Annotated in this window: 199 protein-coding genes, 4 tRNA genes, 1 other RNA gene and 4 pseudogenes (1 of these 208 cut by a window edge); 74 read left to right on the top strand and 134 right to left on the bottom strand. The window is 63.5% G+C overall.

The window, feature by feature from the left end; genetic code table 11:
• Nucleotides 1-975 carry the 5' portion of a YbhB/YbcL family Raf kinase inhibitor-like protein gene (locus QZ408_RS07855; protein WP_292490706.1) on the bottom strand. Its footprint begins 759 nt before the window's first position, so only the first 975 of its 1734 coding nucleotides appear in the window; the start codon lies at nucleotides 973-975; the stop codon falls past the left edge of the window.
• Between the two features lie 717 nt (nucleotides 976-1692).
• Here QZ408_RS07855 and QZ408_RS07850 point away from each other — a divergent pair.
• Nucleotides 1693-2268, top strand: coding sequence for a hypothetical protein (locus QZ408_RS07850; RefSeq protein WP_292490705.1), 576 nt, complete (start codon nucleotides 1693-1695; stop codon nucleotides 2266-2268).
• A gap of 298 nt (nucleotides 2269-2566) precedes the next feature.
• Here the strand turns inward: QZ408_RS07850 and QZ408_RS07845 are convergent, their stop codons facing one another.
• Both QZ408_RS07845 and QZ408_RS07840 read right to left on the bottom strand, forming a co-directional pair.
• Nucleotides 2567-3883, bottom strand: coding sequence for a protease inhibitor I42 family protein (locus QZ408_RS07845; protein ID WP_292490704.1), 1317 nt, complete (start codon nucleotides 3881-3883; stop codon nucleotides 2567-2569).
• Between the two features lie 169 nt (nucleotides 3884-4052).
• Nucleotides 4053-5753, bottom strand: a complete 1701-nt coding sequence (locus QZ408_RS07840) for an AMP-binding protein (protein ID WP_292490703.1) — start codon at nucleotides 5751-5753, stop codon at nucleotides 4053-4055.
• A gap of 90 nt (nucleotides 5754-5843) precedes the next feature.
• On the opposite strand from QZ408_RS07840, the gene QZ408_RS07835 reads away from it, so the two are divergent.
• Nucleotides 5844-5996, top strand: a tRNA-Trp gene (locus tag QZ408_RS07835).
• 138 nt (nucleotides 5997-6134) lie between these two features.
• Here QZ408_RS07835 and QZ408_RS07830 read toward each other — a convergent pair.
• Entirely contained in the window at nucleotides 6135-6824 is a 690-nt protein-coding gene (locus QZ408_RS07830; RefSeq protein ID WP_292490701.1) for a YetF domain-containing protein, read from the bottom strand.
• A 247-nt stretch (nucleotides 6825-7071) separates the two neighbouring features.
• Between QZ408_RS07830 and QZ408_RS07825 the strand changes: the two genes are divergently transcribed.
• The gene (locus QZ408_RS07825; RefSeq protein ID WP_292490700.1) at nucleotides 7072-8253 is read left to right on the top strand and encodes a bifunctional 5,6,7,8-tetrahydromethanopterin hydro-lyase/3-hexulose-6-phosphate synthase; all 1182 of its coding nucleotides are present in this window, start codon (nucleotides 7072-7074) and stop codon (nucleotides 8251-8253) included.
• A 332-nt stretch (nucleotides 8254-8585) separates the two neighbouring features.
• Here QZ408_RS07825 and QZ408_RS07820 read toward each other — a convergent pair whose 3' ends face one another.
• Nucleotides 8586-8990: a hypothetical protein gene (locus QZ408_RS07820; protein ID WP_292490699.1), complete on the bottom strand. Its 405-nt coding sequence runs from the start codon at nucleotides 8988-8990 to the stop codon at nucleotides 8586-8588.
• Nucleotides 8991-9180: 190 nt separating this feature from the next.
• Here QZ408_RS07820 and QZ408_RS07815 point away from each other — a divergent pair, with 190 nt between their 5' ends.
• Both QZ408_RS07815 and QZ408_RS07810 read left to right on the top strand, forming a co-directional pair.
• A complete protein-coding gene (locus QZ408_RS07815; RefSeq protein ID WP_292490697.1) occupies nucleotides 9181-9831 on the top strand; it encodes a PH domain-containing protein in 651 nt (216 codons plus the stop codon).
• Between the two features lie 168 nt (nucleotides 9832-9999).
• The gene (locus tag QZ408_RS07810) at nucleotides 10000-10671 is read left to right on the top strand and encodes a PH domain-containing protein (protein WP_292490696.1); all 672 of its coding nucleotides are present in this window, start codon (nucleotides 10000-10002) and stop codon (nucleotides 10669-10671) included.
• A 224-nt stretch (nucleotides 10672-10895) separates the two neighbouring features.
• Here the strand turns inward: QZ408_RS07810 and QZ408_RS07805 are convergent, their stop codons facing one another.
• Nucleotides 10896-11375: a hypothetical protein gene (locus QZ408_RS07805; RefSeq protein ID WP_292490695.1), complete on the bottom strand. Its 480-nt coding sequence runs from the start codon at nucleotides 11373-11375 to the stop codon at nucleotides 10896-10898.
• A gap of 258 nt (nucleotides 11376-11633) precedes the next feature.
• On the opposite strand from QZ408_RS07805, the gene QZ408_RS07800 reads away from it, so the two are divergent.
• Nucleotides 11634-11861 (top strand): hypothetical protein, encoded by a 228-nt coding sequence (locus QZ408_RS07800; RefSeq protein ID WP_292490694.1) that lies wholly within the window; start codon nucleotides 11634-11636, stop codon nucleotides 11859-11861.
• 71 nt (nucleotides 11862-11932) lie between these two features.
• Here QZ408_RS07800 and QZ408_RS07795 read toward each other — a convergent pair whose 3' ends face one another.
• A complete protein-coding gene (locus QZ408_RS07795) occupies nucleotides 11933-13015 on the bottom strand; it encodes a GHMP kinase (protein WP_292490693.1) in 1083 nt (360 codons plus the stop codon).
• Between the two features lie 14 nt (nucleotides 13016-13029).
• The gene (locus tag QZ408_RS07790; protein ID WP_292490692.1) at nucleotides 13030-13581 is read right to left on the bottom strand and encodes a DUF2148 domain-containing protein; all 552 of its coding nucleotides are present in this window, start codon (nucleotides 13579-13581) and stop codon (nucleotides 13030-13032) included.
• 98 nt (nucleotides 13582-13679) lie between these two features.
• Here QZ408_RS07790 and msrA point away from each other — a divergent pair, with 98 nt between their 5' ends.
• Complete coding sequence (gene msrA / locus QZ408_RS07785; RefSeq protein WP_292490691.1) at nucleotides 13680-14171, top strand: peptide-methionine (S)-S-oxide reductase MsrA; 492 nt, start codon at nucleotides 13680-13682, stop codon at nucleotides 14169-14171.
• 71 nt (nucleotides 14172-14242) lie between these two features.
• On the opposite strand, the gene QZ408_RS07780 is transcribed toward msrA, so the two are convergent.
• The 13 genes from QZ408_RS07780 to QZ408_RS07720 all read right to left on the bottom strand — a co-directional run bounded on the left by QZ408_RS07780 (nucleotide 14243) and on the right by QZ408_RS07720 (nucleotide 29273).
• Nucleotides 14243-14689 carry a PaaI family thioesterase gene (locus tag QZ408_RS07780; RefSeq protein WP_292490690.1) on the bottom strand — a complete coding sequence of 149 codons (447 nt, stop codon included), beginning with the start codon at nucleotides 14687-14689 and terminating at the stop codon, nucleotides 14243-14245.
• 2 nt (nucleotides 14690-14691) lie between these two features.
• Entirely contained in the window at nucleotides 14692-15390 is a 699-nt protein-coding gene (locus QZ408_RS07775) for a glycosyltransferase (protein ID WP_292490689.1), read from the bottom strand.
• Nucleotides 15387-16364 carry a glycosyltransferase family 4 protein gene (locus QZ408_RS07770; RefSeq protein WP_292490688.1) on the bottom strand — a complete coding sequence of 326 codons (978 nt, stop codon included), beginning with the start codon at nucleotides 16362-16364 and terminating at the stop codon, nucleotides 15387-15389. Before QZ408_RS07770 ends, QZ408_RS07775 begins: the two co-directional genes overlap by 4 nt.
• A complete protein-coding gene (locus tag QZ408_RS07765) occupies nucleotides 16361-17680 on the bottom strand; it encodes an FAD-dependent oxidoreductase (protein WP_292490687.1) in 1320 nt (439 codons plus the stop codon). The genes QZ408_RS07770 and QZ408_RS07765 overlap by 4 nt, the downstream gene beginning before the upstream one ends.
• A gap of 81 nt (nucleotides 17681-17761) precedes the next feature.
• Complete coding sequence (locus tag QZ408_RS07760) at nucleotides 17762-18895, bottom strand: epoxide hydrolase family protein (protein ID WP_292490686.1); 1134 nt, start codon at nucleotides 18893-18895, stop codon at nucleotides 17762-17764.
• A 204-nt stretch (nucleotides 18896-19099) separates the two neighbouring features.
• On the bottom strand, nucleotides 19100-20500 hold the full coding sequence (locus QZ408_RS07755; RefSeq protein ID WP_292490684.1) for an NAD(P)H-dependent oxidoreductase: 1401 nt from the start codon (nucleotides 20498-20500) through the stop codon (nucleotides 19100-19102).
• A 533-nt stretch (nucleotides 20501-21033) separates the two neighbouring features.
• Entirely contained in the window at nucleotides 21034-22551 is a 1518-nt protein-coding gene (locus QZ408_RS07750; protein WP_292490683.1) for a sodium:solute symporter family protein, read from the bottom strand.
• Nucleotides 22552-22917: 366 nt separating this feature from the next.
• A complete protein-coding gene (gene ilvN, locus QZ408_RS07745) occupies nucleotides 22918-23421 on the bottom strand; it encodes an acetolactate synthase small subunit (RefSeq protein WP_292490682.1) in 504 nt (167 codons plus the stop codon).
• On the bottom strand, nucleotides 23418-25094 hold the full coding sequence (ilvB, locus tag QZ408_RS07740; RefSeq protein ID WP_292490730.1) for a biosynthetic-type acetolactate synthase large subunit: 1677 nt from the start codon (nucleotides 25092-25094) through the stop codon (nucleotides 23418-23420). Before ilvB ends, ilvN begins: the two co-directional genes overlap by 4 nt.
• A complete protein-coding gene (locus tag QZ408_RS07735; RefSeq protein WP_292490681.1) occupies nucleotides 25066-26577 on the bottom strand; it encodes a 2-isopropylmalate synthase in 1512 nt (503 codons plus the stop codon). The genes ilvB and QZ408_RS07735 overlap by 29 nt, the downstream gene beginning before the upstream one ends.
• Before the next feature lie 220 nt (nucleotides 26578-26797).
• Nucleotides 26798-27472, bottom strand: coding sequence for a DUF4013 domain-containing protein (locus tag QZ408_RS07730; RefSeq protein WP_292490680.1), 675 nt, complete (start codon nucleotides 27470-27472; stop codon nucleotides 26798-26800).
• Between the two features lie 153 nt (nucleotides 27473-27625).
• Nucleotides 27626-28321: a DUF4013 domain-containing protein gene (locus QZ408_RS07725; protein ID WP_292490678.1), complete on the bottom strand. Its 696-nt coding sequence runs from the start codon at nucleotides 28319-28321 to the stop codon at nucleotides 27626-27628.
• Nucleotides 28322-28580: 259 nt separating this feature from the next.
• Nucleotides 28581-29273 carry a DUF4013 domain-containing protein gene (locus tag QZ408_RS07720; protein ID WP_292490729.1) on the bottom strand — a complete coding sequence of 231 codons (693 nt, stop codon included), beginning with the start codon at nucleotides 29271-29273 and terminating at the stop codon, nucleotides 28581-28583.
• An 815-nt stretch (nucleotides 29274-30088) separates the two neighbouring features.
• On the opposite strand from QZ408_RS07720, the gene gap reads away from it, so the two are divergent.
• Genes gap through ppsA form a run of 3 tightly spaced genes read left to right on the top strand, consistent with a single transcriptional unit; the run spans nucleotide 30089 to nucleotide 34599 of the window.
• A complete protein-coding gene (gap, locus tag QZ408_RS07715) occupies nucleotides 30089-31096 on the top strand; it encodes a type I glyceraldehyde-3-phosphate dehydrogenase (RefSeq protein ID WP_292490676.1) in 1008 nt (335 codons plus the stop codon).
• 9 nt (nucleotides 31097-31105) lie between these two features.
• A complete protein-coding gene (locus QZ408_RS07710) occupies nucleotides 31106-32164 on the top strand; it encodes an NAD(P)-dependent oxidoreductase (RefSeq protein ID WP_292490675.1) in 1059 nt (352 codons plus the stop codon).
• Nucleotides 32161-34599, top strand: a complete 2439-nt coding sequence (gene ppsA / locus QZ408_RS07705) for a phosphoenolpyruvate synthase (protein ID WP_292490674.1) — start codon at nucleotides 32161-32163, stop codon at nucleotides 34597-34599. Before QZ408_RS07710 ends, ppsA begins: the two co-directional genes overlap by 4 nt.
• A 10-nt stretch (nucleotides 34600-34609) precedes the next feature.
• Here the strand turns inward: ppsA and QZ408_RS07700 are convergent, their stop codons facing one another.
• A complete protein-coding gene (locus QZ408_RS07700) occupies nucleotides 34610-37057 on the bottom strand; it encodes a plasma-membrane proton-efflux P-type ATPase (RefSeq protein WP_292490672.1) in 2448 nt (815 codons plus the stop codon).
• Nucleotides 37058-37553: 496 nt separating this feature from the next.
• Between QZ408_RS07700 and glgP (QZ408_RS07695) the strand changes: the two genes are divergently transcribed.
• Complete coding sequence (gene glgP / locus QZ408_RS07695; protein ID WP_292490671.1) at nucleotides 37554-39326, top strand: alpha-glucan family phosphorylase; 1773 nt, start codon at nucleotides 37554-37556, stop codon at nucleotides 39324-39326.
• Between the two features lie 174 nt (nucleotides 39327-39500).
• Nucleotides 39501-39695: a hypothetical protein gene (locus QZ408_RS07690; RefSeq protein ID WP_292490670.1), complete on the top strand. Its 195-nt coding sequence runs from the start codon at nucleotides 39501-39503 to the stop codon at nucleotides 39693-39695.
• A gap of 256 nt (nucleotides 39696-39951) precedes the next feature.
• Here QZ408_RS07690 and malQ (QZ408_RS07685) read toward each other — a convergent pair whose 3' ends face one another.
• The 4 genes from malQ (QZ408_RS07685) to QZ408_RS07670 all read right to left on the bottom strand — a co-directional run bounded on the left by malQ (QZ408_RS07685) (nucleotide 39952) and on the right by QZ408_RS07670 (nucleotide 44071).
• Entirely contained in the window at nucleotides 39952-41451 is a 1500-nt protein-coding gene (gene malQ / locus QZ408_RS07685; protein WP_292490669.1) for a 4-alpha-glucanotransferase, read from the bottom strand.
• A gap of 213 nt (nucleotides 41452-41664) precedes the next feature.
• Nucleotides 41665-42477 carry a proline dehydrogenase family protein gene (locus QZ408_RS07680; protein WP_292490667.1) on the bottom strand — a complete coding sequence of 271 codons (813 nt, stop codon included), beginning with the start codon at nucleotides 42475-42477 and terminating at the stop codon, nucleotides 41665-41667.
• A 16-nt stretch (nucleotides 42478-42493) separates the two neighbouring features.
• A complete protein-coding gene (locus QZ408_RS07675) occupies nucleotides 42494-43297 on the bottom strand; it encodes a methyltransferase domain-containing protein (RefSeq protein ID WP_292490666.1) in 804 nt (267 codons plus the stop codon).
• A 6-nt stretch (nucleotides 43298-43303) separates the two neighbouring features.
• Nucleotides 43304-44071: a TIGR04255 family protein gene (locus tag QZ408_RS07670; RefSeq protein ID WP_292490664.1), complete on the bottom strand. Its 768-nt coding sequence runs from the start codon at nucleotides 44069-44071 to the stop codon at nucleotides 43304-43306.
• Nucleotides 44072-44195: 124 nt separating this feature from the next.
• On the opposite strand from QZ408_RS07670, the gene QZ408_RS07665 reads away from it, so the two are divergent.
• A complete protein-coding gene (locus tag QZ408_RS07665) occupies nucleotides 44196-44762 on the top strand; it encodes a phosphatidate cytidylyltransferase (RefSeq protein WP_292490662.1) in 567 nt (188 codons plus the stop codon).
• A gap of 87 nt (nucleotides 44763-44849) precedes the next feature.
• Here QZ408_RS07665 and QZ408_RS07660 read toward each other — a convergent pair whose 3' ends face one another.
• The 6 genes from QZ408_RS07660 to QZ408_RS07635 form a co-directional block, all read right to left on the bottom strand.
• Nucleotides 44850-45218, bottom strand: a complete 369-nt coding sequence (locus QZ408_RS07660; RefSeq protein ID WP_292490661.1) for a hypothetical protein — start codon at nucleotides 45216-45218, stop codon at nucleotides 44850-44852.
• A 104-nt stretch (nucleotides 45219-45322) separates the two neighbouring features.
• Complete coding sequence (locus QZ408_RS07655; protein ID WP_292490660.1) at nucleotides 45323-46276, bottom strand: methyltransferase domain-containing protein; 954 nt, start codon at nucleotides 46274-46276, stop codon at nucleotides 45323-45325.
• Between the two features lie 293 nt (nucleotides 46277-46569).
• Entirely contained in the window at nucleotides 46570-47319 is a 750-nt protein-coding gene (locus QZ408_RS07650; protein ID WP_214081214.1) for a hypothetical protein, read from the bottom strand.
• A gap of 37 nt (nucleotides 47320-47356) precedes the next feature.
• Nucleotides 47357-48493: an SPFH domain-containing protein gene (locus tag QZ408_RS07645; protein ID WP_214081213.1), complete on the bottom strand. Its 1137-nt coding sequence runs from the start codon at nucleotides 48491-48493 to the stop codon at nucleotides 47357-47359.
• 15 nt (nucleotides 48494-48508) lie between these two features.
• Complete coding sequence (locus QZ408_RS07640) at nucleotides 48509-50302, bottom strand: hypothetical protein (protein WP_214081212.1); 1794 nt, start codon at nucleotides 50300-50302, stop codon at nucleotides 48509-48511.
• A 235-nt stretch (nucleotides 50303-50537) separates the two neighbouring features.
• Entirely contained in the window at nucleotides 50538-51536 is a 999-nt protein-coding gene (locus QZ408_RS07635; protein WP_292490659.1) for a hypothetical protein, read from the bottom strand.
• A gap of 125 nt (nucleotides 51537-51661) precedes the next feature.
• Here QZ408_RS07635 and QZ408_RS07630 point away from each other — a divergent pair.
• Nucleotides 51662-52658, top strand: a pseudogene (locus tag QZ408_RS07630) (IS256 family transposase); the annotation flags it as partial.
• A gap of 574 nt (nucleotides 52659-53232) precedes the next feature.
• Here the strand turns inward: QZ408_RS07630 and dnaJ are convergent.
• The 3 genes from dnaJ to QZ408_RS07615 are packed head-to-tail and all read right to left on the bottom strand — an operon-like array spanning nucleotide 53233 to nucleotide 56733.
• On the bottom strand, nucleotides 53233-54384 hold the full coding sequence (dnaJ, locus tag QZ408_RS07625) for a molecular chaperone DnaJ (RefSeq protein ID WP_292490658.1): 1152 nt from the start codon (nucleotides 54382-54384) through the stop codon (nucleotides 53233-53235).
• A 5-nt stretch (nucleotides 54385-54389) separates the two neighbouring features.
• Nucleotides 54390-56219, bottom strand: a complete 1830-nt coding sequence (dnaK, locus tag QZ408_RS07620) for a molecular chaperone DnaK (protein ID WP_292490656.1) — start codon at nucleotides 56217-56219, stop codon at nucleotides 54390-54392.
• A gap of 4 nt (nucleotides 56220-56223) precedes the next feature.
• The gene (locus tag QZ408_RS07615; protein ID WP_292490655.1) at nucleotides 56224-56733 is read right to left on the bottom strand and encodes a nucleotide exchange factor GrpE; all 510 of its coding nucleotides are present in this window, start codon (nucleotides 56731-56733) and stop codon (nucleotides 56224-56226) included.
• A 310-nt stretch (nucleotides 56734-57043) separates the two neighbouring features.
• On the opposite strand from QZ408_RS07615, the gene purH reads away from it, so the two are divergent.
• Nucleotides 57044-58528: a bifunctional phosphoribosylaminoimidazolecarboxamide formyltransferase/IMP cyclohydrolase gene (purH, locus tag QZ408_RS07610; RefSeq protein ID WP_292490654.1), complete on the top strand. Its 1485-nt coding sequence runs from the start codon at nucleotides 57044-57046 to the stop codon at nucleotides 58526-58528.
• A gap of 588 nt (nucleotides 58529-59116) precedes the next feature.
• Here purH and gpmA read toward each other — a convergent pair.
• Nucleotides 59117-59863, bottom strand: a complete 747-nt coding sequence (gene gpmA / locus QZ408_RS07605; protein ID WP_292490653.1) for a 2,3-diphosphoglycerate-dependent phosphoglycerate mutase — start codon at nucleotides 59861-59863, stop codon at nucleotides 59117-59119.
• Nucleotides 59864-60117: 254 nt separating this feature from the next.
• Between gpmA and QZ408_RS07600 the strand changes: the two genes are divergently transcribed.
• Nucleotides 60118-61695, top strand: a complete 1578-nt coding sequence (locus tag QZ408_RS07600; RefSeq protein WP_292490652.1) for an META domain-containing protein — start codon at nucleotides 60118-60120, stop codon at nucleotides 61693-61695.
• Between the two features lie 209 nt (nucleotides 61696-61904).
• On the top strand, nucleotides 61905-62750 hold the full coding sequence (locus QZ408_RS07595; protein WP_292490728.1) for an META domain-containing protein: 846 nt from the start codon (nucleotides 61905-61907) through the stop codon (nucleotides 62748-62750).
• A 541-nt stretch (nucleotides 62751-63291) separates the two neighbouring features.
• Here the strand turns inward: QZ408_RS07595 and QZ408_RS07590 are convergent.
• The 4 genes from QZ408_RS07590 to QZ408_RS07575 form a co-directional block, all read right to left on the bottom strand.
• The gene (locus QZ408_RS07590) at nucleotides 63292-63720 is read right to left on the bottom strand and encodes a nuclear transport factor 2 family protein (RefSeq protein ID WP_292490651.1); all 429 of its coding nucleotides are present in this window, start codon (nucleotides 63718-63720) and stop codon (nucleotides 63292-63294) included.
• Nucleotides 63721-63983: 263 nt separating this feature from the next.
• Nucleotides 63984-65831, bottom strand: coding sequence for a molybdopterin biosynthesis protein (locus QZ408_RS07585; RefSeq protein WP_292490650.1), 1848 nt, complete (start codon nucleotides 65829-65831; stop codon nucleotides 63984-63986).
• A 104-nt stretch (nucleotides 65832-65935) separates the two neighbouring features.
• On the bottom strand, nucleotides 65936-66754 hold the full coding sequence (gene tsaA, locus QZ408_RS07580; protein WP_292490649.1) for a tRNA (N6-threonylcarbamoyladenosine(37)-N6)-methyltransferase TrmO: 819 nt from the start codon (nucleotides 66752-66754) through the stop codon (nucleotides 65936-65938).
• 66 nt (nucleotides 66755-66820) lie between these two features.
• On the bottom strand, nucleotides 66821-67462 hold the full coding sequence (locus QZ408_RS07575) for an FmdE family protein (protein WP_292490648.1): 642 nt from the start codon (nucleotides 67460-67462) through the stop codon (nucleotides 66821-66823).
• Nucleotides 67463-67782: 320 nt separating this feature from the next.
• On the opposite strand from QZ408_RS07575, the gene fdhF reads away from it, so the two are divergent.
• Nucleotides 67783-69852: a formate dehydrogenase subunit alpha gene (fdhF, locus tag QZ408_RS07570; RefSeq protein WP_292490647.1), complete on the top strand. Its 2070-nt coding sequence runs from the start codon at nucleotides 67783-67785 to the stop codon at nucleotides 69850-69852.
• Nucleotide 69853: 1 nt separating this feature from the next.
• On the top strand, nucleotides 69854-71092 hold the full coding sequence (locus QZ408_RS07565) for a Coenzyme F420 hydrogenase/dehydrogenase, beta subunit C-terminal domain (RefSeq protein ID WP_292490646.1): 1239 nt from the start codon (nucleotides 69854-69856) through the stop codon (nucleotides 71090-71092).
• 1358 nt (nucleotides 71093-72450) lie between these two features.
• Here QZ408_RS07565 and QZ408_RS07560 read toward each other — a convergent pair.
• The 5 genes from QZ408_RS07560 to thiD all read right to left on the bottom strand — a co-directional run bounded on the left by QZ408_RS07560 (nucleotide 72451) and on the right by thiD (nucleotide 75024).
• Nucleotides 72451-72714: a zinc ribbon domain-containing protein gene (locus QZ408_RS07560; protein WP_292490727.1), complete on the bottom strand. Its 264-nt coding sequence runs from the start codon at nucleotides 72712-72714 to the stop codon at nucleotides 72451-72453.
• Nucleotides 72715-72869: 155 nt separating this feature from the next.
• The gene (locus tag QZ408_RS07555; protein WP_292490644.1) at nucleotides 72870-73316 is read right to left on the bottom strand and encodes a hypothetical protein; all 447 of its coding nucleotides are present in this window, start codon (nucleotides 73314-73316) and stop codon (nucleotides 72870-72872) included.
• 1 nt (nucleotide 73317) lies between these two features.
• The gene (locus QZ408_RS07550) at nucleotides 73318-73596 is read right to left on the bottom strand and encodes a hypothetical protein (RefSeq protein ID WP_292490643.1); all 279 of its coding nucleotides are present in this window, start codon (nucleotides 73594-73596) and stop codon (nucleotides 73318-73320) included.
• Nucleotides 73597-73607: 11 nt separating this feature from the next.
• Nucleotides 73608-74039: an Lrp/AsnC family transcriptional regulator gene (locus QZ408_RS07545; RefSeq protein WP_292490642.1), complete on the bottom strand. Its 432-nt coding sequence runs from the start codon at nucleotides 74037-74039 to the stop codon at nucleotides 73608-73610.
• A 199-nt stretch (nucleotides 74040-74238) separates the two neighbouring features.
• Nucleotides 74239-75024 (bottom strand): bifunctional hydroxymethylpyrimidine kinase/phosphomethylpyrimidine kinase, encoded by a 786-nt coding sequence (gene thiD, locus QZ408_RS07540; RefSeq protein WP_292490641.1) that lies wholly within the window; start codon nucleotides 75022-75024, stop codon nucleotides 74239-74241.
• Nucleotides 75025-75135: 111 nt separating this feature from the next.
• On the opposite strand from thiD, the gene QZ408_RS07535 reads away from it, so the two are divergent.
• On the top strand, nucleotides 75136-76464 hold the full coding sequence (locus tag QZ408_RS07535) for an AIR synthase-related protein (RefSeq protein ID WP_292490640.1): 1329 nt from the start codon (nucleotides 75136-75138) through the stop codon (nucleotides 76462-76464).
• A 57-nt stretch (nucleotides 76465-76521) separates the two neighbouring features.
• On the opposite strand, the pseudogene QZ408_RS14875 reads toward QZ408_RS07535, so the two are convergent.
• The 15 genes and pseudogenes from QZ408_RS14875 to QZ408_RS07465 all read right to left on the bottom strand — a co-directional run.
• Nucleotides 76522-76692, bottom strand: a pseudogene (locus QZ408_RS14875) (type II toxin-antitoxin system HicA family toxin); the annotation flags it as partial.
• A gap of 162 nt (nucleotides 76693-76854) precedes the next feature.
• Nucleotides 76855-77016 (bottom strand): hypothetical protein, encoded by a 162-nt coding sequence (locus QZ408_RS07530; RefSeq protein WP_292490639.1) that lies wholly within the window; start codon nucleotides 77014-77016, stop codon nucleotides 76855-76857.
• Between the two features lie 585 nt (nucleotides 77017-77601).
• Nucleotides 77602-77805, bottom strand: a complete 204-nt coding sequence (locus QZ408_RS07525) for a hypothetical protein (RefSeq protein WP_292490638.1) — start codon at nucleotides 77803-77805, stop codon at nucleotides 77602-77604.
• A gap of 217 nt (nucleotides 77806-78022) precedes the next feature.
• Entirely contained in the window at nucleotides 78023-78739 is a 717-nt protein-coding gene (locus QZ408_RS07520) for a methyltransferase domain-containing protein (RefSeq protein ID WP_292490636.1), read from the bottom strand.
• The gene (locus tag QZ408_RS07515) at nucleotides 78714-79724 is read right to left on the bottom strand and encodes an AAA family ATPase (protein WP_292490635.1); all 1011 of its coding nucleotides are present in this window, start codon (nucleotides 79722-79724) and stop codon (nucleotides 78714-78716) included. The genes QZ408_RS07520 and QZ408_RS07515 overlap by 26 nt, the downstream gene beginning before the upstream one ends.
• Nucleotides 79711-80442 (bottom strand): 4-phosphopantoate--beta-alanine ligase, encoded by a 732-nt coding sequence (locus QZ408_RS07510; protein ID WP_292490634.1) that lies wholly within the window; start codon nucleotides 80440-80442, stop codon nucleotides 79711-79713. The genes QZ408_RS07515 and QZ408_RS07510 overlap by 14 nt, the downstream gene beginning before the upstream one ends.
• Nucleotides 80439-81281 carry a pantoate kinase gene (locus tag QZ408_RS07505; RefSeq protein ID WP_292490633.1) on the bottom strand — a complete coding sequence of 281 codons (843 nt, stop codon included), beginning with the start codon at nucleotides 81279-81281 and terminating at the stop codon, nucleotides 80439-80441. Before QZ408_RS07505 ends, QZ408_RS07510 begins: the two co-directional genes overlap by 4 nt.
• The gene (coaBC, locus tag QZ408_RS07500; RefSeq protein ID WP_292490632.1) at nucleotides 81263-82393 is read right to left on the bottom strand and encodes a bifunctional phosphopantothenoylcysteine decarboxylase/phosphopantothenate--cysteine ligase CoaBC; all 1131 of its coding nucleotides are present in this window, start codon (nucleotides 82391-82393) and stop codon (nucleotides 81263-81265) included. Before coaBC ends, QZ408_RS07505 begins: the two co-directional genes overlap by 19 nt.
• Complete coding sequence (locus QZ408_RS07495) at nucleotides 82390-83259, bottom strand: SAM-dependent methyltransferase (RefSeq protein WP_292490630.1); 870 nt, start codon at nucleotides 83257-83259, stop codon at nucleotides 82390-82392. Before QZ408_RS07495 ends, coaBC begins: the two co-directional genes overlap by 4 nt.
• Before the next feature lie 9 nt (nucleotides 83260-83268).
• Nucleotides 83269-84312: a 60S ribosomal export protein NMD3 gene (locus tag QZ408_RS07490; RefSeq protein ID WP_292490629.1), complete on the bottom strand. Its 1044-nt coding sequence runs from the start codon at nucleotides 84310-84312 to the stop codon at nucleotides 83269-83271.
• 3 nt (nucleotides 84313-84315) lie between these two features.
• The gene (locus QZ408_RS07485; protein ID WP_292490628.1) at nucleotides 84316-84609 is read right to left on the bottom strand and encodes a DUF424 domain-containing protein; all 294 of its coding nucleotides are present in this window, start codon (nucleotides 84607-84609) and stop codon (nucleotides 84316-84318) included.
• Nucleotides 84610-84653: 44 nt separating this feature from the next.
• The gene (locus tag QZ408_RS07480; RefSeq protein WP_292490627.1) at nucleotides 84654-85484 is read right to left on the bottom strand and encodes a TatD family hydrolase; all 831 of its coding nucleotides are present in this window, start codon (nucleotides 85482-85484) and stop codon (nucleotides 84654-84656) included.
• Nucleotides 85456-85809: a dihydroneopterin aldolase family protein gene (locus QZ408_RS07475; RefSeq protein ID WP_292490625.1), complete on the bottom strand. Its 354-nt coding sequence runs from the start codon at nucleotides 85807-85809 to the stop codon at nucleotides 85456-85458. Before QZ408_RS07475 ends, QZ408_RS07480 begins: the two co-directional genes overlap by 29 nt.
• 126 nt (nucleotides 85810-85935) lie before the next feature.
• On the bottom strand, nucleotides 85936-89115 hold the full coding sequence (locus QZ408_RS07470; protein WP_292490624.1) for an LAGLIDADG family homing endonuclease: 3180 nt from the start codon (nucleotides 89113-89115) through the stop codon (nucleotides 85936-85938).
• Nucleotides 89116-89127: 12 nt separating this feature from the next.
• Nucleotides 89128-90096 carry a replication factor C small subunit gene (locus QZ408_RS07465; RefSeq protein WP_292490623.1) on the bottom strand — a complete coding sequence of 323 codons (969 nt, stop codon included), beginning with the start codon at nucleotides 90094-90096 and terminating at the stop codon, nucleotides 89128-89130.
• A gap of 326 nt (nucleotides 90097-90422) precedes the next feature.
• On the opposite strand from QZ408_RS07465, the gene QZ408_RS07460 reads away from it, so the two are divergent.
• Genes QZ408_RS07460 through QZ408_RS07450 form a run of 3 tightly spaced genes read left to right on the top strand, consistent with a single transcriptional unit; the run spans nucleotide 90423 to nucleotide 94629 of the window.
• Nucleotides 90423-91193, top strand: a complete 771-nt coding sequence (locus QZ408_RS07460) for a hypothetical protein (RefSeq protein WP_292490621.1) — start codon at nucleotides 90423-90425, stop codon at nucleotides 91191-91193.
• A gap of 6 nt (nucleotides 91194-91199) precedes the next feature.
• Entirely contained in the window at nucleotides 91200-91952 is a 753-nt protein-coding gene (locus QZ408_RS07455; protein WP_292490620.1) for a metallophosphoesterase, read from the top strand.
• The gene (locus QZ408_RS07450; RefSeq protein WP_292490619.1) at nucleotides 91900-94629 is read left to right on the top strand and encodes a DEAD/DEAH box helicase; all 2730 of its coding nucleotides are present in this window, start codon (nucleotides 91900-91902) and stop codon (nucleotides 94627-94629) included. The genes QZ408_RS07455 and QZ408_RS07450 overlap by 53 nt, the downstream gene beginning before the upstream one ends.
• A gap of 248 nt (nucleotides 94630-94877) precedes the next feature.
• Here QZ408_RS07450 and QZ408_RS07445 read toward each other — a convergent pair whose 3' ends face one another.
• A complete protein-coding gene (locus tag QZ408_RS07445; RefSeq protein ID WP_292490617.1) occupies nucleotides 94878-95432 on the bottom strand; it encodes a TATA-box-binding protein in 555 nt (184 codons plus the stop codon).
• Nucleotides 95433-95560: 128 nt separating this feature from the next.
• Between QZ408_RS07445 and QZ408_RS07440 the strand changes: the two genes are divergently transcribed.
• Both QZ408_RS07440 and QZ408_RS07435 read left to right on the top strand, forming a co-directional pair.
• Nucleotides 95561-97264 (top strand): AMP-binding protein, encoded by a 1704-nt coding sequence (locus tag QZ408_RS07440; RefSeq protein WP_292490616.1) that lies wholly within the window; start codon nucleotides 95561-95563, stop codon nucleotides 97262-97264.
• A 37-nt stretch (nucleotides 97265-97301) separates the two neighbouring features.
• Nucleotides 97302-97386 (top strand) — tRNA-Leu (locus QZ408_RS07435).
• Nucleotides 97387-97465: 79 nt separating this feature from the next.
• Here QZ408_RS07435 and QZ408_RS07430 read toward each other — a convergent pair.
• The 3 genes from QZ408_RS07430 to QZ408_RS07420 form a co-directional block, all read right to left on the bottom strand.
• Nucleotides 97466-97720, bottom strand: a complete 255-nt coding sequence (locus QZ408_RS07430) for a DUF2795 domain-containing protein (RefSeq protein ID WP_292490615.1) — start codon at nucleotides 97718-97720, stop codon at nucleotides 97466-97468.
• A gap of 243 nt (nucleotides 97721-97963) precedes the next feature.
• Entirely contained in the window at nucleotides 97964-98656 is a 693-nt protein-coding gene (locus QZ408_RS07425; RefSeq protein ID WP_292490726.1) for a class I SAM-dependent methyltransferase, read from the bottom strand.
• A gap of 381 nt (nucleotides 98657-99037) precedes the next feature.
• Nucleotides 99038-99298 (bottom strand): RNA-binding protein, encoded by a 261-nt coding sequence (locus QZ408_RS07420; RefSeq protein ID WP_292490614.1) that lies wholly within the window; start codon nucleotides 99296-99298, stop codon nucleotides 99038-99040.
• A gap of 461 nt (nucleotides 99299-99759) precedes the next feature.
• Between QZ408_RS07420 and eif1A the strand changes: the two genes are divergently transcribed.
• Nucleotides 99760-100158 (top strand): translation initiation factor eIF-1A, encoded by a 399-nt coding sequence (gene eif1A, locus QZ408_RS07415; RefSeq protein ID WP_365995752.1) that lies wholly within the window; start codon nucleotides 99760-99762, stop codon nucleotides 100156-100158.
• A 65-nt stretch (nucleotides 100159-100223) separates the two neighbouring features.
• On the opposite strand, the gene QZ408_RS07410 is transcribed toward eif1A, so the two are convergent.
• Together QZ408_RS07410 and QZ408_RS14870 are read right to left on the bottom strand one after the other, a co-directional pair.
• Nucleotides 100224-100805: a DUF2121 domain-containing protein gene (locus QZ408_RS07410; protein ID WP_292490613.1), complete on the bottom strand. Its 582-nt coding sequence runs from the start codon at nucleotides 100803-100805 to the stop codon at nucleotides 100224-100226.
• A 202-nt stretch (nucleotides 100806-101007) separates the two neighbouring features.
• Nucleotides 101008-101340 carry a hypothetical protein gene (locus tag QZ408_RS14870; RefSeq protein ID WP_365995784.1) on the bottom strand — a complete coding sequence of 111 codons (333 nt, stop codon included), beginning with the start codon at nucleotides 101338-101340 and terminating at the stop codon, nucleotides 101008-101010.
• Nucleotides 101341-101943: 603 nt separating this feature from the next.
• Here QZ408_RS14870 and QZ408_RS07405 point away from each other — a divergent pair.
• Nucleotides 101944-103203 (top strand): transposase, encoded by a 1260-nt coding sequence (locus tag QZ408_RS07405; RefSeq protein WP_292490612.1) that lies wholly within the window; start codon nucleotides 101944-101946, stop codon nucleotides 103201-103203.
• A 142-nt stretch (nucleotides 103204-103345) separates the two neighbouring features.
• On the top strand, nucleotides 103346-103687 hold the full coding sequence (locus QZ408_RS07400) for a hypothetical protein (protein ID WP_292490611.1): 342 nt from the start codon (nucleotides 103346-103348) through the stop codon (nucleotides 103685-103687).
• Nucleotides 103688-103739: 52 nt separating this feature from the next.
• Here the strand turns inward: QZ408_RS07400 and glgP (QZ408_RS07395) are convergent, their stop codons facing one another.
• The 7 genes from glgP (QZ408_RS07395) to QZ408_RS07365 all read right to left on the bottom strand — a co-directional run bounded on the left by glgP (QZ408_RS07395) (nucleotide 103740) and on the right by QZ408_RS07365 (nucleotide 115229).
• Nucleotides 103740-105980, bottom strand: coding sequence for an alpha-glucan family phosphorylase (gene glgP, locus QZ408_RS07395; protein WP_292490609.1), 2241 nt, complete (start codon nucleotides 105978-105980; stop codon nucleotides 103740-103742).
• Between the two features lie 831 nt (nucleotides 105981-106811).
• Nucleotides 106812-108308: a 4-alpha-glucanotransferase gene (gene malQ / locus QZ408_RS07390; protein WP_292490608.1), complete on the bottom strand. Its 1497-nt coding sequence runs from the start codon at nucleotides 108306-108308 to the stop codon at nucleotides 106812-106814.
• A gap of 13 nt (nucleotides 108309-108321) precedes the next feature.
• On the bottom strand, nucleotides 108322-108771 hold the full coding sequence (locus QZ408_RS07385) for a hypothetical protein (protein WP_292490607.1): 450 nt from the start codon (nucleotides 108769-108771) through the stop codon (nucleotides 108322-108324).
• Nucleotides 108772-108918: 147 nt separating this feature from the next.
• Complete coding sequence (locus tag QZ408_RS07380; protein WP_292490606.1) at nucleotides 108919-110697, bottom strand: DUF3536 domain-containing protein; 1779 nt, start codon at nucleotides 110695-110697, stop codon at nucleotides 108919-108921.
• Nucleotides 110698-110699: 2 nt separating this feature from the next.
• The gene (gene glgB / locus QZ408_RS07375) at nucleotides 110700-112631 is read right to left on the bottom strand and encodes a 1,4-alpha-glucan branching protein GlgB (protein WP_292490605.1); all 1932 of its coding nucleotides are present in this window, start codon (nucleotides 112629-112631) and stop codon (nucleotides 110700-110702) included.
• A 16-nt stretch (nucleotides 112632-112647) separates the two neighbouring features.
• Nucleotides 112648-113799: a glycosyltransferase family 4 protein gene (locus QZ408_RS07370; protein WP_292490604.1), complete on the bottom strand. Its 1152-nt coding sequence runs from the start codon at nucleotides 113797-113799 to the stop codon at nucleotides 112648-112650.
• A complete protein-coding gene (locus QZ408_RS07365; RefSeq protein WP_365995747.1) occupies nucleotides 113781-115229 on the bottom strand; it encodes an alpha-amylase in 1449 nt (482 codons plus the stop codon). Before QZ408_RS07365 ends, QZ408_RS07370 begins: the two co-directional genes overlap by 19 nt.
• A 216-nt stretch (nucleotides 115230-115445) precedes the next feature.
• Between QZ408_RS07365 and QZ408_RS07360 the strand changes: the two genes are divergently transcribed.
• Both QZ408_RS07360 and QZ408_RS07355 read left to right on the top strand, forming a co-directional pair.
• Nucleotides 115446-116294, top strand: coding sequence for a GNAT family N-acetyltransferase (locus QZ408_RS07360; RefSeq protein WP_292490601.1), 849 nt, complete (start codon nucleotides 115446-115448; stop codon nucleotides 116292-116294).
• A gap of 695 nt (nucleotides 116295-116989) precedes the next feature.
• Complete coding sequence (locus QZ408_RS07355; protein WP_292490600.1) at nucleotides 116990-119290, top strand: Orn/Lys/Arg decarboxylase N-terminal domain-containing protein; 2301 nt, start codon at nucleotides 116990-116992, stop codon at nucleotides 119288-119290.
• 10 nt (nucleotides 119291-119300) lie between these two features.
• On the opposite strand, the gene QZ408_RS07350 is transcribed toward QZ408_RS07355, so the two are convergent.
• Nucleotides 119301-120701: an MFS transporter gene (locus QZ408_RS07350; protein ID WP_365995745.1), complete on the bottom strand. Its 1401-nt coding sequence runs from the start codon at nucleotides 120699-120701 to the stop codon at nucleotides 119301-119303.
• Nucleotides 120702-120782: 81 nt separating this feature from the next.
• Here QZ408_RS07350 and QZ408_RS07345 point away from each other — a divergent pair, with 81 nt between their 5' ends.
• Nucleotides 120783-120935 carry a hypothetical protein gene (locus QZ408_RS07345; protein ID WP_292490599.1) on the top strand — a complete coding sequence of 51 codons (153 nt, stop codon included), beginning with the start codon at nucleotides 120783-120785 and terminating at the stop codon, nucleotides 120933-120935.
• A 259-nt stretch (nucleotides 120936-121194) separates the two neighbouring features.
• Here QZ408_RS07345 and QZ408_RS07340 read toward each other — a convergent pair whose 3' ends face one another.
• Nucleotides 121195-121947, bottom strand: coding sequence for a transposase (locus QZ408_RS07340; RefSeq protein ID WP_292490598.1), 753 nt, complete (start codon nucleotides 121945-121947; stop codon nucleotides 121195-121197).
• On the bottom strand, nucleotides 121947-122528 hold the full coding sequence (locus QZ408_RS07335) for a hypothetical protein (protein ID WP_292490597.1): 582 nt from the start codon (nucleotides 122526-122528) through the stop codon (nucleotides 121947-121949). The genes QZ408_RS07340 and QZ408_RS07335 overlap by 1 nt, the downstream gene beginning before the upstream one ends.
• 747 nt (nucleotides 122529-123275) lie before the next feature.
• On the opposite strand from QZ408_RS07335, the gene QZ408_RS07330 reads away from it, so the two are divergent.
• From QZ408_RS07330 to QZ408_RS07320, 3 genes are read left to right on the top strand one after another with little or no spacing between them, the layout of a single operon-like run.
• A complete protein-coding gene (locus tag QZ408_RS07330) occupies nucleotides 123276-123851 on the top strand; it encodes a hypothetical protein (protein WP_292490596.1) in 576 nt (191 codons plus the stop codon).
• On the top strand, nucleotides 123832-124275 hold the full coding sequence (locus QZ408_RS07325) for a hypothetical protein (protein WP_292490595.1): 444 nt from the start codon (nucleotides 123832-123834) through the stop codon (nucleotides 124273-124275). Before QZ408_RS07330 ends, QZ408_RS07325 begins: the two co-directional genes overlap by 20 nt.
• Nucleotides 124233-124637 carry a PGF-CTERM sorting domain-containing protein gene (locus tag QZ408_RS07320; RefSeq protein WP_292490594.1) on the top strand — a complete coding sequence of 135 codons (405 nt, stop codon included), beginning with the start codon at nucleotides 124233-124235 and terminating at the stop codon, nucleotides 124635-124637. Before QZ408_RS07325 ends, QZ408_RS07320 begins: the two co-directional genes overlap by 43 nt.
• 267 nt (nucleotides 124638-124904) lie before the next feature.
• Here the strand turns inward: QZ408_RS07320 and gltA are convergent, their stop codons facing one another.
• Entirely contained in the window at nucleotides 124905-126248 is a 1344-nt protein-coding gene (gene gltA, locus QZ408_RS07315) for an NADPH-dependent glutamate synthase (RefSeq protein ID WP_292490593.1), read from the bottom strand.
• Nucleotides 126241-127092 (bottom strand): sulfide/dihydroorotate dehydrogenase-like FAD/NAD-binding protein, encoded by an 852-nt coding sequence (locus QZ408_RS07310; RefSeq protein ID WP_292490721.1) that lies wholly within the window; start codon nucleotides 127090-127092, stop codon nucleotides 126241-126243. The genes gltA and QZ408_RS07310 overlap by 8 nt, the downstream gene beginning before the upstream one ends.
• 166 nt (nucleotides 127093-127258) lie before the next feature.
• On the opposite strand from QZ408_RS07310, the gene QZ408_RS07305 reads away from it, so the two are divergent.
• Together QZ408_RS07305 and QZ408_RS07300 are read left to right on the top strand one after the other, a co-directional pair.
• Nucleotides 127259-127414, top strand: coding sequence for a hypothetical protein (locus QZ408_RS07305; protein ID WP_292490592.1), 156 nt, complete (start codon nucleotides 127259-127261; stop codon nucleotides 127412-127414).
• Nucleotides 127415-127421: 7 nt separating this feature from the next.
• Nucleotides 127422-127745: a YbjQ family protein gene (locus QZ408_RS07300; protein ID WP_292490591.1), complete on the top strand. Its 324-nt coding sequence runs from the start codon at nucleotides 127422-127424 to the stop codon at nucleotides 127743-127745.
• Between the two features lie 38 nt (nucleotides 127746-127783).
• Here the strand turns inward: QZ408_RS07300 and QZ408_RS07295 are convergent, their stop codons facing one another.
• The 5 genes from QZ408_RS07295 to QZ408_RS07275 all read right to left on the bottom strand — a co-directional run bounded on the left by QZ408_RS07295 (nucleotide 127784) and on the right by QZ408_RS07275 (nucleotide 133951).
• On the bottom strand, nucleotides 127784-129076 hold the full coding sequence (locus QZ408_RS07295) for an SDR family oxidoreductase (RefSeq protein ID WP_365995742.1): 1293 nt from the start codon (nucleotides 129074-129076) through the stop codon (nucleotides 127784-127786).
• Nucleotides 129077-129692: 616 nt separating this feature from the next.
• Nucleotides 129693-131330, bottom strand: a complete 1638-nt coding sequence (gene arcS, locus QZ408_RS07290) for an archaeosine synthase subunit alpha (protein ID WP_292490590.1) — start codon at nucleotides 131328-131330, stop codon at nucleotides 129693-129695.
• Nucleotides 131317-132768 (bottom strand): tRNA guanosine(15) transglycosylase TgtA, encoded by a 1452-nt coding sequence (gene tgtA / locus QZ408_RS07285; protein WP_292490589.1) that lies wholly within the window; start codon nucleotides 132766-132768, stop codon nucleotides 131317-131319. The genes arcS and tgtA overlap by 14 nt, the downstream gene beginning before the upstream one ends.
• 5 nt (nucleotides 132769-132773) lie before the next feature.
• Complete coding sequence (locus QZ408_RS07280; protein ID WP_292490588.1) at nucleotides 132774-133340, bottom strand: TIGR00296 family protein; 567 nt, start codon at nucleotides 133338-133340, stop codon at nucleotides 132774-132776.
• 29 nt (nucleotides 133341-133369) lie between these two features.
• Nucleotides 133370-133951 (bottom strand): hypothetical protein, encoded by a 582-nt coding sequence (locus QZ408_RS07275; RefSeq protein ID WP_292490587.1) that lies wholly within the window; start codon nucleotides 133949-133951, stop codon nucleotides 133370-133372.
• A 174-nt stretch (nucleotides 133952-134125) separates the two neighbouring features.
• Between QZ408_RS07275 and rnpB the strand changes: the two genes are divergently transcribed.
• Nucleotides 134126-134472: RNase P RNA component (rnpB, locus tag QZ408_RS07270), an RNA gene on the top strand.
• A 44-nt stretch (nucleotides 134473-134516) separates the two neighbouring features.
• On the opposite strand, the gene QZ408_RS07265 is transcribed toward rnpB, so the two are convergent.
• Entirely contained in the window at nucleotides 134517-134780 is a 264-nt protein-coding gene (locus tag QZ408_RS07265; RefSeq protein ID WP_292490586.1) for a hypothetical protein, read from the bottom strand.
• A gap of 147 nt (nucleotides 134781-134927) precedes the next feature.
• Between QZ408_RS07265 and QZ408_RS07260 the strand changes: the two genes are divergently transcribed.
• Nucleotides 134928-135482, top strand: a complete 555-nt coding sequence (locus QZ408_RS07260) for a CBS domain-containing protein (RefSeq protein ID WP_292490585.1) — start codon at nucleotides 134928-134930, stop codon at nucleotides 135480-135482.
• A 672-nt stretch (nucleotides 135483-136154) separates the two neighbouring features.
• Here QZ408_RS07260 and tpiA read toward each other — a convergent pair.
• Together tpiA and QZ408_RS07250 are read right to left on the bottom strand one after the other, a co-directional pair.
• Nucleotides 136155-136823: a triose-phosphate isomerase gene (tpiA, locus tag QZ408_RS07255; protein WP_292490720.1), complete on the bottom strand. Its 669-nt coding sequence runs from the start codon at nucleotides 136821-136823 to the stop codon at nucleotides 136155-136157.
• Nucleotides 136824-136910: 87 nt separating this feature from the next.
• Nucleotides 136911-139451 carry a U32 family peptidase gene (locus QZ408_RS07250; protein WP_292490584.1) on the bottom strand — a complete coding sequence of 847 codons (2541 nt, stop codon included), beginning with the start codon at nucleotides 139449-139451 and terminating at the stop codon, nucleotides 136911-136913.
• Between the two features lie 90 nt (nucleotides 139452-139541).
• Here QZ408_RS07250 and QZ408_RS07245 point away from each other — a divergent pair, with 90 nt between their 5' ends.
• Nucleotides 139542-140345 (top strand): pyrroline-5-carboxylate reductase dimerization domain-containing protein, encoded by an 804-nt coding sequence (locus tag QZ408_RS07245; RefSeq protein ID WP_292490583.1) that lies wholly within the window; start codon nucleotides 139542-139544, stop codon nucleotides 140343-140345.
• A 265-nt stretch (nucleotides 140346-140610) separates the two neighbouring features.
• Complete coding sequence (locus tag QZ408_RS07240; protein ID WP_292490582.1) at nucleotides 140611-141240, top strand: type I 3-dehydroquinate dehydratase; 630 nt, start codon at nucleotides 140611-140613, stop codon at nucleotides 141238-141240.
• Between the two features lie 451 nt (nucleotides 141241-141691).
• Here the strand turns inward: QZ408_RS07240 and QZ408_RS07235 are convergent, their stop codons facing one another.
• The 9 genes from QZ408_RS07235 to QZ408_RS07195 all read right to left on the bottom strand — a co-directional run bounded on the left by QZ408_RS07235 (nucleotide 141692) and on the right by QZ408_RS07195 (nucleotide 150280).
• Nucleotides 141692-142693 (bottom strand): chorismate synthase, encoded by a 1002-nt coding sequence (locus QZ408_RS07235; protein ID WP_292490581.1) that lies wholly within the window; start codon nucleotides 142691-142693, stop codon nucleotides 141692-141694.
• Nucleotides 142690-144042 carry a shikimate dehydrogenase gene (gene aroE / locus QZ408_RS07230; protein WP_292490580.1) on the bottom strand — a complete coding sequence of 451 codons (1353 nt, stop codon included), beginning with the start codon at nucleotides 144040-144042 and terminating at the stop codon, nucleotides 142690-142692. Before aroE ends, QZ408_RS07235 begins: the two co-directional genes overlap by 4 nt.
• Nucleotides 144039-145307, bottom strand: coding sequence for a 3-phosphoshikimate 1-carboxyvinyltransferase (aroA, locus tag QZ408_RS07225; RefSeq protein WP_292490579.1), 1269 nt, complete (start codon nucleotides 145305-145307; stop codon nucleotides 144039-144041). The genes aroE and aroA overlap by 4 nt, the downstream gene beginning before the upstream one ends.
• Nucleotides 145304-146098 carry a prephenate dehydratase domain-containing protein gene (locus QZ408_RS07220; protein WP_292490578.1) on the bottom strand — a complete coding sequence of 265 codons (795 nt, stop codon included), beginning with the start codon at nucleotides 146096-146098 and terminating at the stop codon, nucleotides 145304-145306. The genes aroA and QZ408_RS07220 overlap by 4 nt, the downstream gene beginning before the upstream one ends.
• The gene (locus QZ408_RS07215) at nucleotides 146095-146919 is read right to left on the bottom strand and encodes a prephenate dehydrogenase/arogenate dehydrogenase family protein (RefSeq protein ID WP_292490577.1); all 825 of its coding nucleotides are present in this window, start codon (nucleotides 146917-146919) and stop codon (nucleotides 146095-146097) included. The genes QZ408_RS07220 and QZ408_RS07215 overlap by 4 nt, the downstream gene beginning before the upstream one ends.
• Nucleotides 146920-146924: 5 nt before the next feature.
• On the bottom strand, nucleotides 146925-147911 hold the full coding sequence (locus tag QZ408_RS07210; protein WP_292490576.1) for a 3-dehydroquinate synthase II: 987 nt from the start codon (nucleotides 147909-147911) through the stop codon (nucleotides 146925-146927).
• Entirely contained in the window at nucleotides 147908-148693 is a 786-nt protein-coding gene (locus QZ408_RS07205; protein WP_292490719.1) for a 2-amino-3,7-dideoxy-D-threo-hept-6-ulosonate synthase, read from the bottom strand. Before QZ408_RS07205 ends, QZ408_RS07210 begins: the two co-directional genes overlap by 4 nt.
• 5 nt (nucleotides 148694-148698) lie before the next feature.
• Nucleotides 148699-149490, bottom strand: a complete 792-nt coding sequence (locus QZ408_RS07200) for a 2-amino-3,7-dideoxy-D-threo-hept-6-ulosonate synthase (RefSeq protein ID WP_292490575.1) — start codon at nucleotides 149488-149490, stop codon at nucleotides 148699-148701.
• 301 nt (nucleotides 149491-149791) lie between these two features.
• Complete coding sequence (locus QZ408_RS07195) at nucleotides 149792-150280, bottom strand: multiprotein bridging factor aMBF1 (protein ID WP_292490574.1); 489 nt, start codon at nucleotides 150278-150280, stop codon at nucleotides 149792-149794.
• Nucleotides 150281-150337: 57 nt separating this feature from the next.
• Here QZ408_RS07195 and QZ408_RS07190 point away from each other — a divergent pair, with 57 nt between their 5' ends.
• On the top strand, nucleotides 150338-151576 hold the full coding sequence (locus QZ408_RS07190; protein ID WP_292490573.1) for a proteasome-activating nucleotidase: 1239 nt from the start codon (nucleotides 150338-150340) through the stop codon (nucleotides 151574-151576).
• 952 nt (nucleotides 151577-152528) lie between these two features.
• Here QZ408_RS07190 and QZ408_RS07185 read toward each other — a convergent pair.
• Nucleotides 152529-153002, bottom strand: a complete 474-nt coding sequence (locus QZ408_RS07185; protein ID WP_292490572.1) for a peroxiredoxin — start codon at nucleotides 153000-153002, stop codon at nucleotides 152529-152531.
• Nucleotides 153003-153173: 171 nt separating this feature from the next.
• Here QZ408_RS07185 and QZ408_RS07180 point away from each other — a divergent pair, with 171 nt between their 5' ends.
• On the top strand, nucleotides 153174-154517 hold the full coding sequence (locus QZ408_RS07180) for a hemolysin family protein (RefSeq protein WP_292490571.1): 1344 nt from the start codon (nucleotides 153174-153176) through the stop codon (nucleotides 154515-154517).
• Here the strand turns inward: QZ408_RS07180 and QZ408_RS07175 are convergent.
• The 5 genes from QZ408_RS07175 to QZ408_RS07155 form a co-directional block, all read right to left on the bottom strand.
• Nucleotides 154495-155019 (bottom strand): FKBP-type peptidyl-prolyl cis-trans isomerase, encoded by a 525-nt coding sequence (locus QZ408_RS07175; protein WP_292490570.1) that lies wholly within the window; start codon nucleotides 155017-155019, stop codon nucleotides 154495-154497. The genes QZ408_RS07180 and QZ408_RS07175 overlap by 23 nt on opposite strands.
• On the bottom strand, nucleotides 155016-158219 hold the full coding sequence (locus QZ408_RS07170) for a tetratricopeptide repeat protein (protein WP_292490569.1): 3204 nt from the start codon (nucleotides 158217-158219) through the stop codon (nucleotides 155016-155018). Before QZ408_RS07170 ends, QZ408_RS07175 begins: the two co-directional genes overlap by 4 nt.
• A gap of 441 nt (nucleotides 158220-158660) precedes the next feature.
• Nucleotides 158661-159047: a rubredoxin gene (locus QZ408_RS07165; protein WP_292490568.1), complete on the bottom strand. Its 387-nt coding sequence runs from the start codon at nucleotides 159045-159047 to the stop codon at nucleotides 158661-158663.
• Nucleotides 159048-159812: 765 nt separating this feature from the next.
• Complete coding sequence (locus tag QZ408_RS07160; RefSeq protein ID WP_292490567.1) at nucleotides 159813-160244, bottom strand: J domain-containing protein; 432 nt, start codon at nucleotides 160242-160244, stop codon at nucleotides 159813-159815.
• 8 nt (nucleotides 160245-160252) lie between these two features.
• Entirely contained in the window at nucleotides 160253-160651 is a 399-nt protein-coding gene (locus tag QZ408_RS07155; RefSeq protein ID WP_292490717.1) for a DUF126 domain-containing protein, read from the bottom strand.
• A gap of 41 nt (nucleotides 160652-160692) precedes the next feature.
• On the opposite strand from QZ408_RS07155, the gene QZ408_RS07150 reads away from it, so the two are divergent.
• Together QZ408_RS07150 and QZ408_RS07145 are read left to right on the top strand one after the other, a co-directional pair.
• Nucleotides 160693-161868 (top strand): proteasome-activating nucleotidase, encoded by a 1176-nt coding sequence (locus QZ408_RS07150; RefSeq protein WP_292490566.1) that lies wholly within the window; start codon nucleotides 160693-160695, stop codon nucleotides 161866-161868.
• A gap of 181 nt (nucleotides 161869-162049) precedes the next feature.
• On the top strand, nucleotides 162050-162493 hold the full coding sequence (locus QZ408_RS07145) for a DUF5804 family protein (protein WP_292490564.1): 444 nt from the start codon (nucleotides 162050-162052) through the stop codon (nucleotides 162491-162493).
• A gap of 342 nt (nucleotides 162494-162835) precedes the next feature.
• On the opposite strand, the gene QZ408_RS07140 is transcribed toward QZ408_RS07145, so the two are convergent.
• Nucleotides 162836-164140 (bottom strand): sodium-dependent transporter, encoded by a 1305-nt coding sequence (locus QZ408_RS07140; protein WP_292490563.1) that lies wholly within the window; start codon nucleotides 164138-164140, stop codon nucleotides 162836-162838.
• Nucleotides 164141-164335: 195 nt separating this feature from the next.
• Here QZ408_RS07140 and QZ408_RS07135 point away from each other — a divergent pair, with 195 nt between their 5' ends.
• From QZ408_RS07135 to QZ408_RS07125, 3 genes are all read left to right on the top strand, one after another.
• Nucleotides 164336-165127: an N-formylglutamate amidohydrolase gene (locus QZ408_RS07135; RefSeq protein WP_292490562.1), complete on the top strand. Its 792-nt coding sequence runs from the start codon at nucleotides 164336-164338 to the stop codon at nucleotides 165125-165127.
• A gap of 493 nt (nucleotides 165128-165620) precedes the next feature.
• The gene (locus tag QZ408_RS07130) at nucleotides 165621-166889 is read left to right on the top strand and encodes an ATP-dependent DNA helicase RecQ (RefSeq protein WP_292490561.1); all 1269 of its coding nucleotides are present in this window, start codon (nucleotides 165621-165623) and stop codon (nucleotides 166887-166889) included.
• An 83-nt stretch (nucleotides 166890-166972) separates the two neighbouring features.
• Nucleotides 166973-167194 carry a PspC domain-containing protein gene (locus tag QZ408_RS07125; protein ID WP_292490560.1) on the top strand — a complete coding sequence of 74 codons (222 nt, stop codon included), beginning with the start codon at nucleotides 166973-166975 and terminating at the stop codon, nucleotides 167192-167194.
• 68 nt (nucleotides 167195-167262) lie between these two features.
• Here QZ408_RS07125 and uvrB read toward each other — a convergent pair whose 3' ends face one another.
• From uvrB to QZ408_RS07105, 4 genes are all read right to left on the bottom strand, one after another.
• Nucleotides 167263-169203 (bottom strand): excinuclease ABC subunit UvrB, encoded by a 1941-nt coding sequence (gene uvrB, locus QZ408_RS07120; protein ID WP_292490559.1) that lies wholly within the window; start codon nucleotides 169201-169203, stop codon nucleotides 167263-167265.
• Nucleotides 169200-170750 (bottom strand): excinuclease ABC subunit UvrC, encoded by a 1551-nt coding sequence (gene uvrC / locus QZ408_RS07115; RefSeq protein ID WP_292490558.1) that lies wholly within the window; start codon nucleotides 170748-170750, stop codon nucleotides 169200-169202. Before uvrC ends, uvrB begins: the two co-directional genes overlap by 4 nt.
• A complete protein-coding gene (gene uvrA, locus QZ408_RS07110) occupies nucleotides 170747-173557 on the bottom strand; it encodes an excinuclease ABC subunit UvrA (protein ID WP_292490557.1) in 2811 nt (936 codons plus the stop codon). The genes uvrC and uvrA overlap by 4 nt, the downstream gene beginning before the upstream one ends.
• 214 nt (nucleotides 173558-173771) lie before the next feature.
• Nucleotides 173772-174227 (bottom strand): ferritin family protein, encoded by a 456-nt coding sequence (locus QZ408_RS07105; RefSeq protein ID WP_292490556.1) that lies wholly within the window; start codon nucleotides 174225-174227, stop codon nucleotides 173772-173774.
• 877 nt (nucleotides 174228-175104) lie between these two features.
• Here QZ408_RS07105 and QZ408_RS07100 point away from each other — a divergent pair.
• The gene (locus QZ408_RS07100) at nucleotides 175105-175815 is read left to right on the top strand and encodes a DUF5591 domain-containing protein (protein WP_292490555.1); all 711 of its coding nucleotides are present in this window, start codon (nucleotides 175105-175107) and stop codon (nucleotides 175813-175815) included.
• A gap of 270 nt (nucleotides 175816-176085) precedes the next feature.
• Here QZ408_RS07100 and rbcL read toward each other — a convergent pair whose 3' ends face one another.
• The 9 genes from rbcL to QZ408_RS07055 form a co-directional block, all read right to left on the bottom strand.
• Nucleotides 176086-177378 (bottom strand): type III ribulose-bisphosphate carboxylase, encoded by a 1293-nt coding sequence (rbcL, locus tag QZ408_RS07095; protein ID WP_292490554.1) that lies wholly within the window; start codon nucleotides 177376-177378, stop codon nucleotides 176086-176088.
• 463 nt (nucleotides 177379-177841) lie between these two features.
• Nucleotides 177842-178165, bottom strand: coding sequence for a hypothetical protein (locus QZ408_RS07090; RefSeq protein ID WP_292490553.1), 324 nt, complete (start codon nucleotides 178163-178165; stop codon nucleotides 177842-177844).
• Nucleotide 178166: 1 nt separating this feature from the next.
• Complete coding sequence (locus QZ408_RS07085; protein WP_292490552.1) at nucleotides 178167-178475, bottom strand: winged helix-turn-helix domain-containing protein; 309 nt, start codon at nucleotides 178473-178475, stop codon at nucleotides 178167-178169.
• Between the two features lie 298 nt (nucleotides 178476-178773).
• Nucleotides 178774-179019, bottom strand: coding sequence for a hypothetical protein (locus QZ408_RS07080; RefSeq protein ID WP_292490551.1), 246 nt, complete (start codon nucleotides 179017-179019; stop codon nucleotides 178774-178776).
• A 120-nt stretch (nucleotides 179020-179139) separates the two neighbouring features.
• A complete protein-coding gene (locus QZ408_RS07075; protein WP_292490550.1) occupies nucleotides 179140-179796 on the bottom strand; it encodes a TfuA-related McrA-glycine thioamidation protein in 657 nt (218 codons plus the stop codon).
• Nucleotides 179756-180970 (bottom strand): YcaO-related McrA-glycine thioamidation protein, encoded by a 1215-nt coding sequence (locus QZ408_RS07070; RefSeq protein ID WP_292490549.1) that lies wholly within the window; start codon nucleotides 180968-180970, stop codon nucleotides 179756-179758. Before QZ408_RS07070 ends, QZ408_RS07075 begins: the two co-directional genes overlap by 41 nt.
• The gene (locus tag QZ408_RS07065) at nucleotides 180967-181383 is read right to left on the bottom strand and encodes a molybdenum cofactor biosynthesis protein MoaE (RefSeq protein WP_292490548.1); all 417 of its coding nucleotides are present in this window, start codon (nucleotides 181381-181383) and stop codon (nucleotides 180967-180969) included. The genes QZ408_RS07070 and QZ408_RS07065 overlap by 4 nt, the downstream gene beginning before the upstream one ends.
• A gap of 14 nt (nucleotides 181384-181397) precedes the next feature.
• Nucleotides 181398-181676 (bottom strand): ubiquitin-like small modifier protein 1, encoded by a 279-nt coding sequence (locus tag QZ408_RS07060; RefSeq protein WP_292490547.1) that lies wholly within the window; start codon nucleotides 181674-181676, stop codon nucleotides 181398-181400.
• Nucleotides 181589-182422 (bottom strand): HesA/MoeB/ThiF family protein, encoded by an 834-nt coding sequence (locus tag QZ408_RS07055; protein WP_292490546.1) that lies wholly within the window; start codon nucleotides 182420-182422, stop codon nucleotides 181589-181591. The genes QZ408_RS07060 and QZ408_RS07055 overlap by 88 nt, the downstream gene beginning before the upstream one ends.
• Before the next feature lie 233 nt (nucleotides 182423-182655).
• Between QZ408_RS07055 and QZ408_RS07050 the strand changes: the two genes are divergently transcribed.
• Both QZ408_RS07050 and QZ408_RS07045 read left to right on the top strand, forming a co-directional pair.
• Complete coding sequence (locus QZ408_RS07050) at nucleotides 182656-183300, top strand: hypothetical protein (protein ID WP_292490545.1); 645 nt, start codon at nucleotides 182656-182658, stop codon at nucleotides 183298-183300.
• A gap of 74 nt (nucleotides 183301-183374) precedes the next feature.
• Nucleotides 183375-183680, top strand: a complete 306-nt coding sequence (locus QZ408_RS07045; RefSeq protein ID WP_292490544.1) for a hypothetical protein — start codon at nucleotides 183375-183377, stop codon at nucleotides 183678-183680.
• Nucleotides 183681-184084: 404 nt separating this feature from the next.
• Here the strand turns inward: QZ408_RS07045 and QZ408_RS07040 are convergent, their stop codons facing one another.
• Nucleotides 184085-184777 carry a PIN domain-containing protein gene (locus QZ408_RS07040; RefSeq protein ID WP_292490543.1) on the bottom strand — a complete coding sequence of 231 codons (693 nt, stop codon included), beginning with the start codon at nucleotides 184775-184777 and terminating at the stop codon, nucleotides 184085-184087.
• A 191-nt stretch (nucleotides 184778-184968) separates the two neighbouring features.
• Here QZ408_RS07040 and QZ408_RS07035 point away from each other — a divergent pair, with 191 nt between their 5' ends.
• Complete coding sequence (locus tag QZ408_RS07035; RefSeq protein WP_292490541.1) at nucleotides 184969-187770, top strand: PAS domain S-box protein; 2802 nt, start codon at nucleotides 184969-184971, stop codon at nucleotides 187768-187770.
• Nucleotides 187771-188009: 239 nt separating this feature from the next.
• Here the strand turns inward: QZ408_RS07035 and QZ408_RS07030 are convergent, their stop codons facing one another.
• The 5 genes from QZ408_RS07030 to QZ408_RS07010 all read right to left on the bottom strand — a co-directional run bounded on the left by QZ408_RS07030 (nucleotide 188010) and on the right by QZ408_RS07010 (nucleotide 193966).
• A complete protein-coding gene (locus QZ408_RS07030) occupies nucleotides 188010-189431 on the bottom strand; it encodes an NEW3 domain-containing protein (RefSeq protein WP_292490539.1) in 1422 nt (473 codons plus the stop codon).
• Between the two features lie 5 nt (nucleotides 189432-189436).
• Entirely contained in the window at nucleotides 189437-190561 is a 1125-nt protein-coding gene (locus QZ408_RS07025) for an ABC transporter permease subunit (RefSeq protein WP_292490538.1), read from the bottom strand.
• Nucleotides 190562-190565: 4 nt separating this feature from the next.
• On the bottom strand, nucleotides 190566-191471 hold the full coding sequence (locus QZ408_RS07020; protein WP_292490536.1) for an ABC transporter ATP-binding protein: 906 nt from the start codon (nucleotides 191469-191471) through the stop codon (nucleotides 190566-190568).
• A 448-nt stretch (nucleotides 191472-191919) separates the two neighbouring features.
• The gene (locus QZ408_RS07015; RefSeq protein WP_292490535.1) at nucleotides 191920-193059 is read right to left on the bottom strand and encodes an ABC transporter permease subunit; all 1140 of its coding nucleotides are present in this window, start codon (nucleotides 193057-193059) and stop codon (nucleotides 191920-191922) included.
• 1 nt (nucleotide 193060) lies between these two features.
• Entirely contained in the window at nucleotides 193061-193966 is a 906-nt protein-coding gene (locus QZ408_RS07010) for an ABC transporter ATP-binding protein (RefSeq protein WP_292490534.1), read from the bottom strand.
• A gap of 505 nt (nucleotides 193967-194471) precedes the next feature.
• Here QZ408_RS07010 and QZ408_RS07005 point away from each other — a divergent pair.
• From QZ408_RS07005 to ruvB, 13 genes are all read left to right on the top strand, one after another.
• Nucleotides 194472-195488, top strand: a complete 1017-nt coding sequence (locus QZ408_RS07005; protein ID WP_292490533.1) for a hypothetical protein — start codon at nucleotides 194472-194474, stop codon at nucleotides 195486-195488.
• A 2-nt stretch (nucleotides 195489-195490) separates the two neighbouring features.
• Nucleotides 195491-195736, top strand: coding sequence for a DUF5671 domain-containing protein (locus QZ408_RS07000; RefSeq protein WP_292490532.1), 246 nt, complete (start codon nucleotides 195491-195493; stop codon nucleotides 195734-195736).
• Nucleotides 195737-195857: 121 nt separating this feature from the next.
• Complete coding sequence (locus tag QZ408_RS06995) at nucleotides 195858-196157, top strand: hypothetical protein (protein WP_292490531.1); 300 nt, start codon at nucleotides 195858-195860, stop codon at nucleotides 196155-196157.
• Nucleotides 196158-196269: 112 nt separating this feature from the next.
• A complete protein-coding gene (locus QZ408_RS06990; protein WP_292490529.1) occupies nucleotides 196270-197343 on the top strand; it encodes a PGF-pre-PGF domain-containing protein in 1074 nt (357 codons plus the stop codon).
• Entirely contained in the window at nucleotides 197340-199124 is a 1785-nt protein-coding gene (locus QZ408_RS06985) for an ABC transporter substrate-binding protein (RefSeq protein WP_292490528.1), read from the top strand. The genes QZ408_RS06990 and QZ408_RS06985 overlap by 4 nt, the downstream gene beginning before the upstream one ends.
• Before the next feature lie 134 nt (nucleotides 199125-199258).
• Entirely contained in the window at nucleotides 199259-200020 is a 762-nt protein-coding gene (locus QZ408_RS06980) for a class I SAM-dependent methyltransferase (protein ID WP_292490527.1), read from the top strand.
• Between the two features lie 10 nt (nucleotides 200021-200030).
• Entirely contained in the window at nucleotides 200031-201014 is a 984-nt protein-coding gene (locus QZ408_RS06975) for an ABC transporter permease (RefSeq protein WP_292490526.1), read from the top strand.
• Entirely contained in the window at nucleotides 201011-201850 is an 840-nt protein-coding gene (locus QZ408_RS06970; RefSeq protein WP_292490525.1) for an ABC transporter permease, read from the top strand. Before QZ408_RS06975 ends, QZ408_RS06970 begins: the two co-directional genes overlap by 4 nt.
• A gap of 42 nt (nucleotides 201851-201892) precedes the next feature.
• Entirely contained in the window at nucleotides 201893-202813 is a 921-nt protein-coding gene (locus QZ408_RS06965; RefSeq protein WP_292490523.1) for an ABC transporter ATP-binding protein, read from the top strand.
• Nucleotides 202773-203597: an ATP-binding cassette domain-containing protein gene (locus QZ408_RS06960; RefSeq protein ID WP_292490522.1), complete on the top strand. Its 825-nt coding sequence runs from the start codon at nucleotides 202773-202775 to the stop codon at nucleotides 203595-203597. The genes QZ408_RS06965 and QZ408_RS06960 overlap by 41 nt, the downstream gene beginning before the upstream one ends.
• A gap of 123 nt (nucleotides 203598-203720) precedes the next feature.
• Nucleotides 203721-204191: a crossover junction endodeoxyribonuclease RuvC gene (gene ruvC / locus QZ408_RS06955; RefSeq protein ID WP_292490716.1), complete on the top strand. Its 471-nt coding sequence runs from the start codon at nucleotides 203721-203723 to the stop codon at nucleotides 204189-204191.
• A 1-nt stretch (nucleotide 204192) separates the two neighbouring features.
• Nucleotides 204193-204783, top strand: coding sequence for a Holliday junction branch migration protein RuvA (ruvA, locus tag QZ408_RS06950; RefSeq protein ID WP_292490521.1), 591 nt, complete (start codon nucleotides 204193-204195; stop codon nucleotides 204781-204783).
• Complete coding sequence (gene ruvB / locus QZ408_RS06945) at nucleotides 204780-205775, top strand: Holliday junction branch migration DNA helicase RuvB (protein ID WP_292490520.1); 996 nt, start codon at nucleotides 204780-204782, stop codon at nucleotides 205773-205775. The genes ruvA and ruvB overlap by 4 nt, the downstream gene beginning before the upstream one ends.
• A 473-nt stretch (nucleotides 205776-206248) precedes the next feature.
• Here the strand turns inward: ruvB and QZ408_RS06940 are convergent, their stop codons facing one another.
• From QZ408_RS06940 to QZ408_RS06925, 4 genes are all read right to left on the bottom strand, one after another.
• Complete coding sequence (locus QZ408_RS06940; protein ID WP_292490519.1) at nucleotides 206249-207082, bottom strand: DUF364 domain-containing protein; 834 nt, start codon at nucleotides 207080-207082, stop codon at nucleotides 206249-206251.
• A 291-nt stretch (nucleotides 207083-207373) separates the two neighbouring features.
• Nucleotides 207374-209242, bottom strand: a complete 1869-nt coding sequence (locus QZ408_RS06935; RefSeq protein WP_292490517.1) for an MASE3 domain-containing protein — start codon at nucleotides 209240-209242, stop codon at nucleotides 207374-207376.
• A gap of 271 nt (nucleotides 209243-209513) precedes the next feature.
• The gene (locus tag QZ408_RS06930) at nucleotides 209514-211064 is read right to left on the bottom strand and encodes a PAS domain S-box protein (protein ID WP_292490516.1); all 1551 of its coding nucleotides are present in this window, start codon (nucleotides 211062-211064) and stop codon (nucleotides 209514-209516) included.
• Nucleotides 211065-211092: 28 nt separating this feature from the next.
• Complete coding sequence (locus tag QZ408_RS06925; RefSeq protein WP_292490515.1) at nucleotides 211093-212469, bottom strand: PAS domain-containing protein; 1377 nt, start codon at nucleotides 212467-212469, stop codon at nucleotides 211093-211095.
• 642 nt (nucleotides 212470-213111) lie between these two features.
• Here QZ408_RS06925 and QZ408_RS06920 point away from each other — a divergent pair.
• Nucleotides 213112-214557: a cation-translocating P-type ATPase gene (locus tag QZ408_RS06920; RefSeq protein WP_292490514.1), complete on the top strand. Its 1446-nt coding sequence runs from the start codon at nucleotides 213112-213114 to the stop codon at nucleotides 214555-214557.
• 232 nt (nucleotides 214558-214789) lie between these two features.
• Here QZ408_RS06920 and QZ408_RS06915 read toward each other — a convergent pair whose 3' ends face one another.
• Nucleotides 214790-215536, bottom strand: a complete 747-nt coding sequence (locus QZ408_RS06915; protein ID WP_292490513.1) for a class I SAM-dependent methyltransferase — start codon at nucleotides 215534-215536, stop codon at nucleotides 214790-214792.
• Between the two features lie 105 nt (nucleotides 215537-215641).
• Here QZ408_RS06915 and QZ408_RS06910 point away from each other — a divergent pair.
• Together QZ408_RS06910 and QZ408_RS06905 are read left to right on the top strand one after the other, a co-directional pair.
• Nucleotides 215642-216837 (top strand): annotated as a pseudogene (locus QZ408_RS06910) (Xaa-Pro peptidase family protein).
• Between the two features lie 128 nt (nucleotides 216838-216965).
• The gene (locus tag QZ408_RS06905; protein WP_292490512.1) at nucleotides 216966-217808 is read left to right on the top strand and encodes a hypothetical protein; all 843 of its coding nucleotides are present in this window, start codon (nucleotides 216966-216968) and stop codon (nucleotides 217806-217808) included.
• Nucleotides 217809-217968: 160 nt separating this feature from the next.
• Here the strand turns inward: QZ408_RS06905 and QZ408_RS06900 are convergent, their stop codons facing one another.
• The 5 genes from QZ408_RS06900 to QZ408_RS06880 form a co-directional block, all read right to left on the bottom strand.
• Entirely contained in the window at nucleotides 217969-218508 is a 540-nt protein-coding gene (locus QZ408_RS06900) for a class I SAM-dependent methyltransferase (RefSeq protein ID WP_292490511.1), read from the bottom strand.
• On the bottom strand, nucleotides 218505-218822 hold the full coding sequence (locus tag QZ408_RS06895) for a hypothetical protein (RefSeq protein WP_292490510.1): 318 nt from the start codon (nucleotides 218820-218822) through the stop codon (nucleotides 218505-218507). Before QZ408_RS06895 ends, QZ408_RS06900 begins: the two co-directional genes overlap by 4 nt.
• Before the next feature lie 22 nt (nucleotides 218823-218844).
• The gene (locus QZ408_RS06890) at nucleotides 218845-220014 is read right to left on the bottom strand and encodes an aminotransferase class V-fold PLP-dependent enzyme (RefSeq protein WP_292490509.1); all 1170 of its coding nucleotides are present in this window, start codon (nucleotides 220012-220014) and stop codon (nucleotides 218845-218847) included.
• A 655-nt stretch (nucleotides 220015-220669) separates the two neighbouring features.
• Nucleotides 220670-220742: transfer RNA gene (locus tag QZ408_RS06885), tRNA-Thr, on the bottom strand.
• 90 nt (nucleotides 220743-220832) lie between these two features.
• Nucleotides 220833-221564 carry a sugar phosphate isomerase/epimerase family protein gene (locus QZ408_RS06880; protein ID WP_292490508.1) on the bottom strand — a complete coding sequence of 244 codons (732 nt, stop codon included), beginning with the start codon at nucleotides 221562-221564 and terminating at the stop codon, nucleotides 220833-220835.
• Nucleotides 221565-222008: 444 nt separating this feature from the next.
• Here QZ408_RS06880 and QZ408_RS06875 point away from each other — a divergent pair, with 444 nt between their 5' ends.
• From QZ408_RS06875 to QZ408_RS06860, 4 genes are all read left to right on the top strand, one after another.
• Nucleotides 222009-223190, top strand: coding sequence for a hypothetical protein (locus QZ408_RS06875; protein WP_292490507.1), 1182 nt, complete (start codon nucleotides 222009-222011; stop codon nucleotides 223188-223190).
• Nucleotides 223191-223263: 73 nt separating this feature from the next.
• Nucleotides 223264-224196 (top strand): radical SAM protein, encoded by a 933-nt coding sequence (locus QZ408_RS06870; protein WP_292490506.1) that lies wholly within the window; start codon nucleotides 223264-223266, stop codon nucleotides 224194-224196.
• A 64-nt stretch (nucleotides 224197-224260) separates the two neighbouring features.
• Nucleotides 224261-225310, top strand: coding sequence for a hydrogenase formation protein HypD (gene hypD, locus QZ408_RS06865; protein WP_292490505.1), 1050 nt, complete (start codon nucleotides 224261-224263; stop codon nucleotides 225308-225310).
• Nucleotides 225311-225344: 34 nt separating this feature from the next.
• A tRNA-Arg gene (locus tag QZ408_RS06860) sits at nucleotides 225345-225416 on the top strand.
• A gap of 159 nt (nucleotides 225417-225575) precedes the next feature.
• Here the strand turns inward: QZ408_RS06860 and QZ408_RS06855 are convergent.
• Both QZ408_RS06855 and QZ408_RS06850 read right to left on the bottom strand, forming a co-directional pair.
• Complete coding sequence (locus QZ408_RS06855) at nucleotides 225576-225956, bottom strand: hypothetical protein (protein WP_292490504.1); 381 nt, start codon at nucleotides 225954-225956, stop codon at nucleotides 225576-225578.
• 519 nt (nucleotides 225957-226475) lie between these two features.
• Entirely contained in the window at nucleotides 226476-227216 is a 741-nt protein-coding gene (locus tag QZ408_RS06850; RefSeq protein WP_292490503.1) for an SRPBCC family protein, read from the bottom strand.
• A 283-nt stretch (nucleotides 227217-227499) separates the two neighbouring features.
• Between QZ408_RS06850 and QZ408_RS14865 the strand changes: the two genes are divergently transcribed.
• The gene (locus QZ408_RS14865) at nucleotides 227500-227628 is read left to right on the top strand and encodes a symporter small accessory protein (RefSeq protein ID WP_365995714.1); all 129 of its coding nucleotides are present in this window, start codon (nucleotides 227500-227502) and stop codon (nucleotides 227626-227628) included.
• On the top strand, nucleotides 227618-229201 hold the full coding sequence (locus QZ408_RS06845; protein WP_292490501.1) for a sodium:solute symporter family protein: 1584 nt from the start codon (nucleotides 227618-227620) through the stop codon (nucleotides 229199-229201). Before QZ408_RS14865 ends, QZ408_RS06845 begins: the two co-directional genes overlap by 11 nt.
• Before the next feature lie 365 nt (nucleotides 229202-229566).
• On the opposite strand, the gene QZ408_RS06840 is transcribed toward QZ408_RS06845, so the two are convergent.
• Nucleotides 229567-230070 carry a hypothetical protein gene (locus QZ408_RS06840; RefSeq protein ID WP_292490500.1) on the bottom strand — a complete coding sequence of 168 codons (504 nt, stop codon included), beginning with the start codon at nucleotides 230068-230070 and terminating at the stop codon, nucleotides 229567-229569.
• A 377-nt stretch (nucleotides 230071-230447) separates the two neighbouring features.
• Here QZ408_RS06840 and QZ408_RS06835 point away from each other — a divergent pair.
• A pseudogene (locus QZ408_RS06835) lies at nucleotides 230448-230686 on the top strand (transglutaminase domain-containing protein); the annotation flags it as partial.

The following is a 230686-nucleotide window of genomic DNA, read 5'->3' as shown; positions in this document are numbered from 1 at the left end:
GCTCCGGACATCGAAGAGATAGATATCGCCGTTCCCGTTCCGGTAGTCGGTCCAGACGATATAGTTGCCGTCGACGGCGGGATTGGCCGGCATGGCCCCGGTATCGGTGACCCGTCCTACCTTGAGTGCAACGGTATCCGCCATGAACAGGAGGGGCGTCCCGTTCTTCTCAGCGACCCAGGCGATCAGTCTCCCATCGCTTGAAACCGCGGGGGGGCTGACCGGGTTGCTTGACGACTCAAACGTCACCGAATCCCCGGTGGACAGGGAGAGCCAGGTGAGGTCAAGGTGGCCGCTCACATTCCCGCCGTCGTCGAACCAGGCGAGGGTATCCCCGCCGACGGCCGGGAAGAGCTGGTTGGGCGCAGACTCGCCCGACGCATTCTCACTGACCAGCGAACCGCCCTGCCGGGCAGCGATACCATACACGTAGACCTTGCCTTTCCCGGTCGCCATGTCGATCTCGTTCCAGCAGATGGTGTCTCCCGATATGGACGGCGACATCTGGTAGGCCTGATCGTTCGTGAGCGGAGTCACCGAACCCCTCGCAGTATCGTAGAGGTAGATCTCGGACGACATCGTCGCGGCGCTCACGCCGGTCCAGACGACGTAGTTTCCTGAAACATCCACCTGTCGCATGGACACCACCGCATAGGTGTTGTTCCCCGAGACCGTCATGCTCCGCCCGGATGCAGCATCGTAGACCTGCACCGACATGGTGCTGTTGTCAAGCCAGACAATGGTGTTGCCCGAGATTGCAGGGAACCCCTTATCCCCCGGCCCGCTTGTGATCGCCGTCGCCCCGGACGGACCCGGTCCCGGACCCGGTATGGTCTGGGTCGGTCCCGGACCCGGTATGGTCTGGGTCGGTCCCGGACCCGGCGGGAAGAGTTGCGCTGAGGCCACGCCTGCGACAAGCAGAACGGCGATGACCAGAACAGCAGCAACTGCCGTTATACGTATGAACCGTTTCATACTGATACCTCCTGATAACGTACAAACCTCGCCGGCCCTCGTGCGGGGGCGAGGCTCCGGCATGAGGGCGTATGCGTCCAGGTTCCCCTTACGGCGTAGAATGGTGAAGTCGGTGGTATGGCCGGTGGAGGGGCGCTGCGCACCCCCGGGAATATCGGTGAACAGGGCAGATACAGCGGGGAAGGACCCTCAACGGGGTGCGCATCCTGACCCACCACCCCCACGCTGCAGCCCGATAGCGACCCCACTATATATAGGTAGCCCGGGGCCGGGCCGCACCGGGTGAGGCATCACCCCGCCCGGTCTCCCGTCGTTATGGTGAGGTTAAACCGCTCTTCAGCCCCGGTCAGGTTCTCCCAGGGCCGCCCGGAGACAGCCATGACCTGGATCTCCGGGCACAATCAACCGTATAGGCTCTGCCGGCGCTTACTACCCCCTCCCAGGTGGTCAGGCGATTCCAGCAAAACCACATGGTCGTGCGGCCACAGGCATACCCGATGAAAATCCCAGGGCGGCCATGTTCATACAGCAGGCAGGGACGCAATCAGAAAAACGGGGCAGCTGCCCATAAACACCAGGAGAAAACAACTCCAATTTGTGGCAGTCACGGGGCTTGTGTCCCGGCCTGACAAAAGTATATATGGTCATCAGGCAGGGTTGCGGGTGCGCCGTATGGCAAGATGTCGTAGGGAACCGAAGTTCCTGGAGACGATCCGGATGAGAAAAGTCTATATGCTCGGGTTAATCCTCCTCATCAGCCTTGTACCCGGTGCGATGGCGTACCTGCCATTCGGACCGGTACAACAACAGCAACCCTCTCCATTCTCATACCCCTCTCCGTTTGTATACCAGCATGCCTATGTCACACAGATCTACAACGGCATGGTCATGCCGGGGACGCTGCCCCCTGCACTATTCCTTCTTTCCGGTGACGAGGTATACGTCGCCGTAAGTTCATCTGTTCCGGTGAACATCTACACGATGGGACCCGGGGATTACTCAAACTATATGCTGGGTTCTGGTTTCTCCTACTACCCGGAGTTAAGTGCCCGGGGGGTGACCAGCTGGGGCTACGTGGTGCAGGTGCGCAATCCTGCTGAATGGTACGTCGTTGTAGATTCACCGTATCTGGGTGAAGCGCCGATACTCACGATACTCCGCGGGTCGGAATACTCTGACAGCCAGCACCTTGCAGGGTATAAACAGGCAGTCAACTGGCAGGGCAGCCAGATGGATCGGTTTGGAGAGTGGTATGCGCATACATTTGATCCCGGAAGTTTCAGTTATGGATGAGATCGTGAAAAGCATCAGACGATCGAGGAACAACACGGCCCGGAGGGTTCTCACGTAATGCAGCAGGGAGCTGGCCTCGGGGTGTCGCTCTCTCGCGACCGGGAGGGGTGTGCCGGGATGGCCTCGATCAGGCATACCATTTTTTCCGGCTGAACTCCTCCATAGCATTAACGGTATGCCGCACCATGAACCGGCCCGGTTATGCCGCAGACCAAGGCCCCCGGGGCTTCCATGCCTCCATCAGCCCGGCAAGTAGCGCGATCCCCCGAAACCCCCGGACGCCGGAGCCTCTTTTTCCTCACCCTGCTCCGTTCACGGCTGTTATAGTGAGATCAAACCGCTCTTCGGCCCCGGTCAGGTTCTCCCAGGGCCGCCGGTAGACCGCCGAGAACGTGAATATCCCGGACTTTTCAGGCACGAGCGTCCAGGTGTGGAGACCGCCGGCGCCGAGCATCCCCTCCGCTGTCATGTTCTGCGCGTAGCGGTCGGCGGTGACGGTGAGCCCCGGCGATACCGTTGCGTTCCAGGTGTAGCCGGTGGTCGGGTTCTCGGCAAGGCTGATGACAACCTCGCTCTTCACCGGGACGGTGACGTTCTGCCCGTTATCGCCCATACCGAAGGTGTACCGACTTGCGTTTCCGAGGGTGAGAAGATAGATATCCCAGTCCCCTGACCGGTTACCCATCCAGACAACCCGGTTGCCTGATACCCGCGGGAGGTACTGCGATGCGTTGTCGCCGGTGATCCGCCGTGTCTCACCGGCGGCAAGGTCGAGCAGGTAGACGTCGTCGGTATCCCGGCCCGTGACGTTCTGCCAGACGACCAGGTTTCCGGAGATGTCAGGGTAGGCGGCTACCCCCGGCGGCCCGGCGCTGACCCGCTCCTCCTCGCCCGTGGCAAGGTTGTGGACGACAACCGATGCTGACCCGTTATGGACCTCCGACCAGACGACCCGGTCGCCGGAGACCGCCGGGAACCCCTGCAGCGCGCTGCCGTTTGCAAGCGGCACGGGCTCTCCCCCCTCCCGGCTGACAAAGACCGTGTAGTTCCCGCCGCGCCCGTCCGCCCAGACGATCGTCCCCCCCGAGACGTCGGGCGAGACGATCAGGGGATCCCCCTCCACCGGGCCGGCAGAGACCCGCACCGTCGCCCGGGTCGTCAGGTTCATGGCGTAGACGCCGCCCGCGTTCCCGGCTCTCCTGTCAAGCCAGACGACCCGGTCGCCGTCGATCGCCGGCATGACCTGGCCGCCGGTCTCGTTCGTGATCCGGGTCTCGTTGCCTGCCGCCGCATCGTACAGCCAGATCTCAGGGTCGCCCAACCGGTTATCTTGCCAGACGATCCGGCTCCCCGAGATATCCGGCCAGAGCGCGACAGCGGTCCCATTGGTGATCCGGGTCTCCTTGCCGGCGGCGAAATCATAGAGGTAGATATCAGCGCCGCCGTGCCGCCCGTCGACCCAGACGAGCCAGTCGCCGTCGATGGCCGGGGTGATCTGGTCACTCCGGTCTGTCGTCACCTGCACCGCGGGATTCACCACCGGTGCCCCGCTCACGCCCGTCGTGAGCGCCACCATGAGGATGCACACAAGACACAGGAATCTGTGTTCCATCATTCTCCCCCGGGCGAAAGATTACGGTCATAGTATAAAAATGAATTTATCAATCTCACGGCAGGGCAGTTCCCGGGGCGAAGGCGGGGCCTGCACGCGGCAACTCATCCCGAATCGGGCCCGGGCGGCCACCATCGCCCCCGGCAGGCCCGCCCGGGGCAAAAAAAGAAACTTATGCGGTCTCGATCTGAGACTCACACTCGAGGCCGAGCTCCTCGATCGCCGCCTCGCGCATCTTGAACTTCATGACCTTCCCCGAGACCGTCATCGGGAAATCGTCGACAAACTTGACATACCGCGGTATCTTGAAGTGCGCGATCCGGCCGCGGCAGAACTCCTTCACCTCCGCCTCGGTGAGACTTGCCCCGTTCTCCGTCTTGATCCAGGCCATCAGCTCTTCCCCGTACTTCCTGTCCGGGACACCGATCACGTAGACGTCGGCGATCAACGGGTGATTGTGGAGGAACTCCTCGATCTCGCGCGGGTAGATGTTCTCGCCGCCCCGGATCACCATATCCTTCAAGCGGCCGACGATCTTGACGTAGTCCTCCTCGTCCATCACCCCGAGGTCCCCGGTATGGTTCCAGCCGTTCTCGTCGATCGTCGCGCGGGTGGCGTTCGGGTTGTTGTAGTAGCACCGCATCACGCAGTAACCCCGGGCGCAGATCTCGCCGGTCTCCCCGCGGGGGAGGACCCGTTTCGTGTGCGGGTCGACGATCTTGATCTCAGTGTGGGGGAACGGTCTCCCGACGGTGGAGACGCGGCGTTCCAGGGGGTCGGCGGTCGTGGTCATCGTGACGCCGGGGGAGGTCTCCGTCTGCCCGTAGACGATCACGATCTCGGACATGTTCATCTTCTGGTTGACCTCCCGCATCACCTCGGTCGGGCAGGGCGACCCGGCCATGATACCGGTCCGGAGCGAGTCCAGCCGGTATTTCGGGAAGTCCGGGTGAGAGAGTTCGGCGATGAACATGGTCGGCACACCGTGGAGCGCCGTGCACCGCTCCTCCTGTACCGCGGTGAGGACCGCTTCGGCGTTGAAGACCGGTGAGGGCAGGACCATCGCGGCGCCGTGGGTGACGCAGGCCATGTTGGAGAGGACCATGCCGAAACAGTGGTAGAAGGGCACCGGGATGCAGAGCCGGTCCTCGTGGGTGAACTTCATCCCCTCGCCGATGATGAACCCGTTGTTTAAGATGTTGTGGTGGGTCAGGACAACCCCTTTCGGGAAGCCGGTGGTCCCGCTGGTGTACTGGATGTTGACCGCGTCGTCGAAGTCGAGCGACTCTTCCCGCTCCCGGAGCTCGTCGGGGCTGATGAGCGCGGCCTTCGCGAGGAGGTCGTCCCAGGTGTACATGCCGTTGTAGGGGATATCGCCAAGGAAGACGACGTTCTTTAGGAACGGGAATTTGTCGCTGTTGATCCGGCCCGGCTTCGCCTCGAACGCCTCGGGGCAGGACTCGTAGAACATGCCGACATAATCGGACGTCTTGAACCGGCCCTGGAGGAGGAGCGTCTGCACCTCGGACTGCTTCATGGCGTACTCGAACTCGTAGGTTCGGTATGCCGGGTTGATGTTCACCATGATGGCGCCGATCTTCGCGGTGGCGAACTGGACGAGTATCCATTCCGCATAGTTCAGCGCCCATATGGCGACCCGGTCCCCGCGCTCCACGTCGAGCGCCATGAGGGCGCGCGCAAGGGTGTTGACGCGCTCGAGAAACTCAGCATACGTCCACCGTATATTCTGGTGGACTGAGATGAGTGCGTCGCTATCCGGGTGCGCCGCTGCAATTCGGTTCAGCATCTCACCGATGGTGATGCCGATCAGGGGTTTTTGCGAGTTTCCACACGCGTAACTGCCCTCAACCATTCTATATAAATGGGCGGCGGTACGGTTATATCGTTACTGGTTTCTTCCAGCGCAACCCTTATACTGCATGGCGTCAACTGTATAGAGAGCGGGGTCGTGGCCAAGCCCGGAATGGCGACGGGCTCCAGCGGTCTTTGCACGTGATGAACAATGGGTCTTCTGATTGACGGATGATGACCCGTTGGAGCACTGATGCATGTCGGAGAGACCCGTCGATCGTGAGTTCAAATCTCACCGACCCCACATTCTTATGACTCCTCCCGGATACCGCCGGGTATCTCTGTCGGCCCGCTCCGGGGGCTGAAATCTGCAGATCTCCTGGTTGATTGATCGGGTTGCGCTACCGTCGCTGATAGCATAGCGGCCCTGTTCCTGCAAGTATCAGTTCGGGTGCCCCCCACTCCCCTTCGCGAGCTTCGCAGCAACGCGCGAGGCTCTGGAGGCGCGAAAAGACGCAAAGGAGAGTTCACCGGTTGCTGCACTGACTTCGCAGGAGCCCGCGCACCCTTTCTCCGCGTCTCTGCACCCCGGCCGCCGTTCATTCCCTCTTTGCCTCTTCTTGGCGGCCGAGGCCCGGCGGACCTGGTGCCGGTCGCTCTCGGGGCAGGTGAGCGCCGATATATCGACGTCGTTCTCGATGTAGGCCACCCGGACCTGCTGGACCCCGGCGATACCCTTTGCGCGGAGCCGCTCAGCGAGGTCGTCGTGGGTCATCAGTTCCCGCCGGAGGCTCTTTTCGATGATCCTGCCATCCTCGATCACCTTGAGCGCGCCGGGAGAGACGATACCGCGGATCTGCCCGTTCTTGTACTGCGCGACGGAGATGATCACGTTCAGGCCGAGAAGCGTCGATGCACTGATGAGCCCTGCAAGAAGCGAGTTGTCGCCCGCGTTGATTGCCTGGGAGATGCTCTCCGATATGATGAGCAGGAGGACGAGGTTGAATGGGGTCAGCTGGCCGAACTCGTGCCTGCCGATGATCCGCATGACGATCAGGAGAAAGAAGTAGATCACGGCCGCCCTGAGGATGAGCTCCGCGAGAGGCGTCTGGAGGGCGAAGAGTTCCGACATTGAGGGGGACCATGCTCCCGGGCCGGAAAATACCTTTCTTCGTCCGGGGGGACCCTTCGTGGCCGGAGTCCCCGTATCCGGACACAGGGCATCCGCCCGCGGCGCCGGACCTCGCCCCGGGCATAAACCCTCCCTGATTGCCGGTTCTCCTCAAAAAAACCTGTATCGCGAACGGTTTTACGGGGCGGCCCGGGTGATCTTTAATAGATGTCTCACCAATATTTGTGCACTATCTGAGGGCATTGGTATGTATCTCATCGGTGAAGCATTGGTTGGAGACGGCGCAGAACTTGCGCATATCGATCTGGTAATGGGAAATAAAGAGGGCGCGGTAGGGCAGGCGTTTGCGAACTCGATCTCGCAGCTCTCGAGGGGCCACACCCCGCTCCTTGCGGTCATCAGGCCGAACCTGCCGACGAAGCCCTCGACGCTCGTCATCCCGAAGGTCACCTTAAAGAAGGAGTACCAGGTGAACCAGATGTTCGGGCCCGTACAGGCAGCGGTGGCGAAGGCCGTCGCCGACTCGGTCGAGGAGGGCGTCTTTGAGGGGATCGATATCGAGGACACCGTCATTATGGCGAGCGTCTTCGTCCACCCCACCGCACAGGACTACAACAAGATCTACCGGTTCAACTACGGCGCGATGAAACTCGCGCTCCGCCGGGCTCTCGACCGGTTCCCCGACGTCGGGACGCTCCTGCACGAGAAGGACCGGGCCGCCCACGCGGTCATGGGGTTCAAGGTCCAGCGCCTCTGGGACCCGCCGTATCTTCAGGTCGCGATGGACCTCGTGGACAAGAACCATATGAGGAGGGTCCTTGAGTCGCTGCCCCAGAACGATCACCTGATCATCGAGGCCGGGACGCCGCTGATCAAGAAGTTCGGGCTCTCGATCATATCCGAGATCCGCGAGATCCGGCCGAACGCGTTCATCGTGGCTGACTTAAAGACCCTCGACACCGGGAACCTCGAGGCCCGGATGACCGCCGACGCCGGCGCCGACGCCGTCGTGATCTCGGGCCTTGCCCCCCTCTCGACGATCGAGAAGGCGATCGAGGACACCCGGAAGACGGGCATCTACACGGTCGTCGATATGCTCAACGTCGAGGACCCCCGCGCCGTCGTCGAGCAGCTCAAGGTGAAACCGGACGTCGTGGAACTCCACCGGGGCATCGACGTCGAGGATACTGCACACGCCTGGGGCGACATCCCGGCGATCAAGAAGGCGGGCGGCGAGCGGCTGCTCGTCGCGACGGCGGGCGGCATCCGGCAGCACGTCGTGAAGGATGCGATCAAGGCGGGCGCGGATATCCTGGTCGTCGGCCGGGCCATCACCGCGAGCAAGAATATCCAGCACGCGGCGGAGGAGTTCCTCGAGGAACTGAGCACCGAAGAGATCGACCAGTTCAGGATTATGACCGACTTCTAATCGGTCATTACAACAATATACTCTCAACCATATTTTCGTGTATGAACCATTTTGCCCTTGTCGTCTGACTACTCCCCGAACTATATCCGGCAGCTCATCCACCAGCTGCGGGATATCACGGTCTGGCTCAACGACGTTCAACCTCCCGGTCCTCCAGTGGGAGTTTGTCCGGGGGTGGGACCACGGACGCGGGGTTGATACAGGCCGCGAACCTGGAGAGGGGCAGGACGACTCTCAACCGTCTTTCTGAACCTCAGCGCATTGGCAGGCGGCAGAAAAAAAATGATTCGTGCTTAAAAATAACATCTTTTTCGCACTCATCCGTCTCTGGCTCATATGGAGGATCCGATTGTTACATCAGACAGTTCGACGTGAGCGATATACGCAGGGTACTCTGTGTCGATGAACTTTCTTTCATCCCAATCGGTATCTTCGTCCAGCAGATATCCCCATGAACCGTCATCGTGCTTAAAAATAACAGCCGTCTCATACATGTCTGTTTCTGGATCATATGAGAGAACTAGCCAGCAAGGGCCGTCGTTTCTAGGAGTATCATCGATAATATCCCCTGCCTGGTATTTCGGCGCATTTGACGGTGATGGTTGCGAAACTGCAGTGGGCTGTTGCACCGTCGGCTGGGGGGTTTCAGAGGTGTTAACGGTACCGCCATTTAGAGTACACCCACAGACCAACAGAAAGCCAACTAACAGTGCTAGTAATATGACAACTGGTTTCATACCATGAAAATCGTGTGCATGTTTATTTAAATATAACTTAATTGCACGGCGCACGCCCTCTTTGCTCTGGTAAAAATATCACTTTTTAAGAGCGTACGTCCTACAGAGATCGATCTGCACCGGCGCCGGATCCTCTCAAGGAGCGCGTGCCGGGGCCGGGGGTGCCGGCAACGGAGCCCACGGGTGACTGATGCAGGGGACTGAGATGACCGCGCCCGGCGAGAGGGTGAGGTGCCACCCGAGCGTCATCGTCGAGAACTCGCTCTCCGTCGTAGTCCTCGTCGCGCTCCTCGTTATGCGGTTCGAGACGACGGCAGTGGCGGGCGTGCTTGCGGCCGCCGTCGTCGCGCTGCTGCTCTTCAACTACCGGCAGTGGAAGCTGACGATCATCCGGTTCGGCGAGACGGAGATCGTGGTGGAGCGGGACACCCTCTTCAAGATGAAGAAGACCCTCCCCTACGCGAAGATCGCATCGGTCAATGTGAACCGTGGCATCGTAAACAGGCTCTTCGGGACATCGAAGTTGCAGATCAACATCAACTCGGGCAGCAGCGCGACTGTCCCGGAGGCGGTCCTGACGTTCCGCGAGGATATGGCGGACGAACTGCGGTCCGCAATCCTGGAGCGCCGCTGCGACCGGGAGGTCTTGCCGGACGAGGACGAGCCGGCGGAGTCTCTCGTCTCGTTTTCCCCGGCGGACGTGATCGTCCACGGCCTCTTCAGCGTTTCGACATACCAGACACTCCTCGGCTCCGTCTTTCTCGCCTACTCGATTTTTGAACTCTACACCTCTGCGGGCACGGGATTCGGGGGGACGGCAGAGCGCTCGTCTCGTTGCTGAGCTTCGTCGCCCTCCAGGTAGCGCCGGCGGTCTCGCTCATCTTCCGCTACTACAACTACAGGGTCTACCGCCGGGGGGAGACGATCTACCTGGAGCACGGCTTCTTCAGAACCTATAAAACATCGTTCAAGGTCTCACGGGTCAACGCTGTCCGCGTGAAGAGCACGCTTGCGGCCCGGCTCCCTGCGCCGGTCGTGCATCGAGGCCGAGGTTGTAGGGCTCGCGTCCGGGACCGGGGAGAGTCTCCACCCCGTCCTCTGCCTCTTAAAGGACGATGCGACGCAGCAGAAGCTTCTCCGCGAGCTGGTGCCGGAGTTTGTCTACGATCGGAACCCGGAAAAGCAGCCGGCGGGTGCAAGGGGCGTCCTTCTGGTCCGGGCCACGATAGCGTCGCTCGCGCTCGTCCTGGCGATGACCTACCCGTTGATCTACGTCTACCGCGAGGCTTCAGCCCTGGCCGGGGCCGCCGGGGTCGTCCTCCCCTGGGTGCTCCCCCTCGCGACGGCCCTCGCTGTCCTCGCGATCTTCTACGCGACGCGGGTCTCCTGCCGGATCACGGAGTTCGATACCGGACGCGACCTCTTCACCTTCGTGAACGGCGCCGTCGACCGCGAGACCGTCGTGATGAACTACGACAAGGTCCAGATGGTCCGGGTCACGCAGGGCCCGGTCGCCCGGCTCTTCGGGGTCGCGAGGGCGAGGGTGCATCTCCTCTCCTCGACCGGGGGGACGAGCATCTCTTCGGGGTACTTCCCCGGGAACCGGCTTGGGGCCGTAGGGGAGATTGTGATGGAGCGGATCGCGAGCGGGGAGTACGACTACCGGAAGAACAGCATCTGAACGTGCTCCATCGGCTCAAGGCTCTGAGAGTAGGTAAAACGGAAGGAGCAGATCCGGCCGTTCAACTTCTTCCCGGGTAGGTTTCAGGTGCATGGGGTGGGTGGCGGTTCCGCAACGCCATTACCCCTCATAGGCCCGGGATAATCAGAGGATAAAATGCATGAACCGTCCGGCGATTACGAGATCGAACGGAAAAATGAAAAGAGCGCTTCAGTTCTCCCTCCTTAAGCGGCGATCTCTGCACTGATGCCGAAAGCGTCGGAGATCTCGCCGAGGACCGCCTCTTCCGGCTCACTAATAGCAACGCCATGCTCCTTTGCTGCTTCGGCAACCTTCCGGCCTATCGCCAGCGACCACTTTTTGTAAGCCATTGCCTCGTCGGGAGATACCCTGGACAGGGTTGAGGAAGCAGATTTTGCCGCCTTGATGGTTGTATTCCTGTAGCCCGTCTGGTCGTGCTTCATCAGGTCCTGTTGCTCTTTAATCAACTCCTTTCCCTTTGATTGCATCTCGGCCGATATGAGGCCGACCAGAGCACTGCCGCTTGCGGCTGCCAGGTGTGTGGGTTCCTGTATCATGGCTTTCATTTCGCCCCACGCACCCAGGACCGATGGTGCAGCGACAATAACCGCCATTGAGATCGCGTACGGTAAACTGACGAGGTTCCTCCATTCGTCATCTGTAAATTGCGCCCTCAGTTCCATATGCATTACCAGAAGTCAGTATCCGGCATGTATTATAAGATGATTTCTATAAAATCTGCAATGCCGGGAAGACGGTGGCTGTTGAGCGATGTGCCCATATAGGTGCCCATCCGTCTACCGGGAGCGAGTTTGCGCAAAGGATTTCGATACGGTATGGGTATAAGCCCCCTATGACGATCGCGGCATCACATGTTCTCCGGCATCTGTCTGTGATGTTCGTAATTTTAATATAAAATAATCCACAGCAACGGATTAGGAATGAAACCAATACAGGTTGTGGGCGTGCTCGTCGGCGCCTTTATTGCACTCCTTGGTCTGCTCTGGCTCCTACAAGGCGCAGCACTTATTCAGATGCGTCCGATACTCTGTGTCGCGAATTGCGAACCAATCGTGGGCAGATCACTGTTCTGGGCAGCAACCGGGGTGGTTGCCTTCATCATCGGGATTGTAGTCGTTATCCTCAGTGCGAGGCGCGACGGGACGTAAACGAATAATTGAACCTCTCGGTGACATATTTTGCCGGAATAAAAATGAGATTTTGAGGCCGGGTAGCCGCCCTATGCCCGCTCTTCCACCCGGATCTTCAACCCCTCGTTATCCACCGTCGTCGCGATCGCGATCCGGAGCCCTGCCTTTGCGAGGATCTCTGCCACCTCCTCCTCCGGCCGGCCGGTGATGACCGCGATGGAGGGGCCGACCGAGCTCATGCCGACGAACTCGAGCCCGGCATCCCGGAGCGCCGCCATATAACGGTAGATCTCAAAGCCGTGATGCTCCACCTCGGCGCGTTTCGAGCCCCGGAACTCGATCTCCCAGACGACGTCGCCGACTGTTGCAAGGTCCCCGCGCTCCAGCGCCGGGATGAGGTCCATCAGGATGAGATAGGACTTCAGCGCGCGGTCGCGGTAATCGAGGGTCCGGGCCTTGTTCATCAGGAGGTCAAACTCCTTCTCCCCCGCCGACGAGACGCCGGAGGACGGTATGACGATGTAGACCTGTTTCCCCGTCCCGAAGGGGTGCCGGTAGACGAGCGCGAGATCGTCGCCCATCACCGCCATCCCGCCGTAGGTGCTCGCGGCGGGGCCGACGCCGGTCTCGAACCCGAACGCGACGTTCCCGGCCTCCGTCTCCTCGACGAAGTTGTTGCCGAGGAGCAGGCGGAGCTCGTCGGGGGTCAGCGGCGAGCCCACGGCGGTATTGAGAGCGTTTGCGACCGCAATCAGGATGGTGCTCGTGGACCCGAGCCCCACGTGCTCGTACTGGTGGTCGCGCGCCCGGATCCGGAATCCGCCCGTGTAGCCGACGACCTGCCGGAACGCCTCCACAAAGTGCCGGAGGATCGGTTCGCGGGAGTAGTCGATCGAGAGCCCTGACGGCGTACACTCGACCTCAGCGGTACAGTAGACCCCGATGGCAAACCCGATCCCGCCCCCGCCGGGGTGGTCCGGGGAGAACCGGTTCATGTCGAGCACGGTGAGGTGGATCCTCGCCGGGGCGCGGACGACGACGGTGCCGGCAACCGGCGCGAGCCGGTACTCTTTCTGGAGCCCGCACGGCCTGATATGCTCGCCGGGGGAGAAGGAGGTGAACTCGTACTCGACGAGGTCGAGATCCCCTCCGCGGATCTTCATGATGGGCATTTTGTCACTTCGTTTCAGCGTGTGCGGTCAAAGAAGATATCCTTTCCAGATGCCCGGAGCGGAATGCCGTAGGCGACGCCGCACCCTTCGAGCCACCCAAGCGAGAGCGCGCCGACGCCGACCGAGTACATGACCCGGTTGTCGACGTTGTGGATGCTCGCGGTCTTTACCGCCGAGCCGACCGCGATCCCGATGTCCGCCATCCTGACGACACAATTCGGGCCGCGGAACGGGGTTGCCTGCGGGAGAGGCCTCCCCTGCGCCTCGAGCATCTCCGCACAGGTGGGATACCCGCACCCACCGCAGTCGAGGCCCACGGCGTCGGCGAGGAGCGAGCCGATGAGGAGGCAGGCGTCGCTTGCCTCGACGTTGCCCGCATCCCGGATGAAGAACCCGGCGTTATGCCGTTCACCATACTCCCGCATCGCCCCGGCAAGCGCGCTCCGGTCATCCCCGGTGACGATCATCGTCCGGATCACGTCGATCCCCCGTGCTTTCGGAGCGGTGCGCGCAGAGAGCGCCATCAGCCGGGCTACCGTCTCCACGGCGTCTGACTCAAAGACCATGGGAGTAGGTGGCACCGGATAAAGATAAGGGTATGCCCTCCGGGGAGTCGGGGTATCGATACATTTTTCGGAAAGACCGGCCGAATACCGGGGATATCATGGCACCCGAGAAGATGATCGAGAAAGCTACGTTCGGCGCGGGGTGTTTCTGGGGCGTCGAGGAGACGTTTCGGGAGGTCCACGGCGTCGTGGATACGGCGGTGGGATTCATGGGGGGCACCCTCGAGAACCCGACCTACCCTGAGGTCTGCACCGGGAAGACCGGGCACGCCGAGGTCGTGCAGGTGACCTACGACCCCGGAGAGGTTTCGTACCGCGACCTCCTCAACGCCTTCTGGAGCGCCCACGACCCGACCACGCTGAACCGGCAGGGGCCCGATATCGGGACGCAGTACCGGTCGGTGATCTTCTACCATACCCCGGAGCAGGAGGCGGCGGCACGGGCGTCGAAAGCGGCGGTGGAACGATCGGGAAGGTTCAGGCGCCCCATCGTCACCGCGATCGAGCCCGCGGGGACGTTCTGGCGGGCCGAGGAGTACCACCAGCAGTACTTCGCGAAACACGGGGGCGGGCACTGCAGGGTTGTGTAGGTGACCGTCGCATCAAAAACGTTCACGTGCAACGTTGCCGCGAAGGCCGTGGGCGGTATGGGCGGTCCTCCTCACGCACCAGGACCTGCCCCCCACCCCCGCTCCGGGACGGCCCCGGTCTTGAACCCGATCCCCTCAAACGAGGCGACCCGGCGGTCGCCCGAGAAGACGTCCACCGCATATACCGACGTCCTCTCCGTCTCCGAAACCTTGCGGGCGACCGCCTCGAGCGTGCCCGTCGCCGGCGGGGAAAAATAGCGGATATGAGCGGAGATCGCCGTCTGGTCCACCCCGTCCAGGTTTCCGGCGATGCCGAACGCGTGGTCAGCAAGAGCGAAGATCGCGCCCCCGTGAGTCGTGCCGTGGGCGTTCTCCATGCCCTCCGTCCGCATGATCACCCTGACGCACCCGCCCGTCGCCCCGGCGGTTTCGAGGCCGAGGAGGCGCGCAAACCCGCAGGCGTCAAACCGGCGGACCACATCGGCAGAGGACTCCGGGGTGGGTCGCTCAGCCGTCACGCCTACCTGTACTCCCGCTGCGAGTAGGAGACGCCGCCGGCGTCGCCGCCGCGGAGGACGATATACAGCCATTCCGATATCGACTTGAGCGTCCCGAACTGCTGGTAGCGCCGCATCGAGAACCCGACCGCGAGATCGGGGTCGAGATAGACTTTGCCGAGTTTACGCATCCGTTGCGCTATCTCAAGGTCGTCCCCGGCGTCGATGCAACGGTACATCCCCGCCCGGACGAACGCCTCACGGTCGAACGCCGTGTTGCACCCGAGGGTGAAGTAGATCGTCCGGGTGTGGTAACCGAGGCGCGAGAAGGCGTTTGCGCCAGAGAGCGAGAGGTGGTTCCGGAACCCCCCCTCGATCGGGTAGACCGTGCCGTAGAGCTGCACGATCTCGCGCTCCTCAAAGTTCTTTGCGATCCTCTCCACCCAGTCGCGGGGGAGGATACAGTCGGCGTCGGTCGTCGCGATGATATCGCCCGCGGAGGCCATCGCCCCGTCGTTTCGCGCGCCCCCGACCCGTTTGCTCGTCTGGACAAAGACCCTGTCCGCGAGGGGTTCCGCAAGCTCCCGGGTCCGGTCCTTTGAGTTCCCGTCGACGACGATGATCTCGTAGGCCTCCCGCGGGACCGTCTGGTCGGCGAGAGACTGCAGGCAGCGCTCGATGTTCTGTTCTTCGTTGTACGTCGGAACGACGACCGAGATCATCCCTCGATCAACTCCCGGTATAGTTGTTGATGCCGCTGTGCTATAAGCGTGATGTCGTAGTTCTCCGTCGATTTGCGGGCCCTGGCGGCACAGCGCTGCAGGGCCGCATCGTCGTTCACGAGAGCCCGCGCCTCGTCGAGATCCCCAAAGAAGAGGACCGAGTCGCCGAAGATCTCCCGGAACTCGAAGATATCCCGGGCGATGACCGGGAGGCCCGCCGAGAGAGCCTCGACGATCACGAGGCCGAACGTCTCGGCGTGCGACGGCATGAAGAAGACGTCTGCCCCGCTGTACGCCCGGGATATGTCGTCGATGACCCCGGTGAAGATGACGTTTGCGTGGGAATGCGTCTTCTGCATCTGGATCTTCGCGTAATCCTTTGAGAGCGTCCCGTAGGGGAACCCGCCCACCCAGACCCAGGTCGTATCAGGGTGCTGGTCGGCGAGCTTGAAGAAGTCGTAGATGCCTTTCCGGGGAGTCTGCTGGCCGACGGAGAGCACCACTCTCTGACCGGGTTCGATCTCGTACTCGTCGCGAAACGACTTCCTCTTCTTTTTGTCCCGCTTGAAGTACGCCCGGTCGATGCCGTTCGGGATGAGGGTCTTTGGGACTTCGGGAACGAGCTGTTCGGTCTCGCGGTGGCAGGGCTCCGATATCGTTATGATATGGTCGAACTGCCGGTAGATCTTTGGGTATATCGTGTTGATCCTCTTTGAGAAGGCGACGTTCCCCTCGTTTACCCGAGGAGTCGAGTGGGCGGTCAGGACCTTCACGCCTTCGGTGAACTTCAGGTGGTACATCGCCCAGGGCCCGAAGGTGTGGTAGTGGGTCAGGTCGAAGTCGCCGTGGTAGAGGTTGCGGGAGACCTCCATGTCGGGGAGCCGGGCAAGGTGGTTGTACAGGGTTCTTGCAGCCGTTGCGCACCCGATGTAGCGCAGGAAACGGAAATCTTCGACGAATATGTTGACCTTCATCCGCCCCCCCTCACGAAGTCGAGGGTGCTCCGGATGCAGCCGTCCATGTTGAGGTACTCGAACCGGGAGAACCGGCCGACGAGGTCGATCCCCCGCTCCCGGCAGAACTCCCTGACGATCCTGATGTTTTTCTGGTAATCGATATCATAGACGACGTAAGCGAACTCCTGCCGCTCGACGCCGGTGTAGACGACCGCATCAGGGGAGGGGACGAGCCCGGCGGCGACGAGCGATCTGACGGTATGGTCGATCAGGTCGGCGTCCGTCATCCGGGAGATGCGGTCTCCATCGTTGTAGGTGATCTCGGCAAGGATCGAGGAGTGGCCCCGCGGGGCGACCTTGCTGCTGTAGTTAGAGGGGAACGATACCCGGTTGAAGAGCCCGGTCGCCTCGTCGGGGACGTAGAGCCAGGATATGTCGGGGACCTCTCCCTCAAGCCCGATGAAGACCGAGCAGAGGGAGTTGTACCGGAGGGCGTCGCACGCCGCCTGCACCTCGGCCGGGACGCCCGAAAGACACGGGAGCAGGTTCTGGAGGGGGATGGTCGATATCAGGCGGTCTGCACGGACGATCTCTTTGCCGTCGCTGACGGCGAACCCGCCGTCCTCCTCGCGGATGGAGGTGACGGCAAAGTTGGCCCGGACGGCGGGGAGGACCGGTTCTGCGATCGCGTGGATCAAAGCCTCGATCCCGCCCTGCACCGGGTAGGAGAAGACCGCCTGGTGGACGTAACCTTCGGTCTCGATCCCGACGGCCGAGCGGATGATGTCCTCGACCGGCGGGCGCGGGATCCGCCCTTCCACCCAGTGGTGCGACATCCGGTCCGCCGGGTAGTTCCAGATCTTCTCGTTGTAGGGGAGCATGTAGCAGTCGGCGATGCCCCGGCCGAAGGTGGAGACGATCCACTCGGCGAAGTTCGTCGGCGGCGGGACCTCGCCTTTCTCGATGGCGATGAGGTTTTTCACGAACTCGTTGATGCAGAAGAAACGGTCTTCGGCGGGCAGATCCGCAAGGCCGTTCTCGAAGGGATATTTGACGTAGCGCCCTTTATAGAGGATCTTCGTATTCCGTTTCCGCCGGTCGGCGTTCCCGCCGAGGACCGAGAGCATGAAGGAGAGGACTTCCGCGTCGCGGGAGAAGATGATGTGCGACCCCCCGACATCGAACGTGAAACCCGCCTCCGTCTTCGAGCGGCAGAGCCCCCCGATCGTCTCGCCGCGTTCGAGAACGGTCACGTCGTCGCCCCGTTCGTGGAGCAGGCGGGCCAGCGTGACCCCGGTGAGACCGCCGCCCAGTACCGCCGTTTTCACGTTCATACTGTTTACTGCCGAAACCATATATGGTTGACCATCCGTCCGGCGGGAATTGCCTGTTCCGGGCTGGGGACGCGGCGCCCATCAGGGCGATCCGCGGGGGGCCGGCCCGGAAGGGCGCCCGGGGTTGCGAAGTTCGCGGAGAAACCCCCGCAGGTCCGCTGCGTAGAGTTCGGGCTCCTCCCAGGCCGCGAAGTGCCCGCCGCAGGGGAGTTCGGTGAAGCGCTTAAGGTTCACCCTGCGCTCCGCCCACTCGCGGGGCAGCGGGGCGTCCCGGGGCGGATGAGCGACGGCCGCCGGGACCGAGGTGCGCTGCCAGGGTCCCAGGGGCGCATGGGCGTCGAGGTAGTACCTGCGGACGGACGAGGCGGCCGTCTGCGTGACCCAGTAGATCATGATGTTAGTGAGCAGGTCGTCGCGGCCGATGCGTTTCTCAACCTCCTCGCCGGTCGTGCCCGATGCCATGAAACTCATGATCCAGGCCGCGAGGCCCGCGGGCGAGTCGGCGAGCCCGTAGGCGAGGCTCTGCGGTTTGGTCGACTGGACGATGTTGAAGGCGCCTTCGTTCGTCCACCATTCCCGGATGGAGTCGGCGAATTCGAGTTCGGGCCCCGTGAGGGTCGAGTAGTCCGTCGTCCGGTCCGGGTAGCCGACGTCGGTCAGGTGGATGCCGAGCAGGACGTCGGGGTGGCGGTCCGCGAGGGTCTGGACGATCAGCGCCCCGGCGTCGCCGCCGGCCGCGACGAATTTCTCGTACCCCAGCACGTCCGTCATCAGCCTGGCGAAGAGGTCGGCGGTATCGTCGGTGGTCATTGCCTTCCGGTCGGAGAACCCGTGGCCGGGGAGGGACGGGACGACCACGTGGCACGAAGTGCCCGGGCCGGTCAGGATCGGGACGGCGCGGTGGTAGCGATAGAACGAGTCGGGCCAGCCGTGGAGCAGGAGGACCGGCGTCGGGTCGGGTCCCCTCCCGCGCTCGTGGATGAAATGGATCCCCGTCCCGTCGATCTCCGCCCCGAACTGGGCGAATCGGTTCAGATACGCCTCGTGCTTGCGCCAGTCGTACCGGTGCAGCCAGTAATCGGCCAGGTCTTTCATATACGCGAGAGCGGTACCGTACTCCCACCCGGCACCGTCATCGGGCCAGCGGGTATTGGCGAGCCGCCGGCGCAGGTCGTCGAGGACAGCCTCCGGAACGGCGATGGTGAAGGGTTGCATGTCCGGGTGAACCGCCTGCTTCAGGTAATATGTTTCCCATGGGAAGCTGCGTCAAGGGACCGCACGGCAGGGATCGACGAAGGTCGAACCGACCAGGGAATCCCGGACGTTCGTCCGCGCAGTTGCAGGGTGCCGGAGCGGCGTTCCTGCAACGGCAGAGAGGTCCGCTTCGGAACACCGGGTATCGCTCTTCGCCCCGGTGCGCTACCGTTCCGCCTTTCTCTTTGCGAGAATCGTGCTCGTTTCTATCGATCTCTGCAGAGGCTGGATCATGTAGGCGGGCATATTCTTCACCACCTCCCGCCTGATGCTGGGGACGCTCATGACAAGAGAGGTCGCCAGGGTGCCGAGCCTCCGCAGGTAGTTCCGGGTGGGGAAGTCGTAGAGCCCGTGCTGCCGGTAATACCGGTCGTCCGCCTTGAAGGTCGCTCGCATTCCTCCCCAGAGTTCATCCCGGAGGATCTTATGGCCGCCCACGGCGGGGCAGGTGACCGCTGAGATATACCCCCGGTCCGAGAGCCTCACGATGCGTTCGGCGAGGGTGTGCAGAGCGGCATCGATCTCGCCCGGGTCCCCCGGCTCGTTGGTCACGATCCCTGCAAGGTTGGCTTCTTCCGTCATCACAAGGCTCGTGAGAACCTCCCGGAGGTTCGCGAGATAGCCAAGCGGCCCTTCCACCAGGTATGCGACCTGCTTTCCCTTAAATGCGGGTATGTGGCCGTTGAAGAAGCTCCGGTCGAAGAACTGCTTCCAGGCGGCCGAAAAGAAGCGGTCCCGGATGGTCCCGGCCATGACCAGGATATCCGCCGGAACAACGTACGTATCCCAGAACGCCCGAAATCCGTCGTCATAAATACAGGTGTTGTCAAAGGCGCACCGGCAGCATCCCCGGCAGGCGCCTTTCATCGCGGCGTCCCGGATGTGGGCAACCTGGATTGGATCCGAATAACATGCCGCGAGCTTGCCGACCATCGCCGCGAGGTCAGAACCCGGTTCCGCATCGTGCAGGATGACCATCCGTTTTCCGTGGGTGTCCACCGCGGCCGGCGGACTCTCTGGGATGTAATGAGAAGAGATTGCGGGCAACTGTGGAAATGCTCTCTGGACCGGCCTCCGTCCTGCAATCGCCTCCAGGAAATCGGAGAAGAACAGGATGAGCTGCTCCTGAAACGTCTCCCCTTCGAGATCCTGCATGTGGGCCGAGCAGAAACCGACATAGCGCATGCCGAGGTCGTCGCAGACCCCGTGCAGGTAGGCATGGGCGGTGTGATCAAAGTAGTGGATGGAGGTGGTGAGCGCGGCGGTATACTTCCCTGCAAACGTCTCCGTTGCGTTCCGGGTGCCGATCAGTTCGATGAAACGCTTCAGCTGGGCCGGGACCAGCATGACGTAGACCGGGGTTGCCCAGAGCACGCCGTCGGATTCCTTTACCGTGGTGAGCAGCCCGTTCCATACTTCCTCCTGCTGTTCAATCGCCCTGATCTCCCTTCCCACATGCACAACGGCGAAGGAATGATCCGGAAATGCCTGCTCAAGGAACCGGACGTACTGCAGGGTGACGCTCATCTCTCCTTTGGGGCTCCCGGAAATGATACAGATCCGCATGATTTTATCTTCCTGAGGTTATCTCCCGGGTGCCTGCTCAGTTATCTTCATGGCCGCGGCAGGGGATCCGTTCGCCTCGACAACGGCGATTCCCCACCTCCCCCACCTGCAGGGTGCCGCCGGATTGGAACGGGAAGGTCACCGGTGCTTCCTCCGGGGATAACGGTCCTGCCCCGTTCACCGACCTTGGCCGTGCCGGAAGCGTGGCTTTCCGTCGTTGTGCTGGTGCCTGCCGCCCGGGTTTCACATACTGGCGTGAAACAGGCGGACGGATATACCTTGCGGAGGAAAAGAAGAGGTTTTGACGGTGTGTCGACTATGCGTACCGGATGCGCCGGTAATCAGAGATATGGGGCTGAATGTGACTTTCCCGATGATGGCGGGTTTCACCGGTATGGTGGCCGGGGAGAAAGACGATCCGTATCCCTTCAAAGGATTTCGACAACCGGACACCCGAACCGGCGCGAACGCAGACCCGGCAGCAGGACCGCCTTCCCCGGCGGGGATGCTCCCTGCGGCACAAAAAAGAAGTGTTATCCCGACTGGATGAACCAGCCGGTCCGTGTGTTGTCGAGCGCGGCAGGGGAGTTCCGGGCGGAGAGGAGGCTCACGACGACCATGACGAGGGCCGAGAGCAGGAGCGCAAAGAAGCTGAAGTGCATGGGAAGCGGCGATACGAACTGGTGCCAGTAGCCGAAGGCCGCGGCCGCGACGAGCCCGGTCGCCATACTCGCGATTGCCCCATCCCCGGTGGCGCCGCGCCAGTAGAGCCCGGCGAGCAGTGGGACCGCGAACGTCGCGAGCATGACCCCGATGCCCATCCAGATCAGCCACGCGAGCATCGGCGGCGGGTTGACCGCGAGCAGGAGCGTGCCGCCGGCCCCGAGGACGACCGCGACCTTCGAGACGAGGAGGACCTCATCGTCGGACGCCGAGGGCCGGAGAATGTTCTTGTAGACGTCCCACGCGAACATGGTGCCGACGGTGAGCATAAGCCGGTCGGTCGTGGACATCACCGCTGCGAGGACGATCACCGCAAAGAGCGCCCAGAACGCCACGTTCGGCATGGCGTGCTCGACGCCGACGATGAAGGCGTAGTCCTGCGCGTTCACGGCGCCCGGGAGCACGAGCGTCCCCTCCTCGACGAGCGACCGGACGGCAAACCCGGTGAACTTCACGAGGAACATCACGACCGCGTAGATCGCAAACGCGACGAGCGGCGCCCACCTGAAGTAGCGGGCCTCCTTTGCAGCGAGGACGTTGTTGACGACGTGCGGCGCGCAGGCGAGCCCGACCATCAGGAGAATCCCAAACGAGACGAGGAACTCCGGCGTCGCGTAGGCGTATGAGGCGTAGGGTGGGCTCGGGTACCAGGGCTCGACGAAGTTCGGGTCGATCCCGGCAAGCACGGTATCGATGTGAGCAAGCCCGCCGGCGCTCGCGATGACGGGCGGGGCCATCAGGATCACGCCGAGGATCAGGATCCCGCCCTGGAAGAGGGTCGTCCAGGATACGGCGTAGAGCCCCCCAACGACCGTGTAGGCGGTGATGATGATCCCGGATATAAGGAGCGCCTGCCAGTGCGGGATACCGAAGAGCCAGACAAGCACGATGCTGATCGCGGCGTATTGCCCCACAAGGTAGATCAGCGAGACGACGATGCCCGCAATGGCCGAGAGGCCCCGGAGCGCCCGCGGGCTCTCGAACCGTTCCGCAAGGTAGTCCTGGACGGTCAGGTAGCCCCGCTCCTTCCCGACGGCGTTCAGTTTCACCCCAAAGACGATGATGCAGAACGCGGCCGCGAGCGGGACGAAGATCTGCTCCCATATCCCGGGCCAGCCTGAGTTGTAGCCAAAGCCGCTGACGCCGAGCAGGGTCATGCCGCTGCAGATCGAGCAGACGATCAGGATCGTAAAGACCCAGAACCCGAGCGACCGCCCGGCAAGGATGTAGTCTTCGGTGTTATGGATCTTTTTGGAGGCCCAGCTCCCGATGCCGATGAGCACGACGAAGTACAGCCCGATCAGGGCGAGTGTTACGATATCCGCCATCAGGGGGCCTCCTTAAACCGGAGCCCCCAGAGGGTGAGCACCACGATGACGAGAGCGACAGCGCCGCTCACGATGAGTCCCGTATGGAAAGGTAACCCGAACAACATGCTATGTTAGTGTGTAGCGTGCTAACATATAACACAATCGCCCCACAGGGCGGAAGGATCGCCCCGATGGGGCAATGAACCGGCTACGCCGGAAAGAATATCATTCGGGCTCTGCTGAAACCCCGCCGGGTCGTTCCGGAAGGGCGCACCCCGGGATACACACGCCCGGAGGCCGGGCGGGGTGAGGGGACGGAGAGACCCCTCCCCCCGGCGCGGGAGCCGCCCCGGTGCCGGGGAAAACCCGGGTCCGGCAGAGCGGCTATTTGGAACTCTTCACGGTCTTTGCACCGCGGAGGATGGCAATCTTTCCTGTGCGGACGAGTTCCTTGATGCCGTACTGGCGCAGGAGGCTCTCGATCGCGTCGATCTTCCCGGTATCCCCGGTCACCTGGAGCACCAATGTCTTAGATCCGACATCGACGACCTGGGCCCGGAAGATATCGGCGATCTGCATGACCTCAGCGCGGGCCGGGCCGGTCTCCGTCGCCACCTTGATGAGGGCGAGCTCCCGCTCCACGCTCTCGCGTTCCGTCAGGTCCGAGACCTTGATGACGTCGATGAGTTTGTTCGTCTGTTTCATCACCTGCTCGACGACGCCGTCGTCGCCGTTCACGACAATCGTGATCCGGCTCATGTTCGGCTCCTCGCAGGTCCCGACAGCGAGGCTCTCGATGTTGAACCCCCGCCGCGAGAACATACCGGCGACCCGGCTCAGGACACCTGCCCGGTTCTCCACGAGAACGCTCAGGGTATGCGACTTCATCCGTGACGCACCCCGATCATCTCGTTGATCGCAGCCCCTGCCGGGACCATGGGGAAGACGTTCTCCTCCCGCTCGATCCTGAAATCCAGGACAAACGGGCCGTCGGCGGCAAGCGCCGCTTCGAGCGCCTCCCGGACACCGTCCTTCTCCTCGACCCGGATCCCGTCGACCCCGTAGGCGTTTGCAATCCTGACGAAGTCGACCGGCGGGAGCTCCGTGTAGGAGTAGCGCCGGTCGTAGAAGAGTTCCTGCCACTGGCGGACCATACCGAGGTACATGTTGTTCAAGATCACGACCTTGACGGGGATATTGTAGTGCGCCACCGTCCCGAGCTCCTGGATGTTCATCTGGAAACTCCCGTCGCCGGCGACGTCGACGACCGGGACGTCCGGCCGGGCGAAGTGGGCGCCGATGGCCGCCGGGAACCCGTAGCCCATCGTCCCGAGGCCGCCCGAGGTGATCCAGGTCCGGGGTTTTTTGAAGCAGTAGTGGAGGGCGGTCCACATCTGGTTCTGGCCGACCTCGCTCGTGATGATCCCTTCGCCCTTCAGGATGTCGGAGAGCTCGCGGATGATGTACTGCGGGCGGAGACGGTCGTCGTCGCGGTAGGCGAGGGGGTACTGCGCCTTCCAGGCGTTGACCCGGGCGACCCAGTTCGCCGTGTTGCCGTGCTTCTGCATCCGCCGGAGGAGCGCCTGGAGCACCGCCTTCACGTCGCCCACGATCGGGACGTCGACCTTCTTGTTCTTCCCGATCTCCGCCGGATCGATGTCGATATGAACGATCTCGGCGTTCGGCGCGAAGGTCTCGATCTTGCCCGTCACCCGGTCATCGAACCGGACGCCGACGGCGATCAGGAGGTCGCACTCCGTCACCGCATAGTTCGCGGACTGGGTGCCGTGCATCCCGAGCATCCCGAGGCAGAGCGGGTGGTCGCCAGGGACGGCGCCAAGACCCATCAGGGTCGTCGTCACCGGGATCGCGGCGGTTTCCACGAACTCGATGAGTTCGGCCGACGCCCCCGAGAGGACCACCCCGCCGCCGGCGTAGACGAGCGGGCGCTCTGCCCGGGCGATCAGGTCGAGCGCTTTGTCGATCTGGCGGACGTGCCCCTGGTAGGTGGGCTGGTAGCCCCGGAGGGAAACTTTCCCGGGCGCGGCCCCGTTGCTCTTCACCTCGCCCGTGGTGACGTCTTTCGGGAGGTCGATCAGCACCGGGCCGGGCCGGCCGGTCTGCGCGATGTAGAACGCCTCCCGGATCACGTGGTCGAGGTCGCCGGCGTCTTTCACCAGGTAGTTGTGTTTGGTGATCGGCATCGTGATGCCGGTGATATCCGATTCCTGGAACGCGTCGTTCCCGAGGAGGCCGGTCGGCACCTGGCCGGTGAGCGCCACGATCGGGATGGAGTCCATATACGCCGTCGCGATCCCCGTGACCAGGTTGCACGCGCCGGGGCCGGAGGTGGCAAGGCATACCCCTACACGGCCGCTCGCGCGCGCGTAGCCGTCGGCCGCGTGCGCCGCTGCCTGCTCATGCCTTACCAGAATATGCCGGATCGACGAGTCATAGAGTTCATCGTAGATCGGCAACACCACGCCGCCGGGGTAGCCGAATATGGTATCCACCCCTTCACGCTGCAGCGCTTCAATCAGAGTCCTGGCTCCGGTCTTCATGCTCTTCACTGAGTAATCTGTTCATCCCGGCGATAACTGCTTCGACGCTTGCCATGATGATGTCGGTCCGCGCACCCCGCGACGTCACGGTCTTCCCGTCCCTGCTGAGTTTCACCGAAACGTCAACGAGGGCGTCTGTGCCGCCCGTTATCGCAGCGACGCGATATTCATCGAGCCGGACGCTGCCGACGTCCGCGACCGATTTCTGGAGCGCGCGGATCGCCGCGTCCACCGGCCCGGTCCCGACTGCGGCACCCGTGACCTCGTCGCCGTTGACGAGCATCGTCACCGATGCGGTCGGCACCGCGTTGCTCCCCGAGACGATGGTGAACTGGCGCAGTTCAAGACAGGGCTTAAACTCGATCGCCATGACGGTGTCGGCGATCGCCATGATGTCGGCATCGGTCACCCGCATCCCGGCGTCCCCGACCTGCTTGATCCGGGCAACGATCTCCGCGAGCTGCGCGCCGTCGGGGGCATACCCCATGTCGTGGAGCGCGGCCTCGACCGCCGCCGACCCGGAGTGTTTGCCGATGACGATGCGGCGCCTCCTTCCCACTCGCTCCGGCCGGAGGGGCTCATAGGTGCTTGCGTCCCGCATCACCCCGTGGGCGTGGATGCCGCTCTCATGGGTGAAGGCCATCTCGCCGACGATGGGTTTGTTGGTCGCAAGCGGCACCCCGGTCAGCCGGGCGACGTGAGTCGAGAGGGGGTAGAGATCCTCGGTCGCAATCCCGGTATCAACCCCGTAGAGGACCTCGAGCGCCATCACCAGCTCTTCGAGGGCCGTGTTTCCCGCCCGCTCCCCGAGGCCGTTGACGGTGACGTGGGCGCAGGTTGCCCCGGCGCGGAGGGCGGCGACGGAGGTTGCGAGCCCAAAGCCGAGGTCGTCGTGGCAGTGGATGGAGAGCGGGGCAAACCGGAGCGGCGGGATGACTTCGGCCGCCCGCTCGGGCGTGAGGAGCCCGACGGTGTCGCAGAAGCAGAGCCGGTCGGCGCCCCGTTCCACACCTTCCCGGAAGACCTCCGCGAGGAACGCCTGGTCGGCGCGGGACGCGTCCTCGCCGGAGAGTTCGACAATGAGACCGCGGCTTTTTGCGTACTCGACGGCGCTCCATGCCATATGAGAGACCTGCTCGCGGGTCTTCCTGAGTTTCTTTGCGATATGGAGATCGCTCACCGGGACGACGAGGTGGACGGAGTCGGCGCCGGCATCCGCTGCAAGATCGATATCCCCGGAGAGTGCCCGGACGTAGGTGCAGCACTCGGCGGAAAGCCCGGCATCGGCTATTGCACGGATGGATTCGCGTTCTCCGGCGGAAGCGGCTGCAGAGCCAGCTTCGATGACGTGGACGCCGACATCGGCGAGGTGCGTTGCAATCTCAAGCTTTCCGGCCGGCGTCAGGCAGACACCCGGTGTCTGTTCGCCGTCCCGTAAGGTAGTGTCAAAAAAGCGGATCGATTCACCAAATAAAACAATCACTCATAGTGGGTTTCACCACCAGAGAATTGGCAGCGCCATTACTTAAAGGTTGGGCATCCGGGGGTTCTGGCGCTTCGCTAAAGGGTCTGTTGAAAAACTCCCACCCGGGGCCGTACTCCCGGCCTCCGTCACCGGCAGCAGGGGATAACGACGGGACTGCATCTGCCGGAATGAGCAAGGCACCAGATTTTGTGCCGGATTTGGAAAAAAAGGGAGTGTTTTACGCCGGCGCGGGGGCGCTCTCGTATATGAGGGCGATGTAGCGGTAGGTGAAGATGATGAACGCCGGCGTAAGGAGGATGAGGAAGAGCCAGCCGATGAACGACACCAGGAGGAGGACGAACTCGACGATCGCGAGCACGATTCCCACGATGAGCAGGGCGATGAAGACGTCCAGCCACCCGATCCTCCCGATGTGGGCAAGGAGCGTGCCTACCCTGAAGGCCTCGCCCATCCTCCCCGTCCGGGAGAACCGGACCATCGCGAAGGTCGCAAGGATGCCGACGGCGATGGCGGCGACGACGAAGATGATGAAGACGACCAGGGCTACGATGATGGCCACTTCGGGGCTGAAGAGTGACCCGGAGCCTGTTGCCGGGGTCGTTGTCGCCGAGACCGGGATGAAATACGCCGCAAGGGGGATGAGCGCGAGGACCCAGATCGGGATGGCGTAGACGACCGTGATGATGATCAGTTTGATGCCGTCGACAAAAAGCCCGACCCAGTCTTCGAGTTCTGGGGCGGGTTTCACGCCGCTCATGATCCGCACGCCGTAACCGTAGATGAGCGGGAATATGATCACGCTGACGAGCAGGAGGAGCCAGCGGACCCACCTGCCCCAGAGGGCTTCCTTCGTGTAGTCGAAGGATTCGCTGAGTAACCGGATGTAATCCATGGGTATCACCGCATGTTCAGGTAGGAATCGTTCGTTTAGGGAGATAAGCACGCCGTTTCGCTCACGGGAGGAGAGGGGGCGGATTCGGGAAAAGGGGCCGGCCGGGCGTCGCGCGATGCCGCGACAGCGAAAAAGAGAAGGGTTCTCCCGGCCTTATGCGGGAGCGGGTGTGTCTTCGTAGACCTGGGCGAGGTACCGGGAGTAGAAGACGACGAACGCGGCGTTGAGGAAGAGGGCGATGAGCCAGCCCAGGAAGGGTATCCAGGAGACGAGGCCGACCACGAAGCCGTAGACGAGTGCGACGATGAAGAGGACGATGACCGCGATGATCCAGGTCCCCCACCCGAGTTTGCCGATGTGCGAAAGGATCGCGCCGAAGTTGAACGCCTCACCGAGGCTGTCCGTGTGGGCGAAGCGGAGCAGGGCGAACAGGGCGATGAACGCCATGACGAGCGCGACGAGCCCTGCAAGAAGGAAGCCCCCAAGGAGACTCAGCGCTGCAGCGCCTGCTGCCGTCGGGTCGCCGCCGGCTGCCTCGTTTGCAAGGAGACCGATTGCGCCGATACCCCCGAGCACCAGGAAGACGAGGATCGCAGGGAGCATGTAGATCAGCATGATGATATTCATCTTCCAGCCGTCGACGAAGAGCCGGCCCCAGTCGTCAATCTCGGGGGCGGGCGTCTTCCCGCCGAGCACCCGCACGGCATAGCCGGAAAGAAGCGGGACCAGGGAGAGCGTGAGCGCCTGCACGAGCGACAGGACGGCCAGGATGACCCATTGCATCCACTTTCCTACCAGGGCATCTTTGGTATACTCAAATGACCTGGAGATTACAGTACCGTAGTCCATAGGTGTATCACCTACCTGTAGATGTGAGAAAACCGCATATAAACGTATGGGTGGAATCCGGGAGAGGACATCATCTTTTTTCGGAAACAAGATGATTATTTCCGCATAAAGGGGTGAATCGGGGCAAAAGTTGCTCCGGCATGGCCCGGAGCGCCGCAGGATGTATATTTCCGTTCCCTGCACCGGCGAAGGTGCCCGCCCCACCCGGGGGTTTCCGGGACCTCCATGGCGGCGGTCCGGGTCAGAAAAGGGTTGGGCCTTATACCGGCGCCGGGGCGCTCTCGTAGGCCGCGGCCAGATAGCGGGCATGGAAGATACCGAACGCCACCCCGAGGAAGAGGTTGATGATCCAGCCCAGCACCGGTATGTTGGTGAGAATGCCGAGCACGAACGCGTAGACGAGACCGATAAGGGCGAGGATGATGACCGCGACGATCCAGGAACCCCACCCAATCCTCCCGATGTGGGAGAAGATCGCGCCGAAGTTGAATGCCTCGACAAACCTCCCCGTGTGGGCGAACCGCACGAGCGCAAAGAGGGAGACGAACGATATGATGACCCAGACGAGGGCCGCAAGCAGGATGCCTGAGATCGCGGCGGCAACGGCCGGTGCCCATACGTCCGGGTTGTCCACCCCCTGCGCCGCTATGGCCGAGAGCGCCGCAATCCCCCCGAAGAAGGCCAGGACCAGGAGCACCGGGATCAGGTAGATCAGGGCGATGATGTTCCACTTCCACCCGTCGACGAAGAGCCTGCCCCAACCCTCCACGTCGGGGGCGGGCCGCCGGCCGGAGAGCACCCGGACCAGGTAGCCGTTGTAGAGCGGGACTAGAAAGAGGGTGAAGACCTGGACGAGCGAGAGGACGGCCAGGATGACCCACCGCCCCCATTCACCCCAGAGGGCGTCTTTCGTGTACTCAACCGACCGGGAGATGAGATTGCCGTAGTCCATCAATACCACCTTCAGCCGTGGTGAGAAAGGCGGTATATATAACCGTTTGGGATAGCGGTCCAGTCTCGCGCCTCGAAGGCCTCCGGCCTTCTCAAGACCCGGACGTTCGCGCCTGCAACGCTCGCTCAAACATCCTGCCCGCGGCCGGTCGCATGCCATCCGTCGCACTCTCGCGTGAGCCGGTGCATATGCACCAGCTCTCGCTAACCAGCACACTGCGAGGAGAGTGCCGATCGGGTGTCGCACTATTGCACCTTATGGTTGGGGAGGACTGGCGGTCGCTCGCGTTGTCGCGAAGGAAAGGTGCGGGGGTAACAACAGTCATTCGCGGCAACGCGTTCTTCCGCGTGAGGCCGTATCACCCCTTATAACCTGTTACCTCTCGCGTTGCTGCGAAGAGCACGGAGAGCATAGTGCATCGATCCTGAATGATCGGACTTCTGTCTGTGCGCATCCTCCCACCACCGATGGGGTGGGTGCCGGACCATCGGGGGATACCCGTACGCCGCTCTCCAGCATCCCCTGCCCCGCCCGGCCTCTGGCCTCCTCCCCCGGGAGCGGGGGCAGTGCGTGGCGATGCCCGATGGAAATCCGTGCCCGGGAGCGACCCCGGGGAAGACCTTCCCGGGGCCACCCTGCCTATCGCCGAAGGTCCCGCAGGGTCCAGCGGGTACGAAACCCAAAGGCTGGAAAACCCCAACCGCCACCAAATCGGCGAGTGCCCCCGTTTCCTCCCGGGGGAGGGCCCGACGAGGAAGATCATATATACTGTCCTGCAGAGGGGAGACCACCTGTCTGACAGGGTGGGAAGTGTCATGAAGAAAGTTGCCATAAACGGGTTCGGACGGATCGGGCGGAAGGTCCTCTACAACTACCTCACCGATACGCCGGGGAATATCGAGATCGTCGCAGTAAACGACCCAAGCCCGCTGGACGAACTCGCCTACCTGATGAAGTACGACTCGGTCCACGGGCGGGCGCCCTTCCCGATCGAGGCCGGCCCGGACCATCTCAGGTTCGGGTCAAAGGAGGTGCGGGTCCTGGGTGAGAGAGACCCCGCACGCCTCCCGTGGAACGACCTCGGCGTGGATATGGTGCTTGAATGCACGGGCCGTTTCACTGAGCGGGCGGCCTCTGCAAAGCACCTGGATGCCGGGGCCGCACGGGTCGTCATCAGCGCACCTTCGCCCGATGCGGACCTGACGGTCGTGCTCGGCGTCAACGAGGGTGCCTACGACCCGGCAAAGCATACCATCGTCTCAAACGCATCCTGCACGACCAACGCACTTGCGCCGGCGGCAAAGGTGCTCAACGACTCGTTCGGCGTCGAGCGGCTGATGGCGACGGCGATCCATGCCTACACCGCCACCCAGGCGCTGGTCGACCGGGCCACAAAGAAACCCCGCCGGGGACGTGCCGCAGCTGTCTCGCTGATCCCGACATCGACCGGCGCCGCCATCGCCACCACCCGCGTCCTCCCGGAGCTCACCGGGAAGATGGACGCGATCGCGATCCGGGCCCCCATCCCCGACGGCTCGGTCGTCGATATCGTCGCAGACCTGAAGCGGGATACAACAGCCGATGCCGTGAATGCCGCGATGAAGCAGGCCGCGGACGGAAAGATGAAAGGGTTCCTCGCCTACACCGATGACCCGCTCGTCTCGGTCGACATCGTCGGCGACCCGCACTCCGGGGTCGTCGACGGGCGGTCAACGAGCGTCGTCGGCGGGCGGATGGCCCGGGTCCTGGTCTGGTACGACAACGAGTTTGCGTACGCGAAAAGGATGGTCGACATCGCCTCTTACATGGCTTCGCGGGAGTGAGAAGGTCCTATGACGAAACTGGTCTTCTTCGACCTCGACGAGCACGAACAGGATGTGGTCAGGGATACCTTCACCGGCGAGAACGGCTACGAGGTCGACCTGCACTCTGATGCGCTCACGAGCGAGAACGCATCCCTTGCCCACGATGCCGACGGGATCGGGGTCTTTGTCACGTCGCATGTTACCCGGGAGGTCCTCGACCGGCTGCCGAGCCTCAAGGTGATCGCTGCCATGTCCACCGGGTTTGATCATATCGACGTTGACACCTGCCGGGAGAGGAACATCGCCGTCTGCAACGTGCCGCTCTACGGCGACACCACCGTGGCCGAGTTCGCGTTCGGGCTCATCCTGGCCCTCGCCCGGAAGTTCAGGCCGACGTTTGCGCGAACTGCCCGGGGTGACTTTTCCCGGACCGGGCTTGTAGGCATGGACCTCGCCGGAAAGACCCTCGGCCTGATCGGGACCGGGCGCATCGGGTCGCACCTCGCCCGCATCGCCCATGCAACGGGGATGAACGTGGTCGCCTACGACCTGCGGCCGAACCCGGACCTCACCCGGGATTACGGTGTCCGCTACCTGGCCCTCGACGACCTCCTCCGTCAGGCAGACGTCATCAGCCTGCACGTCCCCTACACGAAGTCCACGCACCACCTGATCAACACCGATAGGCTGCGGCTGGTCAAGGATACCGCGCTCCTCATCAACACATCCCGGGGCGGCGTGGTGGACATAAGGGCTGTCGCGGGCGCTCTCCGCGAAGGCCGCCTCGGGGGGGTCGCGCTCGATACCTTCGAGGGGGAGCAGGTCTGGATCGAGGAGGAGTTTGCCGGGGCAGGCGAGGCGTCGGCAGACGAACTCCGGGATGCGTTCGCGAGTTTCGCCCTCCTGCACTCGGACCGGGCAATTCTCTCGCCGCACAACGCCTTCAACACCCGTGAGGCGCTCGGGCGGATCCTCGCCACCAGCATCGAGAACATCAGGGCCTTCTTTGCCGGAAACCCACAGAACATCGTTGCCGGGACCTACCGTGTGCCGGCGGCGCCGCCTGCTGGAGGTGGGAGAGCATGAAGCAGGACGCGATCTACATTCGCTGGTTCGCCGACATCAGGAACGAGGACGTCGGCCTGGTCGGAGGGAAGAACGCATCGCTCGGTGAGATGTACAGCGAACTGACCCCGAAAGGCGTAAAGATCCCCGACGGGTTTGCCGTGACCGCCGGTGGTTACTGGCATGTCCTCGAGTCCGCGGGGATCCTCGACGACCTCAAAGAGACGCTTGCAGGACTCGATAGAAACAACGTCGCCGATCTTGCAAAGCGGGGGAAACGGGCCCGTGACCTCATCCTTGCGGCCGGAGTTCCCGACGACCTCTGGAGCGAGATCAAGGCGGCCTACGACATGCTCTGCGACGAGTTCGGGCCGGACGCCGACGTCGCCGTCCGGAGTTCAGCAACCGCCGAAGACCTCCCGACAGCCTCGTTTGCGGGCCAGCAGGAGACCTACCTGAACGTCCGGGGCTACCAGGCGCTGCGGGAGGCCTACATCCGGTGCCTTGCCTCCCTCTTCACCGACCGGGCGATCGCTTACCGGATAGACAACCACTTTGACCACTTCAAGGTCGCCCTCTCGGTCGGGGTCATGAAGATGGTCCGCTCCGACCTCGCCGCAAGCGGGGTCATCTTCACACTCGACACCGACACCGGCTTCCGGGACGTCGTCCTCATCACCGGGTCCTACGGGCTTGGCGAGATGATCGTTCAGGGCGCTGTCAACCCCGATGAGTTCTATGTCTTCAAACCGACGTTCCGGAAGGGCTATCGTGCTATCGTCAGGAAGAACCTCGGCGAGAAGAGGGTGAAACTGATCTACGGTCACGGCGGGGCGAAAGAGGTCACCCGGAGAGTCGATGTCCCGGAGATCGACCGGAAGAGGTTCTGCATCGCCGACGACGATGTCCTGACGCTTGCCGGATATGCGCTCACGATCGAGGACCACTACTCGGCGAAGGCCGGCAAGCCGGTGCCGATGGATATCGAGTGGGCAAAGGACGGCGAAACCGGAGAACTCTTCATCGTCCAGGCCCGGCCTGAGACGGTGCAGTCGCAGAAGGCAGGAGATGTCCTCGAGACCTACCACCTGGACGAACGCGGGGCGGTGCTTGCTGTCGGAAAGAGCATCGGCGACGCGATCGCCTCCGGGAAGGCCCGGGTCATCACCGATGTCAGCCGTCTCCCCGAGTTCAAGCCGGGGGAGGTCCTCGTCTCCGACACCACCACGCCGGACTGGGAGCCGGTGATGAAGACGGCCGCCGCCATCGTGACGAACCGGGGCGGGCGGACCTCCCACGCCGCGATCGTCAGCCGGGAGCTCGGGATCCCCGCGGTCGTCGGAACGGGCGACGCGACCGGGAAGGTCCCTACAGGCCGGGAGGTGACGGTCAGCTGCGCCGAGGGCGAGGAGGGGTTCGTCTATGACGGCACCCTCCCGTTCCACGTCGAGAAGATCCGGCTCTCGGACCTGCGGAGGCCCAAGACCGAGGTGATGATGAACCTCGGGAACCCGGACGCGGCCTTCGGGCTCGCGATGGTCCCGAACGACGGTATCGGGCTTGCCCGGATGGAGTTCATCATCAGCAGTTACATCAAGGTCCACCCGATGGCGCTCGTCCACCCCGAGCGGGTCACGGACGAAGCGGTCAGGCGATCGATTGCGGACCTCACTTACGGCTACCAGGATGGCGAGGAGTACTTCGTGGAGAGGCTCGCGGAAGGCGCCGGAACCATCGCCGCTGCGTTCTACCCGAACCCGGTGGTCGTCCGGATGAGCGACTTCAAGACGAACGAGTACGCAAGCCTGCTCGGCGGGACCTACTTCGAGCCCGAGGAGGCGAACCCGATGCTCGGGTTCCGCGGCGCCTCCCGCTACTACGACGAGCGTTACCGGGAGGGGTTTGCACTCGAATGCCGGGCGATGAAGCGGGTCAGAGAAGAGATGGGGCTTGTAAACCTGATCATCATGATCCCCTTCTGCCGCCGGGTGGAGGAGGCAAAACGGGTCATCGGAGAGCTCGAAAAGAACGGTCTCCGGCGGGGCGAGAACGGCCTTCAGATATACCAGATGTGCGAGATCCCAAACAACGTCATCCAGATTGATGCGTTCAGCGACTACTTCGACGGGTTCTCGATCGGCTCAAACGACCTGACCCAGCTGACGCTCGGCATCGACCGCGACTCCGCGGTCGTGGGCGGGGCCTTCGACGAGCGCGATCCGGGCGTCAAGCGGATGGTCGCGATGGCGGTCGAGGGGTGCCGGCGGAACGGACGGCACAGCGGGCTCTGCGGCGAGGCGCCGAGCACCTACCCGGAGTTCGCCGACTTCCTGGTGGAGCAGGGGATCGACTCGATATCGGTCGAACCCGACGCGATACTGAAGATCACCCTCCGTGTGGCCGAGGTCGAGGAGCGACTTATGGGCGCAAAGAGGGTGGCTCCGTTGCCGCGGTGAGGGATACCCCTCACCGGACAAACGGTATACTGCCGCGGTCGATGAGGCGATAGATGTAGACCTTTATCGGGTCCGTGATCACAAGCGCCCAGACCAGCGCGTAGACCCAGACGAAGATCGCGAGCGGCCAGCCGATGGGCGTTATGATGAACCCGTAGACGGTGATCAGCGTCGCGACCGATTGTGTGATGACCACCGCCCCGAGCAGGGCCGACGCGGGCCGGACGGACCAGAACGGGCCGCGGGTGCGGGCGACGAAGACGGTGAGGTGGCCGGCGACCGCGAGTTTGAGGAAGATGAGCGACCGGATGACATCCAGGGAGAGGTGTAGCGGCCCCTGGGCGATGGCGAGCATGGTAAAGGAAGATACGACGCCCACGAACCCGATGAGCGTCGCGAGCATGAGGATCTCGCGCATCTTCCATCGCTCGGGGGACCGGGAGTAGAGGACGTTGTCCCAGGCGATGGTCATGATCGGGATATCGTTTAAGAGGGCGAGGAGGACGATCATCAGGGCGGTTATCGGGAAGAACCCAAAGATCAGGATCGAGAGGGTGATGAAGAAGAGGACGCGGATGGTCTCGGCGATCCGGTAGGTGACGTAGTGGCTCATGCGCTGAAAGATCATCCGGCTCTCTTTGATCGCGTCGATGATCACCGAGAGCCCGGGTTTCGTGAGGACGATCGCGGCCGCCGACTTTGCCGCGTCCGTGGCACCGGCGACCGCGATCCCGACGTCAGCTTTCTTCAGGGCGGGAGCGTCGTTCACGCCGTCGCCGGTCATGCCGACGATGTGTCCCCGGGACTGGAGGAGTGAGACTATCCGGTATTTGTGTTCAGGGAAGACCTCGGCAAACCCGGCCGCCTTCTCGACAATCTCCGCGGCTTTTGGGTCACTCTCCTTTACGAAGGCGTCGGCGGTGGCGATATCGGTCCTGAGGTTCACCTCCCGGGCGACCTCCCGGGCGATCGCCACATGGTCGCCGGTGACCATCTTGACGTCGAGCCCCATCTCTGCCGCCGTCTTGATGGTTGCCGCGGAGTCGTCACGGGGCGGGTCGTGGAGCCCGAGGACGCCGGCGTAGGTCCAGGCGCCGGGGGTTTCGCTCCGTGCGACGCCGAGCATCCGGTAGCCTTTCTTCGCAAATTCCTCGGAGAGGCGGTCGACCGCCTCTGTAAGATCCTTCCCCGCGCCGGCGAGGGCAAGGATCACCTGCGGCGCACCCTTTGCGACCGAAAACTCCCGGCCGTCGCTGCCCCTGACCGTGGCCTCGGTGCGCTTCACCACCGGGTCGAAGGGCTTGAAGCCGGTGACAGTGTAGGAGGAGAGCCGTTCTTCGATGCCTCGCGCTTCTTTCGACTCGATGATCGCGATGTCGATGGGGTCCTGGTCCTCCTCCCGGGATGCGAGGAGGGCGGCGAGGAGCACGTTCTCCTTGCCAAATCCTTCAAAGGGGGCGACCTCGGCGAGGGTGAGTCTGTTCTCGGTGATCGTCCCGGTCTTGTCCGAGCAGAGGACGTCCACCCCGGCCATCTCCTCGATGGCGACGAGTTTGCTGACGATGGCCTCTCGCCGGGCAAGCGCCGTCGCCCCCACGGCCATGGTGATCGAGAGGACGGCCGGCAGCGCAGCGGGGATCGCCGCCACGATCAGGACGAGAGCGAACTGGAGGGTTTCAAGGATGCTCTCCTGCCTGATGAGCGAGACGATGAAGACTATGGTGACGAGGGCGATCGCAAGCATGATCAGGTAATCGCCGATCCTGACGACGGCCTTCTGGAAGTGGCTGGCCGTCATCGCCTCCCCGGCGAGCTGGGCAGTCCTGCCGAAGAAGGTCTTCTCTCCCGTGGCCACCACGAGCGCAGTCATCTCGCCCTGTTTGATGGTGGAGCCGGAGTAGGCGATGTCCGATGCGTGCTTCTCGACCGGCATCGACTCACCGGTGAGAGCGGATTCATCGGCCGAGAGGAAGTCCCCCTCGACGAGTTTGATGTCTGCGGGTACGATGTCCCCGTTCCTGACCCGGACGATATCCCCGGGAACGAGGTCCCGGGCGGCGGCCTTCTGCCACCTGCCGTCGCGAAGCACCCTTGCTTCGAGCGCGAGCCTCTTTTTCAGCATGGCGATGGCGTTGCCTGCCTGATACTCCTGCCAGAAACCGACGACTGCGTTGACGAGAAGGAGGGCGAAGATGATCGCGAAGTCCTCCCAGCGCCCGATAGCGGCGGAGATAACGATCGCCGCCTCGATCATCCACGGGATGGGGCCCCAGAAGTAGCGGAAGAATTTCAGGACCGCGCTCTCCTCTTTCTCGGGGATCTCGTTGTGGCCGAACCTCTGGATGCGGTTCTCCGCCTCGGACCGGGTCAGGCCCTCCCGTTGGGAGGAGAGGGCCTGGTAGAGGTCGTCGACAGCCATGTCCCGGGCCTTATCGGTGCTGATCGTCTGGCGCTCCATGGTCTTCCCGCCCGCCCCCCTCTCCCGGGTGATCGTATATAGGTGCCGCTGCCGGCCCCGGGGGCTCGGTGTGTCTGTGGGGTTATCTTCCCCGCCCCACCGATGTAGCAGTAGACTGTGGTGGATATCGCCATTGAGGATCTCCCTCGGCGGCAACCCCACCCCACCCGGCCTCCGGCCTCCTCCCCGCCCCCGGGGGCGGGGGCAGTGGGGTGGGGATACCCAGTGGAAAGCCGTGTCCGGAGTGACTCAGGAGAGGGGTTCCCGGAGGGGGCAGGTGGAGTCCAGAGATGGGCGGGGCCCCGGTTCTTCCCGGGCTTATCCTGATGCACTGGACCGTGGCGGCTATCACCCCACCCGGCCTCCAGGAGTAGTGCGTGGCGATACCCGGTGGCAATCGGGCGATGGGCGTATGCGGGTGGTGCTGTGCTGCATAACCCGGCCCAAAACCCGGTGCGTCGGCAGGTTCATATGGGGCCCGGGTGGATGCAGGGCCATGGTGGCGAGGGACCCGATCTGCGGGATGCCAATGGACCCGGCAAAGGCGGCCTACTCGGTGGAGGTCCGCGGCGGGACCTACTACTTCTCGAGCGAACTCTGCAGGGATACGTTCATCGAGGGAGAGAAGATCGCTTACTTCTCTATGGAGATCGGCCTTGAGAGCGATATACCGACCTACAGCGGCGGCCTCGGGGTACTTGCCGGGGACGTCATCCGTTCGAGCGCCGACCTCCTCATACCGATGGTCGCGGTGACGCTCGTCAACCGGAAAGGCTACGTGCGCCAGCGCCTGACCCCGCAAGGCGACCAGATTGACCTCCCGGGCGAATGGGACCCCGGGGCACACATGCGGGAACTCCCCCAGCGGGTGACCGTGCGGATCGGGGACGCAAACGTCGCGATCCGGGCCTGGCTCTACGACTACTGGAGCCCTGTCGGCGGCCTCGTGCCGGTCCTCTTTCTCGACACGGATCTTGCGGAGAACAGACCGGAGGACCGGGAGATAACCGACCGCCTCTATACCGGCGACCGGGAGTACCGGCTGAAACGGGCGATTGTGCTCGGGATCGGCGGGGCCCGGATGCTCGCCGCGCAGGGCATCCGGGTCGGCAAGTACCACATCAACGAGAGCCACTCGAGCCTCCTCACCCTCGAACTCCTGAGGCAGCCGGGGATGGACGAGGAGAGGGTGCAGACGCAGTGCATCTTCACCACCCACACCCCGGTGGCGGTGGCGTTCGAGAAGTTCCCACGGGAGATGGCAGTCCGCCTGCTCGGCGGCGTGGTCCCGCCGGACCTGCTCGAGGAGTACGTCGGCGATGACGGACTTGCACTCGCGACTCTCGCGTTCCGCCTGAGCAAATACGTCAACGGCGTGACGACGGCGCACATGAACTTCTCGCGGCGGCTCTTCCCGGCCTTCCACATCCGGGCGGTGACGAACGGCGTCCACCCGCACACGTGGACGTCGGGACCGTTCCGGGATCTCTACGACCGCTACATCGCGGGCTGGGCGCAGGAGCCGGAGCTGCTCGTCAGGGTCGACGAGATTCCGCACGAGGATATCAGGCACGCTCACCGGCAGGCGAAGCAGGCCCTGGTGGACTACGTCAGGGAGAAGAACGGCGTCGACCTGGACCCTTCCGCCCTCACGATCGGGTTTGCCCGGAGGGCGGCGGCCTACAAGCGGGCAGCCCTGCTCTTCTCGGACCTTGAGAAACTGCGGGAGGCCGGGAGGCGGGGGGCGATCCAGCTCGTCTTTTCCGGGAAGGCCCATCCGGCGGATGCGGCCGGCAGGCAGGAGATCCGCCGCGTTCACGACGCCATGCGCGACCTTGAGGGGGAGGTGACGGGCGTCTATCTCGAGAACTACTCGATGGATATTGCGGCCCTGATGACCGCGGGGGTGGACGTCTGGCTGAACACGCCGCTGCCGCCCTTTGAAGCGAGCGGCACGAGCGGGATGAAGGCCGCCCTGAACGGTGTGATAAACTTCAGCGTCCTCGACGGCTGGTGGATCGAGGGCTGGATCGAGGGGACGACGGGGTGGGCGATCGGCCCCGGACCCGGTGCGCTGGTGAGCGAGGAAGAGCGGCGGAGGCGGGAGCTCCAGGACCTCTACAGCAAACTCGAGTACCTGATCATCCCCACCTACTACCTCCGGAAGGACGAGTGGGCGACGATCATGCGGAGCTCGATCGCGAAGATCGCCTACTACTTCAACACGCACCGCATGATGCGGCGCTACGCGACGGAGGCGTACCTGTAGGGAGAATCGTGAATCCAGGGAGCCGGCGGATCCCCCGTCCCAACCGGGCCTGGTCTAATCATGTAACACAGATGTTACAGCGATCCCCGATGATGTAACACATCTGTAACAGTCCCGACCCCTGTAGTAACAAAACTGTAACAAATAAATCCTGGGCCGCAAAACCATATTTCAATGTCCAGAGTCGTCCGGATCAACGAAGAGGCGCTGGCGGTCGCCCTGCAGTACGGGAAGAACCTCTCAGCCGGGATCATGAAGATGGAGGAGATGATCAAGAAGCAGGAGAAGGCAAAGCGCGACTACACGGCCATCGAGGAGATGGTCCGGCGGACGATCCGCGAGGAGCTTGAGGCCCTGAGCCGGTACTGAACGGGCTAGCAACGCCCTCAAAGACGTTCCAGACGTTTGCAGACTGCAACCTTGCTGTAATCATCGCGTATAAACCGTTAGCTCACGCGAAGGCGCGAAGAACGCGAAGATCGGTTATCTGAGAGGAACTCCCCTTCGCGCCTTCGCGCCTTCGCGTCTTTCGCGTGAGATACGGGTGCGGATAGCGATATGGCCCCATGCAAAGTCGTGAAGGTTGTGAGACTATATTTCTTCCCCCCTCTGCGTTCTTCTCCGCTCACCCCCGCCCCGACAGCACCGTAAGCCCCCTGAGCCACTCAAACGGAGCCTCATCGAACTCCTCCGGCGTCATCCGCCACACCCAGTTCCCTTCCGCCGTCGAGGGGTAGTTCATCCGTGCCGCCGCACCGAGGCCGAGGACGTCCTGCATCGGGACGATGCAGACCCGGGCGACCGAGGTCATCCCGAGGCGGACGAGCTCGCGGTGGACGGTGTCCGCCCCCACCTCCTTCCCGATGTAGGCATAGAGCCGCTCTTTGTCCTCCTCCGATGCCTCCTCCTCGAACCACCCTCTTGATGTGTTGTTGTCATGCGTCCCGGTGTAGCAGATGAGGTTCGGGATATAATTATGGGGGATGTGAGCGCTCTTTGCGATCCCTTCCCCGAACGCGAAGAGGAGGATCTTCATCCCCGGCAGGTCGAACCGGTCGAGAAGCCCCTGGACCGCCGGGGTGTTCGCCCCGAGATCCTCGGCGACGATGGCAAAGCAGGGGAGCCTCCGGGCGAGCGCCTCAAAGAAGTCGGCACCCGGCCCGTCGACCCAGGTGCCGCGCTCGGCCGTCGCATCACCCGCCGGGACCTCGTAGTAGTCCGCGAACGCCCGGAAGTGGTCGATCCGGAAGAGGTCGTAGAGTTCGCCGGAGCGGGCGATCCGGCGCACCCACCAGTCGTAGCCCTGCGCCTGAAGCGCGGCCCAGTCGTAGACCGGGTTTCCCCAGAGCTGCCCGGTGCTGCTGAAGATATCCGGGGGCACCCCGGCGACAACGGTCGGGCGGAGGTTCCCGTCCAGTTTGAAGATCCCCGGGTTTGCCCAGACATCGGCGCTCTCGTAGGCGACGTAGATCGGTATGTCGCCGATGACCTGAACCCCGCGGTCGGTGCAGTGCCGGCGGAGGGCCGACCACTGCCGGTCCGCGAGATACTGGAAGAACATCTCCTTCCCGATCCGGTCGGTGAGGCGCTCACGCATCTCCTCGAGGGCCTCCGGCAGCCGGGTCCTGACCTCCTCGGGCCACCGGTTCCAGGGGAGATCGTGGTAGTGGTCCGTGAGCGCGGTAAAGAGGGCGTGGTCGTCGAGCCACCACGCCGCCCGGGTGCAGAACGACTCGTAATCGCTCTCCGGCTCCGACTCACAGAACCGCCGGTGGGCAAGCCCGAGAAGCCGTTCCCGGTACCAGGCGACCGCCTCAAAGGCGACCCGGTCCTCCGGGAGGTCGGGATGCGGCTCCAGGTCTTCGGGGTCGATGAACCCGTCCCGGGCGAGGAGCTCGGGGCTGATGAGGAGGGTGTTGAGGGCGAACGCCGACGGGCTCGAGTAGGGGGAGTTGCCGTAACGGGCCCGGGTCGGGTTGAGCGGCAGGATCTGCCAGTAGTGCTGCCGGGCCCGCTCAAGCGCCTCGACGAACCGGTATGCCGCCGGGCCGAAGTCCCCGATGCCGTACGCCGACGGCAGCGAGGTGACGTGAAGGAGTATGCCGTTTCCCCGTGTATGGATCATCCTCTATCTCTCCCGATGAACGGGCCGAACCTTTGGGGCGCATCCTCATATAGTCTCGTCTCGGGGGTCCGCGCCCCTCCGGCCCGCCCGGGAGGGGCAGGGTCAACCAGGTTCCCCGCATACCGGGGGCCGAAGAGGAGGTGATGAGACGGGGTTACCGACCGGCGTGACCGCATCCCGTGTCCTGGAGACGATAGGCATGGTGATGCAGGGTCAGGGCACCGGTGTTCGCCCCTCCGCCGCCATCTTCGCGAGATACGCCTCGCGCCGCGCCACGTAGATGCCCGTCTGCTTCCCGAAGGGCACGTACTCGGCGACAGCCCTCCCCTCTTCCGCGAGCCGGCGCTTGGTCTCGTCCGCAATCCCCATCAGGAACGCGAACTCGACCGTCCCGGCCGGGGGCTCTACCAGCCACGCGACCAGGTCGGGGTCGTGGGTGGCGGCCGAGAACGGCACGCCCCGGTCGAGGAGTTCCGATGCAAGCGCCCGGAACCGGCGCCGGATATCGGTGAGATCGTCCGTATCCGCCGGGTAGGCTCCCTTCACCAGGCGGGGCTTGATGCCGTGGCGGACGATGCGGTCGAGGTCGCCGGTGGTGCGGTCAAGGGAGGTCTGGAGTGCGAGGGTCACGGGCAACCCCTGCCGGGCGCAGGCGACGGCGGCCTCCACCGTCGTCTCCACAAGCCCCCGCCCCTCCATATCCACCTCGAACCCGACGCCGTGCGCACGGGCCTCCTCGCAGAGCCGGAGCAGGGAGTCGCGGGCGGCCTCCCGGTCGAACGACGCACCAAATGCAGTCATCTTCACCGTGAGCGACGCGTCCAGGTGGTGCTCGCCGATCGCGGCTATCGCGGCCGAAGAGCACTCCCGGTTCTCCCGGGCCTGCTCCTCGCTCCGGGCATACTCGCCGAGGACGTCGAGGATACACCTGATGCCCCGGGCGTTCTGCGCCCTGCACCGCTGGACCGCCGCATCGAGGTCGGGCAGTGTCCATCGCTCAGCCCTGCCGGAAGTCCTCAGAACCACTGTATCCGCTCCGGCCCTACGGTCTCCTTGCGAGCAGCCACACGCGCCCGACCAGCCCCCGGCCCGCGGCCTTCTCCCAGAGGCCGAGGGCCTGCCGGGCGTCGTCGCAGGCCTCCTCCCCGATTAACCCGATAATGCTGTCCCGGCCCTGCCGCAACGATTCGCGGAGCTCCCGGACCCACAGGGCCGGGTCGCCCGGAACCTCCCCCCGCCCGGTGACAGCAAACCCATTCCGTTCGAGGATGTTAGCGTAGCTCTCGACCGTCTCAAGGTGCGGGAAGATCCTGAAGGTCTCCGGGGTGTGCCACTCATCGTCGCTCATCGGTCCGGTCTGGACCCAGTCGGTGAAGGCGAGGACGCCCCCGGGCTTCAAGACCCGGTAGATCTCGCCGACCATCCGGTCTCTGTCGACGACGTAGCACCAGGCGTCCTCGCCCCAGACGACGTCGAAGATCCCGTCGTGAAACGACATCTCGATGGCGTTCCCCTGCTGGAAGTCGACCTTGGCGGCGAGGCCGGCCGCCTCTGTCCTCCGGACCGCCTCCTCGACGACCTGCGGCACCGGAACGAGCCCGATCACCGTCGCGCCGTACTTCCGGCTAAGCCGCCGGGCCGCTCCCCCGGCCCCGGGGAGGAGGGCGAGCACCCGGCTCCCCGTTCCGATCCCCGCCCTCTCCGCGAGGTCTCCGGTCTCGCATTCCATCTCCTCGCCCGCGAGCATCTCCCAGATGAGCCCGACCGGCCCCCCGTAGACCCGCTCGACAACGCCGGCGTGGACATCCATCATAGTCATCCACTTCCGGCGCACGATATCGCCCATAGACCCTCACCGTGCCGCCGCGGGCACCTCCTCCCGCAGGGTGAAGAGGTCGCGGAGCGTGTCCCTGATGCAGGCCTCGAAGATATCCCGGACGTGGGTGTGGGCGATCTCGAGCCAGTCCGCGACCCCGTCCGGCGGGACGTTCTGGCCTTCGGCAAGGAAGTAGTCGATGTTCAGGAGGAACGCATTGTTCTCCGTCGACTCCGGCACGGCGTCGGTCAGTTCCACCCGGCAGTTGTCCCGGTTGTCGTGGAACGCGAACTCGCACCCGGTGATGAACCCTTCAGGAACCCGCGGGAGTTCCGGCGGGAGGGTCGGGTAGAAGGCGAAGTAGTCCGAGAGCGTCACCTCCCGCTCCGGTATCTCGATGAGGTTGACGTAGCGGAGGTTCATGGTCCCGATGGCATCGATCCCGATGACGTCGCGGACCCGGTTAAAGACACTCATGATCCGCTCCGAGAAGGCTTCCCAGTGGACGTAGGGCTTCTGGCAGCTCACCGTGAGAAGGCGGGGGCCGACCTGGACGGCACAGCCCTCGTCTTCGGCAAGGAATATCGACCGTTCGGTGACGAACAGTTCCTCGCGGAGCCCTTCGGGGCCGACGAGCATCACCACCTCGCGGACGTAGCGCTGGTCGCGTTTCGGGTAGGTCTCTTTCAGGCTGCTGTAGAGCAAGCCGGGGTAGGTCATGTCCCAGGTGGTCTCCTGGGGGAACCGGAACTCGCATATCACTTCGGCCGCAGGCGGGTTTACGTATTTTCGTACCTCTGCCATGATCTTCTCCTCAAGGGGTGTAGGATAGAAGGAGACTACTTTAAGGTGACTGCTGCCGGGAGAGCGACGGGACCGCGGCGGTGAGCACCCGTACTTTATCATCCGGGGCGCCCATCCGGATGCAATGGGCGAGACATTCCGCCAGACGGTCCACCTCCTCATGGGGGTCATCGGCGCCGGGATCATCCTCCTTCTCAATGACCGATGGGCGTTTGTCTTTTTGAGCACCGTGCTCGTCGCCGTCTTCCTCCTCTGCGACGCCTTCACCCGCGGCTACGACGTCCCGGTCTTCTCGCAGGTATTCGACGAGACCGAACGGCAGGGGAAGATCCCGCTCAAGGGCGCCATCGCCTACTCCGCCGGCGCCCTCTTCTGTCTCGCGGTCTTCGGGAGGGAGTACGCTGCGGTCGGGCTCGTCACGGTCGGGGTGCTCGGCAGCGTCTCAACGCTCATCGGGGTCCGGTTCGGCCGGCACGTCCTCCGGGGCAAGAAGTCGCTCGAGGGAACGGCTGCCGGGGCGGCGGCGGCCGCGTTCGCGCTCACCCTCCTTCTCCCGTGGTGGGCGGCGGTGGTGGTGGCGGGGGTCGCCGGGGTCATCGAGGCATACTTCCCGCTCGACGACAACATGGCAATCCAGATCGGGGCGTGCGTGACGCTCGCGGCGGTGGGGGTTATCGCGACGGGACTCTGAGGAGAGGCAGAACTTGAGAAGAGCGGGGCAGTCTAACTGCGGTGGAGGAAAGGGGTCCCGGAAGAGGGGAGGGGAAGGGGGCTCCCTTCAGTGCCTGACGCCCCGCTTCTTGAGTTCCTCGGACTTCCGCTTCGAGCACTCCTCGCACCGGAACTCGGGCGCCGGATCGTTGGACTTATCATAGTTCTCCGCACGGACAAGGCGGTAGCCGCGGGCGATCTTCCCGCAGTCCACGCAGCGCACCTCCTCTTTGACCTCCCACTGGGCGGCGAGCGTCTCTGAGGTGAAGATGAACCGGTCGACCCAGAAGAAGATGAGGCCCCCGATGAGGTTGGCGACGATGGTGGCGGCCAGTGCTCCGAGGCCCGCGAGCAGGTAGAGGACACCGGCAAGGAGCGGCGTCGAGAGCTGCCACCGGACGAGATAAAGGCCGTATCGTTTAAAATTTATTTCCACCTATAAAATTCGCCCGGGGATCTCATAAAACCGGGGCCGGCACCCGGCGGGAGGCCGTGCCGGGTGAGGAAAAGGCGGTATGAGAAGCCCCCTTTTTCGTGTGGTTATCCGAGCACAAGGATCCTGCGCGTCAGGCTCCTGTGCACCCGCTGCTCGTGCTCCTGCAGGATGGTGAAGTGCCGGGCGGCGATCGGCGCGATGTCGCGGTGCGTGACGACGACCGCGCGCCTTCCAGGCTTGAGGATCCGCCGGATCTCGGCGAGCGAGCCGTCATAGAGCCGGTCCATGCTCTCCCCGTGGATCCTGACCGACTGGCCGTAGGGGAGGTCGGTCACGACCGAATCCAGGGCGCCGTCGCAGATCGGGACCGCCGTGGCGTCGGCGATCATCACGTCAGAGCCGGGGAGGTTCTGCCGGTAGCCCGCGACCATGGCGGGGTCGAAGTCGCTGCCGAGCACCCGGACGCCGATCTCGCGGGCCTCAAGAAGGATTCCGCCGGTGCCGCAGAAGGGGTCGAAGATCAGTTCCCCCGGCCGGACCAGGGAGATGTTCACGAGCGCGCGGCCCATCCGGGGCATCATCACGCCGGGGTGGAAGAACGGCCGGCGCATGGGGTTCCGGAACTCAAACCCGCCCCGGTCGATCCGCGCAATCACGCGGCCGAAGTAGCAGCGGTCATCCGAGACGACGGCGCGGTACTCTTCGACAGGGTCGCGGAGCGAGACCGGGCCGGCGACCAGACCCCCGATCAGTTTCTCGACCTCAAGGCGGGCCAAGTCCATCCGGGCTCCCTGGATCAGCTTCACCCGGCCGGCGAACGGCTTCTCGGTCCGGATGGCAAGGTCGCGGAGGAGGCCTGTGAGCCCCTCCTTCGAGGGCTCGCACTCGCCGAGGTACTCCATCACCACGTGCGTCAGGGCAAGCCTCCCGACGGCCCCCGGGTCCGGGCACTCCGCGATGGCGACCTGGGTCCGCCGGTCGAGGACGGTGCCCACGCACTCCAGTTCAGCAACCGGGAGATCGGGGTGCTCGCCGGAGAGTTCGAAGAGCAGTTTCATCCTTATGGTATTGGCCCCGCGGGGCGATAAAGCGGGGGGATGACGGATCTATCCTTGATACCGAGGACCCGCTGGATACTGCTGACTGGTACCGCTCCGATTGGGTGCAACTCAAGATCCTGGCCGCCGGGAAGAAGATGAATGAAGTATATGCGATCTCGCCAGAGAATAAGGGATATGCTGAAAGGTTTCGGCTAAAATTACGGGGATTTTGTGGGATTCAATGATCTGCCGGGAGGAACAGGGTACTGAAAATGATGGGGGAGAGAGTTCATTGTATCTCCATTGCGGGCTTAGCGGTGGAGTTGACCGGTTACCAGGATTTTTTGAACAGCATCTTGAATGCGCATGAAGCTTGCCAAACGCTCGCCTTCTGCGGAACCATTGACTTCACGTATTGTGCTTCTCACATCATTTAAGAGATCACGTATGAGTTCATACTCATCGTCTTGCATCTTATTTGCAGAAACACGACTACGAATTTGATTTCGGATCGTAGAAAGATCATCATCAATCTCCCTCTGCAACGTATTGCTTTCATCACTGGACGGCAACTGACGAAACTCGATCAACGTCTGCTGCACCGTGTTATACAGGGCCATTTGCTCGTCTCGCGGACGACCATGGATAACTCCCTCACCTTCCTGTCCGATAGACCACATAGCCACCAATATTAAGATCAGTAGTAACCATTTACCAAGAATTATCAATAGATATGCCTGGTCAAAAGAACTATTATTGAAAACCAAAAGGAATACAGTGGCTATTAACGCACTTGCAATCAGGAAGATGCCGATCGTACTTCCAATGCTGATGTGCATTGCCGCAGGCAGTTTAGTTGTTGCATCTTTTGTAAAAAGCTGGAAATTATAAATTCCATATATCCCTGTTATAATTACCATCAAAGACACGTCGATCATCGCTATCCAGTATGAGTAGCGGGGTGTATCCGGTGCGAATGACAGGAAGATGCCAATAGTAAAAGACAGGGCAACAAGTAAAGCGGCGACTTGAATCAGAAGATTACGGTTATTATGAGTCATTTTAGTTTACCACCACACATTCGTTCTAATCGATACTTCAAAGGGTTTTACCACACTCGGGACAGAACTTCGCCCCTTCAGGAACCTGGGCACCACATGAAGGACAGCTGGCAGTCGATACAATTTTTTTGCCACAATGAGGACAAAAATTAGAACGAGTCGTCAGAGCCTGTCGACATGATGGACACACAGACGTTGTCGTAAGATTTGCACCACATTTGATGCAGAACTGACTACCTGCAGGAAGGTTTGCCTGACATTTTGGGCATATCAATGCAGATGAATTACCCGGTGGCGTCTGTGTAACCGATTGTGTTGCCTGATCCGTCATATAAGCGAACGGTCCAGCCATCCTGGCGCCGACTCCAAGCCCGATGCCAGCACCCATTAACGTCCCGGGAGCGCCGGGATTTTTTGCAGCTTCCGTCATAACATCGAAGCCCCGCATCATCTGGTATCGCTGGTCGCCAAGCCGTTCAATCTCCCGGGCTTTGAGATCAATCTCCTGGATCTTTTTCAACTCGTCAGTTGGGATGGTGATTGATGTGATGAAGAATTTGAGTAACTCAAGACCGTATTTGGCGAATTCGTCCCTGAGACGCTCTTCAACTAATTGTGATATTTCATCAATCCGGGCTGTGATAGTAGCAATCGAGAGGTTCCTATCCACAACGTATTTTGCTACAATGTCTTTCACCCTGGTGAGAATCACCCCGCGGAAATATTCGAGTACCATATCTCCTTTCCATTCGGGCATAGTTCCCACAATCTGGGTGATAAATAACCGCGAATCGGCAACTCGAAGTCCGAACTGCCCAAAACAACCTACAGGAACAAGCACCCCGTATTTTGGGTCCTCAACCGGTATGGGTGTTCGAGTGCCCCATTTATAATCAAGACGGGAAACCTGATTGACGTAATATATCTCCGCGGTGAATGGAGTCTCTCCACCAAACGGTAAATTAACAAGTCTCCCCAATAACGGTAAGTTTTTGGTCGATAGCGTGTGGGTGCCGGGTCCGAAAACATCCAGAGCCTGTCCACCCTTGAAAAATATTGCCTCCTGGCTTTCATTTACAATGAGTTGTGCTCCCAGTGTGATGTTCTCTTTATCATACTTCCAGACCAGACGTTCTGGAGACCCGTCATATTTAATGCGATCAATAAGCGCCATAGTATATCCTCTCCATTACCGTGCGAATAAGACCTCTTTCGTGCCAATTCTGAGCGACCTGACGTCAAAATGTGAGAGAGCAATGCTGCTGGATGGGGCCAGAATTTCCCTTCTTTCTGACTTTTTTGTATAGTACCTCGCACCAATCACTGGCAGATAGATTAATTGCAGTTGTCTAACGTTTCCTCCGGCATAACCCTGTGTTGACGATACGAATTGCTTCATATATTTTAATGCATCATCCGAACCCACCACGGGAACTACCGCGGGTGTTGAGTATCCGATGGTTGTACGGGACCGAATTGCACCATAACATTGCTCATTCAGAGGATCGCTTGAGTTGATAACGAAGCATTGCTTGTTATGGCGCATAGCTTCTGTTAAGATAAGTCCGGACGCCATTGATCCTTTCTTGAATATCACACCTTTCTGCTGTGAGAAATCCAGTTCGGCAAGCCAGAATGGTAGTAATATCTTCCTTTCTTCATCCACCGACTCTTTTCCACCTAAGAACGAGGATTTCACCAGGGCCACCATTCTTCCTTCAGCCCAGCCAAAGTCAGACACTACAGGTAGAGAAGCTTCACCGGCTGTCGATTCCATGTGCAGCGTCAGATTAGATAGGAAAGCTGACAACCACCTCAAATCCGAGGAGGGGGTCTGTGCTTTATCAACCATCTCTTCGAGGTTAGCCAAAAAGGTAGTGAAGGGCATCCCCGCTTCAGCGCCGCATTGGCCGTAGAATCTCACACAGGTGGCAAGAATGCGGATTGTGTCCGCGTCGTTGCGTGTTCCCTCAGCAGCGGGTACAGTCTCTCTTGGTTTCATTCCAGTTGCTTCAATTGCGGATGCAGTCTGCTCAAGTTTTTCAGCTATTGACTCCAGATTTTCTGCCACATAATCCGTCATCACGCCGTCTGCACTGCAAAACAGATCCTCTAGAATGTTTACAGCCTCTTCGAGTAGCTTCATCCTGGTTGCCAGAGCATCTGAAAATGCAGCTAACGACGGATCAATAGCCGATACCAATTGATTGGTCGTATTGTACAGTTCATTAAGGGCATGGAGGTTCGTTTTTGCTTTATGAAAGCCATCAGGTGTCGGGCTGGCAAGATGGTGGCGGACATTAGACAGGTAACCTGCCTCAAGACATCGTACTTCCAGAGCGTGCAACTCATACTGCTCCTTCTCGCCTATTGCAAAAAGCCTGATCTCAGGTGATTGAACGCGGACCACGGTCTCTTTTATTTTATCAACTAAATAATTCAGGTTAGGCGCTGATCGCAGTGTCTGATGAAAGGGAGAGGAAGGAAGCCCGGTAAGCAGGGAAAATGTAAAGAGGGACTGATAGCGAGTCAGGCTGAATATATCGGTTGCACGATCGGCTGCATTCTTCAATGGAGGTAATAGTTTGTCGTTGAAGATGAACTTGCGAGATGCCTCGTCAACCGTGGTGCCGATTCCTGCATTGCCGGCCACCTGGGAGATCCATTTCCTGATATCGCTTTTAAGGCGATCCATCTCCTCTGATGCTGTCTGCAGGGCAAATGTCCCGCCGCAGTAATCGCAGACGACACTAACCTGAGAAGGATCACTCGGTAACGGTAAAGGCGCCATACAACCCGGACATTGTAAGGAAACAGCCTCCTTGGGCAGAGCAGATACAGCCGCCGAGATAGGTTCCTCACTATGTCCAACCTGTGTGCTGAACTTCGCCTTCAGTTTTTTATAGGTACCGATATCAATCTCACCGAGCGCCACTCGACGATCAAGTGCATCCAGAATCTTTTCCATTTCGATATTGTCCATGGTTTCACCTCACGCTATATTCCGGTAAAGCATTAATTGCGTTAATTTTTCACAGATGGTATATACGTTATGTAATGGATCTGCTTCAGAGCCAATCAAATCTCTCTTTATAGACAGCAATAGTGTTGAATGACCTCTAATCCCTCCATTACATGATTTTTTGAGTGCTCTCCACCAATGTTCAGCCTATACTAGACAGTCATACTATCGTACAACGGACTCTGCTGCTCACTCGTTAGTGTCTGTGTGCTACACGCTCAAGCGACCGCAATCTTTCGCTATGGTTCATGAGCACCTCGTTCGTTTGCTGAAACAACTGATCAGCCCAAGCGCGAACTTCATCAGCACGCATCGTAGCATATCGGTCCGCTTGATTCTCGATCGCAGAGCCGCAAACAGTGCAGACGGTCACATGGCCTGTATTGTCAATCATGCGTAAGTCCTCGTTTGAGGACTCTAAGAGCTGGCTGTGATACTCCTCGGTTTCTGCGGGGTAATACTTGAAGAATACATCTTCTCCTTGCATTTCCCGGCCGCACATCCAGCAGTGAGATTTCGAGGATACCTTTGCGATATAGTCGTCAACAGTTTTTGACCAATCAGTGACCATAGCCTGACGAAAGCAGGATGCCGCCTTCTGCATCTGATCATGTGCCTGTACGGGTGAAGACAGAACAACTGAAAGAGCAGAATAATAATCTGACAGCCCTTCGCAGTAAAAAGCACGCAGGATTGCTTTTTCTACGGGACCATCCAGCTTGAGCCTCTCCGATATATGAAGCGGAGCGTAACCAAGTTTCATGAAACCTTCAGCCGCCTCCATATATTCTTGAGTCATATCGGCGTAATTGCCACACTGTTTTGCCCGTTCTTCGCACTGTAAGGATCTAAGTTCCGCGATGAGAAGGGATGTCTGCATCATTTCATCCTGGCTACCTATGCATGGAACTTCAGTTATAGGCTCCAGGGCCCGGATTACTTCACGAAGAGTATTGAGATTACGTTTGTCAATGAGTTCATACAATGCGGCATTAGCTTTTGCGAGTCTGGCCATGTCCTCATCTCCTTCCTGGAGGAACATCTCGGAAGCCTTCGCAAAGTGTTTGGTAGCAGCGGAGTAATCCGGCGGTTGAAGCAGGACACCTTTCTCATAGGCTCGCTGGTATTGTTCCTGCGCGTTAAGTCCTATCCCAATCTCTTTGCCAACTGCTTTTACTTTATCAAAAAGACCCATCTTCTATCTCCTTTGTTATAGCCATTGTAATTGGGGCAATAATTTTTCATATTATTTCAAAGGATCATTAACTTTTCTATTATATTCGGAGTCCTTTAAGGTAACAGAGCTTCATAGCCCAATGCGAACGCACCGATGCGCGGAAAGCGCATCGAAACGGTTACAAGGACCGATCCCTCAAGACCCGATACGGGAGACGATCCTCCGGAAACCGCAGTTTCGGGAGTTCCCGTTCGAGACACAGGTCTTTGGACGGTATGCCCGGGTGGAGAAGGCTCTGGTGAATGCAATCGTCGAATCCTACCTCCAGGGCGTCTCAACGAGGAGAGTCCAGGAGATCGTCAGTCATCTGGGGATCGATCAGCTCTCTCCGGCTTCGGTTTCCCGGATGGCCAAGGATCTCGACGATCAGGTGCAGGCATTCCTCCTGCGGCCGATCGAACAGGCTATCCCGTATCTCTTCGTGGATGCTTCCTACTACAAAATCCGGGACGGAGCACGGTACGTCACCAAGGCGGTCCTGGTGGTCGCCGGAGTGCGCGAGGATGGTTACCGGGAGATCTTGGGCGCGAAGTCACCGACTGTGAGAATGAAGAATTCTGGTCGGGACTCTTCGAGGACCTCAAAGAACGAGGACTTGCCGGGGTTCAACTGGTCATCTCGGATGGGCATACCGGCATCCAGAAGGCGGCTGAAGCCGCCTTCCTCGGTGCATCCTGGCAGATGTGTCAGGTTCATTGTACCCGAGCCGTCTTGAGGAATATTCCCCGGAAACACCAGAAGGAGGTTGTAGAGGGGCTGAAGGAGGCCTATGGGAATGAGCAGAGACTCCAGGATCTCGCTGATGACCTGAATGCCCGGGGATACCGAAAAGCCGCAAACACCATCGAACGATTCCTCCCCGGGCTCATGAGTTACACGGCATTCCCAAAACAGCACGGAAAGCGGATCCGAACAACGAACATGATGGAACGGGTCAATAAGGAACTCAAACGAAGGACCAAGGTCGTAGGAGCGTTCCCGAACGAGGAATCCCTCCTCCGGTTGGTCGGATCCATCCTGATGGACATCAACGAGGAGTGGGTCACCGGCAGAAGGTATTTGACCATGGAGAAGGAATGATCAGGCAAGGAGACGGGGCTCAGGCAAATTACAGAAGATCTGAGACGTTACCTCATAAAACACCATTTTGAGAAATAAAGGCACCTAATCTCTCCGCCATTTCTCGCTCCCACCTCATGAGAGTTTCGGCGGCGATATCTTGTTTCTGCTCCGTTTTGGCATAGCTCCATGTACATACCCGCTATAGAATGGTCTTAGCCTCTACCATCCAGCATTCAAGAAAAGGCGGCCGCAGCATTGACCCCGAACCGGGAATATCCAGCTCCCCGTCCCGAGTTCGGTTCACCTCCATTCGGTTGTTGGAGTGCTCAAACGTGACTGTTGTGTTCCGGAACTGCCCCGGTATCGCTACCGGTTTCGCTGATGCTCAGACCTCCGGCCACCAAAAGTTTCGCAATTCAATCCGGGTCCGGATGAGCCGATTCCTTACGCGGGCAGACTGCATCAATCTCAGTCTCTCTTCCGATAAAACCCGGATGAAATTCCGGGCGCTCGATCCACTCTGAGGATGCCCGAACAAGGGCCGGCAGCAAAAGAGTTCAGAAGCCAGATCGCCGAAGTGAGGGAACCCCCCTCACTTCACCGACTCTTTCATCTTGTCGACGACGTCCTGAAAGAAGCCCTTGCCCTTCTTCGCGCCCTTCGCCGAGGGTTTCTTCCCCTCGAGCTCGAGCAGGCGTCCATAGAGTTCGCGCTCCTCCTCCGTCAGGCGCTCGGGCACGACGATGCGCACCCGCACCAGCATGTCGCCGGGCTTCGCCTGCCACCGCACGCCTTCGCCCGGTATCTTCAGCCCGGTGTTGTGCTGCACGCCGGCCGGGATATCGAGGACGACCGTGCGCCCGTCGATCGTCTGCACCTCGACCTCGGAGCCCAGGGTCGCCTGGGCCGGGGTGATATCGACGGTCGTCTCGAGGTCGTCGCCCCGCCGGGTGAACGTCCGGTGCGGTGCGACGGTGATCTCGATGTAGAGGTCCCCCGCCGGCGCACCGTACTCCCCGGCGTCGCCGTAGCCCTCCATCCGGAGGCGCATACCCGTATCCACGCCCGGCGGTATCCGGACCTTCACGGTCTGCCGGGCACGCCGGTGCCCGCTGCCGCCGCAGGCCTTGCACCGGGATTCGGGCATCTTCCCCCGCCCGCCGCAGGCGGTGCAGGTGCTCATCCGGACGAAGCTCCCGAAGATCGACTGGCTCATCTGCCGCATCTGGCCGCTGCCGCCGCAGGTCGGGCAGGTGGTGAACTTCTTCGTCTCGCTCCCCGAACCGTCGCACGCAGGGCAGGGCTCGATATGGTCGAGGCCGACCTCCTTCTCGGTCCCGAACGCCGCCTCCTCGAGCGTTATGCGCATCTGCATGAGGAGGTCGGCCCCGGGACGCGGACCGGCGCTCTGCCGGCCCCCACCGCCGAAGAAGGTGTCGAAGATATCCCCGAACCCGGAGAAATCCGCGCTGAACCCGCCGGAGAACCCTCCCCCGCCGGAGTACGAGCCCCGGGACGCATTACTGTAGGCGGCGTGCCCCATCCGGTCGTACTGGGCGCGTTTCTCCGGGTCGGAGAGGACACTGTAGGCCTCGTTGATGCTCTTGAACCTCTCCTCTGCCCCCGGTTCCTTGCAGACATCGGGGTGGTATTTTCGTGCCAGGTCCCGGTAGGCTTTCCTGATCTCCTTATCGTCGGCGTCGCGCGAGACGCCGAGGGTATCATAGTAGCTGTCCGGACCCATCGGCCTCACTCTTTGACTTCGTAATCGGCATCAACGACAGTATCATCCTTCGTTGCGTCTCCCTCCGCCTTCTGCTTCTGGGCGGCCTGTTGCTGTGCCTGCTGGTACATCTTCGTTGTGACCGCATATACTGCTTCGGTCAGGGCGTCCATCTTCTGCCTGATGGCCTCAAGGTCGTCGCCCTCGAGCGCCTTCTTGAGGTCGGCGATCGCGCCCTCGATCTTCTCGCGCTCCGCGGCGTCGATCGTCTCCTTTGCGTCCTTTAACGCCCGTTCGGCGGTGAAGACGGCGGTATCGGCGGTGTTCCGGAGGTCGATCTCCTCGCGTTTCTTCTGGTCCTCCGCCTCGAACTTCTTTGCGTCGTTCATCATCCGCTGGATCTCGGCCTCCGAGGGGCGGGAGTCCTGCGGCTTGATGGTGATCGACTGCTCGTTCCCGGTGCCGAGGTCCTTTGCCGAGACGTGGACGATACCGTTTGCGTCGATATCGAACGTGACCTCGATCTGCGGGATCCCCCGCGGTGCGGGCGGGATACCCGTGAGCTGGAACCGACCCAGGGTGAAGTTGTCCTTCGCGAGCGCCCGTTCGCCCTGCATCACGTGGATCTCGACCGATGTCTGGCCGTCGGCGGCGGTCGAGAAGATCTGGCTCTTGCGCGTCGGGATGGTGGTGTTGCGCTCGATCAGCTTCGTCGCAATACCGCCGAGCGTCTCGATGCCGAGCGAGAGCGGGGTCACGTCAAGGAGCAGGACGTCTTTGGTTTCGCCCGTGAGCACGCCGGCCTGGATGGCGGCGCCGAGAGCGACACACTCGTCGGGGTTGATGCCTTTGTCGGGCTCCTTCTTCAGGACCTTCTTTATGGTTTCCTGGACGAGCGGCACCCGGGTCGACCCGCCGACGAGGAGGACGTGGTCGATATCGTCGGCGCTCAGTTTGGCGTCGGCGAGCGCCTGCCTCACCGGCCCGAGGGTCGAGTCGACGAGGTCGGCGATGAGGCTCTCGAACTTCGCGCGGGAGAGATCGAGGTCCAGGAACTTGGGACCGCTCTCGGTCGTGGTGATGTAGGGGAGGTTGATGTTGGTCTTCTGGACGGTAGAGAGTTCGATCTTCGCGTTCTCGGCCGCGTCCCGGAGGCGCTGCATCGCGACCGGGTCTTTCCGGAGGTCGGCGCCCTCTTTTTTGCGGAACTCGTCGACCAGGTAGTCGACGACCAGTTTGTCGAAGTCGTCGCCGCCGAGGCGGTTGTTGCCGGCGGTCGCCTTGACCTCGAAGACGCCGTCGCCGAGCTGGAGAATGGAGACGTCGAACGTGCCGCCGCCGAGGTCGTAGACGAGCACCGTGGCCTCGCCTTCCTTGTCGATACCGTAGGCGAGCGCGCTCGCGGTCGGTTCGTTGATGATCCGGAGCACCTCGAGGCCGGCAATGGTCCCCGCGTCCTTCGTCGCCTGCCGTTGAGCGTCGTTGAAGTAGGCAGGCACCGTGATGACGGCCTTTTTGATCTTCTCACCCAGGTATTCCTCTGCGTCCAGTTTCAGTTTCTGGAGGACCATCGCAGAGATCTCCTGCGGCGTGTAGCTCTTCTCCCCGATGGCGATCTTCTCGCTCGTGCCCATCTTCCTCTTGATGGACTGGATGGTGCGGTTCGGGTTCGTGATCGCCTGCCGTTTTGCGACGGTGCCGACCAGCCGCTCGCCCTCCTTGGTGAACGCTACGACGGACGGGGTGGTCCTGCCGCCTTCGGCGTTTGCGATGACCGTCGCCCGCCCGCCTTCCATGATCGCCATACACGAGTTGGTCGTTCCGAGATCGATACCAAGAACTTTTTCTGAAACCATCTGCTTATTCCTCCATTCCTTTAGATATTACGACTTTTGCGCATCTGATGACCTTGTCCTGCATACAGTATCCACGGATGACCTCATCGATCACGGTCCCCTCCTCCGCCGCCGAAGGGACGTAGGCGATTGCCTCGTGCCGTTCGGGGTCGAACGGAAGGTCCCGGCACTCGATGGGCCGGATGCCGTGCCGCTCAAGGATGGTCATGAAGAGTTTTTTGATCTGCTCCATCCCTTCGCGGAGGCCTGCGCCGTCGGCTTTCCCCGCCCGCTCGAAGTTGTCCACGACGTCGAGCAACTCCACCGCGAAATCCTCGATGGCGTAGGTTGTGCGAGCCTCAATCTCCCGGGCCATCCTTTTGCGGTAGTTGTCGAAATCTGCTGCAAGGCGGAGATGACGGCTGTTTAAGTCGTCATACGCTTTCTGCAGTTCTTCAAGCGCCGGAGATGCTGCATCCGCCGCTGGGCCGAGATTCTGCTGCTTCTCGTTTGGTTCGGATGTATCCTCCTTCATACGCCTAACCTGCTTGAAAATGATGTAATGTATTGGTTTGAGTATTTATTGTAATGGGGTTCTATATATTATTAACGATTGCTGCAGCCATTCAGCCCCTATAACGGGCCAAATTGACGATCGGGCACTCATCCGTCAATATTCTTCCTCCGTTATGCCGATCGGCCGGGGAGAAAGGCAGTCCCTCTCCTGCCGCGCCGGTGAACCCGGGGGTGAACGGGCACCCGCTTCCCGGGGCCCGGCGAGGTGAAAAGCGGCTGGTTTTGCGGGCAGCGCCAGATATATCTCTCCATGCCGCTCACGTGTATCCATGAAGTGGGCACTGCTGTCTGTCTGGGATAAGACAGGCATCGCCGATCTTGCAAAGGTGCTAATCAAGCACGACTACCGGATCCTGAGCTCCGGCGGCACGGGGGCGCTGCTGCAGCAGGCGGGGATCCCGTATACCGACGTTGCGACCTACACCGGGTTTCCCGAGATGATGCACGGGCGGGTCAAGACCCTCCACCCGAAGGTGCACGGCGGCATCCTCGGCCGCCGCGGTATCGACGACGCCGTGATGCAGGAGCATGGCATCGAACCGATCGACCTCGTGGTGGTGAACCTCTACCCCTTCGAGGCGATGAGCGCCGCCGGGCTGACGCTTGAGGAGATCATCGAGTACATCGATGTCGGCGGCCCGGCGATGGTGCGGGCGGCGGCGAAGAATCACAAGTTCGTCGCGGTCGTGGTGGACCCTGCCGATTATTGCATGACGGCGGACGCGGTCCGGCGGGGCGGCTTTACGGCCGACGAGCGGTTGAGCCTTGCCGCGAAGGCGTTTTCCCGGACGGCGGCCTACGACGGTGCGATCGCGAACTACCTGACGGGTATCGACCGGCCGTTCCCGGAAGTCCTCACCGTCCAGTTCCGGAACGGGAGGGCGCTCCGATACGGCGAGAACCCCCACCAGGCGGCGGCGGTCTACGGGGATGCCGGTATCGCCGGCGAACAGCCTCTCCAGGGCAAACAGATGTCCTACAACAACTACCTCGACGTCGATGCCGCGGTCGGCCTGCTCAGGGAGTTCGACGACTGCGCCGTGGTCATCGTCAAGCACAACAACCCCTGCGGTGTGGCGACGGGGGACAAACTCCTTGATACCTACATCGCCGCCCGCGAGGTCGACCCGGTCTCGGCCTACGGCTCGATCGTCGCGATGAACCGCGAGGTGACGGCGGACGTCGCCCGCGAGCTCACCAGGACGTTTGTCGAGGTGGTGATCGCCCCTTCCTGCACCCCTGAGGCGCTTGAGATCATGAAGGCAAAGGAGAACATGCGGGTGCTCCGGCTGCCGGAGCCGGTCGTGCAGGACGAGATCCGGAGCATCGACGGCGGGGTCCTGGTCCAGCGGACGGAGCCCTTCCGCGAGGACTGGCGGGTTGTGACCGAGCGGGAGCCCGACGCCCACGAGATGCGGGCGATGCACCTTGCCTGGAAGGTCTGCCGGCACACGAAGAGCAACGCCATCATATTCGCTGACGAGAAAGCGGTCATCGGGATCGGGGCCGGGCAGATGAACCGGGTCGAGTCCGCGGAGATCGCGGTCAGGAAGGCCCGGAAACCCCTTGCCGGCTCGGCGGTCGCCTCGGATGCCTTCCTCCCCTTCCCCGACACGATGGAGGTCGCGGCGGCAGCAGGCGCGACGGCGCTTGTCCAGCCGGGCGGCTCGATCAGGGATCAGGAGGTCATTGATGCGGCAAATCGGCTCAATATCGCGATGATCTTCACCGGTGTGCGGCACTTCCGGCACTGAAGGCCGCCGCCTTCTTTTTGCCGGGTTTCCGGCTGTACTGTTCGCCGTCATCTAAATTTACGAATCTCGTGTCGCGCCCTTCGCACCCTCGCGGGCCTGCTGCGTGAGACAATATCCCGGCCTGCACTATGGGCTGCTCTGCTGCATCGATTCTCAATACCCGGCACTCTCAACTGAAGGGAGTACCGATCGGGTTTCGCATTCATCGGAAGGTCGCATCGGGGGCACATCCGGGCACGGTGGGGGATTTGGAGGGCACCTTCTCCCCGGTCCCCACCCCCCGTGGCGATAGCCGCCACGGTCCACTGCACGAGGTGAACCCGGGGAAGAGTCGGGTCCTGGTTATCCCTCCCGGAAACCCGACGTCAGAGCCGCTCCCGGGAACGGCTTTTCCCCGGGTATCGCCACGCACTGCCCCCGCCCCGTGGGGCGGGGAGGAGGCCGGAGGCCGGGCGGGGTGGGGGTTCAGGGAGGGACTTACGGGCGTACCCACCTACGGGGTACAAGTATCTCCCTGCTGGGAGGGGAAACCCTCTCCTCTATTGCGGGTATGCGTATACGCGCGCCGTAAGAACCAGAACCCCTCACCTACCCCGACCCGGCCTGCCGGGCCACGCCCCGGGTGGCCGCCGCAACCTCCTCCGGGTCGCCCAGGTAGTGGTGGCTGACGGCCTCCAGGTCATCATCCAGCTCGTAGACAAGGGGGTAGCCGGTGGGGATGTTGAGGCCCGCGATCTCGTCGTCCGGAATCCCATCCAGATGTTTGACCAGGGCGCGGAGGCTGTTCCCGTGGGCGGCGATGAGGACGGGTTTGCCCCTCCGGAGGTCCGCCGCGATACGGCTCTCCCAGCAGGGGAGCACGCGCTTGAGCGTGTCGTGCAGGGACTCGGTTGCAGGGAGGCTCTCCGGGTCCAGGTCGGCGTAGCGGGGATCGAACCGCGGGTGCCGGGGGTCGTCCCACGAGAGCGGCGGCGGCCGGACGTCGTATGCCCTGCGCCAGAGGTGAACCTGCTCCGTGCCGTACCTCCCGGCGGTCTCCTGCTTATCCAGGCCCTGCAGGGCGCCGTAACTCTTCTCGTTCAACCGCCACGACCGGTGCACCGGGACGTACATGAGGTCGAGGTCGTCCATGACGATCCAGAGCGTCCGGATGGCCCGCTTCAGGACCGAGGTGTAGGCGACGCGGAACGTATACCCGCCGCTGTCGAGGAGCGCCGCCGCCCGGTGGGCCTCTTCTATGCCGTGGGGCGAGAGGTCCACGTCAGTCCAGCCCGTGAACCGGTTCTCCCTGTTCCAGAGGCTCTCGCCGTGCCGCAGCAGGATCAATTCAGTCATCTCATCTCTCCCGTGCCGGGGAGGGCATCCACCAGGTCCGCGGTCGGAGCCCCTAACCCCGGGTAGCCTTTCATCCCGGATAAATGCCGTGCATGCAGCCACCCGTGCATCCCCGGTCAGCACCGGCAAACAGGGAGGGGGGAGCCAGGATAACCCATTTAAATCATCTGTTTGCGGAATCTGACACGTATAGGTTCGATTTTTTTCGTAATCTACCATTCATTTATCTCTCGATCCCGCCCATATGGTAGTGTATGGCACCGAATAGAAGAAGGAACAGAAGTTACATCCTCGTGACGGCGTCGCTGCTTGTCATTGTTGTGGCGGCAATCGTCACCGCGGGATGCACGGCGGGCACGTCGACCCCCGGCGCAGCTGCCGGGCTCACCGGGGTCTCCTGGTCGCTCGAATCCTACCTTGACGGGAACGGCACGCTCGTCCCGGTCCTGCCGGGAACGGAGGTATCCGCCCGGTTCGGCGATGATAGCAGGGTCACGGGCTCCGCCGGGTGCAACCAGTACGGCGGCGACTACCGCCAGAACGGCACGGCTCTCTCGGTCTCCTCGCTCGCCCAGACCCTGAAGTTCTGCGAAGAACCCAAAGGCATTATGGAGCAGGAAGCACGGTTCATGGAGATCCTCGGCTCGGCAGCGGGTTGGCGGATCGAGAACGGCCGGCTCCTCCTCACCGACGCTGCCGGCGCTGCAGTGCTCGCGTTCGTGAAGGAAGCGCCGAGAACCCTTGCCGGGACGTCCTGGACGCTTGCAAGCCTCGCCGGTGAAGACGGCGCCATGGCCCCGGTCCTCACCGGCACGACGGTCACGGCGGCCTTCGGCACGGACGGCAGGCTTGGCGGGTCGGCCGGGTGCAACCACTACGGCGCGGACTACACCCGAAGCGGCGCAAACCTCACCATCGGGCCCGCCGTAAGGACCGAGATGTACTGCACGAACCCGCCCGGCATCATGGAGCAGGAGGACCGCTACCTCGCGCTCCTCGCGAACGTCACCTCCTACCGGGTGGAAGGCGGCCTGCTGGTCCTCGCGGGACGGGAGGGAACCGACCTGCTGGCCTTCGAGCGGGCCGCCCAGAAGCCCGATCTCCCGCTCACCGGGACGGACTGGGTGCTCGACGGCTATAGCACCGGGGGAGATGCGGTCTCCTCGCTCGTCAACGGCACGACGATCACCGCGAAGTTCGCGCCCGACGGCAACGTCACCGGGAACGCCGGGTGCAACCACTACGGCGGCTCATACCGCCTTGACGGCGCGAACCTCTCGGTCTCCTCGCTCTACAGCACCCTGATGTACTGCGGCGAGCCCGGCGTCATGGAGCAGGAGGGGAGGTATCTCGGCCTCCTTGCAAACGTCTCCTCCTACCGGGTGGAGGGCGACCGGCTGACCCTTCTCGACGGGTCGGGTGTCGGCCTGCTCTTCTTTGTGCAGGCAGAGGAGGTGCCGCCGGCGCCGCTCACCGGGACGAACTGGGTGCTCGACGGCTACAGCGCCGGAAAAGATGCGGTCTCCTCGGTGATCGCCGGCACGACGGTCACGGCAACGTTCTCACCGGACGGCAACGTCACCGGGAACGCCGGATGCAACAGTTACCGGGCAGCCTACCGGCTCGACGGCACGAGCCTCTCGGTCTCGCCGCCGGTCAGCACGAGGATGTACTGCGGCGAGCCGGAGGGGATCATGGAGCAGGAGAACAGGTATCTCACCCTCCTTGAGTCTGTGGCAGGCTACCGCATCGACGGGAACCGGCTCGACCTCCTCGATGAGGCCGGGAAGACCCTCCTCTCCTACCGGGCGGAGAACACGGGCCGACCCTGACCCGGCGGCAGGGGCCGGGCGGCCTTTGCCCTCCTTTTCCTGGTATACCGTTCGAGGACGGCTTTCCCGCCCGCCGGGACCGGCTCCGGGTGACGGCCGCCGAACGCTGCTTCTTCTGCCCTCCGCCGGAGAAGAGGGGGATTGAGATAATCTCAACAGAAATCGGTTATTTTTTCTTCTCCCGGCCCTTACCCCTACCCGTGGTAGAGATGAGGGACGGAAACCACACACTCGCGAAGGTCGCATTCCTGATCATCGTCACGGCATGCCTCATCTCGGTCGGTTACTCCGGCAAGACGGATGCGCCCCCCGGCGACGCCGGCCGGGTCACCGAACCGCTTGCAGGGACGGCGTGGGGCCTGGTCGGGTATTGTGCCGATAACGGCTCCGTCATCGCGCCCCTGCCCGGGGCGGAACCGTTCATCATCTTCGGCGACGGCGGCACGCTCTCGGGGTCTGCCGGGTGCAACCTCTACTCCGCCTCCTACCGGATCAACGGCTCCACGATCGCAGTTGAGCCGCTCACCGCCACGGGCGCACACCCTGCGGCGGAGCAGGACCTTGCACAGCAGGAGAGCCGGTACCGGGAACTCCTCGTTGCGGCCGCCTCTTACCGGGTTGAGGGCGACAGGCTCACTATCTCCGGCCCGTCGGGTCAGGACCTGCTCGTCTTTGTGCGGGCCGGGGAGCCTCTCCACGTGCCGCTGCTCGCGACGAGATGGCGGCTGACCCACTACAGCACCGGCGGCAGCACCGTCGCCTCGCCGCTCCCGGGGACCGCCATCACCCTGGTCTTTGACCGTGACGGCACGCTCTCGGGGTCCGCCGGGTGCAATGCGTACTCGGCCCCATACCGCCTCAACGAGACGGGGCTTGCCGTGGAGCGGGTCATCGCGACGAAAGCCCCGCCCGCCGGGCCCACAGGGGTCATGGAGCAGGAGAACGCCTACCTGGACCTGCTCCGGTCTGCGGCGGGCTACCGGATCGTCGGCGGGACGCTCGCGGTCATCGACGGCGACGGCAGGGTGGTCCTCTTCTTTACGGCGGAGCCGTGAGCAGGGGACCGCCGGAATACTTTTTTTGCAGGGCATGTCTCCCGGCCCCGGGCGTTTCGCGGCAACGGGAGGGACCGCCACCACCTCCACACCGGTACCTCTCGCGAAGCACGCATCACATCCCGGGGCACTCCCGGGCATCGTCCCCGGGTGGGGGCGGGGCGGGGGCCGAAGAAGAATGTATGAGTAGCCCACCTGCGGGGAGACGGAGAGCGGCGTACGGGTAGCCCCTGCGGGGAGGGAGATTCTCCCCCTCCCCCGAGTTGCGATATCCACCACGGTCCACTCCATGGGGAGAGCCCGGAGAAGAGCAGAGTCCAGGCTTGCTCTCCCCTACCTCCTCCGGGAAACCGCCATCAGCGCCGCTCCCGGGCACGGCTTCCCACCGGCTATCGCGAGCACTGCCCCTTCCTGCGGGCGGGGGCGGGGAGGAGCGCGCAGCGCGGGCGGGGTGGGGGATGCCGGAGAGATATGCCCCCTACAGAGAGGGGGGGATGGGCGCCGGGAACGGGACAGGGGTTTCAGAGGACTGAAAAAGAAGTCATACCGCCGGGTACGACCGCCCGGCCTCCTGGTCCGCCGCCGGGAGAGAGTAGTGCATCTGGACAAAGACCCACGCATGGCCCGTCCCCCGGAGCACCGCCGTCAGCCGCCCGTTCAGGGTCTGCGGGACACCACCGACGACGATATGGTACGCCATATCGGCCATGACCCACGCAACCGTCCCTTCGGCGCCGATATGAACGTCGGATAACTCAAGTGTGATCGTCTCCGCCTGCGAAAAGTCGCGTTCAAGGTGCCGGCGGTAGGCCTCCCTTCCGATCACCTTCTCGTCGGGACCGGTCCCGAACGCTCGAAAACCGGGGTCGGCAAGCGCCACCACGCCGTCGATATCCTTCTTCGCGGTCGCCTCCGCCATCCGCCGGAGCACTGCCATGATCTGGTTCTGCGTCTGTTCGCTGACTGGCATGAAGAGTGGTCGTACCGGATCCGGGATGTTCTTTTCGAACCGGCGCCGCTTCAGGGTGGGAATGCAGGGCGGAGGAGTTCGCCCGCTGGGCAGAGCGAGTGGGCTGACCATATTCTGGGGCGCATGAGGGGGCCCCTCAACGCCCCGTGAACTTCCGCGTGAAACCCGGTCCCGGACTCCATACTGATAGAGCCTCGCGCGTTGACGCGAAGACCGGGAAGGAGCGGGACGGGATGTATAGAGTTCCCAGACGCCGTGATCCATTATCCGGCACGTGCGGCCTGCCGGTCGGCGTGGCACCTCGCCAGCGACCGGAGGCGCTCCCCGAACTCCGGCGACCGGGCAGAACGGATGAGGCATGCGACGCCTTCGTCCGCGGCAAGCTCCTCCCGGACCAGGAGGTCGCGCGTCTCGTAGCCGAGCGGGATGAACCGGAGTCCCGCCTCCCGCGCCGTGGCGGCCGGGCAGACGCCCGCGTCGGCAAACCCGTTGCCGACGGCCGCGGCGACGGCCGCGGGCGTCTTCACCTCGTGCCCGTACCCGGCGATGCTGCCGGCATCGATACCCTCCCTGTCCAGCCATGCGTCGAGAAGGGCCCGCGCCGCCGTGCCTTTTGGGTGGTTGACGAACCTGAGCGACGCGAGGGTGTCGGTATCGAGGTCGCCGGCCGACACAAGCCCAAGTTCCGTCCGGGCCACCTGCACCCGCAGGAGATCGACCCCCGGCAGGTACCGGAGCACCCGGTCGTTCCAGGCCGCTTCCGTCTCCGCGAGAGAGACCGACGCAGCGTGGCAGGTCTTCGCCCGTAGAGCGAGCACCGCCCCCATCGTCGAGGCTTTACAGCAGTGGAGCAGGTAGCCGGCATCCGCGAGGCAGTTGCCGAGTTCAGCGATGGTGGGGTCGCGCACGCCGACACAGATGAGCGTGCGGGCGATAGAGGCCGAGGGGACGGTGAGCCGGACCCGCACCTCCTCGCCCGCCTCGATCCCCTCGCGCTCGGCGGGTATGTGGATGTAGCCGTTCGCCCGGACCACCGCCATCTGGATGCCGCCCCCCCGGGGATGGGGGGTCGCAAAGCAGGTGCCGTCCACCCGCCCGACCGAGACCGGGACGAACTCGTCAAACCCGAGGTCGGACGCCAGCCTCCGCGACAACCGGACGTCCAGCTCCTCCCCCGGGAGCGCCGGGAGCCCCCACCACGCGAGCAGGTTCCCGGCAACCTCCCGGAGGACGGTCTGCGCGGCGACCGGGTAGCCCGGCATCCCGAGGACCGGTTTGCTGTCGACGCTCGCGAGCAGCACCGGTTTTCCCGGCCGGACCGCGATGCCGTGGAAGATGATCTCCCCGAGCGCGCCGACGACATCGCGAGAGAAGTCCCGAGAACCGGCCGACGAACCCGCCGAAAGGATGACGAGATCGTTCTCGGCGACCGCCGCCTCGAGCACGCTCCGGATCAGGTCCGGATCGTCGGGAACGATCCCGTAACGATGGCAGGTCGCTCCCATCCGGGTGAGGTAAGCCTCCGCCATGAGGGTGTTCGTCTCGATCGTCTGGCCGGGGGCGGGCGCCACGCCGAGCGGGACGAGGTCGCTCCCCGTCGGGATGATGCCGACCCGGACCGACCGGACGGCGATCCGGGTTATGCCGTAGGTCGCGAGCGCGCCAAGATCGAACGGCCGGATCCGGTGGCCTTTCGGGAGGACGAGTTCGCCGGCACGGATATCCTCGCCAGCGTGCCGGACGTTCTGCCAGGGCGCGGCGGACTTCCTGATCCAGGGCGTGCCGCCGTCGTCCCAGGTATCCTCGACCATGACGACGGCGTCAAACGCAGGGGGGAGCATCTCACCGGTGTTGATGCGGGCATACTCAAGAAGGGGCAGCGGCCGCTGGTCCTGCGCCCCCGGGGTATCCCTGCTCTTCACCGCGTAGCCGTCGAACTTCGCGATGTCGACCTCGGGAACGGAATACTCTGCATACAGGGGTTCGGCCGTCACCCTGCCGACAGCAAGGCGCAACGGCACGGTCTCGGCATGGTCCGACGGGGGAAACGCCCGCCGCATCGCCGCGAGCGCTTCAGGAAGCGGGGTAAGATTCAGGTACCGGCGTGGCATACTCATGACTCCCTTATAGCGTGCCGGGCGGAGGGTTTGCGCCCCCCCGCCCGCGACGTATACAACTATCCATTACTCCTGGTTAAAAATTAACCATTTAACCATCAGTCGCACCGGGAGCTGACCTCACAGTCGAAGAGCGATGCCTCGCGCGCCGCAAGGACAGCTTCGACGCTCCCAGGAGCATCCCGGAGGCGGAAGATCACCTCCACCCCGGGCCCGGCAAAGGCGCAGCATTCCCCGCCCGGGTGCCTCAGCCGGCGGTTTCCCGGGCGAACCCCGGTGATCCCGATGAGGGCGTCGGCGATACAGGGATCGGCGCCGGGCGCGATCGAGACCTGCGGCACCGCGAGGTCGCACCCGAGGATGCGCGTCGCCGCCTCCGCGATCCGCACCGCGACCGCCACGCCCGGGCAGAGTTCCCCGTGGTAGTTCACCGCCTCGCGGATGAGGCTCTCCCGGTACTCTCCGGGCCCCATCTTCTGGATCTTCTCAGTCCGGTCGTGGCTGGTCGCAGAGAAGACGCAATCCCATCCCCTCTGGTAAGGCTTGATGTCGATCACCGGCGTCCCATCGATCAGGTCGACGTTCGCGAGCTCAAGGATTCGCCCTTCCCGGAGATCGCGCAACCGCACCACCGATACCGAGAGAGGGTTCGGCCGTACCGGAGACCGGAGGGAGAAGACGCCCTTCTCCGGGAGGTCGCTTGAAACCTTCCGGGCCACGGCCTTCAAGACGCTCCTGTCCGCCTCGTGGAGCCAGCAGATCAGGATCAGGTGCGAACTCTCCCCGATGCCGGAGAGCGCTGCTACGTAGTCGGGGAAGACCTCGATCTCGGCGTCGACGCCCTGGACCGGCATACCGCTCCGGGAGCGGACGCCGGAGTGCACGATCCCGATGGGGAAGATTTCCATGCGGTGCATCTGTGACAATGGACCCATGTCCCTATAGATCCTTTCCGTGGGGGAAAAGGGGGGGATCTTCTCCCTTCAGTAGGCCGTCTTCTCGTAGTAGGACTGGGACCGGCAGTCGGCACAGGCACCGCTGACAAGCAGGTTGTCAGGGACCATCTCGCCGCAGATGGAGCAGATGGCCGATCTCCAGGGCCATTTCTGGGGTACTTTCACCCGCACGCGTTCATGCGAGAGAAGACCGCGCCCGGCATCGATGATCTCGTCGACCAGCGCAGAGCCCCGGGCTCGCGGGTCGAAGCACGGGTCTTTGGTGTACCACAGGGCAAACGTCGGATACCGCACGATCTTGTCGCCGTCGACGAAGACCCGGATCCCGTCCACCAGCGGGGTCTCGGCCGGCCTGTTCATGGTGATGGCGAACTTCCCGATCGGGAGCACCCTGAGGCGGTGGTTACCGGTCGTGCAGTGGGCGATCATCTGGAGGGGGTCGGGCAGGCACTTCGTGGTCTCGCATACGGCGTAGATCTTCTCGTCCCGGGGAGGGTTGAGAAGTTCCAGGGCGTAATCCACCATGAAGACCCCCACCAGGAGCCCGGGGGCTGCGAACGTGTGAAAATCGATGCATCGCCGGAAGTGCTCGATCATCTCCGGGGAGGAGCCTTTAGACCTGAGCCTGGCCTCGATGTCGTCCCATGTATGATTCAATCTCGGTTGCACGGAAGAATATTGGGTCAAGGTTAGTTGTAAACATTTTGGATCGTTAAATTAAATTTAATTTACATCCGAATAGTATATTCAGGATATAACAGAATAAATCATGTTTAATCGGAATATAAGCAATATGAGGCGATATATCTCGAATGACCGGTCTGGTGACGCATCAAGATCAACTATACTTGGTGGCATCCCGGTGAATGTTAAAAGGGTAAGTTTAAATTTATATACTACTTATTAGAGTAAAACAACTTTGTGTGCATGTCCGCCTTTCCTGACATGCCTGGCAACCGACGTTGAACTCAACAATCGGGAGAATGTGAATGACAGAAACCAACGGAAAGTTACGGTACGTTCCCACGACCTGCCCCTACTGCGGTGTAGGGTGCGGCCTTAACCTTGTGGTGAACGACGGCAAACTCGTAGGGGTAGAACCCTACAAGAGGAGCCCGATCAACGAGGGAAAACTCTGCCCCAAGGGAGCAACCTGCTGGGAATTCGTCCAGAGCCCCGACCGGCTGACAAAGCCCCTCATCAAGAGGAATGGCAAGTTCGAAGAAGCGTCCTGGGATGAGGCGCTCAGTCTCGTCGCCTCGAAGTTCAAGGAGATCAGCGACAAGTACGGGCCGAAGGCGCTCGGGTTCCAGGTCTCGTGCCGGACGCCGAACGAAGAGTGTTACATCATGCAGAAACTCGCGCGGGTGGCCTTCAAGACCAACAACATCGACAACTGCGCGCGTATCTGCCACGGACCGTCCGTCGCGGGGCTCTCGCTCTCGTTCGGCTCCGGTGCCGCGACGAATCCCTTCGAGGATGTCCTGAACGCAGACGTCGTCTTCATGATCGGCGCGAACAGTGTCGAGGCGCACCCGCTCGCGGGCCGCCGGGTTCTCCAGGCGAAGAAGGCGGGCAAGACCGTCATCGTCTGCGACCCGCGCTACACGCCCACGGCGCGCCTGGCCGACCACTACGTCCGCTACAACCCCTCGACGAACATCGCCCTGATCAACTCGATCATGTACTGGATTATCCAGCAGAATCTCCACGACAAGGAGTTCATCGCGAAGCGGACCACGGGCTTTGACGACCTGATGAAGACCGTCGAGAAGTACGCGGAGGTCGAGTCGATCACCGGCGTTCCCACCGAGCGGGTCAAGGAGATCGCGCGGATATATGCCAGCGCCAAGAATGCGGTGATCATCTACTGCCTCGGCATCACGGAGCTCACGACCGGGACGGACAACGTCAGGTCGCTTGGGAACCTCGCGATGCTCACCGGCAACGTCGGGAGACCTGGAGTCGGCGTCAACCCGCTCCGTGGCCAGAACAACGTCCAGGGCGCCTGCGATATGGGGGCCTACCCGAACGTCTTCTCCGGCTACCAGAAGTGCGAGGACGATGCCGCCCGCAAGCGGATGGAGGAACTCTGGGGCGTCACCGGGCTTGCAAGCGAGTACGGCGTGACCCTGACGGAGCAGATCACCCAGTGCGGCGACCCGATCAAGGCGATGTACATCTTCGCGTTAAACCCGGTCGTCTCCTATCCCGACTCGAACCACGTCATGCGGTCGCTTGAGAAACTGGACTTCCTCGTCGTGCAGGACCTCTTCATGACCGAGACGGCGCAGTACGCCGACGTGATCCTCCCCGGCGCCTCCTTCGCCGAGAAGGACGGGACGTTCACGAGCGGCGAGCGGCGGGTCAACCGTATCAGGAAGGCCGTGCAGACCCCCGGCGATTCGAAGGAGGACTGGCAGATCTTCGTCGACCTCGCCCACAAGCTCGGCCTTGCGGGATTCGACTTCAACTCGCCGGAGGATATCTGGGACGACATGCGGCGGGTCACCCCGTCGATGGCCGGCATCTCCTACGATAGGTTAGAGAAGCCCGAAGCAGTCCACTGGCCCTGCCCAACCCTGGAGCACCCGGGAACCCCGATCCTGCACCGCGAGAAGTTCTCGTCGGCCGACGGCCTCGGGCATTTCTTCGGGCTCGAGCACCGGCCGCCTGCGGAGGTCGCCGACGCCGAGTATCCGTTCACCCTGATGACCGGACGTCTGATCTTCCACTACCACACCCGGACCCAGACCGGACGGGCGAAGATCCTCCACCACGAGGTGCCCGAAGCCTACGTGCAGATCAACAACGAGGATGCCGCGCGGCTGAAGATCCAGAACGGAGAGAAGATCCGGCTCCGGGGCAGGCGCGGACAGGCAGAGGCCCTTGCCAGGGTGACCGATGAGGTCGCGCCCGGTGTGCTGATGATGACGATGCACTTCGGCGGGAAGGGATCTGTGAACCAGCTGACGAACACCGCTCTCGACCCGCTCTCCAAGATGCCGGAGTTGAAGCACAGTGCGGTTGCCGTCGAGAAGATCACGGGGGTGCAGTGAGATGGTAGCAAAGGGAGATATGGTATACGCCTGGACGACGAGCCCCGATATCGCGAAGGTCGCGGAATGCGGCGGCGCGGTGACCGGGCTCCTCAAGTTTGCCCTGGAAAACGACATCGTCGACGGCGTGCTGGCGGTGAAGAAGGGCGTCGACCTCTACGACGCGGTGCCGACGCTGATCACCGATCCGGCCGAGATCGCGCAGACGGCAGGCTCACTCCACTGCGGGACGCTCCTGCTTGCGAAGCTGATCAAGAAGTACCTCGGGGGCGCCGAGGATATGCGCCTTGCCGTGACGGTGAAGGGCTGCGACGCGATGGGCATCTACGAGCTTGCGAAGCGCAACCAGGTCAACCTGGACAACCTCCTCCTGATCGGCGTCAACTGCGGCGGTTCGGTCAGCCCCGTGGCCGCCCGGAAGATGATCCGCGAGAAGTTCGGGGTCGACCCGAACGATGTCGTCAAGGAGGAGATCGACAAGGGTCAGTTCATCATCGTCACCAAGGACGGCCAGCACAAGGGCATCTCGATGGACGAACTCGAGGAAGCGGGTTTCGGCCGCCGGGCGAACTGCCGCCGGTGCAAGATGAAGGTCCCGCGCCAGGCCGACCTCGCCTGCGGGAACTGGGGTGTCATCGGTGATAAGGCCGGGAAGGCCACGTTCGTCGAGGTCTGCTCCGGGAAGGGAGCGGATCTCCTGAGCAGGGCCGTGAAGGCCGGGGCGGTCGCCACCGAGCCCGCGAACCCGAAGGGAATCGAGATCCGCGGCAAGGTCGAGAACGCCATGCTGAAGCTCGGCGACAAGTGGCGGGCACGCTACTTCGAGGGGCTCGGTGAGGGGAAGGAACGCCTCCAGAAGATCATGGAGGACTCGTCCCGGTGCACCAAGTGCTACGCCTGCATCGACAACTGCCCGATCTGCTACTGCGTCGAGTGCAGCACGAAGAAACCCTACCTGGTGCCGCCGGGCGTGCTCCCTGTGCCGTTCATGTTCCACCTGATCCGCTACGCCCACGTGGCGGACTCCTGTGTCAACTGCGGCCAGTGCGAGGAGAACTGCCCGATGGAGATCGCGAACTCGCTCTACATGCACGCCCTGCAGACGGACATGGAGAGGATGTTCGGCCACACCCCGGGTGTGGACATGGATCTCCCGGTGCTTGCGCTCGTTGAGGAGCAGGCCGAGCGGGAGCGGCTCTTCGCGACCGGCAGCGACCAGATCTTCAACGTGTTCAAGTAAGACTCTCTCCCTGGAAGGGGACCTGCGGTGGTGATGACGGGCAAAACAGCCCATCATTACCGCCCCGGGTGCGTCGACAGCAGAGCACGTGTTTGCGCCCGGCCTGTCCGGCGGGCGTGTGGACGACCGTCGAACAACCATCTTGAGTTCCCAGAAAGACCTCGATGCGCTCGTGCCGGGGCGCAAGGGAAGCCGGAGTCCGCGGGATAAAACCTCGGAAATGTTTTCCCGCGAACCCCGGCCTATTTTCTGGCAGTCCAGAACGGCCTGCCGCGTGTTTGTCAGGATCCGGTCAGGAGACTGCTTTTTCCTGTTCTGGCCCGGCGAGACCCTGCCGGACGGCAGAAGGAGGGGGTGCCAGAACCCGTGCTGCATATCCCGGTGAGGGGGCACGGCGGCTGCCCGGGGAACCCCTGTGCCGGCCCGGGTGTTCGTCCCCGTCCCTCGATCTGAATTTTCCCCGGGGCGAGCCCTCTTCGCAACAAGGCATACCTCGTCCCCCATCCCACCCGGGCGGCTCTTCCCCAAAGGTCAAACCGTCGACCTCCTTCGCAACCTTTCGGTGCTCGAACTCCGGCCCTTCGGATTATCGCGCTTCGCGGCATCGCGCTCAACGCGAGAGGCTCGATCGCTATCCGCATCAGGCGCCTCTCGCATTGCCGCGGAAGTTCGCGGAGTCCAGTGTCCGGGTACCGCTAGCGCATCGATTCCAGATGAACAGACCATATCGGGCCTTCGTCCCCTCCTCACAGAGCGCCTCTTCCCCTCCACCGCGCTTCACCCAGTGGAATGCCCTACGCTTCTCCGTCTCCACCGCCTGCGTATCCTCTCCCCGCCCTCCGAGGCGATGTCGTGGCGATACCCGGTGGAAAGCCGTGCCAGGAAGCGGTATCGACGCCGGTTTCCGAAAGATAGACGGGGAGAACCGCCCGGAACTGGTTTCTCGCCGGGATCCCGTGCAGTGGACCGTGGGGATATCGCCATCGGGGCCGAGGCATTCCCCCTCCCCACAGGCAGGTACCCCAAGTTCTCTCCAGCCTCCTGCGGTGATCCGTACGTTCCTCCTCAAAGCCCCCGCCCTCCGGAGGGGGCAGTACGTAGGGATACCCGGGAAAATCCGTGCCCGGGGATGCAAACTCCCGGGCCGTGCGAAGCACGACCGACGATATTCTCCGTTGAGAGTGCCGGTAATTGAGAATCGATGTACGGGATGCGATCTTCCGGAACGAACAGGCAGGGGTTCGACAGAACCGTCTCACGCGAAGCGCAAGCGATCCGCATGCTTCGGGCTGCGGTGGTCCGCCCGGACCGGAGCGGGAGCAGGATGTTCCCGCGCTCACCGGTGGGCGCAGGGTTCGTCACTGCTCCTGCCTTCGCCACCGCAGGAGCATCAAGAGATACTGCTGCACCATCTCTTTTGCTCTCTCGACGGGCATCCCGGGGTTTGAGGCCATCATCGGCGCATACCGCTCGGCCGCCTGCTCCCGCGTAAGATCCGGTTCGGTGTAAGCGCCGTTCCGGTAGCAGTAGGCGCAGCAGTTCACGCTCCGTATCCCGTCAGCCTCCGTCCCGGCGCCCTCATCCCGGGCAAGTGGCATCCCGCAACTCCCGCAGACCGCGATCTCCCTCCATACGATCTCCTCAAGGGATCGACGGACGCACCGGAGATGAACCTTCGTAGATGACCCGGGAGGAGATACGGCCGCACGGGGCCCGGGCGGTCCTGCTCCCGGGGCAGCAACGCCGCTGTGACCACTTAAGCTCGAAGGGAACCGCCCTACCCGCGGGGCGGGAACCTGAGCGTCATCCTGCCGGCGTCGCCCGTGAGGGCCGCGTCCGGCTGGAGTGCACGGGCGTAGCCGGCAAGGTAGGGCGCGGCCACCCGAACGTCCGCGAAGGTCTCCTGGAGCGCTGTGCCGTCGCCGCCGATGGTGATGACCATGCTCCCGTCGGCGGCTTCCCGGGAGTCGCAGGGGATCCCCCACATCAGGAGGAGCCCCTCCATCAGGGTGGGTGGATCGAACCGCTCCTCGTTACGGGCGATAAGCGCCGTCCCGTCCTCTTCACCAAGTTTCCCGGCGATGGCGGCGACCCGGTCCACGAGGTCCCCGGAGGCGTCCGCAAGGAGAATCCGCACCAGCGGCCCGGCGACATCGTGCCGCCGCAGGGACCGGGCTATCTTGAGCAGCTGCCAGTCCCGGGCAAACGAGGTACCGGTGCGCATCTCATCCTCTCAGGATGCCGTAGGCCATCACGCAGAGCCCCAGGATCACCACGATACGGGAGAAGACCGCCGACCAGAGGGCGGTGAAGGCGTCCGGCGTGAAGACGCTCACGAGGTCCGCGAACGTGATCCCCACGATCAGCGTGAAAAGCCCGTAGATGAAGTAAAGCAGGGTCGGTTGCCTGACAATCCGGTAGGCGTTGAAGATGACCGTGATCAGGAGCGCTCCGAGGGCGAGCGTCACGATCGCAAGCATCTGCTGCATAATCTCAATCTGCATTCAGTTCCACCCTATCGCTGTTCCTTGATCTTCCGTACGGAGATGATCGTCTGGATCTCTTTCACCCCCGGAAGGCCGGAGAGAGGGATGAGCACGCTCCGCTTCAGCTCGGATATGTTCTGCACCCGGACCTTGACGAAGAAGTCCCCGGGTTCGAGCACCTCGTAGACCTCAAGGATGCCCGGGTGGTCTCGCGTAAACGCCTCGACCTCCTGCTTTCCGTCCGGGTGGACCCTGACGTTCAGAAAAGCAATCAGGGTATGCTCAAAACACTTCTGGTTGATGACGATCGTGAACCGTTCGAGGATACCGGCGTTCTTCAGCTTCTCGATCCGTTTGAAGACCGTCGACGGTGCGATACCCAGCATCGAACCGAGCTCTGCCATAGACATCCGCCCGTCTCTCTGCAGTTCCCGAAGAATCGCATCATCGATCTCATCCATTCTTACAATACTTACCAGTTTGTAGTTATTAAAATTCCGCATTTGTTTTTGAACTCTCAATAGAGTATTTCTCATTTCTACAGGATAATGTCCGTTATACGGGGATTTTACCATGCTTCCGCCTTGTGAGAATATTAGAATTCTTCAGCAAAAAATGGAAATATTCGTCGAAAATTTGCCGCGTAAGGGAACTATTATTTCAGTGCCGGCGAAGGATCGTTCCACCGGGGTTGACGATCCGGAGCGGCCCCGGGCCTCCGACCGCTCTTCCGATGGCCGTGTCGATGAACTCCCGGGCCGCGGCGAACGCGGGGCGCGCAGCCATTCCCCGGGCAAGGTATGCGGCGAGCGCCGCAGAGAAGCAGCATCCAGACCCGTGCACCGAGTAGGGGTAGCGGCGCCCGGAGGCCTCCGCCACTCCATCCCGGTCGACGAGGATGTCGATTGCCGTATCGCCGGCAAGGTGCCCCCCCTTCACCACCACGGCCCCGGCGCCGAGGTCGAGGATCCGCCGGCCGGCCTCGGCCATATCGTCCAGGGTTGCAACCCGCATACCCGCAAGCACCTCCGCTTCAGGGAGGTTCGGGGTGACGACGGCTGCCCGGGGGATGAGCAGCTCGATGAGATCCGTGACGGCATCCTCATCGAGCAGCCGGTAGCCCGACGTCGAGACCATCACCGGGTCGATCACGAGCACGGCGCCGTCCGGCAGGGCCCCCGCGACGGCCCGGATGTTCCGGGCATTGCCGAGCATCCCGGTCTTCCACGCTCCGATGGAGAAATCGTCGGCAACCGCGTCTACTTGAGCCCGCACAGCCTCGGGAGGAAGCATCCACGTTCCCCTGACCTCACGGGTGTTCTGGGCCGTCACCGCCGTTACGACCGTCAGCCCGAAGACCTCGAGCGCCGTGAACGTCTTCAAGTCCGCCTGGATGCCCGCCCCTCCCCCGGAATCGGAACCGGCGATGGAGCATGCGGAAATCATCTGCGCACCCGTCATCCATCAGTATTCGGGGCGGATCCGCTTGAATCTTTGCCCGTGAGGAGAACTCCGCCGCCACTCCTTTTATCTCTTCGGGCACCGACCACTCTTACAATGGATGTAGAAGAGATCAGCCGCCGGCACCTTGCTGCCGGCACCCCTGACGACGATATCGTGCGCCTTCTTTCCCGGGATATCCTCACGATCAAGCGCAACCGCATCAGCCCCGCTTATGCCGAAGAATTCGCCAGGGCGGTCCTTGCCGAGGCGAAGAACTCAACCGACCTGTCCGGCGACCTCTTCACCTTCGAGCCCTCCGGCTCGACGATGGGTGAGTTCGGTGTCGGGTCGAGGGGGTCCGGGGACTTCTTCGCCCACCGGCAGCTCGCCCGGATCATCGGCCGGACTACGGCCGCGGTCGGCGTCGACGAGATGGACGACGCCGGTGCTGTGCGTGCCGCCGGGGAATATATCATCACCACCGTCGACGGGATGCACTCCCGCCTCTCCGACTTCCCCTTCCTCGCCGGGTTCCACGTCACCCGGGCGACGCTCCGGGATGTCTACGTGATGGGGGCAAAACCCGTCGCGCTCCTCTCCGATATCCACGTCGCCGACGACGGCGACGTCGCGAAGATCTTTGACTACACGGCGGGTGTCTCCGCCGTCGGCGAGGCGATGGGTGTCCCCCTCGTGACCGGCTCCACCCTCCGGATCGGCGGGGACATGGTGCTCGGGACCCGGATGACCGGCTGTGTCGGCGCCGTCGGGGTCGCCCGGCACCTCACGGCCAGAAAACAGATCGCCCCCGGCGACGTCCTCCTCATGACCGAGGGGGCCGGCGGCGGGACGATCGCCACCGCTGCGATCTACTCGGGGTTCCCGGAGGTCGTCGATGAGACGATCAACCTCCATTTCCTGAAAGCCTGCGAAGCGCTCCTTGCGAGCAGTGTTCTCTCCGGGATCCACGCCATGACCGACGTCACGAACGGCGGCCTCCGGGGCGACGCCTACGAGATGGCGGAGACCGCCGGCTGCCGGATCGTCGTCGAGGAGGACGAACTCCGCACGCTCGTGCAGCCGAAGGTCCTCAAGATGCTCGATGCCCTCGAGATCGACTACCTCGGCGTCTCCCTCGACGCCCTCCTGGTCGTCGCGCCGCCTGAGGTTGCACCTGAGGTCCGGCGGGTCGTCGGGTCGGCAGGCGTCGCGATGAAAGAGATCGGCTATGTTGAGGAAGGAAAACCAGAATCAGTCCTCAAGGTCGGCGGCGAGATCCGGGACTTCTCGCCCCGATTCAGGGAGTCGGCCTACACCCCGGTGAAGAAGGTCGTGGACGGGGATAAAAGAGATTTCGAGGAGATGAAGATCGGGGTCGAGCGGGCGGCGGAAGCGGCGCTTGCAAAGAAAGAGCGGATCCTCTCCCGGCTCCGCTCTTCGTGAGCAAATCGGGTGTGCTCTCGATCGGAGGGGAGCTACCTGTTATCCTTTTGAAGGGGGCTATCGTAAGAGATCGTAAATCTGCTCTTTTGTCATACCCTCAAAATCTGCAACATCGGTGACGATTGTGTTCAGGGTAGCCACGCTGAGCTCATCGTGAAGGGGTACGGTAACCCGGAGTCGTTTGCCTTCAACAACCTTATGCATCTGGACATGGCTTCCGGTCTGCCGGAGAAAAGAAAATCAGAGTTTTTCAAGGACTTTGGTCACTTAAATGCACTAACAACCGGGTGTCGCGGCAATGATGTCTACCTTATACTCAAAATATGATGGAATCTGGCTTTCCTGTTCATGGGTTTTTGACTTATACCTGGTTATGATGGTGATCTGTTCTCACGCTCCAAGTTCTTCCGTGTAATGGAGCGACGTTGCTTCCAGGATATTATCGATGAGCTCTCCGATGCTTTTACCCTGGGTATAGATGGCATTCCCGGGTGCATGTGCGCTGGCGCTCCACCATCCATCACCATAGATTACCTCAAATGTGACCAGCATGACGTTACACCCCTGTGTAGTTGGGGTATTGGGTCTTTCAGAGACAAGTTTGAGGGTAACAGGTTATAGCATCCAGACTAATGCAACGATTCTCAATTACCGGCACTCCCAACAGAGGAGAGTATGATCTTTTTTTCACACTGTCCGGGGGGTTGCATCCCGGGAGACGGTTTTTCCCCGGTATCCCCACGTACTGCCCCCCCTCCGGGGGGCGGGGGCTTTGAGGAGGAACGTACGGGTACCCTCCCCGGTCCCCTCCCCCGATGGCGATATCCACCACGGTCCAGTGCACGGGGAGAACCCGGGGGAGAACCGGGTTCAGACTAACTCCTGAACCTCATCTGACCCCTCAGGGAAACCGCCGCCAGCACCATCCTCTGGCACGGCCTTCCCCCGGGTATCGCCATGACTGCCCTCGCCCCCGGTGGGGCGGGGAGGAGGCGTAGCGCGGGCGGGGTGGGGGTGCCGGAGAAGCGTATGGGTATTCCACCCGGGTGGAGCGCGGGCGGAGCGGGGACGGAGGAGAGCGCTCCGTGGGGGAGGGGACGAAGGCCCGATAGGGTCTGTTCATCTGGAATCGATGCACTAATCCTGTTCCTCCCACGAAACGGGCGACCGGCGACTGCCCCGGTATCCGTTGCCGACGGGGGAAGAGAGAGCAGCCTCCGCTCCGCACCCGCCACGGGCTTTCGGGATTGACGATCCCCCTATGAAGAGGACCGTGCCCGAATCCTTCTCGACGACGAGGAAGACGAACGGGTGGCCTGCATTGGAAAACGCCGTCGGCATCCCCATCGCCACAAGCGTCGAGGCTCTCCGCGACTGTCGTCAGGTTGTCATCTTTCTGCAGAAGGATGAGCATCGCGAGTCCGGTCTCGATAGCCCTGGTCATATAGGAGATCGAGCAATCCGGGAGCCGGTTTGCCGCGAGGGCGGGGCGCAACCGCTCTACGTCTCCTGGTTGAGGTCAGAGGGACAGCCCGTGTGTCCCCCTCACAGACGTGACCTAACCCTCCGGTTTTTTCCCGCCCGCACAGACGTTATAAGCCAGGTAGGGGAGGTTCTCCTCGACGAAAGGCTCCACCTTCCGGGCGAGTGCGAACACCGGATCCGCGAGGTTTAAGTGTGCAAACGAGCACCGGCTGACCGAGACGCCCTCGAACCCCGCCTCCCGGAAGAGCCCGGCAATCTCGCCGTTGGTGTAGTAGTGCTCGCCGAAATCCCCGACACCCACCTTCTTCAGGCCGACCTTCTCCCCTACCTGGTAGATGACGGGGACAAGGCTCGTGAAGACCGTCCGCGAGAGGGTGCAGACGGCGATCCGGCCGCCGGGCTTTAAGACCCGGTAGCACTCCCGGAGCATCGCCTCCGGGTCGGGGACGTAACTGAAGGCGAGCAGGCTTGCAAGGGCGTCGAAGGCGGCGTCCCGGAACGGGAGGACCTCAGCGGTCCCGACGAAGAACCCGCTCTCCGGGCAGCGCTGCCGCCCGTGCCGGACCATCCCCGGGCTGATATCAAGGCCGACCGCCCGGCCCCCCTCCTCGATGTAGCGCTCCACAAAGAGCCCGGTCCCGCACCCGATATCGAGGAGGAACCCACCCCTGGGAAGAACGCTCATCACGTGGTCGGAGATATGCCCATGGTAGTACCTCCCGCGGTTGCCGTCGTAGCGGTCGTCGTAGATATCGGCGATCTCGTCATAGTGCTGCTGTACTTTCTTCACTGAACACCTCCCGGGCGATCCGGGCAAGAAGTGCGTTGATCTGCACAAAATCGTTTGCGTTGTGGCAGAGCCGACAATCCGCATCGGCGAGCGCGATGGCGAGGGCGGGGTGGTTGTACTCGCGCCTGACCACCTGCCGGAGTTCGTGGACGACCTCCCGCGCCGAGAGCCCATACTCGATCATCAGCGACTCGACGATGCTGCGTGCGGCGCCAAAGTTGCCGGCCCGTATGGCGTCGAACGCGGATGCTGCCACATTTGAGGTCTCGGAGCGCGTCACCTCCGCGAGGTCGAGGCCTTTCCCCGCCCCGGCGACGATCTGGAGGTACAGGATCGCCCGCCGCAGGTCGCCCTGTGCGGCGTGGACGATCAGGTCGAGGTCGTCGGCCGGGCATGTGGCCTCCTCCGCGGCGAGGATCTCCACAAGGCGGGCGCGGACGAGCGCGCTCTCAAGCGGGGCGAAGAAGAGCGGCAGGCAGCGCGATGCGATCGCGGGGATGATCGCCGACGGCCGGATGGTGATGAAGACGAACCGGCAGGTGGTGCTGTAGCGCTCCATGGTGCGGCGCAGGGCCTGCTGCGCCTCAAACGTCATGTCTTCAGCATCTTCAAAGACCATCAGTTTGAAGTCGGCGTCGAGCGGGCGCATCGAGGCGTACCACTTCACGATGTACTTGAAGTTGGCGATCAGGCTCTGGTCCTTTCGGTAGATCTGGGCAAAGCGTTCGTCCGTCTCAAGGGCGCTCCTCCCCCGCCCGAGGAGATCGGCGGCGCTGAGGATGGTGGTGTTCGCCTTCCAGTTCTCACCGTAGAGCCGTTTTGCCAGGCACTCGACGGCCACGGTCTTCCCGGTGCCGTGCGGACCTGAGATGAGCATATGGGGCACGCTCCGGGCGTCCGCAAACGAGACGAGATAGCGGACGATCGCGTCCTGCCCGATGATATCCCCGCACCCCTTCGGGCGGTAGACCTCACTCCAGAGCATGGCTCAATCTCTCTCTCATCTCATCTATGGCCGCCCGAAGAAGATAGGTATTGTCAAGGGCGGCGACCAGGCGCTCGCCCTCGCCGGGCTCAAGGGAGGCGCACGCCGCGGTGATGGCGGGGAGCGCGCGCGTCAGTTCGTCGACGATCGTCAGGGTCGCCGTGCGGGCGGTCCGGGAGAGCGGGTTTAAGTCGACGGTGACGACCGCCTTCCCCATCGCCCGGAGCGCCGCGCAGCGATCCCCGTCTTCAAGCGGGACGAGGACCACGTCGGCGTCCCCGATCCCCTCCCGGAGGCAGAGGCCGCGGTCGTGGGCGAGCGGAACGAGCCGTTCCGCGGTCCCGGAGAGGACCCGGACGCCGTGCTCCTCAAGGAGCCGGGTGATCAGCCTTATCCGCTCCTCCGTCCGGTGGAAGAGGTTCACCTCGACGTCTGCGCCGCTCGCCCGCTGGAGGGCCGCGATCTCCTCCGCCGCAAGCGCCGCCGTGTTGCCGTTCACCGATATCACCGGGTGGCGGGCAGAGAGAAGCATGGCGGCGGCCGTCCGGGCGGCGAGAGCCGCGCTCTCGCTCGTCCGCTCGCCGATCAGGTAGTCAAACGCCTCCCCGCGCCCGTGCGCGGCAAGCCCCTCGAGGGCGACGACGCCTTCGCGGGCGCACCGGGCCAGCCGCTCACGGGCGATGAGGGAGCGGTACCGTGGATGGTCTTTTGGTATCATGGTTTCATCTCGATCAGGTATGCACCGCGGCGTGCGGCCCGGAGACGGTAGACCTCTCCGAACCCCGAGAGCACCCGCTGTGCGGAATCGCCTGCGGCAAAGACGCCGTTTCCGAGCATCGTCATGCTCGCCGGGACATTCGCGGCGTCGCAGGCGCGAAGCACCCGCTGCACCTCCGGCGCGATGAGCCCGCTTTTCTCGGCAAACTGCCTTGAGAGCAGGCAGAAGTCAGCGAGGTCCCGGGGGCAGCGGTCCGGATACGCAGCGGCTATCCGCGCCATTGCTTCCGGGGACGAGAGGACCGAGGCGGTCGGAAGCGGGCCGAGGCTCACGGCATAGAGAGGCTCTTCCGGGTAGAAGCGGATGATCTCCGCGTGGATCCCGGGACCCATCCTGCAGACGACACCCCCTGCCTGGCTCGCGGCGACATCCCCGAGGCCGGTGCGGTGAACGACCTCGGCCTCGTGGGCCCGGGAGGCCACCTCATCCGCGGAGAGGCCGAGGTCGAAGAGGTGGTTTGCACCCGTGAGCGTCGAGAGGAGTGCGGCCGCCGAGAGGCCGAACCCGGCGCCGATGGGGAGCCGGCACTCCGTGGTGACGCGGGCCGTGACCCCCAGCCGGTCGAGGGCGTACTCGACCGGCGGCGACCCGGCGCTCACGCGGCCCTGCCGGATCACCCGGACGCTTGTTCCCGCGGCCGGAATGACCGTCGAGCGCACCCCCTCGTCGATGACCACGCCGGCCCCGACGCTCCCGGTGGTCCGGGGGTCGGGCCCCTCGACCCGCTTGAAGTAGCCGGATATGTGCCCGGGAGAGAAGGCTACAGCAGTCCTGACCATACCGCCGCCGCGACCTCCTCTTTGCTCCCCGTCACTTCGGTAACCCCGCCGGCGGTCATGATCCGAAACGACCCCTCCGCCGCCCCCATCGCCACGGGAGTGTTCACGACGACCATCTTCGCGCCCGCCTCAAGCATCGCCCTCGCCCGCTCCTCCTCGTGCCAGCCCAGTTTGAACGCCACCGTCACGGGGTGGAAGGCCGCCATCACCTCGTCGATGATCTTCGGGAGGGGGTTGAGCCGGACCGTCAGCGGTGAGCCGCTCGGGATCTTCCCCTCCCGGCGCTCAGGAGCGAAGTCGGATACAGCCGCCGCGCTGACGTAGATATCGACCCCGTCGTCGCGGCAGACCCGGAGGACTGCCTGGTGCATCTCCGCGGCGGTCGTTGCGTGGACATTTCGGACGCAGGGAAACGATCCCGCGTGGACCACCGTCACGTCGGCGCCGAGCCGGAAGGCCTCGAGCGCGAGCGCCCGCCCCATCTGCCCGGTCGACCGGGTGGTGAGGACCCGGACGTCGTCGAGGGGTTCCGCGCACGCCCCGCTCGTGATGAGGACCCGTTTTCCCGAAAGCGGTCGGCCGGAGACTGCACGCATAGCGTGGAGGACGACCGTATCGATATCCGCGACCTTCGCCTTCCCCTCCTCGACCTTCGGGTCGACGACGTCGATGCCCCAGGAGCGGAGCCTTCGTAAGTTCTCTGCAACGGCCGGGTGGCGGTACATGCTCTCGTGCATCGCCGGGGCGATCACCACCGGCATCCCCCGGCCGAGCGCAGTCGTCACGAAGGTCGTGACCGGGGTGTCGTCGATACCCGAGGCCATCTTCCCGATGGTGTTTGCCGTGCAGGGAGCGACGAGGAGGAGGTCGGCCGCCCCGCCCTCCCCGCAGTAGAGGACGTGCTCCACGAGACCGGTGATCCGGGTTATCGCCAGCCGCCCGGTCGCGTAGGTCAGGGCATCGGGGTGGACGATCCCGGCTGCTGCCGCCGTCATGACCGCCTGCACCTCTGCACCCCGGCGGCGCAGGGCGTGGGCGAGTTTCACCGTCTCCACAGCCGCGATACTCCCCGTCACGGCGAGAACCACCGTCTTTCCCGAAAGCGTCTTCACGATACCGTCACATCCTGCACCATATGCCACGCGTGCGGGCCGTACTTCTTCACCCGGCGGGAGATCACCGCCGCCGCAAAGCCCGCCTCCGCCGCCGCATCGCGGATCGCGGCTGTAGCGTCCCCGATGCTGTGGACGTGGAGCACGCTCCCGCTACGAGTGTGGGCGAGGGCGTCGGCGAGCATCGACGGGGCGTCGAAGTGCCCCATCAGGACACGGTCGTAGACCCCGGAGAGGAGCGTCCTGCAATCTCCGGCCTCTGCCGTGACCCGGTCCGCGACGTGGTTTGCCATAATATTGCGTTCCAGGTATTCAAAGGCTGTCGGATTGATCTCCATCGCGTGGACCCGCGCGCCGCTTGCGGCCGCCGGTATGGAGAAGTAGCCGATCCCGGCGAACATGTCGGCAACCCGCTCGCCGGGCCGGACGAGCGCGGCGACTCTCGCCTTCTCGTTGCGGTTCCCTTGCGCAAACATCACCCGGCCCGGGTCGAGGATAAACGTGTAGCCCTGCTCGCGGTGGCGCACCTCGCCCGTGGTCCCGTAGAGGACCTCCACGTCCGGGATGCGCGTTGCGCCCGAGAACCCCTTCACCCGGAGGACGCCCCGGGGGCGGCAGTGCTCCACGATCGCGGCGAGCTCCTCCTCCGACGGCGCGTCGCCGTGGAGGACCGCGACATCCCCGACGAGGTGATAGCCGCGCCCCCGGTAGGCCTCGCGCTCGGGAAGGTCCGCGTCGGCCGGATACCCTTCCCGGACCGGGACCCAGGCGGTGCCGTCCCGGACGTAGGGCCGGCGGGCGGGGTCCACCCACTCTGCACCCGCGATATCGGCGAGAACGGCCGCCGGCACCTTCCGCGCACGCATGGCGGCCCCTCACCCGACGATGACCAGGCGGTCCTGCTCGTCGTCGCGGAGCACCCGGATCGGCTGCCCCTCGACCGGGAACGTCCAGGGGACAGCATCGAGTTCCCGGGTCTGGTAGGTCTTCGGGTCCATCAGCCCCAGGATGTTTGGCTGTGTGAAGACGACGAGCGCGGACTCGGCCTCGCGGACGTTTCCTACGCGGCGCTCGATCTCCCCTTCGGCGAGGGTCCGGGCCGCGCCGGTTGCGAGATCAAAGACCCGGAGCCGCCGCCCGTCGATATCGCGGACCTCAAAGTAGCCGCCGCGGGATACCACCACGTCCCCCTTCTGGTAAAAAGGAAGGCGGATGGAGTAGGTGACGCGGTAGAGGGCTTTACCGTCTTTCTCGCCGACCAGTTTCGGATGGGTCGTATACCGCCCGCCGAGCGCCCCCGTGATCATCCGGGCGATCTCCTGGCCGAGGTGCTGGGATCCGACGGTGATATCGACGCCGTCTTTAGAGTCTTTGAGATCCGATATGAACGAGAGGCGGTCCCCCGCCTGCTGGAGGGACTCTTCGGCCTGCTCGGCGATGCTTGCCGCGACCTCGCGCTCGTAGCCGTTGATCTTCCTGTCCGTCGCCCGGACCTGGACGATCCCCTCGTAGTAGCCCCCGGATATGCGGCTGCACCGGTCGCAGGCCTCCTTCTGCCAGAGGATCTCGACCTCGCAGGTTTCGTGGACCGGGACCGAGTAGAGGGTCCCCTCCACGTCGACAGTGCAGGTCGTCCTGTTCGGCCCGGTCTCTGCCGACCGGACGGCGACCCGGAGGTCTTTCGCGTCTTCATGGATGCTCGTCGCCGATACAGCCAGTTCGGTGATGAGGTCCTCACGCGTCATCTTGAGGTCTGACCAGGTCTTGCCGCGTTTCTGCGAGTCGCAGACCGGGCAGTAGATCGCGATCACGCGGGGCTCGCAGGCAAGCAGCCGGGTATCCGCGGCCCGGCACTGCGGGCAGAGCCCTTCCTCGGTCGGCTGCCCGCAACGGGGGCAGATGCTCGTCTGGATGGTCATGGATTATACCCCGAAGATCTGGGCATGGGGTACGTCGCCGATCATGATGCAGTCCTCCTCCCTGATGAGCCCCATGGCGACGGCGAGGGCTACGACACGCTTCCCTATAATGTTGACGTTCGTCGCGCCCAAAAGAGCACGCCCGACCTCTTCCTCGGCGGCACGCTCTGTGCCGTAAAATCCTCCGGTGATGCAGACCTCCACGTCTCCGTGCATCAGGGTGACATTCAGGAGCTCGGAGTCGCAGGCAGCCACCACCTCACCGGCGCCCGGTACGTGGTGCACTTTTAAGTACATCTCAGATATCTTGGACGGGAGTCGTCAAAAAGGTGCGCTGTTCCCTAAGGAAGGACGATATCCACGCCGTAGGTGCGTGACGGGGTCGCGGCGTGGATGCGCCAGGCATCCTCTTCGGTGATCAGCCCCTCTTTCAGGTACCGGTGCGTGAACCGCGGGACCGACTTCGGCCCGATCACCGCGCCGGGCCTTGCGTTCTCGTCCATGTAGTCGCTCTCCATGGTGAACCGCCGCCCGGCCCGGGCGAGCGCCGGGATCTCCTCGTGCCGCGCGATGAGGGAGGGCATAAGAGGAGTATCGGGGGTTGCGAAGTGTTTGACGACACGCTCGAGCGGGACTCCTGCCCTGCCGGCCATCTCCACGACATCAGCGCAGGGCCCGCTCTCGGCGTGGAGTTGGACGGCGCAGTTGCACGCGGCCCCGAGTTCGAGCGCGTGATAGAGGACCGCGTTTGAGGCGCTAAGCACCTCCGGCGCCACCTCGTAGTGGGGCCGCCCGCTTTTGAGGGCAACAGCCTCTCCTTCCTCGACGTAGCGGGCGGCAAGGTCGAGCCCTGCCATCATCACGGCGGCGGCCTCTTCAAGGCTCATCCGTTCCGCGAGGCGGCTCATCTCCGCCGGGTGGACGCCGAGGACCGGGTAGACGACGAGCCCGGTCTCCCGGACCATGGCGGCCACCCGGAGCGTCGCGTCGAAGACCGCCCGGTAGTCGTCGCCTGAAGAGGGCGTGATGCCAAGCGACCAGGAGGGCTTTGCGACGAGGAAGATGTGCGTCCCACCGCTGCGCCGGAAGTCCTTCGCGGCCTCGATCCCCCGGCCGTTTGCCGGGTCGATATGGATATGGTCGTCAGTGATCGGTATCGCGGGTGGTTTCATGGATCTCGATGATCTCCATCATGGGGTAGTCGTCCTCGAGGCGCAGCCTGGCCCGGCAGACGGTTGTCCCGACCTTGGTCGTGATCTCGGCATCAAACATCTTCCCGGCAAGTTCCGAGTAGCCGAACCGGTTTGAAACCATCATATCGCGGTTCAGCCGGACGCGGATATCCGTCACGTAGGGCTGCAGTCCGACGGCCTGCTCGATGGCTGCTTCAACGGTCGCGGCAGTCTCGCGGGCGATGGGCGTCCCGACGAACTGGTGGTAGAGGGCGCCGAGCTTGATCCCGGCTTCAAACGCCGCCTTCTCGCGGTCGGTGAACATGGTAGTTAGGTTTGGGGTATGGGAGTAAGAAGGTGCGCACAGGAGAGGGCGTATGAGAGGATTTCTTGTTACGCCGGCGATCCTGGTGGAAACCGGTTCCCGGGTTGGTTGTGAAGGGCAGGCCCCCTACCCGATCAGCTTCACGAGCCCGTGCCGGGGTTCGAGCACCTCGCCGCCCCGTTTCAGCTGGTCGATGGTGTGCTCAACCTTGTCGCGGGAGAAACCCTGCTGCACCAGGATGTCGATGACCTCGTCGACCCTTGCCTGGCCGCCGGAGTCGCCGGAGACGTTCCGGATCGTCTCCTTGACCGACCGGATGATGTCGCGCTGCGACTTCGTGACCCCGGTCACGAGCTTGTCGATATCGAAGCTTCCCGTCTCGGCATCGTAGGCGACCTGCCGGAGACAGGCGTCGACGATCTTCAAGATCCGGTCGGTGTCCTCGGTGTCGACGGTGTTTGAGAGGCGCATCCGGGCGCTCGCCTCCGCAAGCCGGACCTGCGCCTCGAGCTGCCGGGCGGTGACCGGGACGGGCTTGTTCCCGCTCGCGAGATTTCGCAGGCGCATGTAGTAGGCGATCAGCGCCTCCTTTGCCCCGTCGGAGAGGATGGGGAAGCAGGTCCGTTTGGCGTAGGCGATGTACTTCCGGAGCAGCGTTGGGTCGATATCGGGGGTGACGGGCGCAAGCGCACGCTGGATGTACTCGTCGTTGACGTCCGGCAGCGGCGCGTATGCGTGCTGCTTGAGCAGCTCGCCGACGCTGTGGGTCTTGATGATGTGCTGCGCGATCGCCCCGTCGCGCTGGGCCTCCGGTTGATCGGTCATCACGAAGATGAGATCGAACCGGGAGAGGAGCGAGGGGGGCATGTCGATCTGCTCGCCGATCGGGACGAACTGGTCGAACCGCCCGAGTTTTGGGTTCGCCGCTCCAAGGAGGGCGCACCGGGACTTCAGGGTCGCGGTGATGCCGGCTTTTGCGACCGAGATCGAGTTGCCGCACCAGATTGGGATGCCGTTGCGCCGGACGTAGAGCGTGTGGTTCGGGACTTCAAGGCAGTAGATCATACCCGAATAGGGCCGCGTCTCGATATGCCGCTGTCCGTTTGTGTTTACGTTCGGCTCGTTCTGGCCGTCGCGGATGATGGTCACCTGGTAGATGTCGTGGGTCGCGGCCGATGTCCCGCCCTGCGGGTTGGATGTAGGTGTCCCAGCTTCCCGCATGAGATGGACGTTCCCGGACCACCCCTTCTTCAGCAGGAGCTCGGTGACGTCGTCGGCGAGCCTCTTTGAGGAAGTGGTGTATACCGAGACCCCGGTCGTCTTGTTGACGTAGCCGTCCCCGAGCATGAGCGCGTCGAGGAGCACCTCGATCTGCTCCGGGGGGAGGCTTTTCGCGTAATCGGGGACGTATTTCTCGTGGCATTTGCCGAACGGTGCAAGGTGCTCTGCGAGCTGCTTTGCGTTGATCGCGAAATTTATCCCGTCGTAGGAGAACCGGAACGGCAGCCGCTCAAGACACCGCCTGATCTTCTCGGCCGATTCAGACATCCTCTGCGATATGACCACGCGGTAAGGGACCCCTGTCTGATAGTGCCACTGGACTGAGCCTTCGGAGAGGAAGTAGCCCAGGAACTCAAGCCAGTCGTCCATCCCGACAAGGATGGGGTCGGTAAGCCTCCCCGCGGAGTTCTGGTTCGCGAACTTGACGGCGGGCGGGATCTCATACGTATCCTGCGGCTCGCCCTCCCAGACGGCGTTCTTCTTGAACCGCATCCTCTTGTGGATGGGGATCTCGTCCATGCGGATGAACCCGAACCCCTCCCACTCGTCGGCACGCCGGTTCAGGTTGACGTACATCCGGTGGTTCGGCGTGACCGCGAGGTCTACCTGCCGTGATTTGACGTAGTACAGCTCCCCGTCGTATTCCGACGCCACGAGATTAGACGGGGCTGCGTACTCGAGCCTCCCGTCGGGGGAGAGCGTCGCAACACGGTCATCTGTGGTTACGTCCTGGAATAACTTCCACCCGGCCTCGGTGAGGACCTCAGTCTCGTCGTCGTAGCACTGCTGCTCCATCGCCTCGTGGAGCGCGCTCCTATCCTCCTTCGCCATCTTGTCCATCTCGTCGACGGCGGCGATCCCCATATCGGCAAGGACCAGGGCACCGGCCTCGAGCGTCCAGCGGCCGTCACCGAACTCATCTTTGACGGCCGTTGCCGTCAGCCCGGCGGAGGTCGACGACTTGCCGCTCGTGTAGATCCCGCGGGGCGAGAGCTTCACGACGTAGCGGAGGATCTGACTCTTTGCTATACCCGGGTCCCCGACCAGGAGGACATGGATGTCGCCGCGGAGACGGGAGCCGTCCGGCATCTCCTTCGCGATGCCGCCGAAGAGCTGGAGCGCGATCGCCTCCTTCACGTCGTCGGTCCCGTAGATCGTCGGCGCGATCGACCGGGCGATCTTTTTGTAGATCAGGGGATCGCGGGCGAGCGCTTTGATCTTCGCCTCGTCCTCCTCGGTGATCGAGACCTCCTCGAACTCCTTCTCGGCGATCTCGATGGAGTTGCACTCAAGGTAGATGTCAAAGAGCGTGCTCTTCTGACCGTAGTTGACCCTCTGCACCGACCGCAGGATACCGTTCACCACCACCCGGTCACCCGGTGCGACCTGGCCGGTGAGGTCGTCGGTGGCGTCGACATCGAGCGTCTGGGGCTGCTCCCCGCCCCGGAGACCTTCCGGCGACTCCTGGATCCGGAGTTTCTGGGTATCGACGAACCGGCACCGGTTCATGACCAGATCAAGGCGGGTCTTCCTCTCACAGTTCGGGCAGAAGTCGGGCTCATCGAACCGCCCGTAGCCCTGGGGGACCGGATCGGTGTTCTTATTGCAGGAACGGCACCGGAAGACCGCACTGACGATCCGGGGGCGCACCTCGGTCGTCTTTCTGAGGATCCCCTCGATGGCGACGAAGGTGTTGATCTGGTCGGCCCGGATATCCCTGACATCGGTCTTCTGCGGCAGGTTCGTGAACCGGATGTTGATCAGTTCCGGGTCCTGACCATCTTTGAGTTTGAGGAGTTTGTTCTGGACGATCGCATCCCGGATGTCGCCGAGAACCTTCCCCGGGCTCCGCAGGAGCTCGAACGCGAGCCTGTTGTTTAAGATCTTCCGAAAATCGATGTAAAGCGACCGCTTATGCGGGTACTCACGGGAGAGCTCGGCGAGCTCCCGCTTGAACTGCTTCTTTAAGATCTTCGTCCACTCACCGACGACGTCGGTGACCTCGACGGTTACCTCTTCGGGCACGGCCGGAGCCCCTCACCGGTGCTCCCCTGCGGCGAGGACGAACCGGGCGAGCAGCGCCTCCATCTGGATGTCGCTGCTTGCCCCTTCCGAGAGGCGGAAGTCCGTCTCGCCAAGGGCGTCGATCAGTCTCACTTTGAGTGCTCGGTCGATATCGCGCCGGACAAGCGCCCGGTAGCACTGGTTGATCAGTTCGTTCGGGGCGATGCCCCGGCCGCGGGTCAGGTCGGAGAGAGCCTGCTCGGCCTCATCGAATTTCCCTGCCAGCGCGAGGTCGAGGAGTTCGTCGATCTCCGCGGGGCGGGCGGTCGCGGTGATCTCGTAGATCAACCCTTCGTCGATCGCGGGGCGGAGGATGGCGGCACCCTGCAGGGCGTTGATGGCCTTCCTCATATCCCCGGAGGCGACGTAGACGATGGCGTCGAGCGCTCCTTCCGTGACAGTGAGCCCCTCGATTGCGGCGATCCTCGTGATCTCCTCGATGACCGCCTCCCGGTCAAGCGGCCTGAACCGGTAGATGGCGCACCGGCTCTGGATGGGGTCGATGATCTTTGAAGAGTAGTTGCATGAGAGGATGAATCGGCAGGTGCGGGCGTAGGTCTCCATCGTCCTCCGGAGGGCGGCCTGCGCGTCCGTGGTGAGCGCGTCCGCCTCATCGAGGAAGAGGATCTTGAACTGCGCGCCGGCAAGCGGCGACGTCCGGGCGAACTGCTTGATCTGGTTCCTGACGACGTCGATGCCGCGCTCGTCGGATGCATTCATCTCCCGGAAGTTCGTCTGCCACGATTCACCGAAGAACTCCCGCGCGAGCGCCACGGCGGCGGTCGTCTTCCCGATCCCGGCGCTGCCGGTGAAGAGGAGGTGCGGCAGGTTGCCGGTCTTCACGTAGGATTGGAGGCGCACCACGATCTCCTTCTGCCCGACCATCTCGTCAAGTATCCGGGGCCGATACTTCTCTATCCAGATGGTGTGGTTACCGTCCATTTGCATGGGAGTATTGGTGCTCGCGCATCGTAAAAGCATCGACATCGCTTCGATGATCCTTTTTAGAGGGTTGGAAGAGAATGGATAAGGTACAGATACTGCGGAAACACCTGGAGTTCGCGTGGAAACCGGCCCCGCCCGGAAGACCCCCGGTGATCCGGGGCGCCTGATACGCCCACGCAATCCGGGCGTGCCCCTCTGCGGCAACGCGAGCGGCCGCACGTTGCCGCAACGATCGCAAAGACCGCGGGGTGATCGACGCTCCGCCTCACGCACCAGAACCCCGCATGAAGGCAGCTTGACGCACCCAGGGACAGACGACTGACATGGAACCTGCAGAACGGGTATTTGCGCGGGACTTCGCCGCCGCGCGGTATACGGCGGACTCCGGAGACGGCCGGAACGGTTCGTACGTGGTGACGCCCACTGGCGCCTGGTGCCGCCGTCTCTTCATCGTCGGTGCCCTCACCGAGCGCAGGGGGAGCGGCGACATCGTGCAGGCCCGGGTCGCCGACCCCACCGGCACGTTCAGGGTCTCGACGGATTGGCAGAACCCGGACGCGGGTGAGACGCTCAGGCATATCGAACCGCCGGCGTTCGTTGCCGTCACCGGCCGGGCAACACTCATCGGTTCCGGGCCGCGGGCGTACGCAACGGTAGACGCCGAGGCGCTCTGTGTGGTCAACCGCACCGTCCGCGACCTCTGGGTGCAGAAGACCGCCGGCGCGACGCTCGACCGCCTTATAGCGCTCGAGGAGGTTCTTTTGGGCGGCGGCGACGAGCGGGCCGCAACCGCCCTCAGGCTCTACGGGACGACAGGGGAAGAGATCCGGGATATGGCCGGGATGGTGCGTACGGCGCTTGCAAGCGTCCGCCCGGAGATCATTTTCGGCGATATCGGGCCGGTCGCCGGGCGCGACCTCCTCCTTGCCACGCTCGAAGAAGAGGGCGGTGCCCGGGGCATCGCGGTCGAGGACGCCGTCGCTGCCGGGGTGCGGGCCGGCCTCTCCGCGCGGGAGGCACGAAGAGCACTCGAGGAACTCCTTGCTGCAGGTGAATGTTACCAGCCTGCATCGGGCATGATAAAACTGATATAACACGGTATGCACCTGCACTTTATCGAGAGCGGCCCTGCCCTCCTGGTCGAGCAGGACCGGCGCGTGCTCGTCGTCGCCGACCTGCACATGGGGATCGAGTCGGGCCTTGAGCGCCACGGCGTCCACATAACGAGCCGGAGCGCCGCCCGGACCGCCCGGGTCGTCGCCTGCATCGAGGAGACGGAGCCCGACCTCCTCCTCCTCCTCGGCGACGTCAAGCACAACGTCCCGGTGACGAGCAGGCAGGAGTACCGGGAACTCCCCGGCATCCTTGAGGTGTTCCGGGACAGGGTGCCGCTCGCCGTCGCCCCGGGAAACCACGACGGCGGCATCGGGCGGTTCCTCGAACCCGGCGAACTCCTGCCCCCCGGCGGCGCGGTCATCGACGGTGTCGGCTACCTCCACGGGCACACCCGCCCCGATCCCGGACTCTTCGGCCGCCTCGTCGTCCTCGGCCACCACCACCCGGTCGTCTCGCTCGTGGATGCCGTCGGGTGCGCCGCACGCGCCCGGCCGGCCTACCTCTACTCGGGGCTTGAGGGGGGGTGCGAGGCGGAGACGCCCCCCGGGAGCCGCACCCGGCTCCTCTTCGTCCCTGCCTTCAACGAGTTTGCGGGAGGCATCGACGTCGGGCGGCTCCCGGAGAGCGGGCTTGGCCCCCTCTCCCGTTGCATAGACAAAAAGACCGCGGAGGTGTTCTTAGCAGATGGCACGTACGTCGGCTCCCCGGCCACGCTCTATCCCGCAGACGGCAGGTGAACTCCTTAGCCCCGCGGTCCGCGAGGTCGTCCGGAAGCGCGGGTTTACCACGCTCTCCGAGGCGCAGGAGCAGGCCATCCCGCTCCTCCTCCAGGGCAAAAACCTGGTCCTGGTGGCCCCGACCGGCACGGGGAAGACCGAGAGCGCGATGCTCCCGGTCTTTGACCGGCTTTGCGCGACTCCCGGCCCGGGGTTTAAGGCAATCTACATCACTCCTCTCCGGTCCCTGAACCGGGACATCCTCGCGCGGATGGAGTGGTGGTGCCGGGAGCTCGGACTCTCGGCCGGTGTCCGGCACGGGGATACACCGCAGAACGAGCGGCGGAAACAGGCGCTCAATCCCCCGGATCTCCTGATCACGACACCGGAGTCCCTGCAGGCGCTCTTCATGGGCAAACGTCTCCGGGAGCACTTAAAGAACGTCAGGTACGTCGTCGTCGATGAGATCCACGAACTCGCCGACAGCAAGCGGGGAGCCCAGCTCGCGGTGGCGCTCGAACGCCTGGCCGCCTACACGAGGGGGTTCCAGCGGATCGGCCTCTCGGCGACCGTCGGGAACCCGGACGAGATAGGGCGGTTCCTCTGCGGGGCCCGGGCGTTCTCGCTAGTCGAGGTGCCGGTGGCGAGCCACCTCGAGATCGGCGTCCGGTTTGCCGGGGAGGACTTCGCCGCCCAGACGCGGGCCGTCGGGGAGTGCCTCGACGCTCCGGGATCCACCCTTGTCTTTGTCAACACCCGGGTGACCGCCGAGGCCCTCGGGCACGAGCTCTATCCCCGCGGCGACGTCGAGGTCCACCACGGCTCGCTCTCGCGGGACGTCAGGGTCGAGGCCGAAGAGCGGTTCAGGAATGGCGAGATCCGGACACTCATCGCCACATCGTCGATGGAACTCGGGATCGATATCGGGCACATCGAGCACGTCATCCAGTTCGGTTCTCCCCGGCAGGTCTCGCGCCTGGTGCAGCGGGTCGGCCGGGCCGGCCACCAGCTCGACGCCGTCTCGCGTGGCACCGTCCTCGCCATGGGGTTTGATGACCTTCTTGAGTCGCTCGTGATTGCACGCCGGGCGAAGGCAAACGAGTGCGAGCGGATCGTCCCGCCCGCCGGCGCCGCCGACGTGCTCGCAAACCAGGTGGCGGCGATCGCGGTCGAGTACGGCGAGATCGAGGTCTCCCGCGTCCGGGAGATAGTCGAGCGGTCGGGTGTCTTTGCCGGGTGCGGCTCCCTCCTTGACGCCGTCTGCCGCCAGATGGCGGAGCACCGGCTGATCCGGCTCGACGGGACCCGGATCGTCCGGACGGGGCGCGCCCGGCGCTACCTCATCGAGAACCTCTCGATGATCCACGACGAGCGGAAGATGGAGATCTTCGATATTGTCTCGCGCCGCACGGTCGGTACCCTGGACGAGTCGTTCGTCCTCGGCTGGATGCACACCGGCGCGGTCTTCATCACAAAAGGCCAGCTCTGGCAGGTGCTCGAGATCGAGGGCGGGCGGATCACGGTCGAGCCGGCCGCCCGGGCAAGAGGGGAGGTCCCGTCGTGGGAAGGCGAGCAGATCCCGGTGCCGTTCGCCGTCGCCCGGGAAGTCGGGGCGCTCCGGAGGACCCGGGCGTTCTCCCGCTACTCCGATATCCCGGCGGCGATCCGGTACGCAGAGCGGTTCATCGCCCGGATGGACGACGGCCATTACCCGGTCCCCTCGGACCGCCTCATCACCCTCGAGGAGACGGACGAGGGCGTGGTCTGCAACGTCTGTGGGGGTCACAAGGCGAACGAGGCGCTGGCCCGGGCGCTCTCGGTCCTCCTCTCAGCCCGGTACGGGACGACGGTCGGGATCGAGGTCGGCGCCTACCGGTTCCTCCTGCGCCTGCCGCCGACCGTCCGCTCGCTTGAGGTAGAGGAGACCCTCGCGACGCTCGAGCCCGCGCACCTCCCGGGGGTCCTGAAACTCGCCTTGAAGCGGACGGCGCTCTTTAAATGGAAACTCGTGCAGGTGGCAAAGAAGTTCGGCGCCATCGATGCGGATGCCGACTACGAGCGGTTCAGCATCCACCGGCTCATCGACCTCTTCGACGAGACCGTCATCGCGGCTGAGGCCTACCGGGAGCTTTTCAGCAACTCCATGGACGTGGACGCGGCGCAGGAGATCCTCCTCGCGGTTCGCGACGGCCGGATTGCCGTCACCACGGGAAGGTTGAGCCCGCTCGGGAGTGAAGGGCTCTCCTCGTCGCGGGATATGATCCCGCCGCCGCTCGTTGACCAGGCAGTGATCGGGACGCTCGTGCGGCGCCTGGAAAAAGAAGACGTCATCCTCTTCTGCATGCACTGCCGGAAGTGGAAGAGTCGGACCGTCGTCGAACGGGTCCCCGACCGGCCGCAGTGCCCGCTCTGCAACGCCCGCCTCATCGCGGCGCTGAAACCCTGGGACGAACAGTTCATCCCGGCGATGAGGAAGAAGGAGAAGACGGAGGAGGAGCGGGCGGTCGAGGTCCGGTTCCTCAGGAATGCAAACATCGTCCTCTCCAGTGGGAAGAAGGCAGTGACCGCCCTCGCCGCAAAGGGCGTCGGCCCGGAGGCGGCGTCCCGGGTCCTCGCAACCCTGGCCGAAGGGGACGCGTTCTACCGCGAGATCCTGAAGGCCGAGCGTAACTACGTCAAGACGCACCGGTTCTGGTAGGGCGTCGCAGGCGCGCAGTTACAGGAGAAACGACCAGAGTTTTAAAAGCCCGTTATAGTGCTGTGGGGACTACCGCAAGCAGGGGGGAGGGGACAGGGGAGGTGATGCTCCCCCCGGCTTGAGCCGGGGGCTTTCTTGCACCCCGAAAACCCCGGATCTGTAAATCATCCCAAGCAGGCAGACCGCATCCCTGCAAAAACTTGAGGCCTCCGGTGAACCCCTCTCGAAAAAAGTCGGAAAAACGGGATTTACATAATAGTTTCGAGCCGCTGCTCCAGGAAGTCAAGCCCTTTCTTGATATCCTCGATGTTTTTTCCGCCGGTCAGGATAATCTTGCCGGAACTGAAGAGAAGGGCGACGATCTTCGGGTCCTCGATACGGTAGACAAGCCCCGGAAACTGTTCGGGTTCGTACTCGATGTTCTCAAGGTTGAGGGTGATGACCACCTTATTTAAATTGATGTACCTGCCCATATCGTACGAACAGACGATGTTCGTGACCGCGACCTGCGGTTCGTCGTAAGTATCGATGCCGGCATCCCGGAGCGAATGCATGATGATATCGAGGCCAGCATGGAGATCCTCCTTGTTCCTGATACCGGTGAGCACCACTTTCCCCGAAGAGAATATCAGGGACGCAATCTTGGGTTTCTCGATGCGATAGACCGCTCCCGGGAACCTCTTCGTATTCAGCTCACAGTTTTTTATTTTATTAGATACTTTTTCGAGGTCGATCGAGTCGGCAATCACCCCGGAAGCAACGATGTTCTCAATTTTCAGTGACTCGTATCCCTTCTCATCCATCGATATGAGTATCATTTTTCGGACCATAATACTAATGGATAATCTTTATGGGCATTCCGAATATGGAGCGCCCATCAGCGTCGTGAATTCTTTAAACCATAGACGCGCAAACTTTTATTGATCACGGTATGACAGATGACGAGCAAAAAGTAGCATCCTACGAAGACCTCTGCGCGAATTTCAAGATAGATGTCCCTGAATACTATAACTTCGGTTTTGATGTGATCGACGCATGGGCGAAGAAGGACCGGAACAAACTGGCGATGATCTGGACCGACCAGAAAGGAAACGAGAAGAAATACACCTTCTTTGACCTCATGCGCCTCTCCAACCAGGCCGTCAACATCTGCATAAAATACGGCATCAAGAAGGGCGATCGGGTCATGCTGATGCTGCCCCGTGCCCCCGAATGGTGGATCTTCACCATCGCCCTCATCAAGATCGGCGCGGTATATTGCCCCGCAACGACGATGCTGACCCCAAAAGACCTGAAATACCGCATCCAGGCGGCTGACATCAGGATGATCATCACCATGGCCGAGTATGCGGAGAAGGTCGAGGAGATCCGGGAAGAGTGCCCCACGCTCGCGGTCCGGCTCATGATCGACGGCACCAGGGACGGGTGGGTCAGCTACCCCGTCGAACTCGACTACCCCGCGCCCTGCTCACACAAACTGGTGAGCCTCCCCGGCATGCACCGGACCAGATCCTCAGACCCGCTGCTGCTCTTCTTCACCTCCGGCACCACAGGTGAGCCCAAGATGGTGGTCCACGACCACACCTACCCTCTGGGACACCTCGTCACCGCGCAGCTGTGGCATGACCTGCATCCAAACGACCTCCACCTGACGATCTCCGATACCGGGTGGGGCAAGAGCGCGTGGGGGAAACTCTACGGCCAGTGGATCGTCGGCGCGTGCATCTTCGTCTACGACATCCGCGGCCGGTTTCACGCCACCGAGATCCTGCCGCTGCTGGAGCGGTACGGGATCACGACCTTCTGCTGTCCCCCGACCATCTACCGGATGCTGATCCTCGCGGACCTTGACAAGTTCGACCTCGCCGATATGCGCCACTGCTGTAGCGCCGGTGAGCCCCTCAACCCCGAGGTCATCCGGGCGTGGAAGGAAGGAACGGGCCGGACGATCTACGAGGGCTACGGGCAGACCGAGACGGTGCTCTGCATCGGGACGTTCCCCGGCATGAAGTGCAAACCCGGCTCTATGGGGAAACCGGCGCCGGGCTGGCAGATCGAGCTCCACGACGACGACGGGAACCCCGTCGGTGTAGGGGAGGAAGGGCGCATCGCGATCAAACTGGACCCGCGTCCGGTCGGGCTCTTCCGCGGCTACTTAAACAACGAGGAGGAGAACCACAGGGTCTTCCAGAACGGGTTCTACTACACCGGCGACAAGGCATGCATGGACGAGGACGGTTACTTCTGGTTCATCGGCCGCGACGACGACGTCATCAAGTCGTCCGGTTACCGGATCGGGCCGTTCGAGGTGGAGAGCGCGCTCATGGAGCACCCGGCCGTCCAGGAGGCGGCGGTCGTCGGGTCGCCGGATGTGATCCGGGGCCTGATAGTCAAGGCGTTCATCATCCTCAAACCCGGGTACCGCCCCTCGGAGTCCCTCGTCAAGGACATCCAGAAGTATGTCAAACGGGTGACGGCCCCCTACAAGTACCCCCGCGCGATCGAGTTCGTGGAGTCGCTCCCGAAGACGATCTCCGGCAAGATCAAGCGCTATGAACTCCGCGAGAAGGAGATGAGACAGTTTATGGACAACAACTCCCATAACTCCAAGCCCTCCCGGAAGTGCGGGGAGTGAACACCTTTATTTTGTTGAAGGTACTACAATATTAGGCGCGAGGGTTGCCAAGCCAGGTCAAAGGCGCTAGGTTCAGGGCCTAGTCTCGTAGGAGTTCGCCGGTTCGAATCCGGCTCCTCGCATCTTCTCTTTCCTGTTTTGTGGATGCTGCCCGGCTAACAAAATCGTAGGGCGTTTTGGGATACTCAAAAAGAGGTACGGTTATTTGACCCTGCCAAACTCCTTGCTCACATCTGCCGCAGACTGGTAAGTCTTGTCCTCGAACATCTCAAGGACCTGGATCACCGCGTCAGGCGCATCGTGCTTCCGGGCATGACTGATCAGGTCCTGCTTTCCGGCAGGATAGTCTATGCCTCCAAGGTACTTCTGGAACGCGGATGCGCTCAGTTTTTCTACGGAGGCAGCCTGGGCTGCAGATGCCAGTCCGCCTTTAACCGAAGGTCTTTCTTCTGCCATGCTTCTCACCACCTGTTTGACTGCACCCCGCACAGCGGGACACGCCTGACCCATAGCTCCTGGTGAATAAAAATGTTGCCGTGTTTTCCGGCTGAAAAACCGACGATACGCTGGAGGAATAATTTCAGTCAGGGATAGCAGCCGGCCTGTGCAGGGCGCCGGGAGACGGCATGCCCGGTTGAAGCTCACCCTCCCGGAGAAGGCGGCCTGAAACCCGGTCAGCGATGGGGTGCCTGCCCTCCCTCACGCCTCCCCTTCCTTCCGGAAGAGGAAGAAGTGGTGACCGCTCCTAAATTTCATCGCCCGCCCGGCCAGGAGGTCGCAGCGGACACTTGCTGCTGTGACCCATCGCAGGCCCGGTGCGGGCGAGGCCGCGGCCGGCCCGTACAGCGCCCTCTGCACCCTTGAGTAGGCCCAGAAGAGCGGCGATGCGTTGGTTATGGAATGATGCCGGAGATGCAGCCCCCCCTTCTTGAATGCCTCGATGTAAAATCCGGGCGTCCGGTAGAGCGCCCGTCCCTGGTAGTATCCTTCACTCTCGACAAGGAGGCTCCCTGACCGGTTCACCTGTTCGATGACGGCGACATACCCGCCGGGTTTTGTCACGCGACAGAACTCCGCGATCGTTCTTTCTGCCCCGGCATCGGTGAGGATGTACTTGAGGACCCAGACGCAGTTCACCAGGTCGAAGGAGTCGTCGGGAAACGGCGCCTCGTCACCGGGAACGATGAAACCGACATTCTGGACCCCCTGCTCCGACGCGAGCCGCCGGGCTGCGCTCACCATTGCAGGCGAGAGATCGACCCCGACGACACGGGCTACCCTTGGTGCGAACCAGAATGCCCACCGGCCGTTCCCGCACCCGAAATCGAGAACCGTAAGATCCTCTCTGAGCGGAAGAACACGGGCGTAGAGGGCTTTCTGCGTGGAATCGATGTAGTGGTTATAGGTATCGTCTCTCCCTATAACCGCCCGCAGCGGATAGTCAGCGTGTTCGCCACGGAGAGCATCCAGGGGGTTTTCTGCCCCGGGTGTGCCGGACCCGATTGCGCATCACCAACCCCGGTATACCCGGCCGCACCTATATAATGAATAGCCACGGGCCGGCTCCGCCGCCGGGTGAGGGGACTCCGCGGAGCCTCCCCACCGGCAATCCGCTCCACTTCGGTCCGGCCGCCTCAGGGGCACGGCTCCCGGGAGGGGTGACAGCGGAGGCGTGCCAGGAGCATGCGCGCCGGTCAACCGGAGACGAGGTTCTCTCGAACCCCGATTCTTTAAAAAAGGGATATTCGGAGTGCTGCTCTTCCGGGGGAGATCTCAGTACCGCCGGAAGTCGCTTCTTGGTCTCGGGGGCCGGGCCTCATCGATCTTCAAGGTGCGGCCTTCGAATACCGTGTTATTCAGGGCGTCTTTTGCCTTCTCAGCCTCTTCCGGGCTGGACATCTCAACGAACCCGAACCCTTTGCGCTCGATGACTCTGACGTCGTTTACCGTCCCGTACTGGCCAAACAATTCTTTCAACTGCTCTTCATTTACCGAGTAGGTGAGGTTTCCGACGTACAGCTTGCTGCTTTCCATTCAAAGATCCTCTTCACACATGTACGCTCAAACCTTAATTACTCTTCGGAGAAATCCACGGGCGCCGGTCCGGGGCCGACTCCCCCGGTGCAGGAAGCACGTGGTGAGGGTGGTGTGCATTCCCCGGAAGGCGGGGACGGTGCCCGGGCGTGCCCCGGAGTGCGACCCTCCAAAGGGTGCGAAAACCGATCGGTACCCTCCCCCTTTGAGCGTACCGGTGATTGGGAATCGTTGCACCAGTACCGCGCCGGTTTATCCCGGGTGAGACGGGCCGCATGAGAGCGTGCGGCACCGCCTGCCACGCAGGCCGGGGTGGCGGGAACACGCTCACCGGCTCACCCCGGGCCCCGGCGGAACGGCTCGGGCAGGCGGGAGGCATAGGACGCGGTAAGCGCCCTCGATACGCCTGTCCTTCCTCACCAGGCCCGGATTGAAGAGATTTTCCCGGAATAGATACATTAATGGTGGCCCGGGTCATTAGTATACACCTCCAGGAAAAATCGGCAGGCAGCCGCGTCGCCGCCTGTCACGGAGTTGATGAACTGACAAATACACGAGGATCACAGAACAGCGGAAGCGAAGAGATAGTACGGGTACGATTACCGAAGAAACGAAACCGGGAATTATTCGGCCGGGCCGACCTGATGCTCGGGGCAAACCACATCCGTGTCCGTTGCGAGGACGGCGTCACGCGGATGGGGCGGATCAAGGGCAAGATCAAGAAGCGACTCTGGATACGCGAAGGCGATCTCCTGATTGTTGTTCCCTGGAGTTTCCAGGATGAGAAGTGCGATATCGTCTATCGTTACATCAGGCCCCAGGTGGACTGGCTCAAGAAGCATAACTACCTCAGCCAATAACGTCTTCTCAGCGACGGCCGAGACGCCGTCGCCGGCCAACGGCGGAACCGGGTATCATCCGGGACTCATTCTCCCCTGGAATCCCGGCTGATCGCATCGGCAAGGTTTGCCGCAAGATCGGTATGCACCAGCATGAACGTTCTGCTCACCGACGCCGTTACGCTCGCCGCCATCTGCATCGTGAGCAGGATGACCCGCATGGCCTCCGGAACCGTCCCTCCCTCCCAGACCTCCTGGATGCACCGGTTGGCGACCTGTTTCGTGATCTCGTTTCCCAGCACCACGAAACTGCCCGCCCGGCCCCTCTGCGTCACCCGTAACCGGGAGTCGATGATCTCGGCGATGGCGTAACTCCCCGCAGTGGCGTACAGCCTCTTTCTACAGGTTGTCAATCCCCCGGTCTCGGTCACCTCCCCGATGAGCACCCCGTCCTGCTGCGTGACTTTGGTTTTGTCGTCCCTGACCTGGATTGCCACCCCGATCTCGCCGGCCCGTTCCAGCAAGTCGTTATCGGATGCGATCGAACCGTTGTAGAGCTCGCACTCCAGCTCTTCTATGCGGGATTCATCCCCCCGGAATGCGATCTCCCGCATATCGCCCGCCATCACGGCGCCCTGTTTTCCGATGTATGCCATCACGAGAGTCATACGGTGAAACCTCCTATCCCCGGCACGGAGCTGGAAGTTGTGCACACCCCGCATCCTGTATCAATCTATCGGTTGGTGCCCCTCCAGGTACCCGTTCCGCCGGCTCCGTTCGCTGCCGGGAGGAGTTGTGAAGGCCGGCCTTCAGGCAGCAGCCGGGACCGGGTTCGTCGGCGCCGGCCACACCGCGTGTGCCGCTCCTGCGTCACTGCAGGGATGCGGGCAGCGAGAGGCGTGGCGGTCTATGCGACGGTAATATTTTTATCTCTGCGGGGTTGAAGGGGCAGAGCGGGAAGACCCCCTGCGCAAGCTGGGGGATGGGAGCGGAGCCCCTTCGTTTTGTTTCGTCGAATAGGGAGAGGGTGTTACCACCCTCTCCCCTTCCAGGAACCGTACGTGCCCCTTTCAGGGCATACGGCTCGCGCATTCCGCTACCCCGTTTGGGGCGGCACCGTACCAAAGGTTTTCCTTCTTGCGTTGCCTTTGCAATCCGGGTCTGTAGCCTGTTGACGATGGATTCTGTTTTCTCCCAGTCAATGGTTTTCCATTGGTTGGCAAGATCCTTGTGTCACCAGTATGCTTCTCGCTCATTGGCGTCGGTGAATGACGTGCTTTCACGGGTTTACCTCCTTTCAATGCTTTGGAATATCTGTCCCACGTGGGCGCCCTTTCAGGCTGAGGTATACACCTCTATCCTGCCCATTACAGGCAAGCGTTCGCTTCTTGGGACATCCTGTTCCGTCTCCACCATCTGTAGGCCGGGAACCGTTTGTTCGTTCGCTGCATCGTGAAAGGTACCAGTGCAGCCCGGTTCCTTACCATTTTGGTTCAAGCGTATCAGTCTGGTTTCGCTTGTCGCGGATTACGACCCATACGATTGGTTCAGCGTTTGCTTCTCCATGACATCGTTTCCCTGGCAGATTGACCGGCTCAGACTTCCGGTGTTCTCCACGTTGTCCCGCAAGCTTCACACAACCCCGTTACCAGGGATGCATGTTGCGGTAGGGATATCCCGAACGAATGGGATAGCATTATGCAATCCATAGTGCAGCTTCATGTCGCACACTTTCACACCGCACGGCTCTTCTTTATAACAAAGAACAAGAGATTACTCATGGGATAACCGACAGGAGAGGTTCTGATGCACATCACCACGAAGATCAAGATTCAGGTGACACCCGATCAGGCCGACGTGCTCTGGCATCTCTCCGAGAAGTGCCGGTTACTCTACAACTTCGCTCTTGCCGAGCGGAACCAGAACTATCAGGAGAACAAGGATCGGGCCGACAAGCAGTACATCGGGTATGTGCAGCAGGCCAATGCTCTTCCCGACCTGAAGAAAAGGTTCCCCGAGTACCGGTGGGTCTACTCCAAAGTTCTGCAGACCACCCTCAAATCGCTGGACGACAACTTCAAGTCGTTCTTTGCGCTCCGACAGAACGGCGACGAAGACGCCAATCCCCCGGGGTTCAAGGGGAGAGATCATTTCTGCACGCTTCGCTACAACCAGAGCGGGTTTAAGATCCGCGATGGCCGGATCCGGTTCTCGCACTTCTACAACGATATCCCGCTGGCGTTCGATCTGCCCGAAGATCGGACGTTCCTCAACGTCAAGCAGGTGGATCTCTTCTACGACGATCTGAAGAAAGCGTACTACGTCTCCCTCGTCCACGAGGTTCAGCCGGACCAGAAGTACGTTGACAACGGGATCTACCAGGCCTGGGACCTCGGGGTCACGAAGCACGTCGCGGTCAACACCTCCGGCAAGTTCCTTGAAGTCAGGAATGCCCGGCCCGACAGGTACTGGAACCCGAAGATCGATGCCGTGCAGGCCCGGAGGGACCACTGCAAAAGGAAGAGCCGGCAGTGGCAGCGGCTCAACCGTGTCAAGCGGACGATGGAGCGGAAGCGGAGCAACCAGCTCAACGACTTCCAGCACAAACTGAGCAGGAAGCTCATCGAGAACACCCGGGCCGCCACGATCCTGGTCGGCGACCTCTCCGTCAAGCAGATGCCGAAGTCAAAGCAGGCCACGCCCGGGCTCAACCGCGCCACCCAGAACGCGGGACACCTCTCACGGTTCATCGGATTGTTGACCTACAAGGCAGCCCTTGCAGGTAAGAGAGTAATACCAGTCGATGAACGGTACACGACGAAGACCTGCTGTGTCTGCGGAGCGGTTCACGAGATGCCGCTCGGGAAACGCGTTATGGACTGTGCATGCGGGAACTGTATTGATCGCGACCACAACAGTGCGGTCAACATCATGGTACGGTTCCTATCACAGAATGCCCTGTGGACGGGCTACCGACAGTTCGCCGGTAATCTGCGACAAACAGGTCCGAGGATCCCCGAGACCCCCGGGCACTCGCAGGAAGCCCCCTGCGCAAGCGGGGGGTAGTTCACAATTTGCCCGTACCGGGCTCGGTGGGGATCCGGCAGTATCCCGGCGGCACCGGCCATCCCCGCGGAGAACCCGGCCGACCACGTAGAGGAGATGGATACACCAGACGTGAGGTGAGCGACCCGGAGGATCAGGCGGTATGGCCGGAGGAAAGAAGAAGGCGGGACGCGGCCTTGCGTCTGCAGACGAAGCAACCAGAAAGCGTGTCGCGAGGATCGGCGGGACGACGCCGCATGCAGAACGGGGGCTCCAGGCAGCGTCCCCCAGGATCCGGCGGCGGGTCGCGGGAACCGGGGGCAGGGCACCGCACAGGACGAGGGGGCTCCAGGCTGCGAGTGGTGAGACCCGGGAGCGTGTGGCACGGGCCGGGGGAAGGTCCCCGCACGAGGAGCGGGGACTCGAGGCGGCATCCCGGGAGACACGGCAGCGAGTCTGCCGCAAAGGCGGCCGGTCTCCCGCCGGCAGGGAGCCCTCCCCGTAGGCCGGATGATTCGCGGGGTCCGGGTTCCCGGCAAACGGGGAGGGAGGGAGCCTCAGTCGCTCTCTTCCCGGGCCTTCCCCTGCGCCCGTGGTTCCCAGGCCGGTGCCCGGGGCTCCGCCTCTCCCGGAATCCGGACATACCCCGCATCGGCGGCCTTCAGGAGGGAGGGGTAATACCGCGTGACATACTCCTTCACCATCCTGCGGGCCGAGAACCGGGGACCGTTGCTCTTGATCGACTCCTTCATCATCTTCACCCAGCCGTGAGGGACGTCGTCGATGGAGCGGTTGTAGTAGAGCGGGACGACCTCTTTCTCCAGGAGGTCGTAGATCGCCGCGGCGTCGGCGGCATCCCTCCCCGGGTAGGCGGGCGCCTCGCTCCCGAACGCCCAGCCGTTTCTGCCGTTGTAACCCTCGATCCACCACCCGTCCAGGATGGAGAGGTTCAGCACCCCGTTGAGCGACGCCTTCATGCCGCTTGTGCCGCTCGCCTCCATCGGGGGCAGCGGGTTGTTCAGCCAGACGTCGACGCCGTGCACCAGGTACTGGGCCACCTTCTCGTTGTAGTCCTCGACGAAAGCGATCCGTCCCCCGAACTCAGGTTGCTGTGTGTAGCGATAGATCTGCTGGAGCACCCGTTTTCCTTCGTTGTCCGCCGGATGGGCCTTGCCGGCGAAGATGATCTGGACAGGATACCACCGGTTGTTCAGGATACGTTTCAACCGTTCCAGGTCCTCGAAGATGAGGTAAGCCCGCTTGTAGGTCGAGAACCGCCGGGCGAACCCGATCGTCAGGGCGGAGGGGTTGAGGAACGCTCCCCCGACCGCCGGATGCGGCGTCCCTCCTCCGCGGCGAACCGCCCACCTGGCCCTCTCCTGCTCCCGGATACGGTTGAAGAGTTTCGCCTTCAGCCAGGTGTGGAGATACCAGAGTTCGGCATCCGGTATCTCGTCGATGAGCTCCCATACCGCCGGCTCGTCATGCTCCGTGAGCCAGTTCGGGCAGGTCGACCCGATATGCCGGTCGTAGAGATCCCGCATCCGGTGGTTCAGCCAGGTCGGGACGTGGACGCCGTTTGTGACGTGGTCGATGGGAACGGTCGCTTCGGGTGTCCCGGGCCACAGGCATCTCCACATCTGCCGGGTGACGCTCCCGTGCGTCCGTGAGACGCCGTTGTGATGCTCCGACGCGCGCAGGGCAAACGCGGTCATGTTGAAACCCGAGTTCGGGAGCTGCGGGTGGACGCCGAGCTGCAGGAACTCTTTCCGGTCGATGCCGAGCGCCGGGTAGTAAGCCTTGAAGTAGCGATCGATGAGGTCGATGGGGAAGACATCGTGCCCCGCGGGGACGGGCGTATGCGAGGTGAAGACAGACGTCGCCCGGACCTGTTCGAGCGCCTCGTCGAATTCCATCCCCCGCTCGACCCGTTCCCGGACCCGTTCAAGCAGCGCAAACGCCGGATGCCCCTCGTTGAGGTGCACCGCCGCATACTCGATGCCGAGCGCATGGAGCACTTTTCTTCCGCCGATGCCGAGGACGATCTCCTGCCGGAGGCGCTGCTCCAGGTCTCCCGTGTAGAGCCGGGACGATATCCCCCGGTTCCCGGGTTCGTTGCAGGGGATATCCGTATCCAGGAGGTAGAGCGGTATCCTGCCGACCTCGACCTTCCAGACGGCGACGTAGATGGGCGGGTCGATGTGCGGGACCTGGACCACCAGGTCTTCGCCGGCCGAGTCCAGCACCCGGGTGAGGGGCGCCATATCGTGGTCGAGCGGCTCGGTGATGTCCTCCTGCCACCCGTCGGGGTTGATCTGCTGGTGCAGGTAGCCCTGCGAGTACATGAACCCGATGGCGACCATCGGAAGACCGAGGTCGCTCGCCTCTTTTAAGTGGTCGCCGGCAAGGAACCCGAGTCCGCCCGCGTAGATGGGGAGCGAGTGGTGGAGCCCATACTCCGCCGAGAAGTAGGCGACGGAGAGCGAACGGTGGCCGGGGTACTGTTCGGAGAACCAGGTCCCGGTGGCGTTCAGGTACTTCCTGAACCGACGCATGACGATATCGTAGCGGCGGAGGTAGGCAGGGTTCTCCGCTGCCCGTTTCAGGAACTCGATCGGTATCTCGCGGAGCATCCGGACGGGGTTGTGGATGCTCTCCTTCCACGCCTGCGGGTTCACCTGTTTGAAGAGCGCCCGGACCTCCGGGTTCCAGCTCCACCAGAGGTTGTACGCGAGGTCAACGAGTCCGGAGATCCGCTCCGGGACGTGAGCATACTGATTACGTAGGGAGTCCTCCATGAAATCTGCCCCTCTTGAATAGTATACTGTCCGCATTTATTATTATATATGCCTACGGATTTTTGTTTTCATTCGACAAAATGAGAAAAACCACGAAATACATTGGTTTTATCGGTGCGAGACACACGGGAAACAGATCCGGAGTACGGCATATCGTGGGCCGGGGGACAGCTGAAGCGGGATCGGGCATGCCCCCTGGGGTGCCGGGGTCGCCCAAACGGTTTCGCCGGGACACCCGCCCGGGGCGCGCCTGCTCGGCGGCGCCGGGACGGGCCCCGGTGTGATGTGGGTAGTTGCGCCCCGGACGCCTGACTCCGACCGGCCGCTCGGCTCCCACCGGTTGCATATTCTCCTGTTCATGGATTTCTTCCCGCCCCTCCGGGAAGCCAACGGAAGAGGCACGCTCGGGCACCGTCCCCGCCCCCACCGGGAGCGATAGCCACCGCGGTCCACTGCCCGGGGACAGGGCCAGGGAAGCGCCGGGTCCGGGCTACCTCTGCACTCCCCTGCCCCTCCGGGAACCCCTCCCCGGAGCCACCCCGGCACGGCTCATCCCCAGGTATCACCACGCACTGCCCTCGCCCCCGGGCGGGGGAGGAGCGCGCAGCGCGGGCTTGGGGGCCGGAGAGATGCACGAGTAGCCCCCTCCCCCCATGGCGACACCCTCCGGTCCACTGTCCGGGTAGCCCCGCGAGGAGCGCCGCGGCACGATAGCCACCACGGCCCGGTGTCGTGCCGACGAACCCGGGAAAATCCGGGTCCGGCGCCCACGCCATCGGGGCGAGGGCGAGGATCGAACAGTGTCCAACTATCCGGAGTCGATCTGCCTCTTTATCTCCTCCCGTAGATCCCGGTAACCTCAGAAAACTCCTGCATGGCCTGTTCGGTCGCCTGCTCCGGCAGGAGCCGCCACTCCCAGTTCCCTTCCGTCGTGCCGGGCCGGTTCATCCGCGCCTCATCGCCGAGGCCGAGGATGTCCTGCATCGGGATGATCACGGTCTCGGCGGGGGAGATCATCGCGAGACGCATGAGGATCCGGTGTATCTGGTCGGTGCCGACCGATCCCCCGATGTAGCGGAATATGAGGTCCTTCTGGTCGCTGGAGACCTCGTGCTCGAACCACCCCCTGACCGTGTTGTTGTCGTGCGTCCCCGTGTAGGCGACGCACCCGCTTGTGACGTTGTGGGGCGCGTGAGGGTTCTGTGCGACGTCGCCGGAGAAGCCGAAGGTCAGGATCTTCATCCCCGGGAACCCGAAGTGTGCCATCAGCTCATGGACGTCTGAGGTGATGTAGCCGAGGTCTTCAGCGATGATCGGGAGGCACGAGCGGCTCCGCGTAAGCAGGGTGAAGAGGTCCCGGCCGGGCGCATCGACCCAGTGCCCGTTCTGCGCGGTCGCATCCCCGGCCGGCACCTCCCAGAACTGCACAAACCCCCGGAAGTGGTCGAGGCGCACCCGGTCGACGAGAGCGAGAGTGCGGTCGATCCGGCTCTCCCACCACCGGAACTCCCGCTCCCGGTGCACATCCCAGTTGTAGACCGGGTTTCCCCAGAGTTGCCCGGTCGCGCTGAACATATCCGGGGGGACACCCGCGACGACCGTCGGTTTCTTCTGCTCGTCCAGTTTGAAGAGTTCCGGGTTCGCCCAGAGGTCGACGCTGTCGTAGGTGAGGTAGATCGGGAGGTCGCCGATGATCTGGATGTGGCGCTCGCGGCAATGGTTCTTGAGCACGCGCCACTGATGGTCGAAGACGTACTGGAGGAACTTCTCCCGGAGGATCGGGTCCGCAAGTTCGGTGCCGTGTTTCCGCAACGCCTCCTCGCGCCGGTCCCGGATCCCGGCCGGCCAGTCGCCCCAGACTTTCCCGCCGAACCGGTCCTTGAGGGCGACAAAGATGGCGTAATCGTTGAGCCACAAGGCGTTCTCGGCAGCAAAATCCTTGTAACGGAAATCCGCCCCGCGCTCTTTGAACCGCTCGAACGCACGGTCGAAGAGGCCGTTCTTGTAGTCCAGGACCGCCCGGTAGTCCACCCGGTTCCCGGCGAAGACCGGGGGGTTGCTGATCTCCTCCGGGGCGAGGAGGCCGTCGGCGACCATCTGCTCGGGGCTGATGAGCCAGGTGCTCCCGGCAAACGCCGATGTGCTCTGGTAGGGCGAGTTGCCAAACGCCGGGCACGTCGGGTTGAGAGGAAGGATCTGCCAGTAGCGCTGTCCTGCCTGTGCAAGGAGGTCTACGAACCGGTGTGCCGCGGGCCCAAGGTCGCCGATGCCGTACGCCGACGGCAGGGACGTGATATGCAGGAGAACCCCGCTCCCCCGCCGGTTCATGCTTCACCCCTCCTCACGTCACCCTCACGCCGAGACATGTCGCCGCCCTCCTGAAGGCCTCCGCCCACCGTTCTGCATCCTCATCACCCCGGCCGGCACGCTGCTGCATCGCGGCATACTGCCCGCGCATCCCGATGCAGGCGTTCTGGCTCTCCCATAGAGTGAGCGCCAGTCCAAATACCTTTGCACACCGGACAATGCGGACGATCTCCTCAAGCGGCGCCGGATTCCCCGGCCGGGCCGCTGCTTTCCTGGCAGCGGCCGCGATCCGCCTGCTCGCCGCCTCCCCGAGTGCCGCAAGGTCGGGTCTGAGGTTCTCTCTCCGCATCTTTCCGGCGAACGCCGCGAAGCCATCCGGGTCGGGGCACCCGGCTTCGAGCATTGCGAGCAGCCGTCCGGTGCCGGCGTGCTCCCGGAGCCGGATCGCGGCCCGGGGCTCAGGGATCCCGAGGTCATCGAGCACGCCAAGCAGCGGTGCCGCGTCACGGTAGACCGCGCAGACGGCCGACCCGATGCCGGGGAGAACCTGGCGGGCGATCGTCCACCGCTCCTCGTCGGAGAGGTCGGAGGCGGTGTAGACCCGGGCAAATGCCCCTGCCCCCGGTCCCCGTCACCTCCCCCACGCTGCCCGGAGCGCCTCATCGCCGCCGGGCTCGCGTACGCCGATGACGACCCGGTCTATGCCCGCAAAGGATGCGACCGCGTCAAAGAACGCCTCCTCCCCCGTCACCCGGGACTGCACCCGGACGGTCCCGAGGAGGCTCTGCCGACCGCCGGTGTCCGACCGGTACGGCCAGTCCCCGCGGATGGCGTACATCCCCGACGCGGCCGCGAGGGGAACGAGGCCGAAGATCTCGTAGAGCGCGGCCCCCGCACCTACCCGGGCAAGGTCCGCCGCTGCCGGCCGGACCTGGGCCTCGTAGACCGCAGCGCCGGTCGCGCATCCCGGGTCGTTTGACGGGGCGCGGGTGAGGATCTCGATGAACGCCGCCTCAAGGTCGATCCCGAGGACCCGCCGGGCAAGGTCCATCGCACGGCCTGCATGCCGCATCACCTGGACGCTTCCCGGCTCCGCGATATCGTCGAAGAACCAGCCGCAACTCGTCTGCATCAGCATCGCCTGCCGCTCCATCTCGAGGAGCGCAAGCACCCGCCGCCGCTCTTTTAGCGAAAGGTCGTGGAGTGCGTGCCGCGAGAAGAACTCCTCCACGGCCCCGTCCGACCACCGGTTGAGGACGAGCCCGACGGCGTCGTCCCGGGCCTCCCGGGGGTCTCTGACGAGGGCCGCGAGCTCCTCCGCGGACCGGGGAGCAAGGGCGTCGCGGACCATGGCGACCGCCTCCCGGAGCAGCCTGCGCCACGCCTGCGACCAGCCGGGGTGCGCCCCGCTGTGGCACCCGCACTCCTCTCGCCAGCGCCCGACGCCGTGGGTGCAGCTCCAGGACGTTCCCTCCCGGACGGCGACCTCGTGCGTGGGCGGGTGAGCGGCGAGGTACTCGCCGTAGACCGTGAGGCGGACGTCGCGGCGCGCCTCGATGGTCCGGAGACAGTAAGCGAGCGCCATCTCCCCGAACTCGCGGTGGTGACCGTAGGTTTCCCCGTCGGTCGCGATATGCACGAGTTCGGGGCGTCCCCTGCCCGGGGAGAACGCGCCGAGCAGCCGCCCGGAAAAGCGCCGCCCGTCGGAGAGCAGGTCCCCGAACGCGACGTCGCGGGCGATCGCCCCATCGTAGAAGAAGATGGCGATGCTCCGGCCCGAGGGGAGACGGCAGAGGTAGGGCATCCGCGTCTCGACCCGGCCGCCGGAGGCGTCTGTCCAGCCCTCCGCCCCGATCGCCCGCACCTTCCCTGCCTGGTGAGGGGCAAGGATCGTGAACCGGATCCCGGCCCCGGCCATCAGGTCCAGGGACTCGAGATCGACCGCCGTCTCCGGGAGCCACATCCCTTCTGGCTCCCGGCCGAACCGTGACGCAAAGTCGCGGACCCCCCAGGCGACCTGGGTCCGTTTCTCCTCCGGGGTCGCAAGCGGCAGGATGAGGTGGCTGTAGCAGGAGGCGATCGCGGACCCGTGGCCCGCGTAGCGCTCCCGGCTCTCCCGGTCGGCATCGATGATCGCCCGGTAGACCGCCGGACGATGCTGCGCGAGCCAGGAGAGAAGCGTCGGTGCGGCCGTGAAACTGACTTTCGAGTAGGTGTTGACGATCTCGCCGATCAGGCCGTCCGCATCAAGGATACGTGCGGCGGTGTTTGGGCCGTAACACTCCGCGGCCACCCGTTCGTTCCAGTCATGGTACGGGGCGGCGGACCGCTGGACCTCGATATCACCGAGCCAGGGGTTCTCCCGTGAGGGCTGGTAGAAGTGGCCGTGGATGCAGATGGCGCGGTCCATCGTCACGCCCCCTCGGGAGCGAAGATGACAACCCCGAGCGGGGGCAGGGTGAGCGGGAGCGACCACGGCCGGCCGTGCACCGGGACCTGCTCCGCCTCCACCCCTCCGAGGTTCCCGACACCGCTCCCCCCGTAATCGACCGCATCGCTGTTGAGCACCTCCTCCCAGAACCCGCCGAACGGAACGCCGACCCGGTAGTTGTAGCGCGGGACCGGGGTGCAGTTGCAGACGACCAGGACGACGTCGTCCGCCGACCGTCCCCGCCGCAGGTAACTGACGATACTCTTCTCCACGTCCGAGAAGTCGACCCACTCAAACCCCTCCGGGTCGGCGTCCCGCTCGTGGAGGGCGGGTGCGCGGCGGTAGAGGCGGTTTAAATCCCCGGTCCACCGGAGGATCCCCTGGTGGGAGGGATACTGCAGGAGGTGCCATTCAAGCCCGGCATCATGGCTCCACTCCGACCACTGCCCGAACTCACCCCCCATGAAGAGGAGTTTCTTCCCCGGATGGGTGAACATGTACCCGTAGAGGAGGCGGAGGTTTGCCCGTTTCCGCCACTCGTCACCGGGCATCTTTCCGATGAGCGAACTCTTCTCGTGGACGACCTCGTCATGCGAGAGGGGGAGGACGTAGCGCTCATTGAACGCATACCATATGCTGAACGTGAAGAGGTCAGGCCGGTACTTCCGGAAGACCGGGTCGAGCACGAAGTAGTCCAGAGTATCGTGCATCCAGCCCATGTTCCACTTCAGGTCGAACCCGAGCCCCCCGGTCGCGGTCGGGGCGGTCACCCCCGGCCAGGAGGTCGCCTCCTCGGCGATGACGAGCACGTCCGGGAAGTTCGCATGGACCGTCTCGTTCACCTTCCGGAGGAACCCTATCGCCTCGAGATTCTCCCTCCCGCCGTAGACGTTGGGTGTCCATTCCCCCGCGCTCCGCGCGTAGTCGAGGTAGAGCATCGAGGAGACCGCATCGACCCGGAGACCATCGGCGTGGTAGCGTTCGAGCCAGAAGATGGCGCTGCTCAGGAGGAACGACCGGACCTCGTTTCTCGCGAGATTGAAGACGTAACTCTTCCACTCGGGGTGGTAGCGCTGGCCGGGGAGGGCGTGCTCGTAGAGGTAGGTGCCGTCGAAGTAGGAGAGACCGTAGCCGTCGGCGGGGAAGTGAGACGGCACCCAGTCGAGGATCACCCCCACCCCGCGCTGGTGGAGGCAATCGATGAGGTGCATGAAGTCCTGCGGGGTGCCGTACCTGCTCGTGGGGGCAAAGTAGCCGAGCGTCTGGTAGCCCCAGGAGGCGTAGAACGGGTGCTCCATGATGGGGAGGAACTCGACGTGGGTGAACCCGGCGTCAACCAGGTATTCAGCGAGTTCGTCTGCCGCCTCCCGGTAACTGAGGGACCGGTTCCCCTCCTCCGGCACCTTCCGCCACGAGCCCGCGTGCATCTCGTAGACGGATATCGGGGCGTCCGGGGAGTTCTCCTCCTCGCGGCCCCGCATCCACGCCCGGTCGCGCCACGTGTAGGCGAGGTCCCAGACGATGGATGCGGTCTTTGGCGGGATCTCCCAGAAGCGGGCGAACGGGTCGCCTTTCTCCACGGAGTAGTCGTTGTACCTGCTCCTGATGTGGTACTTGTAGAGCGCTCCCTGGCCGATATCCGGCAAAAATCCTTCCCAGATGCCGGAATCGTCGCTCCGCGCCGAAAGCGGATTCCTGCCCGCCTCCCACCCGTTGAAGTCCCCGATGACCGAGACTTCCGCCGCGTTCGGCGCCCAGACCGCAAAGAAGGTTCCCCGTCTGCCGTCGGCGACGGCAGGATGCGATCCCAGCCGGTCGTACAGGCGGGAGTGGCTCCCCTGCCGGAAGAGGTAGACGTCGTAGTCGGTGATGAGACTCCGGGTCCTCGTGATGTCTGGTGGCGCCTGCTGCATGGTTTCCCCTCCAGGATCAGGGGCCGCCGGAAAGAACCTTCCTGTAGACGCCAAGCGTTCTCTCCGTGACGACGGCCCACCGGAACTTCTCCATCACTTTCCGGCGGCCGGCCTTCCCGAGGCTCTGCATGTAGGCCGGGTCGTCGATGAGGTGGCAGATCCCCCAGGCGATCGAGTCCGGCCGGACGGGGACCTTGATCCCGTTCATGTAGTTGTCGATATTCTCGGAGAGCCCCCCGACATCGGTCGCGACGACGCAGCGCTCCGCGCTCCAGGCCTCTGTAAGGACAAGCCCAAACGGTTCGTTCCTGCTCGGTATGGCGACGAGATCGCAGGCGTTCAGGAGTTGGACGTGCTCTCTGTCGGAGATGTAGCCGAGGAACTGCACGGGAAGGCCGTGGGCCATCCCTTCGAGGTAGCCGCGCATATCCCCGGTGCCAGCGAAGAGGAACTGCACATCCCAGCGTGTGGCGAGGATCCGGGGTACGGCCTGGAGGAGAAGATCGGGCCCCTTCTGGTAGGTGAGGCGCCCGACGAAGAGGACGACGGGCGCGAGCGGGTGGATGCCGTAGCGCTTCTTCACCTCGCCCGGGTCGACCCGGGCGTAGTAGGCATCGGGATCGATCCCGTTTGGGATGACGGTGACTTTCCACTCAGGAACGTTGTAGAGCCACATCACCTCGGTCTTCGTCGAGTTCGAGACGGTCGTGACCGCTTTTGCGATGTAGCCGCCGTACCACTCTTTTCCCGATATCTCCTTAAACTCCCACCACCCGCCGAAGTTCCCGCCGTGCCGCCCGTACTCGGTGGAGTGATAAGAGAGGATGGTGTTTCGGTCACGGAGGATGTGCATCGCCTCGACGAGGTGCCAGTCGTGGAAGTGGAGGATATCGAACGCCGGAGTGTCGCAGGCGCGGAAAGCGTCCACGAGCATGTTGCTCATGGTCCTGCAGTACTCGACGATGTTGTCGCCGTAAGGGCGGCAGTAATGGTAGTGGACGCCGTTGATATCCGCATCCCCGGGCTCTCCCCGGGTGAAGAAGTGGACCTCGTGCCCCCTCCGGGCGAGGTGCTCGGCGAGGTGGGTTGCCGCCGGTGCAAGCCCGCCCACCTTGAACGAGGAGTGGAGCGACTCCCAGCAGAAGAATGCTATCTTAAACGTTTCCATAGTCTGTCGATCCTATTCTGAATTGTTGAACGGAGCTTGCTGCGGTCGTCGACGCCCCGGATCTTCTCCGCCAGTTTCGTATCGCCGATGACCTGGTCGATCCAGTGGTAAAAGTCCTCCCGCTCCACGTGGTACCGGATGACGTCGTCCGGAGTAAACTCGAGCATGTTTGTGAGTTCCTGCAGGCTGTGGGCGGCGTACCCGGCCGGCCTGTCGTATGACGAGAAGGAGAACGCCTTGTCGGGGGGGACGCACCGGAGCGAGAGAGCGGCTTTCGGCGACCGTGTGCTGGCTGCAGACCGTTCTTCGGCGTGGGAGAGGATCTGCATAAACGAGGTGAAGTAGTCGTAGGTTGCCTGGTGGCTGACGGCGTGGTGGGGTTTTCCGCACGAGGCCGATCGCATGGCCATTCTCCGGATATGGTCGGTTTCAAGGAGGCAGCGCCAGATCGCCCGATCCGCAACCAGACCCCCCGCTTCCTCGAGAGCTTCGAGTGCGGACTGTTGCAGGATGGTCCTCTGCGGACCCCCCGGCTCCCCGGTCTCCCCGATATCCCCCCGCGGCGGGATGATCCGCGCAGCTTCTGACGGATGTACGGTCGTTATCCCCTCCCCGGCAAGGGCTGCCGGGAGCGCATGCAGGAATTCGAGGATACCCGTCTCGGGACCGACGACGTCCCCGAAGATACGGTAGTCGAGGAAGAGCGTGATGCAGTCGCCGGGGGATACGGCGAGCCATTTCGCATACCGGTCGGCCATCAGCGGCCACCTGTCCCACTCCCTCCAGGGAAACCGCACGGCGATGTCGTCGGCGAGGTCGCAGTGGGTGACGAGGACCGGGAGGCCCCGGTAGGTGTAGGTGTGGTTTGGGTCTCTCTCGGGGGCGGGGGGTCCGCCCCCCTCGATGATAGCCGCCTCGATCCCGGCACCGGCGAGCGCCTCTGCGGTAGCGGGGGTGATGGGGTAGTCGGTATGGGCAAACGTGGTCGGGACGGCCGAGAAGTGCTCCTTCATCAGGTCGCGATGCATGAGGAGTTCGTCCACGAACTCCTCGAGGTCGGTGAACTGCCCGGCGACGCTGTGGTAGTAGGTTTCTGCGAGGACTTCGGCGTTCTGGTGGGTTGCCGCACGGGATATGAGTTCGAGCGTCTCCGGGTACCATCGTTCGAGGTGCTCTACCATCACCCCGGAGATGCTGAAGGCACACTTGAACCCGCCGTCGAGGAGATCGATGAGGATCTCCGTCGCCGGCCGGAAGGATCGGTCGATGACCCGCCCCAGGCCTTCCTTCATCTCCGGATTAAAGTAACTGTCCTTCGGGTTTCTTTTTCCCTTTACCATATCTGGCCGAAATCCGGGATTGAGGTAACAGGGATAGTGAATGTCGAACCCCAGACAGACCACCGGCGGATTTGCGCCCTCGCCTCTCATAGGAGGTAGGTTGTTGTTTCCGTATATAAAGGTCGTCAACCAGGAACATCTTTTGATCTTCGGCCTCCTGGAGTGTCCTGATGCCCCGGCGGCGGGCAGTTTTTGCCTCCCGGTAGGATCGAGGCCCCCCGGAGCCCTGAGTGAAGATTTCACTGCCGTATAATCTTCTGGATATCCTCAAATGGGAGGAACGCTTACCGCTTAACGAGGGTCCGCGTGAGCAGGGATGGATTTGCCGTGAGGACGATGCGGCGACGGGAGGTCGAGGTCGCCGTCGACTGGGCGGCGCAGGAGGGATGGAATCCAGGGAACCACGACGCGGAGGCCTTTTATGCCGCCGATCCGGAGGGGTTCTTCATCGCCGAACTCGACGGCGAGCCGATAGGGTCGGTCTCGGTCGTCAACTACAGTGAGACGTTTGCCTTTGCCGGCCTGTATATCCTGAAACCGGAATACCGGAACAGGGGCTACGGGAGCAGGCTGTTTGCCGCCGGCATGGCCCACGCCGGGGACCGGAACATCGGGGGCGACGGTGTTCTCGCGATGCAGGAGAAGTACCGCACGCGATCAGGGTTCACGCTCGCTTATAGAAACATCAGGTTCGAGGGTGCTGGCGGCGGCAACGAGCCCGAAGGGCCGGTCGATATCGCCGGAGTGCCGTTTGAACCGCTCGCCGCATACGATGCCCGGCATTTCCCGGCGTCGCGCCCCCGTTTTCTTGCGGCCTGGCTCCGGCAGGAGGGGGCGTGCGGCCGGGCGGTCCTCGGAGAAGACGGCGATGTCGCGGGGTACGGCGTCGTCCGGAGGTGCCGCCACGGCTACAAGATCGGGCCGCTCTTTGCGGATACACCGGAGATTGCGGGGGAGATCTTCCTCGCTCTCTCCGCGCAGGCTTCGAGTGGACCGGTCTACCTCGACGTACCGGAACCGAACGCCGCCGCCGTGGCGCTCGCCCAACGGCAGGGGATGGTCCCCGTCTTTGAGACAGCACGGATCTATACGAAGGCGGTCCCCGACCTGCCGCTCGATGAGGTCTTCGGCGTGACGTCGTTCGAGCTCGGGTGAGAGGCTCTCCTGCACTACCGCATCGATTCCGAATTATTCGATGGGGTGGGTTCCGGTAGGTGCCGGACCCGGATTTTCCCGGGTCCTCCCCATGCAGTGAACCGTAGGGTATCGCTTCTTGCCATCCATCCCCGGCCCGTGCCTCCCCGCGGGTGGGCTACTCATACGTTCTTCTCCGGCAACCCCCACCCCGCAGGTGGGTACCCATACGTTCCTCGCCGACCTCCCGCAGGGGGTACCCGTACGTTCCTCCCTGAAGCCCCCACCTCTCCCGGCCTTCGACCTCCTCCCCCGCCCCACCGGGGCGGGGGCAGTGCGTGGCGATATCCAGTGGGCAGCCGTGCCCGGGAGCGGGGGCAGTCATGGTGATATTCAGCGGGAAGCCGTGCCCGGGAGCGGCGTTGACGGCCATTTCCCGGAGGAGGCAGGGGAGAGCAAGCCTGGACCCGGTTCTTCCCCGGGATCTCCCCATGCAGTGGACCGTGACGGCTATCGCTATCGGGGGTGGAGGCGGGGCCCGGGCGTGCCCCCTCGATGCGGCCTTCCAGGGAGCACGAAAACCGGTCGGTACTCTCCTTTGTTGGGGTACCGGTTATTGAGAACCGGCGTACCAGGCGTCCCGGAGCGCCCCCGTCACCCCGGACCAAAACATTCTAAAGAGTCCCTCAAAGAGTATCATCCAGGAGTACGACCACATGGATTACCTGGAGGAGTTTCCCGTTCTCATCATCGACGACGAACTGCACTCGGACACTGCGGAGGGCCGGGCGTCGCGGGAGATCGTGAAAGAACTGAAAGCCGAGGATTTTCCCGTCATCGAAGCCCTGACCGCCCGTGACGGGGTTCACGCATTCCTCTCGCACCCGCACGCAAGCTGTATCATCATCGACTGGGAACTCACTCCCGAGGCCGTGGACGGCATGATCACCGCCGCAGACGTCATCGATCTCATCAGGGAGCGCAACCCGAAGATCCCGATCTTCTTAAACACCGAGAAACTGGCGATATCCGCCATACCGCTCGGCGTCATATCCCGGATCGACGGTTACATCTGGAAACTCGAGGACACCCCCGGGTTCATCGCCGGCCACATCAAGCGGGCGGCGAAGAACTACCTCGCCGACGTCCTCCCGCCGTTCTTCCAGGGGTTGATGGACTACGTCGAGGAGTACAGGTACTCCTGGCATACGCCCGGGCACATGGGGGGCGTCGCGTTCCTCAAGAGCGCCGCCGGCCGGATCTTCTACAGTTTCTTCGGCGAGAACGCTCTCCGGGCCGACCTCTCGGCCTCGGTCCCGGAGCTCGGTTCGCTCCTGGAGCACTCCGGCGTCGTCGGGGAGGCGGAACGGAAGGCCGCGGAGGTCTTCGGGGCCGACCGGACCTACTTCGTCACCGGCGGCACGTCGGCGGCAAACAAGATCGTCTGCCTTGCGACCGTCACCCCCGGCGACGTCGTCCTCGTCGACCGGAACTGCCACAAATCCGTCATGCACGCGATCATCATGACCGGCGCCGTCCCGGTCTACCTCATCCCGGCCCGGAACGAGTACGGGATCATCGGGCCCATCCACAGCCGTGAGTTTCACCCCGGGGTCATCCGGGAGAAAATCCGGAACTGCCCGCTCGTAGAGGATCCGGCATCGCAGGCGGTCAGGCTCGCCGTGATCACGAACTCCACGTACGACGGGATCTGCTACAGCGCAGAACGGATCGAGGAACAGTTGCGGGACGTGGTCCCGTATCTCCTGTTCGATGAGGCGTGGTCCGGCTACGCGAGGTTCCATCCTCTCTACGCCGGAAGGTTCGGGATGCACACAGCAGACGTTGTCGGCCCGACGGTCTTTGCCACCCAGTCGACTCATAAAGTCCTCGCGGCCTTCTCGCAGGGCTCGATGCTTCACGTCAGGCAGGGCAAAGGGCCCGTCGACCACCCACGGTTCAACGAGGCGTTCATGATGCTCACCTCCACCTCCCCTCAGTACACCATCATAGCGTCCCTTGACGTCGCCACCAAGATGATGGCCGGGCACTCGGGGAGGTTCCTCATCGAGGAGGCGATCGAGGAGGCGATCGTCTTTCGGAAGAAGATGGTGACGGTGGCAGAAGAGATCCGCAAGAGTCCTCTCCCCGAGGAGAACTACTGGTGGTTCACCGTCTGGCAGCCCGACTGTATCATGGACCAGGAGACGGAACAGGCGCTTGGGGAGGCGGACGACCAGCTCCTCCGGAACCACGCCGGGTGCTGGCTCTTAAATCCTTACGATGCGTGGCACGGCTTTGAGGGGATCGAGGAGGGTTACGCCATGCTCGACCCTATCAAGGTGACCATCCTCACCCCGGGGATCAGGCCGGGCGGGGGCATGGAGGACCGGGGGATACCGGCAGGCATCGTCACGAAGTATCTCCGGGAGAGCGGGATCGTCGTCGAGAAGACCGGGTATTACTCGTTCCTGGTCCTCTTCACGCTCGGGATCACCAAGGGCAAGTCGGGGACACTGCTCGCGGAACTCTTCCGGTTCAAGGCTCTCTACGACCGCAACAGCGCGCTTGAGGAGGTCTTCCCGGACCTGGTGCGCAAATACCCCGCCCGGTATGCCGGACGGGGGCTTGCCGATCTCTGCCAGGAGATGCACGGGTACCTGAGGGATGAGTCGATCACCGATCTCGTCCGGCAGGTCTACGCGACGCTGCCGGAACCGGTGATGACGCCGGCGGAAGCCTATCGCCGCCTGGTACGGGGCGAGGTGACGGCGATGCCGGTAAGCGAGATCGGGGGGAGGACGGTCGCCGTGATGGTCGTGCCCTATCCGCCGGGCATCCCGGTGATCATGCCGGGGGAGCGGTGCGGCCCGGCCACCCGGGCGATCGTCGATCACCTCGTCTCCCTGCAGGAGTTTGATACCCGCTTCCCCGGGTTCGAGAACGAGGTGCACGGGGTGGACGTCGTCACGAGGGAGGGCCGGCGGGTCTACTATATCTACTGCGTCGCGGAGTGAGGGGCGGCGGTCACCCGCGCACCCTGCCGCAGGCGAGCGAGGCGAAGATGCCCAGGGTGCAGAAGATGGTGAAGACGGTGAACGCCACATGGAGGCTCATCATGAAAGGGGCCAGAACTTCGGCCCCGATCTGGGTGGTGCCGATGAAGACGGCGAAGATGACGGTGACGAACCCGAGCGAGAACATCATCCCGGTCGTCCGCATGGTGGCGAGCATCCCGGACGCGACGCCGTAGAGGGACCGGTCGACCGAGGTCATGACGGCGTTGGTGTTCGGGGAGGAGAAGAGAGCGAACCCGAACCCGAGGAGGACGAGGCTCGCGACGATGTACCCTATCGGGGTTACAGGTGTCAGGAACGTGAGGAGGGCGAGGCCGACGGCGGTGAGCGCCATCCCCGCCGAGGCGACGTACTGTGGTTCGATACGGTCGGAGAGCCGCCCGGCGGGGGCGGCAAAGAGCGCCTGGATGACCGGCTGCGTGATCAGGACGAGCCCCGCGGTGCCGGGGTCGAACCCCCTGACCACCTGGAGGTAGAGGGAGAGGAGGAACCCGACGGCGAACGTCGCGCCGTAGTTGATCAGGGCGGCGAGGTTCGAGAAGGCGAACGCCCGGTTCGATGCAAGGAGCGGGATGTCGAGGACCGGGTCCGGCGTCCGGGTCTCCCAGGCGTAGAAGACCACGGAGAGCAGAACCCCGGCGACGATTGCTGCAACGCCGCCGATCTCGGGGAGGTGCGAGAACCCATACATCACAGAAAGAAGCATCGCGCTGTAGAAGACCGAGCCGACGATGTCGAACCGCTCCCCGCGTGCGTCGGCCCACTCTTTCGTGAGATGGCGGCGAATCTGGTAGACGATGTAGATGCCGAGGGGGATGTTCGTGAGGAAGATGCTCCGCCAGGTGAGGAACCCGGTGAGGTAACCGCCGAGGAACGGCCCGATGGAGAGGCCGATGTAGACGGCGGTGACGTTGATCCCGAGGGCCCGCCCCCGCTCATGGAGCGGGAAGACCGAGGTTATCATGGCGACGCCGGTGCCGTAGATCATGGCGCTCCCCAGGCCTTCGATGAACCGGAAGAGGATAAGTTGCAGTCCCGATGTCGCGAGTGCGGAGAGCAGGGCCGAGGCGGTGAAGACGGCCACGCCGAGGGTGAAGATCCGTTTGCGCCCGTATATGTCGGCACACCGGCCGAACGGGACGAGAAACATCGCGGTTCCGAGGAGGTAGGACGAGGCCACGAAGCTCAGCGAGACGGCGTCGAGAGCAAACTCGGCGGCGATGGATGGGAGCGCGATGTTTACCGCCGATCCCATGAACGGGGTGAGGAACGCGGCGAGGGTGGCGATGATGAGGACGGTCCGGCGCTCGGCGGCGTCGGGGGCGGGCATGCGGGCTCTTTGCTGCGGCACTTACTGGAGTTAGGGGCGGCCGGAGAGTAAAGGGTTGTGATACGGCGTGTATCGCGTTGCAGTCCTTCTGCGGGGGCGAGGATGGTCGATGGCCAGGCGAAGGTCGATGATGTCATCGAGATCCTGACGCGACAGGATTTCTCCCGCGATAAGGTCGAGCACATCCTCGAGCAGCTGAAACGGGGCGGGGAGGTGTTCGAGCCCCGGCACGGGCTGGTGAAGTTGATCGGGTAGCATCGGCGTCAGGTTAATTTCGAAAACCGACTTCCCTCCGCTGCAGTTATGACTGCTGTTCGTTGAAGTAACACGTTGTAGCCGAGCTCACCCACCAGCCTCCGGCCTCGATCCGCGCCGACGTTGTTCGGCTGCAGGCAACTCTCGTTACATTCTCGGTGGACAAACCCCTTCCCCGGTATTTTGCCGGGATTTTTCCGAGAGCTCCCGCTCTCTCCGGCGGCCCGCGCCCTGGCCGGGCTCCCCCCTTTCGTTCAGTTCAACGCTTCAGGATGGCGTCCCGGACTATCCTCTTCGGGTGATACTGGAGGCTGTGACGGCAGAGTCGTTCGAACCAGAGATCCCATCCCTTCCTGCCCAATACCTGTTCTTCGGGCGTCTTCCACCCCTCCACCACGGTCTCCAGCAGCATGCCTATCTGTTCGATAAACACTCTCCCATAGAGATCTGGGGAGAGTCTCTGGCGGGTTGCCTCGTTCAGGAGCGCTCTCATCACCAGATACACCCGTTTCAGGACTAACTGGCGGATCAGCATGACGGAGAGGAGGGCCATCGTGGCGCCCTCGCGTTTGACCCCGATATCGCCAAGAGTACCTTCGTTCTTTGCTTCGTCGAACAGGGACTCGATCTCCCATCGGAATCGGTAGAGTTCAGCGATCTCATCCCCCGTGAACTCATCCCGACCGAGGTTCGTCAGGTAGAAGTGCCACGCCCGGGTCTCCGGGTGGATCCTGCCGACACACCGGAACGAATACCGTTCCTGCCGTCGTTTCCCTCGGTATGCCCGTCGTTTGAGCAGGACTGAGACCGTTGCGTCGAAGGACGGCGCATCCAGCTCCGGGATCACGGAAAGAAGATCCCGTCCGATGACGGCGTCGCGCTGGATCGGGGTCATCGGCGAATGAACCGCCTCGACTGTCAGGGTACTTGCCTTCTTCACCCGGGAGACAAAGAATCCCCGATTCTCGTGAATCCTGGCGAAAAGGTGATACGTGTAGAAGCCAAGATCCATCAGGAGGAGAGAGCCCGCGATCCAGGGTCCGATGCGAAGCGTCTTGATCTCGGCTCTCCTCTCGGCACAATCGAGATCGTCCGTGGTCCGTTGGCGAGGACATTCAGGAGATACGCGATCTTGACCCCGGCGGCGACTGTTCTTGACCGCGCCGCCGGAAACCGGTCGGCGAGGTTCTTATTCAGCCGGACGATCGTCGAATCCTGGATGAAGACCGTCACAAAGTGAGCATAGCGCTCCCGGAGTTCGAGGGTCATACCATCGACCGGGGATCGGATGCAGTCCTCGAGCACCGCCTGGCAGAAACTGGCTGATGCATCGTTTAATCGGTCAACAAAACTCGAATAGGCGATATCCGACCCGGTGAGATCCAGATAGGTTCGCCAGATCTCCGCCACCGTTGCATGCCGGTGCAGGCAGGGCGCGAAGACGAGCACCTGCAGAAAGATGACCGGATGGAGCTTCCGGATCCGCTGACAGAACCCGGTGCTCCGGGCGAGTTCGAGAAGGCGATCGTAGGGGAGAAGCCGCCCCAGTTCAGATCGGAAGATCGTTCCTTCATTGTCGCTTGGAATCGACATAGAGGCCGCGTTTTAAAGAGAGATAAAGCTATCGAAAGGGGGCGCGAAAAATAGCACTTATCGAGAGAGGAGTCTGAAGGGGAGGAGGCCTGACCTTAACCTGACGCCAGTGGATCGGGTAGGGGATCAAACTGTCCCCTCTTCGTGTTCTTCGCGGTGCTCAAGCTCCGGACGTTGTTCGTCGCAAGTCACATCTTCGATGTTCCGGTTCCTTCCCCTGTGGGGAAGTCACACAGCGAAGCCCGGCGGCTTTTCGAACCTCGGTTCCCAACCCATTGCGGGTCCCCACGGCGTAGACCACACGATCTCCATCACCGCGAGAACGACCTATCTCCTGTATCCGCATCCCTCAGGGCGGGTTCGATCGCCCCACTTCTGCAAACAGCCGACGGACGTGTAAAGAAATAGGACAGAATATATAAGTAAACCGACGCCCATGTCCTTGTGCGGAGGCTCAAAACGGCGGAGGCTCACCCCATCCGTCCAAGGCCGGGTGAACCCCCCACTGCCCGAAGGCGAAAGAGTGGTTCGCATTCCATGTACTTAAGGTTGTGCCTCTTTTGCCTCCTGGGTGGTTATCGGAGGAAAGAAATGAACGGAAACATTGGAATGCGGGCACTCTCCGCGCTTTTGGCGATGCTGCTGGTGAGTGCGGGTGTTGTGCTGGCAGTGAGTGCACAGTGTAATGAAGCGTCTGATAATCAGTTAAACATATAAAGTCCGTACTTTAACGACATGGAGTAATAAATGCCTCATATGAATACATCGGCTTTCCACCGCCTTTACGAGTCTATCTCCCGGAGCCGGCTGCGCTTCGCAATTCCGCCGCTCGTTGCGATCGTTGCATGGGCAGTCTGGGTCGTTGTCGCTGGCATCGCCTCAGGTCATCCGGGGCCCATACCGCTCTTTGCCCTTCTCACCCTCTTTCTGGTGATCCTGACCCTTGCAATTGCGGGGGCCGCCACGCCGTTCCCGCTTGTTGCAGGCATTCTCTCGTTTCATGGGCGAATACAGACGATGCTCGTTACCGTCGCAGCAATGGCTCCGCTTGTATTCGCCCTGCTCATAACCCCGCACCGCTGGAAAGGCGAGGCCCCGCTACTCGCGGATAGACTGCCGTTTCTCGGATGGTTCTTCGACGGCGTCATAAACGCCCTACCGCTCGCGAAAAACACATTAGCACACGATCTGGTGTTTTCCGGGCTTGCGTTCCTCGGGTTCTACCTCGAGTGCGTACTTGTCGCCACCATCTTCTACATCCTCCTCCGGGTGGTCATTTCGCTTCGCCGCCCGAACTCCGGAGATGGGAGTAATACGGAATGAATTCAGAACGCATCCAGGACGCCTCTGGAGCCGGAAACCCATAACGAATCCCTGTGATAGAAATGACCAAAGAAACAAAAACCGGAAGCTCATCAACGTCGTGGGCGTAATCTGCGGCTTGTCCCTGTGTTTCCTCTGGGTCGCCGTGCTCATAGCGATCCTGTTCGCCTTCTTCGCGGAGCCGAACGCTATGGGAGTATTCACGGTCACGTTCCCGCTCATGCCACGGACATGGCTTACCGCTGGGACCTTGCTGTTCTTCGTTGCCCTCGGCTACTACCTGTTTGCCCGCGAGGAGATGCCTGAAACGGAACTTCTTCAGAGCGGAGCGGTACCTGCGGCCTCAACCTCGGGTTTTCTCCTGTGGCTTGTGGTGCTGTTTTGTCTTGGAGGTCATGGGGGTTATCGTGGCGTATCCCTATAACCTCACTCATCAACGATACCGGCGTATTCACGGAGTACATCGTCGACCTTTCGGGCGGCGAGATCGTCTCGACGACATACGTTTCGGAAGAGAACCTCACGGTCGGGAGAGCCGAAGCGGAGGGGAAGGCCCTCTCCGGACAGCCCCCGGGCGCCCGCGCCGAGAAGATCGTGCTGAAAGTCTACGGCAACGACCGGATCGTCTGGGAGGTTACCGTTCGGGCCGGTCAGAAGACAGACGTCATGCAGGTCTCCTCGGGCCTGGCACCCGGGCAGTCGATCCGGACGACGCCGGGGTTTGGGGCGGTTTTCGCGGTTCTTGGTACCGGGATGGGTTTTGTCCTGTACCGGAGGCGGAGATAGGGCCGGAGTGACGGACATACACATCGGGGGAGCACGCCTTCCATCCGGGCATGTCTGCGCTCCTTCTGGTTCAAGAGGGAGCATTCTGCTCGAAGACCTGCAGTCCTCTGACCTCCTGCCTCACAACGCGCACCTGAAAGGGCTCGAACTCCGCTTCTACGAACCGTTGTCTCCTCAGTGCTCACGCTCCGGACGGCACATCTGGAGAGCAGGTAGAACCCGGTCTTGCCCCGGCCAGAGGTCCCGGATCGATCCAAAAAAGAGAGTTTATTCTCCCTTCAGCATCGCGTCGATCGCTGCCGCCGCACGCTTCGCCGAGCCCATCGCCTCGATCACCGTCGCTGCGCCGGTGGCGATATCCCCGCCGGCGTAGACGTGGGGGATGGACGTCCGGCCGTTCTCGTCGACGACGACGTTCCCTTTCCGCCCGCGCCCAAGCCCCGGTATCAGGGAGACGAGGAGTGGGTTCGGGTTCGTGCCGATCGCCTGGATCACCATATCCACATCGAGGGTGAACTCGCTCCCCGGAATCGGCTCCGGGGAGGGGCGGCCGCTCGCATCCATGCCGCAGAGGGACATCTTCACGCACTCGATACCGGTGACGCACCCTTCGCCGAGGATCCGGGTCGGGTTCGTGCAGGTGAGGAACTCGATCCCCTCCTCCTTCGCGTGTACGACCTCGGCCCTCCGTGCGGGCATCTCCTCCTCGCCCCGCCGGTAGATCAGGGAGACCTTAGCACCCATGCGGCGTGCCACCCTCGCCGCATCCATCGCGACGTTGCCGCCGCCGACCACCGCCACGCGGGCCCCGTGCAGGACCGGCGTGTCGAATTCGGGAAACGCGTCGGCGTGCATCAGGTTCACCCTCGTCAGGAACTCGTTTGCCGAGTAGACGCCGTTTTTGTTCTCCCCGGGAATGCCCATAAACGCGGGAAGTCCCGCCCCGGTCGCGAGGAAGACCGCATCGTAGCCGAGGAGTTCGTCCACGCTGACACTCCTCCCCACGAGGTGGTTCTTCTTTAAGCGGACACCGAGGGCGAGCACCTGGTCGATCTCTGCTTTGACGACATTTTTTGGGAGCCGGAATGCGGGGATGCCGTAGGTCAGGACGCCGCCCGCCTCATGGAGCGACTCGAAGACCATGACGGCGTGGCCTGAGCGGGCAAGCTCCGCCGCGGCCGTCAGCCCTGCCGGGCCGGACCCCACGACCGCCACCCTTTTGCCGGTCGGGCGGGCTGTCTCAGGGAGTTCGGCGCCGTTTTGCCGCTCCCAGTCGGCCACGAACCGCTCGAGCGCGCCGATCCGGATCGGGGTCTCCTTGTTGCCGAGGATGCAGACCCCCTCACACTGCGTCTCCTGCGGGCAGACCCGCCCGCAGATTGCCGGGAGCATGTTCTGCTCCTTGAGCGCCCGGGCAGCTTCCGGGAAGTTCCCGTCCGCGACCTCACGGACGAACGCGGGGATATCGATGCAGACAGGGCAGCCCCGGACACAGAGCGGTTTTTTGCACTGCAGGCAGCGCTCGGCCTCGGCGATAGCTTCTGCAGGGGTGAGGCCGCAATCGACCTCCTCAAAGTCCCTGACCCGGGCGTCGGCCGGCCGGTCACTCATGGTGCCCGCCCCCTTCGCCGCACCGGCACCGGTGCTCCGCGAACCGTTCAAGCGAAACCTTCTCCTGGCCCATGTAGATCCGCTGCCGCTGCATCAGTTCATTGAAATCGACCTGGTGGGCGTCGAACTCGGGGCCGTCGACGCAGGCAAACTTCGTCTCTTTGCCGACGGTCACCCGGCAGGAGCCGCACATCCCCGTCCCGTCGACCATGATCGGGTTGAGGCTCACGTAGGTCTTCACGCCGTAGGGGACCGTCACGCCGGAGGTGACCTTCATCATGATGGCGGGGCCGATGATCCAGACCCGGTCGATCGTCCTCTCCTCAAGCAACTTCTTGAGGACGTCGCTTGCAAACCCGTGAACGCCTTTGCTCCCGTCGTCGGTCGTTATATAGAGATCGTCACAGATTTCCCGCATCTCGTCCTCGAGGATGAGGAGATCGGCGCTCCGCGCCCCGATGATCCCGATGACATGGTTGCCTGCCGCTTTGAGTTCCTTTGCGATGAGCGGCGTGCTTGCGATCCCGACACCGCCGCCGATGACGCAGCAGGTGCCGTAGTTCTCGATCTCGCTCGGCTTTCCGAGCGGTCCTACGACGTCGCTGATGCTGTCGCCGGGACGGAGCATCGCAAGTTCCTGGGTCGTCTTGCCGACGGCCATAAATATCACCCGGACGGCGTCTCCCTTAACCGCGGAGATGGTGAGCGGTATCCGCTCACCCTTCTCATGCAGGCGCAGGATGATAAACTGGCCTGCCCGTGCATGCCGCGCCACCTGCGGCGCAGATATCCAGTATTCGTAAACCCGGTCGGCGAGTTTGGTCGCCAATTCCACCTTATACAACCGCTTCACTCCTGATTATCCTGGTCGATGATAACGTCAAACTGTATCTAACGCTTCGTACACATTGTGGCTCCAGCCTCTTTACTGCATCTATTCTGCGCGAGGTAGGTCCCCGAAAATAGAGAGAATACGAACGGTTATCCCCGAATCCGTCACAGGGATAAGTATGCGGAGCCAGGTACGCTGGGGGATCGCCCTGACCGCCATCGGCGCGGTGATCGCGTTGCTCATCCCAATCTACGGCGTCCCGCTCGTCGTGATCGGCATCGCGCTGCTCATATGGCGGGGGCGCGAGGAGATCATCGAAGAGATCACGGAGTGAACGAAGAATGATACTGACAACGACCGAAGAAGTGCCGGGCTACGCCGTAGGAGAGGTCCTCGGCGTGGTCTTTGGGAACACCGTACGGACAAAGCACCTCGGGAAAGACGTCATGGCGGGCTTGAAGAGCCTCGTCGGCGGCGAACTCCAGGAGTACACCGAGATGCTCTCCGATGCCCGGACCGAGGCGTACAACCGTATGGTCAACGCCGCGCGCGACCTCGGGGCCGATGCGGTGGTGAATATCCGGTTCACGACGTCGCAGACGATGGCGACGGCGGCGGAACTCCTTGCCTACGGGACGGCGGTGAAGCTCGTCCCGAAGAAGTAGGGTTTTCGGGGTTTTGGCGGCAGGGGAGCCTGTCTTTTTTAGTTAGAATTTACAGCATGAGTTTGAGGCCGTGTGTATCGGGCACATGTGTGACCTCCTGCGGGGGTTAAAGCTCTTGCTGATCGCACATGTCCGTAACATGGATTTCCACCGGCTATCGCCACGCACTTCGGGGGTGGGGAGGAGGCCGGGCGCGGGGTGGGGACTACGGTGTTCTTTGTCCGGTGGAGGAGGCATGCCCATATGCGCCAACTTAACCTCCGTACACCTACCTCGCGTCGGCATTGGTATACTTCAACCACCTTGACGTGGTCTCTTCGTTGCCTTCCTCTCTGCAAGTCCTTTTGCAATGAGGATACCAGCGTCTCGCGGAGCCCTTCATCGACCGTGTTGCGGGGAGAAAAGCCGAAGGCGTCCCTGGCCCGCGATATATCGGCAAGCGAATCACGCACATCCCCCGCTCTCGGAGGTCCGTAGAGCGGCCGGGCATGCATGCCGGTGATCCCACAGAGACAGGCGGCAAGCTCGTTGAGGCTGATCCGGCGGCCGCCGGCGATATTAAAGACCCCCCGGGCATCGCCCTCCATCGCCTGGATGTTCGCCCGCACCACGTCGGCGACGAAGATGAAGTCGCGGGTCTGCTCCCCGTCGCCGTAGATGATCGGCGGTTTCCCGGCGAGCAGGCGGGTGACGAACTTCGGGATCACCGCCGCATACTCGGAGTTCGGGTCCTGCCGGGGACCGAAGACGTTGAAGTAGCGCAGGAAGGCCGTCCTGATGCCGTAGAGGTCGGAAAAGACCTTCCCGTAGTACTCGCCCGCGAGCTTTGAGACCGCGTACGGGGAGAGCGGCGTCGGCGCCATCGTCTCGTGTTTGGGGAAGACCGGGTCGTCGCCGTAGATCGCCGAGGTGGAAGCCGCCACAACCGTCGGGACGCCGCATTCCTTTGCGGCCCAGAGGACGTTCACGGTTCCGCCCACGTTCACCGCGTTCGTCTCCAGGGGTTTTTCCACGGAACGGGGAACCGAGGCGATGGCCGCCTGGTGGAAGATGCCGTCAGCCCCGGCGCAGGCGTCGGTGAGCAGGTCAAGGTCGGTGACGCTCCCCTCGATGAACGTCACCCGGGGATGACCGATGAGGTGCTCGATATTCTCACGCCGCCCGGTGGTGAGGTTGTCGATGATCACGACGTCGTGGTCGCGTGCCAGCCGCTCTGCGAGATTGGACCCGATGAATCCCGCTCCGCCTGTGACGATGTAGCGCATACCGATACGGTAGGTGCTCCTGCGATTTGAGCGTTGCCGGAGGAGGACGAAGAGCAGGAGAACCATGGAAGAGGCGGCCACGTCCCACCGGACTTCCGGGTCCTGCGCATCAGCGCGAGAACTAACCTGGTGCAACGATTCTCAATTATCGGCACTCTCAACTTATTGATCTTGTTTCGCACTGTCCGGGAGTTTGCACCCCCGGGCACGGCTTTTCCCGGGTATCCCCCTGTACCGTCCCCCCCTCCAGGAGGGGGTTATCGGCAGATGGCAATCTGTAGGAATTGAGTCTGGACGCTGAAGACACGAGGCAGAGACAGGGGAGGGGACGAGCCCCCTCCCCGTCAGCCCCTCCCCCCATGGCGATATCCGCCACGGTCCACTGTACCAGGCTTTATACCCACTTGACCATGTTGACCTGAGAACCATTTCACCTTATTTTGGTGGTCCCGGTGCTCGGAGAATTGCTGTCTCACGCGAAGCCGCGAAGGACGCGAAAGGAAGATTGGGGTAACACTCAATAGTCTTCGCGGCTTCGCGCTCTTCGCGTGAGGCGACGGTGTGTGAAGTTTTAGATACAATGGTCCACTAATGTCGTAGACACAAAAACGACGCCCTGCAGCGATTTTAGGTTAACCACTGCAAAAAACGAGCCCGGAGGGGTTTGAGCCACCGGACTCGCTCACTCCCCGATCTTCTTCGTCTTCCGCACCCTGACCGCGACCCCGCGCTTCGACCGGAGCATCTCATCCGCCCCCATCATCGCCCGTCCGGTGGCGACCGCGAGCGGCCCTTCGACGAGCACCTCGTCGCCCTCCCGTATCCGCTGGTCGCAGTCCGTGACGCCCGGGGCGAGGACATCGCCCTGCGGCACGAACGCGTCGATCCTGACCCGATACCCCTCCGGTATCAGGCCCCACCCTTCAAACGTCGGGCGGAAGAGCCCGGTCCCCGCATCGATGCTGAAGAGTTGCTGTTTCCCGCGGAGGACCGCCATCTGCATGCTCCTGCCCCGGATCTGGAGTCCCTTCGTGTTGATATCGGTCGCGAACTGCCAGGAGACCGTGCCCCGGATGGTGTCGGTCTGCACCCGGCGCTCACCCTCAAGGGCCGCATCCAGTGCTGCGAGCGACGCAGACGACGTCGGGTGACCGCGGCAGGTCACCTCAAGGTCGATCCCCGAGGCCTCCGCCGCCATCTCTGCGACGGTGAGCGCCCCGCCCTCGAGGTGGGCGACCACCCGGCGGTAGGGGTGCGCGGCGAAGTAACGGGTGAGGATGTCGGCGATGAAGGCACATTCTTCCCGGTCCCAGTAGCCCGTCACCGGCACGTCGTAGTGGCCCGCCGGGTAGACCCGCTCCAGTTCCCGGGGCACGAGGCCGAGCGGCGAGGTGACGATCAGCTCGTGCGCCCGCCGGTCCACCGTGTTCATGAAGAGCCTGTGGCTCCGGGAGAGTGAGTAGGGTTTCCGCGCCGAACAGGGGAGGAGGACCGCAACGTCGGTCCGGGTCGGGACGAACCGCTCGATCACCCGGTCGGCGAACCGCCGGATCTCTGAGCGGTTCTGTGACTCAGCGGTGGCGGCAAGCATCGGCACCGCCCGCGCCACCGGGAGGAACCGCTCCATAAGAGCATAGTTCCGGTCGAGGAACCGGAGGATGCCCGTCTGCGCCGCGTCCGCACGGCACCGGGCCTCCATCAGTTCCCGGAGTCGCCCGGCCTCGATATAGTGCCGCACAAGGGCGATCTCGCGGTCGAGCGCGAGACGGTTGTGCCGGACGAGGTCGCCGTCCCGGCAGCCCTCGCACCCGCAGACCCCGGTCTCCATGAGCGTTGCCGGGAACTCGCCTTCCGGCAGGCAGAAGGTCTTCTGTGCGGACGCGAGGTCGACGGCCCGGTAGTCGAAGAGGTCGAAGCCCGAGTATACGAGGAGGCAGGCGGTCGAGGGGAGCGCCGCTGCCGGGGCGTACCACGCGGTGTCCGGCGGGACGCTCTCCTTTAAGGCCGCAAGCCATGCCGCGTAGTTCCGGGGGTTTTTGAGCGCTGTATGCCAGTTCGCGACCAGGGTGCAGTCGCCGGATTCTGGGGCCTGCGCGGCGAGCGGGTGGACGGCGACCGGCTGCCCCTCGCCGGGGGAGAAGTAGTCCCGGACGAACGCCGGATCGGCGGAGAGCGGGACGTTTGAATGGGAGCGTTCGCGGAGCGCCGGGAAGAGGGCGTCCGTATCAAAGGCGGCGGGGAGGGAGACACTCGTCTCTCCCTCCTCGTAGGTTCCAATCCGCGCGAGGCCGTCGCGCTTCGCCGCCTCATACCTGCTCACGGTACACCTCCGCACCGGGAACCTCTTCAAGGACGATGCGCGCCCACGCATCATCGCACCGGATGGTGAGGCGACTCTCCGGGTGCGCCTCCATCAGGGCCCGGATGCCGGCGCACCCGGACCGGACCATATCGTCGTCCCATTCCGGGATCTCGCTCTGGCCTATCGGGAACGTCTCCGCAAGTTCTGTGGGGTACGGCCCGAAGGGGGGCTTGAAGTTCAGCACCGTATCAAACCCGGGGACCTCGCGCCCGTCGAAGGATACCAGCACCCGCTCACCAAGGGGGATGCGGGGAATGACCTCCCGGAACCGGAGCACCTCTGTCCTCAGGCAGGTCTCCGAGCCCCGGTAGAAGAACCGGCGCTTGGAGACGGGATCGTCGCGCTCAAGATAGGCCGCGTGAGCGAGGAGTTCCCGGTAGCCGGTGAGCAGGCGCGGGTGGCTCCGGCACCGCTCGTCGACGAGTTCCCAGAGAGTCCCATCCTGGACTGCCTGCCGGATGCGGGCGATCTCTGCGAGGGTGACGTGGAGGTTGTGGAGGGCGAGCAGCCGCTCCCGGTCTTCTGACTGCCGGAGCTCGTCGGCGGTCATCGAGCGGCAGACCCGGCAGGGGCAGGGGAGCTCCGCAAGTTCGTCGATCTTGTAACTCCCGTGCGGGGTGATGTAGCGGCCTTCCCGGGCAAAGAGGGCGTATGCTGCCGAGTCAAAGAGGTCGCAGCCCATCGCGACGGCGAGGGCGAACATCGACGGGTGGCCTGCACCGAAGAGGTGGACGGCGGTCGCCGGGGAGAGACCGCGTTTGGCCGCGAGGACGACCCGTACCAGGTCCTGGTAGCGGTAGTTCTCCATCAGCGGCACCACGGCCCCGACCGGGCAGAAGGTGAGGTTGAGGTCCTGGACGGCCCGCCCGGCCTCCTCCCGGAGGTCGGTGAAGATGCCGCCCTGCACAGGTCCTGCGAGGTTCGCGTCGGGGAAGAGTTCCCGGGCTTCGCGGATCCGGCCCATGGTGGTCGCAAGCTCCCGCTCGGCCCTCTCCCGGCTCGCATCCGGCGGGGTGGGGATATCCAGGGGGACGATGATGTCGCTTCCTATCGCCTGCTGGAACTCGAGCGTCTCCCGGTTACTCACCTCGACCTCGCCGTAGACGGAGAGCTGAAACGATCCTGAGTCGGTCATGACGGCGCCGTCGAAGTCGAGGACCGCGTGAAGCCCCTCCGCAAGCGCCCGGTCGCAAAACTCTGTGCTCCGCCGGAAGATGTAGGCGTTCGTGATCAGGGCCTCGACGCCCATCTCCTGCATCTCGCGGGGGGTCACGAGGGGGAGGTGCGGGTTGACGACCGGGAGGAGCGCCGGCGTCCGGATCGTTCTGCCGTTCACCCTGAGCCTGCCGGCCCTTCCCGCGATATCTTTGTGGATGACCTCAAACGTGATTGTCATTCGGGTTAAACCGCCTTTTCGTCGAATATCTGCCCCTCGAACGTCAGCACGGCGACGTCGTCGCGCTTCCAGCACCCGGGCGAAAGCCCGGCCTTGACGCAGGTCTGGTCGAGGAATTCCCTGCTGGTCCAGCCGTACTCGGCCGGGACCTGCGGGAGGAGGAGTCCCCCTGCCCCGAGACCACTGACGATCAGGCCGTGTTTCCCGACCTCGACGCAGCCGGGGCGCCCTTCCGGCGGGCAGTCGAGCGACCGGGGCTCCGTGAGCACCGTCACTTCAAGATCGATGTCGGGGAGTTCCTGCGGGGATACCGGGGGGAACCGGGGGTCCTCAAGGGCTGCCGATACAGCAGCCTCGACGATCGCGTCGGCAAGCGGCCTCGTCGGGTAGGGGAGGCCGATGCATCCGCGGAGACGTCCCTGCCGCTTGATCGTGACGAAGACGCCGCGTTTCTCGCGAAAGACCGCCGGGAGAGCGGGTAGGGCCGCCCGCTCGCCGCTGAGGGTTTTCCCGATGGCGCTCCGTGCCAGACGAACTGCCGTTCTGCCTTCTTCGGGGGTCAGCATTTCCATCAGAATGGGTCGTATGACATTGAATACTTTTAGTCTTCTGGAGGAGAAGAGGCGGCGGCGGCGGCGGCGGGCGCCCCGGCCTGTCCGGTGATCAGACAGGGCAGGTCACCCGGAAGACGCACCCTGACGGTCAGGGTCTCCCCGGCGGGGACGGGGCGGTCGAGGCGGAGCCGGATCGTACACTCCTCTCCGGCCCGGAGGGGTGTGCCGCCGTCACCGTCCCGGGGCAGCGTCGCCGTCCACGTGCCCGGCTCCGGGAGGAGGTCTTCCGATCGCGCAAGAACCTCAAGGTAGTTCCCCGCCATAACCGTCACAGTGGCACGGGAGAGGTCGACGGCCCCCTCCCCTCCGGTATTGGCGATGACGAAGGTCAGGACGTCGGTCCGGGTGCCGGAGAACCCCGGCACCGGCGGGTAACCGGTGATCGTCCCGACCGGCGCAAGGTTCGGTCCGCCGGCGATCAGGACCGGGTATACGCCCGCACCGTCCGGGGTCCCGCCTCCCATAGCGCCTGCCCCGATCGAGACGAACGAGAAGAGCGTCGTGACGGCAACGAATGCCGCGAAGATTGCCGCGAGCTCTAGCTGTGTAGATACCTCACTTCCCCCCATGGTGATAACGCCAGTGGTAAGAACAGGGATGGCCTATATAAACCTATCTGGTACCCCTGGGGTATGCGCGGCTGATCCGGTGGCCTTCGGGGGAGTAGTCCGCAGTGCCGGACGGTGGGGGGTCCGGGCAGATCACCGTACTGATATATATCAACTCCGCCCCACATTATATGGGAGAGGGAGAGTGCGGCCGACGGTGGCACATGCCTTGTGCTGCTGAGGAAAGTCCTCCCACCGGCCAGACACGCAGCCGCATGCAAGTGCGGGTGGCGAGAGTCACGGCAATGACACAGAAACGACACGGCCCGCCGTCAGTGATGAAACGACCGAGCCCCCCGCTCAGGGAGGCAAGCTGCGCGGGTTTCCGCGCAACTCGTTGAACGTAGCGGTGGGATACGATGAAACGGTGAATCCCTGCGGGTGCAAGCCAGAATAGGGCAGATGGATCGTCTGGTATCCGCCCAGGTATGGCGCGTAGCTGAATGCCGCACCGAACAGAAGGAGGCTTACTCCTCCCACTCCTGCTATTGCGAACTCTTCTCGGTAAAACGTGGTTTACGGGGTTTCACCCTTTAGCCGGCGGCTTGAGTTCAATCTCCTCAAACGTCACGACGTGCGTATCGAAGATATCGCCCCGGTCGTTCGTGAAGAGCTGGACGAAGATCTCGGCGAGCGTGTTCTCCAGGGATACGACGTCCCCGTGCTCCGCCCTGACGTCGAACCCGAGCGACTCCAGCTCGCTTTTGACGGCATCGCGGGTGTGGTAGGTCGAGAGGATCTCCCTGACCTTCGCGAGGACCTTCTGCTGCTCCTCATTGTTTACGGCCATATCCTCCCATGGGACCCTGCGCTATATCAACCTGTCCGGGGGGCAGCGGGTCGCGGTATCACCATGACTGCACCGATACTTTCCCGGCAGGGCCGGGGGGCATATGCAGGCAAATGTATAAGTGAAAAAATTACCTATAGTAATAATATGGAGATACCCACCCCGGCCGAACTGCGGGAAAAAAGGCTCCGTATGGGCTTAAAGCAGGCAGATGTAGCCCGAATGGCCGGGATAAGCCAATCTATGGTCGCGCGGATCGAGGCGGGCAGCGTGGACCCGAGGGTGAGCACGCTCGCAAAGATCGTGGAGGTCCTGCAGGCGGCGGAGCATTCGACGATCACGGCGGCCGACGTGATGAACGCACCCGTGCTCTCCGTTACCCCGGACGACCCTGCCAGCCGTGCCGTCGAGATCATGGGCCAGAACGGCATCTCCCAGCTGCCGGTGCTCGAGAGCGGGGTGCCGGTGGGATGTATATCCGAATCGGCCATCATGAGCGCCATGGAAGAGGGGGGGCTCCACCAGACGCACCGGAAACTGGTGCGGGACTACATGGAGCCGGGTTTCCCGACAGTTCCTCCGACGGCGCCCATCGATACGGTCGTCCATCTCCTGCATCACAACCACGCAGTCATCGTGATCGAGCAGGGGAAGGTGCAGGGCGTCATCACCAAGCACGACCTGATATCGCTGATAACATGACACCTGCTTCGCGGTCTTCGTGCGAAGGCGCGAGGAGACGCGAAGTCCGGTGAGTGCTGTCCTTGCCTTCTCTTCATGGTCTTTGTATCTCCGCGTGAGACTACGTCGCCATGGGTTTCTGCCCGGGCGTATAGCCGGTGATGAGCCGTGCCCCGGGAGCGGTCCTCGCGCTGGTTTCCCGGGGGAGGGGAGTGCGAGCCCGGACCCGGTTCGACCCCGGGATCTCCCTGGGCGGTGGACCGTGGGGTATCGCCACGGGGTGGGGACCGGGAGGGTTTCTCCCCGGAGGTGGGGACCCGCGTTCCTCTCCGGCACCCCACCCGCCCGCGCTGCGCTCTCCCCGCCCCTCCCCGGGCGGGGCAGTGCTTGCGATAGCCGGTGGAAAGCCGTATCCGGTTCCTCTCCGGGATCTCCCCGTGGAGTGGACCGTGGGGATACCCGGGCAGTGCGAAACAAGAACACGGATCTCCTCCATTGGGAGTGCCGGTGATTGGGGATCGTTGCATTAGCTGCACCGGACTTCGCGGCAACGCGCTCAACGCGTGAGGCAGTATCGCTATCTGCACCTGTTAACTCTCGTGTTGCCGCGAAGAGCGCGAAGGGAAGTCGATGGTTGACCTCCTGAGGATTGTCTCAAACATGTTAGCGAAGCACCGGGACTGCAGAAACCTTTCAGAGCAGGGAGACCAGGTCCCGGAGGACCGCTTCGGGGTCGGCGGCCTTGACCACGCTCGACGCGAGGAGGACGCCGCAGGTCCCGAGGTCGATGGCGATCTTTACGCATTCGCCCGACTGGATGCCCGCCCCGGTCAGGACCTTTACGTCCGGGTTCACCGCCCTGACGGCGTTGACGGACCGCTCGATGATCCCCGGGTCGGCCTTCGAGACCGAGACCCCGCTCCCGATCAGTTCCGGGGGTTCAACCGCGACGTAATCGGGCCGGAGGGCCGCGGCTGCGGCGCTGGTTGCGTCGTTGTTCGTGCAGACGACCGACTCGAGGCGGAGCCTCCGGGCGATCTCGACACAGGCGCCGATATCGGCCAGGGTGAGGCGGCGTTCGGAGTGGTTGATCAGGGTGCCGCGTGCGCCCGCCGCCCTGACTGCCTCGGGGAGGATGTGGCCGGTATGGGCGCCGGGGGTGATTGCGTCGATATGCTGGGCGTAAACCGGTATCGCGTAGTGGTGGCTCATCGGGTGGAGCTCGGTGAAGACCGGCGCGACGCCGATGGTGACCCCGCTCTCTCTCCCCACGGTCTCGGCCGCAGCGGCGATTCGGTGGGCGTTGCTGCCCATACCCTCCTGGTAGGTCTTGAGGTTGACAAGAATAAAGGGTGAAACCATATCCATCACGTCTGCCAATAGGTTGCTCCTCCTGATATTAACTCTGGCGCCGGGGCGCAAGGAGAACCGGCGGACGGCACCAGAGGTTCACTCCGGGAGCCCCCGGACAAAGTGCCCGCCGGTGATGCCGCCGAGGGCCCGCCGTCTCACCTCGTCCTTGAGCGCGGAGAGGACCCCGGGGTCACCCCTGCCCACGGCATCGATTCCCTCACGGTAGATCCGGGCCATCTCCCCGGCGTAGCGGGGCCCCCGCCCCCGGGCGTCGATGGCGACGGCGTCGACCCCCATCCCGGCGAGCCCGGGCAGGTGGTCGATCAGGCAGGTTTCGACGGCGTTTGCGATGCAGGTCCGCCCCTCACTGTCATGCCTGAGCGGGAAGACGCGGTTTCGCCGGTCCTCGAGCCCCAGGAAGCGGTCGGCGGGTTCTTCGCCAAAGACCGCTGCGACCAGCCGGTCTTCGGTCACCATCGCCTCGATGTTGCCCTGCACGATCACCTCAAGTTCCGGAGCGCCCCCGGCTGATTCCACGAGCCGCGAGAGGTCGGCGGCCGGGAGTTCGGGGGAGGCCGTACACCGCAGGAAGAGCGCGGAGAAGGCCCCGGTGGTGCGGTGGTTCCAGACGTTCAGCCCGGCGGCGCCGTAGATGTTCATCCGGGGTTCGGACCGCCGGACCGCGTCGAGGGCCCCCATCCCGCTCACCATCACCCCGTGGACGCCCGCTCCGTAGAGCGAGGGGAGGAGAGGAGCCGCCATATCAAGAAACCCGCGCCGGGTGACCGACGGCCATTTCCAGACGAGGTCGGCGCCCCCCTCCCGGCAGACGGCGGCGGCATCTTCGAGGAGACCGGGAACCACCGGGGTGCAGGGTTCGAGGTAGACGGTCCGGGCCCCTCCCCGGACGGCGGTCTCCACGCCGTCCAGGGTGTCGGTGTAGACCGAAACCGACGGGAGCCGTTTCGCTCCCCCCGGTCCGGCCGGGCGCTTCATCCTCGAAATTGCCGCTTCGACCCGCTCCCGGGCCGCACGCACCGCATCCGGCCCCGGGCGCCGCGCGGCGAGCACGGCCTCCCCGACCTTCTCCAGAAATGCCCGCCGGATACGGTTCAACTCCCCGATCGGGAGAAAGAGTCCCCCCGGGTACCGGAGGTCCATCTCCCGGACCGTAAACGGCGTCCCCCCGGTCTTCCCGAGGTGCTCTGCGATCTGAGCCCGGGTGAGCGGCCGGCTCCGGGCAGGCTCCATCGCGAGGTCGGCGCGGTAGAGCACCCGGAGCGGTTCGCCGCCGCACATGGAAACCGTCGCCTCCAGGCAGGGCGTGCCGTCCTCCCAGGTGACCGAGAGGTCGATCGGGATCTGCGGCAGGGGTTTTGCCATGACCCGCTTTGCCCGCTCCTCGAGGTCGGCGCTCTTCGTCAGGAAGGCCCGGGCACCCACCCTGACGGGGGCGCCGACCCCGAGACGGACCGTGCCGTTCTTCACGGCGGGGGTGCCGCGGACGACCGCTCCAACGTCCCCATCAGGGTCGCCCGTGCAGAAGGCCAGCCCGTCGCCCGGGTGGGGCACCAGATCGCCGGTGAGGCGCACGGCCGCCTCCCGCCTCCGCGGGTCGTAGCCGGTGACCGTGCCGAGCAGGACGCCCCGGTTCCCGGGGCGGTCACGGGCCATGATATCGGGAGCGCCGAGGATGTAGCCCTCCGTGAACTCCCGGTTGAACGCGAGGGCGAGATCCCGCATATCCTCCCGCGAGGGCGACCAGGGATCCCCGGCGGCGATCGCGTCGAGGGCGCGCCGGTAGATGCCGACCACCGTGGCGACGTACTCCGGCGAACGCATCCTCCCCTCGATCTTGAGCGACGCCACCGGTGCACGTGCGATGCGGTCGAGGCTCGGGTATACCGCGAGGTCCCGGGTCGAGAGCAGGTAGTGTTCCTCCCCGGGCACGGCCCTGAGGTCTGTCGGGCGCCCGTAATCGTCCTTATCCCCGATCACGAACCGGTAAGGTTTCCTGCACGGCTGGGCGCACATCCCCCGGTTCCCGCTCCGCCCTCCGATGACCGAGGAGAGGAGGCACTGCCCCGAGTAGCAGTAGCAGAGCGCACCGTGGGCGAAGACCTCGACGCCGATCCCCTCTGCCTCTGCGATATCCTCGATCTCGGCAAGCGTGACCTCCCGCGCCAGCACCACGCGAGAGAACCCCTCCCGCGCGGCCCGGGCCACGCCCTCGCGGTTGTGGACCGTCATCTGGGTGGAGGCGTGGAGGGGGAGGTCCGGGACCACCTCCCGGGCGAGGGACGCCACCCCGGCATCCTGCACCAGGACGGCGTCGGCCCCGGTCTCGTAGAGCCAGAGGAGGTACCGGGCCACGTCCGGGAGTTCGGCGTCCCGGACGAGGGTGTTTACGGTGACGTAGACCCGCACACCCCGGAGGTGCGCGTAATCGACGGCGGACCGGAGTTCTTCGTCGGAGAAGTTCGCCGCGTAGTGCCGGGCCCCGAAACGTCTTCCGGCCAGGTAGACGGCGTCCGCGCCGGCGGCGACCGCTGCGGCCAGGGCTTCCGGCGACCCGGCGGGCGCAAGCAGTTCCGGAGGCTTAACCGGCCCGGTTCCCTGAAGGTGCTCGTGCGGCATCTGTCGGGTACCGTTCGCCGTGCCGGCCTATATATCCCACCCCGGTGAAGATGCGTATTCTTTTTGGGGGGGAGACCGATGTGAAGGGAGATGATGAACTGCGTAGGGATTATCGGCTACGGACACATGGGCAGCATGCTGGTGAAGGGGTTTCTCGCATCCGGAGCGCTCCACGCCGACGAGATCGTGGTTGCGTCCCGGAGCCGGCGGAGTCTTGACGCCTGCGCCGCAGAATGGCCCCTGATCGGCATCGCCGCAACGAACGCGGACCTCGCCCGGCGGTGCCGGACGATCATCATCGCCGTCAGGCCGCAGGAGGTGGGCGGCGTCCTGTGCGAGATCGTTCCGGTGATGGACGGCGACGAGCATATCGTCTCGCTTGCCGCCGGCATCGGTCTAAAAGATCTGGAAGCGGCGTTTACGGGCTCGGTCACCCGGGTCGTGCCCACGGTCACCTCCGCGGTCGGGCAGGGGACGACGCTGGTCTGCCACGGGCGGCAGATCGGGATGAACGACGCCCTCCGGGTCGAGGGGCTCTTCTCGTCCATCGGGAACGTGGTGACCGTCAGTGAGGACGATCTCCCGGCGGCGACACTGCTGTCGAGCTGCGGGCCGGGGCTGCTTGCTGCCGTCATCGAGGAACTGGCGGGTGCGACGGTCCGGGCGAGCGGGATTTCGCCGGATCGGGCTCTTGCACTTACAACGGAGATGGCCGCGGCCACGGCCGCCTACCTCCGGGAGACCGGCGAGGCGCCGGAGGACCTGATCGGGGAGGTTGCGACCGGCGGCGGCATCACAGAGGTCGGGGTGCAGGGGTTCCGGGAACGGCTGCCGGCAGTCTTCGACGAGGTGTTCGCCGCGATGCTGGAGCGCTATGGCACGGTGGGGAAGTGACGGAGTGCATCGGTTCCAAACGAACAGACCATATCCGGCCTTCGTCCCATCCCTCACAGAGCGCTCCTCTCCGTCCCCCTACCCTGGCAGGGGCGGGGGCAGTCATAGCGATACCCGGTGGAAAGCCGTGCCCGTGGGTGCAAATTCCCGGGCCGTGCGAGACACGATCGATGATCTCCTCCGTTGAGAGTGCCGGTAATTGAGAGGCGTTGTATGAGGGACGGGGCAGACTTTTAAGTGATGAGCGGCCATATCCCGGGTAAGTATGAAGATCGTCGTCTCTGTGGAGGAGCCCGGCGTTATCGACCAGGTGCTGGAGTACAACCCGACATTCATCGAGGTCAGGCTCGACCGGATGGAGGGCGACCTCCCGGACCAGGTCCGTGCGATCCGGGAGAAGACCGCCGTTCCCCTGATTGCCACGCTCAGGAGCAGGGAAGAGGGGGGGAGGTTTGTCGGGGATGCGGACCTCTGGACGCGGATCATCGGGCCGATAGCACGGTACGTCGACTACGTGGACGTGGAGGCCCGTTACCGGGACCACGCGCCGTACATCAAGAGCCAGGGCGTCCAGATCCTCGCGTCCCTCCACACGAACGAGATGCCCTCCCCCCCAGAGCTCGGAAAGATCGAGGCCCTGCTCAGGTCTTATGGCGATATACCAAAGATCGTCGTGAAACCCCGCACCACGGACGACCTCATGGCGCTCGTCACGTTCACCCACCAGGCCCAGAAACCCATCTGCACGAGCATCATGGGCGCCGAGTTCCGCTACGCCCGGGCCGTCCTGCCGCTCTTCGGGTCGGAGTTCGTCTTCTGCCATGCCGGCACCCCGACGGCGGAAGGGCAGTACCATATCCGGGAGATGCGGCAGCTTGCGGACCTGTTGAAGTGAGGGGGAGGGGGATCTCACGGCCCCCTTCACCAGTAATCAGCCAAATTTTTCAGTCTTCTGACGCGTACGGCCATCTTATCAGCGATCGATAGAAAGGGAGCGCAGGGCGGACCCTGCACGATCTACGACGCCCTCTTTGTTGCCGCTGCGGTCCAGTGCGGGACCTGCCTGGTGACGGGCGACGACAGGCTCCACGGCGCGGCGAAGAAGGTGGTGGCCGCGCACCTGGTCCATTGATCGCGGGATCGGGTAGTTAGCCCGGGAGAAAGAAGCACGAATCGGAGCCCTCAATGTTCTTCCTGGTCATCATCGTGGCGGCGGCGCTGATGACGGCGGTCTTGCGGGCACCGGACGGAGACGTCCTTTAAAGAGGCGGGGAGATCGCGGCCTGCCATACCAGGCCTTCTCCCCGTTACGCGGTCCGGGAATATGCGTCCCACCAGGAACAGCCCTACTCCCCGCCGAACCCCCGGTACTTCGCCTGCTCAAGCATCGCGTCGAGAATAACAAGCGCGAGCATGCACTCCGCGACCGGGACGACCCGGGGGGCGATGCAGGGGTCGTGCCTTCCTTCGACCGATATCCCCCGCTCAGCCCCGGCAAGATCGATGGTCCGCTGCACCCGCCGTATCGAGGGCGTCGGTTTCACGGCAAGCCGGACGACGATATCCTGCCCGGTGCTGATCCCGCCGAGGACGCCGCCCGCGTGGTTGGTTGTAAACCCGGCTTTGCCGATAGAGTCGTTCATCTCGCTCCCGAAGAGCCCGGCGGCGGCGAACCCCTCGCCGATCTCGACGCCCTTCACCGCACCGATGCCCATCATCGCCCCGGCGATGGCGGCGTCGAGCTTCCCAAAGACCGGGTCCCCGAGGCCCGGAGGGCACCCGGTCGCCGTCACCTCGACGATGCCGCCCACGGAGTCCCCCGCGTCCCGGGCGGCCCGGATCTCCGCTTCCATCGCTCCCGGCTCCGTCGCCCCGTGCACCGAAACGACCCTCCCCCGGATCGCGATGCCGTGCGGCGCAAGGCAGCGCACCGCCACCGCCCCGGCCGCGACCCGGGCGAGGGTCTCCCGGCCCGAACTCCGTCCGCCGCCCCGGTGGTCGCGGAGCCCGTACTTCGCCTGCCAGGTATAATCGGCATGCCCCGGCCGGAAGATGTCCCGGAGCGCATCGTAGTCCTCCGACCGGACGTCCCGGTTCCGGGCGATGAGCGCTATCGGGGCACCGGTCGTCCGCCCCTCAAACGTCCCCGAGAGGATCTCTACCCGGTCGGCCTCCTGCCGGGCCGACGCAAGCGGGCTCTTCCCCGGCCGCCTCCGGTCGAGGTAGGGCTGGATATCCGCCTCCGTGAGGTTGATTCCCGGCGGGCAGCCGTCCACGACCACGCCCACCGCCTTCCCGTGGCTCTCACCAAACGTCGTGCACCTGAAGTTTCTCCCGAACGTGTTCATGCAAGCATCTCCCGCACCAGTGCCGGCGTGACGAGAATCCCGGTCATCAGCCGGAACTGCTCCGCCGCCTGGTGGACGAACATCTCCGTGCCCGGTATCGTCTCGCACCCGGCCTCTTTCGCCGCCCTGATGAGGGGCGTCTCCGGCGGCGTGTAGACGAGGTCAAAGACCGTCGTCCCCGCTCTAAGGTCGCCGGGGGCAAGCAGGCTCCGGGTATCGGGCTCCATCCCGACCGGGGTCGCATGCACCACCACGTCGGTGTCGCCCCCCCTGAACTCATCGAGCCCGCCCCACCGGCACCCGGACCGCTCCGCAAGCCGCCGTGCCGCGCCCGGCGCCCGGGCAAGAACCGTCACGTCCATATCGAGCGAGAGGAGGGCGTAGACCGCCGCAGCCGCCGCACCCCCGGCGCCAAGGACAACCGCCCGGGCGCCCCGCCGGTGGGCGAGCGGGGCCCGCACGCCCAACCAGTCGGTGTTATAGCCATACATCCGGCCGCCGCATCTGACGACGGTATTCACCGCCCCGATCGCCGCAGCGTGACCGTCAACCTCGTCGAGGCAGCGCATGACGTCGGCCTTGAACGGGATCGTGACCGAGACCCCTTTTGTGGGGAGGAGGGAGGCGAGGCGGACGATCGTCTCCGCATCCGGCCATTCGAGGCGGGTGTAGTGGTAGCGCATCCCGAAATGCGCAAAGAGCCGGTTGTAGAGGAGCGGGCTCTTGCTGTGGGCGCAGGGGTTGCCGGCGATGGCACATACCATAAGATCCGGGTCGCGGTCGACCATCTCCCCGAGGTCCGCAAGCCCGAACCGCTCAAGGAGATGATCCCGCTCAAGTCTCTCGGCCGCTGAGATGCCGGCCGCCCTGAGGATCACCTCCGCAACCTCACCCGGCGTGCGCCTCCCGGTATCGATGCAGGCGTCGGCCGCGCCGAGGTATGCCTCCTTCCTCGCGAGAAGGAGTGTCTGCACCTCCTCTGCCGGCGAAAGACCCGTCAGCCCCGGCCGGTCGCTCCCGGCGATCCGCTCCAGGATGACGCCGGGCGGAGCCGAGAGGAGGTAGACCGTGCCGCGCCACCGGAGGTCCGCGACGTTTGCCGGGTCGAGGACCGCCCCGCCGCCGGTGCTGATAACGCCCTCCACGTCCCGGAGCGACGCGATCACCTCCCGCTCGAGGGCCCGGAAGTGCGCCTCACCGTGCTGCAGAAAGATCTCCGGGATCGGCATCCCGGCCCGGCGCTCGATCAGTGCGTCGGTATCAAAGAACGGCAGCGCGAGGCGGTCCGCGAGGATCCGCCCGACCGACGTCTTCCCGGTCCCCCGGAACCCGGTGAGAACGACCTTCATAGCAGCCCCTGCCCGTAGAGCGCCTCCCAGAACCCGGGGAACGACTTCTCCACGCATCCGGGGTCACGGATCGCCATCCCCCCGACCGCGAGCCCGAGCACGGCAAACGCCATCGCCGTCCGGTGATCGTCGTGCGGGTCGACGGCAACCCCGTGGAGGGGGGCGGGCGTGATCGTGAGGGAGTCACCCGTGACGAGAACGCCCGCGCCCATCCTCCGGAGGGTATCCGCCGTCACGCCGACGCGATCGCTCTCCTTGTACTGCAGGTGCGCGGTCCCGGTGATCGTCGTCGGCGACGCGGCCACTGCCGCCACCGCCGCGAGCGTCTGGACGGTGTCGGGGGACGAGGACATATCGATATCGATACCCCGGAGGTCTCCCGGCCGCTCCACCGTCACCGCACCGGTGCCGGCGGTCACCCGGCAGCCCATCGCCTCGAGGGCATCGAGGAACCGCCGGTCTCCCTGGACCGACGCCGGGTTTAAGCCCGTGACCGTGACCCTCCCGCCGCAGACGGCCGCGACCGCAAAGAGGTAGGAGGCCGACGAGTAGTCGCCCTCGATCCAGTAGGTTATCCCCCGGTAGGGCACGCCGCTCTTTACCCGGAACCAGTCGTAGCCCCGCCGCTCGAGCCGGGCGCCGAACCGGAGCATCACGTCCGCGGTCACGTCGAGGTAGGACCGCGAGGCCACCGTTGCCGGGAGCGTAAGTTCCACGTCGTCGTCCGCGTAGGGGGCCGCCATCAGGACGGACGATACAAACTGGCTGCTCACGCTCCCGTCGATTGCTGCCTTCCCGCCCCGGAGCCTGCCGGAGACCCGGATGGGCGGGAACCCCGGCCGCCCGGTGAACGCGACATCACCGCCGAGCGCGTGGAGCGCACCGGCAAGCGGCCCCACCGGGCGCTCGAGCATCCTCCGGCTCCCTGTCAGCACCACCGGGTGCCGGGCAAGAAGCGCCGCCGAGGTGAGCAGCCGCAGCGTCGTCCCCGAGTTCCCGCAGTCGATCGTGACCTCTCCCGGTGCCGGGAAGGCCCCGTTGCACCCGGCAACGACGATCTCCCCCGGCAGCCACTCGATCGGCACCCCGAGGCTCTCGAGCCCGCGGGCGGTCAGTTCCGTATCGGCCGCCCTGAGCGGTCCTGCGATCCGCGACCTCCCGGCGGCGAGCGCTCCTGCGATCAGCGCCCGGTGGGTGTAACTCTTGGAGGGCGGGGCCTCGAACGCTGCGTCGACCGGGCCGATCTGCGACACCCTGACGATCATCTCCCCGGCACCTCCAGACGGGCGTAGCACCCGAGTTCCCTGACGGTGGTCATCCTTTTGAGTTCCTCCTTTGCCTCCCGCCATCCTTCTGATATCTCGAGGTCGATGAAGAAAAGGTAGCTGCCGATCCCGCGCCGGGAGGGGCGCGACTCGATCCGGGTCAGGTTGATCCCGCGCCGGGCGAAGACGCCGAGCAGGTCGGCAAGGAGACCGACCCGGTCGGCCTTCGGGTCCACGAGGAGGCTGCATTTCGTGCAGCCCCCCTCCCCGCGGGGAGTGGAGGAGATCTCCACGAACCGGGTGGTGTTCTCCCGGCTGTTCTGGATCTCCCGGAGGGCTATCGGCAGATCGTAGATCGCCGCCGCCATCTCGGGGACGACCGCGCCGGCGTGCTCGTCTCCTTGCATGGCGATGGCGCTCGCGGCGTTGCTGCTCGTATGCACGACCTCTACCCCAAGGCTGTCGAGGAGGACCGAGCACTGTTCGTGGGTCTGCGGGTGGGCGTAGACGACCGAAAGTCGCTCCGGCTCCACCCTGGCTGCGAGATGGTGCCGGACGGGCATGTAAGCTTCCCCGGTGATGACGACGTCAAACTCCAGAAACCCCTGGAGGGTCTCCCCCACGCCGCCGGCCTCCGAGTTCTCGATCGGGACGAGGCCTTTCACTGAGCTGGCTGCCACACGTTCGATGATGGCGCGGATGGTCGGCAGGAGGAGAACGTCGTCGCCGTAGAGCCGGACCGCGAGTTCGTGGCTGAACGTCCCGGCCGGCCCGAGGGTCAGGACCGTCATCGGTTCACCACGTGGTTGATGAGGTCGTCCGTCTCTTCCGTCGCGGCTTGGAGATAGGAGGCGTAGTGGCCGGCGTTCGCGGCGAAGAACGCCCGGAAGCGTTCGTCATCGCCGGACTCCACGATCTCCCGGAGCGTCCGGACCGCCGCCTCGAACTCGCCGAGCACCTCCGGGACGGCCGGGTTCATCTGCAGGATGTCGCCGTAAAGCCCCGCGTCCTGGGCGAGGAGCCGCCCGACGAACCCCATCTCGATCCGGTAGACGGGGCTCGTGAACGCGAGGGTCTCCCCGACGTCGGCGCCGGTCCGGCGGATGGCCTCCGCTTTTGCAAGCGTCCCGAAGTGGGTGAGCCCCTGGATCACCGCCATCATCCGGTCGTGGCTTTCCGGTGTCGAGAGGGTGATCGCCGCCCCCTGGTCGCGGAAGACGGAGAGAAGGGTATCGAGGGTTTCCGGTTCGCACCGGGCCGGCGTCGCGACGATCGTCTGGCCCCGGAGCGATACGGCACCCGGCCCGAACATCGGGTGGAGCCCGATCACCTGCGCGCGGGAGGCGAGCATCGCCCTGACCGGTTCGACCTTGAGGGAGGTGAGGTCGCAGAAGACCTGCTCTTCCGAGAGCAGCGGGGCAACCTCCTGGATCACCCCGACGGTGGCGCGGATGGGCACCGAGACCATGACGAGGTCTGCCTTCGTTGCGATATCCCGGCCGGTGAGCGGCGTCTTTGTCCCCGAGACGATCACGTCCCAGCCGGCCGCCCGAAAGACCCCGGCAAAGAACCGCCCCATCTGCCCGGTGCCGCCGATGATGGCTGCAAGCATCGCCGTCACTTCTCCCGGATCGTCTCCTTCACAGCGACGCCGAAGTGCCGCCCGCCCTCCGCGACGCTGCCGAGCACCCGGTCTCCGACCGCGAGGTTCGCGACCGATACGGCCGATCCGTCCTCGCGGACGAGCCGGATCGTCTCGGCGTTCTGGAGGACCAGGCTCACCTTTGCACCGCCCGCCTTCGCCTCAACGAGGAGGAGCGGGCGGCGCTCGATCTTCACCCTGCCGACGACCGCTTCGCGGGTCGCGCCGGTATGCTCCGCGACGAGCACCCTATCACCCGTCGTGAGGTCGGCGAGGTACGCGGTCTTCTCCCCCGGGAGAAGGATGTAGGCGTGCACCGCCCCGGCGTTCACCCGGAACGGGCGCGGCGCCACGTAGGGGTTCTCCAGGGTCTCGGGGTGCACCATCAGGAACGCCGAGGAGGTGTTGCCGACGAGCATCCCCTCCCCGTCGGCGAGGAGCGAGCAGGTGTCCACGCAGACCCGGTCCCCCATGCCGACGGGGGCGATCCGGGTCACCTCGAATGTGGTGAGCGCGACCTCTGCGCCTGAACCTGCGACCACTTTTGCAACGCGCCGGATCTCCCCCGGGTCGCCGGTCGCAAGAAGGATGCCCGCCGCCCCGCGTTCGAGGACAGTCAGGGCGACCGCCGCCTCGTCGGCGGTCGTGACCGCGGCGATGATCCGGTCTGACTGCGCGACGAGGTTCTCGAGCGGGATGACCGTCCAGTCCTGTGTCCGGACGATGACATACCCCTGCCGGGAGAGCCGGAGCGCCTCCTCTTCGGTCGCCTTATCGGTGATATCGATGAGAAAGACGTCTTTTCCGGGGACGAGGTCGCCGTCCTTCGCGACTGTCGTCACCCGCCCGAGTTCCCGGACACGGGCGGCGTCGTCGACGACCAGGACATCCGCACCGCTCTCGATCGCGGTGGTCGCGAGGTCCTTCCTCCACGGCCTGATATCGACCCAGAACTGTTTCATCGCCCACGCTCCAGCGCGTCGGCCGGGCTCGTGCCCTCATGCACCACCCGGCAGATCGCGCCTATGAACCGGCCGGGGTCTTCGCGCTGGAAGGCGTTCCTTCCCATGCAGACACCGGCCGCGCCCGCCCCGATGGCATCCCGGATGGTCGTGAGCGTCTCAAGGTCTCCTCCCTTCTCGCCGCCGGCGATCATCACCGGCACCGAGCAGGCGGCGGTGATCTGGCGGAACGTCTCCGGATTCCCGGTGTAGTTCGTCTTGATCAGGTCGGCCCCGAGTTCTTCGGCGACCCGGACGCAGTGCCCGATCGCCTGCGGCGATGTGGAGTCGATCCCCTTGCCGCGGGGGTAGATCATGATCAGGAGCGGCATCCCCCAGCGGTTGCAGTCCCGCACCACCGCGCCCGCCGACTCGATCATCCGCGACTCGTTCGGGGCGCCGAGGTTGATGTGGATCGAGACCGCATCGGCGCCGAGCGCGACCGCCTCCTCCACGGTGCAGACGAGTACCTTATCATTGGGGTCCGGGTTCATCGACGTGCTTGCGGAGAGGTGCACGATGAGGCCGATGTCCTTTCCGCGTTTCCGGTGTCCTCCTTTTACCATGCCTTTGTGGAGCACGATGGCGTTCGCCCCGGCCTCGCTCACCTCGCTGACGATCCCGGTCATGTTGCGGAGCCCCTCGATCTGGCCCATGGTAAACCCGTGATCCATGGGGATGATCACGGCGCGACCGGTGTTCCTGTCCATAATCCGCTCAAGGCGGATCTCTTTTCCAATCATCTTCATCACATCTCAAGAATCTCTATTGCTTCCTCTGCCGGTCGCCCCTCATGGACGATCAGCGCTGCGGCACGGATCAGGCGGTCGGGCGCCGGGTGCTGGAAGGCGTTCCTCCCGATCGATATCCCGGCGGCACCACCCTCCATCGCGCCCTCCACCAGTTCGAGGATCGCGCGGTCGTCGGTCTTTGAGCCTCCCGCGACCACGACCGGCACCGGGCACCCCCGGGTCACGTCGCGGAACGAGTCCGCATCGCCGGTGTAGACGGTCTTGACGATGTCGGCGCCGAGCTCCGCCGCCACCCGCGCGGCGAGTTTGACGCTCTCGACGTCGTGCTCGTCTGCGACCTTCCTGCCCCTCGGGTACATCATCGCGAGGAGCGGCATCCCCCACTCCATGCACGCGACCGCGACCCTGCCGAGGTCGGCAAGCATCCGCGCTTCAGAGTCGGCCCCGACGTTGATGTGCACCGAGACACCGTCGGCGCCCATCTTCAGGGCGTTCGTGACGGTGTTCACGAGCACCTTATCGTTTGGGTCCGGGCCGATGCTGGTGCTCGCCGAGAGGTGCATGATCAGGCCGACGTCTCGCCCATGCCCCCTGTGCCCGTGCAACGCAAGCCCCACATGGCCGATCACCGCGTTTGCCCCCCCTTCGGCGACGAGGTCGATGGTCTTCCCGACGTCGACCAGCCCGGGGATGGGGCCGAGCGTCACGCCGTGATCGAGCGGCACGATGATGGTCCTGCCGGTATTCCGATCCATGATACGTTCCAGACGAATCTCTTTTCCTCTCATAACCACAGTCCTCCCGGATCTTGAGTGAGTACGGTCCCCGGGATAGATTTAAAACCAGATAAAATAGCGATAGAACGCTGCCGCTCCGTGATAACAGATACCGGCGGTCAAAAACTGCTGTGTCGCTCCTGCGAGGATGGTTACTCCGTTAACCGAGGTAAAAGCGGTCACCGGCGAAAAAACACTCACCGCGCATTGTGTATACCATTACGTGTTCCTGTATAAAAATGTGCCGTAATACCACGCACAACGCGGATCCGGGATAAAACGGCCCTCCGTGAAAGAAAATATGGGATAGGCCTTATTTGCGGCTCTTCCGGAACGATATGACGTCGCCGACGGTCATGGTCACCCGGCCCGGCCCGCCGACGGAGGTGCTATCTTCGGCCGAATCGATCAGCCGGATATTGAGCGCTTTCTCAAGTTTCCGCCGGACGTCATCTTCGGGAATGAGGTCTCCCTTCTCGATCTTTTTGACCAGGATCTCGCGTTCCTTGATTGCCTGAGCGAGGTCGAGAGTGGACCAGTCCTTCTCTTCGCGGGCGGCCCGGATCCGGTCGGCGTAGTCGTCGACGATCTCTCCTTCCATCAGGTCAAAGACGTCCCGCGGTTTCCTCCGGGCCTGCGGGACGGCGATTCCCGGTTTCTGCTGCGGGGAGCCTTTGCGGCGCGGTTGCTGGACTTCTGTACCGTGTTTTGCGCATCGGACGCAGACGGAGAGTTCTGCACCCTCGATCTGGATGGTTTTGGGCGGCCCTTGTATGGGAGCGCCGCATAGTTCACACTGCATAAGTCTCGCAAACAACTTTATATTCATTTTAACCTATATAATTAATCGAGGAGACCTATGGGAGATATCGCTCGGCAGGCACCAGACAAGGATACCGGTGAAGACATCTATCAGTATCTCCTGGAACGGATAACGAACCTCGAAAACCGAAACCTGGAGCTACGCGAACAATTCCGCCAGATGGAGTCCGAGAAACGGTATGTTGAAACCCAGAAGATTCGCTACGAGCGTGAGCTGCGAAAACTCAAGAGCGAGATCGAGCAGCTCAGGAGCCCTCCTCTCGTGATCGGGACGGTTACTGACGTTATCGACAACAACCGGGTGATTGTGCGAAGCAGTGCGGGGCCGCGGTTCCTGGTCCGTACATCGCAGCTTATCGACCCCGATCTCCTCAAACCGGGTGTGCGGTGCACGCTCAACCAGCAGTCCCTCGCCATCGTCGATGTGCTCCCCACAAGCTACGACGCGCAGATCTACGGCATGGAACTGGTTGAGTCGCCGGAAGAAACCTACGAGAATATCGGCGGTCTTGAGCCGCAGATCGAGGAGGTCAGGGAAGCGGTCGAGCTCCCCCTAACGAAGCCGCACCTCTTTGAGAAGGTCGGCATCTCCCCGCCGAAGGGCGTCCTCCTCCACGGCCCGCCCGGCACGGGGAAGACGCTCCTCGCGCGGGCGGTGGCGCACCAGACGAATGCGCACTTCCTCCGCGTGGTCGGCTCGGAACTCGTGCAGAAGTACATCGGTGAGGGGGCCCGCCTGGTCCGGGAACTCTTCGAGCTTGCGAAGCAGAAGTCACCGTCCATCATCTTCATCGACGAGATCGATGCGATCGGCGCGCACCGGAACGACTCGACGACATCGGGGGACCGCGAAGTCCAGCGGACGCTGATGCAGCTCCTGGCCGAGATGGACGGGTTTGACAATCGTGGGGACGTCAAGATCATCGCCGCGACGAACCGGATCGATATCCTCGACCGCGCCCTCCTCCGCCCCGGCCGGTTCGACCGGATGATCGAGATACCGCTCCCCGATCATCGCGGGAGGCTCGCCATCTTAAAGATCCACACCCTGAACATGAGCCTTGGCGAGGACGTCAATCTCCCGGAGGTGGCCCGGCTCACCGAGGGGAAGAACGGCGCCGACCTCCGGGCGATCTGTATGGAGGCGGGCATGTTCGCCATCAGGATGGAGCGCGATACGGTCAGCGGCGACGACTTCATGAAGGCGATCGACAAACTCTCTGTGGACTTCGACCAGCACCACTTCCATACCACCTTCGGCGAGATGTTCGCCTGAAGGGCACCTTTTTTCCCGGACAGCATCGTTTTGGTATCATGGAGAGGGCGCGCCCTACCGGGGGAGGATACGCCCGCGAACCCGGTTCACCGGAGGGTTTATTGAACCCCCTATCCGTTCTGGAAGGTCACGCCCGGAGGCCTGCCCGGGCCCCCTCAAGGAAACCAACGTCAGCGCCGCTCCCCGGTACGGCTTCCCGCTGAATATCACCATGACTGCCCCCGCTCCCGGCACGGCTGCCCACTGGATATCACCATGACTGCCCCCGCTCCCGGGCACGGTTGCCCACTGGATATCGCCATGACTGCCCCCGCTCCCGGGCACGGTTGCCCACTGGATATCCTGCGGGAGGGGGAGACCCCCCCCGTCCCTCCCCAATGGCGATATCCCCACGGTCCACTGCACGGGGGAACCGGGGAGAACCGGGTTGGTGTCATTTTGTCCGGGAAACCGGCGCGAGAGCCCCATCCCGGGCACGGCCCTCCCCTGGTATCGCCATGATTGCTACCGCCCCCGGGGCAATCGGGGGTTCTCATCTATGCGCTAAGGGAGGGGCTTTTCCGGAGAGGAACTTTCCGGTATCGATAGCGCCCGGGTAGGACGATTATTGCCGCACCCCATCCCGTGGCGATATCCCACGGTCCCCCAAATAGACTCCATTTTACAGATTCAGGCGTTATACTTCCCGGTCTCCTTATCCCTAAACCGACGCGCATATGGGGGCCCCGGGCACGGTTTATCCCGGATATCGATAGCCACCACGGTCCACTCCATGGGGAGATCCCGGATAAGAACCGGATAGCGCGGGATAAGAACCGGATAAGAACCGGATAAGAACCGGATACGGCCTTCCTCCCTCCAGGAAGGCCCCGGGCGGGATGGGGACGGAGGGGAGCGCTCTGTGGGGATGGGGCGAAGGCCAGATATGGCCTGTTCATTTGGAATCGATCCTCTACACCTGCAGCACCTGCTCCTGTGCCCGGAGAATGTCAAGAACATCCTGCATATCGGGCACCGTCGTCACCGGATAAACCCTCGCGAAGACGACGCGCCTTGATTCGTCGATGACGATGCTGGCCCGCCTTGAGTAGCCCTTTTCGCTGTCGAAGACGCCGTACGCCTGTGCCACACCGCCGTGAGGCCAGAAATCCGCAAGGAGCCGGGTCTTTCTGATGCCGAGACTCTCCGCCCACGCCCGTTTGCAGGGGACGGAGTCCACGCTGATGCCGAGAGCAACAGCGTTGAGAGCATCGAGCGCCTCCCGGTTCGCCTCCAGTGCTCTCATCTGCCTGGCACAGACGCTGGTCCAGGCCAGCGGGTGGAACGAGAGGATAACCCGCTTCCCCGGGAAGCCTGATAGCCGGATACTGTTCCCATTCTGGTCCGGTATCGAGAACTCCGGAGCCTGTTCGCCGATCTCGACCATCGTGGATCACCGTGTGGGACTCCGGTTGCGGTGATGATAAGCGTTTCGGGAGGAGGGGGTCCCACCGGATTGCAGCCGTGTACCGTCGATACACATAAGTGAGCTTGAGGTATAGCCGTTCCCGGCGCAGGGTAGATCCCGGTTAAGACTCCCGCCAGCGAGAGTATCACAATGCCGCTTGCCACCGACGTCCTGATTGTCATCCTGCTGATACTTGCAAACGGTTTCTTCTCTATGGCGGAGTTTGCGCTTATCTCTGCAAGAACGGCACGTCTCCAGAAGAGAGCCGCAGGAGGCGACGCCGGTGCGGCCGCCGCTCTCGAACTTGCCGGAAACCCGACAAAGTTCCTCTCCACCGTCCAGATCGGCATCACCGTCATCGGGATCCTGGCCGGAGCCTTCGGCGGGGCGACGCTCGCGGGTCCTCTCGCGGAGGTGCTCGCCGGTATCCCCCTCGTTGCCCCCTACAGCGGTCCGCTCGCAGTCGCAGCCGTCGTTATCGTCATCACCTACCTGACGCTTGTGATCGGCGAACTGGTGCCGAAGCGGGTGGCCATGAGCAACGCCGAACGGGTCGCGTCTTTTGTTGCCCGCCCGATGCGGCTCCTCTCCCTGGCCGCAGCACCGCTTGTCCGGGTGCTCGCCGCTTCAACCGAGGCGGTGCTCAGGGCGTTCGGTGTCCGGCAGCCTCCGGGCCCCGAGGTTACTGAAGAGGATATCCGCGTTCTCATCGGGCAGGCCACCCGGGCCGGCATCTTCCAGGAGGCGGAACAGGATATGGTAGAGAGCGTCTTCCGCCTCGGCGATCGAAGGGTCAGCGTGCTGATGACCCCGCGTCCCGACGTCGTGGCCGTGGACGTGGAGGACCCCCTCGAGGAGAACTGGAGAAAGATGGTCGAGTCCCGGCACATATATTTCCCGGTCTACCGCGAGCATCTGGACAACCTGCTCGGCATCGTCTCCGTCCCGAACCTCTGGGCACGGATGATCGCGGGCGAACCTCCCGAGCTCGCGAAGGCGATCGAACCCGCACCCATCGTGCCCGAGAGTGCCCGGGCGCTGGCGGTCCTCGACGAGTTCAAGGCCTCCGGGGCACGGATCGCCCTTGTCACCGACGAGTATGGGAGCATCGAGGGACTGGTTACGGTGCACGACATCATGGAGGCGATCGTCGGCGGCATCCCGTCGGCCGAGCACCCGCCCGAGAAGCCGGCGGTTCTCCGTGAAGACGGGTCATGGCTCCTCGACGGGATGCTCCCGATCGACGAATTCCACGACCTCCTCAACGTGGGTGCTCTGCCCGGGGAGGAGCGCGGGTATTACCAGACGCTCGGTGGGTTTGTCATGATGTACCTCGAGCGGACCCCGGAGGCCGGAGACCGGTTCACCTGGAACGATCTCCGGTTCGAGGTCCTCGATATGGACGGGCACCGGGTCGACAAGGTGCTCGTGACGCCGGGGGCGGCCGAAGAGGAGAAAAAAAGGGTGGACGCTACCCGATCTCGACGAGAGTGACGGTGAACGTGAGGTCCTCGCCCGCAAGGCGATGGTTCGCGTCGATGGTGACCACGCCGGGCGACACGCTCGCGACCCTCCCGGGCAGCCCCTGTCCGCTCGCGAGGGTTATCCCGACCGGGTCCCCGGCGATCAGGTTCTCCCCGCCGGGGATATCGGCCGGGTCGACGGCAAAGACGAGGTCCTCCCGGTACGGCCCGTAAGCCCGGTCGGCCGGGACGTGGATGGTCTTCGTCTCTCCTTCCCGCATCCCCACGACGCCCGCATCGAACCCGGGGACCACCCTGCCGCTGCCGATGGTGAACCCGAGCGGCTCCCGCCCGGCGGAACTGTCAAAGACCGTCCCGTTCGTGAAGGTACCGGTGTAGTGGACCTGCACGGCATCTCCCGGCTTCACCTGCGCCTGCCCGCCGTCGCTCCCGACGCAGCCCGAACTGACGGCGAGGACCGCAAGAACGCCCGCGAGCAGCAGCATGACGCCGCGCACGTGCTCCCGCCTCACAGATTCCCCTCATTCTCGACCGCTTTCTTGAAGCATTCCACCGCTTCCGCAAACCTCCCCTGCCGGTCGAGCGCTCTCCCTTTCAGGTACCATGCCCGGGCATGGCGGGGGTTCGCCTCGAGGACCCGATCAAAGCACGCGGCTGCCGGATCGTATCGACCCAGGTGGCCGAGGGCGATCCCCTTGCAGAGCCAGGCATGGGTATCCCCTTCGCCCAGCTCGATCGCCGCGTCAAACGCAGTGACGGCGTCGGCGTGCCGGCCGAGCGTATCCATGAGCGTCCCGGTCGCGTTCCAGACGGCCGCGTTCTCCGGGTCGACCGAGAGCGCCTTCTCGTAGCTCGCGAGAGCGTCGTCATACCTGCCGGCCTTCTCGAGCACCGTCCCCCGCATGAAGAGGGCGGCCGGGTTCTCGGCCTGGAGGACGATGATCTTGTCGATCGACTTGACCGCCTCTCCGTACCGCCCGAGATGGATGAGGGCCGATGAACGGGCGTGGAGGGTCTCGATGCTGGTCGGTTCCCGGTCCAGCACCCGCGTGTAGGCGGCAAGGGCATCCTCGTACCTGCCGGCCTTCTCGTGAGCCTCCCCGAGCCTCCGCAGGGTGAGGGTATCTGCCGGGTCGGCCGCGATCACCTTCTCGAAGCATTCCACCGCCTCGGCGTAACGCCCGAGCCACATGAAGATCTCCCCGCGCCGCTGCCAGGCCGCCCGGTTCTCCGGGTTTGCCCCGATGATGCCGTTGGAACACTCGAGCGCCTCTTCGTACCGCCCCATGTGCACAAGAGCGCTCTCGAGGGTGTACCATGCCTCAGTGTCGCGTTCATCGCCCTCGAGCACCAGCGCGTACTGCCGGATCGCGTCGCCGAACTTCCCGCCCCGCTCGAGCGCCATGCCAAACGCCATTCTCGCATCCCGGTCGCCGGGAGAGGTCTTGAGGTAACGCTCGAACGCTTCGCCCGCCTCTTCGTGCCTGCCGACAGCCTCCAGCATATCCGCGCGTATCCTGATGACCGCCGCGTTCGAGGGGTCGGAGGCGAGCACCCGGTCGCAGCACTCGATCGCCTCCGGGTGCCTGCCGAGCCGTGCAAGCGCGACGGCAAGCGCGAACCAGGCGCCGGTGTCTCCCGGCCGCTCGCCGGTCACTTTTGTATAACATTCGGCCGCATCCGCGTACTGCCCCATCCGCTCCAGGGCGCGGCCCCGGTTGTACCATGCAAAGAGGTTGCCCGGGTCGGCCGCGACGGCCTGCCCGAACCGCTGGGCAGCCTCCTCGTACCGGCCGAGCGTGGCAAGGACGATCCCGAGGTTCACCAGGTAGCCCCCGGCGTCCAGGTCTGCCGCAAGAAGCGCTTCGTAGCAGTCGGCCGCTTCAGCATGGCGCCCGAGGCACTCGAGGATCCGCGCCTTTCGGGCAAATGTCCCGGTATCCCCGGGGTTTGCCTCCACCACCCGGTCGATGGACTCGAACGCCTCTGCGTACCGCCCGAGGCGTTCAAGCGCCGCACTCCGTCCGAGCCAGGCGGCACGGTCGGCAGGATTCCCCTCCACCGCCCGGTCATAGCAGGCAAACGCCTTTCCGTACTCGCCAAGGTGTATAAGTGCGTCTCCCCTGGCCTTCTCCGCCGTCGCATCTCCGGGGCTGACCTTGAGGAGAGCGCCGAACGCCTCCGCCGCCTCCGCATACCGGGAGAGGTGCATCAGGGACTCCCCCTTCCTGTACAGGAGGTGGAGGTCGTCTCCACCGGCGTCCCGCATCCGGTCAAGCACAGCGAGCACGTCGCCGTACCTGCCGAGGTTCTCAAGGATGTCCGCCTTCATCGAACGGGCGACGGCGTTATGCGGCTCTTTCTCAAGAACCGCGTTCAGGCAGTGGTCAGCCTCCTCATACCTGCCGAGATGGATGAGGGCGATGCTGCTCTGCTGCAGGACGGGGATATTGCCGGGGTCGATCTCGAGGACGTGCTCAAAGTTCTCCTGCGCCTCCGCATACCGCCCGAGGCGGAGCAGCGCAACCCCCCGGAAACTCAGGACAATCTCGTTTAAGGTGTCGAACTTCAGCGGTTTCTGCTTCCCGGGAGGGCGCATGTCGTCCTTCTCGAAGAGCGCAAGGTCGGTGCTGCTCCCGATCCACTTCATCCCGGTCACCGCCCGGTTCTCAAGCACGCGGTCGAACGACCGGATCGCCTCGGCGTACTGGCCGAGGCAGAAGAGCGCCATCCCGCGGGCGTACCAAACGTGGACCTGACCCTGGTCGTGCTTCAGGACGTGGTCGAAACTCTTGACCGCCCGGTCGTAGCGGCCGAGCGTATCATAGACGAGACCCATGGAGTAGCGCACCGGGATGTGGTCCGGGTCGGCGAGGGCGACCTTGTCGAACGACTCCATCGCTTCCGCATACCTCCCCGCCCGGAGGAGGAGCGAGCCGCGGTGGTACCAGACGGGGACGTTCTCCGGATCGGCGGCGGCGATCTCCCCGTAGCAGCCGGCGGCATCCACGAACCGGCCGAGGTGCTCAAGTGCCCGGGCTTTGCCGTAGAGCGCGTTGAGGTTGCGGGGCTCCACATCGAGCGCCCGGCCAAACGACTCGATGGCTCCGGGGTAATCCCCCTGGTACAGGAGGGAGGTCCCGATTCTCGCAATCGTCTCGGTGCTGCCGGGGTTCGCCCTGAGGATCCGCTCGAAATTGGCCGCCGCTTCCCGGAATTCTCCGGTCCGCTCGAGCATCCGCCCGAGTCTCTCCCGCAGGACGACGTTCTCCGGATTCCCGTCCAGCGCTCGCGCGTAGGCCGCCGCCGCGTCGGTATATCGCCCGAGCCGTTCCAGCATCTCCCCCTGCCAGTACGAGGCGTTTGTATCAGCAGGAGTTCCTTCGGCGATCTTTGCGAAGCACCCGGCCGCCTCCTCGTAATCGCCTGCCCGGGCGAGGGCGTGCCCCAGCGCCCGCAGCATCCCGGCGTCGCCGGGGGACGACTCGAGAGCCTTCCGGAGCCAGATCACCGCTTCGCCGTCCCTGCCAAGACAGGCAAGCGCCTGGCCCAGGGAGAACCGGACCAGGCCGTTTTCGGGATCGATCTTGAGCGCCTTCTCAAAGCTCTTCACCGCCTCACTGTAGTTTCCGGCCTCGAACTGAGAGGTGCCCTGTTTTATCGAGGGGTTCGCGTTCTTCCCCTGACCCAGAATATTACCGAAGAAATCCATCCGACATCATCTGCCGCTGCTTGTGCGCCACGTGAGTGTTCAACGCTATACTCTTCGCGAATAATTACCTTCTTGCGGGTAGCCGTACTCTTCCTAAGTGTTGGTGCGTTCGTCACTATTTGAGAAGACCGGTTTGTCCTGTAGACCCGGGTTTTCGGGCAAAACGATAGGCCGCCGGATTCAGGCCCCTGGAGAGCATCAAACGGATCGGCGTTGCCCTGCCGGGCGCCATGGCTCCCGGGAGAAAGCGCCGCCGCAGGAGACTGCCGAACCGTGCCGGAGCACGGTTCTCCTGCACCGGCGGGCGCGCCGCCTGCCGCCGGGGAGACTGCCGGCGGCATCGGTATGCGGGCGGGCGCGCTTCACGGCGAAACCTGAACACGTATCTTCCAGGCAAACCGCCGGGGAACCAGCGCGTAAAAGGCCGGGACGCCTCCCCGGTCAGACATCCAGGATGGGGTCGAACTGCGCCTTGCCGACCGACCCGTAGAAACTCGTGATCTTCGGGTCCATCCCACAGACCGGGCAGGTATAGTCCTCCGGCAGGTCTTCGAATGCAGTACCTTTCGGGTAGCCGCGGAGCGGTTCGCCGCGATTTTTGTCGTACACGTAGCCGCAGATCTTGCAGACGTACTTCGTCGGCTCCCAGGGCTCGAACCCCCACGCCCCGATCGGGCCTTTGCCGGTCGCACCGCAGACCGGGCAGATGTAGTCAGCCGGCAGGTCTTCAAACGCGGTACCCGCCGGGATACCCCGATGCGGCTCTCCCCGCACAGGGGAGTAGATGTAGTTGCAGTACTTGCACCGGTATCGTTTCACTTTCTCCATGCGATCACACTCCCTGAAGGGTAACCACCCGCACAATCGCGGTGGAGATGTTGAGAGGTGGTCCCCCCTGATAAGGTTTCGCGTGATCCGGCACCGAAGGGCACTACTGCATCGATTCCAGATGAACAGGCCCTATCCGGCCTTCGTCCCATCCCCCATGGAGCGCTCCCCTCCGTCCCCTCCGCAGGAGTAGTGCTGGCAGCGGTTTCCCGGGGGAGGAGAGAGCCAGAACCCGGTTTTCCAGGCTTGTCCCGGTACACTGGACCGTGGTGGCTATCGCCACGGGGAGGGACCGGGGAGGGGGCTCGTCCCTTCCCGGGCAAAATGTCACCCAAAGTTCCTCTCCGGCATCCCCACCCCGCCCGGCGCTGCAGGATACCCACGCTTCTTCGGTAGCCCCCACCCCGCCCGGCCTTCGCAGGGGATACCCGTGATTCTTCGGTAGCCCCCACCCCGCCCGGCTTCGGCCTCCTCCCCGCCCCGGGGGCGGGGCAGAGAAGATACCCAGTGGAAAGCCGTGCCCGGGGCGCCCTCGCGCCGGTTTCCCGGGAGAGGGAGTGAGCCCGGACCCGGTTCGATCCCGGGATCTCCCCGCCCCGCAGGTGGGTACCCGGACGTTCCTCCTCAAAGCCCCCGCCCCCGGAGGGGGGCAGCACGTGGGGATACCGGGGAAAAGCCGCCTCCCGGGATGCAAACCCCCGGACAGTGTGAAAAAAGATCGATACTCTCCTCCGTTGAGCGTGCCGGTAATTGAGAATCGTTGCACTACTGCCGCCGGCCGCCGATAACCGCGCGCAAGAGGAGCGAGAGCACGAGCATGAGGATGAATGCCACGCCCCAGACGATCAGGACCGCTATGGTGCCGGGCCATCCGGCCCCCGGGCCGGGCGCTTGTGCTCTCCAGGTGAACTCCGGCGCCCACGCCGTCTGCCCTCCCGCGCCGGCCGCCCGGTGCCGGAACGGGTCACGCGGTGCCGCCCCGGCACCCCCCTGCCTGAGGGAGAGGTCGTAGCGCGCCCGGGCCTCCGGGTCGATCAGCACCTCGTATGCCTGCTGGATGGCAATGAACCGCTCGCTCGCATCAGGGTCAGAGTTGACGTCCGGGTGGTACTGCTTGGCGAGCTTCCGGTAGGCCGCCCGGATCTCATCGGGGGTCGCGTCAGGGGCGATCCCCAGGATATCGTAGCAGGTTTCCACAGGGGGTATCACGTGTTCTCATCATATGATACCTCGCCTGTATCCCCGTTCACCGTCACCCGGGTGCCGGGGGCGAGGCGGGAGAACTCCGGCGGGAGGCGGTCGACCATCGGGATCTCCGCGATGATCGCGCCGACCGCGATGATCGGCTCCGCCTCGGTGTTGACGATCGCCGCAGGGGCCCGATCGTTCTGTTTGAGCGCGTAGATGACGTAGGACCCGACCGTCGACCCCTTCCCGTACGGGAATGCGAGCACGCGCCCGGCGATGGATTGGCCCTCAAGCGGATGTCCGCGCTCGATGACGATGCCCGTCTCGGGGTCGACACCCGAGAGAAACGATATGGGTTCGGGTGAAACAAGGAGGTCTCCGCTCCCGATACCCCTGGATATGCCTCTGCCCTGCATGGTCACTGCCACCACTATAATGAGGTTGGAGATCCAACTATATGAGTAACATGGACGAAACCGTTGGCAGCAGCCCTGGCAGCGAGCACGATATGCTCAGCCTCCAGATCCAGGACCTGAAGGCGCAGATCCTGGATTATAAACTAAAAAACGAGTTGCTTGAGAAGGAGGTCATGCAACTGCGCAAAGAGAACGGCCAGCTGAAACGGGTGCCGCTGTTTGTTGCCGCTGTGGTTGACGTGCTGGAGAACGGCGAGGTGTATCTCCGGCAGCAGGGCAACAACCAGGAGTACGTCACCACGGTCAGCGAGAAACTCCACCGTATCCTCAAGCCCGGGATGAAGGTGGCGGTGAACAACACGCTCTCCGTCGTCAAGACGATCGGCAACATCTATGACTCAAGGGTCAGGGTCATGGAGCTCGATGAACAGCCGAACGTCACGTTCGCGCAGGTCGGCGGCCTGAAGGAAGAGATCGAGGAGGTCAGGGAAGCGGTCGAGTACCCGCTCACGAAACCCGAGATCTACGAGCGCGTGGGCGTCGAGCCCCCGAAAGGCATCCTCCTCTACGGGCCGCCTGGGACCGGGAAGACGCTGATCGCAAAGGCCGTTGCCCGCCAGTCCCGTGCCCGGTTCATCAGGATGTCCGGGAGCGAACTCGTCCACAAATACATCGGGGAGGGTGCGCAACTCGTGCGGGAGCTCTTCGTCCTCGCCCGGGAACGCGCCCCGGCGATCGTCTTCATCGACGAGATCGATGCGATCGGGAGTATGCGCACCAACGACGGGACCTCCGGCAGCGCCGAGGTCCAGCGGACGCTGATGCAGCTCCTCGCGGAGATGGACGGCTTTGGGAACCGCGGCAACGTCCGGATCATGGCGGCGACGAACCGGATCGACATGCTGGACCCGGCTCTCCTCCGCCCAGGCCGGTTCGACCGCATCATCCAGGTTCCCCTTCCGGATGCCGGGGCACGCCTCGAGATCCTGAAGATCCACACCGCGAAGATGTCCCTCTCAAGGGACGTGGACCTTGCCGGGCTCGCGGACCTCGCCGAACACACCACCGGCGCGGAACTGCAGGCGGTCTGCCGTGAGGCCGGCATGATGGCGGTCCGGCGGGACGCCGATGCCGTCGACCACGAGGACTTCCTTGCGGCGCTCAGAAAGGTGAAGCGCGAGGTGGCGGCGGCTCCCGACACCCGCATGTATATCTGATGGGGACTCCTCCATCCCCCGGTTTTTTCTGTGAAGAACTCCTCCAAAACAGAGACGGCACCCTGTCCTTCGCACTCATTCCTGCGCCCGGCACCCGGATCTTCACCTGTGCTGTCTCTCGCTCTGCCTCATGCGCGCCTCAAGGGAACCCTTATCGACCTCCCGCGCCCACAACTATGCGATGAACGTCCTCCTCATTCAGCCCGAGGGGGTTGACCTCTACACCACCCTGCTCAAGTCCGAGACCAGCAGGGGGGCTCTTCGTTTTTATCAGCCCGACAGGCTGGAGTATGGCATACGTGTCCGGACGGCGTCACTCGGGAGTGCGCTTGCTCTCGTCTCCGAGCTCCGGTGGTACATCCAGCGCTACGTCGAAGAGGTCCTCTTCGAGCCGGAGGAAGGCATCTTCTGCTCGTCCGGGCTTGCCCGGCAGATCTACGAGCGGGACGTGAGACCCGGATCACCGTGGAGGTACCGCTGCCTCTACCGCATCTCCGGGGACCACCTGGCCGACACCATATGGATGGACGAGGGCACGACGCCGGAGGCGTATGCCGACCGGATCGAGCCCGGGGACACGGCGCTCGAGGTCTGGTGCACTGAAGAGGAGTACCCGGAAAGGTAGGGCGGAAGGGTGCCTGTTGTTCGTTCCGGCGGCACGGCGGGTCCGGGCGTCAACACCCCAGGTGCGGGAAACGGTTATCCAGACGGCCTGACTGGCAGAAAAACCCGTTCTCCTGGACCCCGGTTCCGGCCCGGGTGATCGTCTCACCCACGATGAGGTGGGTGCCGGGGCTGGATATTCTCCGGTGCGAACCCGGGCACCGATCCGTGGAGGCTGCCGCCACGTGGAAGGGGGCTACTGGTACATCTCTCCGGCACCCCCCACCTCGCGCCTGCAACGAGGACCGGGAACGGTGACCGGGCATACTCCGCAGGATGAGCCGTGCCCGGGCGTGCCCCCCGCTCACAGCGCGGCCAAAAAGAGGTTCGCGGCCAGCGTGATCACAAGGATCACCGGGACGCAGTAGCGGATGAGCACCATATAGATCCGCTGCTGCCACCCGCACCCGCCGATCTCCGCACAGATCCGGGTGCGGTCCATATACCACCCCCCGACGACGCTCAGGATCAGCCCTGCGGCGATGAGGCCGATCGTCCCGAACGTGTAATCGGCAAGATCAAGGAACGGAGCCCCGAAGATCTCGAACCGGAGGGCGGTGTAACTGAGGGCGGACGGAAGCCCGAGGAGCATGACTGCAGCGAAGACAAGGAGCGTCGCGCGTCTCCTCTGGTAGCCGTACGAGTCCATCAGCGTCGCCACCGGGACCTCGAGCATGGAGACCGCAGAGGTGAGCGCTGCGGCAAAGAGCATCAGGAAGAAGAGCGCCCCGAGCACCATGCCGAACTGCATCTCCATGAAGACGGAGGGCAGGGTGACGAACGCGAGGTTCACCCCGGCTGCGGGGTCGACTCCCGCGGTGAAGACGAGGGGAAAGATCATGAGCCCGGCAAGGATTGCGATCACCATGTCGGCGACGGCGATGATGGAGGCGCTCCGGAAAAGGTCTCCCCTCTTGAGATAACTGCCGTAGGTGAGCATAACGCCCATACCCACCGAGAGCGAGAAGAAGGCCTGCCCGAACGCCGCGGTCCAGACGCCCGGGTCGGCGAGCCTCGAGTAGTCCGGGAGGAGGTAGAACCGGATTCCCTCGAGCGCCCCGGGCCCGGTGAGCGAGAAGGCCACGAGGAAGAGGAGGATCGCGACCAGGGCCGGGATGAGATACCGGGCGACCTTCTCGATCCCCTCCCTGACCCCGGACCGCACCGTCACAAAGACGGCAAGCCCCGAGAGGAGGAAGAAGGCGAGCGGGAGATAGGAGCCGGTGAACGCACCGAAGTCCACCGGCCGGTTGAGGGCAAAGAAGAGGGCATAGGCCAGCACCCAGCTCGTTATGACGAGGTAGTAACTGAGGATAAGGCAGACGATGACGACGATGGCAAGGCCCACGGTGAAGAATCGCTGTCGCAGGGATTGAAAGGCAGAGGCCACCGAGTTCCCCGTTGAGCGGCCGATGGCAAATTCCAGCACCATCAGGGGGAGGCCGAAGAGGAAGACGGAGATCAGGTACGGGATCAGGAACGCGCCGCCCCCATTGGAGCCCACGATGTAGGGGAACCGCCATATGTTTCCTATTCCCACGGCCGATCCGATGCTTGCAAGGATGAAGCCCGGCGTCGACGACCATTCCTCCCTTCCAGTATCACTCATCGTTCGGGGCCCTCGTTCCTGATGATAGAGAGGTGTTCCACCTTATTATGCGTGTCCGCCCGGGCCGGGAGGCAGGGTTTTCCGGGGCATCCCTGACCAGTGCACTTTTGTATCAGGTTTCCCATACCATACGAATACGGTTGAAAACAGGATGAGCGTCAGTTCCCGGAGACGCCCCGGCGGGGGGAAGGAGGGGTGAACGGCCGGTACCCGTTCCTCTTCTCGATCCCCCACGGCGGCGTCTCTGTTCCTCCCGAGATCCGCGGTCTCGTCAGCCTCTCAAAGAAGGAGATCGTCTTCAACAGCGACCCCCATACCCGTCTCCTCTACGGGTTCGACGACAGGGCAGAGGTGCTGGTCGATTTTGACATCTCCCGGATCTTCGTCGACACCAACCGGCCGCCCTACGAGTACCCGCCGCGGTCCCAGGACGGCGTGGTCAAGGTCATTACACAGGACGGGACCCCGGTGTACCGGAGGGGTCAGGTGCCCGGCAGGGAACTGATAGGGACCCTCCTGAAGGACTACTACTACCCGTTCCACGATCGGCTGGCCAGGGCCCTCGATGCCTCGCCTATCGAGATCGCGTTCGACTGCCACAGCATGCTGCCGCGGGCCCCGCCGGTCAGACCGGATGCCGGGCGCCCGCGCCCTCTCTTCTGCCTGAGCAACCGGGGGGACCGGCAGGGGAGACCGGTGAAAAGGGGCGGCTTCGTGACCTGCCCACCGGAGTGGCTCCAGGCGCTTGCCCGGTCGTTCGAGGCAGAGTTCGACGGCGAGGGGCGGATTGCCATGAACGATCCCTTCAGGGGCGGATTCATATCGGTGGCGCATTACCGGCGGGCCCGTGTCCCCTGGGTCCAGATCGAGATCAACCGCGGCCTCTACGAGACTGGGGGGAACCCGGCCGACGAGGGACGGCTCACCGAACTCCGGGAGCGGATCTTCTCCGCCGTCGCCGGGTTCTGGGACGAGGTCTCCGGTTAGGGGCCGTTTCCCCATATTTTGAGGGTTTTCGTGCGTGAGGCAAAGGCACAATAGTCCAACTGTGCATCGGTTCCGAATTGCCGGACGTTGTTCACTCCTCGTCCCCGCCACCCCGCCCATGCACCGGAGCCGCCTCCCCCGCCCCGCGAGGATCGGGGGCAGTGCTCGCGATACCCAGTGGGAATCCGTGCCCGGGCGTGCTCCGGGGTTTTTCTTGTGAGGGTGCCGGGTATTGGGAACCGATGCAGCAGTATCCCATGGCACCTGACTGATATTCCCGCACGCCCCGGGGTTGCCCCCATTCGCGATCTTCGCGTCTTCGCGCGAGGCCGCATCAGCGGGATGATGTGGAGGCCCTGGGGCTATCGGCGATCCTTCTTACGCTTAAACTACACTGGCTCGATGCACCCGGGCCCCCTGCCAGATCCGGCCCTATCCCGCCAGATTTTCGGGGTCGAAGATACTATGCCGCCGGAGCACAATATATAGAGTGATGGATCGCCTGCACCTGATCCTGCAGCGTTACTTTGGGCATACGGCGTTTAACCCATACCAGCGGGAGATCATCTCAGACCTCCTCGCCGGGCGCGACGTCCTCGCGGTGCTTGCGACCGGAGGGGGCAAATCACTCTGCTACCAGGTCCCTGCGCTCATCGGCGGTGGCATCACGCTCGTGATATCGCCCCTGATCGCCCTGATGAAGGACCAGGTCGACGACCTGCAGGCCCGCGGGATCAGCGCCGAAGCGCTGAACTCCTCCGGATCCTACGCAACGACACGCCGGATCCTCTCGGAGCTTGAAGAGAGCCTGATCCAGATCCTCTACGTCTCACCGGAGAAGGCGGTCAGCGACGACTTCCTCGCGCTCATCGCATCCCTCCCCGTCACGCTGATCGCGGTCGACGAGGCTCACTGCATATCGATGTGGGGGCACCAGTTCCGGCCGGAATACCGGTCTCTTGCGGTCCTCAAGGAACGGTTACCGGGGGTGCCGATGGTTGCCCTGACGGCGACCGCGACGCCGGACGTCCGCGACGACATCGCGCGGCAGCTCGATCTTTTAGATCCCGCGGTCTACGTCGGGAGTTTCAACCGGGAGAACCTCAGGTATGCCGTCATCCCCAAAGGTGAAGACCCGTACCAACAGCTTCGCGCCTGCCTGCAGGGCCGCAAGACCGACGCCGGGATCGTCTACACCGCGACGAGGGACGGGGCCGAGACGCTCTCGGCCCGGCTCCGGACCGATGGTATCCCGGCGCTTCCTTACCACGCTGGTATGACGGCGGCGGCCCGGGCCGGGACACAGGACCGGTTTGTGCGCGGGGAGATCCCGGTCATCTGCGCGACGAGTGCGTTCGGCATGGGCATCGATAAACCGGACGTCAGGTTCGTCATCCACTACGATATGCCGGATACGCTCGAGGCCTACTACCAGGAGAGCGGCCGGGCGGGGAGGGACGGGGCGACGGGCGACTGCATCCTCTTCTACCGCGACGACGACGCAAAACGCCTCCGGTCCTTCATCGACCGCGACCTCCCGTCCGAGTTCCGGCGTGAGGTCGCACGCTCGAAGCTGCAGAGCATGGTGGAGTACTGCACCGCGACGGGGTGCCGGAGGGAGCGGCTCCTCGCGTACTTCGGGGAGGAGTTCAGGGCTCCCTGCGGCGGCTGCGACGCCTGTGCCCCGTCCGCCAGGACCGGGAAGGCACGGGCCCGGCCGGAGCGCCGGAAGCACGGCGCTGTTCGCTCCGCATCCCGATGAGGTCCCGGAAACCGGCATCCCTTCTCCCACCCCCCGGGGAAACACCTATTACACATACGGCAAATTGACCTCCCGGAGTTGCCATGAAGAAGTTGTACCGTTCAAGAACCGACCGGTGGATCGCCGGCGTATGCGGCGGCATCGGGGAGTACCTTGAGATCGATCCGAACATCATCCGGGTGATCTGGGCCATCGTCACCGCGATCACGGGTTTCTTACCCGGGATTGCCGTCTACATCCTGCTCTGGATCATCCTGCCGGAGCGCGGGACGGCGCACCCGGTTGAGGCGCCCGCCGGAGCGTGAAGGGGGGTTGTGGTGCGGTCGGGAGGACTGGTTACGCGCAAGTGCGCCCTCCAGGCAATAGAAGCCCCTCACCGCCGGGCCTCTCCCGTGCCCCCCTCCTGCAGCTTCCGGATCGTATCCCTGAGCGCGATCGCCCGCTCGAACTCCAGGCGTTCGGCCGCCTCCCGCATATCGGCCTCGAGCTCGATGATCAGGTTCGGGATCTCCGACCTCGGGACATGTCTGATATCGGCGATCTCGACCTCCTTCTCCCGGATCGGCTTTTGAATCGTCTGCGGCGTGATACCGTGCCGGGCGTTGTAGGCAAGCTGCATCGTGCGCCGCCGCTCCGTCTCAGCCATCGCCCTCTTGATAGAGTCGGTCATGGTATCCGCGTAGAGCACGACCTTCGCGTTCACGTTCCGGGCGGCCCGCCCGATGGTCTGGACCAGGCTCCGGGCGTCGCGAAGGAACCCTTCCTTGTCGGCGTCAAGGATCCCGACGAACCCGACCTCGGGAATGTCGAGGCCCTCCCGCAGGAGATTGATCCCCACGAGGACATCGTACTTCCCGAGACGGAGCTGCCGGATGATCTCGGTCCGCTCGATGGTGTTGATCTCTGAATGGAGGTAGCGGGTCTTGATCCCCTGGTCGGCCAGGTACTCGGAGAGTTCCTCGGCGAGCCTCTTCGTAAGCGTCGTCAGCAGTATGCGGTCGCCGCGGTCGATGGTGGCACGGATCTCGGCGATCACATCCGGGATCTGCCCCTCGATCGGCCGGACCTCGACCGCCGGGTCAACGAGCCCGGTCGGGCGGATGATCTGCTCCGCGACATTTGAGCGCTTCAGCTCGTAGTCCCCCGGGGTCGCCGAGACGAAGATGACGTTTCGCATATACCCAGAGAACTCGTCGAACATCAGCGGGCGGTTGTCGAACGCCGACGGCAGCCTGAACCCGTAGTCCACGAGCGATTTCTTCCGCGAGTAGTCGCCGTGGTACATGCCGCGGACCTGGGGCAGGGTCTGGTGGCTCTCGTCGATCACCATCAGGAAATCCTCCGGGAAGTAGTCCAGCAGGCAGTAGGGCTGTTCGCCGGCCTTCCTCCCGTCGAAGTGGCGGGAGTAGTTCTCGATCCCCTTGCAGGTCCCGGTCTCGCGGATCATATCGATGTCGTAGAGGGTGCGCTGGCGCAGGCGGTGCGATTCAAGCATACCGAGGTTCGGGAGCCATTCTTCAAGTTCCTGTCCGATGGAGGCGATCGCACGCTCCTTCTCCTCCTCCGGGGCGACGAAGTGGCGGGCCGGGTAGACGAAGAAGTAATCCATCGCCTCGAGCCGCCGGCCGGAGACGCGATCTATCTCGCTGATCCGGTCCACCTCGTCCCCGAAGAGCTCGATGCGGATGATGTTGTTGAAGTAGCCGGGCACAAGATCGATGGTATCCCCCTTCACCCGGAACCGGCCCGGGGCGAGCTCGATGTCGTTCCTCTCGAACTGGATCTCGACGAGGCGCCGGACGATATCGTCCCGCCGCACCCGGTCACGGACCTTCACCTCAAACCCCATCCCCCGGAAGTTCGCGGGGTTTCCAAGCCCGTAGATGCAGGAGACCGAGGCGACGACGATGGTGTCGGGGCGCGAGAGGACCGATGCGGTGGTGGCGAGGCGCATCTGCTCGATCTTCGGGTTGATCTGGGCGTCTTTCTCGATGTAGAGGTCGCGTTTCGGGATATAGGACTCGGGCTGGTAGTAGTCGTAGTAGGAGACGAAGTATTCCACCCGGTTCTCCGGGAAGAACGAGCGAAACTCGTTGTAGAGCTGGGCCGCGAGGGTCTTGTTGTGGGCGATGACAAGCGTGGGTTTCTGAACTTCGTTGATGACGTTTGCTATCGTGAACGTCTTCCCCGATCCCGTGACCCCGAGCAGGGTCTGGAACCGCTCGCCCCGGGAGAGGCCGCCGGCGAGTTTCCGGATAGCGTCGGGCTGCGAGCCCCGGGGCGCAAAATCTGCCGTAAGGTGGAATGCCGTCATGATATCACCGTCTTCTTGCGCAGGTTCCTGTGGTAGGCGATCGCAAACCGGTGCGCCTCGTCGCGGATCTCCTGGAGGAAGAGCGACGCCTTCTCGTGCCGGTCAAGCGGCAGGGGGTGGGAGAAACCCGGCACGAAGACCTCCTCCTCGCGCTTTGCGATGGCCGCGATGGGGATTGCAAGATCGAGCTCCCTGAGCACTGCACCGGCCGCCGCGAGCTGCCCCTTCCCGCCGTCGATGAGGATCAGGTCGGGGAGTTCGCCGCCCTCCTTCTGCAGGCGCGAGTAGCGGCGGCGGACCACCTCGGCGATGGCGGCGAAGTCGTCTACGCCCTCGACCGTCCGTATCCTAAAGCGCCGGTAGTTCCTTTTGTCGGGCTTGCCCCGGAGGAACCGGACCATCGACCCCACCATCGCCGTCCCGGAGAGGTGGGAGATATCGAAGCACTCGATCGCAACGGGGAGATCCGGGAGGTGCAGGCGGCGTTTCAGCTCGTCGAGTTTGATCCGGTCGCCGAAGAACGCGATCTCGATGTTCTTTCTGACCAGGTCGAGCAGGTTCTTCTTCTCGCCCCGTTGCGGCACGACCACCCGGACCCGGCCGCCCCGGAGGTGGGAGAGGTAGCCGGGAAGCGCGTCGTCCACCGCCTCAGGGAGGATCACCTCCTCCGGCGGCTCGTTCTCCGCGTAGTAACGGGCAAGGAACTCCTCGAGGAACCCTTCCGTCTCGTCGAAGGTGTACTCACGCTTCCCCGACAGTGTTCCCCGGTCGACGTTGAAGAGCATGAGGAACACGGTTCCTTCACTCACGATGTAGTTGACGATATCTTCATTATAGGCCTTCTGCCGGTCCACGTGCTGCCGCTCCCGCAGCCCCTCGAGGGCCGCGATCTGGTCGCGGAGTTCCATCGCCCGCTCGTATTCCTGCCGCCCTGCGAGAGCTGCCATCTCCTCCCGGAGCGTCCGGATGAGCCCCGCGATATCCCCCTTCAGGACCGCCTCGGCCTTTCTCGTTCGTTCCCGGTAATCTTCCTCGCCGATTGCTCCGGTGCAGGGAGCGCTGCACGAGCCGATGTGGGCCCGGAGGCACGCCCGCCGGGGGAGGCGCCGGCAGGATCGGAGGCCGAAGAGTGATTTCAAGAGACGGAGGAGGTCGTCGCGCTCCCGTGCAGAGACGAACGGCCCGTAGTAGCGGCCGTCCCCGTCGGGCCCCCGGGCGACGTGGAACCGGGGGTAGGGCTCGTCGGTGACATGGATGTAGGCGTAGCTCTTCGAGTCTTTGAGGTCGATGTTGTACTTCGGCTGGTGCTTCTTGATCAGGGTGTTCTCGAGGATGAACGCCTCGACCTCGGTGTCGGTCACGATGAAGTCGACAGTGGCGATGGCGGCGACGAGTCTTCTGGTCTTTTGGTCGAGGTCGTGCCGGGAGAAGTAGCTCGACACCCGCCTTTTCAGGTTTTTTGCCTTCCCGACGTAGATGATGGTCCCCTCGGCGTCGGAGAAGAGGTAGCACCCGGGCTCGGTCGGCAGGCTCTGGGTGTCGATCATGGCCTTCCGAGGATCTCCTTCAGGAATGCCCCGGTATGACTCCCCTCCACCGCCGCCACCTCTTCGGGGGTCCCCGTTGCGATGACTTCCCCGCCGGCGTCCCCGCCTTCGGGGCCGAGATCGATGATGTAGTCGGCCGACTTGATCACGTCCAGGTTGTGCTCGATCACGACCATCGTGTTCCCCCGGGCGACGAGGTCGTCAAGGACCGCGATCAGGTTTTTTACATCGTGGAAGTGCAGCCCGGTCGTCGGTTCGTCAAGGAGGTAGATCGTCTTCCCCGTCGCCCTTTTTGCGAGTTCGCGGGTCAGTTTGATCCGCTGCGCCTCGCCGCCCGAGAGGGTGGTGGAACTCTGGCCGAGTTTGATGTAACCAAGTCCCACCCGTGAGAGCGTCTCGAGTTTGTTCCTGATCGAGGGGACGTTCTCGAAGAGTTCCATCGCCTCCTCGACACTCATGTCGAGGACGTCGGCGATGGACTTCCCCCGGTACTTCACTTCGAGGGTCTCGCGGTTGTAGCGCGCCCCCTTGCACTCCTCGCACTCGACGTAGACGTCGGGGAGGAAGTTCATCTCGATCTTGATGAGCCCGTCGCCCTGGCAGGCCTCGCACCGCCCGCCCTTGACGTTGAAGGAGAACCGGCCGGGCTTGTAACCCCGGACCTTCGCCTCCTTCGTCCCGGAAAAGACCTTCCGGATCTCATCGAAGACCTTGGTGTAGGTCGCCGGGTTCGAGCGCGGCGTCCGCCCGATGGGGCTCTGGTCGATGACGATCACCTTGTCGACCTCGTCGTCGAACGCGAGACCGTCGTACTCCCCCGGGCACTCCCGTGAATCGTGGAGTTCCTGCATCAGCGCCCGGTAGAGCGTCTCGTAGATGAGCGTGGACTTCCCCGATCCCGAGACCCCGGTGACGACCGTCAGGACGCCGATGGGGATGTTGACGTCGATGTCCTTGAGGTTGTTCCCCCGGCAGCCCGAGAGCCGTATGAACCGGCCGCTCTGCCGGCGCCCTGCCGGAACCTCGATCCTGAGGTCGCCTGACAGGTAGCGCCCGGTGAGGGAGGAAGGATTTCTCGCGATGGCGTCGGGCGGGCCTTCCGCGACGACCTCGCCGCCGTGGAGCCCGGCCCCGGGCCCCATGTCCACGACCCAGTCGGCGCTCCGGATCGTCTCCTCGTCGTGCTCCACCACGACGAGGGTGTTCCCGAGGTCGCGGAGGTGCTGCAGGGTCTCAAGGAGTTTTCTGTTGTCCCGCTGGTGCAGCCCGATGGAGGGCTCGTCGAGGACGTAGAGCACCCCCGTCAGGTTCGACCCGATCTGCGTCGCAAGGCGGATCCGTTGCGCTTCCCCGCCCGAGAGGCTGCCTGCACTCCGCGAGAGGGTCAGGTAGCCGACGCCGACCTGCTCAAGGAACTCAAGCCGGGCGACGATCTCCTTCAGGACCTGCTTTGCGATCTCGTGCTCGCTCCGGGTGAGTTCAAGGGTCCGGAAGAACGCGAGCGCTCCTGTGACGGAGAGGTCGGTGACCTCGACGATAGACTTCCCCCCCACCTTCACGGCAAGAACCTTCTCTTTGAGCCGTTTGCCCCCGCACTTCGGGCAGGGGAGGATCCGCATGAACCGCTCGAGGTCGCGGCGGCGATACTCGGACTGGGTCTGGTGGTAGAGCCGTTCGGCCTGCGGGGCGAGCCCCTCCCACGACCCGGAGTGCGACCAGGAGGCGTCGCCGTTCCTTGCGTTCACGGAGAACCGGAGCCGGTCGGGCGAGCCGAACATCAGGGCGTTGTACTGCTGTTCGGTCAGGTCTTTGATCGGGGTCAGGACGCTGAACCCGAAGTGTTTTGCGACGGCGCCGAGGTACTGGCTCCGGTAGCCGTCGAGGAAGTTCCGGTAGAGCGCGACGGCGCCTTCGGCGATGCACTTGTTCCTGTCCGGGACGATCAGGTCGGGATCGAACTCCATCCTGATCCCGAGGCCGTTGCACTCCTCGCAGGCGCCGAAGGGACTATTGAAGGAGAACATCCGGGGTTGGAGCTCCTCAAACGCGATCCCGCAGACCGGGCAGGCCATGAGCGACGAGCAGGTTTCCTCGCGCCCGTCCTCATCGACGGCGACGACAAGCCCTTCGGACTTTGCAAGGGCGTTCTCGACGGCCTCGACGAGCCTTGAGCGGTCGTCGACGGACGACAGGCGGTCGACGACCACCTCGATGTCGTGTTTCCGGTAGCGCTCGAGGGTGATCTCCTCGTCGGTCCGGCGGATCTCGCCGTTTACCCTGACCCGGGTATAGCCTTCCCGGTTGAGGTCCTTGAAGACCTGCTGGTAGGTCCCTTTCTTCTGCCGCACGACCGGGGCGAGGATGGTGACCGTCCCGGCCATGACGGAGGCGATGTGGTCGGCGATCTTCTCCGGCGACTGGGCCTCGATGGGGATGTGGTGCTCCGGGCAGAACGGCGTCCCCACCCGGGCGAAGAGGAGCCGGAGGTAGTCGTAGATCTCCGTGACGGTCCCGACGGTGCTCCGGGGGTTTTTAGACGTCGTCTTCTGCTCGATGGATATTGCGGGCGAGAGCCCGTCGATGCTGTCGACGTCCGGCTTCCTCATCAGCCCGAGGAACTGCCGCGCGTAAGCGGAGAGCGACTCCACGTAGCGCCGCTGGCCTTCGGCGTAGATGGTGTCGAAGGCAAGCGTGGACTTTCCCGACCCGGAGACGCCGGTGAGGACGATAAGCCGATCGCGCGGGAGTTCGACCGTGATGTTCTGGAGGTTGTGCTCCCGCGCCCCCTTGATGACGATCTTCTTCATTCTCGTGTGCAGATCTGTTTGTGTTCTTACTTCATAGCCGTTTGCCGATGCCAACGCTTAAATAAAATAAAAAAAAGGAGCCCGGGATGCAGGCGGTTTTGAGGGGCCCGGGTTGCGGGTGAAGAAGCGGTTCGACACCGGACCATTCATTGTGCGGCCGGGGCGGGTCCACCTGCAGAAGAGCGGATAGGAAGAGGTTTTGATGAGGCGGTGGTTACCACGCCTCGGGGTATGCCATGTTCGTGTAGATATCCTCAAGCCGGGCCTTGTGCCCCTTCTCCATGTTTGCGAGCTGGTTGAAGATCATCTCCTGGCCGGCATCGGCAGAGGCAGCGGCAAGCCGGGTGTACATCTGCACAGCGTGCAGTTCCTTCTTGATGGCAAGGACCAGGCCGTCGAGCGGTTTCATATCGACCGAGAGTTCGGGCTCTTCGATGGCATCGGTGACCTTGTAATCGCTCACAGCCACGAAGTGCATCTCCTTTGCACCACGGAGCAGCAGGCCCTGCAGGTACTCCCGGTGGCCCTTTTCATCCTCGGCAAGTTCGAGGAAGAGGCGCTTCAGGTTTGCGTCCTTCGCCCTCTCGGATACTGATTTGTAGAAGGTATACGACTCAACCTCACTGTCGATAGCGTTTGCAATTATCTTCTGGAAATCTTCGGCGTTCATAGCTGGTATCTCCTTTTTGTTCTGTGCCGTCACGGCCCCGCGGGGGCCGGTTGCACAATTTGTTCGTAAAGGTACGAACAATATCATCTATAGCAGGATGACTATTTATCTCTTTCCTTTTGTCTCCGGCAGGGGCCCGAATGGGGCCCGGCACCGGTTTGCAGCATCCGCCTGTTCCTGCACAGACGGGGAGCAACCCATAGTAAGAGGTCCCGGTGCGAACCGCCGGCGTCCCGACCCCGACGGTGCCGGGACCTCCGGGGCATCCCCTCGTGCATCGATTTCAAACGGACAGACCAGATCTGGCCTTCGTCCCGCCCCATCCATGGCGCTCCTCTCTGTCCCCCATCCCGCCCGCGCTTCACACAGGTGGGTACCCGTATGTTCCTCTCCGGCAGCCCCCGCCCCGCCCGGCCTTCCTGGAGGGATACTCGTACCGTCCTCTCCGGCAACCCCTCCCGCCCTTTACTGCTCCTCCGCCCCTCCGGGGGCGAGAATCTGATCATGGCGATACCGGGAGGGCCGTGCCGGAGCAGCTCTCGCGCCGGTTCCCGGGGAAGAGCAGAACATTGGGTTCTCCCCGTGCAGTGGACCGTGGTGGCGTAATATGGGGGGAGGGACCGGGAGGGCTTCCCCTCCCGCAGGCGTGCGTTCTCTCTTCGGCCCTCGCCCCCGGAGGGAGGGCAGTACGTGGGATACCCGGGAAAAACCGTCCCCCGGATGCAAACTCCCAGAAAGTGGAAAAAAGATGATGACCTCCTCCGTTGATAATGGCGGCAATCGAGAATCGTTGCACTCGTGAGGCTGGTGTTTTTTCTTTCCCGATGGCCAACAGGTATACGCTGAAAAATGAACCCTTTTCATAGCGGAAGATAGTATGGCGGAGAGAAGGAGTACGGGTGCTCCCCGGCGTGTCACCGGGGTCGTGCAGGACAGGCACGGGAACCTGATTGAGATATTCGACCCCCCCTTCTACCGGAAGGAGTTTGAGGACGCTTACCGGTTCATCATCGACGACTATATGGTGGCGCAGAAGGATATCGGCCTGTTCCTGCCCTGCGCCGTCAGGAAACCCTACAGCCGGAGCCCGAGCCACCAGCTCTTCCGGCGGATCATCGACGGTGTCCTCGACCCGGCGGAGTACCATATTGTCATATTCGGCACCTGTGGGACCGTTCCTGCGGAGCTCGAGTGCATGTACCCCTACCAGAACTACCACTACATGCTCGGCAAGACCACGGACGGGCGGATCCGGCGGGATTTCCATCGGATCGAGGTCTACCGGCTGAAAGGGTTCCTCGAGAAGACCCGGGACACCTACCGGCACCGGCTCGCCTACTGCATCGGGCCGTTCCGGAAGGCGATGGTGGAGGCGTCGGAGGAGACGGGGATCGCCGTCGACCTGCTCCCCTCCGACCCGATGATCGAGCGGCTCTACGACATCGACTGCCCGTTTCCCGAGGGCAGCCTCTCGATGCAGGGCTACATCGACGAGTTCCGGGAGGGGCTTGAGAGGCTGGCGGGGATGGTGCGCGGGAGCACAGCGGCGGCCCCGTGGACGGGGGTTCAGTGCGGCGGGGGCCGGTGAGGACGTGAAGGTAGTCGGGGATGAGTTGGAGGCGGGAGCGGTGACCCCTAAAGACCTTCGGCCTTCTCAAGCTCCGGGCATTCCGGCAGTCGTTCCCCCAATGGCGATACCCGGGGGAGATCGGTCGATGGGTATGTGCGACCGGGGCAAGGCCAATTGCGGGGCACGGATTCCCATAGGTATCGCCATGCACTGCCCCCGCCCCTTTAGGGGCGGGGTGGGGTGCGAGTGGACAGAACGTCTGGAGGCGGGAAGAAACTCCGAAACCCCTCACTTCGGCTTATAGTATCCCCATTTCTCCAGGGCTTCCCTGAGCTCGGGGGCGCGCTTCGCCTTCTCGTCGAGGGTCTCGCCCTCCTGCCAGGCCTCGATGGCCTGCATGGTCGCCTCTGCGCCCGCCCGCGTGCCCCTCGGGTGGCCGTGGATGCCCCCGCTGACAAGGAGAACGAGTTCGCTGCCGTAGATATCGAGGACGTCCGGCACGAGCCCAGGGTGGAGCCCGCCCGACGAGACGGGAAAAGCGCTCCTGATCCCGCCCCAGTCCTGGTCAAGAGCCATGTGGTCCACGGCGTTCGTATGTTTCTCCCGGAGCATATCCGCAAGCACCGTAGCCTCCGCCCGCGTGCCGACCAGTTTCCCGACGGCGGTCCCGGTGTGGATCTGCGAAACGCCAATGAGCCGCATGATCTTCGCCAGGAACTGCATCGTGATGCCGTGCCTCTCATCCCGGTCGAAGGCCGCATGCATCGCCCGGTGGGCGTGGATCGCAAGCCCGAGGTCGGAGCAGTAGTCCCGGAGGGTCGCAACGGCGGCGGTCCCGGCCACCACGACGTCGATCATGGCGTAGTTCCAGCCGTGGTTCGCGAGCATCTTCGCCCGCTTCTCCATCGTCTCCGTATCAGCCGTAATGTTGATGAGTGCGGACTTCACGTCGCCGGTCTCCTGCTCGGCCTTATCGCGCATCTTCGTCATGGCCCGGACACGGTCGTCGAACCGGTTGAACGCAAGGGATGTCAGGTTCTCGTCATCCTTCACGAAGTCGAACCCTCCCATCCAGGTCTCGTACCCGACCGCAGCGTGCTCCTCCGCGGTGAACCCCACCTTCGGTTTCGGCACCGCCCCCGTGAGCGGCCTATCCCGGACCTTCATCATATCCCGGATCCCCTCCATGCCGAAGTGCGGCCCTTTGAAATGCCGGAGGTATTCGGCCGGGAGCGAGGCATCGATCAGCCGCAGGGTGTCGAGCGCCTTCATGCCGAAGACGTTCCCGGCGATGCCGCTTAAGAGCTGGGCCGCGTTCCCCTCCTCCCAGAGGGCGAGGGGATAGGCAATCTTTACGTAGTTGCCCTCGATCTCGAACGCCTTCGCCTGGAGTTCCCGCATCCGGGGCGGCATGGTAAAGAGCGTCGTCCAGGTCCCGGTCGAGCTCTCGGAGGCGATCCTCCCGACGGCCTCCTCCCTGCTGATTCCTTTCGCCGGTTCAAAGTAGTAGAGGGCTACGAGTTCGCCCGGCCCGGGTCTGTGGTCTGTGTCAACAAACTCTCCGTACCAGTCAATCGCCATAGAATCACCTCTTGTAGGAAGGGATGCCCGGATAGAAAAACCTTCCATTCGGAGCAGGGCGCGCGGGCCCATCGCACCCCCGGAAGGTGCTCCGGGGCTCTCTGCCGGGGGAGACCGGAGAATGCACCATGAAGCGACCCGTTGAGGACTGCAATCGCCATGGTGCCGCCGTGTCCCCGTACCGGGTCTGTGCCTTTCCGGGCAGGAGGGTGCGATGCCGGCGGGAAGGGGGTCCAGGTGTTACAATTTTTATAACTTATAATAAAAGGTAGGATTATTATACTGGAGGGTTATACTAATGTATGGCTAGGCGGGGCTCCACTGGAGCGATGCCCGCGCCGCAGCCTCTTTCCATCATACCCTCAGGCGCACTCCTGCACGTCCTCCATACCATACAACCAATTTTTGCGGGTCACTCCCCCCGGTTCCCGGCCGGCGGTGTCCGCATCGCCCGGGAACTACGTCACTCAGAGACCTCGGTGAGGATCTTCTCGATCCGCTCCACCTTCGTTTCAATCCGCTCCATCGACCGTTGCAGGGCCTGCAGATCGTTGCCTCGATCTGCAACGCTCTTCACCTGCCCCTCGATCCACTCCTTGAGCCGCACCACGATGATGAGGAGCAGCGTAAGGACACCGAGTTGTATAATGACCCAGACGGACCCAGCGAGCATGGTATTCCAGAACTTCGAACCGCCGATCAGGCCGGCGAAAAGGCTGATCACGAGCAGTGCGATGACGGCGCCCCAGAGCGCCTTCAGGAAAAGTTTCCATCTATCCCGTTTCATTCTACGGCCTCTCCAATGACAGAATCACGTTCAGGTCCACCGTCAGCTCGAACGGCACCGCCCGGTAGTACCTCCGGAGGTACGGCGGTTCGTCCGACGTTCGGCTGTTCCCCTCCGCAAGCCCGAGCTTCTCGAGCTGCCGCAGGTATATCGCGACCAGCGGGCGCGATATGCCGAGCTCTTCGGCGATCTCGCGCGCGTACTTCTCGTCGGTCGCGATCGACCGGAGTATGGCAAGCCGTTGCTCGTTTCCGAGCAGGGACAACAACCGTGCCAGTTCGGGGATGGTGCTGAAAGATAGTGTCAACATATGTTGATTATTTTTTACACATATGAATGCTTTGACGCCGCGCATCATCTACCGTCGGGACTTTCGAGTTCGTGAACCGCCTCGTTCCGGAGGACGGGCAGCACCAGGTCTCCCTCTTTTACCCGCCGCCGGGTCGACCGGGGAGGCGGCCCTCCGGGCAGCGGACGTGTGGTATGGATAAGCGACCGTGAGAGTTTCCCGGGGGTGTGCCGCCCCCCGGGATGGTCTGGTGGGTCAGGAAAGGTAGGTTGCAGGAGAGTCGCTCAAAGGGGGAGGGCACCGGCCCTCCCCGCCGGCATCACCGGCGCGGGCAGGTGCCGCAGGACCCGTCCGAGAGGTGCAGCCGGTCCCGGTCGCCGTCGCGGGCGTGGTCGTCCGGCTGACCCCCGCCGTTCTGGTGCCGGTACTGCCCGCACCCGACGCAGTCACCGGCGCCGTCGTCTGCCTGTGGAGCGCTCCACGGACCCGCCGCGCTCGCCGGCAGCACGACGGCCGCGATGAGGAGGAGCGTCGCCCCGATCCCGAAAACTGTTCTTCGCTTCATGGTACTCTGCCTCCTTACGATGCGGAATTCTTTCCGCACCGGTGTACCGAACGTCGGTCCCGGCGGTGATATATTTCTACGGCAACCGCGGTGGGATCGTTGAACCGTCCGGTTCAACGGTCACAACAGATCTTCGGCAAAGCCCCTGATGTACCGGAGCGCGAGGATCGCGTCCTCGCGCTTCCGGTCGACGGCATGCTCCCCGGCAAACGCCGCGAACCGGGTGAGATCCCCGGGATCCACCTTTCCCTCCGCCGCCTCCACGACCGCGTCGTAGGTCCGCTCCGGGAAGTAGAGCCCGCGGGCGGCGTCGAGGAGCCCCCGGGCCGCATCGGCGCCGATCGCCCCGCACGCGAGCGCCTGCTGCAGGGTCGCCCGGATGTTCACGAGCGGTTCGGAGAGCGGCACGAATGTCTCCGGGTCAAAGAGGAGCGCCACCTCGTCATCGGCGACGAGCCTCCCCTCGCGGTAGGCCCGGTAGATCTCCCCGACGCCCTCCATCCCGAGGCTGTCGAGCTCCGCGGCCCGGAGCGCCCCCATGCTTGAGGCGCCGACGACCCGCACGCCCGCCCGGAGCGCGGCAAGGATCTCCCGGTGGGCGACGGCACAGTCCTGGAAGAAGACGCCGTCGATGAGCCCGATGATCCGGGCCCCGGCGCCTGCAGCCTCTGCAATGTCGCCCCGTTTTGCCGGCGGGCGGTACTCGGCATCGAGGATCTCCCGTGCGGCCGCGCGGTCACAGCTGGGACCGAGGAAGACGACGACTCCGCGCGTCACGGCACCTCCTCCCCATCCGGTCCTGGTCCACCGCGTAGACCTCCAGCCCCGGCACGATCACCCGGACGACCGGTATGCCGATCTCCGGCCGGGTGAGGTCGACCACGATCACCCGCGAGAGCCCCGCAAGAGAGAGCCGGTCGATGACGCAGTCGATGTCGGTGAGGAAATCGTCGCTGTCAAACGACGGCATGGCTGCAAACTCGATCGAACCGTTCTCCGCGAACCAGTGCCGGTTCAGCCGTTTCGTCCGCTCGTAGCCGATCATCTTCCTGACGTCCGCCGTATCGGTATCCTCCCGGGCGCCGTGGATCTGGGTCAGCCTGCTCTGCGCGACCTCCGTGAGCGCCCGGAGGACGGCGATCCCGGCGGACGTGTGCGACCCCATCCCGATCGTCAGGAGTGCCGGGTCTTTGAGCACCACGTCGTCGGCGACCGCGGCCACCGTGGGGATGCCGGTGTCGCTCGTGATGTCCCTGAGGGTGACCTCGACGCCGGCGGCCGCGAACTTCGCGAGGAGGTCGGCGGCGAGCCCGCCGGTGATCCCCTCGATCTGGGGGCCGGTCTTTTTGGTCACCTCCACAAGCGACCAGGCGTCACGCTCGACCACCTCCATCAGGGCGTGGAAGGTCGCCTCTTCGAGGGTGTTCCCTGACGCAAGCCCGTTGGTGTTGGTCCGGAAGAGGCGGCCAGAGGTCAGCGGGAGGGGGTGGAAGACCGCGTGGGCCGGGACGAGGATCTCCTCCTCCTGCACGATATCAAAACCCCCGACCCAGGGGACCGCTATATCGGCCGGGACCAGGGGAGGGAGGATCAGGTCCGCCGGATCGAGCGCGGCTTCCCGGGCAGAGACTTCGCTATACCTCCCGACGGCGAGTTCTTGATCGCCCATCTCCCCCGAGTAGCGCTCGATCCCCTCCATCATCGCCGAAACCTCCGCCTCGACGGGGGTGGCGCCTTTGCCGTTGTAGACCGATATCGCCCCCGCCCCGGCTGTCGGCCGGATGCTCGAGAAGACCGGGATCCCGATCCGATCGAGGTTCGTTATATCGGCGACCCGGGTGATCCCCGCCGCCGGGAGCCTCTCCCGTGCCAGGAGGAGCGTCTCTTCCGGCGGGACGGACCGCTGGGTCTCCTTCGCGTAAGCCTTCCGGCACGACTGCAGCCGGATCATGCATCGCCCCCGGATGCCTCACCCGGGACCCAGCGCTCGCTGCCGTCTTTCCCGATCTCCTTCTTCCAGATCGGGACGCTCTGCTTGATCCGTTCGAGGATGTACTCGCAGGCGTCGAAAGCCTCTTTCCGGTGCCCGGCACCGACGACGATGAGGAGGATGTTCTCCCCGACCCGCAGGTTCCCGATACGGTGGATGACGTCGACGGACCCGATGGGGTATTTTGCAAACGCCTCGTCCCGGATCTCCGTGAGTTCCCGCACCGCGACCCCCTCGTAGGCCTCAAGTTCCATCACCTCGACACCGTCGTCCCTGACGACGCCGAGGAAAGTGACCAGGGCGCCCATATCGGGCCTTCTTGCCCGGTCGATCACGGCATTCACGTCAAAATCGTCTCGTGTTACGCTGATCATACCAACCTTCTCCGTCACCCGCCCGCCACCGGCGGGAAGAGTGCGACCTCGTCCCCGTCGGCGAGGGTGAGCGTTCCGGCCTCCGCACGCCGCAGGCGCCTGCCGTTGTGCATCAGTATCACGTATCCCCTGAGTTCTCCACTCTCCTCAAAGAGCGCCCGGTGCGCCTCTCCCGAGACATCCCCGACCGCCGCAAGCAGCCGGTTCACCGTCGCCCCCTCGGGAACCTCGAGCGTGAGATCCCCCCCGATGGCCTCCCGCAACCGGGCGAAAGCCCTGACCCGAACCTGCATTCCTCTTCTCCTCTCTTCAGCACCGGTTGTCTCCACACGCGCTGCAGTCTCTGCCGCTCGACCGGCAGGGTCGTCATGGTGGCGGCCCGCCCGTCCCAGACAAGGAGCCGGTCGAGGAGGAGGTCGCCGGTGCCGGTGATGTACTTGATTGCCTCGTTCGCCTGGACAAGCCCGATGATCCCGGGCGTGGTGCCGACGACCGGGGTGGCGCCCTCCGCCGGCGGCGCCACGGGGAATACACATTCAAGGCATGCCGTCCGGCCGGGGACGATCGTCGTCGCCTGCCCGTCGAACCCCCTGACCGCCCCGTGGATGAGCGGGACCCGGGCGCCGAGCGCCGCACGGTTGAGGATGTAGCGCACCGGGAAGTTATCGGTGGCATCGATGATAAGGTCGGCCCCGCCCACAAGCGCGGCGGCGTTCTCTGCATCGATGGACGCACACGTCGCGACGACCGTGATCTCCGGGTTCAGCGCCCGGAGTTTCCCGGCTGCCGACTCGACCTTCGCCCGCCCGACGTCGCGGTCGGCGTGGAGCACCTGCCGGTTCAGGTTGGTCCGGTCCACGACGTCGCCGTCTACGAGCCGGATCTCCCCGATGCCGGCGGCGGCAAGGTAGAGGGCGGCCGGGCACCCGAGCCCGCCGGCCCCGGCGATGACCGTGGCACTCGTAAGCCGTTCCTGTGCCTCCTCTCCGAAGAGCGCGATCTGCCGCCCGTAGCGTTCCAGTTCCCGGTTCGTGAGCATCTCCGATCAGTCCTCCGGTACGGTGAGCGTCCCCGGCTTTGGTCCGCACCGAACACGCAGTTTATGTGGTGTCCCGGGCGGCTTGAACGTTGTGATTCCGCAGACCCGCCTCCCTCCGGGGGCAGGGGGCCCGGTGCCCGGGGACGACCGGCCCCCTCCGGAGAAATGTATATATAACCGCCCACGGATATTCGGGCAGAACCGGCACATCCGCCGGAGCAGGGGGTGAGGGGATGACAGCGGGGCTTATCGACGACGCGGATACCTGGGATACGTTCGTAAACGAGAGTGTCTCCGGCCGCCTCTTCCACAAATGGGATTTCATGAAGATTACGGAGAAGCATACCGGCTTTACGTTCCTTCCCTACGGGATCTTCAGGGGCAATGAGTTGATCTGCATCTTCCCGCTCTTCAAGAAGCAGATACACGGACTCACCATCCTCCTCTCCCCGCCTCCCCTCCAGTCGGTGATACCGTATCTCGGGTTCATCATGGGCCAGAGCTACGATGCCGCCAAACAGAGCAAGAAGGAATCGATGCTCAGGTCTGTTGCGGAAGACCTTGAGAGCGAGATCGCGGCCCTGGCTCCGAACTACCTCGCCCTGACCCAGGTCCCGGGGTTCATCGATATCCGGCAGTTCCTCAGGGAGGGCTACGAAGCACGGATCCACTTCTCGTACGTCATCGACCTTGAGCCGCCGCTTGCAGAGATCTGGAACGGTCTTCTCATCCAACCTCCGCACCAAACTGCGGAAAGTAGAGAAGAGCGGCTACCACTTCGAGAAGAGCACCGACGTCTCGGTCTTCTACTCCACCGTCGCGGAACGGTTCAGCGACCCGGGCATGAACATCCCGATGATCAGCCGGGCCTACTTTGAGGACCTCTTCCGGGCGTATCCCGACGAACTCGGGCTCTACTACCTCTACGACGCCGACGGCGCGGTGACGGGGTGTGCAGGCCACCCAGGAGTACAAGGCCTTCACCCTCTGGATGGGGGCGCCGAAGATGACGGCAATGCCCGGCAACGAGTTCCTGCAATGGCTCCTCCTCCGGCAGGCAAAGGAAGAGGGCTACCGGCGGATGGAGAACGTTGGGGCAAACAACGAGAACTTGAACCTCTTCAAGTCCAAGTTCAGCTTCTCGCGTTCTGGAATTTGGGGTTGCGGCGGAGTTCTTCATCGTCCCGAACTTCAGGCGTCAAATCTTGATCCCATCCACCGTACGGTGAGTACCCGGATCCCAGGCATCGGACCGTAGTTCTATCGCCGAGGCAGATAATGCCTCAACTCCCACCAGCCTCGCCCGGACTGTAAAGAATACCAGGACGTTCTCCAGCAGCCCCACCCGCCGCGCTGCATCCTCCCCGCCAGGGGCGAGGCAATCATAGCGATATGCCCGGGCGCGCCTCTACCGTCGGTTTTCCGGAGAGGACAGGGGAGAACCAGCCCGGACCCGGTTCTCCTTCGGTTTCACCCTGTTATCGCCCCGGTGGAGGCAGGGGCGGTCCCCGCGCATGCCCCGATGCGGCCTTCCGGAGGGTAGGAAAAACGATCGGCACTCTCTTTCGTATGAAAATGGCCCCCAATCTTTTCATCCGGTATGCCTGTGGCCCCAGGGGCATCATGTAGTTTTTTGGGTACCGGCTGTTGAGCACCGCTGCACTACTCTCTGCTCTCGAACCTGACCAGCGCCGGCGACGGCGGCCGCCCGGCGAGTGCCAGGGCGTCGGATATACGGTCGGTGATGGTCAGGCCGCCGCCGGTCCTCTCCCGGTACTCCTGCACGAGGTAGGCGGCGTGATAGCGGTATGTCCGGTCCCGGGTGACGAGGACCAGGTCCCCTTCGAGGTTCAGGAGGAGCGTCTCCCAGACGAGTTCGTCGCCGACGGTATCCGTACCCGCGCTCTTCGGGGGGTTGCCGAGGAGCTTGCGGCGGTGGGCCCGCGTGATGAGGTCGTCTGTTCGCCGGAAGACCCGCACACCGGGGTCACGCGAGAGGTCGGCAAACGCCCGGGCGACCGGATCGGCGGCGGGCTTGGCGATCAGCTCCTGGACGTCGGCGTAAAGGGCACCGACCACCCGGTTATACTCTTCGCCTGCCCGTTGCAGTGCGGCAACGTTCGGGTTCCCCCGGAGGACGGACGGCGCCCGGACCTCCCCGGTTTCCCGCCGCCGCACGTCTTCGGCAATCCGGTCGAGCACCTTTGGGCGGTTGCGAAGGAACTCATCGAATATGATATCAGGGAAGACGAGCTGCTCCCTGAGCACCCCGATATCGGCGAAGATCTCGCCCGGGCCCTCTTCCGACTCGTAGAGTTCGAGGAAGAGGTTCGTATCGATACATACACTCGTCATCCAGTCCAGCGGCACGATGGCGCCGGAACACGATAATAATTTCCCGGGCCGGTGCCGGCCTCAGGTGCGGCAAGTGCGGCGAACTCCCGGATCTGCGATCCCCGGGTGGCAGGAATACTGTTCTTCGGTCTTCCAGACGTGAGCGCCGATACAGAATCACAATATTTATGGTTACTATCGCTCATCTCTCCGTGCAGGATGGGTTCATGCTCCGTGTTCTTGTAGTCGACGATGAACCGGCCCTTCTCGAACTGACCCGGATCTTTTTGGAACGGTCCGGAGATCTCCAGGTTGAGGTGACGCCATCGCCCCTGCAGGGGCTTAATATGCTTGCCGCGACCCCGTACGACGCCATCGTTGCCGATTACGAGATGCCGGAGATGGACGGCATCACATTCTTAAGAGAGGTCCGCAGACGCGGCATGACGACACCGTTCATCATATTCTCCGGCCGCGGGCGCGAGGAGGTCGTCATCGAGGCGATCAACAACGGCGCGGACTTCTACCTCCAGAAGAACGGCAACCCCTCCACCCAGTTTGCCGAGCTCCGGAATATGATCCTCCAGGGGGTCCGGCGGGGGCAGGCCGAGGCGGAGGTGCAGCGGTCCGGGGACATGTACCGGAGCATCTTCGAGCACACGGGCTCCGCCACCATCATCATCGAGGATGATATGACGATCATCCTCGTAAACAGCGAATTTACGCGTTTCACCGGCTACTCCCGCGAAGAAGTGGAAGGGAAGATGCCCTGGACGGCGTTCGTCGTTGCAGAGGACCTGGAGCGTCTTTCCGGCTATCACCGGCAACGGCGGCGGGATCCCGGCGCCGCACCGGGGACCTACGAGTTCCGGATGGTTGACCGGGAGGGCAGAGAGAGGGAGATACATATGACGGTCGGGTGCATCCCGGGAACGGATCGCACCGTCGCGTCGATGATTGACACATCCGGCCGGAAACGGTTCGAGGAGGAGTTGCGCGCGACGCAGGAACAGATGGTCGCGGCGTTTGAGGAGGCGAAAGCAAGCCAGGAGTCGCTTGAGGCACAGTGCCGCGAGATGGAGGATTACCAGGCAACCCTCCGGGGCATCATCGACTTTCTCCCCGACCCGACCTTCGTGCTCGACCGCGCGGGGACGGTGACCATCTGGAACCGGGCGATCGAGCAGGTGACCGGGGTCCCGAGGAGCCGGATCATCGGGTCGGGAGCCCGGGTGGTCTCCGGAAGGGTGCCCGGGTTTTGCTCTCCGTTGCTTGCGGAGGTTGTTCTCTCCCGCAAGGGAGAGAGCATCGCCCGCGAGATCCATATCCCTTCCCCCAACGGCGGGGAGGGAACCTACCTCTGGGGAAAGGCATCGCCGCTCTATGATGCGCAGGGGAGGCTTTCCGGCGCCATCGAGTCGCTCCGCGACATCACCGAGCGGAGACGGATGGAGGCGCAGATCCGGCGCCGGGTAGATCTCGAGCGGATGGTGAGTTCGATCTCCGGGTGGTTCATCGCCCTGCACCCCGAGAACCTGGACGAAGCCCTGGACAGGGCGATCCGGGCGCTCGGGTCGTTCCTGGACGTCGACCGGAGTTGCATCTTCCGGCTCAGCAGCAACCGCACCCATGCAGAGAACACCCACGAGTGGTGCGCGGAGGGGATCGAGTCGCAGATCGCGCGCCGGCAGGAGGTTCCGATCGTCTCGCTCTCCTGGGGGATGGCGCAGATCGTGGCCGGCAGGACGATCTGCATCCCCGATATAGCCGACCTGCCGGCGGAGGCGGTGGCGGAGCGCGAGTTTCTCCTGGAGTACGGGGTCAGGTCGGTGATCCTGGTGCCGGTCGCGACCGCCGGCGAGGTTCTGGGAGTTATGGGGTTTGAGACCGTCGCAAAGGAGCGGTCCTGGTCGGGAAATGACGTCGCGCTGCTCACGGTCGTCGGCAACCTGCTTGCCGACCTCCTTGTCCGGATCCGTGCGCACGAACGGCTCCAGAAGAATGAGAGGCGGTTCCGGACGCTCGTCGAGCGGTCGCACGACTGCTACATCCGTGCAACCAAACTGCCGCCGGCCATCGAGTACGTCAGCCCCTCATGGGAGCGCCTGACCGGGTATACGCGCGAGGAGTTCAGGGACGACCCCGGCCTCGTCGAGCGGTCGGTCCATCCCGACGACCGGGAAACGTTCCGTGCCCTTATGCAGGAGCCGGGCGCCGATCGGCTGTATGTCTTTCGAGCGCTCCGGAAAGACGGGTGCTACACCTGGGTTGAGGTCTGCCCGATCCCGGTCTACGCCGACGATGGGCGCCTGGTTGCGGTCGACTACGCCGTCCACAACATAAATGCCTGGAAGCAGGCCGAGATGGCGCTCATCGAGGCCAACCGGAAGCTCAGCCTGATGAACAGCATCGTGCGGCACGACATCTTAAACCAGGTCACGGTGGTGCTCGGACATATCGCCCTCCTCCAGGACCGGCCGCTCGATGCGGCCGTCGCCGCGGCCCTCGAGAAGCAGCAGGCCGCCGTCGAGATCATACGGTCGCAGATCGAGTTCACGCGGGACTACCAGGACCTCGGCGCCCGATCTCCCCGGTGGTTCCCCGTCGAACCCCTGGTCTCGGCGGCGGCACAGGCGCTCCGGCAGACCCGGATCCGGATCATCACCGACCTCAATGAGGTCTCCGTCTACGCCGATCCGCTCCTCTCGACGGTCTTTTACAACCTCCTTGAGAACGCCCTGCGGCACGGGAAGACCGTGACCACGGTCCGGGTCACGGCCGTGTCCGACGGCGGCGGGGCGCGGATAGTCTGGGAGGATAACGGCGTCGGCATCCCCGCCGAGCATAAGGAGAGGATATTCGAGCGGGGTTTCGGGAGCCATACAGGTCTCGGGCTCTTCCTGGTGCAGGAGATCCTCTCGATCACCGGGATGAGCATCCGGGAGACCGGGACGCCGGGCGAGGGGGCGCGGTTCGAGATCCTGGTCCCGGAGGGCTGTGCCCGGTTTGAGTGAAGGGAGCACGAGTTTCTCCACCGGTGCAAGGCAATGCAGCTCCGAGGCCGAAAGGGGCGGCGGGGCAGGCTATACCAGCCACGGCCCACTGCTACGTCGGCAAGTTCGGGGAAAACCTAGACCCGATATCCATCCCGCCACCAGGTAGAGATGGCCTCCGGGACGCGATGATGCCCACGCTCCCACCACGGCCAGAACAGGGTTTCAACAGTGAAAAATAGATACTCAGGGTTCCGGCCCTACCTGCGGCCGTACTTCCTGAACATATACCAGAGCCCCGCGGCGACCCCGGCCATCACCAGGAGGCCGAGGATCGCGACGTAGGACTGCTCCTTCACCACGATCCTGAACTCATCCTCCCCTTCGGCCTGGTCGCTCTTCACCAGGGCGACGACCTTGTACTCGCCGGCGACGATATCGGCCGGCGGGACCACCGTCACGCGCACCGTCGCCCGCTCGCCGGGCTCGAGGCTCGCGACCGTTGCCGGGTCGACGGTCGCCCGCCATCCTTCCGGTGCACTCATGTTGATCCCGATCTTCGTCAGCGCGCCCCCGACGCCGGCGTTGGAGACCGTCATGTCGAACGCGAGGGTGTCGCCGCGGTTGATCTCGTGGCGGTAACTCTTCGCGTAGGTCCGCATGGTGTATGACCCCCGGAGCCGGAGTGTCAGGTTCTCCTCATACTGCCGGGCGGAGGAGTCGATCACCGCCGTGAAGTTATATTCGCCGACATCGACGGAGTAGGGCGGGATGAGATCGAGGTAGAGGGGTTTCTCCTCGCCCGCCGGTATGTAGATCTCCGAGACTTCTTCGGTGGCGTCCCGGCTCTCCTTGAACCGGGCATACCACTGTTCGGGGAGGCCATCGACCGAGAGAGCGTAGGTGTCGTCGTTCCTGCCGGCGTTCTTCAGGGTCATCTCGTACTGTGGGTTCGAGCCGATCGCCGCCATCCGGGAGGGGGACTTCACCCGGATCTCGGCAAAGAAGTTCTCCTTCTCGAGCGGCACGATCCCGAGAGCGGTCGTCTTACCGATCCGGACCTCGACGCCCTCCTTCTCCCACGACCGGTAGCCGGGTTTGGCGACGTTGACCGTGTAGGTGCCCATCGGGGCGCCGATGGAGACCTTGCCCTCGGCGGTCGCGAGCATCCCCTCGACGCGGGCATCGCCGTCGTAGAGGCCGACATCGGCGCCCTTCACGACGTTCCCTTCCTTATCCACAACGGTGAGTTCGAGGGTTCCCACTTCACCCTCGTGCGTCTTCGTGACCCGGACATAGACCCAGATCGTGCCCTCGCCGATACCCACCCGGATGGGATACTCTCCCACCGCGGCATGGCCGGAGGTCTCCGCCACCAGGCGGACGGTCTTTGTCTCCCCGGCCGGGATCAGCATCCGGTAGACGTCGCGGTCTCCGGCCTCGAACCGGATCTTCCACCCGTCGGTGCCGCGGAACGTCCAGTAGTTGAGGAGGCATGTCCCGGTATCCCCCCGGTTGGTGACCGCGAGATCGAAGACGGCGGTGTCGCCCGCCTCGATCAGCTCGCCCGGGAAGTCGCACCGGATATCGGTCTGCAACGTCCCGCTCTGTACAGCCGCCGCCCCCGGGACGGCAAGCGCCGCGATGAGGATGAGAGCCAGGAGGTATCTTTTGCCGGTCATCGTCCTCACCTGATATCCATCCGCATGAACTTCACGTAGGCCGCGGCAAAGAAGGCCGACGGGAAGACGATGAGCGCGGCGATGTTCATCCAGACCTTGCCGAGGGCCTCGGCAAGCCCGGGGGTCTCCTGCGACATCGGGGGCGAGCTGTAGGGTGAGTTCATCATCACGGCGATCCTGGGGTTCGTGACCGCCATCGCGGCCTTGAAGTAGTTCATCTGCGGCGAGAGGAGATTTGAGACGTCGTTTATGAGCATTCGTTTCTCTGTATACGCCTTTACGTCCTCTTCGTACTGTTGCCACTCCGGGTCCAGGCCTTCACTCACACGGTGCACCACCGACTGCGAGACGCTGGTGGTGAAAGATCCGCCGCCGCTGGCGGTAGCGGTGACCGATCTCCCCACGGGGGTCGGCATGGGGGCCGACTGCGGCGGCTCAGGCCGGTCGCCTGCGAGGGCATCCCCGGCCATCGCCCCGAGCACCGGGAGGAGCGTGGATACGGTGAAGAAGATCACCAGGGTATAGATCAGGGCGTTCCCGCTCTCGCGGGAGACCGTCGACATCGTAAGCGCGATCGCGAAGTAGGCGAGCAGGAACCCGAGCGAGACTGCCCCAAAGATCAGGATGGCGGCAAACTCCTCGAGTGTCGGGACGATCGAGAAGAGGAGAAGCATCGCAAGCGATATAGCAAGCGCAAGCACCATGGCAAATCCGAGCGCGGCGATACCCCCGAGCGCCTTGCCGTTGATGATCTCGTCGCGGTAGACCGGGTGCGAGAGGAGCGACTTTAACGATCGTGTCTCCTTCTCCTTTGAGACCAGGTCAAACCCGATGGCGATGGCAAGGACGGCGCCGAGCGTCGTCATGTAACTCATCATGGCGTTGAAGATGAGCATGATCGAGGGTTTCTCGGGCATCCAGCCCGCGTAGGGGCCGTCGACATCGACCTCCTGCATGTGCTGGAGCTGCTGGTTGTAGGACTCGAGCATGTTGTTGTAATTCCCGATGCCTGAGTGCATGCCGATCGCCGATATGACCAGGAGAAGGCCCAGGATGATGACGAACCGCCTGCTGGTGATATGGTCGGAGAACTCTTTTCGAGCTACGTTGAACAATCGATCCAGTGCCATCACTTCACCTCCGGTAGACCGCCATGAAGACGTCCTCGATATCCGGCTCCTCGACCCGCATCTCGCGGACATGCATGCCCTGTTCGAAGAGGGAGGCTGCAAGCCGGTCCCGAATATCGGTTGTTGCCCGGATGACCGCCCGGTTCCCGTTCCGCTCGACGGCGATGATCTCGGGGTCCTCGATATCGGGCAGGTGCTCCCGGGTCTCGACGACGATCCTGACGGCGTCGCCGTCCGGGGACGCAAGCGCCCGGGCGACCTCCTCGAGGGTTCCCTGCGCGACCAGTCTCCCCTTCGCGAGCAGCCCGACGGTCCGGCAGACTTCCCTGACCTCGGAGAGGATGTGAGAGGAGACGAAGATCGTCTTTCCTTCGCCGGCAAGGCGCTCGACGAGTTCGCGGTACTCCCGGACCCCCTCCGGGTCGAGGTTTGCCGTCGGTTCGTCGAGGAAGAGCACTCTGGGATCGTTGATCAGCGCCTGGGCAAGCCCAAGCCGCTGCTTCATCCCGCGGGAGTACTCGCCGGCCTTCTGGGTGACCCCATCGAGGTGGACCAACTCGAGCAGTTCCGCGATCCGCTCCTTTCGCTCCCTTGCGTCCATCCCGTAGAACCGGGCGAAGTAGTCCAGGTTCTGCTCGCCGGTCAGGTTCCCGTAGAACCCGACGTCTTCGGGGAGGTAGCCGATGATCTTCTTCACCTTCAGCGGGTCCTTTGCGACCTCGATCCCGTCGACCAGGCACCGGCCGCCGGTGGGCTCGATCATGCCGGTGAGCATCAGGATCGTCGTGCTCTTCCCCGCTCCGTTCGGGCCGAGAAAGCCGAATATTTCGCCTTCCCCGACCGTAAGGTCCAGGCCGTCGACGGCCGTCTTCCCGTTGTATACCTTGGTGAGGTTCTCAATTTGTATCATGTCATACTCCACCTGGGCCTGTGGTGGCGCTTACTGCAGACTTTGATCTCCTCTTATTAACGTTTTCTGTGTCACGCGTCTACACGTCTGGGCGGAATCAGGATTTCGTGCGCGGAGATCGCCGCGCTTTTCCGGCGGGGCACGGAGATCTGCCGGGCCTGGTGGTTGTCCGGGATTACGGCACCCGCGCGGTGCCCCTGATCTCTGATGCCGGTGGTCGTGACGCCCCCTGCCCGATCCTCCGTTCGGCGCTCTGTGCCGGTATGGGTGGCCGCGGGTGACAGACCACGAAACGTCCCGGCATCCCCCGGTTTGTGACAAAAAGATCGAAGACGACGGTATCGCCGGCCTCGATCAGTTCCCCGGGAAAGTCGCACCGGATCTCGGTCTGCAGTGTCCCGCTCTTCCGAACCGGCCAGCGCCACGGTGAGGAGGATTTTTCTCGCGGTCATCTGATATCCATCCTCATGAACTTGATGTAGGCCGCGGCAAAGAAGACCGACGGGAAGACGATCAGCGCAGCGATGTTCATCCAGACGGTGCTGAGCGCCTCGGCAAGCCCGGGGGTCTCCTGCGACATCGGGGGCGAGCTGTAGGGTGAGTTCATCATCGCGGCGATCCGGGGGTTCGTGACCGCCATCGCGGCCTTGTAGTAGTTCATCTGCGGCGAGAGGAGGTTTGTGACGTCGTTTATGAGGAGCCTTTTCTCGCTATATGCCTTCATATCCTCTTCGTACTGTTGCCACTCCGGATCTACCCCCACCGGATCTTCCTCCGCCTCGCCGCCATGCACCGCGGCGTTCGAGACGCTGGTGGTGAAATGTCCGCCGTTGCCGACACGTATGACTTCTCTCGGCATGGGTGCCGTCTGGGGCGGCTCAGGCGGCTCGCCTGCGAAGGCGTCGCCGGCCATCATCCCGAGCACCGGGAGGAGCGTGGAGACGGTAAAGAAGATCACGAGGGTGTAGATCAGGGCGTTCCCGCTCTCGCGGGAGACCGTCGACATCGTGAGCGCGATCGCGAAGTAGGCGAGCAGGAACCCGAGTGAGACTGCCCCGAAGATCAGGATTGCGGTAAACTCCTCAAGCGTCGGGACGACCGAGAAGAGGAGGAGCATCGCAAGCGATATGGCGAGGGCGAGTGCCATGGCAAACCCGAGCGCGGCGATACCACCGACCGCCTTGCCGTTGATGATCTCGTCGCGGTAGATCGGGTGCGAGAGGAGCGACTTTAACGATCGTGTCTCCTTCTCCTTTGAGACCAGGTCAAACCCGATGGCGATGGCAAGGACGGCACCAAGCGTCGTCATGTAGGCCATCATGGCGCTGAAGATGAGCATGATCGAGGGTTTCTCGGGCATCCAGCCCGCGTAGGGGCCGGCGACCTTGATATGAACATCACTCTCCTCCATGTGCTGGAGTTGCTGGTTGTAGGACTCGAGCCTGTCATTGTAGTGCCCGATGCCGGTGTGCATGCCGATCGCCGATATCACGAGGAACAGCGCGAGGATGATGACAAAGCGCCTGCTGGTGATGTGGTCGGAGAACTCTTTCCGTGCTACGTTGAGCAATCGATCGAGTGCCATCATATCACCTCCGGTAGATCGCCATGAAGACGTCCTCGATATCAGGCTCTTCGACCCGCATCTCCCTGATGTGCAGCCCCTGCTCAAAGAGGGTTGCTGCAAGCCGGTCCCGAATGTCGGTCGTTGCCCGGACAACTGCCCGGTTCCCGTTCCTCTCGACGCCGATGATCTCAGGGTCATCGAGGTCGGGCAGCCGCTCCCCGGTCTCGACCACGATCCTGACGGTATCGCCGTCCGAAGGTGCAAGCGTCCGGGCGACCTCTTCGAGGGTTCCCTGCGCGACCAGTTTCCCCTTCGCGAGCAGCCCGACGGTCCGGCAGACTTCCCTGACCTCGGAGAGGATGTGGGAAGAGACAAAGACCGTCTTTCCTTCAGCGGCGAGGTGCTCGACGAGTTCCCGGTACTCCCTGACTCCCTCGGGGTCGAGGTTTGCCGTCGGCTCGTCAAGGAAGAGCACTTTCGGATCGTTGATCAGCGCCTGGGCAAGCCCAAGCCGCTGTTTCATCCCGCGAGAGTACTCCCCGGCCTTCTGGGTGACGCCGTCGAGGTGGACCAGCGCAAGCAGTTCTGCGATTCGCGTCTTTCGCTCCTTTGCGTCCATCCCGTAGAACCGGGCAAAGTAGTCCAGGTTCTGCTCGGCGGTCAGGTTCCCGTAGAACCCAACGTCTTCGGGGAGGTAGCCGATGATCTTCTTGACATTCAGCGGGTCGTTGGCGACCTCGATCCCGTCGACGAGGCAGCGCCCGCCGGTAGGCTCGATCATGCCGGTGAGCATCAGGATTGTCGTGCTCTTTCCCGCTCCGTTCGGGCCGAGGAAGCCGAATATTTCGCCTTCCCCGACTTCAAGGTTCAGGCCGTCGACGGCCGTCTTCCCGTTGTACACCTTCGTGAGGTTCTCTGTTCGTATCATCAATTCACACTCCGCCTGGCCAGTCCGGCGGCGCCTACTGCAGACTTCGATATCCTCTTATTAACGTTTTCTGTGACACGCGTCTACACGTCGAGGCAGGAACACGATTTCCGCCGTTGTTAAACCACTATTTTACGCGGAGGGCCTGTATATTCGTCGCAAATTCGGGAATTGCCGGTGTGCCGGCTCCCGCGCGGCATGAGCCGACCCTGCTCGCCCATCCGTTTGGCGTTCTACGTAACAGCATGGGCGCGAGCGGCGATAAATCAATGGTAAACTACGAAAAATATCGAACCTATCGACGACCCGGGTTCCGAAGGCCGGGCGGCCTCGAGGCGGCCACAGGGTAACCGGGGTCGCCCAGTTCCCGGCACATCTCCGGGCAGCGGGCCTACCAGCGTGATAATAACGGCTCTCGCCTGTCTTTTCTCCCGGGGACCCGTCAGGAGGAGCCGCCATCCGGAAACCTTTTCTCCTGGTGCTCAGAAGGTTCTCCCGGTGCAGTATGAGAAGGCTATTCGGTGCAGCAGCGGTCGTCGTGCTCCTGTCTCTGGTGCTCGCGGCCGGGTGCACGTCGCCCCAGCCCCAGGTGGGCTATGTGACGATCAGGAGCATGGATATCAGCATTCCGGACGGGCAGCCGCCGTCAAACGTCACCACCGTCGTGGTGATCCCCTATCTCGACGCTGTCTATGCTGATGTCGGCAGCATCGACCTGCAGGTCAGTGCGAAGGAGGCCGGGACGGATATCGTCGTCGCGGAGACGGTTCTCCCAATCGGCAACCTGACACCGGGGAAGACCATAAAGGAGGAGGTCTCGCTGGTGCTTGAGAATAGCAGGCGTTACGATATCTGGGTGAAAGTGTGGCAGGGCGGTCGTATGCGGGAATCGGGATCGGTGAACGTCTACCTCCCGGACAGGACGGTTATCGAGCGGAGGCTGGCCTACTCGCTCCTCTCTGTCACCGCGCTCGATGTCATGACCCCTGACCTCGCCGCCGACCCGATCACACTCGATATCGTCACAACCATCACGAATGGCGGCCGCGCCTCCTCCGGGGACCTCGCGATGGATGTCCGGGTCGTCAACCTCCAGACAGGGATCACGGCCGTCCGGGAATCCCGGCCGCTCGGGACAATTACCGGGGAGAGAGCGGCCGAGAAGCAGGTGCGCGTCACGGTGCCAAACGGCTACGACTACGAGATCAGCATCCGGCTCGTCGAGGGCGGTGCGGCCTTTGCGACCAGCACCGGCCGGATCACCCTGGCCCCGCCGCCGCAGGTGGTCCTCGCCGGCGGGCAGTCGGGGGTGGTGCTCGACTCCACGAGAAGCAAGTCGCCGGTCTCCCTCCCGGTCCCGACCGCGGCACCGACGGCGCCGTCCTCCGCACAGGTCGGGCAGTTTAAGGTCCAGAGCGGTGGTGCGCCGACGCCGACGCAGGCGCCCGGATTTCCGGTCGCGCTTGCCGCCGTCGCGCTCCTCGGCGCCGGGGCTGCGGTGTGTGCGGGACGGAGGAGGTAGGTGTGGCGACGGAGGGCCTCACCGCGTGGAGGGGCTACCTCTACGCCGTCTCGTTTGTCGCGCTCATCGTCGCGATCATAGGTAGCGTGAACCTCATCGCGGTCGCAATCGAGGTCTTCGTCTACCCGGCGCCCCAGCCCTACCCGGTACCGCAGTACTACCCCGCTCTCCCCGGGAGCGTGGCGCAGGTCGTGGTGGGGCTCATCGTCTGGGCGTATCACTGGAGGCTGCTCCAAAAGGAGCACTGAGGGCTATCTTTGGCCCTGGTTCGCTGCTACGCCGGCGGGCCCGAGAAGGGTCCGCGTTCACTCCCGTGAGCCCCGGGGGAGAAAGTTCTACCCGGGCCCGGCGATTGACGGGGAGTTGAACATGGCAGCGGAGCAACCGGACCGCATGGCGGTGCAGGCGGCAACCGCGAGACCGTTGATCGACGCCACCGCATTGGTGCGGGGCGCGGGAGTCTGGACCGATGAGGGGGGCCCTCAAACGGTGCTTCAGGGAGGGGTGCGGCCCTGGTTCGGGCGCGTTTCACGCCCGGCAATCCGGGCCGCCCTCCGCCAGGCGTCCGCGGCGCTCTGGTTCCGCTACGGCCTGCCCGAGGTCTCTAATGGTTGCCAGAAGAGCAGGGAATCGCTCTATGGTGTGCCGCCCGCAGGTTTGTCCCGGTAAGAGGGGGATTTCCGGGAACTAACTTATTATTCTGGCATTCCGATAAAAAGGCCCTTCGGTGGAGGGAGAATGGTTACAGTTATATGTATCGAGATTCTATCGTGTATTTAGTATGACAAATTTAGAGGAATCTGCTACGATTAAGATCCTTCTCGTTGCGACCATAATACTCGCAGTACTGGCGGCACCCGCCGCCGCGGGGGTGACGCGGAGCCTCGTCACGACGCCGTACTCTGGTACGGAGTTTACGGTCGCCCTGAACATCACCGATCTCGAGATCGGTGGGATCGTTGAGACCCTGCCGCCGGGGTTTACCTATGCAGGCACCTCCCTTCCTGAGGGGCGGGCCGAGTCTTCGGGGCAGCACGTCATCTTCTCGGTAATCCGCGACGAAGAGATCACCTACCGGGTCCGGGCCCCGTCCACGGGAGATGGAGCGATCACCGGCGTCTGGGACGACGCCTTAAACCAGGTGAACGGGACGATCGACGCAACCCCGGTTGCCGTCCGGTACACCGGAGGCAGCGACGGCGGCAGCGACAGTGGCCCGACGTCCGTCTCGTCCTCTGTCACGGAAACCCCCGCCCCCCTTCTGCTCGACCGGGGGGAGAATGGAACGGTGGAGTTTACTGAGTCCCCGGTAACGCGGATCGAGATAAGAGCCCTGAATACCTCGCTCGCCACGTCCCTCTCGGCCGCCCCTGTGACCCGCCCCGCTGAGGTCCCGGAGGTGCCGGGGGTTGCGTACCGCTACCTCAACCTGACCGCGACAAACCTGACCGTGGCGGAGGTCTCCGCCACGATCACCTTCTCCGTGAACCGATCGTGGGCCGAGAACGCGAGCGTCGACCCGTCGTCGATCACCCTCTACCGCTACGACGGCAACTGGACGGCCCTGACGACGACGTGTACCGGCGAAGACGGGGATTTCTTCCACTTCGAGGCGGTTTCGCCCGGTTTCTCGCTCTTTGCCATCAGCGCAACGGAGCGGGCGGCTACAACGGAAAGCCCCGTGGTGACGGAGACGAAGTCCGCCGCGACCACCGCACGCGCCGCCGCGACGGCGACAAACCTGCCGGCGGCCGCGGAGGCCACGACGGCGAAGGCCCCGATGGGCGTATGCGGCCTGGTGATCGCGCTGGGCGCGGCCGCGGCCGTGACGGCGGGACGGAGGCGAGATGAATGAACGGAATACCTGAACGGAACCTGATCCGGGGGGTTGCAGCCCTCCTGCTCCTGCTCTCCTGCGTGGCGGCAGTCAGCGCAGGCATCCCGGGGGACGTGAATAGCGACTGCAGGATCTCAGTTGCCGAACTCTCAGGGGTTATCCACCCATACATGAAGGCGACCTACCTTGACGAAAATATTGAATCCCTCGATCGGGAGGCGCTCACCTGTGCGGCGTACAACTACCTCATTTACCTGCCCCGTGACGAAGAACCGGTCGACACCCTCCACCTGGGTCTGCAGCTCCACGATTTTTCGCTGATGAACGCCTTCGTTCCACCCTGGTACGATGATTCGAACTTTTGCGGGTTTACACATCTCCCTCTTGTGATCTTCAACCCCGACATGAGCATCGCTCCCTGCCTTGCCCAGGACTGGGAGATATCTCCTGACGGAAGATCGATCACCTTCACCCTTGTCGAAGGGGCACGGTGGCACGACGGTATGCCGGTCACGCCTGAGGACGTGGCATTCAGCTTCGAGTACTGGAAGGAGCACATCCTCTTCTATCAAGGGAAGTGGCTGGATACCTATCTCGACCGTACCGAGGTCGTCGGTGATCGGACAGTGATCATCACCTTCAATGAACCGGTCGCGGCAACGACCCTGATGGGCGACATCCCAGCCACCTACATCGTACCAAAGCATGTCTGGGAGATGGTGGATGACCCGAAGAAATACAACGGCCCCGACGCCCTGGTGGGGTGCGGACCCTTCGTCTTCGACCGCTACGATCAGGACGCCGGTGTCGCCTATCTCAACGCCAACCGGTATCATTCCGGCGGCGTCCCGGCGATCGACCGGATTGAGTGGCGCTATTACAGGGACATTTTCTCCCTGGCCATGGCCCTGAAAAAAGGTGAGATCGACGCCAAACTCGATTATTATAACCCGGTCCCCTGGTCGTACGCCTCCGATCTCGCAGGCAGCAGCGGGGTCAACGTGGGCTCTGTCCCTGATATCGGCGTTCCTTTCCATCTCGTCTTCGGGTACCGGCAACATCCGGCCGAGATGCCCGAGTTCAGAGAAGCGATTTCCTACGCCATCGATTACCAGGGTCTGGCCGATACGGTCACGGCCGGGTATGGGCATATCCCCGGACAGGGGTATCTTCCCACAACGGTCCCGGGCTATGACCCTTCGATCCCGAGCTGTGAATACAACCTGACAAAGGCGAAAGAGATCCTTGACGCCGCAGGATTTGTGGACACCGACGGCGACGGCCTCCGTGAAGACCCTGACGGCAAAAAGCTCAGGATCCCGATCACCCCATATCTCCGGCCCCTCCACATAAGGTGTGCCGAGGTGCTTGCCGACCAGTTGAAGGAGACCGGGCTTGACATCTACGTGGAGAGCCTGAGCGCGGAGGAGTTCAAGAACCGGGCAACTGTCAACCGTGACTATACCATGCTCATCGGCCTGTCTACGCCCTATGTAAACATGGCCGCCCCGTCGGGTATTTTCTACTACGTGGACATGCCCGGGAGGATCGGTACCTGCACCGACCCGGCGCTGGTGGATCTTACAGAGAGGATACTCTTTGCGACCGATATCGAGGGCATGAAATCCGCACGTTCCGAACTCCAGCACTATGTTGCAAGAGAACGACCGATCATACCGCTGATCTGGGCCGATCCGCTCTACCCCTACAGAACCGACAGGTGGACCGGGTGGGTTCCGATGAACGGTTATGGGCCGTGCAACTACTGGAGCTGGATGGCTCTGGAGCCGGTGGCGTAGGGATACCGGTTCCCCTTTTTGAACGACCTCCGGTGTTTTGTTTAGATTTGATGCTGCCCGAAGGAAGAGTCTGAATGCCTGTTCTAGCAGACGAATGGAAGCGGTTGTACCTGCGTTCGGCATGGATACGCCAGATGGAAGAGTCAGGTACGACCTTCGGGGAGTTCTGGGATACGTGTGGAGCAGAAGACAGGGATCTGGAGTTCTTCCGCTACACCAGCTACCCTGGACCTCTGCTGGAGATAGTCCTGGATTCTCTCACTCCGGGGTCTTCGGTCCTTGAGATCGGTGCGGGCGGCGGCGCCTATACCATTCCGCTTGCGCGGGTGGCTGGTTCGGTTGTCGCCGTGGAACCATCAGCCGGACAGGCCGCCCGACTCATCGAGAGGAGCCGGAATGAGAGGATCGAGAACATCAGGATTATCAGGCAGCGGTGGGAGGATGTGGATGGAGACGATATCGGAGAGTACGATCTGGTTCTTGCCGCATACTGCTTTTTCATGCCGGATATTGGCGATGCACTTCAGAAGATGATTGAAGCGACGAGGGGAGAACTCATCCTCATCAATCTGGTGGATCACGGTTTTGAGGAAATTTTAGCCTCGGTTTTCGGGGAGTACGACCCGGCTCCCCGCGGCGTTCACCTCTATGCCTGTCTCTGTGAGATGGGGGTGCAGGCCTCTGTTGAGATCGTGAACCGGGAAACCTTCATTCCCTATTCCATCCTGTCCGGCTCCTTCCGTCGTTGCCGGGATTTCGACCGCGATACCGAGGATAGGCTCCGGGCTGCCCTCGCGTCGAAGGGAATGCTCGAAAATATCGACGGGAAACTCCAGGCCCGGAGAACCTACCGTGATGCCGTCGTGAGGTGGCGCCGCAACGGGCCTGGAGTCTGAGGAGCGGCAAATGGAACCTTTTGTCGGATATACCACACGCAAATGTCTGCGATACCTCATATCAGGTGTCGTCATCGTAACCCTGATATTCCTGATCCCGAGAATGATGCCGGGCGACCCTTTCCTCAACATCCTCGGAGAAGAACTCTATTACAGTTCTCCGGATCTGGTATCTCAATTGACGATCGAGTTCGGCCTCGACCGTCCGCTTCCCGAGCAGTACGTCGCCTACATTCTCAATCTGTTCCAGGGCGACTGGGGCTATTCGTACCACTACATGCAACCGGTCCTCGATCTGATCCTCTTCAGATTGAAATGGACTCTCGTGCTCCTGGTGCCGTCCCTGGTTCTTGGTGTCATCATCGGCGTTGTCGCAGGTGCTGCGGCGGGATGGCGGCAGGGCGGCCGGTTAGACTCCGTTCTGACCCCCCTCTCACTCTTTGTCTATGCGACCCCCAGGTACTGGCTTGCAATGCTGTCTGTCTTTGTTTTTTCGTTCACATTCCCCCTGTTTCCTCTCTGTGGGATCTGTTCGGGGGGTATGGAGGGTGTGGACTGGATTGTCGACGTGCTGTGGCATATGGCGCTGCCTGTTGCGGTTCTGACCGTATTCAATGCCTCTTATTACGTCATACTGATGCGTAATTCTGTCGTACAGGTGAAGGACGAGGATTATGTGCTGACAGCACGGGCGATCGGTATGGCGAAACGTGATATCCTCAGATATCATGTCGTCAAGAACGCTGTCCTCCCGGTCATCACGATGATCGCCCTGGATTTTGGTTTTCTGGTTTCTGGGGCGCTTCTTGTCGAGATCATTTTTTCCTGGGGCGGCATGGGCACGCTCATATACGACGCCGTGATCGCGCGTGATTATCCACTCCTGAACGGGTCTTTCCTGATGATTGCTCTCTGTGTAATGGTCGCAAACTTTTGTGCCGACCTGCTGTATGCCGTGCTCGACCCGAGAGTCCGGGGAGGTGGAGAGGCGTGACGGATCGTTTTGCGTTCGGTCTCACTGCACGACAACGGTCTGTTTTCCTTGGTCTTTGCATTCTGGGCTTCTTTGTCTCTCTTGCCGTCCTTGCCCCGGTGATCGCGCCATATGATCCCTGGAAGACCGGGATTCCTTTCCTCCCCCCAAGCCCGGACCATCTTCTCGGTACCAACGACATCGGGCAGGACATCTTCTCCGAACTGGTCTACGGGGCGAGGATCTCTATCTTGATCGGGTTTATGGCTGCATTTGTCTCGGTTATCATAGGGACGCTTATTGGTCTTTTCTCGGGATATTACCGGGGGTACCTCGACGATCTCCTGATGGGGATGACCGATGTGGTCCTGCTCATCCCGGGCCTGCCCTTCATGATCATCCTCGCAGGATATCTAGGCCCCGGACTTTGGAATATCATTCTGGTTATCGGATTGTTATGGTGGACCTCGACGGCCCGGGTTGTGCGCTCTCGGGTGCTCCAGGTAAGGGAGATGCCCTTCGTTGAGGGGGCACGGGCAATGGGTCTTGGCAACGGCTATGTCATGGTCAGGCATGTCCTCCCGAACACCCTGGACGTCGCATTTGCAAAGTTCGTCCTTACTGTGGCCGGGGCAATGCTCACCGAGGCGGGCCTGAGTTTTCTGGGGCTCGGCGATCCCCTCCAGAAGAGCTGGGGGATGATGCTCTCCTACGCGTATTCGCAGGGCGGGTTTATCCGGGGCTGCTGGTGGTGGTATCTCCCTCCCGGGTTCTGTATATCGCTTGCGGTCCTTGGCTTTATGCTGATCGGGTTTGGGATGCAGAAGAAGGACGAATGCTGGGAGAGACGGCTGTGATCCGGAGTGAATAATATGAAATTTGCTGATACTATCCTGGAGATGCGGGATCTGAACGTTATTTTTCCGACCTCCGATGGTGATGTCCGTGCGGTGGACAGAGTTGGCCTCAGGATCTCTGCTGGCGAAACCTTCGGGCTCATCGGGGAGTCGGGTTCGGGAAAGACAGTTCTTGGCATGGCGGCTCTCAGGCTTCTTCCTTCGTACGCACGGGTCGGGGGAGAAATCCTGTTCGGGGGAAGGGATCTCCTCCTTCTCGATGAGGAGGACATGAGGCAGGTGCGCGGCGGCGAGATCGCAATGGTGCTTCAGAACACGGCCACTTCGCTGAACCCGGTGGTTTCTGTCGGCGATCAGATCGCGTGGGCCGTCGGTCTCCACCGGGGCCTGTGCCGGGATGCGGCAAGGGAGGAGGCGGTGCGGATGCTCGATGCGGTGCGTATCCCAGAGCCCGTACGGAGGGCGAAGGAGTATCCACACCAGTTCAGCGGTGGGATGCGGGAACGGGCCATGATCGCGCTGGCACTTGCATGCGACCCTTCCTTCATCATTGCCGATGAGCCGACGGCCGGTCTTGACGCCGCGGTCAAGTGGGAGGTCGTGGAGATCCTCAAGAGAACGTTTGCGGATCGAGGGATGCTCTTTGTGACCCATGATCTGGAAGTGGCTGCCGAGGTTTCCGACCGGATCGGCGTGATGTATGCCGGAGAGCTGGTGGAGTGCGGACCTGCGGATCTGCTGCTTTGCGATCCTCTCCATCCGTATACCGCCGCGCTTCTTGCTTCCCTCCCTGAGGGGGGTTTTGTCCCGATTCCGGGTGTGAGCCCGTCGCTGATCAGCCCGCCGGTCGGTTGCCGCTTCCACCCGCGATGCCATCGCGCCGGGCCTGCGTGCCGTGCAGCACATCCCGAGATGAGAGAGTATGGAGAGGGGCGCTTCGTGCGGTGTTTGCTCTATGATTGAGGTCGAAGGACTCACCCGCGATTTTTCGACGGGTTTTGTCAGGAAACATCATTCCGTTGCTGTGGACGATGTATCGTTCGGGATCAGGAAGGGAGAGACACTGGGGCTTATCGGAGAGAGCGGCTCCGGGAAGACAACCCTCGGAAAGCTGCTGCTTCGCCTTCTTGAACCAACTTCGGGGAGGGTTTTTTTTGAGGGGAGTGATATTTTTGCCCTCTCCGGAAAGGAACTCAGGCGACTGCGGCCGAGGATGCAGATGATCTTTCAGGATCCGAACGGCTCTCTCAACTCGCGGATGACGACCAGAGAGAGCATCGCCGAACCGCTCAGGCTTATGGGGATGACGGGGCGCCGGGAGATCTCGGCGGAGGTCGGAAGACTTGTGGAGAAAGTCGGTCTCGGGCCGGAGCACCTGAACCGTCGTCCCGGAGAGCTCTCCGGCGGGCAGAACCAGAGGATTGCCCTTGCCCGCGTACTCGCTCTCAGCCCTGCATTCATCGTTGCGGACGAACCGACCTCAGCCCTCGATGCCTCGATCCAGGCGCAGATGCTAGAGATCATGACCGACCTCAAACGCGAGATGGGCCTGACCTATCTCTTCATCTCTCATGACCTGAGGGTCGTCAGACATATGAGCGACCGGGTTGCCGTCATGTGCAGGGGCAGGATCGTAGAGATCGGTGACACAGAAGATGTTTTCAGGCATCCGGTCCACCCATATACCCGGGGATTTCTTGCTGGAAACCACGAAGGCAACCGGGGTAAGAGGCGCGCGTACCTATGATCGAAAGTGTCGCCTCGGAGCCCGGCGGCGGCACCCCGGAGTGAGGGGTCAACCGGTGCCGGTGACCGGAACCCCGCGAAATAGGTATCTAGCAGGAGAACGGAGTACTCATGCGTGAGGGATATGATCGTGATCGGGATCGACCCCGGGGTGGCGAGGACCGGGTACGGCGTTCTCAGGAGGTGCGATCCCCGCCCGGTCCCCCTGACCTTCGGCTGCATCGAGACCGGAGGCGATAGCCGTCCCTCCCGGCGGCTGCTGGAGATCTACGAGAGAGTTTCGCTGCTCTTTGATGAGTACGCACCCGACTGCATCGTCCTTGAGCAGCTCTTCTTCTCCAGAAACATCACCTCTGCCATGCACGTCAGTGAAGCGCGCGGCGTCATCCTTCTCGCTGCAGAAGAGAGAGAGATCCCGGTCACCGAGTACACCCCGAACCAGGTCAAACTGGCGGTGACCGGGTCGGGGCGTGCCGACAAACACCAGGTGCAGGAGATGGTACGGCGGCTTCTTTGCCTGCAGGAACTTCCCCAGCCGGACGATGCCGCGGACGGCCTCGCCATTGCACTCTGCCATATCAATATGGTGCGGTAATATGATAGACCATCTTTCCGGAGAACTGGCATCCACCGGCGACCGGTGGGTGGTGATCGACATCGGCGGCATCGGCTACCGGGTGCAGGTCACAGGGCCCACGCTGCAGGATCTCTCAGAGATAGGGGCCCATGTCATGGTGCACACCCATATGGTGGTCCGTGACGACGACATCCAGCTCTACGGGTTCGTCCACCCGCGCGAGAGGGAACTCTTCACGATCCTGATCGGTGTCACCGGGATCGGCCCCCAGACCGCCATGAACATCCTCTCGCGGATATCGTTTGAAGACTTCGCGATCGCGATCGTAAACGACGACGAAAAGGTGCTCACCCGGATCCCGGGTATCGGGCCAAAGAGCGCCAAACGCCTTATCCTGGAGTTGAAAGACAAGATGAAGAAGTGCGCGGCGACGTTGCCCGGCGGCAGGCGCCGGGTGGAGGCCGGCGACGCGGTGAGCGCCCTGGTATCGCTCGGGTTCTCCGAGCGCGAGGCAGAGGAGGCGGTCGGCGCCGTCCTGCCCACCCTGCCCGCTCCGACGGTGCAGGACCTGATCCGCGCCGCTCTTGCCCGCCTGCGGGAGCGACCATGAAGGAACGGATCACCTCGCCCGCCGCCCTGCTGGAGGAGCCGGACGACGCCGCGATCAGGCCGGCGCGGTTCGACGAGTTTGTGGGTCAGCCGCAGGTGAAGGAGACCCTTGCCATCGCTATCGCGGCCGCAAAGAAACGCAGTGAGTCCCTGGACCACATCCTCTTCTCCGGGCCGCCCGGCCTTGGAAAGACGACGCTTGCCCGGATCATCGCCCGGGAAATGGGGGTGGCGATCAGGACCACCACCGGCCCGGTGCTTGACCGGCCGGCCGACCTTGCCGCCCAGCTGACGGCGCTCTCCAGGGGCGACGTCCTCTTTATCGACGAGATCCACCGTTTGAATCCGGTGGTTGAGGAGATCCTGTACCCGGCGATGGAGGACTCCTGCATCGACGTGATGATCGGCGAGGGGCCGGGAGCACGGTCCGTGCAGCTCCCGCTTGAGGAGTTCACCCTCGTCGGCGCGACGACAAAGGTCGGGCTGCTCGGGTCTCCGCTCAGGGACAGGTTCGGTTTCATCTTCCGGCTCAATCTCTACGAGGTCGAGGACCTGGCAACGATCGTCCGGCGGAGCGCCGGGATCATGCATACCCCGATCACCCCGGGAGGCGCGCTCGAGATCGCGAAGCGAAGCCGCGGAACGCCCAGGATCGCAAACCGCCTGCTCCGGCGGGTGCGTGACTTTGCCCTGATCAGGGGCGACGGCAGCATCGATGAGGAGACCGCCGACCTCGCGCTGACCATGCTCGGCATCGACCGGCTGGGCCTGGACGAACTCGACCGGCGTATCCTCTCGGTGATTGCGCACGATTTCGGCGGCGGGCCGGTGGGCGTCAAGACGATCGCGATCTCGGTCGGGGAAGAGGTGCGAACGGTCGAAGAGGTCTACGAACCCTACCTGATCCAGATAGGGTTCATCAAGCGGACTCCCCAGGGCCGGGAGACGACGCCGGCTGCACGGAACCATATCGAGCCGGCGTCCCGGGAGTGACTGGCCCCCCGGACGACTCAATCCCTTTGGTATGAGACGCTCATGAGGCTATGCCTCAGGCTGCACACATGAAATCAGCCTTTCCCTGACTCGCCCCGATATAGCGTACCGTGGTGGCTAATCACCCCGGGGGGGCGGACTCCCCTCCCCGCAAGCAAGGCGATACCTGTAAGCCCCCACCCGCCTCCGGCCTCCTCCCCGAAGAGCCGTGTCCGGGGCCGCAGGTGGAAGAATGGCCCGGGCACGGGCCTTCCCGGTTTTGTCCCCGCAGTGGACCGTGGTGGCTATCGCAACTGGGGGGGGCTGACGGGGAGGGGCTTGTCCCCCCCCTGTCTCACCGGGTAGCGATACTCGCAACCCCCACCCCACCCGGCCCGGCCTCCTCCCCGCCCCCGGGGGGCGGGGGCAGTGCATGGCGATAGCCGGGAATGAGCCGTGCCCGGGAGTGGCTCTAAATGCACCCTCTCGTGCGCTCACGAAGACCGCCGGACGGCGATCCGGTCGGCCCCCTTCCCGTAGAAATGATAACCAGACCCACCCTCGGCAAGGATGTCCAGGAGGCGGTCGGGGTCGGTCACCATGTCCCCGCCCGAGATATCCACGCCGCGGGAGAAGAGGGCGTCGGGGAGGATGCTCACCGTAGGCCCGAGCACGACCACCGTGGCCTCAGGCCGGGCGAGTTCGAGCAGGTGCTCGATCGTCCCGTTGATCAGCGTGGTCCCGGTGATGATCAGGGTGTCAGCCCACGGGACGACCCGGTCAGTCTCCTCAACCGGTACGAAGAACGGGAGCTCATCGGGCTTGAGCGTACGGGGATCCATCTCGATGACCCGGAACGGCTGGCCGACCTGCTTCAGGGCACGCAGGTATGGAGTCAGCGCACCGACGATCACGACGTTCCCGCTCTCTGAGAGCGGGAGGAGGTCGACCGCATCGACGCCGCGGGTGACCGTATAGCCCGGCTGGGGGCATACATCGTTTGCGAGCGCCGAGAGAGCGCTCACGACCGCGATCCCGAGCGCCTTGCGCATCAGCCGGTCTCCGAGGGCATCGGCGACGTAGGCCCTGATGCTCCGCTCCCGGAGCCTTCCTGAGTGCGGCATCGCCTGTGCCGAACTCGGGCAGCAGACAGCTTCCGGGATCGACTTTATGGGCGTGGCGCAGATACCTCCGTGGCCCGTACTGAGTTTGACCCCGGCGAAGAAGACCCCCACAACCACCCGCTCGACCGTCACATCATCCATCCTCTCCCCGAGGCGCTCCTCGAGGATCCGGATGGTCTCACCAAGGATCGTCTCGTCTCCCATCAGAATATCTCCTGCCGCGATGAAACCGGACGGTGCCGGGACGGCGCCACGGTCTCGTCGCGGGGTTTCGCCGCGCGGGGAGGGGCGGGAGCCAGGGCGGCACGCGCGCGGCCCCGGCCGGCAAACGTCACTCGTCATATCGACCTGCACCCGCCATACGTGCAGCGCCAAGGATTATTAACCATATTGATTTTACTTATGGCCAATTATAATAGTATATTCCTGATCGCCGGTCTGCAGAGTTATGCGTCACCGTCCCCACCCCGCCACCCCCCGTTCGGCACGGTGATCTCAAACCGTGCCCCTCCCCAAAGACCCCGTCTCCCGGATCGTCATCCCGGTGATCCCGAGGATCCCCGACACCAGGAACAGCCCGTGCCCATACCGCCGCTTATATGTCTCGCGGAAGATCGCCGCCTTCTCGCCGTCCGGGATGCCGGTGCCGTCGTCCTCGCAGAGGAGCAGCAGATCCTGCCCGGACCTCGCGCACGAGAACCGGATCTCCGTCACCCTCCCGCCGTGGCGGACGGCGTTGTCGATGAGGTTGTAAAAGACCTTCTTCACCATCGGGTCCGCGTAGATCTCGAGGTCCCCAAGGTCCGTCCGGACCCGGACCCCCGCCGGGAGGGCAAGGTCTGCGACGCTCTCCCGGATGAGTTCCTCCGGCCGCTGCCAGGCGGGCGCCGCGACGCCCATGTCCTGGTAGTCCCGGCTGAACTCGACCTGCTTCTGGATCTCCTCCACCGCGGCCCGGGCACGCCCCAGGTGGGCCCGGACGACGGGGTCCCTGCTGTCCTCCGCGGCGAAGTCGATGTAGGCGCGTGCGATGGTGATCTGGTTGAGGATGTCGTGGCGGGTGATCCCGGAGAGCAGGTTCAGCTTGGCGTTCGCCCGGCCGAGCGCCTCCTCTGCGTGCTGCCGCTCGGTGATGTCCTCCCCGGAACTGAGTGTCCCGCAGACGGCGCCGTCTTTGCCCCGGAGCACGGTGTTGTGCCACTCAATGATCCGCTCGCCGCCGTCCGTGGTGAGGACCGGGGCCCTCACGTACTCGCCGGCCCCGGTATCGCCCTGCATCAGCTCGCAAAAGAGCGCATGGTAGCGCTCCCGCTCCCCCGGGGGGATGAACCGCTCGAACCAGGGCTCGTCCACGGCCTCATCCGCCGGGCAGCCGAGGACCTCGGACGCCCGGCGGTTGATGAGGGCGACCCGGCCGTCCCGGTCAAGGACGACGAAGAGGGCGCCGGCGATATCCAGGTACTGCCCGAGCCGGTCTTTCTCCCGCCGCAGCCGCTCCTCGCTTCTCGCTAAACCAGTAAAGACCACTGCATAGGGCTGCCGGATCCCGGTCTCGACGAAGGCTATGTAGATGAGCCCGAACGAGAGCACCATCAGGAGGTGGCCGACCATATTCAGGAGCCCATAAACATCGGTATACAGCGTGAAGGCGAGCTCTGATGCGATCAGCACGAGGATGGCTGCGACCAGGTGGCCCGCCACCCGGGGCGAGAAGACGTCCCGCAACCGGTAGACGGCGACGGCCCCGAGGGCGAGCAGGACCGCTATGACGTACTCGCTCCAGACCTTGAACGGTGTCAGCCCCAGCCCCTCGACGTAGCAGTCGGGGAAGACCGGGAAGACGAAGATCGAGAGGAGGAGGGCCCCGGTTACTCCGGCAAACCCGGCAAGGACCCGCCGGGGACCCGGGTTTCTCCTGAGCAGGAGCGGCGCGGCGAGCAGCGTCCCGGCAAGGAGGTAGCGGGATGCGATCCAGAGCTGCGTCGGGAGGTTTGCGTCGTAGCCGACGAAGATCCTCATCCCCTCGTAGGCAAGGGTGTGGACCAGCCCGATCCCGGCCACGAAGAGGAGCCCGGTGCCGGCGACGAGCAGGTAACTGTTCTCCCGCATCGTCCGGGCGTTCCAGGCAACGGTGAAGACCGCTATCGCTATTGCAACGGCGACGAGTTCGGCGATCGTGTGGAAGAGGAGGTAGTTGTAGAGGCTGGTCGCTGCGAGGGCGGCAAGAAGCACTGTAAAGACAACAAACGACGTCCATATGCCGGGTTCCGCGGCACCCTCCTCCGCGCGGCCTTGCCGGATATCTGCGCCGCTCCGGGGATGGTATCCGGTCAGGGACTCTGTCTGTATAAGATCGCTCTGCATGACTCAGGATAGGATCAGGCTCTTCTGGCTACGGGGCAGGGAGGCGCCGGGCCGCTCCCTGCCGCGCGGCAGTATGATACCTGCACGGCCCGGCACCCCTGCCGCGTTTCTACCCTCAGTACAATATAACTCACTAACCATTAACCTTTCCAGCAGGAGAAACGAAGCGTAACGCTCCATTGGAGAAAAAGAGTATACCACGTGAATTTCCGGAGAGAACGATCCCGCCCGGATGTTAACCCGGAGCCGGGAGGCGAGCGGCCACCGAGCGCTACACCAGTTCGTTCCTTCGCAGGAACTCCCGGATCTCGCGGGACTCGACCCAGCCCTCGTCAAGCTGCTTCACGATCCCGTTGATCCGCTCCACCTGCTCGCGGATCTTCTCCGATGTCTTCGCGTCATCGGTCAGGTCGGCCATGCCGAGGATCACCTGCAGGGGCAGGCGGATATGGTCCGCGAGGACCGCGAACTGTTCGATGTTCTGCTCGATCTGGTAGAACGCCTGCAGCCGCATATCTTCATAGCGCTTCCGGTCCGAGACGTCCCGGCCGACGACCTGGACGCCGACCACCCTGCCGCCCTCCATGATCGGGGATTCATTCATCTCGACGGCGGCGGCTGTCCCGTCTTTCCGGCGGATCTCCACCAGCATCCCCTCGACAGGCTCTCCCCGGGCAATCCGGGCATCGGCCTCCAGCCATTCATGGCGGCTTTTCTCGAGGACATAATCACTGCACTGCACCCCGATCATCTCTTCAGGGGTATAACCGAGGATCCTCGTTACGGCCGGGGAGATGTAGGTGATCCCCCGGTCAGCGTAGCAGGTATAGATCATATCGAAACTTCGCTGGGCGATCTCCCGGAACCGCTCCTCGCTCTCCCGGAGCGCGTTCTGCATCTCCCTCCGGTCGGTGACGTCTTCCACCATCCCGATGACGAGCCCTTTCTCTTCCGGATCGCAGAGCGGCGATGTGGTCAGCCGGCCCCAGATGATCCTGCCGTCTTTTGTCACGTAGCGCTTCTCCCGGCGGGCGCTCTCCCCTGAGGCCGTCTTGCGCAGGAGAGCCCAGGCCGCCTCCCTCTCGGGCGGGTAGATCAGGTCCTGGAAGAGCATGGAATGCAGTTCGTCCTCGTCGTAGCCGAACATGCGCACGAACGCCGGGTTCATCCTCATGATCCTCCCTCCGGGTCGATGAGCGCGATCCCGGTCCCTGCCTGCTCGAAGATCCCCTGAACCTCCCCTCGCTCTTCCGGAGGGCGAGTTCAGCCTTCTTCTGCCCGGTGATCTCCTGTCCCGTGACGACGAGCCTCCCAATCCCGGGCGGTAGATGTGCAGGTCGTACCAGCGCCCGGTCTTCGGCTCCTGCAACCGCCGCTGAGCCGGAACGCCTGTCTCTGCGACCTCCCCGTAGATGACGCCGGCCCCTTCGCGGATCGCCGGGAAGATATCAAAGAGCCGCCGCCCGACCAGTTCGTCGCGGCTGTGGCCGAAGACGGCGGCAGCTTTCTCGTTCAGCTCGATGATGCGGTAATCGGCGGGACTTCCTGCATCGTCAGGGATCACCTCATAGAGGGTATAACTCTCGAGCATCTTCTCAAAGAGGAGGCGGTACTTCTCCTCGCTCTTCCGGAGGGCCTCGTCTGCCCGCACCCGCTCAATAGTCCGGCCGAGCCTCTCGGCGACGGCATCGATCAGGGAGCGTTCTTCGGCAAGAAACGGCCCTTCATCCTCCTCCGGCTTCGTGGCGGTAGCAGACCTCCACCCTCCCGTGATCCGGCCGTGAACGACGATCGGGCTCTCCTGCTTCCAGCAGGTCTCCACGAACCCGGCTGAGAGGTATTCCCGGCCGTCAAGAGTGATCCGGGCGGCGGCATCCCCGGGGTGGAGCCAGCCGGCGGGGAGGGTGGCGGCAACCTCCAGTGAGGACCTCTTCGACCGCTATCCCGGGCCGTTCGACGATGCCGGTCATGGAGTAGAGGACCGCAAGTTCCCTCACCCGGTTATCGAGGGCGATCCGCTGCTCCCGGAGCACCTCTTCCGCCCGCCGCCGTTCTGTGATATCATCTGCGATGACGACGAGCCGGTCGTACTCCGGCCGGTATGCCTTCAGCTCGTAGCAGGCGTCGAGAGCCGGGTCGTAGACCTCGCGGTGCACCGGTATCCCGGTCCCGGCGACCTGATACAGGAGGTCGAGCGTAGCAGGGCTGGTCGATGGGACAACCGCGGCGAGGTCTTCCCCGGCGACCTCCTCCCGGCGGCGCCCGAGAACTTCTTCGGCCTTGTGGTTGATCTGGATGACCTGGAAACCGGCCGGGCTCCCGGAGCCGTCGCGGAGGATCGCAAGGAGGAGCCCGGCGTCCAGCATATGATCGAAGAGGAGGCGGTACTCCTGCCCGGAGATCCCGGTCTTCCCGTGCCCCGGCGCGACGGCAGCCTCAAGCATCGCGGCGACGGCGCAGACGAGGTCGCGCTCCTGCGGCAGGAAAGGATCTCCCGTCTCCTCCGGCCTCTCCCGGCACTCGACCACGAGGTGCCCGGCGACGATCCTTCCGGGCCCCGGGGCGACGGTCCCGGGCACGACCCGTGCCGATACCCGTTCCGGGTGCCGGAACCCCCGGGGAAGGAGGCACGCCGCCCGCCGGAAGATCTCCTCAGGATCGGCATCGCCTTCCTCGATCACCCGGGCGATTGCGGAGAGAGTCCAGAGTTCCCTCACCTGCCCGCCGGGCTCGTCCCGGCCGGTGATGTCAAGGGTGACCCCCACCCAGAGGACGACCTGACCGGCGGCGTCCCTGACCGGGATACCGCTGCTCGCGACGGTGCGGTACTCTCCGTCGGCGCCCCGGAATACGATACCTGTGACTCCACGGCGTGCCGGCAGCGACAGAACGCTCCCGGCTGGCGAGCATTGCCCGCAGATCCTCCGGGTGAACCCCCCCACCCATCCGGTATCCCGGCACTCATCGGCCTTCGTCCCGGCGGGGTCGAGGCAGGGGTCCGGGAGATGGAGCGCCTCGCCGCCGGGTCCGCAGATCCAGATACTGCAGGGGACCGTCTCATCTGCGAGCGGGGCAGGGACTCCCGGATCGTCCCCGGGAGGCGCGGTGAAATCTGGTGTAGGCATCGTCTGGTCCTGCAGGAAGAGGAGCAGGGTTAACAGTCGTTTCCGGCTGGAACCCGGGTACACTGTACGGGATGGTTTCCCGATCACTTGGTGCGATCCCATTATAACGTTTCTGCCTGGTCAATTTTATGGTTCATCACCGGCATCATCTTTTAAATCCAGCATAGCCAAGATCCGTACAGGTATGAGAGAGACCTGCACCCCGGGGGCTGCTGCCGGGGTTTGCCGCTCCCCGGCCGGCGGGACGGAGGCGGGCCATGGCCGCTGATGAGGCGTGCCCGTCCTGCCCCCGTTGCCGGGCCGGGATCTGCGAGATTCACGGGCCGGCCGTCGGCCGCCGGGAGATCGCGGTCTTCGCGCTCTCGGGCGTCCTCCTTCTTCTGGGGATACTCGTCGGCTCCTTCACCCCATACCCCCTCGCCGGGACGGCCCTGCTGATCGCCGCCGCGGTCATATCCGGCTACGACGTCCTGAAGACCGGGCTCCTCGCCCTCATCCGGCTCCGGTTCAGCATTGCCGTGCTGATATCCATCGCGGCGGCGGGCGCGTTCCTGACCGCGAACCCCGCCGAGGGTGCGACCGTGCTCTACCTCTATGCCATTGCCGAGTTCCTGGAAGAGTACGCGGCCGGGAGAGCGCATCGCTCGATAGCATCGCTCCTCGATATCGCGCCGCAGATGGCCCGGGTCCGGCGGGACGGCGAAGAAGTGACCGTCGGCGTCGGCGAGGTCGGCGTGGGAGACCGTGATCGCGAGACCGGGCGATACCATCGCGCTCGACGGCGTCGTCACGGCCGGCGCGTCCTCCGTCGACCAGGCGGCGATCACCGGGGAGAGCGTCCCGGTGCCAAAGAGCATCGGAGACGGGGTCTACGCCGGGACCCGGAACGTCGAGGGTTACCTTGAGGTCCGGGTGACAAAACCTGAAGAGGAGAGCACGATTGCCCGGGTCGTGGCGCTGGTCGCGGAGGCCCAGGCCCACACCTCTCCCACCGAAGCGTTCATCGAGCGGTTCTCCCGCTACTACACCCCGGCGGTCATCCTCGTCGCCGCCCTCCTTGTCGTGGTCCCGCCGCTCGCCTTCGGCATCCCGTTCCTTGAGGCGTTCTACCGCGCGCTGATCCTGCTCGTCATATCCTGCCCCTGCGCGCTCGCGATATCCACCCCGGTCTCGATGGTCTCGGGGATCACGACCGCGGCGCACAACGGCGTGCTCATCAAGGGCCGGGACTCCCTCGAGACCGTAGGGCTTGCCCGGGTGGTCGTCTTTGACAAGACCGGGACGCTCACGACCGGAAGGCTTGAGGTGGACGACGTCATCGGTTTCGGGGTGCCGGCGGCCGAGGTGCTTGCGATCGCCGCATCGCTTGAGTCGCGCTCCGGCCACCCGATCGCGGAGGCGATCCGGCGGCGGGCGGAGGAAGAGGGGGCCGCCTTTTTGGAGGTGGAAGAGTTCGTATCGATCACCGGCAGGGGCGTCCGGGGGGAGATCGGGAGCACGGCCTACCTCCTTGGGAACGAAGGACTCTTCGCTGGAACAGCGGACGGGGTATGGCGAGCGGAGTACGACCGCCTGGAGGGAGAGGGAAAGACCGTCGTCATCGCCGGCACCGACTCGGCGGTCATGGGGCTTCTCGCCCTCTCGGATGTCATCAAGGAGGATGCCGGGACGACGGTGGCCGATCTCCAATCGAGGGGGATCCGGACGGTGATGCTCACCGGGGACAACGAGCGCGTCGGGGAGGCGGTTGCCCGCCGCATCGGGATCGACGAATGTCATGCCGGCCTCCTGCCGGAGGAGAAGGTGGCGATGGTCGAGCAGTTGATGGACCGCTACGGGCTCGTGGTGATGGTCGGCGACGGCGTGAACGACGCGCCGGCGCTCGCCCGGGCAAACGTCGGGGTCGCGATGGGGGCCATCGGGTCGGACGTCGCTATCGACGCGGCCGATATCGTCGTGATGGAAGACGACATATCCCGGGTCGCCTACCTTGTGGCTCTCTCGGAGAAGACGGTCTCGGTCGTCAGGCAGAATGTCGCCACCGCGGTCATTGTGAAACTCGGTATCGCCGCCCTCGCTGTCCTGGGCCTCGTCACCCTCTGGATGGCGGTGGCGTTCGGGGATATGGGGCTCTCGCTTGCGGTCATAGCAAACGCTCTCAGGATAGGCCGGCCGGGCGCCGGCACCTGAGCGGCGCCGGACTCGAGGAGAGGACCGGGTCTCCGTTGCAACCGCCGATCTCAGCGCCCGGTCGGGGCCGGGGTCGGGGACGAATGGCGGGTGCGGGGCGCTCCTGCACCACAACCTCGCCGGCGCTTCCAGACCCGCTGTTCACGACAGCACGCGTTCTCTCTCCGGTGTATCGTCGTCCTCTTCCGGGCCATGGTGTATCCGGCATTCATGGCTGCGGCAGGCGGGGGGATCAGCGGTTCTTTCGGAGGACGAAGAACTCGTAGCCGTACTCGCCGGCGTGCTTCCGGTAGACGGCGATCTCCCGCTCCGCAAACCTGACAAGGGCCTCCGCGCCGGGATCGCCGGCGGCTGCCGTCCGGAGGCCGTCCAGCCGTCCGGCAAGCGGCGTGTAGTAGTCATCCCACCATGCCGACTCCGGAAGCGGGAAGGTCGCGACGACCTCGTAGCCGGCACGCCCGGCGATCGCGCAGTTCTCCGGGACCGTTTTTATTGCCGGGTAGCACTCGTCCCAGAACGCCGCCGCCTCCGGTGAGGGATTCTCCGTGAACCAGACGGCCTCGGTGAGGCAGAGGTAGCCGCCCGGCGAGAGGAGCCTCTTCCATGAGACAAGTCCCTCCCAGAACCCGATGACAAAGATCGAGCCCTCCGCCCAGAGGACGTCGAAGGTCGCGTCAGGAAACGGGAGGCTGTCCATCGAGGCCCGGACCGTGATGATCCGGTCATCCACCCCGGCCGATGCCGCCCTCCGGGCAAGTTCGTCCAGGTACGGCTGGTGGATGTCGACGGCAGTTATGCGACAGCCGGGGCAGATCCGGGCCAGCTCAACCGTCTGCATCCCGGTCCCGCACCCGATGTCCAGGATCTCCGGATGGGGCGGGAGGTCGGCGAGCAGAGAGAAAGCCTTTCTCGTACACGTGTTGCTCCCCGGCCCCTGGCGGGGATGGCCTTCGTACATGGTAAAAATGAAGTTATCCATCACTCCCTGTGCGTCGTGCGACCCTATAAACTCCCACGGTACGGAGCAGGCGGTCTGCTGCCGTCGCCCCGTCATCGTAAATACCAGCGCCGTCCAATCATGCGTATGGAGCGAAAGACTCCCGCTTCCGAACTCCGGGACCGCATGGAGCGGTTCAGGCTCCGCATGGACACGGAAAACCCATCATGGGAGTTTGCCGCAATCTTTGGCAGGGTGAACCAGTTCTACCTCACCGGGACAATGCAGGACGGCGTTCTCCTGGTCCCCCGCACCGATGAAGCCGTGTTCTGGGTGCGCCGGAGTTACGAGCGGGCACAGGACGAGTCGCTCTTCCCCGATATCCGGCCGATGAAGACCTTCCGCGATGCGGCAGCCGGGATGGGCGCATGCCCGGGAACGGTCCACGTCGAGACGGAGATCGTGCCCTTCGCGCTGCTCGAGCGCTTCCGGAAGTACTTTCCCTTCACGGAGATACGAGTCGCTCGATACTCAGGCGGCGATGGTCCGGGCGAAAAAGAGCGTCTTTGAACTCGCGATCATGGAGCGGGCAGGGAGGATTCACCGGCACGTGCTCGAGGACTGCGTCCCCGCGATGCTCCGGGAGGGGATGAGCGAGGCGGAACTCGGGGGCGAGGTCTTCTGCCCTCATGGTCCGGGAGGGGCATCACGGCATCACCCGGTTCGGGAGGTTCGGGACGGAGATGGTCCTCGGTCAGCTCGGCTTTGGAGAGAACTCTCTCTACCCGACCTGTTTCGACGGGCCGGGCGGGTGCCGCGGGGCGGCCCCCGGCGCACCGGTCCTCGGCAGCCCTGACCGGAGGCTCAGGGCGGGGGACCTGGTCTTCGTCGACTGCGCGTGCGGGGTGCAGGGGTACCACACCGATAAGACGGTGACCTATGTGTATAAGGGGTCGCTCCCGGATGAGGCGATAGAGGCCCATCACCGGTGCGTGGAGGTCCAGGACGAGATTGCTACGCTGCTGCGGCCGGGGATCTGCACCCTCAGAGATCTACGAGACGGTGATCGACGGCCTCGATCCTGCGTTCCTCGAGAACTTCATGGGGTTCGGGGACCGGCGGGCGCAGTTCCTGGGCCACGGCATCGGCCTCGCCGTCGACGAGGCGCCGGTGATCGCCCGGGGTTTTGATGAGCCGCTCGAGGAGGGGATGGTGATCGCCCTCGAACCCAAAAAGGGATCCGGGGCGTCGGGATGGTCGGGATTGAGAACACCTTCGTGGTTGTCCGCGGGGGCGGCCGGTGCATCACGGGGAAGAATGCCGGGCTGGTTCCGGTGGAGTGAGGGGAGAACAGGGAGAACCGGTTGGGACGCCCCGGTAGCGCGTATCCGGGCCTTCGTGCCGTGAAAGAGGGCTGCACTGAAACCGGGCGGGTATAATACCGTCAACTCCCCAATGTTAATCGGTAGCGATGAATCGTATGAACGTTCTCAGGAAGGTGCTCATCGCGGCAGGCATTCTCGCGGTCATCCTCTTCGTATGTATAGCGCTGCTTGCAGCAAATCTTGGTCAATCCGCATCAGAGAGTTTCAGGTCGTCGTATCACTACGACCTGACGATCTCCACGTCCGGGCCTATCGAAGATGCGGTCCTCCTGATCCCTCTTCCTTCCCGGTACGACCCCAAGACCGGAGCGAACGTGACACCCCTTGACCTCTCCCGTGCGAGTTTCAGCCATTTCGACCGGGACAACATATCAGTAACGATCGAGCACGTCGACGACATTCCCATGCTGAATATCTCGGCCGACCGGATCGATCCCGTCTATAGAAACCGTATTACGCCGATTCCGATTATGCCGGGGCAGAACGAGTCGGAGCTCCCCAAACCCACTCAAATCTATTCGAACCGGTATTCAGAGGAGACACCGGTGCTCGTTGAGATGGAGCTCTATGTGCCCGGTACCGGTCCCGACCATGAGATCGACACCAGAACGCCGATAGGAACCGAACCCCTGCTTGCGCCGTACCGGATTGTCGGCAATCTCAGCAGTTCCGGCGGACCCACGGACGGTTATTACGTGAGCCCCGGGTCGTCCGGGTATATCATGGAGGTGCCGTTCATCCTCTCGTTTGATGCCGACGACGACAACGTCCTTGCCATCTCATGCGGATTCCTGGGGACGAACCAGTGGTGGGTTCTCGGCTGGCAGTCAAATTCGTACTCCGAGAGTTTGCGTCACGAGTTCAGAGGCGCGTGCAACGGCACCTACCCGGTGAGGGGGGTTCTCCTGACGGGTAAGGGCGTGTACTGACCTGCGGAAATTTTCCTTTTCCATGGACGCGGTCCATGCGCCGGAATGCGTCTTCCGGGCGGCCTGGTGCCGGCAGTCCCGGTCAGGGCGGGCGCAACCCTGTCTATTCAGTTCTTCTCTGCAGCGATGACCGTGAAACCGGCCTTTGACTCAACCTCAGTCACGCAAAACCCGGTGCGTCCGAGGAGAACCAGAACCTCCCCGATGAGTAGAACCGGGCGCGGGAGAGGAACCTGTGTTTCCCCTCCGCATGCCGGTATTGTTGGGCAACTGCTCCTTCGCGTTCAAGAAATCCGATCACAAGGGTCCCCTGCGGTGCGAGGATCCGGTGGATCTCCAGAAATGCCCTGACCGGGTCGTCCAGGAAACAGATGACCGTCACCAGGAGAACCGACGAGCATGCCCCGTCCCGGAGCGGGATCGATTCGGCCCTTCCCTGGATGACCTCGATCCCCCGCTCCCGCGCCATCCGGCCGAGGGCCCGCGAGGGCTCGATCCCGAACCTGATCCCGAGGGGCGCGGCAAACCGCCCGGACCCGACCCCCACCTCGACGGCACGGGAGTCCGGGCGGGGAAGGAGACGCCGGACCCGGGCGAGTTCCGCCCGGTACCCGGCGTTGTGCTCATCAAACCAGCGATCGTAATCCTCGGCAAACTGCTCGAAGACATCCCCGGGCAATCGCGCATCCCCGTCGTTCACGGCCCGTACAGGCGTTCTCTCACCCGGTTCCCGACCGCCTCTTCCCGCTGTTTCGGGCGGGTGAGGTCCACCGCTCCCTCCCGGTACGCCGAGAAAAGGAGGTAGAGGAAATCTGCCGTCAGGTCCATCACCTCCTTCTTGAACCTGACCTCAACGGTGGTGTCACCGCTCAACCCCTTGATGGAGAACCAGTCGGCTTTCTCGAACTTATAGAACCCTTCACCGATGTTCTGGAGCGCTTCAACCTTCCCGAAGTTCCCGAGATACGCGAAGAACTCTGCGGTCACCGGGGCGTCGAGGAGGTACTCCTTCATGAAGGAGCCGTCAGCACAGGATTTATGACGAACAGACCGAAGAATCCGCATGGTGCGCAATCTCCCTTACCGCCCCGGCTGCAATCCGGCACTCTTCATCTGTCGTGAACCAGGAGAGGCTGAGCCGCACGGAGCCAATCCCGTCGTCGATCGCCCTGTGCACAAGAGGCGCACAGTGGAGCCCGGTGCGGGCAACGATCCCGTAGGCACGGGCGAGGATGAACCCCACGTCATCGTTCTCCATGCCGTGGATGTTGAACGAGACGATCGGCAGTGCGGGGTGTTCGTTGTAGACCGTTATGTTCGGCTCATTCTTCAACTCCTCGATAAGGAGCGCCGCCTGGCGCTCTGCTTTCTCTGCGATCTTCTCCACCCCAACGGATGCGACATAGTTCGCCCCGGCCGCGAGGGCCGCAAGGCCGGGGTAATTGTGGGTCCCGGACTCGAACCGCTCCGGCATCTCGCGGGGATGGAAGAGCGAGAAGGAGTCCGTCCCGGTCCCGCCGTACCGGACGGGGAGAACCGCTTCAGGGTCCCGCACGTAGAACCCGCCGGTGCCCGGGATACCGAAGAGGCCTTTATGGCCGGTGAAGACGTAGGCATCGACCGGGAGAGCCCGGAGGTCGATGGGTATATGGCCGGCGGTCTGCGCCCCGTCGACGATGAAGGAGATCCCGTGGTCGTGGAGGACCTCCCCGATGCGGGTGACGTCCTGCACCGACCCGAGCACGTTGCTCCCGTGGGCCGTGACCATGAGCCGGGTATCGGGCGTTACAGCCGCTTCGACCGTATCAGGATGAACCGTGCCGTCCTCGAAGGGGAGGACCGTCAGCCGGATGCGGCCCTGCCGTGCGAGCTCGTGAAGCGGCCTCAATACCGAGTTGTGGTCGAGTTCGGTCGTGAGGACACGGCAGTCGGCCTCAGATCCGGCGAGGAATCCCTGGATGAGGATGTTTAAGGAGTCGGTCGCGTTCGGGGTGAAGACCACGTGTTCCGGCGGATCCGCGGCAAGGAGGCTTGCGAGTGCTTCCCGGGCGAGCGTGATATAGTCCTCTCCCTGGCTCCCGGTGGTCCTCCCCGACCCGAAGACCGGGAGGGCAAGGGACTGCCTGACGGCCTCGAGCACCTCCGGGGGTTTCGGCCAGGTCGTCGCGGCGTTGTTTAAGTAGATGATCGGCGGGCGGTCAGCCATGAAACTCGTTTCCAGAGGGTCTGTCTCCTACAGGCAAAAAGAGATCGTTTCCTCCATGCGATCCTTCGCCGCGCCCGGGAACTGCCTGGTTTACCTGCCACTAGTGCATCGATTCCAGATGAACAGACCCTATCTGGCCTTCGTCCCATCCCAGACGGAGCGCTCCCCTCCGTCCCCTCCGCAGGAATAGTGCTGGCAGCGGTTTCCCGGAGAGGGGCCAGAACCCGGTTTTCCAGGCTTGTCCTGCTACTGCCGGTTCGCCGCGGGGGATCCCGGATCTCCCCATGGAGTGGACCTGGCAACCCCACCCCCCCGCATCGCCCCGGGCTTCTTCGGGGACCGGGCCCGGCCTTCGCAGGGATACCCGTCCCCGCCCCGCAGGTGGGTATCCGCACCCTTCTTCGGCCTTCCCCACCCCGCCCGGGGCGGGGCCGGCCCCCGCCCCCCGGAGGGGGGGCAGTACGTGGCGATACCGGGGAAAAGCCGTCTCCCGGGATGCAAACCCCCGGATGGTGTGAAAAAAGATCGATCCTCTCCCCCGTTGAGCGTACCGGTAATTGAGAATCGTTGCACTAATCCTCCAGCCCGGACCTCCCGGCGAACCTGCCGGGGAGTTTGAAGTTACGTTCAAAGAAGGATTGAACCTAAAGAACAGAGCCTCAGGCGAGAATCGAACTCGCGACCTCGTCCTTACCAAGGACGCGCTCTACCGACTGAGCCACTGAGGCGCAACGCACCAATTATGTTGGAGGTTTTCCCTATAAAAGGTTACGGCTGATGCCGGGAGAACAGCATACCGGATCATCGCCCGGCCGGCCCTATCCACCCTGTCCCGCGGCATCGATCGCCGCGAGCGCGGCTATGCTCGCGGTCACCCCGTCGAGGGTCTCCACCTCGACGATGGGGATGACGTTGCTCCTCGCGACGGCATCCATAACGGCCACGAAATCGATCGTCCCGGCGCCGACCGGGGAGTGCGTATCCGCGGTGCCGTTGTTGTCGTGCAGGTGGAAGTGCGCCGCCGGGTGGGTGAGGAAACAGTCCAGGCACCCGTTCAGGTGCGCGTGGCCGACGTCGAGCGCAAGCCCGACCCCGTCGATGAGCGGCAGGTCCTCGCAGGAGCGCAGGAAGAAATACTCCCAGTTCCCCATGTTCTCGATGAAGAACGTGACCGAAAGGTCGGCGGCCGCCGCCGTAAGTTCGTCGAGCGACTGCCGGAACCTTCCCGCCGCCCGCTCCCGCTCCTGGCTCCACGCGTAGTAGCCCGGGTGGATGACCACGTCCGCCCCCACCTCGGCGGCGATGGCGAACGTCTGCGTCAGGACCTCGACGCTCGCCCGCCGGATGGGCTCAAGGATGCTTGCGATGTTGACCCCCCGGGACGGCGCGTGGATGAAGTAGAGATACGAGTAACTCTCAAGCGGTTCCGCACTCTCCAGGTAGTGCAGCCCCTCGTCCATCACCTCCACGCAGTCGGTTATGGGAACGAGTCTCTCGAGCGCGCGAGAGAGCGGCTCATGGTGAAGGCAGTAGGTGGAGACGCCAAACATACAGGATATTCCGGCCGGGACGATAAATAGATTCGGCATATGTGCCTGCCGGCACCAGTTCCGGAGCCGCGACCCGCCCCATATTCCCCCGCCGTGCCGGAGAAGACGGAGCACTTCGCTGATGCTGGCACCCGGCATCGAGCGGTGCGGTCTCGCGCGACGCCTTAATGCGGAGTTGACAGCACCCGGACACCGGGCTTCGCGGCAACGCGGCTCAACGCGCGAGGCTGAATCGCTATCCGCAACGGTTAACTCGGGCGTTGCCGCGAAGAGCGCGAAGGGAAGTCGATGGTTTGACCTCTAAGGGCGGGCTTTCTCAACCTTAGCGAAGTGCTGAGACAGCCCGTCGCTCCGGCATGCAGGGCCGCCGGGAGAGGCCCAACACCAGCGGCGCGGGTGGCCAATCCGCATGGTTTATGATAATCCCTTCCGATATGATTGAATATGGCTGATGGCTTCATCCCGGAGGTTGTCATCTCAAACCAGCTCGACAGATCGAAGGCCGAGATCTTCTCCTTCATCGAGTCCAACGCCGAAGCCATCGACGAGAACTTCCCCTCGTTCTTTGGAAAAGTCGTCACGATCCTCGACCGGGCGGGAATCCCCATCCCCGACGCCGCGCATGATGAGTTCATCGATGCGATCGCCTACCGGGTCTTCGACGCGAGCTCGCGGGCGGGAGACGTGAAGTTCGTCAACCGTGTCTGCGACATCGCCTGCGGTATGAAGCGGAGGAAAGAGCGGAAGGCCGGCGTCCACCTTGCAGCCGCCGTCAAACTGATGAAGATCGGGATGCCGCTTCGCGCGGCGACCTACCTCCAGCCGTACCGGAAGCACGATGCCGTGGTGGGATGCTGGCACGCCTACTGCTACTACGCCCTCTACAAGGAGGGATCGACCGAGCCCGGCTATTCGGCCGCGGAACGGTGGAACTACTTAAAACTCGCACGCCAGCACCTCGACGAACTCGGGCAGCTCCGGCCGGGGCTCCGGCGGCTGGTCAGGGGGGAACTCGAGCAGGACCCGTGGCTCGCCGAACCGTTCTGGGTGATGATCTTCCTTGCGACCGAGTGGATACCGGATAACCGCTGGTTCCTGGAGATCGGGCTCTCGCGGGCAAAACAGGACAACAACAGCGTGGTGCTGGTGAAACTGCTCCAGATCGGCCTCGTCCGGTTCCCGGGCGACATGCTCTTCTACCGGGAGGCGTACAACCTCAAGTTCGAGCAGGGCGACCTTGCCGATGCCCTGGGCCTCATCCGCGACATGCTTCAACGGTTCCCCGACGACGCCGAGCCCATCTACTACGGTCTCCGGACCGCTCTCTACCTCCCCCGGGAAGGGGAGTTCAACGAGTTCCGGACGCTTGCGGAGGAGAGAAAACTGCCGGGCCACGTCCTCTGCCTCATCGACTACGCCTACGCCTTTCTCCGGGGAAGAAAAGAGCAGGCGGGCCTCTGCCTCGACGAGTTCCGCAGGAGGTATCCTTCGCTGAACTACTACTCCGACCTGCTCCTGTTCGTCACCGCCGCCGACGCCCCGGCCCGTCCGATAGGCGTCAACCAGGCGATCTTTGCCTCGGTCGACCAGTTCTGTAAGAGGATGCTCAAGATCGGCGATGCGTGAGAGCAGATCGCCCGCCGTTGCCCCGGGGTGAACGCTGATGAGCTCTCACTCCCAACCAGCCTGATGATACCCTATGGCATACCGTTACCTCTTCGGCCCGGTCCCCTCCCGGCGCCTGGGCAGATCGCTCGGGATCGACCTGGTGCCGCCGAAGACCTGCCCCTTCGACTGCGTCTACTGCGAGTGCGGGCAGACGACCAACCTCACCTGCGAGCGGCGCGAGTATGTCCCGACGGACCGGGTCATCGCGGAGATCGATGACTGTCTCGCAAAGGCGCCGGACCTCGACTACGTCACGTTCGCCGGTTCCGGGGAACCGACGCTTCACTCCGGGATCGGCGACATCATATCGTTCATCAAAGACCGCTACCCCCGCTACCGCGTCGCGGTCCTGACCAACAGCGCGCTTCTTGCGGACCCGGAGGTCCGGACCGCCCTGATGCGGGCGGATCTTGTCGTGCCGTCGCTCGATGCGGTCTCCGAAGATGTCTTCCGCGAACTCAACCGCCCCTCCCCCGGCATCACCGCCGGGCAGGTCATCGCGGGGCTCACCGCCTTCACCCGGGAGTTTTCCGGGGCGATCTGGCTTGAGGTCTTCATCGTCCCGGGCCAGAACGACACGGAAGAGGAACTCCTCCGCCTGAGAGACGCCATCGCCGCCATCGGGCCCGACCGCGTCCAGGTGAACACCCTCGACCGGCCCGGTACCGATATCCGGGTAAGACCGGCATCCCCCCGGACCCTTGCGCGGGTCGCAGCGGTCATCGGCGGGAACGCGGAGGTGATCGGGGCGGCGCCGGATGAACCGGCGATGGTGCCGGAGATGGAAGAGGTCGTTGATATCCTGCTTGCCACGCTCCGGCGCCGTCCCTGCACCGTCACCGACCTCTCCCGGCTCTCCGGCCTCCGGCCGGCCGAGGTGACGAAGTGCCTCCGCATCCTGGTGGAGAAGGGGGCGGTCAAGTCCGTACGGGAGCAGAGGGGCGTATTCTACCGGGCGGCCTGAACCCGGCCCGTTTCCGCTACCGGCACGAATATGCCGTACCGGCGAAAGATATGTATGAGGATCCATGGCGGTTGGTAAGGATATACTCACGACGCTTTCCGCTCTCGTCGACCGGGACATAACGCTCATGCACATCTGCGGCACCCACGAGGCGGCGATCGCCCGCGCCGGGCTCCGGAGCGTCCTTCCGGAAGGCCTCAGGATCGTGATGGGGCCGGGCTGCCCGGTCTGCATCACGCCGCAGGGCGAGATCGATGCCGCGCTCGACCTTGTGGAGCGGGGTTGCACCGTCGCCACCTACGGCGACCTGCTGCGCGTCCCGGGGTCGACGGGATCGCTCGAATCGAGCGGCGGGGACGTCAGGGTGGTGCAGGGCGTCCACAAGGCGGTGGAGATCGCGAAGCGGGAGCCCGACCGGGAGGTCGTCTTCATATCGGTCGGGTTTGAGACCACCGCGCCGACGGTCGCCGCCACGATCCTCTCCCGTCCGCCGGAGAACTTCTCGATCCTCTCCTGCCACCGGCTCGTCCCGCCGGCGATGGCGTGGCTCCTCGCCCGGGGAGAGGCGGCGCTTGAGGGGTTCATCCTCCCGGGGCATGTCTGCACCGTCATGGGCTACGAGGAGTACGAGCGGTTCGGAGTCCCGCAGGTCGTCGCGGGGTTCGAGCCGGAGGACATCCTCCTCGGCCTCCTCATGGCGGTGCGGCAGGTCCGCGAGGGGATTTGCCGGGTGGAGAACGCCTACCCGCGCGCGGTCTCCCGGGAGGGGAACGTCAAGGCGAAACGCCTCATGTATGAGGTCTTTGAACCTTTCGATGTCGAGTGGCGCGGCTTTCCCGTGATACCGGCGTCGGGCCTCCGCCTGAAGCAGGAGTTCGAGGGCTACGACGCGCAGAAGAAGCACGACGTCGCTATCCGGCACGTGGACAAGCACTCGGCCTGCATCTGCGACAAAGTGCTGCGCGGCGTCGCCCGGCCATCCGACTGCCGGCTCTTCGGGAAGGCCTGCACCCCGCGCACCCCCGTCGGCCCCTGCATGGTCAGCCACGAGGGGGCGTGCAAGATATGGCATCTCTACGAGTCGCGGAGAGCGTCAAGCCCTCCCCTCCGCTGACCTTTTATACCATACAGGACAACATCATATGGCAGTCTCGGTAGGGTAGTGGATATCCTGAAAGCCTCCGGAGCTTTCGACCCGGGTTCGAATCCCGGCCGGGGCGCTTCGATTTTTGATACAAGTTCACAAAGAGCGTGGTCGTCAGGGAGGGGACCCAGCGCGCATGGTCCCGGATTACCTCCCGGATCGGCGGCTTCTCCGGTGTCCGGAAACACCGTCCCGTGCACCGGGGAACGCGGCGGGAGGTGGGACAGCAGGGCGATCACAGGTCTTCGTCGTCGTAGAGCCCCAGCGCGATCTCGTCCTCGATGGTATCGGTCTCCTTCCTCACGATCGTCTCCTCCCGCCGCCGGTAGAGGTCCCTGACGGCGTAGGGGGGCGGGCTGCCGCCCGAGAGTTCCGTAATCTCCAGGAGGGCCTCGCCGATGCGGTCGAGGTCGCCGGACTCGCCTATCTCGACACAAAATCGGCCGGGATACGGTCCTGTTATGTAGGCAAACCTCCCCGGGACCGAATGGACCATGAGTATCCGGTCAGCCTCCCCGGCCATACGGGGTTCAACTTCGATCTCCAGGACCGCAGGCGATATCTCGATCGTCTCGATATCGCCGGTTCCAAAATCCCGGACGAGGTGCAGTTCCATTCTTTCTTCCCTCTCTCCCATAACGGGGCTATACCGTCAGCCCCGCGCGTATGTCCCTGCAGTGCATCGTACCCGCCCGCAAGTTATGCGCATCGGTCGCGTTCGGCCACACCTTTTGCGACACATGGAGAACGGGTACGGTGAACAGACGGCCGTGAGCGAACTCACGGGAAGGTGCACCGGTCCGGGGAGCGGCATCCGGCCGAGCAGCGGGAACAGAAGAGCGAGGACCGGGAGAAAGAACATCGGCGGCGATCTTTGGGACGGCCGGCGGGTGTTCAGGGCTCAACCTTCCGGGGAGGTTCAACCGGCCCTGGCCGGATAGGAATTCCTCGTGCGCTGCACCGCGGAGAACGATTATCCAAGCGCCGGTTGTGCATCGCCCCGCCACCGGGAGCGCGTCATCCTGCACGGCGCCTATCGCGCACGGTCTGACGTGGAGCCGCTCATGGAGAGCCTGTGGCCCCTGCAGGATAGAGCCGCACACAGCGGCGAACCGGCAGGAGCGGCTGCTCCGGGTTACCGTGCCGGCGCCGCAGATCTCTGTGATGCCAGGAGTTCCGCGAGAAGGTCCATGGTCTCTTCCATCTCCTCCCTCATCCCGGACTGCTGGAGCATCGCATCGCGGTCCTCGACCGACTGGAAGACCAGATGAGTCGTCATCCTCGTCCTGTCTTCGAGGTCGTCGAACGTATCCATCTCAAGCAGGACATGGCCCGGCATGCCTTCGTACTCGAAGGTGTAGATAAGCCGCTCGGGCTCTGTAACCTCGTGGAAAACGCCATGAAACGCGTACTCGTTGCCCTCGGCATCACGCTGGACGATGCGCCACAGGCCGCCCGGTCTCGCGTCCATCTTCTCGACTGTAGTCTTGAGGTTCCTTGGCCCCCACCACTGCGATACCAGATCCGGATCCGTACACGCCCTCCATACAAGTTCACGCGGCGCGTCGAAGACCTGCGCGAGGATGATCTCCTGCTTTCCGGGTTCAATCTGCTGGGTTTCCACCATTGGTCTGTCACCCCTCGGGAGCGCTCCTAGGGCGACCCGGCGCATATAAACATACCGGTGGCCCTTGCCGGGTTGCCAGACCTGCTGGATCCGGATGAGGTCGCCGCAGGTATCGTCGGACACGGCCCGGAAGATCGGCTTCTGGCCGGAACGTGCGCTCCCACTGCTCGTAATCGCTCCCGACGGATAACCCGCCGCAGACATCTCCCGCTCGAAGACGGCTACCATGGCGGCCCGTGCAGGGGGCAATCCGCCGTTACCGGGGCACGCATTCCGATCAGGCTCATATCCGGGGAGATATCCGGCTACGGCGCTGTCTCCTCCCAGAACGGGAAAGAAAGAATAGAAAGATTTAAATAAAGAGAATTCATAGAAGAGTGCTTAGGTACTCGATGATTGGTAACGGCAGAGAGTCCTACCGTTGCACGCACGTGCAGAACGTATTCTTCTTTATATTTAGTTAGGGAACCGGCCGATTTGCCAGTTCCCGTGTAATGTAACGGTTTTTTCCGTTACCGGCAGGTGATCTGTTATGTTTGGAATCAGTGATCCCTCTATCTGGGTCGGATATCTGCTTGCGCTCGGATTCACGCTCGCATGCGTAGTGTACGGCTTATTGAACTGGAATCGCGGCACACAGGAGCAACGGGATGGCAGTTAATACAGGCATCTTCGTCGCAGTAACGCTGGTGTATCTCATCGCCACCATAGCGCTCGGCTATATCGGCTACCGCCGGACAAAAGGCGATGACGACTACTTGGTTGCCGGCAGGCAGGTCCACCCCGTCGTTCTTGCCCTCTCCTACGGTGCAACGTTCATCAGCACATCGGCCATCATCGGTTTCGGCGGGGTTGCGGCGCAGCTCGGGATGGGAATGATCTGGCTGACCGTCCTGAATATCGGGCTTGGCATATTCATCGCGTTCGTCTTTTTCGGAAAACGGACCCGCAGTATCGGGAGCAGACTCCGTGCCGTAACCTTCCCGGACCTGATGGGGAAGTGTTATCGGTCGCCGTTCATGCAGTACGCCGCAGGGATCGTCATCGTCATCGCCATGCCGCTGTATACGGCGGCGATCCTGATCGGTGGGGCCCAGTTCATCACGAGCACGCTGCAGGTCCCGTACACCACTTCGCTCATCGCGTTCGCCGCGATCGTCGCCCTCTACGTTGTACTGGGCGGGCTCATCGCCGTCATGTACACGGATGCGCTGCAGGGCGGGATCATGCTCGTCGGCATGACCATCCTTCTCGTGCTCACCTACGTCTCCCTCGGCGGCATTGTCGAGGCAAACAGCGCCCTTGATGCGATGTCGAATCTCGTCCCGCAGGGGCTTGCCGCCGGAGGGATGACCGGGTGGGCCTCTATGCCGGCGCTCGGATCATCCATCTGGCTCACCATGGTGACGACGCTCGTTCTCGGGGTGGGCATCGGGGTGCTGGCGCAGCCTCAACTCGTCGTCCGGTTCATGACCGTCAGGGACAACCGGTCGCTGAACCGTGCGGTCCTCGTCGGCGGGCCGTTCATCCTCATGATGACCGGGGTCGCCTTCACGGTCGGCGCGCTCACGAACGTATACTTCTACCAGACAGAAGGAGTGATCGCTCTCGCAGCCGCCACCGACGGCAACATCGACACGATCATACCCAACTTCATCAACGCGTCGATGCCGGACCTCTTCATCGTCATCTTCATGCTGGCGCTCCTTGCCGCCGCGATGTCCACGCTCAGTTCGCTCTTCCACGTCATGGGAACATCGCTCGGGTTCGATGTTCTGCAGCGTGCCGGTGCTCAGAAGAGGTCGATGGGACGGATCCGGGTCGCGACCGTCGTCATGATCATTGTAAGCGTCATCCTGGCCTTCGTCATGCCCGGCAGCATCATCGCGCGGGCGACGGCGATGTTCATGGGCCTCTGCGCATCGGCGTTCCTGCCTGCCTATGCCCATGCGATGTACAGCAATAGGCCGTCGCTCCGCGCTGCAAAGCTGAGCCTGGTCGCCGGAGCGGCCGCCTGGTTCATATGGACCGCATTTGTCCACATCAAGGAGTCGGAACCGATGGGGCTGTCAAACCTCCTCTTCGGGGTGCCGGCGATCCTCCCCATGCCGTGGCAGGCCGTGGATCCTCTCGTCATCGCTCTTCCCCTCTCGGCTATCGTGCTGCTGGCCGGGCTGGTGCTTGACCGCCACAGGGTATCCATAGAGACGGAGGGGCCGGCCGGGGCTGCCTGACGGTGGCTCCACCTCCGGATTCTTTTTAGCGGCAGGAATGTGCCGTGGCGTTTCGCGTCGAATGGGTCTTGCGCGGTTGCTCCCCCGGATATGAGGAGGAGTCGCCAGGGTGAGTCCGCTACCGCAAGCGCCCTCATTCCTCGGACCCGAACGCGGTGGAGATGAACCTCCGCCGCTCCCCTGCATCCTGATTGACGGTATCCATCGCTAATCCACGGCGGCGGGCATGCGGGAGTAGGGGGACATACGTCGTGCTCTGTGGGAATTTTGGGTGGCCGGATGCCGGAAATCCCGGATCGGCTGGATAACGGGGCTCCATTCCCCCGATCCAGGGCGATAACTGCCGCAAAAAAGAGTGAGAGAGGTTAGTTGTTCTTTCTTCCCGCAGCCAGCAGCAGCCCGACGATCAGCAGGGCGCAGCCGGCGAGAACCGGGGAGAGCGGCGACTTCGGGGTGGGAGCCGGCGCCGGGTTCATCGTCACGTACAGGTCGATCGTCTCGCCCTTGCCGGGGTACCGGTCGATCGAGCCCGTATAGGCCGTGTACCCGTCCTTTGTCAGGGTGTAGGTCTTATACGGGGTACCGGTCGTGTAGACCTGCACCGAGAGGACGCCTTTGCTGATAGTGCCCTCGACTTCGTTATCGAACATCACTGTTGCGCCGTCGACGTTGGCGTGGACGGTGTACCAGCCGACATCTCCGCCGATCGGTGCAGGGGTCTGGACCGGGTTCAAGGTCGCGTAGAGGTCGAAGACCTCGCCCTTACCGGGGACCGAGTTGATACTCCCGTGGTGGGCGACATACCCGCCCTTCTCGACGCGGTAGGTCTTATAAGGAGTTCCCGTGGTGTAGACCGGGACGTATAGCACGCCGCCCTGGATCTCCCCCTGGTACTGGTTCTCGAAGTAGACCTGTGCTCCGTCGACGTTGCAGTTGACCGCATACCATCCGTTGTCCCCGCCTGAAATACGATTTAGCCGATAATTCTGGTATGATCTCGTTCATGTACGATGATCCTGCCCGTCGGGTGGGGGGGCGGATCTCCTCTCAGGATTAAGGGGTTCCCACCGCCCCCATCGGGGCGCAGGGCCAGGGAGCGGCCGCCTCGCCCGGTGGGATCTGAAACGGCTGCCGGACTGGCGCCGGCCCGGCTGGGTGAGATATCGTGAGAAAATCCTCAAAGACCTGGCGAAAGCCTCCGGAAAAAAGAGAAAGGGTTATCGGTACTCACGTTTTCTTCTCTTCTATGAATTACCGCACAGTCACCGCGCTTCTGGTTGTATCCGCCTTCCTTCTCCTCTTTACGGCGGGATGCGCTGCCACAACAGAAGAGAACATACCCGGTGCGCCCTCTGCCTCACCGGCCGACGAGGCGTATGCCCGGGGGGTGGCCGCATACGCGAACGCCAGCTACCGGATCGCTGAAGAACGTTTTGCCGAGGCTTATGCCCTCTACACCGGTGCCGGCGATACGGATAAGGCACG

Source organism: Methanoculleus sp. 10 (genome assembly GCF_913757945.1).
Lineage (GTDB): Archaea > Halobacteriota > Methanomicrobia > Methanomicrobiales > Methanoculleaceae > Methanoculleus.
This window is presented reverse-complemented; position numbering and strand designations above follow the sequence as displayed.

Coding starts and splice junctions, on each gene's coding strand:
- QZ408_RS07335 (WP_292490597.1), bottom strand. CDS start 122,528: ATGTCGATTCCAAGCGACAATGAAGGAACGATCTTCCGATCTGAACTG.
- glgP (WP_292490671.1), top strand. CDS start 37,554: ATGGTGGCGAGGGACCCGATCTGCGGGATGCCAATGGACCCGGCAAAG.
- QZ408_RS07600 (WP_292490652.1), top strand. CDS start 60,118: ATGGCACCGAATAGAAGAAGGAACAGAAGTTACATCCTCGTGACGGCG.
- QZ408_RS07100 (WP_292490555.1), top strand. CDS start 175,105: ATGGCGGAGAGAAGGAGTACGGGTGCTCCCCGGCGTGTCACCGGGGTC.
- QZ408_RS07755 (WP_292490684.1), bottom strand. CDS start 20,500: ATGCGGATCTGTATCATTTCCGGGAGCCCCAAAGGAGAGATGAGCGTC.
- uvrA (WP_292490557.1), bottom strand. CDS start 173,557: ATGAAGAAGATCGTCATCAAGGGGGCGCGGGAGCACAACCTCCAGAAC.
- QZ408_RS07340 (WP_292490598.1), bottom strand. CDS start 121,947: ATGGATCTTGGCTTCTACACGTATCACCTTTTCGCCAGGATTCACGAG.
- QZ408_RS07770 (WP_292490688.1), bottom strand. CDS start 16,364: ATGAAGGTCAACATATTCGTCGAAGATTTCCGTTTCCTGCGCTACATC.
- gltA (WP_292490593.1), bottom strand. CDS start 126,248: ATGAGTGACCGGCCGGCCGACGCCCGGGTCAGGGACTTTGAGGAGGTC.
- QZ408_RS07240 (WP_292490582.1), top strand. CDS start 140,611: ATGAAGATCGTCGTCTCTGTGGAGGAGCCCGGCGTTATCGACCAGGTG.
- ppsA (WP_292490674.1), top strand. CDS start 32,161: ATGAAGCAGGACGCGATCTACATTCGCTGGTTCGCCGACATCAGGAAC.
- QZ408_RS07405 (WP_292490612.1), top strand. CDS start 101,944: ATGCACATCACCACGAAGATCAAGATTCAGGTGACACCCGATCAGGCC.
- QZ408_RS07750 (WP_292490683.1), bottom strand. CDS start 22,551: ATGGCGGATATCGTAACACTCGCCCTGATCGGGCTGTACTTCGTCGTG.
- QZ408_RS07300 (WP_292490591.1), top strand. CDS start 127,422: ATGATACTGACAACGACCGAAGAAGTGCCGGGCTACGCCGTAGGAGAG.
- QZ408_RS06980 (WP_292490527.1), top strand. CDS start 199,259: ATGGAAGAGTCAGGTACGACCTTCGGGGAGTTCTGGGATACGTGTGGA.
- QZ408_RS07065 (WP_292490548.1), bottom strand. CDS start 181,383: ATGATCAGCGTAACACGAGACGATTTTGACGTGAATGCCGTGATCGAC.
- QZ408_RS07710 (WP_292490675.1), top strand. CDS start 31,106: ATGACGAAACTGGTCTTCTTCGACCTCGACGAGCACGAACAGGATGTG.
- QZ408_RS07185 (WP_292490572.1), bottom strand. CDS start 153,002: ATGGTCGAGATCGGCGAACAGGCTCCGGAGTTCTCGATACCGGACCAG.
- QZ408_RS06890 (WP_292490509.1), bottom strand. CDS start 220,014: ATGGCTGACCGCCCGCCGATCATCTACTTAAACAACGCCGCGACGACC.
- QZ408_RS07775 (WP_292490689.1), bottom strand. CDS start 15,390: ATGATCTCGGTCGTCGTTCCGACGTACAACGAAGAACAGAACATCGAG.
- tsaA (WP_292490649.1), bottom strand. CDS start 66,754: ATGCACCGCATGGAAATCTTCCCCATCGGGATCGTGCACTCCGGCGTC.
- QZ408_RS07495 (WP_292490630.1), bottom strand. CDS start 83,259: ATGCGTGCGCGGAAGGTGCCGGCGGCCGTTCTCGCCGATATCGCGGGT.
- QZ408_RS06965 (WP_292490523.1), top strand. CDS start 201,893: ATGCGGGATCTGAACGTTATTTTTCCGACCTCCGATGGTGATGTCCGT.
- QZ408_RS07430 (WP_292490615.1), bottom strand. CDS start 97,720: ATGGCAGAAGAAAGACCTTCGGTTAAAGGCGGACTGGCATCTGCAGCC.
- QZ408_RS07440 (WP_292490616.1), top strand. CDS start 95,561: ATGACAGATGACGAGCAAAAAGTAGCATCCTACGAAGACCTCTGCGCG.
- QZ408_RS07505 (WP_292490633.1), bottom strand. CDS start 81,281: ATGGTCAGGACTGCTGTAGCCTTCTCTCCCGGGCACATATCCGGCTAC.
- QZ408_RS07195 (WP_292490574.1), bottom strand. CDS start 150,280: ATGCAGTGTGAACTATGCGGCGCTCCCATACAAGGGCCGCCCAAAACC.
- QZ408_RS06940 (WP_292490519.1), bottom strand. CDS start 207,082: ATGGGAGACGAGACGATCCTTGGTGAGACCATCCGGATCCTCGAGGAG.
- QZ408_RS07055 (WP_292490546.1), bottom strand. CDS start 182,422: ATGCTCACGAACCGGGAACTGGAACGCTACGGGCGGCAGATCGCGCTC.
- QZ408_RS07550 (WP_292490643.1), bottom strand. CDS start 73,596: ATGCAGATTGAGATTATGCAGCAGATGCTTGCGATCGTGACGCTCGCC.
- rbcL (WP_292490554.1), bottom strand. CDS start 177,378: ATGGCGATTGACTGGTACGGAGAGTTTGTTGACACAGACCACAGACCC.
- QZ408_RS07675 (WP_292490666.1), bottom strand. CDS start 43,297: ATGGGCGATATCGTGCGCCGGAAGTGGATGACTATGATGGATGTCCAC.
- QZ408_RS07260 (WP_292490585.1), top strand. CDS start 134,928: ATGGAGATACCCACCCCGGCCGAACTGCGGGAAAAAAGGCTCCGTATG.
- QZ408_RS07640 (WP_214081212.1), bottom strand. CDS start 50,302: ATGGACAATATCGAAATGGAAAAGATTCTGGATGCACTTGATCGTCGA.
- QZ408_RS07030 (WP_292490539.1), bottom strand. CDS start 189,431: ATGACCGGCAAAAGATACCTCCTGGCTCTCATCCTCATCGCGGCGCTT.
- aroE (WP_292490580.1), bottom strand. CDS start 144,042: ATGAAGGTCGTTCTCACCGGGTTCCGGGGGACCGGGAAGACGTCGGTC.
- QZ408_RS07355 (WP_292490600.1), top strand. CDS start 116,990: ATGGATTACCTGGAGGAGTTTCCCGTTCTCATCATCGACGACGAACTG.
- QZ408_RS06960 (WP_292490522.1), top strand. CDS start 202,773: ATGGAGAGGGGCGCTTCGTGCGGTGTTTGCTCTATGATTGAGGTCGAA.
- QZ408_RS06925 (WP_292490515.1), bottom strand. CDS start 212,469: ATGGGATCGCACCAAGTGATCGGGAAACCATCCCGTACAGTGTACCCG.
- QZ408_RS07080 (WP_292490551.1), bottom strand. CDS start 179,019: ATGAAGCGAAGAACAGTTTTCGGGATCGGGGCGACGCTCCTCCTCATC.
- QZ408_RS07490 (WP_292490629.1), bottom strand. CDS start 84,312: ATGACCATCCAGACGAGCATCTGCCCCCGTTGCGGGCAGCCGACCGAG.
- QZ408_RS07845 (WP_292490704.1), bottom strand. CDS start 3,883: ATGATGGAACACAGATTCCTGTGTCTTGTGTGCATCCTCATGGTGGCG.
- QZ408_RS07125 (WP_292490560.1), top strand. CDS start 166,973: ATGAAGAAGTTGTACCGTTCAAGAACCGACCGGTGGATCGCCGGCGTA.
- QZ408_RS07085 (WP_292490552.1), bottom strand. CDS start 178,475: ATGTTGACACTATCTTTCAGCACCATCCCCGAACTGGCACGGTTGTTG.
- QZ408_RS07840 (WP_292490703.1), bottom strand. CDS start 5,753: ATGGTTGAGGGCAGTTACGCGTGTGGAAACTCGCAAAAACCCCTGATC.
- QZ408_RS07275 (WP_292490587.1), bottom strand. CDS start 133,951: ATGGGGGGAAGTGAGGTATCTACACAGCTAGAGCTCGCGGCAATCTTC.
- QZ408_RS07245 (WP_292490583.1), top strand. CDS start 139,542: ATGATGAACTGCGTAGGGATTATCGGCTACGGACACATGGGCAGCATG.
- QZ408_RS07790 (WP_292490692.1), bottom strand. CDS start 13,581: ATGGTCTTTGAGTCAGACGCCGTGGAGACGGTAGCCCGGCTGATGGCG.
- ilvB (WP_292490730.1), bottom strand. CDS start 25,094: ATGAAGACCGGAGCCAGGACTCTGATTGAAGCGCTGCAGCGTGAAGGG.
- QZ408_RS06895 (WP_292490510.1), bottom strand. CDS start 218,822: ATGAAGGAGTACCTCCTCGACGCCCCGGTGACCGCAGAGTTCTTCGCG.
- QZ408_RS07380 (WP_292490606.1), bottom strand. CDS start 110,697: ATGGACCGCGCCATCTGCATCCACGGCCACTTCTACCAGCCCTCACGG.
- QZ408_RS07720 (WP_292490729.1), bottom strand. CDS start 29,273: ATGGACTACGGCAATCTCATCTCCCGGTCGGTTGAGTACACGAAAGAC.
- QZ408_RS06855 (WP_292490504.1), bottom strand. CDS start 225,956: ATGGAACTGCACCTCGTCCGGGATTTTGGAACCGGCGATATCGAGACG.
- QZ408_RS07325 (WP_292490595.1), top strand. CDS start 123,832: ATGGGAGTAATACGGAATGAATTCAGAACGCATCCAGGACGCCTCTGG.
- QZ408_RS07690 (WP_292490670.1), top strand. CDS start 39,501: ATGTCCAGAGTCGTCCGGATCAACGAAGAGGCGCTGGCGGTCGCCCTG.
- QZ408_RS07165 (WP_292490568.1), bottom strand. CDS start 159,047: ATGGAGAAAGTGAAACGATACCGGTGCAAGTACTGCAACTACATCTAC.
- QZ408_RS07025 (WP_292490538.1), bottom strand. CDS start 190,561: ATGGCACTGGATCGATTGTTCAACGTAGCTCGAAAAGAGTTCTCCGAC.
- QZ408_RS07200 (WP_292490575.1), bottom strand. CDS start 149,490: ATGAGAGGAAAAGAGATTCGTCTGGAACGTATCATGGATCGGAATACC.
- QZ408_RS07655 (WP_292490660.1), bottom strand. CDS start 46,276: ATGAAACTGCTCTTCGAACTCTCCGGCGAGCACCCCGATCTCCCGGTT.
- QZ408_RS07220 (WP_292490578.1), bottom strand. CDS start 146,098: ATGACGGTCCTGACCCTCGGGCCGGCCGGGACGTTCAGCCACGAACTC.
- QZ408_RS07305 (WP_292490592.1), top strand. CDS start 127,259: ATGCGGAGCCAGGTACGCTGGGGGATCGCCCTGACCGCCATCGGCGCG.
- aroA (WP_292490579.1), bottom strand. CDS start 145,307: ATGATCGTCAGGGTGTCGCAGATCGGCCCGGTCGACGCAGCGTTCGAG.
- QZ408_RS07040 (WP_292490543.1), bottom strand. CDS start 184,777: ATGACGAGTGTATGTATCGATACGAACCTCTTCCTCGAACTCTACGAG.
- QZ408_RS07005 (WP_292490533.1), top strand. CDS start 194,472: ATGAGAAGGCTATTCGGTGCAGCAGCGGTCGTCGTGCTCCTGTCTCTG.
- QZ408_RS07370 (WP_292490604.1), bottom strand. CDS start 113,799: ATGGAAACGTTTAAGATAGCATTCTTCTGCTGGGAGTCGCTCCACTCC.
- QZ408_RS07150 (WP_292490566.1), top strand. CDS start 160,693: ATGAGTAACATGGACGAAACCGTTGGCAGCAGCCCTGGCAGCGAGCAC.
- QZ408_RS07155 (WP_292490717.1), bottom strand. CDS start 160,651: ATGCAGGGCAGAGGCATATCCAGGGGTATCGGGAGCGGAGACCTCCTT.
- QZ408_RS07555 (WP_292490644.1), bottom strand. CDS start 73,316: ATGCGCACCGGTACCTCGTTTGCCCGGGACTGGCAGCTGCTCAAGATA.
- QZ408_RS07250 (WP_292490584.1), bottom strand. CDS start 139,451: ATGCCGCACGAGCACCTTCAGGGAACCGGGCCGGTTAAGCCTCCGGAA.
- QZ408_RS06915 (WP_292490513.1), bottom strand. CDS start 215,536: ATGGATAACTTCATTTTTACCATGTACGAAGGCCATCCCCGCCAGGGG.
- glgP (WP_292490609.1), bottom strand. CDS start 105,980: ATGGAGGACTCCCTACGTAATCAGTATGCTCACGTCCCGGAGCGGATC.
- QZ408_RS07010 (WP_292490534.1), bottom strand. CDS start 193,966: ATGATACGAACAGAGAACCTCACGAAGGTGTACAACGGGAAGACGGCC.
- QZ408_RS07400 (WP_292490611.1), top strand. CDS start 103,346: ATGGCCGGAGGAAAGAAGAAGGCGGGACGCGGCCTTGCGTCTGCAGAC.
- eif1A (WP_365995752.1), top strand. CDS start 99,760: ATGGTGGCCCGGGTCATTAGTATACACCTCCAGGAAAAATCGGCAGGC.
- malQ (WP_292490669.1), bottom strand. CDS start 41,451: ATGATCCATACACGGGGAAACGGCATACTCCTTCACGTCACCTCGCTG.
- uvrC (WP_292490558.1), bottom strand. CDS start 170,750: ATGATCGACACCCAGAGCCTGCCGACCGAGCCCGGGTGCTACCTCTTC.
- QZ408_RS06995 (WP_292490531.1), top strand. CDS start 195,858: ATGGCAGCGGAGCAACCGGACCGCATGGCGGTGCAGGCGGCAACCGCG.
- QZ408_RS06875 (WP_292490507.1), top strand. CDS start 222,009: ATGGCTGATGGCTTCATCCCGGAGGTTGTCATCTCAAACCAGCTCGAC.
- QZ408_RS07210 (WP_292490576.1), bottom strand. CDS start 147,911: ATGAAACAGTTCTGGGTCGATATCAGGCCGTGGAGGAAGGACCTCGCG.
- QZ408_RS07170 (WP_292490569.1), bottom strand. CDS start 158,219: ATGGATTTCTTCGGTAATATTCTGGGTCAGGGGAAGAACGCGAACCCC.
- QZ408_RS07190 (WP_292490573.1), top strand. CDS start 150,338: ATGGGAGATATCGCTCGGCAGGCACCAGACAAGGATACCGGTGAAGAC.
- QZ408_RS07820 (WP_292490699.1), bottom strand. CDS start 8,990: ATGAAACCAGTTGTCATATTACTAGCACTGTTAGTTGGCTTTCTGTTG.
- QZ408_RS07545 (WP_292490642.1), bottom strand. CDS start 74,039: ATGGATGAGATCGATGATGCGATTCTTCGGGAACTGCAGAGAGACGGG.
- msrA (WP_292490691.1), top strand. CDS start 13,680: ATGGCACCCGAGAAGATGATCGAGAAAGCTACGTTCGGCGCGGGGTGT.
- gpmA (WP_292490653.1), bottom strand. CDS start 59,863: ATGACTGAATTGATCCTGCTGCGGCACGGCGAGAGCCTCTGGAACAGG.
- QZ408_RS07205 (WP_292490719.1), bottom strand. CDS start 148,693: ATGATTGGAAAAGAGATCCGCCTTGAGCGGATTATGGACAGGAACACC.
- dnaK (WP_292490656.1), bottom strand. CDS start 56,219: ATGGTTTCAGAAAAAGTTCTTGGTATCGATCTCGGAACGACCAACTCG.
- ruvA (WP_292490521.1), top strand. CDS start 204,193: ATGATAGACCATCTTTCCGGAGAACTGGCATCCACCGGCGACCGGTGG.
- QZ408_RS06985 (WP_292490528.1), top strand. CDS start 197,340: ATGAACGGAATACCTGAACGGAACCTGATCCGGGGGGTTGCAGCCCTC.
- QZ408_RS07535 (WP_292490640.1), top strand. CDS start 75,136: ATGGATGTAGAAGAGATCAGCCGCCGGCACCTTGCTGCCGGCACCCCT.
- QZ408_RS07420 (WP_292490614.1), bottom strand. CDS start 99,298: ATGGAAAGCAGCAAGCTGTACGTCGGAAACCTCACCTACTCGGTAAAT.
- QZ408_RS07455 (WP_292490620.1), top strand. CDS start 91,200: ATGCACCTGCACTTTATCGAGAGCGGCCCTGCCCTCCTGGTCGAGCAG.
- ruvC (WP_292490716.1), top strand. CDS start 203,721: ATGATCGTGATCGGGATCGACCCCGGGGTGGCGAGGACCGGGTACGGC.
- QZ408_RS06905 (WP_292490512.1), top strand. CDS start 216,966: ATGAATCGTATGAACGTTCTCAGGAAGGTGCTCATCGCGGCAGGCATT.
- QZ408_RS07460 (WP_292490621.1), top strand. CDS start 90,423: ATGGAACCTGCAGAACGGGTATTTGCGCGGGACTTCGCCGCCGCGCGG.
- QZ408_RS07235 (WP_292490581.1), bottom strand. CDS start 142,693: ATGAACACGTTCGGGAGAAACTTCAGGTGCACGACGTTTGGTGAGAGC.
- QZ408_RS07515 (WP_292490635.1), bottom strand. CDS start 79,724: ATGCTCTGGAGTGAGGTCTACCGCCCGAAGGGGTGCGGGGATATCATC.
- QZ408_RS07565 (WP_292490646.1), top strand. CDS start 69,854: ATGGTAGCAAAGGGAGATATGGTATACGCCTGGACGACGAGCCCCGAT.
- QZ408_RS07145 (WP_292490564.1), top strand. CDS start 162,050: ATGAACGTCCTCCTCATTCAGCCCGAGGGGGTTGACCTCTACACCACC.
- hypD (WP_292490505.1), top strand. CDS start 224,261: ATGGCGGTTGGTAAGGATATACTCACGACGCTTTCCGCTCTCGTCGAC.
- gap (WP_292490676.1), top strand. CDS start 30,089: ATGAAGAAAGTTGCCATAAACGGGTTCGGACGGATCGGGCGGAAGGTC.
- QZ408_RS07800 (WP_292490694.1), top strand. CDS start 11,634: ATGAAACCAATACAGGTTGTGGGCGTGCTCGTCGGCGCCTTTATTGCA.
- QZ408_RS07475 (WP_292490625.1), bottom strand. CDS start 85,809: ATGTTCACCGACCGCGAGAAGGCGGCGTTTGAAGCCGGGATCAAGCTC.
- QZ408_RS07280 (WP_292490588.1), bottom strand. CDS start 133,340: ATGGAAATGCTGACCCCCGAAGAAGGCAGAACGGCAGTTCGTCTGGCA.
- QZ408_RS07215 (WP_292490577.1), bottom strand. CDS start 146,919: ATGCTTGCAGCCATCATCGGCGGCACCGGGCAGATGGGGCGGTTCTTT.
- dnaJ (WP_292490658.1), bottom strand. CDS start 54,384: ATGGGTCCGGACAGCTACTATGATACCCTCGGCGTCTCGCGCGACGCC.
- QZ408_RS07825 (WP_292490700.1), top strand. CDS start 7,072: ATGTATCTCATCGGTGAAGCATTGGTTGGAGACGGCGCAGAACTTGCG.
- QZ408_RS14865 (WP_365995714.1), top strand. CDS start 227,500: ATGTTTGGAATCAGTGATCCCTCTATCTGGGTCGGATATCTGCTTGCG.
- ilvN (WP_292490682.1), bottom strand. CDS start 23,421: ATGAAGTCGCATACCCTGAGCGTTCTCGTGGAGAACCGGGCAGGTGTC.
- QZ408_RS07295 (WP_365995742.1), bottom strand. CDS start 129,076: ATGGTTCTCCTGCTCTTCGTCCTCCTCCGGCAACGCTCAAATCGCAGG.
- QZ408_RS06880 (WP_292490508.1), bottom strand. CDS start 221,564: ATGTTTGGCGTCTCCACCTACTGCCTTCACCATGAGCCGCTCTCTCGC.
- ruvB (WP_292490520.1), top strand. CDS start 204,780: ATGAAGGAACGGATCACCTCGCCCGCCGCCCTGCTGGAGGAGCCGGAC.
- QZ408_RS07105 (WP_292490556.1), bottom strand. CDS start 174,227: ATGAACGCCGAAGATTTCCAGAAGATAATTGCAAACGCTATCGACAGT.
- QZ408_RS07850 (WP_292490705.1), top strand. CDS start 1,693: ATGAGAAAAGTCTATATGCTCGGGTTAATCCTCCTCATCAGCCTTGTA.
- QZ408_RS07465 (WP_292490623.1), bottom strand. CDS start 90,096: ATGGACGGTAACCACACCATCTGGATAGAGAAGTATCGGCCCCGGATA.
- QZ408_RS07060 (WP_292490547.1), bottom strand. CDS start 181,676: ATGCAGGTTCGGGTCAGGGCTTTCGCCCGGTTGCGGGAGGCCATCGGG.
- QZ408_RS07020 (WP_292490536.1), bottom strand. CDS start 191,471: ATGATACAAATTGAGAACCTCACCAAGGTATACAACGGGAAGACGGCC.
- QZ408_RS07700 (WP_292490672.1), bottom strand. CDS start 37,057: ATGGAGCGCCAGACGATCAGCACCGATAAGGCCCGGGACATGGCTGTC.
- QZ408_RS07815 (WP_292490697.1), top strand. CDS start 9,181: ATGCAGGGGACTGAGATGACCGCGCCCGGCGAGAGGGTGAGGTGCCAC.
- QZ408_RS07445 (WP_292490617.1), bottom strand. CDS start 95,432: ATGGATGAGAAGGGATACGAGTCACTGAAAATTGAGAACATCGTTGCT.
- QZ408_RS07585 (WP_292490650.1), bottom strand. CDS start 65,831: ATGCCACGCCGGTACCTGAATCTTACCCCGCTTCCTGAAGCGCTCGCG.
- QZ408_RS07090 (WP_292490553.1), bottom strand. CDS start 178,165: ATGAAACGGGATAGATGGAAACTTTTCCTGAAGGCGCTCTGGGGCGCC.
- QZ408_RS07670 (WP_292490664.1), bottom strand. CDS start 44,071: ATGGCAGAGGTACGAAAATACGTAAACCCGCCTGCGGCCGAAGTGATA.
- purH (WP_292490654.1), top strand. CDS start 57,044: ATGAAGTGGGCACTGCTGTCTGTCTGGGATAAGACAGGCATCGCCGAT.
- QZ408_RS07615 (WP_292490655.1), bottom strand. CDS start 56,733: ATGAAGGAGGATACATCCGAACCAAACGAGAAGCAGCAGAATCTCGGC.
- QZ408_RS07645 (WP_214081213.1), bottom strand. CDS start 48,493: ATGGCGCTTATTGATCGCATTAAATATGACGGGTCTCCAGAACGTCTG.
- QZ408_RS07015 (WP_292490535.1), bottom strand. CDS start 193,059: ATGATGGCACTCGATCGATTGCTCAACGTAGCACGGAAAGAGTTCTCC.
- QZ408_RS07450 (WP_292490619.1), top strand. CDS start 91,900: ATGGCACGTACGTCGGCTCCCCGGCCACGCTCTATCCCGCAGACGGCA.
- QZ408_RS07595 (WP_292490728.1), top strand. CDS start 61,905: ATGAGGGACGGAAACCACACACTCGCGAAGGTCGCATTCCTGATCATC.
- QZ408_RS06935 (WP_292490517.1), bottom strand. CDS start 209,242: ATGCAGAGCGATCTTATACAGACAGAGTCCCTGACCGGATACCATCCC.
- QZ408_RS07590 (WP_292490651.1), bottom strand. CDS start 63,720: ATGCCAGTCAGCGAACAGACGCAGAACCAGATCATGGCAGTGCTCCGG.
- QZ408_RS07180 (WP_292490571.1), top strand. CDS start 153,174: ATGCCGCTTGCCACCGACGTCCTGATTGTCATCCTGCTGATACTTGCA.
- QZ408_RS07485 (WP_292490628.1), bottom strand. CDS start 84,609: ATGTACTTAAAAGTGCACCACGTACCGGGCGCCGGTGAGGTGGTGGCT.
- QZ408_RS06845 (WP_292490501.1), top strand. CDS start 227,618: ATGGCAGTTAATACAGGCATCTTCGTCGCAGTAACGCTGGTGTATCTC.
- thiD (WP_292490641.1), bottom strand. CDS start 75,024: ATGATTTCCGCATGCTCCATCGCCGGTTCCGATTCCGGGGGAGGGGCG.
- tpiA (WP_292490720.1), bottom strand. CDS start 136,823: ATGGTTTCACCCTTTATTCTTGTCAACCTCAAGACCTACCAGGAGGGT.
- QZ408_RS06990 (WP_292490529.1), top strand. CDS start 196,270: ATGACAAATTTAGAGGAATCTGCTACGATTAAGATCCTTCTCGTTGCG.
- QZ408_RS07070 (WP_292490549.1), bottom strand. CDS start 180,970: ATGATCCGGCTGCAGTCGTGCCGGAAGGCTTACGCGAAGGAGACCCAG.
- QZ408_RS07760 (WP_292490686.1), bottom strand. CDS start 18,895: ATGCAACCCTTCACCATCGCCGTTCCGGAGGCTGTCCTCGACGACCTG.
- QZ408_RS07765 (WP_292490687.1), bottom strand. CDS start 17,680: ATGAACGTGAAAACGGCGGTACTGGGCGGCGGTCTCACCGGGGTCACG.
- QZ408_RS07410 (WP_292490613.1), bottom strand. CDS start 100,805: ATGACTCTCGTGATGGCATACATCGGAAAACAGGGCGCCGTGATGGCG.
- fdhF (WP_292490647.1), top strand. CDS start 67,783: ATGACAGAAACCAACGGAAAGTTACGGTACGTTCCCACGACCTGCCCC.
- QZ408_RS07345 (WP_292490599.1), top strand. CDS start 120,783: ATGGTCGATGGCCAGGCGAAGGTCGATGATGTCATCGAGATCCTGACG.
- QZ408_RS06870 (WP_292490506.1), top strand. CDS start 223,264: ATGGCATACCGTTACCTCTTCGGCCCGGTCCCCTCCCGGCGCCTGGGC.
- QZ408_RS07725 (WP_292490678.1), bottom strand. CDS start 28,321: ATGGACTACGGTACTGTAATCTCCAGGTCATTTGAGTATACCAAAGAT.
- QZ408_RS07830 (WP_292490701.1), bottom strand. CDS start 6,824: ATGTCGGAACTCTTCGCCCTCCAGACGCCTCTCGCGGAGCTCATCCTC.
- QZ408_RS07330 (WP_292490596.1), top strand. CDS start 123,276: ATGCCTCATATGAATACATCGGCTTTCCACCGCCTTTACGAGTCTATC.
- QZ408_RS07510 (WP_292490634.1), bottom strand. CDS start 80,442: ATGATACCAAAAGACCATCCACGGTACCGCTCCCTCATCGCCCGTGAG.
- QZ408_RS07480 (WP_292490627.1), bottom strand. CDS start 85,484: ATGAAACCACCCGCGATACCGATCACTGACGACCATATCCATATCGAC.
- QZ408_RS07635 (WP_292490659.1), bottom strand. CDS start 51,536: ATGGGTCTTTTTGATAAAGTAAAAGCAGTTGGCAAAGAGATTGGGATA.
- QZ408_RS07650 (WP_214081214.1), bottom strand. CDS start 47,319: ATGACTCATAATAACCGTAATCTTCTGATTCAAGTCGCCGCTTTACTT.
- QZ408_RS07140 (WP_292490563.1), bottom strand. CDS start 164,140: ATGAGTGATACTGGAAGGGAGGAATGGTCGTCGACGCCGGGCTTCATC.
- QZ408_RS07050 (WP_292490545.1), top strand. CDS start 182,656: ATGACAGCGGGGCTTATCGACGACGCGGATACCTGGGATACGTTCGTA.
- QZ408_RS07265 (WP_292490586.1), bottom strand. CDS start 134,780: ATGGCCGTAAACAATGAGGAGCAGCAGAAGGTCCTCGCGAAGGTCAGG.
- QZ408_RS07665 (WP_292490662.1), top strand. CDS start 44,196: ATGGGCGAGACATTCCGCCAGACGGTCCACCTCCTCATGGGGGTCATC.
- QZ408_RS07805 (WP_292490695.1), bottom strand. CDS start 11,375: ATGGAACTGAGGGCGCAATTTACAGATGACGAATGGAGGAACCTCGTC.
- uvrB (WP_292490559.1), bottom strand. CDS start 169,203: ATGACGGCATTCCACCTTACGGCAGATTTTGCGCCCCGGGGCTCGCAG.
- QZ408_RS07530 (WP_292490639.1), bottom strand. CDS start 77,016: ATGCTGGTCACATTTGAGGTAATCTATGGTGATGGATGGTGGAGCGCC.
- malQ (WP_292490608.1), bottom strand. CDS start 108,308: ATGAACCGGCGGGGGAGCGGGGTTCTCCTGCATATCACGTCCCTGCCG.
- QZ408_RS07795 (WP_292490693.1), bottom strand. CDS start 13,015: ATGCCCATCATGAAGATCCGCGGAGGGGATCTCGACCTCGTCGAGTAC.
- QZ408_RS07130 (WP_292490561.1), top strand. CDS start 165,621: ATGGATCGCCTGCACCTGATCCTGCAGCGTTACTTTGGGCATACGGCG.
- glgB (WP_292490605.1), bottom strand. CDS start 112,631: ATGCAGCAGGCGCCACCAGACATCACGAGGACCCGGAGTCTCATCACC.
- tgtA (WP_292490589.1), bottom strand. CDS start 132,768: ATGACAATCACGTTTGAGGTCATCCACAAAGATATCGCGGGAAGGGCC.
- QZ408_RS06975 (WP_292490526.1), top strand. CDS start 200,031: ATGGAACCTTTTGTCGGATATACCACACGCAAATGTCTGCGATACCTC.
- QZ408_RS07365 (WP_365995747.1), bottom strand. CDS start 115,229: ATGAGAGGCGAGGGCGCAAATCCGCCGGTGGTCTGTCTGGGGTTCGAC.
- QZ408_RS07730 (WP_292490680.1), bottom strand. CDS start 27,472: ATGGATTACATCCGGTTACTCAGCGAATCCTTCGACTACACGAAGGAA.
- QZ408_RS07525 (WP_292490638.1), bottom strand. CDS start 77,805: ATGCCGACGGCGTTTTCCAATGCAGGCCACCCGTTCGTCTTCCTCGTC.